Source organism: Mycolicibacter minnesotensis (assembly GCF_010731755.1).
In the GTDB taxonomy this organism is placed as follows: Bacteria; Actinomycetota; Actinomycetes; order Mycobacteriales; family Mycobacteriaceae; genus Mycobacterium; species Mycobacterium minnesotense.
The window spans coordinates 1,769,612-2,000,297 of sequence record NZ_AP022589.1; the positions used below are offsets into that span (position 1 = coordinate 1,769,612).

Annotated in this window: 206 protein-coding genes, 3 tRNA genes and 2 pseudogenes (2 of these 211 cut by a window edge); 101 read left to right on the forward strand and 110 right to left on the reverse strand. The window is 66.9% G+C overall.

Translation table 11 applies throughout. The features are described from left to right. The 4 genes from G6N09_RS08235 to G6N09_RS08250 all read right to left on the reverse strand — a co-directional run. On the reverse strand, positions 1-3,985 hold the 5' portion of the coding sequence (locus tag G6N09_RS08235) for a beta-ketoacyl synthase N-terminal-like domain-containing protein (RefSeq protein WP_163752721.1). The gene continues 3,296 nt to the left of window position 1, outside the view; 3,985 of the gene's 7,281 nt are visible here — the first part of the coding sequence; the start codon lies at positions 3,983-3,985; the stop codon falls past the left edge of the window. A 21-nt stretch (positions 3,986-4,006) separates the two neighbouring features. Beyond that, positions 4,007-6,856 carry an SDR family NAD(P)-dependent oxidoreductase gene (locus G6N09_RS08240; protein WP_244959518.1) on the reverse strand — a complete coding sequence of 950 codons (2,850 nt, stop codon included), beginning with the start codon at positions 6,854-6,856 and terminating at the stop codon, positions 4,007-4,009. Beyond that, positions 6,742-10,827, reverse strand: a complete 4,086-nt coding sequence (locus G6N09_RS19960; protein ID WP_163752726.1) for a type I polyketide synthase — start codon at positions 10,825-10,827, stop codon at positions 6,742-6,744. The genes G6N09_RS08240 and G6N09_RS19960 overlap by 115 nt, the downstream gene beginning before the upstream one ends. Before the next feature lie 260 nt (positions 10,828-11,087). Continuing rightward, positions 11,088-12,740 (reverse strand): PfaD family polyunsaturated fatty acid/polyketide biosynthesis protein, encoded by a 1,653-nt coding sequence (locus G6N09_RS08250; protein WP_234807048.1) that lies wholly within the window; start codon positions 12,738-12,740, stop codon positions 11,088-11,090. 256 nt (positions 12,741-12,996) lie between these two features. Here G6N09_RS08250 and G6N09_RS08255 point away from each other — a divergent pair, with 256 nt between their 5' ends. The 3 genes from G6N09_RS08255 (at position 12,997) to G6N09_RS08265 (ending at position 16,041) form a co-directional block, all read left to right on the forward strand. Further along, entirely contained in the window at positions 12,997-13,890 is an 894-nt protein-coding gene (locus tag G6N09_RS08255; RefSeq protein WP_083026660.1) for a lysophospholipid acyltransferase family protein, read from the forward strand. A gap of 10 nt (positions 13,891-13,900) precedes the next feature. After that, the gene (locus G6N09_RS08260; RefSeq protein WP_083026659.1) at positions 13,901-14,461 is read left to right on the forward strand and encodes a TetR/AcrR family transcriptional regulator; all 561 of its coding nucleotides are present in this window, start codon (positions 13,901-13,903) and stop codon (positions 14,459-14,461) included. 77 nt (positions 14,462-14,538) lie between these two features. Beyond that, entirely contained in the window at positions 14,539-16,041 is a 1,503-nt protein-coding gene (locus G6N09_RS08265; RefSeq protein WP_234807047.1) for a bifunctional phosphatase PAP2/diacylglycerol kinase family protein, read from the forward strand. A 19-nt stretch (positions 16,042-16,060) separates the two neighbouring features. On the opposite strand, the gene G6N09_RS08270 is transcribed toward G6N09_RS08265, so the two are convergent. The 7 genes from G6N09_RS08270 to G6N09_RS08300 form a co-directional block, all read right to left on the reverse strand. Further along, on the reverse strand, positions 16,061-16,546 hold the full coding sequence (locus tag G6N09_RS08270) for an SRPBCC family protein (protein WP_083026657.1): 486 nt from the start codon (positions 16,544-16,546) through the stop codon (positions 16,061-16,063). Between the two features lie 11 nt (positions 16,547-16,557). Further along, positions 16,558-16,890, reverse strand: a complete 333-nt coding sequence (locus tag G6N09_RS08275; RefSeq protein WP_083026655.1) for an ArsR/SmtB family transcription factor — start codon at positions 16,888-16,890, stop codon at positions 16,558-16,560. A 59-nt stretch (positions 16,891-16,949) separates the two neighbouring features. Continuing rightward, a complete protein-coding gene (locus G6N09_RS08280; protein WP_083026702.1) occupies positions 16,950-17,927 on the reverse strand; it encodes a PE-PPE domain-containing protein in 978 nt (325 codons plus the stop codon). A gap of 117 nt (positions 17,928-18,044) precedes the next feature. Beyond that, entirely contained in the window at positions 18,045-19,235 is a 1,191-nt protein-coding gene (locus G6N09_RS08285) for a cytochrome P450 (RefSeq protein WP_244959515.1), read from the reverse strand. Between the two features lie 10 nt (positions 19,236-19,245). After that, positions 19,246-20,820: a bifunctional 3-(3-hydroxy-phenyl)propionate/3-hydroxycinnamic acid hydroxylase MhpA gene (mhpA, locus tag G6N09_RS08290; protein ID WP_083026651.1), complete on the reverse strand. Its 1,575-nt coding sequence runs from the start codon at positions 20,818-20,820 to the stop codon at positions 19,246-19,248. A gap of 13 nt (positions 20,821-20,833) precedes the next feature. Next, positions 20,834-21,772, reverse strand: a complete 939-nt coding sequence (locus G6N09_RS08295) for a fumarylacetoacetate hydrolase family protein (RefSeq protein ID WP_083026648.1) — start codon at positions 21,770-21,772, stop codon at positions 20,834-20,836. Further along, positions 21,769-22,911, reverse strand: coding sequence for a VOC family protein (locus G6N09_RS08300; protein ID WP_083026646.1), 1,143 nt, complete (start codon positions 22,909-22,911; stop codon positions 21,769-21,771). Before G6N09_RS08300 ends, G6N09_RS08295 begins: the two co-directional genes overlap by 4 nt. 111 nt (positions 22,912-23,022) lie before the next feature. On the opposite strand from G6N09_RS08300, the gene G6N09_RS08305 reads away from it, so the two are divergent. Next, entirely contained in the window at positions 23,023-23,703 is a 681-nt protein-coding gene (locus G6N09_RS08305) for a TetR/AcrR family transcriptional regulator (RefSeq protein ID WP_083026643.1), read from the forward strand. Between the two features lie 3 nt (positions 23,704-23,706). On the opposite strand, the gene G6N09_RS08310 is transcribed toward G6N09_RS08305, so the two are convergent. From G6N09_RS08310 to G6N09_RS08330, 5 genes are all read right to left on the reverse strand, one after another. After that, entirely contained in the window at positions 23,707-24,555 is an 849-nt protein-coding gene (locus G6N09_RS08310) for a MerR family transcriptional regulator (protein WP_083026641.1), read from the reverse strand. A 71-nt stretch (positions 24,556-24,626) separates the two neighbouring features. Continuing rightward, positions 24,627-25,460, reverse strand: a complete 834-nt coding sequence (locus G6N09_RS08315; protein ID WP_083026639.1) for an SDR family NAD(P)-dependent oxidoreductase — start codon at positions 25,458-25,460, stop codon at positions 24,627-24,629. Next, positions 25,457-26,467 (reverse strand): alpha/beta hydrolase, encoded by a 1,011-nt coding sequence (locus tag G6N09_RS08320; RefSeq protein WP_083026636.1) that lies wholly within the window; start codon positions 26,465-26,467, stop codon positions 25,457-25,459. Before G6N09_RS08320 ends, G6N09_RS08315 begins: the two co-directional genes overlap by 4 nt. Before the next feature lie 10 nt (positions 26,468-26,477). Continuing rightward, complete coding sequence (locus G6N09_RS08325; RefSeq protein WP_083026634.1) at positions 26,478-28,013, reverse strand: flavin-containing monooxygenase; 1,536 nt, start codon at positions 28,011-28,013, stop codon at positions 26,478-26,480. Then, positions 28,010-28,939, reverse strand: a complete 930-nt coding sequence (locus G6N09_RS08330) for a hypothetical protein (RefSeq protein ID WP_083026632.1) — start codon at positions 28,937-28,939, stop codon at positions 28,010-28,012. The genes G6N09_RS08325 and G6N09_RS08330 overlap by 4 nt, the downstream gene beginning before the upstream one ends. Positions 28,940-29,177: 238 nt before the next feature. Between G6N09_RS08330 and G6N09_RS08335 the strand changes: the two genes are divergently transcribed. Both G6N09_RS08335 and G6N09_RS08340 read left to right on the forward strand, forming a co-directional pair. After that, positions 29,178-30,146 carry a PE-PPE domain-containing protein gene (locus G6N09_RS08335; RefSeq protein WP_083026701.1) on the forward strand — a complete coding sequence of 323 codons (969 nt, stop codon included), beginning with the start codon at positions 29,178-29,180 and terminating at the stop codon, positions 30,144-30,146. Positions 30,147-30,168: 22 nt separating this feature from the next. Beyond that, on the forward strand, positions 30,169-31,197 hold the full coding sequence (locus G6N09_RS08340) for a CobW family GTP-binding protein (protein WP_083026629.1): 1,029 nt from the start codon (positions 30,169-30,171) through the stop codon (positions 31,195-31,197). Between the two features lie 23 nt (positions 31,198-31,220). Here the strand turns inward: G6N09_RS08340 and G6N09_RS08345 are convergent, their stop codons facing one another. Continuing rightward, positions 31,221-32,141: an alpha/beta fold hydrolase gene (locus G6N09_RS08345; RefSeq protein WP_083026626.1), complete on the reverse strand. Its 921-nt coding sequence runs from the start codon at positions 32,139-32,141 to the stop codon at positions 31,221-31,223. Positions 32,142-32,190: 49 nt separating this feature from the next. Next, positions 32,191-33,579, reverse strand: a complete 1,389-nt coding sequence (locus G6N09_RS08350) for an oxygenase MpaB family protein (RefSeq protein WP_083026625.1) — start codon at positions 33,577-33,579, stop codon at positions 32,191-32,193. Between the two features lie 417 nt (positions 33,580-33,996). Between G6N09_RS08350 and G6N09_RS08355 the strand changes: the two genes are divergently transcribed. Beyond that, positions 33,997-34,359, forward strand: coding sequence for a nuclear transport factor 2 family protein (locus tag G6N09_RS08355; RefSeq protein ID WP_083026624.1), 363 nt, complete (start codon positions 33,997-33,999; stop codon positions 34,357-34,359). A gap of 140 nt (positions 34,360-34,499) precedes the next feature. Here G6N09_RS08355 and G6N09_RS08360 read toward each other — a convergent pair whose 3' ends face one another. Beyond that, on the reverse strand, positions 34,500-34,757 hold the full coding sequence (locus G6N09_RS08360; protein ID WP_083026622.1) for a DUF3297 family protein: 258 nt from the start codon (positions 34,755-34,757) through the stop codon (positions 34,500-34,502). A gap of 286 nt (positions 34,758-35,043) precedes the next feature. On the opposite strand from G6N09_RS08360, the gene G6N09_RS08365 reads away from it, so the two are divergent. The 5 genes from G6N09_RS08365 to G6N09_RS08385 all read left to right on the forward strand — a co-directional run bounded on the left by G6N09_RS08365 (position 35,044) and on the right by G6N09_RS08385 (position 39,758). Continuing rightward, positions 35,044-35,772 (forward strand): proteasome-type protease, encoded by a 729-nt coding sequence (locus G6N09_RS08365; protein ID WP_234807046.1) that lies wholly within the window; start codon positions 35,044-35,046, stop codon positions 35,770-35,772. A gap of 102 nt (positions 35,773-35,874) precedes the next feature. Continuing rightward, positions 35,875-36,720 (forward strand): transglutaminase-like domain-containing protein, encoded by an 846-nt coding sequence (locus G6N09_RS08370; protein WP_234807045.1) that lies wholly within the window; start codon positions 35,875-35,877, stop codon positions 36,718-36,720. 88 nt (positions 36,721-36,808) lie between these two features. Continuing rightward, the gene (locus G6N09_RS08375; RefSeq protein ID WP_083026616.1) at positions 36,809-37,177 is read left to right on the forward strand and encodes a hypothetical protein; all 369 of its coding nucleotides are present in this window, start codon (positions 36,809-36,811) and stop codon (positions 37,175-37,177) included. A 251-nt stretch (positions 37,178-37,428) separates the two neighbouring features. Next, positions 37,429-38,229, forward strand: coding sequence for a crotonase/enoyl-CoA hydratase family protein (locus tag G6N09_RS08380; RefSeq protein WP_083026613.1), 801 nt, complete (start codon positions 37,429-37,431; stop codon positions 38,227-38,229). Between the two features lie 8 nt (positions 38,230-38,237). Beyond that, positions 38,238-39,758 carry a serine hydrolase domain-containing protein gene (locus G6N09_RS08385; RefSeq protein ID WP_407662677.1) on the forward strand — a complete coding sequence of 507 codons (1,521 nt, stop codon included), beginning with the start codon at positions 38,238-38,240 and terminating at the stop codon, positions 39,756-39,758. A gap of 198 nt (positions 39,759-39,956) precedes the next feature. On the opposite strand, the gene dnaB is transcribed toward G6N09_RS08385, so the two are convergent. The 5 genes from dnaB to rpsF form a co-directional block, all read right to left on the reverse strand. After that, positions 39,957-41,333 carry a replicative DNA helicase gene (gene dnaB, locus G6N09_RS08390; RefSeq protein ID WP_083026610.1) on the reverse strand — a complete coding sequence of 459 codons (1,377 nt, stop codon included), beginning with the start codon at positions 41,331-41,333 and terminating at the stop codon, positions 39,957-39,959. 497 nt (positions 41,334-41,830) lie between these two features. Further along, on the reverse strand, positions 41,831-42,289 hold the full coding sequence (rplI, locus tag G6N09_RS08395) for a 50S ribosomal protein L9 (protein ID WP_083026607.1): 459 nt from the start codon (positions 42,287-42,289) through the stop codon (positions 41,831-41,833). 32 nt (positions 42,290-42,321) lie between these two features. Further along, complete coding sequence (gene rpsR, locus G6N09_RS08400) at positions 42,322-42,576, reverse strand: 30S ribosomal protein S18 (RefSeq protein ID WP_024442719.1); 255 nt, start codon at positions 42,574-42,576, stop codon at positions 42,322-42,324. 33 nt (positions 42,577-42,609) lie between these two features. Next, positions 42,610-43,128 (reverse strand): single-stranded DNA-binding protein, encoded by a 519-nt coding sequence (locus tag G6N09_RS08405; RefSeq protein ID WP_083026605.1) that lies wholly within the window; start codon positions 43,126-43,128, stop codon positions 42,610-42,612. A gap of 78 nt (positions 43,129-43,206) precedes the next feature. After that, complete coding sequence (rpsF, locus tag G6N09_RS08410) at positions 43,207-43,497, reverse strand: 30S ribosomal protein S6 (protein ID WP_046295378.1); 291 nt, start codon at positions 43,495-43,497, stop codon at positions 43,207-43,209. Between the two features lie 182 nt (positions 43,498-43,679). Here rpsF and G6N09_RS08415 point away from each other — a divergent pair, with 182 nt between their 5' ends. From G6N09_RS08415 to G6N09_RS08425, 3 genes are read left to right on the forward strand one after another with little or no spacing between them, the layout of a single operon-like run. Next, positions 43,680-45,419 (forward strand): AMP-binding protein, encoded by a 1,740-nt coding sequence (locus G6N09_RS08415; RefSeq protein WP_083026603.1) that lies wholly within the window; start codon positions 43,680-43,682, stop codon positions 45,417-45,419. A gap of 31 nt (positions 45,420-45,450) precedes the next feature. Next, entirely contained in the window at positions 45,451-46,128 is a 678-nt protein-coding gene (locus tag G6N09_RS08420; RefSeq protein ID WP_083026601.1) for a GAP family protein, read from the forward strand. A gap of 52 nt (positions 46,129-46,180) precedes the next feature. Then, positions 46,181-47,278 (forward strand): PE-PPE domain-containing protein, encoded by a 1,098-nt coding sequence (locus tag G6N09_RS08425; protein WP_083026599.1) that lies wholly within the window; start codon positions 46,181-46,183, stop codon positions 47,276-47,278. 8 nt (positions 47,279-47,286) lie between these two features. On the opposite strand, the gene G6N09_RS08430 is transcribed toward G6N09_RS08425, so the two are convergent. The 8 genes from G6N09_RS08430 to G6N09_RS08465 form a co-directional block, all read right to left on the reverse strand. Then, positions 47,287-50,241 carry an MMPL/RND family transporter gene (locus tag G6N09_RS08430; protein ID WP_083026698.1) on the reverse strand — a complete coding sequence of 985 codons (2,955 nt, stop codon included), beginning with the start codon at positions 50,239-50,241 and terminating at the stop codon, positions 47,287-47,289. A gap of 101 nt (positions 50,242-50,342) precedes the next feature. Then, positions 50,343-51,758 (reverse strand): condensation domain-containing protein, encoded by a 1,416-nt coding sequence (locus G6N09_RS08435; protein WP_083026597.1) that lies wholly within the window; start codon positions 51,756-51,758, stop codon positions 50,343-50,345. A 69-nt stretch (positions 51,759-51,827) separates the two neighbouring features. Beyond that, complete coding sequence (gene pks2 / locus G6N09_RS08440; RefSeq protein WP_083026595.1) at positions 51,828-58,148, reverse strand: sulfolipid-1 biosynthesis phthioceranic/hydroxyphthioceranic acid synthase; 6,321 nt, start codon at positions 58,146-58,148, stop codon at positions 51,828-51,830. A 71-nt stretch (positions 58,149-58,219) separates the two neighbouring features. Continuing rightward, positions 58,220-59,515, reverse strand: a complete 1,296-nt coding sequence (locus G6N09_RS08445; protein ID WP_234807043.1) for an MFS transporter — start codon at positions 59,513-59,515, stop codon at positions 58,220-58,222. A gap of 11 nt (positions 59,516-59,526) precedes the next feature. After that, the gene (locus G6N09_RS08450) at positions 59,527-61,173 is read right to left on the reverse strand and encodes a glycosyltransferase family 87 protein (protein WP_234807042.1); all 1,647 of its coding nucleotides are present in this window, start codon (positions 61,171-61,173) and stop codon (positions 59,527-59,529) included. Further along, positions 61,170-63,635, reverse strand: coding sequence for a transglycosylase domain-containing protein (locus tag G6N09_RS08455; protein WP_163752728.1), 2,466 nt, complete (start codon positions 63,633-63,635; stop codon positions 61,170-61,172). Before G6N09_RS08455 ends, G6N09_RS08450 begins: the two co-directional genes overlap by 4 nt. 176 nt (positions 63,636-63,811) lie before the next feature. After that, on the reverse strand, positions 63,812-66,172 hold the full coding sequence (locus G6N09_RS08460) for a transglycosylase domain-containing protein (RefSeq protein WP_234807033.1): 2,361 nt from the start codon (positions 66,170-66,172) through the stop codon (positions 63,812-63,814). Positions 66,173-66,266: 94 nt separating this feature from the next. Then, complete coding sequence (locus tag G6N09_RS08465) at positions 66,267-66,692, reverse strand: DUF5318 family protein (RefSeq protein WP_083026364.1); 426 nt, start codon at positions 66,690-66,692, stop codon at positions 66,267-66,269. Between the two features lie 112 nt (positions 66,693-66,804). On the opposite strand from G6N09_RS08465, the gene G6N09_RS08470 reads away from it, so the two are divergent. The 9 genes from G6N09_RS08470 to G6N09_RS08510 all read left to right on the forward strand — a co-directional run bounded on the left by G6N09_RS08470 (position 66,805) and on the right by G6N09_RS08510 (position 75,055). Further along, on the forward strand, positions 66,805-67,656 hold the full coding sequence (locus tag G6N09_RS08470; protein WP_083026176.1) for a DUF1707 SHOCT-like domain-containing protein: 852 nt from the start codon (positions 66,805-66,807) through the stop codon (positions 67,654-67,656). A 140-nt stretch (positions 67,657-67,796) separates the two neighbouring features. After that, positions 67,797-68,339, forward strand: a complete 543-nt coding sequence (locus tag G6N09_RS08475) for a PadR family transcriptional regulator (protein WP_083026366.1) — start codon at positions 67,797-67,799, stop codon at positions 68,337-68,339. Positions 68,340-68,414: 75 nt separating this feature from the next. Next, positions 68,415-69,506 carry an inositol-3-phosphate synthase gene (locus tag G6N09_RS08480; protein WP_083026178.1) on the forward strand — a complete coding sequence of 364 codons (1,092 nt, stop codon included), beginning with the start codon at positions 68,415-68,417 and terminating at the stop codon, positions 69,504-69,506. Positions 69,507-69,575: 69 nt separating this feature from the next. Next, a complete protein-coding gene (locus G6N09_RS08485) occupies positions 69,576-70,460 on the forward strand; it encodes an Rv0045c family esterase (RefSeq protein ID WP_083026181.1) in 885 nt (294 codons plus the stop codon). Positions 70,461-70,515: 55 nt separating this feature from the next. Next, entirely contained in the window at positions 70,516-71,313 is a 798-nt protein-coding gene (locus G6N09_RS08490) for an LLM class F420-dependent oxidoreductase (RefSeq protein WP_083026183.1), read from the forward strand. Next, on the forward strand, positions 71,295-73,076 hold the full coding sequence (locus tag G6N09_RS08495) for an ABC transporter substrate-binding protein/permease (RefSeq protein WP_083026368.1): 1,782 nt from the start codon (positions 71,295-71,297) through the stop codon (positions 73,074-73,076). Before G6N09_RS08490 ends, G6N09_RS08495 begins: the two co-directional genes overlap by 19 nt. After that, complete coding sequence (locus G6N09_RS08500) at positions 73,073-73,819, forward strand: amino acid ABC transporter ATP-binding protein (protein WP_109558933.1); 747 nt, start codon at positions 73,073-73,075, stop codon at positions 73,817-73,819. Before G6N09_RS08495 ends, G6N09_RS08500 begins: the two co-directional genes overlap by 4 nt. A 58-nt stretch (positions 73,820-73,877) precedes the next feature. Continuing rightward, entirely contained in the window at positions 73,878-74,390 is a 513-nt protein-coding gene (locus G6N09_RS08505; protein ID WP_083026187.1) for a MarR family winged helix-turn-helix transcriptional regulator, read from the forward strand. Then, the gene (locus G6N09_RS08510; RefSeq protein ID WP_083026189.1) at positions 74,390-75,055 is read left to right on the forward strand and encodes an SDR family oxidoreductase; all 666 of its coding nucleotides are present in this window, start codon (positions 74,390-74,392) and stop codon (positions 75,053-75,055) included. The genes G6N09_RS08505 and G6N09_RS08510 overlap by 1 nt, the downstream gene beginning before the upstream one ends. A 20-nt stretch (positions 75,056-75,075) precedes the next feature. On the opposite strand, the gene leuS is transcribed toward G6N09_RS08510, so the two are convergent. Continuing rightward, complete coding sequence (leuS, locus tag G6N09_RS08515) at positions 75,076-77,961, reverse strand: leucine--tRNA ligase (protein ID WP_083026190.1); 2,886 nt, start codon at positions 77,959-77,961, stop codon at positions 75,076-75,078. A gap of 184 nt (positions 77,962-78,145) precedes the next feature. Here leuS and G6N09_RS08520 point away from each other — a divergent pair, with 184 nt between their 5' ends. Both G6N09_RS08520 and G6N09_RS08525 read left to right on the forward strand, forming a co-directional pair. Continuing rightward, positions 78,146-79,027 carry an LpqN/LpqT family lipoprotein gene (locus G6N09_RS08520; RefSeq protein WP_083026192.1) on the forward strand — a complete coding sequence of 294 codons (882 nt, stop codon included), beginning with the start codon at positions 78,146-78,148 and terminating at the stop codon, positions 79,025-79,027. Positions 79,028-79,051: 24 nt separating this feature from the next. Continuing rightward, positions 79,052-79,501 (forward strand): hypothetical protein, encoded by a 450-nt coding sequence (locus G6N09_RS08525; protein ID WP_083026193.1) that lies wholly within the window; start codon positions 79,052-79,054, stop codon positions 79,499-79,501. A 16-nt stretch (positions 79,502-79,517) separates the two neighbouring features. Here G6N09_RS08525 and G6N09_RS08530 read toward each other — a convergent pair whose 3' ends face one another. Beyond that, the gene (locus G6N09_RS08530; RefSeq protein ID WP_083026195.1) at positions 79,518-80,132 is read right to left on the reverse strand and encodes a YqgE/AlgH family protein; all 615 of its coding nucleotides are present in this window, start codon (positions 80,130-80,132) and stop codon (positions 79,518-79,520) included. Between the two features lie 125 nt (positions 80,133-80,257). On the opposite strand from G6N09_RS08530, the gene G6N09_RS08535 reads away from it, so the two are divergent. Continuing rightward, positions 80,258-81,565 (forward strand): MFS transporter, encoded by a 1,308-nt coding sequence (locus G6N09_RS08535; RefSeq protein WP_083026197.1) that lies wholly within the window; start codon positions 80,258-80,260, stop codon positions 81,563-81,565. Continuing rightward, the gene (locus G6N09_RS08540; RefSeq protein WP_083026200.1) at positions 81,552-82,325 is read left to right on the forward strand and encodes a TIGR03084 family metal-binding protein; all 774 of its coding nucleotides are present in this window, start codon (positions 81,552-81,554) and stop codon (positions 82,323-82,325) included. The genes G6N09_RS08535 and G6N09_RS08540 overlap by 14 nt, the downstream gene beginning before the upstream one ends. A gap of 118 nt (positions 82,326-82,443) precedes the next feature. Here the strand turns inward: G6N09_RS08540 and G6N09_RS08545 are convergent, their stop codons facing one another. Further along, complete coding sequence (locus tag G6N09_RS08545; protein ID WP_083026203.1) at positions 82,444-82,974, reverse strand: pullulanase; 531 nt, start codon at positions 82,972-82,974, stop codon at positions 82,444-82,446. 25 nt (positions 82,975-82,999) lie between these two features. Then, the gene (locus G6N09_RS08550) at positions 83,000-84,454 is read right to left on the reverse strand and encodes a CCA tRNA nucleotidyltransferase (RefSeq protein WP_083026205.1); all 1,455 of its coding nucleotides are present in this window, start codon (positions 84,452-84,454) and stop codon (positions 83,000-83,002) included. 253 nt (positions 84,455-84,707) lie between these two features. Here G6N09_RS08550 and G6N09_RS08555 point away from each other — a divergent pair, with 253 nt between their 5' ends. The 8 genes and pseudogenes from G6N09_RS08555 (at position 84,708) to G6N09_RS08590 (ending at position 95,259) form a co-directional block, all read left to right on the forward strand. Further along, positions 84,708-85,472, forward strand: a complete 765-nt coding sequence (locus tag G6N09_RS08555) for an NUDIX hydrolase (protein WP_109558938.1) — start codon at positions 84,708-84,710, stop codon at positions 85,470-85,472. 53 nt (positions 85,473-85,525) lie between these two features. Next, positions 85,526-87,829, forward strand: a complete 2,304-nt coding sequence (locus tag G6N09_RS08560) for a DUF6049 family protein (protein ID WP_083026209.1) — start codon at positions 85,526-85,528, stop codon at positions 87,827-87,829. Continuing rightward, positions 87,826-91,230 (forward strand): murein biosynthesis integral membrane protein MurJ, encoded by a 3,405-nt coding sequence (gene murJ, locus G6N09_RS08565; protein WP_234807026.1) that lies wholly within the window; start codon positions 87,826-87,828, stop codon positions 91,228-91,230. Before G6N09_RS08560 ends, murJ begins: the two co-directional genes overlap by 4 nt. A gap of 64 nt (positions 91,231-91,294) precedes the next feature. Next, positions 91,295-91,855, forward strand: a pseudogene (gene sigM, locus G6N09_RS08570) (RNA polymerase sigma factor SigM); the annotation flags it as partial. A gap of 194 nt (positions 91,856-92,049) precedes the next feature. Further along, positions 92,050-92,442, forward strand: a complete 393-nt coding sequence (locus G6N09_RS08575; protein WP_165756590.1) for an RsmA family anti-sigma factor — start codon at positions 92,050-92,052, stop codon at positions 92,440-92,442. Between the two features lie 108 nt (positions 92,443-92,550). Continuing rightward, on the forward strand, positions 92,551-93,540 hold the full coding sequence (gene trxB / locus G6N09_RS08580) for a thioredoxin-disulfide reductase (RefSeq protein WP_083026214.1): 990 nt from the start codon (positions 92,551-92,553) through the stop codon (positions 93,538-93,540). After that, on the forward strand, positions 93,537-93,869 hold the full coding sequence (gene trxA / locus G6N09_RS08585) for a thioredoxin (RefSeq protein WP_083026216.1): 333 nt from the start codon (positions 93,537-93,539) through the stop codon (positions 93,867-93,869). The genes trxB and trxA overlap by 4 nt, the downstream gene beginning before the upstream one ends. Before the next feature lie 169 nt (positions 93,870-94,038). After that, positions 94,039-95,259, forward strand: coding sequence for an N-acetylmuramoyl-L-alanine amidase (locus G6N09_RS08590; protein WP_083026375.1), 1,221 nt, complete (start codon positions 94,039-94,041; stop codon positions 95,257-95,259). Positions 95,260-95,269: 10 nt separating this feature from the next. Here G6N09_RS08590 and G6N09_RS08595 read toward each other — a convergent pair whose 3' ends face one another. From G6N09_RS08595 to rpmH, 9 genes are all read right to left on the reverse strand, one after another. Beyond that, on the reverse strand, positions 95,270-96,073 hold the full coding sequence (locus G6N09_RS08595; protein WP_234807027.1) for an acetyltransferase: 804 nt from the start codon (positions 96,071-96,073) through the stop codon (positions 95,270-95,272). 224 nt (positions 96,074-96,297) lie between these two features. Then, a complete protein-coding gene (locus G6N09_RS08600) occupies positions 96,298-97,308 on the reverse strand; it encodes a ParB/RepB/Spo0J family partition protein (protein ID WP_083026218.1) in 1,011 nt (336 codons plus the stop codon). Beyond that, positions 97,305-98,312 (reverse strand): ParA family protein, encoded by a 1,008-nt coding sequence (locus G6N09_RS08605; RefSeq protein WP_234807028.1) that lies wholly within the window; start codon positions 98,310-98,312, stop codon positions 97,305-97,307. The genes G6N09_RS08600 and G6N09_RS08605 overlap by 4 nt, the downstream gene beginning before the upstream one ends. After that, on the reverse strand, positions 98,309-99,034 hold the full coding sequence (gene rsmG / locus G6N09_RS08610) for a 16S rRNA (guanine(527)-N(7))-methyltransferase RsmG (RefSeq protein ID WP_407662678.1): 726 nt from the start codon (positions 99,032-99,034) through the stop codon (positions 98,309-98,311). Before rsmG ends, G6N09_RS08605 begins: the two co-directional genes overlap by 4 nt. 79 nt (positions 99,035-99,113) lie before the next feature. Further along, the gene (locus G6N09_RS08615; RefSeq protein WP_083026222.1) at positions 99,114-99,698 is read right to left on the reverse strand and encodes a Jag family protein; all 585 of its coding nucleotides are present in this window, start codon (positions 99,696-99,698) and stop codon (positions 99,114-99,116) included. Between the two features lie 54 nt (positions 99,699-99,752). Next, on the reverse strand, positions 99,753-100,787 hold the full coding sequence (yidC, locus tag G6N09_RS08620) for a membrane protein insertase YidC (RefSeq protein ID WP_234807036.1): 1,035 nt from the start codon (positions 100,785-100,787) through the stop codon (positions 99,753-99,755). A gap of 43 nt (positions 100,788-100,830) precedes the next feature. After that, positions 100,831-101,154, reverse strand: a complete 324-nt coding sequence (yidD, locus tag G6N09_RS08625) for a membrane protein insertion efficiency factor YidD (protein WP_083026226.1) — start codon at positions 101,152-101,154, stop codon at positions 100,831-100,833. Then, the gene (gene rnpA, locus G6N09_RS08630; protein WP_083026228.1) at positions 101,154-101,537 is read right to left on the reverse strand and encodes a ribonuclease P protein component; all 384 of its coding nucleotides are present in this window, start codon (positions 101,535-101,537) and stop codon (positions 101,154-101,156) included. Before rnpA ends, yidD begins: the two co-directional genes overlap by 1 nt. A 17-nt stretch (positions 101,538-101,554) precedes the next feature. Then, complete coding sequence (gene rpmH, locus G6N09_RS08635) at positions 101,555-101,698, reverse strand: 50S ribosomal protein L34 (RefSeq protein WP_024442093.1); 144 nt, start codon at positions 101,696-101,698, stop codon at positions 101,555-101,557. 615 nt (positions 101,699-102,313) lie between these two features. Here rpmH and dnaA point away from each other — a divergent pair. The 10 genes from dnaA to G6N09_RS08685 all read left to right on the forward strand — a co-directional run bounded on the left by dnaA (position 102,314) and on the right by G6N09_RS08685 (position 113,604). After that, positions 102,314-103,783 (forward strand): chromosomal replication initiator protein DnaA, encoded by a 1,470-nt coding sequence (gene dnaA, locus G6N09_RS08640; protein WP_083026230.1) that lies wholly within the window; start codon positions 102,314-102,316, stop codon positions 103,781-103,783. Positions 103,784-104,315: 532 nt separating this feature from the next. After that, positions 104,316-105,512, forward strand: coding sequence for a DNA polymerase III subunit beta (gene dnaN / locus G6N09_RS08645; protein WP_083026232.1), 1,197 nt, complete (start codon positions 104,316-104,318; stop codon positions 105,510-105,512). Positions 105,513-105,550: 38 nt separating this feature from the next. Beyond that, entirely contained in the window at positions 105,551-106,711 is a 1,161-nt protein-coding gene (recF, locus tag G6N09_RS08650) for a DNA replication/repair protein RecF (protein WP_083026235.1), read from the forward strand. Beyond that, positions 106,708-107,286 carry a DUF721 family protein gene (locus G6N09_RS08655; protein WP_083026238.1) on the forward strand — a complete coding sequence of 193 codons (579 nt, stop codon included), beginning with the start codon at positions 106,708-106,710 and terminating at the stop codon, positions 107,284-107,286. Before recF ends, G6N09_RS08655 begins: the two co-directional genes overlap by 4 nt. 197 nt (positions 107,287-107,483) lie before the next feature. After that, on the forward strand, positions 107,484-109,535 hold the full coding sequence (gene gyrB / locus G6N09_RS08660; RefSeq protein ID WP_109558940.1) for a DNA topoisomerase (ATP-hydrolyzing) subunit B: 2,052 nt from the start codon (positions 107,484-107,486) through the stop codon (positions 109,533-109,535). Positions 109,536-109,616: 81 nt separating this feature from the next. Then, positions 109,617-112,112 carry a DNA gyrase subunit A gene (gene gyrA, locus G6N09_RS08665; protein ID WP_083026240.1) on the forward strand — a complete coding sequence of 832 codons (2,496 nt, stop codon included), beginning with the start codon at positions 109,617-109,619 and terminating at the stop codon, positions 112,110-112,112. A 56-nt stretch (positions 112,113-112,168) separates the two neighbouring features. Beyond that, positions 112,169-113,035 carry a DUF3566 domain-containing protein gene (locus tag G6N09_RS08670; protein ID WP_083026242.1) on the forward strand — a complete coding sequence of 289 codons (867 nt, stop codon included), beginning with the start codon at positions 112,169-112,171 and terminating at the stop codon, positions 113,033-113,035. 74 nt (positions 113,036-113,109) lie between these two features. Further along, positions 113,110-113,183: transfer RNA gene (locus tag G6N09_RS08675), tRNA-Ile, on the forward strand. 12 nt (positions 113,184-113,195) lie between these two features. Beyond that, a tRNA-Ala gene (locus G6N09_RS08680) sits at positions 113,196-113,268 on the forward strand. 132 nt (positions 113,269-113,400) lie between these two features. After that, on the forward strand, positions 113,401-113,604 hold the full coding sequence (locus G6N09_RS08685; protein ID WP_083026244.1) for an excalibur calcium-binding domain-containing protein: 204 nt from the start codon (positions 113,401-113,403) through the stop codon (positions 113,602-113,604). 27 nt (positions 113,605-113,631) lie between these two features. On the opposite strand, the gene cwsA is transcribed toward G6N09_RS08685, so the two are convergent. Further along, positions 113,632-114,057 (reverse strand): cell wall synthesis protein CwsA, encoded by a 426-nt coding sequence (gene cwsA, locus G6N09_RS08690; RefSeq protein ID WP_083026245.1) that lies wholly within the window; start codon positions 114,055-114,057, stop codon positions 113,632-113,634. Between the two features lie 40 nt (positions 114,058-114,097). On the opposite strand from cwsA, the gene G6N09_RS08695 reads away from it, so the two are divergent. Beyond that, positions 114,098-114,646, forward strand: coding sequence for a peptidylprolyl isomerase (locus G6N09_RS08695; RefSeq protein ID WP_082104006.1), 549 nt, complete (start codon positions 114,098-114,100; stop codon positions 114,644-114,646). A 22-nt stretch (positions 114,647-114,668) separates the two neighbouring features. Here G6N09_RS08695 and G6N09_RS08700 read toward each other — a convergent pair whose 3' ends face one another. Together G6N09_RS08700 and crgA are read right to left on the reverse strand one after the other, a co-directional pair. Continuing rightward, a complete protein-coding gene (locus G6N09_RS08700; RefSeq protein ID WP_083026247.1) occupies positions 114,669-115,100 on the reverse strand; it encodes a PH domain-containing protein in 432 nt (143 codons plus the stop codon). 141 nt (positions 115,101-115,241) lie between these two features. Then, positions 115,242-115,526, reverse strand: coding sequence for a cell division protein CrgA (gene crgA, locus G6N09_RS08705; protein ID WP_083026250.1), 285 nt, complete (start codon positions 115,524-115,526; stop codon positions 115,242-115,244). Positions 115,527-115,618: 92 nt separating this feature from the next. Here crgA and G6N09_RS08710 point away from each other — a divergent pair, with 92 nt between their 5' ends. Further along, positions 115,619-116,383, forward strand: a complete 765-nt coding sequence (locus G6N09_RS08710) for a DUF881 domain-containing protein (protein WP_083026252.1) — start codon at positions 115,619-115,621, stop codon at positions 116,381-116,383. Positions 116,384-116,421: 38 nt separating this feature from the next. Beyond that, positions 116,422-117,087 carry an aminodeoxychorismate/anthranilate synthase component II gene (locus G6N09_RS08715; RefSeq protein WP_083026254.1) on the forward strand — a complete coding sequence of 222 codons (666 nt, stop codon included), beginning with the start codon at positions 116,422-116,424 and terminating at the stop codon, positions 117,085-117,087. A gap of 1 nt (position 117,088) precedes the next feature. Here the strand turns inward: G6N09_RS08715 and pknB are convergent, their stop codons facing one another. The 7 genes from pknB to G6N09_RS08750 all read right to left on the reverse strand — a co-directional run bounded on the left by pknB (position 117,089) and on the right by G6N09_RS08750 (position 126,592). Next, a complete protein-coding gene (gene pknB, locus G6N09_RS08720; protein ID WP_083026256.1) occupies positions 117,089-118,963 on the reverse strand; it encodes a Stk1 family PASTA domain-containing Ser/Thr kinase in 1,875 nt (624 codons plus the stop codon). Further along, positions 118,960-120,192, reverse strand: a complete 1,233-nt coding sequence (locus G6N09_RS08725; RefSeq protein WP_083026258.1) for a protein kinase domain-containing protein — start codon at positions 120,190-120,192, stop codon at positions 118,960-118,962. The genes pknB and G6N09_RS08725 overlap by 4 nt, the downstream gene beginning before the upstream one ends. Further along, entirely contained in the window at positions 120,189-121,667 is a 1,479-nt protein-coding gene (pbpA, locus tag G6N09_RS08730) for a D,D-transpeptidase PbpA (protein ID WP_083026261.1), read from the reverse strand. The genes G6N09_RS08725 and pbpA overlap by 4 nt, the downstream gene beginning before the upstream one ends. After that, a complete protein-coding gene (locus tag G6N09_RS08735; RefSeq protein ID WP_083026263.1) occupies positions 121,664-123,073 on the reverse strand; it encodes a peptidoglycan glycosyltransferase RodA in 1,410 nt (469 codons plus the stop codon). Before G6N09_RS08735 ends, pbpA begins: the two co-directional genes overlap by 4 nt. Further along, on the reverse strand, positions 123,070-124,521 hold the full coding sequence (locus G6N09_RS08740) for a PP2C family protein-serine/threonine phosphatase (protein ID WP_083026265.1): 1,452 nt from the start codon (positions 124,519-124,521) through the stop codon (positions 123,070-123,072). The genes G6N09_RS08735 and G6N09_RS08740 overlap by 4 nt, the downstream gene beginning before the upstream one ends. Continuing rightward, complete coding sequence (locus tag G6N09_RS08745; RefSeq protein ID WP_083026266.1) at positions 124,518-124,985, reverse strand: FHA domain-containing protein FhaB/FipA; 468 nt, start codon at positions 124,983-124,985, stop codon at positions 124,518-124,520. The genes G6N09_RS08740 and G6N09_RS08745 overlap by 4 nt, the downstream gene beginning before the upstream one ends. Before the next feature lie 146 nt (positions 124,986-125,131). Further along, positions 125,132-126,592 (reverse strand): FhaA domain-containing protein, encoded by a 1,461-nt coding sequence (locus tag G6N09_RS08750; protein ID WP_083026379.1) that lies wholly within the window; start codon positions 126,590-126,592, stop codon positions 125,132-125,134. Between the two features lie 256 nt (positions 126,593-126,848). Here G6N09_RS08750 and G6N09_RS08755 point away from each other — a divergent pair. Further along, positions 126,849-126,931, forward strand: a tRNA-Leu gene (locus G6N09_RS08755). 39 nt (positions 126,932-126,970) lie between these two features. Here G6N09_RS08755 and G6N09_RS08760 read toward each other — a convergent pair. From G6N09_RS08760 to G6N09_RS08770, 3 genes are all read right to left on the reverse strand, one after another. Continuing rightward, the gene (locus tag G6N09_RS08760; RefSeq protein ID WP_163752733.1) at positions 126,971-128,182 is read right to left on the reverse strand and encodes an IS481 family transposase; all 1,212 of its coding nucleotides are present in this window, start codon (positions 128,180-128,182) and stop codon (positions 126,971-126,973) included. A 197-nt stretch (positions 128,183-128,379) separates the two neighbouring features. Continuing rightward, positions 128,380-130,035 (reverse strand): RNA-binding domain-containing protein, encoded by a 1,656-nt coding sequence (locus tag G6N09_RS08765; protein ID WP_083026271.1) that lies wholly within the window; start codon positions 130,033-130,035, stop codon positions 128,380-128,382. Positions 130,036-130,288: 253 nt separating this feature from the next. After that, positions 130,289-130,933: a TIGR03086 family metal-binding protein gene (locus tag G6N09_RS08770; RefSeq protein WP_083026273.1), complete on the reverse strand. Its 645-nt coding sequence runs from the start codon at positions 130,931-130,933 to the stop codon at positions 130,289-130,291. Positions 130,934-130,995: 62 nt separating this feature from the next. Here G6N09_RS08770 and G6N09_RS08775 point away from each other — a divergent pair, with 62 nt between their 5' ends. After that, entirely contained in the window at positions 130,996-131,943 is a 948-nt protein-coding gene (locus G6N09_RS08775; protein ID WP_083026275.1) for a helix-turn-helix transcriptional regulator, read from the forward strand. A 10-nt stretch (positions 131,944-131,953) separates the two neighbouring features. On the opposite strand, the gene G6N09_RS08780 is transcribed toward G6N09_RS08775, so the two are convergent. Then, positions 131,954-132,379, reverse strand: a complete 426-nt coding sequence (locus G6N09_RS08780; protein ID WP_083026277.1) for a tautomerase family protein — start codon at positions 132,377-132,379, stop codon at positions 131,954-131,956. A 26-nt stretch (positions 132,380-132,405) separates the two neighbouring features. Then, complete coding sequence (locus tag G6N09_RS08785) at positions 132,406-133,107, reverse strand: SDR family oxidoreductase (RefSeq protein WP_083026280.1); 702 nt, start codon at positions 133,105-133,107, stop codon at positions 132,406-132,408. A 95-nt stretch (positions 133,108-133,202) separates the two neighbouring features. Here G6N09_RS08785 and G6N09_RS08790 point away from each other — a divergent pair, with 95 nt between their 5' ends. Beyond that, a complete protein-coding gene (locus G6N09_RS08790; RefSeq protein WP_083026282.1) occupies positions 133,203-133,688 on the forward strand; it encodes a winged helix-turn-helix transcriptional regulator in 486 nt (161 codons plus the stop codon). A gap of 6 nt (positions 133,689-133,694) precedes the next feature. Here the strand turns inward: G6N09_RS08790 and G6N09_RS08795 are convergent, their stop codons facing one another. Next, positions 133,695-134,303 carry a TetR/AcrR family transcriptional regulator gene (locus G6N09_RS08795; RefSeq protein ID WP_083026285.1) on the reverse strand — a complete coding sequence of 203 codons (609 nt, stop codon included), beginning with the start codon at positions 134,301-134,303 and terminating at the stop codon, positions 133,695-133,697. A gap of 114 nt (positions 134,304-134,417) precedes the next feature. Between G6N09_RS08795 and fadD1 the strand changes: the two genes are divergently transcribed. Genes fadD1 through G6N09_RS08815 form a run of 4 tightly spaced genes read left to right on the forward strand, consistent with a single transcriptional unit; the run spans position 134,418 to position 138,936 of the window. Beyond that, positions 134,418-136,013 (forward strand): fatty-acid--CoA ligase FadD1, encoded by a 1,596-nt coding sequence (gene fadD1 / locus G6N09_RS08800; protein ID WP_163752887.1) that lies wholly within the window; start codon positions 134,418-134,420, stop codon positions 136,011-136,013. Positions 136,014-136,015: 2 nt separating this feature from the next. Further along, positions 136,016-136,801 (forward strand): SDR family NAD(P)-dependent oxidoreductase, encoded by a 786-nt coding sequence (locus G6N09_RS08805; RefSeq protein WP_179959885.1) that lies wholly within the window; start codon positions 136,016-136,018, stop codon positions 136,799-136,801. 3 nt (positions 136,802-136,804) lie between these two features. Further along, entirely contained in the window at positions 136,805-137,830 is a 1,026-nt protein-coding gene (locus G6N09_RS08810) for an alcohol dehydrogenase catalytic domain-containing protein (RefSeq protein ID WP_083026289.1), read from the forward strand. Between the two features lie 35 nt (positions 137,831-137,865). Further along, entirely contained in the window at positions 137,866-138,936 is a 1,071-nt protein-coding gene (locus G6N09_RS08815; RefSeq protein WP_179959886.1) for an NAD(P)H-dependent amine dehydrogenase family protein, read from the forward strand. Between the two features lie 8 nt (positions 138,937-138,944). Here G6N09_RS08815 and G6N09_RS08820 read toward each other — a convergent pair whose 3' ends face one another. Together G6N09_RS08820 and G6N09_RS08825 are read right to left on the reverse strand one after the other, a co-directional pair. Further along, entirely contained in the window at positions 138,945-139,922 is a 978-nt protein-coding gene (locus G6N09_RS08820) for a pirin family protein (RefSeq protein ID WP_083026293.1), read from the reverse strand. A 60-nt stretch (positions 139,923-139,982) separates the two neighbouring features. Then, positions 139,983-140,399 (reverse strand): WhiB family transcriptional regulator, encoded by a 417-nt coding sequence (locus G6N09_RS08825; protein ID WP_083026295.1) that lies wholly within the window; start codon positions 140,397-140,399, stop codon positions 139,983-139,985. A gap of 147 nt (positions 140,400-140,546) precedes the next feature. On the opposite strand from G6N09_RS08825, the gene G6N09_RS08830 reads away from it, so the two are divergent. From G6N09_RS08830 to G6N09_RS08850, 5 genes are all read left to right on the forward strand, one after another. Continuing rightward, entirely contained in the window at positions 140,547-141,314 is a 768-nt protein-coding gene (locus G6N09_RS08830; protein WP_083026297.1) for a helix-turn-helix domain-containing protein, read from the forward strand. Between the two features lie 2 nt (positions 141,315-141,316). After that, entirely contained in the window at positions 141,317-142,150 is an 834-nt protein-coding gene (locus G6N09_RS08835) for a C40 family peptidase (protein WP_083026299.1), read from the forward strand. Between the two features lie 123 nt (positions 142,151-142,273). Beyond that, complete coding sequence (locus tag G6N09_RS08840; RefSeq protein ID WP_083026301.1) at positions 142,274-143,638, forward strand: DUF4226 domain-containing protein; 1,365 nt, start codon at positions 142,274-142,276, stop codon at positions 143,636-143,638. A gap of 3 nt (positions 143,639-143,641) precedes the next feature. After that, the gene (locus G6N09_RS08845) at positions 143,642-143,959 is read left to right on the forward strand and encodes a type VII secretion target (RefSeq protein WP_083026303.1); all 318 of its coding nucleotides are present in this window, start codon (positions 143,642-143,644) and stop codon (positions 143,957-143,959) included. Further along, positions 143,956-144,270 (forward strand): DUF2694 family protein, encoded by a 315-nt coding sequence (locus G6N09_RS08850; RefSeq protein ID WP_083026305.1) that lies wholly within the window; start codon positions 143,956-143,958, stop codon positions 144,268-144,270. Before G6N09_RS08845 ends, G6N09_RS08850 begins: the two co-directional genes overlap by 4 nt. Here the strand turns inward: G6N09_RS08850 and G6N09_RS19510 are convergent. After that, positions 144,267-144,425 carry a hypothetical protein gene (locus tag G6N09_RS19510; RefSeq protein ID WP_165756591.1) on the reverse strand — a complete coding sequence of 53 codons (159 nt, stop codon included), beginning with the start codon at positions 144,423-144,425 and terminating at the stop codon, positions 144,267-144,269. The genes G6N09_RS08850 and G6N09_RS19510 overlap by 4 nt on opposite strands. Positions 144,426-144,560: 135 nt before the next feature. Here G6N09_RS19510 and G6N09_RS08855 point away from each other — a divergent pair, with 135 nt between their 5' ends. Together G6N09_RS08855 and G6N09_RS08860 are read left to right on the forward strand one after the other, a co-directional pair. Further along, on the forward strand, positions 144,561-145,910 hold the full coding sequence (locus G6N09_RS08855) for a DUF5631 domain-containing protein (protein ID WP_083026308.1): 1,350 nt from the start codon (positions 144,561-144,563) through the stop codon (positions 145,908-145,910). 50 nt (positions 145,911-145,960) lie between these two features. Next, positions 145,961-146,278, forward strand: coding sequence for a DUF2710 family protein (locus G6N09_RS08860; protein WP_083026310.1), 318 nt, complete (start codon positions 145,961-145,963; stop codon positions 146,276-146,278). Positions 146,279-146,292: 14 nt separating this feature from the next. Here the strand turns inward: G6N09_RS08860 and eccA are convergent, their stop codons facing one another. The 12 genes from eccA to eccB form a co-directional block, all read right to left on the reverse strand. Then, positions 146,293-148,092 carry a type VII secretion AAA-ATPase EccA gene (gene eccA, locus G6N09_RS08865; protein WP_083026383.1) on the reverse strand — a complete coding sequence of 600 codons (1,800 nt, stop codon included), beginning with the start codon at positions 148,090-148,092 and terminating at the stop codon, positions 146,293-146,295. A 93-nt stretch (positions 148,093-148,185) separates the two neighbouring features. Further along, positions 148,186-149,745, reverse strand: a complete 1,560-nt coding sequence (gene eccE, locus G6N09_RS08870; RefSeq protein ID WP_083026312.1) for a type VII secretion protein EccE — start codon at positions 149,743-149,745, stop codon at positions 148,186-148,188. Continuing rightward, complete coding sequence (gene mycP, locus G6N09_RS08875; RefSeq protein ID WP_083026313.1) at positions 149,742-151,421, reverse strand: type VII secretion-associated serine protease mycosin; 1,680 nt, start codon at positions 151,419-151,421, stop codon at positions 149,742-149,744. Before mycP ends, eccE begins: the two co-directional genes overlap by 4 nt. Beyond that, positions 151,406-153,001, reverse strand: a complete 1,596-nt coding sequence (gene eccD, locus G6N09_RS08880) for a type VII secretion integral membrane protein EccD (RefSeq protein ID WP_083026316.1) — start codon at positions 152,999-153,001, stop codon at positions 151,406-151,408. The genes mycP and eccD overlap by 16 nt, the downstream gene beginning before the upstream one ends. A 5-nt stretch (positions 153,002-153,006) precedes the next feature. Then, on the reverse strand, positions 153,007-154,023 hold the full coding sequence (locus tag G6N09_RS08885; RefSeq protein ID WP_109558937.1) for a MinD/ParA family protein: 1,017 nt from the start codon (positions 154,021-154,023) through the stop codon (positions 153,007-153,009). A gap of 94 nt (positions 154,024-154,117) precedes the next feature. Then, positions 154,118-154,954, reverse strand: coding sequence for an ESX secretion-associated protein EspG (locus G6N09_RS08890; RefSeq protein ID WP_083026320.1), 837 nt, complete (start codon positions 154,952-154,954; stop codon positions 154,118-154,120). Between the two features lie 102 nt (positions 154,955-155,056). Then, positions 155,057-155,350, reverse strand: coding sequence for a WXG100 family type VII secretion target (locus G6N09_RS08895; RefSeq protein ID WP_083026322.1), 294 nt, complete (start codon positions 155,348-155,350; stop codon positions 155,057-155,059). A 36-nt stretch (positions 155,351-155,386) separates the two neighbouring features. Then, on the reverse strand, positions 155,387-155,704 hold the full coding sequence (locus tag G6N09_RS08900) for a WXG100 family type VII secretion target (RefSeq protein WP_083026324.1): 318 nt from the start codon (positions 155,702-155,704) through the stop codon (positions 155,387-155,389). Between the two features lie 115 nt (positions 155,705-155,819). Next, complete coding sequence (locus tag G6N09_RS08905) at positions 155,820-157,004, reverse strand: PPE family protein (protein ID WP_083026326.1); 1,185 nt, start codon at positions 157,002-157,004, stop codon at positions 155,820-155,822. 3 nt (positions 157,005-157,007) lie between these two features. Beyond that, positions 157,008-157,310, reverse strand: a complete 303-nt coding sequence (locus G6N09_RS08910; RefSeq protein WP_083026328.1) for a PE domain-containing protein — start codon at positions 157,308-157,310, stop codon at positions 157,008-157,010. A gap of 123 nt (positions 157,311-157,433) precedes the next feature. Continuing rightward, a complete protein-coding gene (eccCa, locus tag G6N09_RS08915; RefSeq protein WP_083026330.1) occupies positions 157,434-161,603 on the reverse strand; it encodes a type VII secretion protein EccCa in 4,170 nt (1,389 codons plus the stop codon). A 3-nt stretch (positions 161,604-161,606) separates the two neighbouring features. Next, positions 161,607-163,106, reverse strand: a complete 1,500-nt coding sequence (eccB, locus tag G6N09_RS08920) for a type VII secretion protein EccB (RefSeq protein WP_083026332.1) — start codon at positions 163,104-163,106, stop codon at positions 161,607-161,609. 150 nt (positions 163,107-163,256) lie between these two features. On the opposite strand from eccB, the gene G6N09_RS08925 reads away from it, so the two are divergent. From G6N09_RS08925 to G6N09_RS08940, 4 genes are all read left to right on the forward strand, one after another. Next, the gene (locus tag G6N09_RS08925) at positions 163,257-163,694 is read left to right on the forward strand and encodes a DUF4226 domain-containing protein (RefSeq protein ID WP_234807029.1); all 438 of its coding nucleotides are present in this window, start codon (positions 163,257-163,259) and stop codon (positions 163,692-163,694) included. Positions 163,695-163,863: 169 nt separating this feature from the next. Further along, positions 163,864-164,661, forward strand: coding sequence for a hypothetical protein (locus tag G6N09_RS19965; RefSeq protein WP_234807030.1), 798 nt, complete (start codon positions 163,864-163,866; stop codon positions 164,659-164,661). A 74-nt stretch (positions 164,662-164,735) separates the two neighbouring features. After that, on the forward strand, positions 164,736-164,969 hold the full coding sequence (locus G6N09_RS08935) for a type II toxin-antitoxin system Phd/YefM family antitoxin (protein WP_083026334.1): 234 nt from the start codon (positions 164,736-164,738) through the stop codon (positions 164,967-164,969). Continuing rightward, a complete protein-coding gene (locus tag G6N09_RS08940; RefSeq protein WP_083026336.1) occupies positions 164,966-165,355 on the forward strand; it encodes a type II toxin-antitoxin system VapC family toxin in 390 nt (129 codons plus the stop codon). Before G6N09_RS08935 ends, G6N09_RS08940 begins: the two co-directional genes overlap by 4 nt. A 44-nt stretch (positions 165,356-165,399) precedes the next feature. Here the strand turns inward: G6N09_RS08940 and G6N09_RS08945 are convergent, their stop codons facing one another. From G6N09_RS08945 to G6N09_RS08965, 5 genes are all read right to left on the reverse strand, one after another. After that, positions 165,400-166,362, reverse strand: coding sequence for a hypothetical protein (locus G6N09_RS08945; protein WP_083026338.1), 963 nt, complete (start codon positions 166,360-166,362; stop codon positions 165,400-165,402). Next, complete coding sequence (locus G6N09_RS19970; protein WP_234807031.1) at positions 166,359-167,618, reverse strand: DUF5631 domain-containing protein; 1,260 nt, start codon at positions 167,616-167,618, stop codon at positions 166,359-166,361. Before G6N09_RS19970 ends, G6N09_RS08945 begins: the two co-directional genes overlap by 4 nt. A gap of 1,209 nt (positions 167,619-168,827) precedes the next feature. After that, a complete protein-coding gene (locus G6N09_RS08955; protein WP_179959887.1) occupies positions 168,828-169,109 on the reverse strand; it encodes a hypothetical protein in 282 nt (93 codons plus the stop codon). 416 nt (positions 169,110-169,525) lie between these two features. Then, positions 169,526-170,008, reverse strand: a complete 483-nt coding sequence (locus G6N09_RS08960; protein WP_179959904.1) for a hypothetical protein — start codon at positions 170,006-170,008, stop codon at positions 169,526-169,528. A 76-nt stretch (positions 170,009-170,084) separates the two neighbouring features. Continuing rightward, entirely contained in the window at positions 170,085-170,438 is a 354-nt protein-coding gene (locus G6N09_RS08965; protein WP_083026345.1) for a VOC family protein, read from the reverse strand. A gap of 55 nt (positions 170,439-170,493) precedes the next feature. Between G6N09_RS08965 and G6N09_RS08970 the strand changes: the two genes are divergently transcribed. Then, complete coding sequence (locus G6N09_RS08970) at positions 170,494-171,423, forward strand: alpha/beta fold hydrolase (RefSeq protein WP_234807032.1); 930 nt, start codon at positions 170,494-170,496, stop codon at positions 171,421-171,423. Here G6N09_RS08970 and G6N09_RS08975 read toward each other — a convergent pair. Then, on the reverse strand, positions 171,420-172,376 hold the full coding sequence (locus tag G6N09_RS08975; protein WP_083026349.1) for a dipeptidase: 957 nt from the start codon (positions 172,374-172,376) through the stop codon (positions 171,420-171,422). The two genes, G6N09_RS08970 and G6N09_RS08975, sit on opposite strands and share 4 nt — an antisense overlap. A 54-nt stretch (positions 172,377-172,430) precedes the next feature. Between G6N09_RS08975 and G6N09_RS08980 the strand changes: the two genes are divergently transcribed. Continuing rightward, positions 172,431-173,042, forward strand: coding sequence for a GNAT family N-acetyltransferase (locus G6N09_RS08980; protein WP_083026351.1), 612 nt, complete (start codon positions 172,431-172,433; stop codon positions 173,040-173,042). Positions 173,043-173,056: 14 nt separating this feature from the next. On the opposite strand, the gene G6N09_RS08985 is transcribed toward G6N09_RS08980, so the two are convergent. The 6 genes from G6N09_RS08985 to G6N09_RS09010 all read right to left on the reverse strand — a co-directional run bounded on the left by G6N09_RS08985 (position 173,057) and on the right by G6N09_RS09010 (position 180,847). Then, positions 173,057-174,175, reverse strand: coding sequence for an NAD(P)H-dependent flavin oxidoreductase (locus G6N09_RS08985; protein ID WP_083026388.1), 1,119 nt, complete (start codon positions 174,173-174,175; stop codon positions 173,057-173,059). A 157-nt stretch (positions 174,176-174,332) separates the two neighbouring features. Then, positions 174,333-175,772, reverse strand: a complete 1,440-nt coding sequence (locus G6N09_RS08990; RefSeq protein WP_083026354.1) for an alkaline phosphatase family protein — start codon at positions 175,770-175,772, stop codon at positions 174,333-174,335. A gap of 163 nt (positions 175,773-175,935) precedes the next feature. Beyond that, positions 175,936-177,387, reverse strand: coding sequence for an alkaline phosphatase family protein (locus G6N09_RS08995; protein WP_083026356.1), 1,452 nt, complete (start codon positions 177,385-177,387; stop codon positions 175,936-175,938). Positions 177,388-177,572: 185 nt separating this feature from the next. Further along, positions 177,573-178,967 (reverse strand): alkaline phosphatase family protein, encoded by a 1,395-nt coding sequence (locus G6N09_RS09000; protein WP_083026359.1) that lies wholly within the window; start codon positions 178,965-178,967, stop codon positions 177,573-177,575. Between the two features lie 101 nt (positions 178,968-179,068). Beyond that, positions 179,069-180,118 (reverse strand): glycoside hydrolase family 183 protein, encoded by a 1,050-nt coding sequence (locus G6N09_RS09005; RefSeq protein ID WP_083026361.1) that lies wholly within the window; start codon positions 180,116-180,118, stop codon positions 179,069-179,071. 3 nt (positions 180,119-180,121) lie between these two features. Continuing rightward, positions 180,122-180,847: a TetR family transcriptional regulator gene (locus G6N09_RS09010; RefSeq protein WP_163752735.1), complete on the reverse strand. Its 726-nt coding sequence runs from the start codon at positions 180,845-180,847 to the stop codon at positions 180,122-180,124. A gap of 69 nt (positions 180,848-180,916) precedes the next feature. Here G6N09_RS09010 and G6N09_RS09015 point away from each other — a divergent pair, with 69 nt between their 5' ends. Then, positions 180,917-181,978 (forward strand): ferredoxin reductase, encoded by a 1,062-nt coding sequence (locus G6N09_RS09015; RefSeq protein WP_083027725.1) that lies wholly within the window; start codon positions 180,917-180,919, stop codon positions 181,976-181,978. Between the two features lie 17 nt (positions 181,979-181,995). Beyond that, a complete protein-coding gene (locus tag G6N09_RS09020) occupies positions 181,996-183,105 on the forward strand; it encodes a fatty acid desaturase family protein (protein ID WP_109559020.1) in 1,110 nt (369 codons plus the stop codon). A 1-nt stretch (position 183,106) separates the two neighbouring features. Here G6N09_RS09020 and G6N09_RS09025 read toward each other — a convergent pair whose 3' ends face one another. Beyond that, positions 183,107-183,715, reverse strand: coding sequence for a TetR/AcrR family transcriptional regulator (locus G6N09_RS09025; RefSeq protein WP_083027724.1), 609 nt, complete (start codon positions 183,713-183,715; stop codon positions 183,107-183,109). A 110-nt stretch (positions 183,716-183,825) separates the two neighbouring features. Between G6N09_RS09025 and G6N09_RS09030 the strand changes: the two genes are divergently transcribed. Beyond that, a complete protein-coding gene (locus tag G6N09_RS09030; RefSeq protein ID WP_083027723.1) occupies positions 183,826-185,175 on the forward strand; it encodes a cytochrome P450 in 1,350 nt (449 codons plus the stop codon). Here G6N09_RS09030 and msrA read toward each other — a convergent pair. The 6 genes and pseudogenes from msrA to G6N09_RS09060 form a co-directional block, all read right to left on the reverse strand. Further along, a pseudogene (msrA, locus tag G6N09_RS09035) lies at positions 185,148-185,688 on the reverse strand (peptide-methionine (S)-S-oxide reductase MsrA). The gene G6N09_RS09030 and the pseudogene msrA overlap by 28 nt on opposite strands. A gap of 18 nt (positions 185,689-185,706) precedes the next feature. Further along, complete coding sequence (locus tag G6N09_RS09040) at positions 185,707-186,873, reverse strand: cytochrome P450 (RefSeq protein WP_083027721.1); 1,167 nt, start codon at positions 186,871-186,873, stop codon at positions 185,707-185,709. Beyond that, positions 186,873-187,985, reverse strand: coding sequence for an alpha/beta hydrolase (locus tag G6N09_RS09045; protein ID WP_083027720.1), 1,113 nt, complete (start codon positions 187,983-187,985; stop codon positions 186,873-186,875). The genes G6N09_RS09040 and G6N09_RS09045 overlap by 1 nt, the downstream gene beginning before the upstream one ends. Before the next feature lie 19 nt (positions 187,986-188,004). Continuing rightward, positions 188,005-188,655 carry a TetR/AcrR family transcriptional regulator gene (locus G6N09_RS09050; protein ID WP_083027719.1) on the reverse strand — a complete coding sequence of 217 codons (651 nt, stop codon included), beginning with the start codon at positions 188,653-188,655 and terminating at the stop codon, positions 188,005-188,007. Further along, a complete protein-coding gene (locus G6N09_RS09055; RefSeq protein ID WP_083027718.1) occupies positions 188,652-189,485 on the reverse strand; it encodes an enoyl-CoA hydratase/isomerase family protein in 834 nt (277 codons plus the stop codon). Before G6N09_RS09055 ends, G6N09_RS09050 begins: the two co-directional genes overlap by 4 nt. A gap of 11 nt (positions 189,486-189,496) precedes the next feature. Next, positions 189,497-190,036 (reverse strand): VOC family protein, encoded by a 540-nt coding sequence (locus G6N09_RS09060; RefSeq protein WP_163752737.1) that lies wholly within the window; start codon positions 190,034-190,036, stop codon positions 189,497-189,499. A 133-nt stretch (positions 190,037-190,169) separates the two neighbouring features. On the opposite strand from G6N09_RS09060, the gene G6N09_RS09065 reads away from it, so the two are divergent. The 3 genes from G6N09_RS09065 to G6N09_RS09075 are packed head-to-tail and all read left to right on the forward strand — an operon-like array spanning position 190,170 to position 192,078. Further along, on the forward strand, positions 190,170-190,676 hold the full coding sequence (locus G6N09_RS09065; RefSeq protein WP_083027716.1) for a nuclear transport factor 2 family protein: 507 nt from the start codon (positions 190,170-190,172) through the stop codon (positions 190,674-190,676). After that, the gene (locus G6N09_RS09070) at positions 190,673-191,686 is read left to right on the forward strand and encodes an NAD-dependent epimerase/dehydratase family protein (protein WP_083027715.1); all 1,014 of its coding nucleotides are present in this window, start codon (positions 190,673-190,675) and stop codon (positions 191,684-191,686) included. Before G6N09_RS09065 ends, G6N09_RS09070 begins: the two co-directional genes overlap by 4 nt. Further along, positions 191,683-192,078: a DUF427 domain-containing protein gene (locus tag G6N09_RS09075; protein ID WP_083027714.1), complete on the forward strand. Its 396-nt coding sequence runs from the start codon at positions 191,683-191,685 to the stop codon at positions 192,076-192,078. Before G6N09_RS09070 ends, G6N09_RS09075 begins: the two co-directional genes overlap by 4 nt. 5 nt (positions 192,079-192,083) lie before the next feature. Here the strand turns inward: G6N09_RS09075 and G6N09_RS09080 are convergent, their stop codons facing one another. Then, complete coding sequence (locus tag G6N09_RS09080; RefSeq protein WP_083027733.1) at positions 192,084-192,698, reverse strand: TetR/AcrR family transcriptional regulator; 615 nt, start codon at positions 192,696-192,698, stop codon at positions 192,084-192,086. A gap of 429 nt (positions 192,699-193,127) precedes the next feature. Between G6N09_RS09080 and G6N09_RS09085 the strand changes: the two genes are divergently transcribed. The 4 genes from G6N09_RS09085 (at position 193,128) to G6N09_RS09100 (ending at position 196,708) form a co-directional block, all read left to right on the forward strand. After that, positions 193,128-194,639, forward strand: a complete 1,512-nt coding sequence (locus G6N09_RS09085) for a PPE domain-containing protein (RefSeq protein ID WP_083027713.1) — start codon at positions 193,128-193,130, stop codon at positions 194,637-194,639. Between the two features lie 53 nt (positions 194,640-194,692). Continuing rightward, positions 194,693-195,412 carry a siderophore-interacting protein gene (locus G6N09_RS09090; RefSeq protein ID WP_083027712.1) on the forward strand — a complete coding sequence of 240 codons (720 nt, stop codon included), beginning with the start codon at positions 194,693-194,695 and terminating at the stop codon, positions 195,410-195,412. A gap of 61 nt (positions 195,413-195,473) precedes the next feature. Further along, positions 195,474-196,217 (forward strand): O-methyltransferase, encoded by a 744-nt coding sequence (locus tag G6N09_RS09095; protein WP_083027711.1) that lies wholly within the window; start codon positions 195,474-195,476, stop codon positions 196,215-196,217. A gap of 134 nt (positions 196,218-196,351) precedes the next feature. Continuing rightward, positions 196,352-196,708 carry an MTB12 C-terminal domain-containing protein gene (locus tag G6N09_RS09100; RefSeq protein ID WP_109559023.1) on the forward strand — a complete coding sequence of 119 codons (357 nt, stop codon included), beginning with the start codon at positions 196,352-196,354 and terminating at the stop codon, positions 196,706-196,708. 26 nt (positions 196,709-196,734) lie between these two features. Here the strand turns inward: G6N09_RS09100 and G6N09_RS09105 are convergent, their stop codons facing one another. Beyond that, positions 196,735-197,124, reverse strand: coding sequence for a nuclear transport factor 2 family protein (locus G6N09_RS09105; RefSeq protein ID WP_083027710.1), 390 nt, complete (start codon positions 197,122-197,124; stop codon positions 196,735-196,737). A 91-nt stretch (positions 197,125-197,215) separates the two neighbouring features. Between G6N09_RS09105 and G6N09_RS09110 the strand changes: the two genes are divergently transcribed. Beyond that, positions 197,216-198,115 (forward strand): DNA-3-methyladenine glycosylase family protein, encoded by a 900-nt coding sequence (locus G6N09_RS09110; protein WP_083027709.1) that lies wholly within the window; start codon positions 197,216-197,218, stop codon positions 198,113-198,115. Here G6N09_RS09110 and G6N09_RS09115 read toward each other — a convergent pair. Continuing rightward, the gene (locus G6N09_RS09115) at positions 198,102-198,692 is read right to left on the reverse strand and encodes a TetR/AcrR family transcriptional regulator (RefSeq protein ID WP_083027708.1); all 591 of its coding nucleotides are present in this window, start codon (positions 198,690-198,692) and stop codon (positions 198,102-198,104) included. The two genes, G6N09_RS09110 and G6N09_RS09115, sit on opposite strands and share 14 nt — an antisense overlap. 116 nt (positions 198,693-198,808) lie before the next feature. Here G6N09_RS09115 and G6N09_RS09120 point away from each other — a divergent pair, with 116 nt between their 5' ends. The 3 genes from G6N09_RS09120 to G6N09_RS09130 all read left to right on the forward strand — a co-directional run bounded on the left by G6N09_RS09120 (position 198,809) and on the right by G6N09_RS09130 (position 201,448). Further along, positions 198,809-199,459, forward strand: a complete 651-nt coding sequence (locus G6N09_RS09120) for a TetR/AcrR family transcriptional regulator (protein ID WP_083027707.1) — start codon at positions 198,809-198,811, stop codon at positions 199,457-199,459. A 65-nt stretch (positions 199,460-199,524) separates the two neighbouring features. Then, positions 199,525-200,463, forward strand: a complete 939-nt coding sequence (locus G6N09_RS09125) for a class I SAM-dependent methyltransferase (RefSeq protein ID WP_083027706.1) — start codon at positions 199,525-199,527, stop codon at positions 200,461-200,463. Positions 200,464-200,587: 124 nt separating this feature from the next. Continuing rightward, positions 200,588-201,448 (forward strand): SDR family oxidoreductase, encoded by an 861-nt coding sequence (locus tag G6N09_RS09130; RefSeq protein WP_083027705.1) that lies wholly within the window; start codon positions 200,588-200,590, stop codon positions 201,446-201,448. A 30-nt stretch (positions 201,449-201,478) separates the two neighbouring features. Here the strand turns inward: G6N09_RS09130 and G6N09_RS09135 are convergent, their stop codons facing one another. Both G6N09_RS09135 and G6N09_RS09140 read right to left on the reverse strand, forming a co-directional pair. Then, positions 201,479-202,294: a tyrosine-protein phosphatase gene (locus tag G6N09_RS09135; RefSeq protein ID WP_083027731.1), complete on the reverse strand. Its 816-nt coding sequence runs from the start codon at positions 202,292-202,294 to the stop codon at positions 201,479-201,481. A 103-nt stretch (positions 202,295-202,397) separates the two neighbouring features. Then, positions 202,398-202,541 (reverse strand): hypothetical protein, encoded by a 144-nt coding sequence (locus G6N09_RS09140; RefSeq protein WP_109559017.1) that lies wholly within the window; start codon positions 202,539-202,541, stop codon positions 202,398-202,400. Between the two features lie 134 nt (positions 202,542-202,675). Between G6N09_RS09140 and G6N09_RS09145 the strand changes: the two genes are divergently transcribed. After that, positions 202,676-203,323, forward strand: coding sequence for a TetR/AcrR family transcriptional regulator (locus G6N09_RS09145; protein ID WP_083027730.1), 648 nt, complete (start codon positions 202,676-202,678; stop codon positions 203,321-203,323). A gap of 14 nt (positions 203,324-203,337) precedes the next feature. Here G6N09_RS09145 and G6N09_RS09150 read toward each other — a convergent pair whose 3' ends face one another. Both G6N09_RS09150 and G6N09_RS09155 read right to left on the reverse strand, forming a co-directional pair. Further along, positions 203,338-204,834: an HNH endonuclease signature motif containing protein gene (locus tag G6N09_RS09150; protein ID WP_083027704.1), complete on the reverse strand. Its 1,497-nt coding sequence runs from the start codon at positions 204,832-204,834 to the stop codon at positions 203,338-203,340. A gap of 50 nt (positions 204,835-204,884) precedes the next feature. Further along, positions 204,885-205,784 (reverse strand): alpha/beta hydrolase, encoded by a 900-nt coding sequence (locus tag G6N09_RS09155; RefSeq protein ID WP_083027703.1) that lies wholly within the window; start codon positions 205,782-205,784, stop codon positions 204,885-204,887. Positions 205,785-206,235: 451 nt separating this feature from the next. On the opposite strand from G6N09_RS09155, the gene G6N09_RS09160 reads away from it, so the two are divergent. Then, positions 206,236-207,579, forward strand: a complete 1,344-nt coding sequence (locus G6N09_RS09160) for an FAD-binding oxidoreductase (RefSeq protein WP_234807109.1) — start codon at positions 206,236-206,238, stop codon at positions 207,577-207,579. On the opposite strand, the gene G6N09_RS09165 is transcribed toward G6N09_RS09160, so the two are convergent. Together G6N09_RS09165 and G6N09_RS09170 are read right to left on the reverse strand one after the other, a co-directional pair. After that, positions 207,576-208,112, reverse strand: coding sequence for a TetR/AcrR family transcriptional regulator (locus G6N09_RS09165; protein ID WP_083027702.1), 537 nt, complete (start codon positions 208,110-208,112; stop codon positions 207,576-207,578). The two genes, G6N09_RS09160 and G6N09_RS09165, sit on opposite strands and share 4 nt — an antisense overlap. A gap of 69 nt (positions 208,113-208,181) precedes the next feature. Beyond that, positions 208,182-209,297, reverse strand: a complete 1,116-nt coding sequence (locus tag G6N09_RS09170; RefSeq protein WP_083027701.1) for an alcohol dehydrogenase catalytic domain-containing protein — start codon at positions 209,295-209,297, stop codon at positions 208,182-208,184. A gap of 14 nt (positions 209,298-209,311) precedes the next feature. Between G6N09_RS09170 and G6N09_RS09175 the strand changes: the two genes are divergently transcribed. The 16 genes from G6N09_RS09175 to G6N09_RS09250 all read left to right on the forward strand — a co-directional run bounded on the left by G6N09_RS09175 (position 209,312) and on the right by G6N09_RS09250 (position 225,521). Continuing rightward, a complete protein-coding gene (locus G6N09_RS09175) occupies positions 209,312-209,779 on the forward strand; it encodes an acyl-CoA thioesterase (protein WP_083027700.1) in 468 nt (155 codons plus the stop codon). A 36-nt stretch (positions 209,780-209,815) separates the two neighbouring features. Further along, positions 209,816-210,256, forward strand: coding sequence for an SRPBCC family protein (locus G6N09_RS09180; RefSeq protein ID WP_083027699.1), 441 nt, complete (start codon positions 209,816-209,818; stop codon positions 210,254-210,256). 56 nt (positions 210,257-210,312) lie between these two features. Then, on the forward strand, positions 210,313-211,911 hold the full coding sequence (gene fadD5 / locus G6N09_RS09185; RefSeq protein WP_083027698.1) for a fatty-acid--CoA ligase FadD5: 1,599 nt from the start codon (positions 210,313-210,315) through the stop codon (positions 211,909-211,911). Between the two features lie 323 nt (positions 211,912-212,234). Further along, positions 212,235-212,972: an MlaE family ABC transporter permease gene (locus G6N09_RS09190; protein WP_109559016.1), complete on the forward strand. Its 738-nt coding sequence runs from the start codon at positions 212,235-212,237 to the stop codon at positions 212,970-212,972. 1 nt (position 212,973) lies between these two features. After that, positions 212,974-213,843, forward strand: coding sequence for an ABC transporter permease (locus tag G6N09_RS09195; RefSeq protein WP_083027696.1), 870 nt, complete (start codon positions 212,974-212,976; stop codon positions 213,841-213,843). Positions 213,844-213,848: 5 nt separating this feature from the next. After that, complete coding sequence (locus tag G6N09_RS09200) at positions 213,849-215,060, forward strand: MCE family protein (RefSeq protein ID WP_083027695.1); 1,212 nt, start codon at positions 213,849-213,851, stop codon at positions 215,058-215,060. After that, on the forward strand, positions 215,057-216,085 hold the full coding sequence (locus G6N09_RS09205) for an MCE family protein (protein WP_083027694.1): 1,029 nt from the start codon (positions 215,057-215,059) through the stop codon (positions 216,083-216,085). Before G6N09_RS09200 ends, G6N09_RS09205 begins: the two co-directional genes overlap by 4 nt. Beyond that, positions 216,082-217,686, forward strand: coding sequence for an MCE family protein (locus tag G6N09_RS09210; protein ID WP_083027728.1), 1,605 nt, complete (start codon positions 216,082-216,084; stop codon positions 217,684-217,686). Before G6N09_RS09205 ends, G6N09_RS09210 begins: the two co-directional genes overlap by 4 nt. Then, on the forward strand, positions 217,683-219,248 hold the full coding sequence (locus tag G6N09_RS09215) for an MCE family protein (protein ID WP_083027693.1): 1,566 nt from the start codon (positions 217,683-217,685) through the stop codon (positions 219,246-219,248). The genes G6N09_RS09210 and G6N09_RS09215 overlap by 4 nt, the downstream gene beginning before the upstream one ends. Positions 219,249-219,265: 17 nt before the next feature. Beyond that, a complete protein-coding gene (locus G6N09_RS09220; protein ID WP_083027727.1) occupies positions 219,266-220,417 on the forward strand; it encodes an MCE family protein in 1,152 nt (383 codons plus the stop codon). Further along, positions 220,411-222,003 (forward strand): MCE family protein, encoded by a 1,593-nt coding sequence (locus G6N09_RS09225; RefSeq protein WP_083027692.1) that lies wholly within the window; start codon positions 220,411-220,413, stop codon positions 222,001-222,003. Before G6N09_RS09220 ends, G6N09_RS09225 begins: the two co-directional genes overlap by 7 nt. Next, positions 221,973-222,629: an Rv1363c family protein gene (locus G6N09_RS09230; protein WP_083027691.1), complete on the forward strand. Its 657-nt coding sequence runs from the start codon at positions 221,973-221,975 to the stop codon at positions 222,627-222,629. The genes G6N09_RS09225 and G6N09_RS09230 overlap by 31 nt, the downstream gene beginning before the upstream one ends. Beyond that, positions 222,626-223,606: an RDD family protein gene (locus tag G6N09_RS09235; protein WP_234807107.1), complete on the forward strand. Its 981-nt coding sequence runs from the start codon at positions 222,626-222,628 to the stop codon at positions 223,604-223,606. Before G6N09_RS09230 ends, G6N09_RS09235 begins: the two co-directional genes overlap by 4 nt. Further along, on the forward strand, positions 223,603-224,145 hold the full coding sequence (locus tag G6N09_RS09240; RefSeq protein ID WP_083027690.1) for an Rv1363c family protein: 543 nt from the start codon (positions 223,603-223,605) through the stop codon (positions 224,143-224,145). Before G6N09_RS09235 ends, G6N09_RS09240 begins: the two co-directional genes overlap by 4 nt. Continuing rightward, entirely contained in the window at positions 224,112-224,819 is a 708-nt protein-coding gene (locus G6N09_RS09245; protein WP_083027689.1) for a mammalian cell entry protein, read from the forward strand. Before G6N09_RS09240 ends, G6N09_RS09245 begins: the two co-directional genes overlap by 34 nt. A gap of 33 nt (positions 224,820-224,852) precedes the next feature. Next, on the forward strand, positions 224,853-225,521 hold the full coding sequence (locus tag G6N09_RS09250; RefSeq protein WP_083027688.1) for a YoaK family protein: 669 nt from the start codon (positions 224,853-224,855) through the stop codon (positions 225,519-225,521). An 11-nt stretch (positions 225,522-225,532) separates the two neighbouring features. Here G6N09_RS09250 and G6N09_RS09255 read toward each other — a convergent pair whose 3' ends face one another. The 6 genes in view from G6N09_RS09255 to G6N09_RS09280 are tightly spaced (at most 19 nt apart) and all read right to left on the reverse strand, a layout consistent with a single transcriptional unit that may run on beyond the window. Beyond that, positions 225,533-226,318 carry a mannan-binding family protein gene (locus tag G6N09_RS09255; protein ID WP_083027687.1) on the reverse strand — a complete coding sequence of 262 codons (786 nt, stop codon included), beginning with the start codon at positions 226,316-226,318 and terminating at the stop codon, positions 225,533-225,535. 11 nt (positions 226,319-226,329) lie between these two features. Beyond that, on the reverse strand, positions 226,330-226,941 hold the full coding sequence (locus G6N09_RS09260) for an Rv1363c family protein (protein WP_083027686.1): 612 nt from the start codon (positions 226,939-226,941) through the stop codon (positions 226,330-226,332). Between the two features lie 19 nt (positions 226,942-226,960). Beyond that, positions 226,961-228,211 carry an MlaD family protein gene (locus G6N09_RS09265; protein ID WP_083027685.1) on the reverse strand — a complete coding sequence of 417 codons (1,251 nt, stop codon included), beginning with the start codon at positions 228,209-228,211 and terminating at the stop codon, positions 226,961-226,963. After that, positions 228,208-229,455 (reverse strand): MCE family protein, encoded by a 1,248-nt coding sequence (locus tag G6N09_RS09270; protein ID WP_083027684.1) that lies wholly within the window; start codon positions 229,453-229,455, stop codon positions 228,208-228,210. Before G6N09_RS09270 ends, G6N09_RS09265 begins: the two co-directional genes overlap by 4 nt. Positions 229,456-229,457: 2 nt before the next feature. Further along, positions 229,458-230,663 carry an MCE family protein gene (locus G6N09_RS09275; protein ID WP_083027683.1) on the reverse strand — a complete coding sequence of 402 codons (1,206 nt, stop codon included), beginning with the start codon at positions 230,661-230,663 and terminating at the stop codon, positions 229,458-229,460. After that, on the reverse strand, positions 230,660-230,686 hold the 3' portion of the coding sequence (locus G6N09_RS09280) for an MCE family protein (protein WP_083027682.1). 1,038 nt of this gene lie beyond the right edge of the window; the window shows 27 of its 1,065 coding nt (coding positions 1,039-1,065); its start codon lies beyond the right edge, outside the window; its stop codon occupies positions 230,660-230,662. Before G6N09_RS09280 ends, G6N09_RS09275 begins: the two co-directional genes overlap by 4 nt.

Below are 230,686 nucleotides of genomic sequence, written 5' to 3' on the forward strand. Positions count from 1 at the left end.
AGTCGTAGCGGAACCCGTTGACTTCGGCGACCGGTTTGGGTTCGACGTAGCCTTCGAGCTCTGCGGCGCCGGTGTCCATCGGCCATCCCGGTGACAGCTTCAGGCCCATCCGCTCGCAATGGAAGGCGGGAAGTCCGTCGACGGTGCAGAGCAGGTCGGCGAACAGGGTCGGCTCGGGACCGGCGATCACCTCCCGGACGAACACCTCGTAGACGACTTCCCGCGACTGCGGGGTGACCTGGCCCCGGCAACGCAGCTTGTACGTCTCGAAGGGAACGGGTTCGAAGCGCCAGCCGTCGCAGTCCAGGGTCATGCCCAGTGCGGTCATGTAGATCGCCATGGTCTGCATGGTCGCCTCGTACATGAGCGTGCCAGGCATGCAGGGATCGTTTTTGAAATGGCCGGCGAAGAAGCAGTTTTCGGGAGTTACCGGCGCAACCGCGCGCAGATATCCACGGCCCCACGGGCCGCCGGTGAGGTCGAGGTCGGTCACCTCGTCGACGAACAGCATGTCGCCGCCGTGGATGCGGGGTGGGCGGGTGTGGCTGCCGGCCTTCTCGAAGCCCGGGCCGAACGTCCGCCAGATCTCGCCGCCCGCCATGGCCTCCAGGTCGGCGCGCTGCAGTGAGGTGCGCGCCGTCTGGGCGGGAGTCACCTCCATGGGCCCGCTGACCGTCTGGTCTTCGGGACGCCACAGCACTCCGCCGGAGGCGGCCAGCTCTTCGTCGGTGAAGAATCCGGCCTGGCCATTGCGCATCGACATGCGCTCGACACCGTCGATGGTGCAGTCGTAGTGGAAGAAGAACAGGCGCACATCGCCTTGCCGGGCGTGTCCGTCCACGTGAATGTCAAAGCGCAGGGTGTCGCCGATCTCGGGAAGGCCCCCCAGGTAGGTCACCTCGCAGCCGAGCAGTCGGTACACCCGCTCGCTCTTGTTGAGCAGATCCGCGCCCATCCAGGAGATGAGCATGAGGTCGGCCTGACCGCTTTCGATCATGATTCCGGCGGGCATCCGGGCCTGCTGCAGCCACCATGAATCGGCGGTGACATCGGTTTCGGTCCACAGTGTTCCGGTGCCGTGTTTGGCCGGTTCGGCGTCGATGCCCAGTAAGCGATCCGCCAACAGCAGGGGCGGCTCGGGCATCCGGACCTGCCGTGCGTACTGGTCCTGCTCGGCGAACGCCGGCCCGAAGATCTCGGAGATGTTGCCCGAGGAGTGCACCCGCAGGCCGTCTTTGTCGAGGGTGAGCCCGACCGGCTCGCGTTTGACCGTCGGCGCCGGGACCACCTTGTCTGCGGGCCTGACAGGCTGGTTCGACCGGCTGGCACCTGCCGACGGGTTGACGGGGCCGACCGGTGTGGGAGCCTCGTTCACCGCTGCGGGCGGCGGCGTCTCAACCCGGAGCGACGTGGTTGCGGACACCTCCAGCGGCAGCCGTGCGAGCGACTCCGCGACGGTGGCCAGCGCCGGGGGAATCGGGAGTTGTGTCGGCATGAATCGCTCCAGTTGATGAGGGGGGTTCGGGCCCGGGACCGCCACCCGCGGCGGCAGTACGACCGGTGGCAGGTGCGCCGGGAAGTTGAGCCGGATCGGTTTCTTGCCGGTGTCGGCCGGCGCCGGCGCGATCAAGGTCGCGGACTGCTCCTTGGTCGCCGACGACGTGAGCGTGACCTGTTGCCGCTGGTCGGCCATACCGGTGAGTTCGACAGCGACGCAACGCTGCTCAGAAGTCCAGGGCTCACCGTCCGGCCATACGCCCAGTGCGCCGTAGAGCACTCCGGCGGCCACGTGCAGCAGTCCCGATGCGGCGTGCGCGTGGCCCAACAGCGCCGACAGATTCACCGCACCGGGGGCGGTGCCCAGGTGCAGTCGTTCGGCGTCGGGCTCTTCCTCGACGAGCAGGGTGGCGTAGACGGTGTCGCCGTCACGGCGGGCGTCGGCGGCGCGCTTGAGCACGAGGATGACGGCGGCGTCGCCGGGAATCTGCTCGTCGGCGTGCAGCAGGGCACGCGCAGCTGCCTCGTGCACGGGCTCACAGCTCAGGTCCACAGCACCCACCACGGCGGCGTCGATCTCGCCGCGGCGCAGCGCGCGCGCCGCCATCTCCAGCGCGGTGGTGCCCGAGAGTTGTTCTCGTGACACCGTGAAACTCGGACCACGCAGGTCGAATTGGCTGTTGAGCCGATTCGCCACAATGTTGGGCATGGCACCCACAACACCGGCGGCCGTCCAGCCCTGCACGACACCGTCCCGCGCCACGGCAAGCTGATCGGCGTCCTCGACGTCGTCCGCCAACCGCCAGCGCAGCCCGAACCGGGCGACTTCGGCGTCGCAGCCCATCCCGACGACCACGCTGGTGGTGTCCGGCGGCAAGCCCTTGATGATCTCGCCGATGTTCAGGGCCGCACCCAGCAGCGCCAGCTGTTGGGGCTGTGTCTGTTTCAGGTCCGCGGGCGGGAAACGGGTCTGTGTCAGATCCAGGCAGATCTCCGTCATCCGGGCCCCGCGGAGCGTCGCGCCCGAGGCGGCGGGTATCGGCTGACAGGTCGCGACGTGCTCTGCCACCGAGGCCGTGTCATGGCCGTCGCCGAGCAGCAGGCTCAGGCCGATGATCGCGATCTCGGGGTCAGGCGCAGCCGTCGGGAGGACCGGCGGCGCCGGCGAGACCGCACGTCCTTCGACCCATTCTTCGAGGAGCAGGTGAGCGTTGTTGCCACCGAACCCGAAGTTGTTGACCGCGGCACGGCGCGGACCGTCGCAGTCCCAGGGCTCGGCATCGGTGAGCAGCCGGAAAGGCGAGTCGGCGAGGAAGGGCAGCGGATCATCGGCGTGCAGAGTCGGGGGCCGCACACCGGCACGCATCGCCGCCAGTACCTTGATTGCGCCCGCTGCCCCGGACGCCGTGATCGAATGGCCGAGATTGGATTTCAGTGATCCGATGGGCACGCCGGACATTCCGGTGAAGATGCGCGCCATGCTCATCAGTTCGGTCAGGTCGCCGCGCGAGGTTCCGGTGGCATGGCATTCGATCAGGGAGATGTCCTGGGGCTCCAGTCCGGCCATCTCATAGGCCAGCCGCATCGCGCGTTCCTGCCCGTCCTGGGAGGGCACCAGAAAGCCATGGCCGCGGCCGTCGTTGCTCAGTCCGACGCCGCGGATCAGGCCCAGGATCGGGTCGCCGTCGGCGATCGCATCATCGAGACGCCGCAACACCAGGATCGCTGCGCCTTCGGCGGGCACCAGGCCGTCGGCACCGGTGTTGAACGGGCGTGAGCGGCCCGTGCGGCTCAGGGCCTGCAAGGCGGTGAAGCCCACGTGCAGCAGCAGATCACTCGCCCCGTTGATGCCGCCGGCGAACATCACGTCCGCGGTGCGGTCGTGCAACCGGTCGCAAGCCAGCTTGATGGCGTACAGCGATGACGCGCAGGCGGCGTCGAGGGCGGTGGCCCCTCCGGTCAGGCCCAGGGCCTGAGCGATCAGGTGCGCGGGCAAGCCAGACATGAAGCGATTGCGCCAGTCCACCCCGGACTGGGAGCCGGCTAGTCCTGCCCGCCATACGTTTTCGGCGAGGTCGGTCATCTTCTTGGTGGGATAGCTCAGGTTGCCCAGCGCGATACCGGCCGCGCCCGGCACTTCACCCGCCCGCCATCCGGCGCTGTCGAGCGCCTGCCGGGCGGCTTCAACGCCCCACCGGTAGAGCGGGTCCAGGCCGACGAGGTCGTCGGCGTCCAAGAACAGCCCGCCTGGGTTGAACACGTCGTCGAATCCGCGGACGTAGCCGCCGCGATCCGACCAGGTGTGGTCGAGTTCGGGCACCTCGGTCGGGGCACACAGGACGCGTGCCGCCGATACGCCCCAGTGGTCGGGGCCGGGCGAGCCCAGCACATCCCGGCCGGCGCGCACCGTGTTCCAGAGTTGACTCGCGTTCAGTCCCCCGGGCAGGACACAGCCCTGCCCGACGATCGCGATGGGATCAAACTTCACTTCGTATCAGCCGCCGTCGAATCAGCCGCCGTACGGATACAACTCGAGTCGTTTGAGACTGACCACCAGCTGGTCGTCCGCGTCGATCAGGTCGAGGTCGCACACGGCGCGGCTGGTCTTGGCTTCCCCTCCACTGAGCACGCATCGTAATCCAGCGCCCAGAGGACCGGAACCGTAGCGCACGATCTCGCCGATACGCAGCGGAAGGACGTTGCGGCCCAGCAGCTCGTAGCTCCAGACCAGTGCTGCCTGAAGGCAGCCGTCGAGGGCGGCCGGGTCGGTGGCCCAGCCCTCCCCCACCCAGCCCACCGACGTCAGCCCGTGCAGGTCGGCGACCGCGGTCGTCTCAGCGCAGTCCATTCCGTCGAGCACCTGGAATGCCGGCCCGTGGAACAGGGCTCCACCGGTGTAGCAGGCCGAGCGGTCCAACCCACGGATTCCCGGCGCTGTCACCTGCACGCTGGGCACCGCGGCTGCGCTGGAACGCATTTCGATGGTGGCCGAGTAGTAAGCGGTCGAACCTTCGATGTCGGAAAGCGTCATGGTCAGCAGTTCGGGCCGCTCCTCGGTGGGAACGCAACGCACAAGCAGGGGGTTGCCGTGCTTCTCGAATTCGTAGAGCGTCACGCCGCGCAGCACCTTGAGGTCTAGCACCCGGTCCACGTGGTGGCCGGGCCGCAACGCCTCGGCCATCCGGATGAACCATTCGAGCGCCTGGACCACGGGCAGCACTACATTGCCCTGGACTCGGTGATCGAGCAGGTAGGGCTGCCGAGCAACGTGTGCGAGCACTCGCGCGACTCGGCCCTCGGGCGGAATCGGATGCGTGGGCAGGCCCGCCAGCACGCCGTCGCCCAGCGTCACCTCCGGGCTCGCGGTATCACCGTCGAGAACTTCGGCGACAAATGCGCGGGCACCGTCGGCGAGCGGAATCAACGAGATGCCGCGCGACTCGAACATTGCCTTGAGCCCCGGGGTCACCATGCCGGAATCCCAAGGACCCCAGCCCAAGGCGCGGACCAGGCAGGCGGGGCCGCGGCGCGCCTGTTCGGCCAGGGCCACCTTGTTGAGGATTTCATTGGCCATGGCGTAGTCGCTTTGGCCGACGTTTCCGCTGCGCGCGGCTACCGACGAGAACAGACAGATGACTTTGAGCGCGTCGCCCGCCGTCGCATCCAGCAGAGCGCAGGCTCCACCGACCTTGGTCTCGAAGACCCGGTCGAAACCGTCGAGGGTCTTCTTGTGCAACGGCGCATCGGCCAGCACGCCCGCCCCATGCACCAGGCCGGTAATGGGACCGAATTCGTTGCGCACGGTGTCCAGCAAAGCGCCCAGCTGCGTGGCATCACGGACATCGGCTGCGGCGTAGCGGACGCGGGAGCCGGCCGCGGTCAGCGCGGCCAGGGTCGCCCGGACCTCGCGGTCGGCCAGGATGCGTTGCGCCTGCTGCTCCAGCTGCTTGGGCGTGACCTTGAGGCCTTGCGCGGCAGCTGCGGCCAGCAGTGCCCGCTTGAGTTCTGCATCGGTGGCAAGCCCCGCAACCTCCGGCGGTTCGTCGCTGAGTTCGGTGCGCCCGATCAACACGAATGCCGCCTGGGTCTGCTGCGCCAGGGCGATCACCGAACCGGCGGTCACACCGCGGGCGCCGCCAGAGACCACGATCACGTCGGCCGAGCCGATCCGGTGGGTGCGGCTGGTGACCTGCTGCTCGCCCGCGACCACCGTGATTCGGCCGTGTGAGCTGCCGAGGCCCACTTCGAGTTCCGCACCGCCGGAGAGGAGTTCGTCGGCGATCCGCTCGGCGACGCCCACCGGCGACTGTGTCCCAACGGCGATGTCGATCGCCTTGACCTGCGCGCTGGTCCATTCCTGGGCGGCGGTCTTGGCCAGGGCGCCGATACCGCCCGACCACGCCCGCAGCCCGGGGTCGGTCAGGAAGCCGAAGGTACCGCCGGTGTCTTGAACGGTGACGAAGACCCCACCGCGCTCGGCGAATGACGCTGCGACGCGCTGCGCGTCGGCGAACAGCACCCGGTTGACGGCCAGCGCCTCTTCGCGGCTGGCGACCGGCCGCAGTCCACCGAGATGGACGACCGCCTCGGTGTCGGCGCCGGGCTCGGCGACGAGAGTGGCGCCGATGCCGTGGGTGCGCAGAATCGCGGCCAGGGCCTCGGCCGTCTCAGTCAATGCGGCCTGGGCCGCCGGTGCCGTCACGATCTCGACGGTCCTGGCGGTGTACAGACCGGGCATGCCCATCCCGCTCACCGGAGCGGCGGTGGCGCCTACCGCGTAGCGCGCCACCTCCGCTCCGGTCAACTCAAAAGGGGCGCGATCACCTGCCGCCAATCCGTTGGGCACCACCAGATCCGGTGGCGAGGAACCCATCAGGGACTGCAGGTAATCCACGATCTCCTGCAACGTCACCAACGCCGCCATCGTCGCCGTCTCCACCTCAGGCAACGACGGAACACGATCCTGCACCGCCGACAAGATCTCCACCCGCTTGATCGAGTCGATCCCCAGATCGGCTTCCAGAGCCATCGACAGATCCAGCATCTCCACCGGATAACCCGTCTTGTCAGCAACCACCGCCAACATGTCCCCCACCAGATCCACACCCGCAACGGGCGCCGAAGCAGCAGGAGCAAGGGCAGGCACCACCGGCGCAGCCACCGCGACAGGAGCAGGCACCGGAGCGGCCGGAGCAGCCACCGGACCCATCAGGGACTGCAGGTAATCCACGATCTCCTGCAACGTCACCAACGCCGCCATCGTCGCCGTCTCCACCTCAGGCAACGACGGAACACGATCCTGCACCGCCGACAAGATCTCCACCCGCTTGATCGAGTCGATCCCCAGATCGGCTTCCAGAGCCATCGACAGATCCAGCATCTCCACCGGATAACCCGTCTTGTCAGCAACCACCGCCAACATGTCCCCCACCAGATCCACACCCGCAACGGGCGCCGGAGCAGCAGGAGCAAGGGCAGGCGCCACCGGCGCAGCCACCGCGACAGGAGCAGGCACCGGAGCGGCCGGAGCACCGGACCCATCAGGGACTGCAGGTAATCCACGATCTCCTGCAACGTCACCAACGCCGCCATCGTCGCCGTCTCCACCTCAGGCAACGACGGAACACGATCCTGCACCGCCGACAAGATCTCCACCCGCTTGATCGAGTCGATCCCCAGATCGGCTTCCAGAGCCATCGACAGATCCAGCATCTCCACCGGATAACCCGTCTTGTCAGCAACCACCGCCAACATGTCCCCCACCAGATCCACACCCGCAACGGGCGCCGGAGCAGCAGGAGCAAGGGCAGGCGCCACCGGCGCAGCCACCGGAGCCGGAGCCGGCGGGGCCGGCATGGTGGCGACCGGAGTGGGAGCCGCCGCGGGCGCAGGCGCCGGAGCAGGCGGTGCACTGTAGGACGCAACCGGTGCCGACGGGGGCGCCGGCATTACCTGCGTGCCGTTGGTCACCGGCGCGGCGGGCGGCGCGGCAGGTGCGGCCGGAGGTGCAGGCGGCGCGGCAGGTGGCGCAGGCGGCGCCACGGTGCCCGCACCGTTGTGCACCGGGGCGGCCACCGGGTGAGCCGGGGCAGCCGCTACGCCGTAGGTGGCCACCGGCTGCGGCGGCACCACCGCGGTCGCGGTGGGGAACGCCAGCTGGGCTACCGGCATCGGCGTCATTCCCGCGCTCGAGACGAGGGTCTGCAGCAAGCCCTGCAAGTGGGCGATGGTCTGCTGCATGCTGCCGAGGGCACCGACCATGTGCGTGACCATCTCGGCACCTGGACCGGACACCAGGGGCGAGGTGACCATGGGGACCTGCGCAGCCTGAACCGGGACCGGGACGTGCGTCGGGACATGTGCCGGCAGACCGTTCGCTACAGGAACGATTGGGTCAACTGCTGTCATCGTGGGCTCCGATACGGTCGGGTGTCCGTTGTGGTCACTGCGGGGGTTGGGCTTCTCAAATTTTTCGGACTTCTGAGCGGGCCGGGACACCGGCTCGTCGTTGATTTCGGGTCGGCCGAAGTTGGTGCCGCTGAGCTTGATCGTCAGCTTCGGTGCCGGGCGGGTCCGGGGATCGTCTCCGTGGCGGTAGTCGGCCCACAGTGCCTGGAAGTTCATCGGGACGCCGGCAGCCACGAGCTGGGCCAGGCCCATCCACAGCGATCGGATCCCATTGCGCCCCTTGGCGTCGAGGGCGACAGCGACGTGGTCCTGACCGGCCAGGCACTTGCCGACGAGGTTGGTGAGCACACTGCCCGGTCCCACCTCGACGAAGGTGCGGGCGCCCGCGGACCACATGGCCTGAACCTGCTCGACGAACCGGACCGGCTGAGCGATCTGGTTGGCCAGCGTGGCCTGCATCTGCTCGGCGCTGCCGCCGTAGGGTGCCGCGGTCGCATTGGCGTAGACGGGCACCTGCGGCACCCCGAACGGGATCCCCGCCAGGTATGCGCCGAACGGCGCCGCCGCCGAACTGACGATCTCGGAGTGGAAGGCGGTGGCGACATCGAGGAGCCGCGCATTCATGCCGGCCGCACCGAAACGCTGTGCGGCGTCGGCGATCGCCGCACTGTCACCGGAGAGCACCACCTGGTTGGGGGCGTTGTGGTTGGCGATGACGACCGACAGTCCCCACTCGCCCAGCAGGCGGCTGACCTGCTCGGCGGGCGCGGTCACCGCACACATCGCGCCGTCGCTGCTGGCGGCCGCCTGGGCCATCAGCGCGCCGCGCGCACGTGCGATCAGCAGTGCGACGTCGTCACTGATCACTCCCGCCGCGCACAGGGCGCTGACCTCACCGAAGCTGTGGCCCCCGACGGAGACCGGCGCGATGCCCAGCGAACGGACCACCGACATCAGGCTCAGGCTGTGTGCGCCGATACCGGGCTGCGCCCACTCGGTCTTGGTCAGCTCGGCAGCCTGCGCCGCCCGGTCCTCGTCGGTGAACGCGGTCTTGGGCCAGACCACCTGGTGCAGGTCGCGGTCTGCGTTGAGCATGCCGGCTCGGGCGAGCTCCCACGGGGCCAGGGCGGGTTCGTAGAGCTGCGGAATGTCGGCGCCCATGCCGATGTATTGGCTGCCCTGGCCGGGAAACAGCAGCGCTACGGGTCCGGCCTGGCGGCTGGAGTAGTAGTAGCCCTTGGGCGAGCTGAAGGACGCGTCCGCACCCGGTGTCTGGAGTTTGGCGGCGGCTTCGTCGAGCATCGTGCCCAGGGTCTCGACGCTGTTGGCCACGACGGCGAGCCGGTGTGGCTGGGCTGCGTCGTAGGCCGCCTGCGTGCTGTAGGCGAGGTAGCTCAGCATGTCGGGCGAGTCGACCAGCGACGTGGCCAGCTCCGTCGCCGCAGCCGCCAACGCCGGCGCGGAGTCCGCGCCGAGGATGATCAGCTCAGATTCCCAGGACCGGTAGCGCGGCGCGTGCTTTCCCGCCCCGGCGTACTCCTCGAGCGTGATGTGGAAGTTCGTGCCACCGAAGCCGAAGGCACTCACCGAGGCGCGCCGCGGGACGTCCTTGTCGGCGATCCAGGGCTTGGACTGCGTGGACAGGTAGAACGGCGTGGATTCGATCTCCAGGCCCGGGTTGGGCCGGTCGACCTTGATGGTCGGCGGCAGGACCTTGTGATGCAGTGCCATCACGGTCTTGAACAGGCCGCAGGCCCCGGCTGCACCCTTGGTGTGACCGACCTGGGACTTGACCGATCCGACGGCGCACCATTGGCGGTCTTGGCGGCCCGACTCGTCGAACACTCGCCGTAGGGAGGTGAACTCGGCGACGTCGCCGGCCTTGGTGCCGGTGCCGTGCGCCTCGACCAGCCCGACGGTCTCCGGGCCGTAGCCGGCGGCCTCATAAGCCCGGCGCAGGGCCTTGGCCTGGCCGTCGGGGCTTGGGGCATAAATGCTTTTGGCCCGCCCGTCCGAGGACGTGCCGATGCCTTGGATCACCGCGTAGATACGGTCTCCGTCTCGTTCGGCGTCGTCGAGCCGCTTGAGAGCCAGCATCGACAGGCCCTCACCGAGCATGGTGCCGTCGGACTGGTCGGAGAACGGGCGGCAGTCGCCGGTGCGCGACAGCGCGGTGACCTTGGCGAAGCACATGAACATGAAGATGTCGTTGAAGGCGTCGACGCCCCCGGCGATAACCATGTCGGCCTCGCGCAGGTACAGCTCGTGCAGCGCGATCTCGATCGCGGCCAGCGAACTCGCACAAGCGGCGTCCACCACACAGTTGGTTCCGCCGAGGTCGAATCGGTTGGCGATCCGGCCGGCGATGACGTTGCCGAGCAGGCCCGGGAAGGTGTTCTCCTGCCAGGGCGTGTACCCGGCGGCGACGCTGTCGCTGAACGCCGTCACCTCGTCGTCGGAGAGGCCGGCTGCGCGCAGCCCCCGTTCCCAGATCGGCCGGTGCAGGCGACCACTCATGTAGCCCGACATCTCGGTGCCGCCGGAGGATCCCAGGACCACGCTGACGCGTTCGCGATCAATACCGGAGATGTCGCCGCCGGCGTAGTCTTCCAGCACCTGCTGGGCGACCCTCAACGCTAGGAGCTGGGCCGTGTCGGTCGCGGGGAGCACGTTCGGCGGGATACCGAAGTCCATCGGCGAGAAATCGACGGATGGCAGGAATCCGCCGCGTCGGGCATATACCTTGTCAGGCGTGCGCGGATCAGCATCGAAGTAGTCGTCGATCCGCCAGTGCGACTCGGGTACGTCGGAGAACAGGTCGGCACCCTCGACGATGTTGCGCCAGAACCGCTCGGCTTCAGGCGACCCGGGGAACAGTGCGCTGACGCCGACTACTGCGACAGGTGGATGTTTGGCTGCCACGGGTCTCCTTAAGCACGGCCTTGACGGAATACATCGAAAGCCTAAGTTTCGCTATCGGTGACAGTGGGTCGAAGCTGGGGTTTCGCTGTTCATCCCGATGGCCAGACGTTGCCGGGACACTATCAGAATGTTGTAGCCATCACACATCGAAGAGGGCCGCCCGGGGCCCCCGCGTGCATTACAGTCGACCGTCCAAATGTCACGTATTTGATCACGCCAGCAGCGGGAATGCGCCGGCAGACCGCATCGTGACGGTCGCCCTAAACCGCCAGCGGGCGCGGGCTGTAGGCGAACGCCTTGGCCGGTACCGGCACCCCTGCGGAGCGGGCGGCACCGGCACGACTGATGTGCGCCGCGCCTTCGAGCAAGTTAAGCGCCACCTGGACGGCTTGCCGGTTTTCGCATGGCTCCAGATAGCTGTCGGCCACCCAGCTGTTGAACGCGCCCATGGCGGGGCCGCACCAGACCTGATAGTCCAGGACTCGCTCGGGTACGCCGGTGATGGCCCACCGGCTCGACTGCCCGAGGTACCAGCGGAACACCAACGCCATCTGGTACTTCGGGTCCCGGGAGGCCAGTTCGAGCACCCCGGGGTCACGCTGTTGCCAGTACCGCTGGGTGTCCGCCCACACCTCGGCCACGGTGGTGCCCAGAATCTTCTCCAGCTCGGGGCCATGCTTGGCCACCACGGTGGCCAGATCGGGATTGCCCGCGTACCACTCGTAGAGCTTCTTGCCGCGCGGGGCGAACATCGTCCCCCGCTTGAGCACCTGCAGGTTGACGCCCATCTCGAACATGTCCGACGCCGGGGCCATCATCACGTCCGCGATCCCGGCCTTGGCCAGCATGGCGCGTCCGGGCTCCGAGAGGCCCGACTCCACGCAGGCCTGGTTGACGGTCCCGGTCAGCACATAGGCCGCGCCCATCGCGAAGGCGCCGGCGACCGCCTGCGGTGCGCCCAGGCCACCCGCCGCACCCACCCGCACCCGGCAGGTCAAGGGATGCTGTTGGGCCAGGGTGTCGCGCAGCATGACGATTTCGGAGAACAGCGCAGGCAGCGGGCGGTTGTCGGTGTGCCCTCCGCTGTCGGACTCCACCGTGATGTCCTCGGCTACCGGCACATACCGGGACAGCTCGGCTTCGCGCTCGGTCAGTTTTCCGGCCGCCACCAGCCCCGCGACCAGGGCCGCCGGCGCCGGTTCCATGAACATGCGCGCCACCTCCGGCCGCGACACCTTGGCCATCACGTGGTTGCGGCGCACGATATTGCCGGCCGCGTCAGTGTCCAAGCCGGCCAGCGCGTAGTGCACCACCGCGGGCGTGAGCTTCATGAATGCCGAGGCCTCGACCACGGGGACTTTCCGCGCAATGAACAATTCGGCGACGCGCGTCTCGAGGGAGACCTCGTTGGGCGAGTGGATCAGGTTGGCGCCCCAGGCCAGGCCCGGCCGTCCCGCCAATGCGGTCTGGATCTCATCCAGACCGCGTTCGACGGCCTCGTAGGACAGTCCACCCGCGCCGAAGAAGCCCATCATTCCGGCCTCGGCCATGGCGATCACCAAAGCCGGCGTCGCAATGCCATTCGCCATCGCGCCGGTGACGTAGGGGAAGCGCACGCCGTGCGCCTCGCAGAACTCGCGGTCGCCCAGCCATTCGGGGTAGATCGGCGGCAGTGTGCCCACCAGGGCCACGTCCGACTCGCCTGCGCCGACCACCTCACCGCCCAGGGCCAGACCCAGCATGCCGGTGACCGTCTCGCGCACCACGTGCAGCGGGTGGCGGACGTAGCCGATGAGGTCTGCGATGTCGTTGGGAGCGAACGCGGCCGGCGCGCTCGTGGGGCGCCACCCCAGCGACGGGCCCGCGCCCGCCCCGGTCTGCTGCTCCAATACGGCTCCAGGTCGCTCGTTCACTCTTGGGTTCCTCTCGATCACCGGTGCCGAGTGCGCCTGGCGCAGAGCTGGCCAAACACGTAGCCCGGGGAAAACCAGGAGAGTTTCTCACGGACCGGCCGCGCTCACTAGGCGGGCGTTGACGAGCGGTGCCACGCTGGCCGTTTTCTTGGTCATTTGCGAGCCCGCCCTCATGACCCAAACAAACTAGTTCGTTCTTTTCTTGCTAACCTGGGCTGTATCGGCCCAGGGCTGGGCTGTGAAAGGACGGCACACCATGACCACCACCGCGGCGATCACTGCGCCCGCGTCGCTCGGCGACGGAACCCGGTCGGCCGGAGAGCGGATTCTGCGCAGCGCACTGGCCACGGCGGCCGACAACCTGGAACCGCTGATGAACATCTACCAGCCCTATGTCGAGGGGCTGGCGAACCTGCCGGCCGATGGCCGCTTTCTTCTCGTCGGCAACCACACCCAGCTCGCCGCCGCGGAAGTGATCCTGATCCCCTACTTCGTGCGTCAGGCCCTGGGAAGACAGGTCCGCACCCTCGCTGATCGCCAATTCGGGAAGGGCGGGGGACTGCAGGCCAGCCTGGTGGCGGCGTACGGAGCCATCATCGGATCTCCGGAGGCTGCCGCAACGCTGATGCGGGCCGACGAGCCGATCCTGGTGTTCCCCGGCGGAGGCCGGGAGATCTCCAAGTTCAAAGGGGAGCAATACCAGCTGCGCTGGGACAATCGTTTTGGCTTCGCCCGCGTCGCCATCGAGCATCAGTACCCGATCGTGACCGCGGCCCTCGTCGGCGGAGACGACGTCTACACCAGCCTGACCACCCGCACGGGACTCTACGGCCGGGCCAGCGAATGGCTCGGCCGGCGGCTGAACGGCCGCGCCGACATGGCCATGCCGCTCCTGCGCGGCGTCGGCCCCACCCTGGTGCCACGACCCCAACGGATGTACCTCCGTTTCGGATCGCCGATCACCACGGTCAGGCCGCCGGACCTCTCCCCGGAAGACTGGACTCATCGGGTCAAAGACGACACCCAGGCTCAACTCGAGGCTGACCTCAAGGATCTGCAGCAGATCCGCTGCACCGACCCCTACCGTGCGCTCAATCCCCTGTCGTGGCGATCGGCAGCGACCCCGACCTCGGCCGACACCGATCGCTAGGGTTTCAGCGATGCGAAAACAGGCCGAGCTACGCGACGAGATCCTGTCCGCGGCTCGCGCGGAGTTCGCCCGATACGGCCTCGCCGGTGCCCGCATCGACCGGGTCGCCAAGCACGCTCGGGCGAGCAAGGAACGGCTCTACGCCCACTTCGGCGACAAAGAAAGCCTCTTTCGTGAAGTGGTCGCCGCCGACACCGCGCACTTTCTCGGCGCCATCGTCCCGCGTCCCGACGCACTGCCCGAATTCGTCGGCGACATCTACGACCTGGCCCGTGCACACCCCGAACACATCCGAATGATCACCTGGGCTCGCCTGGAAGAACTCGACCTCATCCCGCCCGACGCCGAGATGATGCCGGCGCTCGGGCCCGACGTCGTGGCTGCGGCCCAAGCCGGCGGCCACGTCGATCCCCACTGGGATCCCGAAGAATTGCTGGTCATGCTGTTCGGCATCGGGATGGCCTGGGCCACCTGGCCGGACCCCGCCGCCGGCACCGAGGACGCCGCCACGATCGCACACCGCCGTGCGGCCGCGGTCGAAGCCGCTGCCCGTTTGATCACGCCGCGATGAATTTCTCCGCCGACTGCGGGGTATAGGGCTGCGGTACGGTGCCGATGGCGGTACCGGTGGACGGAGGGATCGCGACTGTGGACCAGCTACCGAGGGCGCCCATCCCGCGCCGACGTTCCGGGCTTCGTCGGATCACCCAGGGACTGGGTGAGCTCGACGCCGAACTCTTTGAGGCCGTCGCCCACTCCCCCAGCCGGCTCCTCGACACCACGATGCCGGTGCTGACCCGCGCCGCCGACTACTCCAGGCTGTGGCTTGCTCTCGCTGCCGTCTTCGCCCTGACCGGCCGTCCTGCCACCCAGCGGGCCGCCGCGCGCGGAGTGGCCAGTCTGGGCCTCACCAGCCTGCTCACCAACCTGGTGATCAAACGGATCCGCCCCCGGGCGCGGCCCAATGTCTCATTGGTTCCCCTGCTGCGCCGCGCGCACCGGCTACCGCTGTCGAACTCGCTGCCCTCCGGGCATTCGGCCAGTGCGGCGGCGTTCGCCACCGGCGTCGGATTGGAAAGCCCGCTCCTGGGACTGCCGGTCGCCGGCCTGGCCGGCCTGGTCGGCCTGTCTCGGGTCGCCACCGGCGCGCACTACCCCGGTGATGTACTGGCCGGGCTGGGCATCGGCACGTCGATCGCGGTGCTGGGGGCCAAACTGGTGCCGCCGATCGCCGCCCCGCCGCCCCAGCGCGCCGAGATGCTGCGCGTCGCCACCCCGGCACGACCCGACGGCGCCGGCGTGACCCTGGTTGTCAACCCCGCATCGGGCAACGGCCGGGCCGGCGACGTCGCTGCGCAGGTGCGCACGGCGCTGCCGGCCATCACCGTCGTCGAACTCGGTCCCGACGACGATCTGGCGGAGTCGCTACGCAACGCCGCGGATTCCGCCGAGGTGCTGGCGATCTCCGGCGGAGACGGATCGGTGGCGACGGCGGCGCACGTGGCAGTGGAACGCGATCTGCCGCTGGCGGTGTTCCCCGGCGGCACGTTGAACCACTTCGCCAAGGACATCGGCTGCGAGACCACCGCCAAAACCATCCGCGCCCTGTCCGAGGGCACCCTGTCGCGGGTGGACGTGGTGCGGTTCAACGACGAGACCACGGTGATCAATACGGCAAGCATCGGCGCCTACCCGACCTTTGTTCGCCGCCGGGAGCGGTTGCAGGGCAAGCTCGGCAAGCCGGTGGCCAGTGCCTACGCCATGGTGATGACGCTGCGCCGGGAGCAGCCGGTGCGCATCGTCTACGACAACAAGACGCTGCAGACGTCGCTGTTCTTTCTGGGCAACTCGGCCTACCAGCCCGACGGCTTCGCGCCGGCCGTGCGGCACCGGATGGACGACGGGCTGTTGGACGTCCGGATCCTGGAGACCGGCCGGCCGTGGTCCACGCTGCGGATCGTGGCGGCCCTGCTGACGGGCCGGCTGCAGCGCAGCCGGCTCTACCACGAGCTACGTGTCCCCCAGTTCCGGTTCTCCGCCGTCGACGGACCGATACCCATCGCCCACGATGGTGAAGTCGACTCACCTTGCGCGGAAGCAGAATTCACTGCGTGCTACCGCGCATTGCAGGTGTTTCGGCCGCTGCGCTAGGCGTTCGGGACGAGGCGACTCAGTGGGCAACCAGGCTGTCGATCTGGTTCAGCGCCGAGGTCGAACCCTCGATGACGCCCATGTCCAACACCTTCTGGAGATCTTCGGCGGAAGCAAAGGTGCTCGCGTACGTCGCGCGGGTTCCACCGTCGCGCTCGGTGAAGGTGTAGACGTTCCTCGACGTCGGCATTCCGGTATCCGGGTTGAAGTCCAGGTCGGCGAAGCCGTCGTCGAAGGTGAAGCTCCACGGCTCGTCGACGGAGATGATCTGCCAGTATCCGGCGTACTTCTCACCGTCAGGGCCGGTCATGAAGTAGTTCGTGCGGCCGCCGGGCACCAAGTCGTGGTCAACCATGGTCGCGGGGAATTCCGGTGGTCCCCAGACCTTTTCCAGCTGACGCGGGTCGGCATAGATCTGCCAGATTCGCTGCACCGGCGCGGCGAAGTCGGCGGTGATGGTCAAGGTCAGGGCGACAAGGTCGTGTTGTACGTCGATCACAGGCATGGTGCGAGCTCCTAACTCTCTTGCGATGAGATGAGTTCATCGATACGTGCGATGCGACCACGCCACACCTGTTCCAACTCGGTGAGCATGGACGCCACCGATCGCACCGCGGCGACGTCGCCGCTGGCCAACTGCTCACGGCCGCTGCGGCGCTTGGTGAGCAGGCCGGACTTCTCCAACACGGCGACGTGTTTCTGCACCGCGGCGAAGCTCATCTCGTACTTCACCGCGAGCTCCGAAACCGAGTGCTCACCAGCCAGAACCCGGCGCATGATGTCCCGCCGGGTGCGGTCGGCAAGGGCGTGGAACAGGGCGTCCACCGTGTCGTCGTCGAGCGTGATCACCCCACGATCGTACAACCGATTAGTTGTATGTTGTCAAGGCTGGTCGGCCCCGCCGGGTATCAGACCAGCGGGAACCAGTAGTCGAGGGTGGTCTCGACACCGCCCCAGTCGATGCCCATCCAGTCGGTGAAGAAGTCCTCGATCTTCCCGAAACCGGCGTAGACCATCTCCGCCACGGAATTGAACAGCGAGACCCACCAGCCGCTGTCGATCAACCCGCTACCCAAGGCGGTGATCCAGGCACTGAACTGGTCGATGTCCGTGGAGATGTCGATGTTGGTGATCATGCCGTCGGTGGTGGCGACATGGTCGGCGACCTGCGCGGGGGTGAGCCCCAGATACATCATGTGTTCCCAGAACAGCCCCAGCATGGACGGCGCCGTGTGGTCGGCCACCGGGTCGCCGGGGAACGTGTAGATGGTGGTGGTGAAGGCGTCGTTGGGGGTCTGATTGCCGAACAGCAGTGAGGAGTCGTTGTCCAGCGACACCTCGCCCGCGGTGTTGGGCCACACGCCGTTGGCGCCGGACGGGTCGCCGATGAAGACGAAATGCAGCGCCTCGGGGTCCACGCCGTCGTGGGCAAGCTGCGCCATCGCGATCGAACTGGCCGTGGCGCCCTGCGAGTAGCCGAACACCCACAGCGGATTGTCGGCGTCGTAGGCGCCGGGGTTGGCGGCCAGCTCGGCATGCACCGCGCGCACGATCTCCGACGCTCCGGCGAAACTGCTATAGCCCTGCAGGAACAGTTGCGGGGTGGTCAGCACCCGCAGGGCGTCATCGCACACGCCCGCGCCGATCAGGCACACCGCCGGGTCGTCGCCGGGGTCGAAGCCCAGTGGCTGCAGGAACAGATCGGCTGCGTTCTGAGCGAAGGCCGTCGACGGCGTGGGCATCATGGTGCCGCCGATGAAGATCGCGGTGTCAGCCAGCAAGGCCACGTCGGGGGCGTACGACGCGCCGACGACCGGGGTCGTGACCACGCCGGCGGCGAGGACGCTTGCGGCGGCGACGGGCGCCAGCGTCTTCCATGGGTTCATCAGCACTCCCTGAGGCACATAGATAAATACTCAAGAAACCATGAAAAATGGCCGTGGCGATCATGGCAGCACGGTGGCCGGGCGTCAACGTGCGGTGCGCGGACCCGCGTGGGCTGCTCAGGCCGGAATGAGCCGCACCGGCAGCTGCTGGTGGCGGCGAATGATGTTGTTGACCGCCCAGATCGGCTCGCCGGTCAGCTCGATGCGCTCGACCTGGTCGATCAGGGCCTTGAGCAGGGCCGCGGTCTCCAGCCGGGCCAGGCCTTGGCCGGCGCACGCGTGCGCGCCGTTGCCGAATCCGACGTGCCGTCCCGCGTCGTTGCGAATGTCGAAGACGTCGGGGGCGCTCCATTCGAGTTCATCACGGTTGGCCGAGGCGTAGAGCACCAAGACGCGAGCGCCCGCGGGCAGGGTCGCGCCGGAGAGCTCGTGGCTTTCGGCCACCCTCCGGGTGAAGGCGCGCAGCGGCGATTCGAAGCGCACGATCTCGTTGACCGCGTTGGGGATCAATGACGGGTCGGCCTTGATCAGCTCCCACTGGCCGGGATGCGTGGCAAAGAGGTGGACGGCGCTGGAGATGGCGCTGATCGTGGTGTCCAGCGATGGTGCGATGTAGTCGACCAGCAGGGGCGGCACCTCGGCGAACCGCAAGGTGCCGTCATCCACCGCGCTGAGCAGGTCGTGGGCCATGCTGCCGGGCAGCACATCGCGCCGGCGAGCGATGCGCCGCGAGAAGCGCAGCATCTGCAGGCTGCGCGGAATCGCCGTGAGACCCTGCCGGTTGAGCGGGCCGAGCACATCGAAGGTCGCCGCGGCCCAGTCGAGCAGGTGATCGCGTTGGTCGGCGGGCCATCCCACCAGATCCGGAACGAAGGCCAGGGGCAGCGCGGTCGCCAGGTCAGCCACCGCCTCGATGCGTCCGCGTCGCACGGCGTCCTCGACGATGCTCTGCGCCCGCTGATCGACGTTGTCGCTGAGCGCTCGCAGCGCCCGAGGCATCATCCGGTGTGCGACGAGTTTGCGGCGCCGGTCATGTTCGGCGCCGTCACTGTTGAGGGTGGTGCCTCTGGAGAGGCGGTTGGTGGGCGCATTGGCCGCGACGCCGTGGCCCGACAGGTAGCGGGCATCGTTGCGCAGCACGGCCTTGCATTCGGCGTAGCGGGGCAGGGCATAGAGCCGGTGTCGTGCCAACCAGACCACCGGTCCGAGATCGCGCAGTGCCCGGTAGTGCGGGTACGGCTCCAGGATCGCCGACCGGCGGTAGATGCTGCGCTTATAGACCGGCACATCGGAGGGTCGAGCCAACACGGTCGGGCTCCTAGTCATGGCATGCCGTAGCGGCCGGCGTCTGGGCCGGCGAATCGAACACGAACCTCGGCAGCGCCCGGCACAGCGCGGTTAGGTCGCGGCCGGCCACCATGACGGTTCCGTCGGGCCGCACCACCGCGGCGGTCACGCGATGATGGCCCAACCAGGAGGCCAGCTCCGTGCCGGGTGCGGCGAACACCGTCTGCGCACCCCGGCCGTCGACCGTGCGCTGCTGATCCGGCGTCAGCGGCTGTGCGGTCACCACACCAAACCCATGCCCCAGCTCCGCATCGAGGCGGCGCCCGCCGGCAAGCAGCGGGTTGGGGCACAGTCGCCCGGCCAGGCGACGGGTGCGCGCGGTGCGTCGCACCATGGCCGAGGCTCGCAGTGGCGGCGTCTGGGAATCGGTGATCTTGTCACGCAGACCGGGCAGCAGGTGCACCCTCGGTACCACCAGCCGCCGCACCAGCGCGCCGAGCTCGCCGCCGGCGGTCATGGCGCGGCCGATGTTGAGCGCCAGCGAGATCAGCTGCCGCGTGTGCCGGGAGCGTTCGATTTCGTAGCTGTCCAACACGCTCGCCGGCAACCCTGCGCGCAGGTGTCCGGCGATCTTCCAGGCCAGGTTCATGGCGTCGCGCAGTCCGGCACCCATCCCCTGCCCGATGAACGGAGGAGTCAGGTGTGCGGCGTCGCCGAGCAGAAACACCCTCCCGGATCTCCACCGGTCGGCGATCTGGGCACGGAAGGTGTATTCGGCGACCCGCAGCAGCTGCAGGTCGCCGTCGGCGATGTTGTGCGTCCACGGCGCGATCAACGGTCGCAGCGCCGTGAGCGTGCTGTAGTCGTCTGCCGACTCCCGTTCTGACAGCGCGAATTCCCAGCGGTATCTGCTCGGGCCGATCCGCATAAAGGTGCCGGCGCGGTGGCTGTCGCAGACCTGGTGCACCCCTTCCCACTGCCGCAGGTCCTGCGTGCAGCCGATATCGATCACCAGCCAGCGTTGATCGAATCGCAAGCTGCGCATGGCCGACCCGATCGCCGAGCGCACGGTGCTGTTGGCGCCGTCGCAGCCCAGCACAAAGTCGGCGGTGATCCGCGACTCGCCGCCTGTCACCCGGTCGCGGGCGCCCAGTTCGACGCCGTCGGCGCAGGGCGCGACGCCGAGTACCTCGGTGTCGCCGCGCAACCCGACATTCGACAGGCGAGTCAGGTTGTCCCGCAGCAGCTGTTCCAGCTCGGGCTGGTCGAACATGTTGGCGGCGGGAAAACCGTTGCGGGTCAGCGCGGTATCGCGGCTGAACTCGGCCAGCACCGACTGGTCGCGATCGACGAGCCGCAGCCCTTTGGCCGGGCGGGATATCGCGGCGAAGGCATCGGCGACACCGAGCCGCGCCAGGATGCGGTAGACCTCGTCGTCGAGGTGCACGGCGCGGGGTTGGGGGTAGACCTGCGGCCAGCGGTCGAGCACCAGGGTGTCTATGCCGTACTGCGCCAGCAGGGTGGCAGCGGTGATTCCGGTGGGTCCGCCGCCGACGATCGCCACCGATACATGCTCTGCGCCGCCGGGCGTTGCTGGACTCGTCATGGCGCGCCGCGGGTCACGTGTACCGCACCGTCAGGCGCTGCGCGCCCAGGTCGATGGCCCCGTCATCGGTGGCGATGGTGGCTTGCACGACGTCGCCGTGCTGCAAGTACTTCGGGTTCTTGGCCTGCCGGGCGAAGAAGGCCTTCCATTTGACGGCCGGGGGCAGCAGGTTGCCGATGATCTCGATCGGCTTGGGGGGCGCGCTGAGTGCGGTGCCCACCGGGGTTCCGGTCAGGATCAGGTCGCCGGCGGCCAGGTCCTGGAATCGGGTCAGCGACTGCAGGGCCTGCAGGGGGCGGTACAGCATGTCGCCCTCCACCAGTCCGTTCTGACGCTCGTCACCGTTGACGCTCAACCGCAGCCGCAAGTCACCGAAGCGCGCCAGCTCTGCGGCATCGACCAGCACCAGCGCCGGCCCCACGGGCGTGAAGGTCGGATAGGACTTGGCTTCGTAGAACTGGGTCTGCGGCAACTGGATGTCGCGGGCGGAGACGTCGTTGGTGATGACCAGCCCGACCACGTAGTCGGCCAGGTTGGCTTCGGTGACCTGCGTACCGACCGGGACGTCGCGGCCGATGACCAGACCGATCTCGACCTCGTAGTCCAGCAGGGTCACATGCGAGGGACGGATGATCTGGCCGTAGGGACCAGTCAGTGAGGCAGAGGATTTGCGGAAGAACGTCAGCGGCACGGTCTTGGGGTCCAGGCCGGCGTCGGTGACGTGCGATTCGAAGTTGGTCATCTGGGCCACCACACGGCACGGCGCGGTGACCGGCGCCAGTAGCTGCAGATCCTCGACGGCGACGGTGCCGTCCGTGGCGGCGGCGGCGTCGATAGCGGACCGGTCGGCGAGCAGCTCGGCGGTGGTGGTGGCCGTGGTGGCGATCTTGGCAGCGCCCGTGGGGGTCTGGACCCACCAGGCGTCGGCGGTACGCAGGACGGAAATGGTCATGACACAGCTACTTTCAGCAGTCCGATAAGGCGGTTGAGGTCGAACTCGTTGTCGTGCCGTAATGCGGTGAGCATGGCGGCGGCCTGGCGGCCTGCCGCGCGGGGGCTCGCGTCGAGAAAGTCTTTGGTGGCCGGTGGCCCCCATTGGGCTAGTCCGGACGCCGTGAACGGCGCCCAGCCCGGTTCCACGGTGTTGTCGAAGACGTCGCCGTCGGCGTAGTGCTCGACCAAGAACCCGTCGGGGTCGCGCCAGTAGTCGAAGATCTGGCTGCCCTGGATGTGGCGACCGATTCCCCAGGACCGGAAATAGCCGCGCTCGCGCAGGTATTCGCCGCCGGCGGCCAACGCGTCCAGGTCGGCGACTTCATAGGCCGAGTGCACGTAGCGGTTCACCGGGCCCAGCGCCAGGGCCAGCGTGTGGTGGTCGGTGGGGACGGTGCCGCGGTCGCAGCGAATGAAGCTCATGACCGGCCCCCGTTCGCGCTGCCCGGGGAAGAACTGGAAGTCGCTGACGATCATGCCCAGCGTCTCCAGGTACCAGTTCAGCGTCCGCAGATAGGTGGTGGACTGCAGGACAACGTGGCCCAGGCGCTGCACCCGAGCCGGCACGCGCAGCGGCCGCACTCCGGCATTGACCCGGGTCTGGGTGTTCCCGATGTTGGCGAGCTGCGGCTCCTGGGTGGGCTGGGCCGGGAGGACGTGCATGCCGGCCACCACCTTGACTGGGGTGCCGCTGGGGTCCGTCAGCTGCACGGCCACGCCACCGATCGACTCCGGCTGCCGCCGCAGCGGGGCACCGGTCTTGTCGGCCAGGCGCGCGACGTCAGCTTCGTCGGCGGCGCACAATGCATACCCCGCGAAACGGGTGTTCCGACCGCGCCGCAGGAATACGCAGGGCGCACCAGGGCTGGTGCCGCGCAGCTGCACCTGCGCCGGGTCGCTGTAGGCGATACCGAATCCGAAGGACCGGGCAAAGGCCTCGGCACGGACCAGGTCGGGCTTGTCGAATTCCAGCCAGGCGATGTCGGCCACGCGGATCAGGGGGTCGCGGGCCCGGCCGGGGTGCTCGCCACCAATCGCCCCCTGTTCGCTGTGCAGATCTTTGTGGCCGTCGGCCAACGGCTCGCCCGTCTTCGGCACGTCGCGCCACCACCTTCCGGATCAACTGACGAAATCGTCACATACGACCAAAGCTTCAGTCAAATGTTTTGACGAAATCATCAGAACTGAGTTGGCTGATAATCTGCACGCATGGATGTGGCCGAGCGCGACGGTGAGCAGCCCGCGGCCGGTCCGGTCAACCGGCTCGAACGGCGCAAACTCCGTACCCGGAGCGCGTTGATCCGCGCCGCTCAGGGCTTTATCGCCGACGGCAGGCTCGCCGTACCCGTCCTGGAGATCACCCAGGCCGCCGACGTAGGCATGGGCTCCTTCTACAACCATTTCGAAAGCAAAGAGGAGCTGTTCGCCGCCGCGGTGACCGACGCGCTGGACAGCATCGGCGCGCTGCTCGACACCTTCACCGCAGATATCCCCGACCCGGCCGAGGCCTTCGCCGCCAACTACCGCCTCAGCGGCCGGTTATTTCGCCTGCGCCCCCAGGAGGCCGCACTGCTCCTGGCCAACAGCTCCACCATGATCCTGTCCGACCGCGGCCTGTCCCCCCGGGCGTTGCGCGATATCACCGCGGCGATCGAGCAGGGCCGTTTCACGCTGTCGGATCCCGAGCTGGGACTGGCACTGGCCGGGGGGGTGTTCGTCGGACTGGGGACGCTGCTGAGCCAGCGGCCCGATCGCGACGCCGAAGTCACCGTCGATGAGGCCACCGAACACCTGCTGACCACCTTCGGAATGAGTCCGGAAGAGGCTCGCGAACTGTGCCGCAAGCCCTTACCCGATATCGCGATGCTGCAGGACGCTTCGGTCGGCTGACGGCTAGGGCGATTGTTCTTCGGTCGGGCCCATAATGCTCTCGAAGTAGCGCGTGACGGCGTGGACCGACTGCTCCGTCAGGGCCGCGGCCAGTGCCTTGTTGACCGCCAGCGCGCCCAGTTCGCGCACGTCGGCGATGGATGCCGCGACTTCGGGGTGCTGTTCGGCCGGGGCGATGTAGCCCTCTCCGTAGTGGTCGATCAGTTGGCCGCTGAGCTCATCGACAATCTGCTTCGCCAGCTGTTCGACCGTCTCCGCGGTGGCTTTGCGTACCGAGACAAGCACGCGGAGATAGAAATTCGGGTCTTTGGCAGCGTCGACAATCGCGGCGATATCCGGCTCCGCAATGATGATCTCGCCGTCGGCCTCGCGGGCGATTCCGTAGGCGCACAGGTCCCGCGCCAGCTGACTCGCGGGGTCCAGCAGCAGTCGCGACGGCGTTTCCGGCGCCACCCTGGTCGATGCCTGGCCGGAGTACCACGGCGCCACAATCGCACGCTGCATCCCGGAACTGGCGGCCAACTCCTGCAGCCCCAAGATGTCGACCAGGTCGTGTTGATTCGCCAGGCCTTCCAAGAAGGTCTGAATATGGGTGAGGGCGTAGCCCTTGTCCAGCAGGTCGGAGATCATCTGGAGTTGGAAGAGATGGTTCTCGTCGTAAACAGCGACGCGCCCCTCGCGCTGAGGTGCAGGCAACAGTCCACGCCCCTGATACGCGCGGATATTGCGCGGAGACACGCCGGTCAGCTGCGCCAGCTCGTCGAGGCGATACTCAGCCAACTCTGCATCCTCTGTCGCGTCGATCTCCTGGAGCGAGGCAGCCACATTTCGGCCCGGCACCGTCGATGCCACATTTTACCGGCGCTCCCGCGGGCACCGACCTGCGCACATACCCCGACATGGCCCCGCCTTACCTCAAGGCCTCACTGCGGGTCCATCACGTTTCGGGCCTTGGCCATGGCGCGCGTGGTCAGCGCCGGCGCCAAACGCTTCAGCCGCCAGCCCAGCCAAGCGTCGAGCTGCGGCATGACATACAACCTGCCTGCGTCGTTGGCATCGAGGGACTTGCGGGCGATGACCTCCGGCGCCGTCCCTCGTCGCTCCATCATGGTGGTCGCATACGTCGCGGCATTGCCGGCGATGCGGCCGTCACGGGCAACGTTGGTCTTGACGAAGGTGGGGCACACCACGGTGACGTGGACACCGGTGCCGACCATCTCCGAACGAAGCGTCTCCGACAGCGAGAGCACCGCTGCCTTGCTGGCACTGTAGGCCGCCATCAGTGGCGCCGCCGAATAGGCCGCCGCGGAAGCGATGTTGATGATGCCTGCCTGCTTCTGCGCCCTGAGCTGCGGGGCGAAGACCTCACAGCCGTGGACCACGCCCAGCAGATTGATGCCCAACACCCAGTACCACTCGTCGAAGCCGATCTCACCGATCAGGTGGCCGCCGGCTCCCACTCCGGCGTTGTTGACCACCAAGGTGGGTGGAGCGCCGAACATCTCGTCCGCGGCCGCCGCGAGCTTTTCCACGTCCGGGCGCGCCGCCACGTCGCACACCGTCGCGAAGGCGGTGCCGCCGGCGGCCCGGACAAGCTCCGCGGTTTCCTCGGCGCGATCCGCAAACTTGTCGCTGCAGACCACCGCTGCGTTGCGACGCGCCAGCTCCAAGGCGAACGACCGCCCGATGCCGCTGCCCGCGCCGGTGATCACCGCACGAGCGCCATGGGAGATCTTGTTCGAGCGCCGACTGGTCATCCGATGCACTTCCTCTCTGAAGTAGTCGAACCCCGCATCGCCCAGTCGATGAAGAGCGCTGCTTGACGTAGGGCGGTCGCCGACTCCGTCAGCGCGCTCATGTTCTGGAAGACATGCATCTGCCCGGGCCAGACCTGTAGGTAGCTCGTATTGCCCGATGCCTGGATGCATCGGTGCAGGTGCTGAGCATCTGCTTGCAGCATCTCGTTGCCCCCGGCCTGGACCAGCGTGGGCGGGAAGCGCTGCACCGACGCGAAGTCCATGGTGATCCGCGGGTCGGATCTGTCGCCGCTACCCACATAGAGGTCCACCAGGCGGCGACAGTCCGCGGCAGTGACCAGGCAGTCCGGCGTGCGCCGCTCTTGATCGGCGGCCAGCTGCAGCGACAGATCGACCAGCGGGGAGAACAGCGCCAGAGCGGCCGGAAGTGGCTCATCGGTGCGAGCCAGTTGCAGAGCCAGATCCACCGCGAGAAATCCGCCGGCCGAGTCGCCGGCGACGACGATGTCGGCGGCCCGGTAGCCCTGCGCGAGGAGGTGGCGGTAGGCGGCCATCACGTCGTCGGAGGCGGCGGGAAAGGGGTGCTCGGGCGCCAGCCGGTAGTCGACGCTGAAGCAGGGCAGCGCGGTTCGCTGCGAGAGCCGCGAGACCAGGGGCCGGTGCGTACGCGCCGACATCAGGGTGAAGGCGCTGCCGTGGAGGTAGAGGATCACCCGGCCGCTGTCGCGTACCGCGGGCGCCACCACCCACTCGCCCCGCAGCCCCGGTTGCTGCACCGCATCGATGAGGGTCCCCGGCACGGGCCGGGCCAACCGTGCGGGGGCGTCGGTCATCATCCGCAGCAGCCGCAGGCCGGCGGCATTGAACGGCAGCCTTCCCACCAGCGGCCGCAGTACCCGGCGCGGCACTATCTGGCTGAGCCGTGCCGCGGCCGAAGCCCGCGGCAACTGGTCGTCAGCGAGGAGTGTCGGCGCGCACGACGAATCGCCGGTATCCCTAATCGTCATGTCCGGCAAATCATTCCGGATCGGCCATCTGGCTCCCGGGACCGGCTGCCGCGCCCACCAGCGCGGTGGGGTCTCCCGTGGCCACGTAGTCCTGCAGTTGGACGTCGTTCAGAACGCGCCGAAAGGTGCTGGCGAATCCGGGGAACATGGTGGAGTTGAAGCCATCCTCGGTCAGATACCAACTGCTGCAACCGCCGGAGTTCCACGTCGTCTTGTCCAACCGACCCTGAATCCAGCGGTTGTAGGTCTGCTGGGCATCGGCACGGACTTCGATCGAGGTAAGTCCTCGCCTCGCCAGCAGCTCGATCATCCGCACCGCGTACTCGATCTGAGCTTCCACGTAGACCAGCGCCGAGATGTGGCCCGGCCCGGAGTTCGGCCCGAAGGTGAAGAACAAGTTCGGGTATCCGGCGACATTGACGCTCTTGTAGGCGAACGAACCCCGCGCCCACTCCTCGTTGAGCGACCGTCCGTCCCGGCCGACGATCTGGATCGGTGGAGCGGTCTTGGTCGCTTCGTAGCCGGTCGCACACACGATGACGTCGGCTGAGTGTTCGACACCCTCGCAGGTCATCACACCGGTAGCGCTGATCCGGGCGATCGGCCAGGTGATGAGTTCGCAGTGGGGAGCTTGCAGGGCCCGGTAGTACTCGTCGGACACCAGCATGCGTTTGCAGCCGGGACGGAAGTTCGGAGTAAGACTGCGACGCAGCCACCGATCGTTGACTTCTTTTGCCAGGTAACGCTTTCCGGCAAGGGCAACCGCAGAGGTCAAGACCGTGTTCCATACAACTGCCAGCGCCCCGGCCTCCGATACACCAAGCATGGTCGAACGGGCCACTCGCTGCGCCGAGGGGACCTGCGTATAGAGCCGCCTGAGCCACGAAGGGGTTGCTTTGTTGACACGCGGCAACACCCAGCCGGGCGTGCGCTGGAATACCCTGACCTTCTTGGACCGGCCCACCAGCTGGGGAATCACCTGTACCGCGGTCGATCCGGTTCCGATCACGGCGACTGTCTTGTCGCTGAAGTCGAAGTCGTGGTCCCACTGGGCGGTGTGCATGATTGTGCCGCCGAAATCTTCGATGCCGTCGATCTTCGGCCATGTCCAGCGGGCCAGCGGCCCGTAGGAAGCGATGACGGTACGGGCCCGGTATTGGGTGGTCGTGGTCGTGATCACCCACTCGCTTCGGCTGTCGTCCCACGCCATGCCGGAGACGTCTTGGCCGAATTCGATGTACTTACGCAGGCCGCGCCGGTCGACCATGTCGACGATGTACTGCTGGATCTCCGCGCCGCTGGCGTAGGTCTGGCTCCAGCGGGGGTTCGGCTCGAACGAGTAGGAGTACATCAGCGACGGGACATCGCACGCCACGCCCGGGTAAGTGTTGTCGCGCCAGGTGCCGCCCACTTCGGAGGCGCGCTCCAGCACGACGATGTCCTCGATACCCGCGTCGAGGAGCCGGATGGCCGCGCCCAGTCCGGCCAGGCCGGCTCCGATGATGACTGTGGTGACGGTGCGGTCCTGCCCAACAGCCGTGGTCATACCGTGGCCCGCCAGGTCAGTTCTTCGGACCACACCGGGGGCTTCGGTCGCCGCTCCGGCGGGATCCGATCGCCCATCCGGATCATGGTGCGCTCAATGCGGTAGAGAACCGGGTTGCGCTCCATGGTGAGAAACGACATGGAGCGGACCATCTTGTACATCGGGTTGTTGTTCAGCCGCGGGTCGCGGACGCTCGCCTTGCGAAAGCGTTCCAGGGACACCGACAACCGCGACCCGTCCATACCCAGATCGAAGAGTTCCTCGCGCATCGAGGCCAGCAGCGGCAAGACGCCCAGCAAATGCTGCAAGCGGACCACGCCGGCCATGCTCAACGCTTTGAAAGCCACGTAGATCATCCGGCGGAAGGGTGCCCCCGACAGCATCCCCATCACGTGGAAGCCCACCGCCAGATGCCGCGACTCGTCGGCGTTGACCTTGTTGAGCACGACGTTCAGCAGCGGGTCTTTGATCTCGTCGGTGAGAAACTTCAGCAGCGCCCCGTCGAGAGCCACCTCCAACATCGGGATCGACGTCGCGTGGTACTCGAAGGGAATCCGGTCGGACACCTTGTCCACCATGTCCAGCGTGTAGGCGATCTGGGCTTTCGGCAGCGGGACCTCATCCCCGTCCAACAGTCCCCACCGCCTCATCAGAGCCAGTTCGGCGTTGGCGTGCTTCTGTTCTTCGGCGTGGAAGTACCTGTAGATCTCCCGCAACGTGTCGTTGGGCGCCTTCTGGGCCATGCTCGCGAAGGCGCGCGCGCCGAGGTGCTCGATCCACATCAGGTCTGCCATGAAGACCTTCAGTTTCGGCTTCTGTTCCTCGGTGACCAGCTCGGCGCCGGGGGCGTCCCAGTCGATGTCGGCTAGCACCCATTGCCGGCTCTTGATCTTGGCCAGCGTCTGTTCCAAATCCAGCGTCGTCATCGCCCTCGTCCTGTCTCCTCGGCGCGCATCGCGTCAGCGTCGCATCACACGATGCCATCCGTCAATAGGATATTGCCAGTTACGCCTGTCATTAAGACGGCGCAGGGCGCTCGTGTCGCCAGCCGGGAGCATTGACTTCGCCTGGGAGCCCCTGCGATGATCGCCCTCAGGTTCGGCTTTGGATTTACTCGTGTGATTTTTAGCTGCGGGGTGGCCCGTTGCGGAAGGACGCCCCGTGATGCTGACCAAGGTCTTCGCCCCGATCGCGATCGCCGGAACCGTGGCAGGAGGGGTGCTGGCCGCCCCGGTGACCCACGCCGCGCACATCGACGTCAGCCTGCTGTCGGGCACCGCGTTCTTCGTCGGCCCGACGACGCTCTCGACGCCGTCACCGAGCTTCGCTCAAACCGCCGCCGACCTGTTCCTGCAGCCCCTGGGCTTCGACGGCGGCGACGACTTGGACTCCTGCGTGGTCGGTGTCGGCGTGTGCGACGCGCCGCTGCGCGTGCTGTCCACCCCGGCGCTGATCCAGCAGGGCCACAGCAGTTTCGTCGGTGCCGCCGAGATCGTCCGGGCGGTACAAGCCGAACTCCAGGCCAATCCCGACGCCTATAACGCCGAGAACCCGCTCTGGATCTTCGGCTACTCGCAGGGCGCCACAGCAGGTTCCATCGCGATGGCCCAGTTGGCCCACGACGGCGTCGATCCCGAGGCCCTGCACTTTGTCTTCATCGGCAACCCGGCCGGCGAGGGCGGCGCGTGGTCGGAGCGCGAAGCGGATCCGCTGACGGTCGACGGACTGCTCAACGGCTTCCTGACCCCCAACAACGCGTTCACCACCACCGTCTACTCGGTGCCAAATGACCCCGTGGCCGACGCCTCGTCACCTTCCGCGCTCGGGCTGTTGTGGGAGCACATGATGTACCTCGGACTGACCCCCGGTCAGGTCGCCGACCAGAGCATCACCACCGACGGGTTGATCACCAACGTCGGCATCTCCGGTGACTTCGACCCGTTCACCACCTGGCTCAACGCCTTCGGCAACGGACTGGCCGACAGCAGCTGGTGGGAGGGCATCTTCTATTCGCTGGTGGCGTCCATCTACGGGGCCTTCGGCAACATCGAGGGCTTCTTCGGCGACTGGCTCGGCATTGACTGGGGCGGCGTCGAGGACACCCTCGACTTCTGGTTCCCGGCGGACGCCTAACGCCTCTGGCGATAATGGCCGGATGGCCGACCGCAACGCGCCCGCTATTCCCGTCATCGCGCTCACCGGCTACCTCGGTGCGGGCAAGACCACCCTGCTCAACCATGTGCTGCGGGCACCGGGGGCGCGAATCGGGGTGATTATCAACGACTTCGGCGAGCTCAACGTCGACGCCGGCCTGGTCACCGGCCAGGTCGATGAACCGGTGTCGATCGCCGGGGGGTGCATCTGCCACCTGCCCGATGAGGGCGGCCTGGACGACGCGCTGGAGAAGCTGGCCGATCCCAAACTGGCACTGGACGCGATCATCATCGAGGCGAGCGGGGTGGCTGAGCCGGCTGACGTATCGCGGGTCATCCGGTTCAGCGGAGTGGAGCGGATCCGGCACGGCGGGGTGGTCGACGTCATCGACGCTGTCGAGCACTTCGACACCGTCGACATCGGCGCTTTGCCGCCGCCACGCTACGGCGTGGCCTCCCTGGTGGTGGTCAACAAGATGGATCGGATCGCCGAGGACGCCCGCGCCGAATTCCTGGCCCGGGTCGAGGGCCGGGTGCGCGACCTCAATCCCGACGCCTATGTGGTGGGCGCGGTGGCCGGACGCGTGGACCCCCGCCTGCTCTACGACATCAATGACGGTGACCAGGCCGGGCAGATGTCGTTTCGGGAACTTCTGCTCGACGGCGCCGCCCCTTCTCACGATGACCATCACGATCATGTGCACGCGGCCTCTGTCACCGTCGTGGGCGACGGCGCCGTGGACCCGGGCCCGCTCCTAGACCTTCTGGAGCAGCCACCGCGCGGGGTCTACCGGATGAAGGGCACCGTCGCGATCGGCAAGCGCCACTACCTGTTCAACGTCGTCCGCAGGTCCGTTCACGTGACGACGGCTGCTGCGGGGGCGGGACCCAGCCACCTGGTTGCGATCGGCACCGACCTCGACATCGCGGATGTGCAGGCACGCCTCGAGGTTGCTCTTCGCCCGGCCGGCGAGAAGGTGGCCGCAGCGGGAATGCGACGGCTACAACGGTTGCGGCAGTACAGCATCTAGCACGGAGACTTGGACCGAAGGACTTACTCCGCAGCGGATCCGATGAAGTCGACGCCCGCGCGGATAGCGGGGCGGTGCCTCAAGATCCGGAAGTGCGCCAGCCTGCCGAGTCCCGCTGTCGTCATCAGCCGCGCACCCGGCCACGACGCGACGACCTTCTCACTCGTCACGTACGGAGTATCGGGGTCATCGGGGTCGTGGATAAGCAGCAGCGGCGGATAGTCGGTGCGCTCGGCGATCCGGACCATGTTGGTGTCCTCGAGCGGCATGCCGATACGGCGTTCCAGGCGTCGGTGCAGGCCCGCGCGGATCCGTCTACCGAAGTTGTGGCGCGCGGCGAACAGATCCAGGTAGATCGGGAACTCGCCCATGGGCGCCAGGAACACCAACCGCCCCACCGTCGCGCCCCACGATGCCGCGAAGGCGGTCGCGTTCGCGCCCAGGGAGTGCGCGACCACCGCACGCGCCGGCCCATGCGTCTCGATCATGGCCGCGACCGCTTCGGCGCACTCAATGGCGGTGGTGCGGCCGGGCGCCAAGACGCCTGGATCGGACTCGTTGTGGCTGGGCAGGTCGAAGGCGATGACACGGTGACCGGCGGCGACCAGGGGTTTGATGAACATGCCCAGGTGTGGGCGGCGCCCGCCCCAGCCGTGCACAAGGTAGACCGGCGGCCCCTCCCCCCAGGATTCGCCCACGATCCGGTGCCCGCTCCAGTACGCCTCTAACGGCTCTCCGGGCGGGACGCCGGGCGGCATGCGCAGGCTGGACTCGAGAACCGGCGGCGTGCACCACAGTTCAAGCGCCCAGCGTGACCCGATCGCGGGCGCGACTCGCTCCAGTATCCAGAACAGGCGGCGGACCCCCGGGGCCACCGGCGGTTGGACACCGGAGCCTTCCACGTCCAGAACGATCGGGCTGGTGGGGTCAGTTGGCTCCGACACACATCGAGGTTAGCGAGGCGGTGCGGCCTGCAGGCATCATTCCGGCCTCTCAGCCGGTGAAGCCCTCACCGGAGGTCGAACGGTCGTGATGGGTGTACGTCAGTGACATCTGCCGACCCCGGGCGATCTTGTTCAACATCGCGACTCGCTCGTGCGCCACCGCCCCAGTCCTCTTACGGCGCTCACGGATCGGGTTGGACCACGGCACCCAGTCCGCCACCATGGCGATGCGCACGTTGAGCCGGGTGAGCCGCTCGAAGTTCTGCACGTGACGGCGGAAGTTGTAGCCCAGCGGTTCAAAGATGGTGCCCACCAACATGGCATCGATCTGCTCGTAGCCGAAGACGACGCCGGCCGGCGCAAAGGCGATCATCGAGGTGATCTGTTTGGCGTACTTGGACATCAACTTCCGAACCGGGGCCGGCAGGGTCCCGATCAGCGTTTCCAGGTGCTCGGGACCAGCGATCGCGTCGACGAGCTCGGCACGCCACGGTGAGGGGTTACCGCCGCGGGCGAGCACATAGTTCAGCGATTTGATCAATTCCAGGCCATTAGCGGAATGCAGCATCTCCGGGGCACCCCACAGCCGGCCCGAGAACGAGGAGTACTCGGCGAGGTCTTCGAGCTGGTCCTTGGTCAGCTTGCGCCCGAACGCGTGGTCGACGAGACGGCCCAGCAGCATGCCACTGCCGAATCCCAGCAACGACGTCACGGGAATAGGCTCCCCGTACTTGAGATAGAGGTCATCGCCCCACTTGCGCCGGAGCCCACGACTGGCCAGTGCGTGCATCAACCGCACTCGCACCACGTCCTGGAATGCCTCGGAGTGCCGATCGAAGATCTCGGGCAAGGTGAACTCGGCGAAGACGCGCGCCGTTTCGATAAAGCGGCGCGGGCCGTCGTCGGCGAATCGCCCGGTGGCGCCGGTGGCCGCCGAGATGTCGCCGGTCATTGCAGTTTCATAGACCGCCCAGCCGCGAATGATGGTGAGGGCAGCGAGGGTGCTCGACATCGCGAGCATCCGGCCGCGTTCCGCGGCGGCAAGGTCGAATTGCGCGGGAAGCTGATCAAGATGCTCGAACAGGTCGACGAGCTCTTGGGGCGGATCTTCCAGGGTTTCAATACCCTGCGTCAGGGCCTGCTCAAACAGGGCGCGGCCCCGCTGCGGCCCCAGGCGTTCAAATGCGTCGACGACACCGATCATGTGTTCGTCGCGCTGCCAGAAATAGTCGTCGCGCAGGCGGGTGATGTCGTTGGGCCCGACCTCTTTGTCGATGTCGATCCACGGCCCGAACATGAACTGGCGCATCTGGCGCCACTGGGCGGCGAATTGGTCGCGGCCCGGCGGGATGGGCCGCAATGGCCGGTCAGGGTGATCGCGTCGATTGAAATCGACGTCCTCGAGGCGGATCTTCGGACGTTCGCCGGTCACAGTCACGCGAGTAACCCAATCTCGAAGCAGGCCAATTTCCGCGACGCTATCACACGGTGCAGCAGGAGCGATCTCTAATTCCGATTGGTGCTAATTCTCTTCTATGTGAGCGTCGCCACCTCGCTAATGGGTGGCACAACTAGGCCGTGCTGCGACGCTTTCCTATACCGCCACGTTTCGGAAGTCGTTGGGGCAGAGCGCCGTTCGGCTCATAGCCTATAGCCATGCGACGAATATCCCTGCGCCAGTTTGCCCGAAAGTGAACTGCACCTACGAATTCGGCGCGCTGCTTCCCCGCGCTTCTCCGGGGCCATTCAATCCGCGGGTTGTCCACCATGTTGGGAAAAGCCCTGTTGCCGGGCGGACGGCCAGATAGAGTTGCCGGTGGATCTATCTGGCAGTGTTGCGTAGCGGTGTCGACGAATGAGGGGTCCAGCCTTGCCTTTTGAGAACATCATCGTTGCCCACCTGAACGCCTGGAATTCCCCGAGCGGGTCCGCACGGGAGCAGGCGATCGCCGAGGTCTACTCCCCAGACGTGTTCGTCGGTGAGCCGGCAGACGCGCTCACTGGCCACGAGGGCGTTGAGGCCGCGATAGCTGCTCTGCAGGCCCAGCTCCCGGAAACCGTGATCACCCGCACCGGGCCGACGCAGACGTCACAAGACCTGGTGACCTACGCCTGGACACTCGGTCCCGCCAACGGCCCCGCCCTGGCATCCGGCCGCGACGTCCTGATCATCCACAACGAAAAGGTTTCGAGCCTCTACGTGATTATCGACGAGTAGTAGCCCTGACGCTGTACCCCGGCATGATTGATCCGATGAAAGCCACGGTGCTCACCCGTGTCGGAGGCGCCGATGGTTTCGGGCTACGCGATGTCACCGTGCCGCACGTCGGACTGGCCGAGGAACCTCTGCCGAGCCCGCTATTCCGCTGGGCGGAAATAGGGTTCCACCGTGCCGTTGAGCTTCACGACCATCGGATTGCCGCGGCGGTCTTTCGCGGTGGGTACCTCGACACGCACCCAGCCCTCGGCCACGTTGTATTCGCACACATTGGTTCTCTCGACACCATTGAAGCGAATACCCACGTCACGGCGGAGCACCTCTTCGTCGTAGAAGGCGCTGCGCGGATCGACGGAGAGCTGATTCGGTGGAACGTCTGCGCTGTGGTCTTCGCTCATGATGGCTTTCGTTGAATGCTGCGTGGGGGCCTGGATTGCTTGGAAAGAATCTACGCGACTGCGCGGTGGTGGGGTGCGCGTAGGTGTCGGGGATCGCTGCAGCACCCGAGCCGTTTGAGGTGCTGAGCGGTGGCGCGTGGCGAGCGTGGGTGCCCGTGTAGCGTCAGCTAGAGCACAGCGGCACCGGCGCCGCCGCGGGGTCCGATCTGGGTAGACGGCGGCGGACGCCAGAGAAGTGCAGGTCGCCGGGTTAAGGCGGCCCAGAGATTGCCCAGGAGGCCATCGAGTGACCTACTGCATTGGGATAATGCTCGATAAGGGCGTCATCTTTGCCTCGGATTCCCGGACCAATGCCGGCGTCGACGATTTCGCCAAGTTCTGCAAGATGACGGTGTTCGAACGTACCGGTGAGCGCGTCATCGTCTTGTTGAGTTCGGGCAACCTCGCCGGAACCCAGTCCGTGATCAGCTTGCTGTCGCAGCGCTGCGCCGAGGGCGATGCGGCCACTAATGTCCTGGGCGCCAAGACCATGTTCGACGTCTGTCGGTTGGTCTCGGACGCGATGCGCGAGACCGAGCAGCGCGACGCCGAGTACTTAGAACAGAGCAAGGTTCCCTTCAACGCTTCGTTTATCGTCGGTGGGCAGATCGCCGGCGAGCCGGTAAGGCTTTTCCGGATCTATGCCGAGGGTAATTTCATCGAAGCAGGACCCGACACCTTGTTCTTGCAAACCGGCGAAACCAAGTATGGAAAGCCGATCCTGGACCGGGCACTTACCCACGAAACGTCCCTTGCCGACGCTACGAAGTGCGTTCTGGTGTCGTTCGATTCGACCATTCGCAGTAATCTCTCGGTCGGTATGCCCATCGACCTGATCTGCTACGAAAAAGACAGCCTGACCGTGCAATGGCGGCGGCGATTCGATGAGGGTGACCCGTACTTCACTGCGGTGAGCGAGGCGTGGGGCGAAGGTACCAAACAGGTCTTCAGCCGCCTGCCGGTCTTGCGTTGGTAGCGGGTAGCGAGCTGATCAATTCTGTGCACGTGGTGCACGCCCCAATGATGCGGCACACACCGAAGAGCTAGACCAAGAATCTCTTCCATCACCGTCGACCATGTGGCACGCCCCATGGGATGCAGGAGGCCCATCATGAAAATTCGCGTCGGCTTCGAGATGATCTTCGACTGCCCGGAACCAACCCCGATGATCTTCAACCTGAACGTCCACTTCAGCCGAGTGTCCGATCTCGTCGGCCGTGACGCCTTGTTGGTCGATCCACCGGTCCCGGTCGTCGGCTACCGGGATGAATTCGGCAACTGGTGCACTCGCATTGTCGCGCCGCAAGGCCGCATCCGCGTCTGGGCCGACGCAGTCGTCAACGACAGCGGTTCTCCCGACCCCGTTGTTCCCGGGGCGCAACAGATTCCGGTTCCGGAGCTGCCCGCGGAAACTCTCGTATACCTGCTCGGGAGTCGATACTGCGATACCGATCGACTGTCGCAGACCGCGTGGGACCTCTTCGGCCAGACACCCACCGGGTGGGATCGCGTTCAGGCGATCTGCGACTACGTCCATCGGCACATCACTTTCGACTACCAGCAGGCAGACAGCACCCGGACCGCGCTCGAAGCCTTCAACGATCGAGTCGGCGTCTGCCGTGACTTCACGCATCTGGCCGTGGCCTTCTGTCGTTGCATGAATATCCCGGCCCGCTACTGCACGGGCTACCTGGGTCACGTCGGAATGCCGTCGACCCAAGAGCCCGTCGATTTCGCGGCCTGGTTCGAGGTTTTCCTGGACGGGCAGTGGCACACCTTCGATGCGCGCAATAACGTGCCGCGCATCGGCAGGGTCTTGATTGCGCGCGGACGCGATGCCGCCGACGTCGCACTGAGCAATGCCTTCGGCACCAACACGCTGACGAGCTTCAACGTGTGGACCGAAGAGATACCGGGAGATTGAGCAGGTAGCCGCACGTGCCGGGTCACGGATTCGCCGGTCAGCGCTTGGTTGGCGGCCAGGAGTTCTGCGCGGGTCTAGCGTAGGCGGAATGGGTCTGTTCAGTCATGAGGAGTTCCGGGATCCGGCCGACGACGTCGACGCCGGCGATCGTGGTGGGGCTGTCGAGCGAGCGCGACGTGCTGAGCTGGGCGAGTACGCCGTTGATGAACCTGTGGTGGTGGGTCCGGGATTGCCACCTGAGGATGGTTCGTGCGGTCAGTTCGCTGTTCAGTTTCACGTGTCTACGTCAATGCTGCTCGGGCTCAAACGGATTGCGGATACGCGTGGGGTGAGCGTACCGGAGGTATGCCGTCAGGTGATCGGCGTGTTTGTCGCCCAGCAGGAGGGTGAGCTGAGCGCGCTGCTTGCTGCCGAGTCCGAGGCGGCTGACTACCGGCCGAGCTTGGGCCAGGCGTAGCCGGCGTCGCAGGGGCTCGACCTGGGCTTCGAAGTACTGCGGATACCCTGACCCGCCAGCCGACGTTGTTCTACACGCCAACTGGTTTCAGCGTCTGATGGCCAACTGGTGGGAGCATTCGACGATGACGCCGTTGCCCGAACAAGAAGCGCACGAGATCCGCGCATTCGAACCGCGTCACCAGCTTTGAGGCGCGTGGGCAGCGAGCGTTGTTTCCTCCGCCCCATGGCAACTAGCTCTATCCTTTTGCAATGAAACAGGAGCGCCTCAGGGTTGAGGTCGTCGATGGCATCGCCTACGTGACGCTGGACCGAGCGGACAAGATGAACAGCCTTGACCTGCCGATGATGCAAGCACTGGCTTCGGTCCCCGGTCAGCTGACCCGTGACCGGTCGATCCGCGTGGTGATCCTGCGCGGCGATGGCCGGGCGTTCTGCACCGGGCTTGACTTTGCCGGAACGAAGCTGTCCGGGCTGGCCGGCGTACGCAACTTCGGCAAGTTGCCCTGGCAGAAGACCAACCTGTTTCAGCAGGCCTGCTGGGCCTGGCGCGACCTGCCGGTTCCGGTAATCGCAGCGCTCCACGGCCATTGCTATGGCGGAGGCCTGCAGTTGGCGCTGGCTGCCGACTTCCGGATCGCGACGCCGGACTGCAAGCTTTCGATCATGGAGGCCAAGTGGGGCCTGATCCCCGACATGACCGGAGCGGTCACATTGCGCGAGCTGCTTCCCATGGATGTGGCCAAACGCCTGACCATGACAGCCGAAGTGTTCTCCGGCAAAGACGCACTCGGGTACGGGTTGGTGACCTCAGTTGCCGACGATCCCGTTGCCGCCGCTGTGGATCTGGCGGCACAGCTCGCTGAGCGGTCGCCAGATGCACTGGTGGCGACCAAGAAGCTGTTCCACTCGACATGGACGTCGTCCCCTCGCCGGACGTTCTGGATAGAATCGGTGTTGCAACTTCGGCTACTTCGGAGTCGCAATCACCGCTTGGCGCGACAGGCGGGTCGCGATGGCAGACCCGTCTGGGAGCCACGGTCGTTGGCCTGAGCACCAACGTGACGGTGTCGGCATCATTCATCACTCGCTTCTGCACTGCGGGAACCGTGGCGCTGGTACTCGGGGCGGTCTCGTCGTGCGGCCACCCGGCGCCCCTGCCTGCGCCATCCCTGGGCACACCCTCCACCACAGTGCCCGTCATCTCTCGCCCGGACGTGCCCTACGCACCTCGCGAGGAGCTGGTCGCTCCTGTCTCCACATTGATCAACGACGCGATCGCGGTGCCCCGGCTGCCGGGTGCGGTGGTCCGGATCGGCCACGCCGGCACGATCGCGTTCAGTCAGGCGTTCGGCGTGCGCCGACTCGCGGACGAACCCGCGCTCGACGGCTCACCTTCGGCGGCCGAGCCGATGACCGAGGACACCATCTTCGACATCGCATCGTTGACGAAGTGCCTCGCGACGACCGTCGCCGTCCTGCAACTGCACGAACAGGGCCGGGTCCGAATCGACGACCCCGTCCAGACCTACCTGCCGGATTTCAACGAGACCGACGATCCCCGACGCGCCCAGGTGACGCTACGCATGCTGCTCACCCACACTTCGGGTATCGGGGGCGATTTGAGCCACCAGGGCCCTTGGGGTCTGACCGAGGCCGACAAGGCCGGCGGTGTTCATCGGGCACTGACTGCACCGCTGGAGTTCGGCCCCGGCGAGCTATTCCATTACTCCGACATCGGTTTCATCATCCTGGGCGAGTTGGTCGAGACGTTGACCGGACAACCGTTGGACACCTACGTACAGAACAACGTCTTTGCGCCGCTGGGAATGGCCGACACCCGTTACCTTCCGGCCACCAAAGCCTGTGGCCCACAACGTCTCCGCGGTACGGCCATCGCGTTCGACGCCAGTGCATCCCGGGGCGGCGAGTGCCCATCAGGTAGCTGGAGCACTGACATTTTGGCCCGCATCGCGCCGACGTCGCATGACGAGGACACCCCCGACATCAACCCCGACTACGACCATCTGCTGCGCGGCACGGTGAACGATCCGACGGCCCGCCGCATGGGAGGTGTAGCCGGCAGCGCCGGGGTGTTCTCCACCGCGGCCGACGTCGGTAGATACGCACAGGCCCTACTCGATCGACTCGCCGGTCGCCCGAGCCCGTTCCCGCTGCGGCAATCGACCCTGGAACTGATGACGACGCCCCAGCAACCCGGGCACGACGCCGCACAGGTCGTGGCCGCGAACGCCGCCGCGCAACAGGCGAATGCAGACACGCCCAATATGGCCGATCCCCTGCTCGCCGCGAACTATCCGGCGATCAGGGGGCAGGACCTACGCGGCCTCGGCTGGGATATCGACACGCCGCACTCCCGTCCGCGCGGCATGATTTTTCCCATCGGCAGCTTTGGGCACACCGGGTTCACCGGCGTGACGCTGTGGATCGACCCGGGGTCGGACACCTACGTGATCGTGCTCGCCAACGTGATCCATCAGCGCGGCGGTCCGCCCATCGCAGGCCTCAGTGGCGACGTGGCCACCGTGACCGGCCGGGCGCTGCATCTCTACGGCAACTAAGGCGTTGCGGGCCTCGAATTCCCGCAGGCGATCGCGGCGGTCAGCATCGCCCGCAATGCCTCTTGAAACCCCGCGATGGCACGCGTTGGGAGCATGTGCCCGAGCCGCTACAGCTTGTTGGGTCTCACGCACGACAAGGACATGCCACCGTCGCTGACAATAGGACACGGAGCGTCAGACCCCCCAACAACAGCTCCCTCAGTGCGCCATATTCGTAAACCGGGACAAATGCAGCTGGTGCGCAACGGTAATCGTCTTCGTCGGACCATTACGGTGCTTGGCCAGAATCAGGTCCGCTTCCCCGCCACGCGGGTCATCACGCTCAAAAGCATCGGGCCGGTGCAGCAGGATCACCATGTCGGCGTCCTGCTCAATGGCACCGGACTCGCGAAGGTCGGCCAGCATCGGTTTTTTGTCGGTGCGCTGTTCCGGGCCACGGTTCAGCTGGCTCATGGCGATCACCGGAACCTCGATCTCCTTGGCCAACAGCTTGAGATTACGGGAGAATTCGGAGACTTCCTGCTGGCGTGATTCGACCCGCTTGCCCGAGGTCATCAGCTGCAGGTAGTCGATGACCACCAGCCTCAGGTCGGCCTTCTGCTTGAGCCGGCGGGCTTTCGCGCGGATCTCCATCATGGTCAGGTTCGGTGAGTCGTCGATATACAGCGGCGCCTCACTGATCTCGCTCATCCTGCGCGCCAACCGAGTCCAGTCGTCGTCACTCATCCGCCCCGAGCGCATGTCGGCGAGTTTGATCTTGGCCTCCGCCGACAGCAACCGCATGACGATCTCGGACTTGCTCATTTCCAGCGAGAAGATGACGCTGGCCATCCGGTTCTTGATCGAGCAGGACCGCATAAAATCTAGTCCCAGAGTCGATTTGCCCATACCCGGACGAGCCGCAACCACGATCATCTGACCCGGGTGCAGGCCGTTGGTCACCTCGTCGAGGTCGGTGAAGCCGGTCGGTACGCCACGCGCCACCCCACCGTGGGAGGCGATCGCGTCGATCTCGTCCATGGTGGGCTGCAGCAGATCTTCCAGGGGAACGAAGTCCTCGGAGAGCCGGCGGTCGGCGACTTCGTAGATCTCGGCCTGGGCACGGTCGACGATCTCGGCCACGTCGGCGCCCTCAGCACCGGCGTAGCCGTACTGCACCACCCGGGTGCCGGCCTCCACCAGGCGGCGCAGCAGCGCCTTCTCCGAGACGATCGTGGCGTAGTAGCCGGCGTTGGCCGCCGTGGGCACCGTAGAGATCAGGGTGTGCAGATAGGGCGCGCCGCCCACCCGGCGCAACAGGCCCCGGCGGTCGAGCTCGGCGGCCACAGTCACCGCGTCGGCGGGCTCACCGCGGCCGTAGAGGTCCAGAATCGCGTCGTAGATGTTCTGGTGCACCGGCCGGTAGAAATCGGCGGGCCGCAGCCGCTCCAGCACGTCGGCGATGGCGTCCTTGCTCAGCAGCATGCCCCCGAGCACCGACTGCTCTGCGGCGAGATCCTGGGGTGGCTGGCGGCCGACGTCTTCGCGTGGTGGCTCTTCGAGCTCCGAGTGACCACGGTCGTCGACTACTGCCATGCGCCCCACCTTCTCCACTGACACACTCGAACATACATTCGACGGCGCCTCCCCGAGGATAACCCCCGAACATAACCGTGGGCACCGACATCCCCGAGTGTCGTGCCGCGTTGACGGTAGGCGTTGCTGGCGGCCAGACAAAACGAGGTTGTTCACAAAGGTGTGGATCAAGTGTGCACACCGCACCCGCAATTGTTTGGATCGGTGGGGATGACTTGTGGATGGAAGTTGTAAGTCCGGTTATCTCCGCAGATCAACGCGGTGCCGTCGGGCGATTTGATTGTGGAGGACAATCTCTCCGGCGTGTCGCCTCAGGTTGCCGCCTTGGGCGTGTTGCCCTGCGCACAGGTAGACGCAATTCCACATGACGGTAAACAGCCCCGCGATGGCAGACGCGCCGAAAAGTTAGCCAGAGCTAACGGCGCCGGACCCATTCCGAACGCAGCAAAGCCCCGGTGGCGCCGATCAGGCGCCGCCGGGGCTGCTGAGGTGCGTGCCTAGTTTGCGGCCGCGACGTCGAGGGTGACGTTGACGTCGACCTCGGGGTGCAGGTGCACCGACACCGCGTGGCTGCCAATGGCCTTGATGTGCGCCTTGGGCAGCCGGACGATCCGCCGGTCGAGGTTGGGGCCGCCGGCCTTCTTGATGGCGGCCACCACGTCAGCGGCCGTCACCGAGCCGAACAGCTTGCCCGAGTCGCCGGAGGTCTTCACCGGCAGCACAACCGAGCCCAGCGCCTGCAGAGCTTCCTTGAGCTCCTTGGCGTGGTCCAGGTCGCGCACCTGCTTGGTCTCACGGGCCCGGCGGATGTCGTCGGCCTGCTTCTGCGCGCCGCGGGTGGCGACGATCGCCAGCCCCCGCGGGAGCAGGTAGTTGCGGCCGTATCCGTCCTTGACCTCGACGGTGTCTCCGGCCGCTCCGAGGTGGTCCACCTCAGCGGTCAAAATGAGCTTCATCGTTTCGTACTTTCTGGAGATCGAAGGGTCGGCTAGCGCGCCGACGAGGTGAAGGGCAGCAACGCGACCTCGCGGGCGTTCTTCACCGCAAGCGCGACGTCGCGCTGGTGCTGAACGCAGTTACCGGTCACACGACGGGCGCGAATCTTGCCCCGCTCACTGATGTAGGTACGCAGCAGCGAGGTGTCCTTGTAATCGATCACCTGCTTCTTGTTGGAGCAGAATGCGCACTTGCGAGCCTTGATCGGCTTCTCAGGAGCCGGGCGCCGCTTGTTGGATTTGGCCATCTACCTATCTCTTTCGTGCTGTGGTTCGTTTGCCTAGAAGGGCGGTTCGTCGTCGGCCCCACCGAAGGAGCCCGACGCCGGTGCACTGCCCCACGGGTCTTCCGCGGGCGGGCCGGACGGACCGGATTGGGCGCCGGAGGCTGAAGCGCCGCCGCCCCCACCGAAGCCGCCTCCGCCGCCGCCGCGGCTGACCTTGTTGATCTTGGCGGTGGCGTACCGCAACGAGGGGCCGACTTCGTCGACCTCAACCTCGTAGACGGTGCGCTTCTCGCCCTCGCGGGTCTCGAAGGACCGCTGGCGCAGCCGCCCGGTCACGATCACCCGCGATCCGCGGGTGAGGCTCTCGGCAACATTCTCGGCGGCTTCCCGCCAGATGTTGCACCTCAGGAACAGCGCGTCGCCGTCCTTCCACTCATTGCTCTGCCGGTCAAAGACCCGCGGAGTGGACGCCACCGTGAAGTTGGCGACCGCTGCCCCCGAGGGGGTGAACCGCAGATCGGGGTCCGCGGTCAGGTTTCCAACGACGGTGATCGTGGTGTCACCTACAGCCACGGGGCCCTCCTAGGATCGGTGGCAGCGCTTGAGTGCTGCATTCGCAGCTTGAGCCTACGCAACGACTGCGACAGCCTGCTACGACTTGTCGGTGCGCATCACCTTGGTGCGAAGCACCGACTCGTTCAGGCTGAGCTGACGGTCGAGCTCGGACACGGTGGCCGGTTCGGCCTTGACGTCGATGACCGCGTAGATGCCTTCGGCATGCTTGGCGATCTCGTAAGCCAGGCGGCGCTTGCCCCAGATGTCGACCTTGTCGACCGAACCGCCGTCTTTACGGACGACGTTCAGGAACGTCTCCAAGGACGGGGCAACGGTGCGCTCGTCGAGAGTGGGGTCAAGGATGACCATGATTTCGTATGGACGCATGGGAACCTCATCACCTCCTATGGTCGTAGTGCGGCCGTGGAGGTGTCCACGGCAGGAGGGTCGCCTGCGTCGGCAACCGGGTCAGGTTACCGGACCAGGCAGGCCGCCACGAAATCGCGGGTCCGGGCCACCGCGTGACGCTCACCCGGCGAATGTCGCATTGTGGCGGTAGCCTCACCGCCATGTCAGATGTTTCCCTATTAACTTTGTTGCGCGAACGGGCGTTCCTCTCCCCCGACGAACCCGCCTTCACGTACACCGACTACGAGCAGGACTGGGACGGCGTCGCGGAGACGCTGTCCTGGTCACAGATGTATCGCCGCGCGCTGAACGTCGCCAAGGAACTCAAGCAGCACGGCTCCGCCGGGGATCGGGCCGTGATCCTTGCCCCGCAGGGCCTGGCCTACATTGCGGGTTTCCTGGGAGCCATGCAGGCCGGATTCATCGCGGTGCCGTTGCCGGTGCCCCACCCCGGCGCCCATGACGAGCGGGTCAGCGCCGTGCTCACCGACACCACGCCCTCGGTGGTCTTGACCACAACCGGAGCCGCCGGCCTGGTCGCCGAATACGTCCGCGAATCCGGGGCCGACGCCACCGCCACCGTCGTCGAAGTAGACGCCCTGGACTTGGACGCCAGCGTCAGCATGGGCGAGCAGCCCCTCGACTCGGGCGGCGTCGCCTACCTGCAGTACACCTCCGGCTCAACCCGGCTTCCCGCCGGCGTCATGGTGTCGCACCGCAACCTTCAGGTGAACTTCCGGCAGTTCATGGCCGGCTACTTCCCCGAGTTCAACGGGGTGGCGCCGCCCGACACCACCATTGTGTCGTGGCTGCCCTTCTACCACGACCTGGGCCTGATCCTGGGCGTCATCGCACCGGTCCTCGGCGGCTACCGATGCGAGCTGACCAGCCCCGTGGCATTTCTGCAGCGCCCGGCCCGCTGGATCCAGGCGATGGCCGACCACCGCCGGGCGTTCTCGGCGGCGCCGAACTTCGCCTTCGAACTCGCGGTCCGCAAGACCACCGACGAAGACCTCGCCGGCCGCGACCTGAGCGACGTGCTCGGCATTGTGAGTGGCAGCGAGCGCGTCCACCCCGCCACGCTGGATCGCTTCATGAACCGCTTCGGCCCCCACAAGTTCCGGGCCCGCGCACTGCACCCCGCCTACGGACTGGCCGAGGCGACGCTCTACGTCGCCACCCTCGATGTGGAATGCCCCCCGCAGACGGTCTACTTCGAGTCGGAGAAGCTGACCCGTGGCAGCGCGCAGCGCTGCCAGACCGAAGAGGGCACCCCCTTGCTCAACTACGGTGTTCCGAAATCGCCGGCAGTGCGGATCGTGGACCCCGACACCTGCGCCGAATGCTCGGCGGGCACCGTCGGCGAGATCTGGACCGCCGGAGCCAACGTCTCCGCCGGCTACTGGAACAAGCCTGAACAGACCCAGGAAGTGTTCGAGGCGAAGCTGGTCAGGGCATCCGAGGGCACCCCGAGCGGCCCCTGGCTGCGCACCGGCGACCTCGGGTTCATCTCCGAAGATGAGCTCTTCATCGTGGGCCGGATGAAGGACCTGCTGATCATCCGGGGCCGCAACCACTACCCCGAGGACATCGAATCCACCCTGCAAGAGATCAGCGGTGGCCGGGTCGCTGCGATCTCGGTTCCGGTCGACGAGGACGAAACCCTGGTCACCATCATCGAGGTTCGCGAGCGTGCCGAGTCCGCCGAGGAGAAGGCGCAGCGGCTCTCGACACTCAAGAACGATGTGCAGGCGGCTATCGCCCAGAACCACGGGGTGACCGTCGCCGACGTGGTGCTGGTGGGCCCGGGATCGATTCCCATCACCACCAGCGGCAAGGTGCGCCGTGCTGCATGTGTCGAGCAGTACCAGACCCGGCAGTTCACCCGTGTAGACGGATGAACGGGCCGCGCCAAGGCGCCAAGCACTCAGCATGTGGTTAGCCCTGCTGGTGATGGCCGCAGCAACCAGCGTTGAGCCGGTTCGCATCGGCCTGACCCTGTTGATGCTGAACCGGCCCCGGCCGGTCCTGCAGCTGATGGCCTTCTTATGCGGCGGCTTCCTGATGGGGACCACCGGCGGCTTGGTGGTGCTGTTGTTCCTGCCACCCACGGTGACCGAGGCCTCGGGGCTGACCCTGCCCCGGGTTCAGGTGGTGATCGGCGCACTGGCGCTGCTCACGGCCGCCGTGCTGGCGGCCAGGGTCATCGCCGCGCGGCGGCAGGGTTCGCGCCCTGCCGGTTCGGCATCGGTACCGGCCAGGGTGTCCGCGGGGGCGCAGCGCCTGCTGCGGGGCCGCTCGCTGTGGGTGGCCGGCACCGCCGGTCTGGGGATCGCGCTGCCGTCGCTGGACTATCTGGCGGCATTAGCGGTCATCGTCGCCTCCGGCGCCCCCACCGGCACGCAGGTCGCCGCGCTGCTGACGTTCAACGTGGTGGCGTTCGCGCTCGTCGAGATTCCGCTGCTGGCCTATCTGGTGGTTCCCGACGCCACCCATGCGGTCATGGCCGCGCTGAACAACTGGGTTCGGCAACGGCGTCCAGAGCAGGTAGCGGCGCTGCTGGCCACTGTGGGCGGCGTCTTGTGCACTGCCGGGATCCTCGGTTTGTGAGAGGGTGAAGAGCGGGCCCGACAGCGGGCCTGCACGGTTGAAGGGGTTAGCGATGAAACGACTGGTCGCCGGAGCTCTCGCGGTATGGCTGGCCGGGTCGGCCAGTGGCTTGGGCGCCAGTACCGCGATCGCGGCCCCGGACCATCCGATCGACACCCCCTGGGTAGCGCCGGCGCCCGCGCCCACGCCGCCACCGGTGGGCGAGGCGTCGACCGCGGACGTCGTCTACGCCGTCGGCGGTGCCCGGCCGCCGGGCATTCCGTGGGCCGACTACACCCGGCGCGCCGGCTCGGGCTATTTCCCGAACCGCAAGCGCGAGATCATTGACTACCCGGCGGGGGCGATGTTCCGGTGGGTCCCCACCGTGTTCGCTCCCGACGCCAAGAACGACGATGTCACCGTGGCCGCCGCGGTGGACGCCGCCACCGACAACCTGGATGCAGTGATCCGTCGGGGCGCCGAGCCGGCCGCCGTGATCGGGCTGTCCCAGGGCACCATGGCGCTGGACAAGGAACAGGTGCGGCTCGCCACCGACCCGAATGCGCCGCCACCAAACATGCTGCAGTTCACGACAATCGGTTCCCCCATGGGTAAGCACGCCTTCGGAAAGAGCTTCCTCTCCGGGCTCTTCAAGCCGGGTAGCCGGCTGCCCCTCGAGGACTACGTCATGCCCCCGGAAGTGGACAGCCAATACGACACCAACCGGATCGTTGCCGCATACGACGGCATGGCCGACTTCCCCGACCGGCCCGACAATCTGTGGTCGGTCGCCAATGCCCTGCTGGGCTCGGCGATCGTGCACACGCCGTCAGCATTCACCACTCCCGCCGACGTTCCGGCGCAGAACATCCGCTCCACCGTCAATTCCCGGGGCGCAACGACGACGACGTACTTGATTCCGATCAACCAACTGCCGTTGACCATGCCGCTGCGTTTGCTGGGTATGCCCGGCGACGTGGTCGATCAGCTGGACGCTTTCCTGCAACCGCAGATCGACGCCGGCTACTCCCGCAACGACGACCCCGCCACCCGGCCCATTTCGGTGTCGCCGGCAGGCATGGATGTGGTGCAGGTGCTGGGTCCCGAGACCAGCAGCGCGATCGACGACACCGTCGGCAAGGTCCGTAGCTTCTTCGGCTTCACCGGCTGAGCCCCGGGTCAGGCGTCGCTCTCCGGCGCCGGCGACAGCCAGGGACGTGCGGGCCACCAGTTGGCCCGGCCGAGCAGCGCCGCGGCGGCGGGCACCGTGATGCTGCGGACCACGAAGGTATCGACCAAGATGCCGGCCCCGATCACGAACCCGCCCTGCACGACGGCCCCGACGCTGGCGAACAGCAGGCCGAACATGGCTGAAGCGAAGATGAGACCCGCCGCGGTGATCACGGCGCCGGTCGAACCGACGGTGCGGATGACGCTGGTGCGCACACCCAGCGGTGCCTCATCACGTAGTCGTGACGCCAGCAGCATGTTGTAGTCGGCTCCCACGGCCACCAACACCACGAACGCCAATCCCGGTACGCTCCAATGCAATTGCTGCCCCAATAGGACCTGGAAGACCAGCACACCCAGGCCGACCGCCGACAGGTAGGAGACGATCACCGACCCCACCAGATAGATCGGGGCGACGACGGCGCGCAAGAGCACGGTCAGGATCAGCAGCACCACCAGCGTCGTCAAGACGACGATGAGCTTCATGTCACGCTCGTAGTAGTCCCGGATGTCGCGCAGCGTGACCGGATACCCGGAGATGGATATGGTCGCATCCGCCAGAGTGGTATTGGGTTGCGCCGCTTGGGCGGTGGCCAGGATCGCGTTGACCTGGTCCATGGCTCGGGTACTGAACGGATCTTCATCGGTCTGAATGATGTAGCGCACCGAATGCCCGTCCGGCGAGACGAACGTGTGGGCCAGGCTCTTGAAGTCTTCGGTGGCCAGCACCTCCCGCGGCACATTGAATCCCGCCATAGCGGGCGTGTAGGCCTCGTGTCCCATCTCCATCAGAAAGGCGGATGCGGCGTCCAGCCCGAAACCCAACTCCTTGGTCTGGTCCACCAGCAGCTGTACCCCGTCCGCGACCTGACGCCCGGCGACCGCGAGATCATTGGTGCCGTTCTGCATGTCGATGATCTGGCGTTGCATCCGGCGTGGATTGTCGAATCCCAACGCATGCAACGACGCCGCGGCCGACTGCAGAGAGCGACTCAGGCCACTGGCTGCCGACGACACCGTCTGCGAGGGCTGCGCCGACTGCAGCTGCCGGAACAGGCTGGAGATCTCATCGAGAGTCCCTGCGGCACGGGCGTTCTGCAACTTGTGGAACTCGGCGCGTGCGGTTCCGCAAACGGGGTTGGCATCACAGGTCGGGCTGACGTCGAGCGCCTCGGTCACCGGATCCACCCAGTCGAAGCTCGCCGCGAGACCGGCGAAGTTGAGCTGGAGCGCGTCACCGAGTGCACGGATACTGTTGACCAGCTTCGAGGCCTGGTCGATCTCACCGAGCGTCTTCGTCCCGCCGAACTGGTTCTGCAGATAGGCCAAGGCGTCGACCAGACTGCGAACGCTGCCCACCGACTGGTTGACCTGGGCGTGCAGATCGCCGAGGCCGTTGGCCAGCTTCCTGGCGCCCGTGGACAGCCGGTTGAGGTCCGCGTCACGAGCGGCGATCAACCCGGCGGCATCGCCCAGCTGATCACCGACCTCACCTGCCTGATAGGTGGCTCTGGCTTCCTCCAGCGACTCGCCAGTGGGCCGCGTGACGCCGCGTACGGCGGCAACGCCGGGTATCTGGCTGATCCGGTAGGCCATCTGTTCCATGTCGGCCAGCGCCCAGGGAGTGCGTAAGTCGTTGGGCGACTGCACCAGCAAGTATTCGGGGATGGTCTGGTTGACCGGGAAGTGCCGCTCCAGCGCCGCATATCCGAGGGAGCTGTCCACCGAACCCGGCAGTTGCTTGCGGTCGTCGTAGTTGAACCGCATCAGCGCTGCCCCGCTGCCCAGGGCCAGCAGCAGCACCAGGCTGCTGACCAGGTAGGTCTTGGGCCGGCGCACGATACGCACACCGGTACGCCGCCAGAGCCGTGCCGCCCGTTCGCGACGCGGTGCCACCCAGCCGCGGGGCCCCGCCAGGGCCAAGATCGCGGGCAGCAGGGTGACCGCGGCCAGGAACGCCACCGCGATACCGATCGCCAGAACCGGCCCGGTGGTGGCGAACACCCCGAGCTTGGCAAAGCCCATCCCCAGTAGCGTCACCGCCACCGTCGCCGCGGACGCGGCGATCACCTTGCCGATCGAACTCAGCGCACGCCGCACCGCCAGCTGACTGTCTTCGGCGCTACCCGAACCCATCCGCACGTAGTCGTGGTAGCGGCTGACCAAGAAGACGACGTAATCGGTTCCCACCCCGGCGATCAGCGCACTGAGCAGCACGATGGCCTGGTTGGAGACGGCCATGCCGGTGGTCTTCGACACCGTTGCCACCGCCGCCTGCGCGGTCAGCAGCGCCACGCCGATAGTGATCAGGGGCAACACCATGGTGAGCGGGTTGCGGTAGATGATCGCCAGGATGATCAGCAGTAGTACCGCTATCGCGGACTCGATGGCGAGCCGATCCCGCGCGCCGGCCTCCGTCAGGTCGGCAACGGTGGCGGCGGGGCCGGTGACGTCGGCGGTGAGGGCTGATCCGGCGACGGTCTGCTGGACGATCTCCGATACTCGAATGTAAGCCTCGTAGGACTCCGGCGTGCCCAAGTCACCCGCAAGCCCGACTGGCAGGATCCACGCCTGACCGTCACCGCTGGCGAGGACTTCCTCCAGCGCCGGAGCGGCCCGAAAGTCCTGCAGCATCACCACGTCGTCGGTGTCCTGCCGCAGCCGCTCCACCAACGTGCGGTAGACCTGCTCATCGGCGCGGCCCAGGCCCTGCTCATTGCTGAGCAGCACGGTCAGCACGTTTTCCGAACCCTGCTCATCGAAGGCGGCGGCCGACTGCGCCGCAGCCCTGACCGACGGGGCGTCTGCGGGCAAGACCGCCACGGGATGGCGTTGCGCCATCTCGGTCAGTGACGGCGCGAACACGGGGAGCAGCACAACCAACAGCGCCCAGAAGCCGATCACCGGCCAGGGCCGCCGCACCACGAGTTCGCCTAACCGACTGAAGATGGGGTCACCTCCGCCAGCGGCGAGTGCTCTGGATCGCTGACGCGACCGGGGTCGGCTCAAGCAAGATGTCCCCCAGGGCCGCCGGCGGCGACCCGCTCGAACACCGACTTCAGCACGGCCAGATAGCGTGCCACCGATTCGTGGGCCTGAGGGTTGTCCGGGAACACCGCGGTGGCCGCCGTCTCCTCCCCGACCCGAATCACATATACCGACATCTGATAGGAGTAGCGGCCGTCGCTGTACACGCCGATGTTGAGGTCGTCCAGACCCGCGGCGATCAGTGCCGACAGCGGGGCGGCCCCGGCGTCGAGGAAGTTGACGACGGGAAAGTTGGGCGGTGGCTTACCCAAGGTGGGCACCAGCTCCCGGACCCGCTGGTAGGGCACGTCCGCCAGGGTGCGACCCGAATCGAAGGACACCTGGGCGGATTGGGCGGCGTCGGCGAACGAACTGTCACCGATCTCGACGGTGATCGGGATCAGCCCGGTGAACCACCCCAACGTCAGGTCGTCGTCGGGCGACCGTCGCGTGTCGCGCGGGGTGAGCCCGAAATAGGTTCCCTTGCCGGTCAATTCCTGTTCCGCCAGGCCGCAGCACGCCAGCACCCCGCCGATGAAGCGGGCACCCGCGTCGGTGCACACGGTCTCGAAGTCCACGGTCTGCTTCTCCCCGAGCATGGTCACGGTGACCATGGCCGCGGGGCACGGCTGCGCGGGGTCACCCAGGGGCAGCGGAAAACCGGGCAGGCTGTTCTCGTTGCTCTCGGCGAAGTCCCGCCAGGCCGCGATCTCGGGAGACTCCAGCGTGAGGGCAGAGGTGAACTGGTGCTGGCGAACACAGAATTCGCTGTAGTTGCCCGCGGCAGGCAATTCCAGGGGTGCGCCGCCGGCCACCAGGGCGTTGTACATGAAGTACAGCTCCATCAAGGTCACCCCGGCGACCGCCGCATCGACGTGGACGTGATCGATGCTGGCGAAGAAGGTGAAGTGGCTCTTGCCCTGAATGATCCCGAACCGGAAGCAATCCCACTGCAGGGGATCGGGGGTCTGCGTCAACAGTTCGCGAACCTGGGGCAGCGTCAGGTCGCCGTGATCGACGGCGACGAGCTGAATGTCGGCCGGGTCGTCGATGACGTGCCGGATGAGGCGTCCGTCGTCGGCATGCTCGAACCAGCTGCGGTAGGTCTCGTGACGTCGAACGTGGGCATTGATGATGTAGTCGATGGCGCGCCGGTCACAGCGGCCCGCCATGTCACAGCTGAGCACCATCAGGCGCGAATAGTCCAGCCCCACCGCCGTCTGGTCGATGTAGCCGCGGATGTGTTGCTCCTGCATGTAGCTGGCCGGCACCGCGTTGATCGGAGCCCGCTGCGCGACGGCCAGGGCAGCAGCCGACGGTTGCCACACCACGGTGGGCCCGGGCTCGGGTTCCCAATCTGACAGCGTCCCCAACGCCAACGGCCCTACACGCAACGTCTGCTCCTCTGTTCACGGCGAACACACTTCGGCCGGCAACCCAGGGCGGCGGCCTGCCCAGTCTTGCTACCCGGCATCGACGGGCTCCTCCTGCTCCACCCGTGCGACCAGTTGGTCGCAGACGTGCCGGGATAGGCCTGCCACCGTGGTGAGTTGGGCCGGCCCCACGCGGACTCCAGTCTCGGTTTCGATGCGGGTGCGAAATTCCAAGCTGGCCAAGGAATCCAGGCCATACTCGGGCAGCGGACGATCCTGGTCGACGGTGCGGCGCAGCAGCAGGCTGATCTGGTCGGACACCAGGCGAAGGATGGCGCCGAGCCATTCGTCGCGCGGCAACTGTTTCAACTCGGCGAGGAATCTTTCGGCGTCAGGGCTGCCCTGGCGCACCGATTTGAATGCTTCGGCGAATCGGCTGCGGTGCGCCAACGCCGTCAACCACGGGGCTCCGCTGACTGGCGCGTATCCCGAATACGTTCGGGCATAACGCAGCACCGCGTCGAAGGCACGCGCACCTTCGGCATAGGTGATCGCGGCGCGGCCCGTCGCCGGCAGGTCCGTGGCACCGGCGGCCTGAGCCCACGGTCCCCAGCCGATCACGGTGGCCGACAGGCCCTGACGCTGTCGCCAATGCCCGAATGCATCCAGCCAACTGTCGGCGGCGGCCGTGGCCCCATGCCCCGGCGAACCGATAAGCGCCGCCGTCGAGGAGAACACACAGAACCAATCCACGGGCTCTGCGGTGCTGCCCTCCCCCAGAGCCCGGTGAAGGTTCACCGCGCCGTCCACCTTGGGCGCCCAGCAGTGGTCGATGAGATCTTCGGTGACCTCGACCAACGAGGCTTGCGCGACGGCGTCGACGGCATGGAGCACACCCCGCACCGGCAGGCCGGACTCGGTGGCCACCGCAACCAGACGGCTGGCCGTCTGGGGGTCGGCGATGTCGCCGTACACCAGCTGAACATCGTTGCCGTCCGCACGCAGCCGCTCAATCACCTGGTGCGCGTCGCTGTCTGGTGCCGCAAGGCCGTTCAGCACAAGTCGGCCACAGCCCGCCGCCGCCAACTCAGCCGCCAGATGCAACCCGGGACCCGCCGTGGCCCCGGTGACGATGTAGGCGCCATCGGCCCGGTACAGCTGGGCCTGCTCCGGTGGTACCACCGCGACGGCCTCTCCGGCCTGCGGTGCATCCAGCACGAGCGTTGCGCCACTGTCGGTCTCGTCAGACAGCTTTCGAGCTGCGGCGATATCCAGTAGTGGCTGGTGAATGGTCGGTGGAATCGGCAGCAGCCCTTGGGCTACCTGCTGATAGACGGTGGCCAACAGGCGCTGAACGGTGTGCGGCTGGCTGTGTGCCAGCACCGCCACGTCGACGACGTGCAGCGAAAGATTGCGCCGGAAGGGCAGCAAGGCCAACCAGCTGGCCTCATCGACATCTCCCGCGTTCAGCTCGATGAACCGGCCGCCATAACCCAGTACGTCGATTCCGGCACGCCGTGCCGGGCCCGACAGGCAATGGAGCACGACGTCCACCCCACGACCGCCGGTGTCCTGCTGTATCCGGTCAGCGAAATCCGCGGTGGAACAGTCATAGACATGTGCAACGCCCCCGTCGCGCAAGCGTTGTCGTCGCTGCGGTGTGTCCGCGGTGGCAAAGATCGTGCAGCCCGCTGCCCGCGCTACCGCCAGCGCCGCCTGACCGACTCCGTCGGTGGCGCGGTGGATCAGCACCGTATCGGTCGCCGCGATGCGCGCCAGGTCATGCAGGGCAAGCCATGCCGTGGCGTACGCACTCGGCAGCGCGGCGGCCTCGGACAACGGCACCTGTGCAGGCAGCGTGGCCGCCAGCCGGGCATCGCAGGTCACGAACGCGCTCAGCTGGCCTTCGGGGGAGATGCCGGCGACGTGATCGCCCACCTGGTGTCCGGTGACGTCGGCGCCGACCACTGCCACCACACCCGCGAAGTCCGCCAGCCCACCGGTGGTGGCTGTCGCGTCGTGGATGGCTCCGGTGGCGGTCACTGCCACTTCGATCTGTCCGGTAGCCGGTGCGGGCCGAGGCTGGGCAACCAGTTCCCACCCCGCGCCTTCGGTCGGGTGTCCCCATTGCAGGCGCACGCCGTCGCGTCCGTGCTCGACCACCGTGGTCCGCCGATCGGCGGGACCGAAGGGTCCGGGACGCAGCCGCGCGGTGTGCCAGGCGCCCGCACGCCACGCGGTTTCGTCCTCGTCGGACCCACTGTGCACCTGTGCGGCGACACACGCGGCGACATCTGTGAAATCCGTTGCCGCCCCGGCTGTGTCGCTGTCCAGGTCGATCGCGGTGACTTTCAGGTGCGGATGCTCGGAGTCGATGACCCGCATCAGGCCGCGCAACCCGGCCTGCTCGAGGTTGATCCGATCCCCAGGCTGAACGCTTGCGGCCCCTCGGGTCACCACATACAGCCGAGGTGATTCCCCAGGCAGCGCGGCCATCTGCTTGACCACCTGCAGCAGATTCGCCATCACGGCGCGGCTCCGCTGGGGTGATAACGCGCCGCTATCCGGTGCCGCAGTGACAAGGACGACCCCACTGCGGCCCTCAAGCACACCCTGGAGAGCATCTGCCGGGGGCCCGCCGGCCTGGATCGACACGACGTCGGACTGGCCTTGTGCACCGGCCAACGCAGCGGCGAGACCGGTGGCCAACGGATCTGCGGCGTCGGCCGTATTCAGCAGCAGCCAGCGCCCCGAGCCGGCCGAACCGGCATCGGGGGCATCGCGGCGCAGCCACTCGATGGTGAGAAGCCGCTCGTCGAGGGCACGCTCGGCGGCCTCGCGCTCCGCGCCGCTGGTGACGAATCGCAGACCTTCGGCACGCAACAACACCGTGCCCGAGACGTCCAACAGCTCCAGGTCTGCTTCATAGGCATCGGCTCGCGTGGCGGTCACGGTGCTCAGGCAGTAGCGGGCGTCGCGGATCAGGTGGTGGCGGCGCAGCCTGCGCACACCGACCGGCCGCAGCGCCGCACCGTCAGCCCCCCGCGGGACGTCGGGGCGTAGGACCACCGAGTGGATGCATGCCTCCAGGAGCGCGGGGTGAATGTCGTAGAGCGCCTGCTGGGAGCGCAACGGACCGGGCAGGGTGATTTCGGCCAGCGCGGTGGCGCCGACGATGGGCTGGGCCGATCCGTAGCGGATCGCCGTCAAGCCGGGGAATCCCCGACCGTGGCGCGTGCCGTGGCCCCCGTCTGCGTGGTGCAGGTCGGCCTCGGCGACGCGCGTCGGGTGCGCGGCCAGCAAGGCGACGATGTCGCGCGCCGCTGGTGGGCCGACATCGGTCACGGCGTGCAACACGGCGGTGGCACAGCGCAGGCGCTCTCGATCCTGGTGGGTGGTCACCGTGAAATCCAGGACGCCGGGGACGCCCAGCACGGCGCCCGAGGACACCGGCGTCTGCTCGTCGAGCAGCAGCGGCTGGGAGAACCGCAGGTCACGCACCTCGGCCGACTCGCCCAGACTCATGCGGGCCGCGACCAGGGCCATCTCGCCGTAGGCGGCGACGGGCAGGGTGGCCGTGTTGTTGTCCCGGAGATCGGCTAGCCACGGGTGCGCCACGGTTCCGGCATCGCCCTGCCAGACGTGGCGTTCGGGTTCCTCCAGCAGGTGAACGTGGGCGCCCAGCAAGGGGTGGACGGCCTGGACGGCCGCGCCCCGCGGGGTGGCGTCCGCACTCTCCCGGCTCAACAACAGCTGCCGGTGGTCCCAGCTCGGCAGCGGTGCCTCCACCAGGCGTCCCGAGGGGTAGTGCGCAGCGAAGTCGATTGCGGTGCCGACGCTGTGCAAGTCGGCGACGAATCCGCGCAAGCCGTTCCACGAGGCCGCTTCCGGCGTGTTGGGGGCCGCGGCCAGTGCCGCTATCGGGGTGTCGAGGCTGACGGCATTCTGCTCGATGGCCGCCGCGAGGTCCGAGCGCGGCGCCAGCTCCCCGAACACCCGGAAGCCGTCCTTGATCGCGGCCTGGATCGCGGCGGCGAATCGCGCGGTGTAGCGCAGGTTCTCGGCCCAGTAGGCGCCGTCAAACGCGGGGCGGTCGCGTGGTGCCCACAGCGTTGCGGAGAAGTACGGCACCTCGGGTTCGCTCGGTTGCAGGTCGCTGAGATCGCGCGCCAGATCCTCCAGGATCGGCTCGACTTGCGGCGAGTGCGCGGCAACGGTGGCCGCCACCTCGTGCGCGGCAACTCCCTGCTGTTGCCAGGCTGCCACCAGATCACGCACGGCTTCGGCGTCACCGCCGATGGTCGTCGAGACCGGTGACTCCACCACGGCGAGCACCGCACCGGACACATCGCGGATGGAGAACTCCGAAAGCACTTGCTGCGCTGGCAATTCCACGGTGGCCATCGCGCCACTGCCGGCGATGCGCGACAACAGCCGGGACCGGCGGGCGGTGACGATGATCCCGTCTCGCAGGGTCAGGCCGCCGGCCACGACGGCCGCTGCGACCTCCCCCAGCGAATGACCGATCACGGCTCCCGGTCGCACCCCATAGGCTTTCATGGCGTCGGCCAGGCCCACCTGGATGGCGAAGCTGATCAGGTGCACGCGTTCGATCTCGGCCGGCGGCACCTCCGCGGTAATCGCTTCGGTGAGCGAGAAACCCGATTCGTCGGCGACCAGCGGCTCCATCGCTGCGATCGCGGCCGCGAAGGCCGGCTCCGCGACGAGCAGTTCCGCCATGCCGGTCCAACGGGCGATGTGCTCGGCGAACACCCACACCGGTCCGTGTCCGTCTGGCCCGACGGCCGGATGATAGGGCAGGTCGTTGTCGGCGATTCCGCGTAACGCCTCGCCCAGCTCGCCGAAGTTGCTGGCCGCCACGGTCGTTCGGATCGGTCGGTGTGACCGTCCGCGGGCCAGCGTGTAGCCCAGATCGGCCAGGCCGGCATCGGTCAGCGCGGTGCCGTGTTCCTCGATCCAGTCCGCCAAGCGGGCGGACGTCTGCCGCAGTTGCTGGGCGGAGGTCGCCGAGATCGGGAAGAGCAGCTCCGGCCGCGGATCCTGCGCTGACGCCGGCGGTGAGTCCGGTAGCGCCGGTACCGGCGACTGTTCGACGATGACGTGTACGTTGGTGCCGGACAGTCCATGCGCAGAGACAGCAGCCCGACGCGGATGGTCCGCGGGTGCCGGCCACGGAGAGTTCTCCTGCGGCACAACGAGGTTGGTCCGCACCTGTGCAAGCTGATCCGGCAGCCGGGTGAAGTTCAGGTGTTCCGGCACCGTGCCGTGGGCCACCGCCAGGATGGCCTTCAACAGACCCAGCGGCCCCGAGGCGGACTGGCAGTGCCCGAAGTTGGTCTTCACCGATCCCAGATAGCAGGGGGCCTCGGCGCCGTAGACCGCAGCCAGCCCCTTGTATTCGGCCAGGTCGGCGTCCGGGCTGCCAAGACCATGGGCTTCGACCAGGCCCACCGTCGCGGGTTCCACGCCTGCGGCGGCCAGCGCCGATCGATACCCCGCGATCTGAGCCTGCTCCGACCGCTCTGCTCCCAGTCCGGCACTGCCGTCGTGATTGGCCGCACTGCCACGCAGGACTGCCAGGATGCGATTCTGGTCGCGGACGGCCTCCGGTAGCCGCTTGAGCAGCAGCACCACGCAGGCCTCGCCCGCGACGTATCCGTCGGCGTCGGCATCGAACGAGCGGCACCGGCCAGTCGGCGACAACAAACCCTGCTGGGAGCCGGCCACCGAGCGATGGGGTTCGAGCATCACCGATACGCCGCCGGCCAGCGCGAGATCGCTCTCCCCGACCTGCAGGCTCTGGCATGCCTGGTGAACGGCCATCAGGCCGGAGGAACACGCCGTGTCCACCGTGAGCGCCGGACCGTGCAGCCCCAGCGCCTGGGACACCCGAGCGGACGCGAAGCTACTGCTGGTACCGGTGAACCCGTAGGGCCCCTCGGGGGCGCCGTGCTCGGCGGAGAGCAACTCGTAGTCGCTGTGCGTCAGTCCTACGAAGACTCCCGTCTGGGAACGGGCCAGCGTGGCCGGGTCGAGGCCGGCGTGCTCAACGGCCTCCCACGAGGTCTCCAGCAACAGCCGGTGTTGCGGGTCGATCGCGATCGCTTCCGGCTCGGTCATACCGAAGAAGTCGGCGTCAAAAGCACCGACGGTTTCCAGAAAAGCGCCCCACCGCGACACCGATCGGCCAGGCACACCCGGTTCCGGGCCGTAGTAGCTGTCGGCATCCCATCGGTCAGCGGGAACCTCGTCGATGAAGTCATCACCGCGCAGCAGGGCCTGCCAGAACCGCTGCGGCGAGTCGATGCCGCCGGGCAGACGGCAGGCCAAACCAATGACGGCAACCGATGAAGTGGAGGGTCTTGGAGCGGGATTGAGGGGGGTAGTCATCGCGTTCGCGAGATTACAGCAAGGTCAACCAGCGATTAACATGTCGGTGGACGCGGGTACGCTTATGTGGCTTAGAACTCACTATTTATGTCCTCGTGCGCTTTCGGCACCCGGATGGGCACCATGGCGAGAAAGCCCGCGACCAACACCACCAACAACCCACCGAGGCCGGCCCGGTCCGCACCGAACAGGTCGACGAAGGTGAAGAACAGTGTCGGAGCCAGGAACGTCGCTGCCCGGCCGGTGGTGGTGTACAGACCAAAGGCCAAACCCTCTTTGTCCGTGGCGCTCATCCGCAGGAGCAACGTCCGCGCCGACGACTGGACTGGGCCGATGAACAGACACAGCAGCAGCCCGCATACCCAGAAGGCCAGGGGGCCCGAGAGCACCAACAGCACCACTCCGACCGCGATCATCGACGCCAGCGAACCGAGAATCAGCGGCTTGGAACCGACCGGCTCGTCGAGCAGTCCGCCCAGCGCCGCCCCGATAGCCGCCACCGTGCTGGCCGTAACCCCGAACAGCAGCACATCGGCTGCGGAGATGCCGTACACCTTGACGCCGAGCACGGCCCCGAACGCCACCACACCCGTCAGTCCGTCCCGGAAGACTGCGCTGGCCAACAGGTAGTAGACGATGTTGCGGTCACGGCGCCATTCGGCGAGCAGATCGGCACGAAGCTGGCGAAACCCCCGGGTCGCACCGTCCGGCCCGACAGTCGCCGACTCGTCGATCACTGGTGCCGGCCCTCTCCGCAGCAGCGGCACAGCGAACAGGGCAAACCACGCCGCCGTCAACAGCATCGCCGCGCGGATGTTGACCCCGTCGGCCTTGGGCAGGCCCAGCAGACCGGCGGTGTCCCCGTCCCCGGCGATGAAGCCCACGTAGATCAACAGCAGCAGCGCGACGCTACCCAGGTAGCCAGAGGCCAAACCGAAACCGGAGACGCGGCCGGCGGTGGCCGGCGTGGTGACCGAGCGCAGCATCGCGTTGTAAGGGACGGTGGCCAGGTCGCTGCACGCCGCTGTCACGGCCAGCAGCGCCAGTCCCGCCCAGAGGTAGCGCGGGTCGTCTCGGATCAGGCTCATCGATGCCGTCAGCGCCACCACCGTGCCGCTGAGGATGATCAGCGCCAAGCGCCGTCGCCGAGGATCGGTGATCGAGCTACCGGTCAACGGAGCCAGCAATGCCACCGCGATCCCGGCGACGGCCATCGCCCGCCCCAGCCAGCTCGCCGAGGACTGGCCGGCACTGGCCCCAACCGACGCGGTCAGGTAGACGGAGAAGACGAAACTGATGGTTATCGCGTTCAGGCCGGTGGCGCCACAGTCCCAGAGCGCCCACGCCAGCCACGGAGGTTTCCGCACGGGCACAAACCCTATAGCTGACCCACCCTCGCCGGCTCCCCGGTTCTGTGCGCGACCGGTGCAGCCGCTGTCGGACGCAGCCGGGCAGGCAGCCACGAGGGCGGCGCATCCGGTGCCTGATCGAACACTCCACCAGCCGGGTCGTCGGCCCACCCGGGTGCCCGCACCAGGTCCAGCTGGGGGCGGTAGATCTGTCGGATCACCAACGCGCACAGCACCAGCACCGCCAGGTCGCGCACCAGCACCGCGGTGGTGAACCACTGCTCGGGCAGGCCGCGGTCGGGGACGCTGTACAGGTAGTACATCCGCGGCACCCAGACCAGGGCATCGATGGTCATCCAGACGAGCAGCAGCCGGCGATGCGGCAGCGCCAGCACCGCCAGCGGCACCAGCCACAGCGAGAACTGCGGGCTCCAGACCTTGTTGGTCACCAGGAACGCCGCAACCACCAAGAACGCCAGCTGCGCCACCCTGGGCCGCCGCGGCGCGGTCAGCGCCACATAGCCGATGCCTGCGCAGCACAGCGCGAACACCGCCGCCACCACGCTGTTGAGCACCATCGGGGGCTGCCACATCCCCAGGTCGCTGTCGAAGCCCTGCCATCCGGTCAACGACCGGACCACGTTGTACACCGAGTCCATGTCGTCGCCGCGGCGGGAGTTGAGCCGGAAGAACTCGCTCCAGCCTCGCGGCGCGAACACCAGGACCGGCAGGTTCACCACCAGCCAACTCAGCGCGGTGGCCACGACGGTGTGTCTGACCTCGCGGAGCCGCCCGGTGCGCAGCCCCAGCAGGACCAGCGGAACCAACAGCAGCACCGGGTACAGCTTGGCGGCGGCACCCAGACCCAACAGCACCCCGGCCATCCTCGGCCGGCGCCGCGCCCAGGCCAGCAGGCCCGCCCCGGCGAAGGCGGTCGCCAAGGCGTCGAAATTGGTGAAGATCTGGAAGATCACCAGCGGTGAGGCGGCCACCAGTGCCGCGTCCCAGATACGGCGTCCGGCCAGCGCGGCGGTGGACCACACCGTCGCCAGCCAGGCCAGCGCCAGACCCAACGCGACGATGTCGAAGAACACCACCACCTCGGCGACCCCCATCAACGCCGGAACCTTCACCACCTTGGTGATCGCCGTATAGGTCTTGGCCAAGGCCATCGCCGCGTACTGGTAGAGGCCGGTCAAGACCGGATATTCCATGTAGCGCACGGCGGGCAGGCCGTCGTAGCGCGTCTGTTCCTTGCCTGAGGAGTCTTTCTCCACCCAGCTGGATCGGTAGGGGAATTTGCCCTGATCCAGCAGTTCCGCGGTGTAGAGCGGAACGACATCGGAGTAGCACAGCTGGAAGTACGCCCGCTGGTTGTCCCAGTTGGCCGCCCTCTGGTCGGGGCTGCCGCTGCCGGCGGTCTGCAGGCAGGGCGATTTGGTGGTCCAGCCCAGCGCCAAGAGCACCAGTGCGATCAGGAACATCACCCGCAGCGGCGTCATGAACCGCGTCCGCCCGATCAGCGCGTGCCGGCCCACCGGCCCGCCGATGGTGTTCGACAAGGCGTGCCCGACGGCATCGGTGCGGCTGGGCAGGTCACGATCGTCGGCGCTGCGCAGGTCGGTCGCCAAGGGTCGGGGTGAGCGCACCGCGCGTTCGGTCACCTCCCGGGTCACGGGAGAGGCTCCGGCGCCGGGGGCGGCGGCGGGGGCGGCTCAGGCGGTGGCGGGGGTGGAGGAGGCGGGGGTGGAGGAGGCGGGGGTGGAGGAGGCGGAGGTGGCGGCGGTGGAGGCGGCGGCGGTGGAGGCGGCGGGAACGGCTCCGGCATCGGGAAACCCGGCGGCGGCGGTGGAGGCGGTTCGTCCCAGTCCCGGGGAGGCGGCGGCGGGGCATACCAGTCGTTCTGCACCGGAATGGGTGCGCCTGCGGGAACGCCGGCGAAACCGCCGATCTCGGTGGGCTTGGGGAACGCCACGATGGGGGCGCCCCACAGCGCACCGTCCATGCTGGCCTTCCAGATGTCGCCCGGCAGGCCCGCCCCGTAGATCGGGCCGCCCCACTTGTTGACCAACGGCTCGTCGCCCTTTTCGGTGCCGACCCAGACCGCCGTCGACAGCGTGGGTGTGTAGCCCACCATCCAGGCGTCCCGATTGGCCCCGGTGGTGCCCAGCTGCGTGGTGCCGGTCTTGGCCGCGGCGGGCCGACCACCGGCCAGGTCATGGCCGCCCGACCAACTGGGGATCGCCTTCATGGCGTCGGTGACGTTGTCGGCAACCGCCTTGGGCATACGTTGCTCGCCGGTGTCGCCGGCGCCGCTGATGTCGAAGAGCACCCGGTCATCAGGGCCGACCACTTTCTGGATGAAGTGCGGGCGGTGATACACCCCGGAGGCCGCCAGCGTCGCATAAGCCGACGCCATGTCGATCACCCTGGTCTGGTACTGGCCCAGCACGATCCCGTTCTCCGGGGGCCCACCGCGACCATCCTGGGACAGGGTGTGGGCAACTCCCGGGAAGCTCTCGGCGACCCCGAGCTGGTGGGCGGCATCGGCGACATCCTGCGGGCCGTGCTTGAGCTTGAGCATCAACCGGTAATAGGACGTGTTGAGCGAACGCTTGAGCGCCTCGGCAAGGTTGCAGACACCACAGCTGGCGCCCCCCACGTTGCTGATCTTGGTCCGCCCGACCGTCAGCGGGCTGCTGTCGATCTGCTCACCCAGGCCGATGCCCTGTTTGAGGGCGGCCGCCAGGGCGAACACCTTGAACGAGGAACCGGTCTGCAAACCGGCCTGGGCGAAGTCGAAACCGCCCGCCTCGGTGCCGCCGTAGTAGGCCAGCACCGCTCCGTTGCGCGGGTCGATGGAGACCACCGCCGTACGTACGGCCGGCTTCTGCCCCGCCATGGCGTTGGTCACCGCCTTTTCCACCGCGCGCTGCGCCTTCATGTCGATGGTGGTGGTGATGCGCAGGCCCTCCATGTTCAGGGTCTGTTCGTCCATGTGAAACATGTCGAGCAGTTCTTCGGTGACCTGGCGCTGAATCAGCCCGTTGGGTCCGAAGGTCTGGTCGGCGTTGCGCGCCTGGTCGGGCGGGATCGTCGTCGGGAAGAACTGCTTGGCCCGCTCACTGAGCGTCAGGGCACCGGTTTGCACCATGCCATCGAGTACCCAGTTCCAGCGGTCCACGGCAAGTTCGCGGTTGATCGCCGGGTCCAGGGTTGACGGCCGCTGAATGACAGCCGCCAGCAACGCCCCCTCGGAGACGGTGAGATTCTCTACGTCCTTGTCGAAGTACGCCCGAGCCGCCGCGGCGATCCCATAGGTGGTGCGGCCGAAATAGATGATGTTGAGGTAGGCCTCCAACACCTCGTCTTTGGGCCACGCCGCAGACATCTTGGTGGCGATGACGAGCTCTTTGCCCTTGCGCACCAGTCCCCCGACACCGGCTCGCTCGGATCCGACCAAGGCGTTCTTGACGTACTGCTGGGTGATGGTCGAGCCGCCCTGGGTGTCACCGCCCAGCAGGTTGTTCTTGACCGCCCGGAACAGGCCCGAGGCGGAGAAGCCGGAGTTGGTGTAGAAGTCGCGGTCCTCGGCGGCCAAGACCGCCTCGCGGACGTGGACCGGCACCCGATCGAGCTTGACGTCGACCCGGTTTCCCTCCGGCGGAACGATTTTCGCCAACTCGGTTCCGTCGGCGGCGAAGATCATCGACACCTGGGTGGTGTGGATGTCGCCGGGCTCGGGGATCTCCACCGTGCGGTAGGCCATCCCGAAAGTCACGACCGGGACCACCAGCAGCAGTGCGAGCCCGACGTAGGCCACCCGCCGGACCCACAGCCAGGTCCGTCGCCGACGAACGTCGGAGGAATCCGGCTCGTCGGCGGGATCGACCGACATCTGCGCTGGGGCACTGGGCTTTTCGTCATCGGGGCGCCGCCGCTCCATGGCCGCCTTGACCGCTTCGGGGCGCTCGCGCGGATCAGCGTCGTCGACGCTCGGGTCACTGCCCGCGGTTCGGGGGGTGTGCGTCGAACTAGCGGACTGCTCGGCGTCCGTGGTCGCCAAGAAGTGTTCTTCCTCAGCGCTGTCGGTACCCGGCGCTGTCGGGCCCTGGGTTTTCACCGGCGCCCAGGGCATCCTCGCGAAGAGGAGTCGGGCTTGCGGCTCTTCGCCATCCCGATCCGGGCACAACCCCTTTCGTCAAACGGCGAAGTGCTCAGCAGCCATTCGTCCCCCACGCGTCGCTGCGTTTGCATGGCAAACAGACTACTTCCGTGGACTCACTGTCGGGTTGAAACAAGGTCACAATGGCGCTACGGCGGAGGCGGCGGCGCCTCAGCCGGCGGCGGCCCACCCGGCTCGGGCCCCGGCGGGGCGGGCGGCGCGACCGTGATCGTGGTGGGCGGACCGATCGGGATGGTGATGCCCGGAGCGATCTCGATGGTCGGTTGGATGACCGTCTCCGTGGGCGGCGGCGGGCCCTCATCCATCGGCGGGGGCGGGGGCGGCGCGGCCGGGACACCCGCGTAGCCGCCGATCTCGGTGGGGGTCGGGAAAGACTCGTTGGGAGTGCCCTGCAACGCGCCGTCCATGGTGGCTTTCCAGATGTCGGCCGGAATGCCCGCGCCGTACACCGCGCCACCCCACTGATTCACCAGCGGGTCGTGGCCGTCGGTGGTGCCGACCCACACCGCGGTCGACAACGACGGGGTGTAACCGACCATCCAGCCGTCCTTGTTGGCGCCGGTGTCACCGAGCTGGGTGGTTCCGGTCTTGGCAGCCGCCGGCCTTCCGCCGGCCAGAGTGTGCCCACGCGACCAACCGGGGATGGGCACCATGGCGGCGGTGACGTTGTCGGCGACCGCCTTCGGGATGCGCTGTTCGCCGGTGTCCTCAGACGTCTTGGCATCGAACAGCACTCGGCCGTCCGAGCTGACCACCTTCTCCACGAAGTGCGGTGGGTGGTAGATGCCTGAGTCGGCCAAGGTGGCGTACGCCGAGGCCATGTCGATGACCCTGGTCTGGTACTGGCCCAGGACCACGCCGCCTTCCGGCGGACCGCCGTCCTGCGACAGGGTGTGCTCAACGCCGGGGAAGCTGGTGGCGACCCCGGCCTGATGTGCCGCGTCGGCGACGTCCTGCGCCCCGTTGTTGAGCTTGAGCATCAGCCGGTAATAGGAGGTGTTCAGCGAGCGCTTGAGCGCCTCGGCGATGTTGCAGACACCGCAGCCCTCGCCCTCGGCGTTGGTGATCTTGATGTCGCCGTTCTCGAGGGTCAGCGGGGAACTGTCGATCTGGTAACCCAGGCCGATACCCTGCTCCAGCGCGGCCACCAGCGCGAACACCTTGAACGCTGACCCGGTCTGCAGGGCGGCCTGGGCGAAGTCGAAGCCCGTTGCCTCTGATCCCCCGTAGTAGGCGCGCACTGCGCCGTCCCGCGGGTCGATCGAGACCACCGCCGAGCGCATTTTCGGCATCTGGTCCTTGAGGTAGGTGGCCACCGCCTCCTCGGCGGCCTCCTGCGCCACCGGGTCGATGGTGGTGGTGATCTGCAGACCCTGGGTGTTGAGTGTCTGCTCGTCGATGTTGAACAGCTCAAGCAGCTCTTGGGTGACCTGACGCTGGATCAGTCCGTTGGGCCCGGTGGTGATGTTGCGCGAGCGCGCCAGGTCGGGCGACACCGTGGCCGGAAACTCCTGAGCGGCCCGCTCGGCGGCGGTCAGCGCACCGGTGTCCACCATGCCGTCGAGCACCCAGCTCCAGCGGTCCAGGGCGCCTTCGGGATCGACGGCGGGATCCAGCGTGGACGGCCGCTGGATCAGTGCGGCCAACAGTGCGCCTTCGGCGATGTCGAGGTCCTCGACGGGTTTGTCGAAGTAGGCCCGCGACGCCGCTGCGATCCCATAGGCGCCGCGGCCGAAGTAGATGATGTTCAGGTACGCCTGCAGCACATCGTCTTTGGGCCACGCGCTGGACATCTTCGTGGCGATCACCAGTTCTTTGGCCTTGCGAACCAACCCGCCCATGCCGGCCCGCTCGGACCCCACCAAGGCGTTCTTGACGTACTGCTGGGTGATGGTCGAGCCGCCCTGGGTGTCACCGCCGAAGATGTTGTTCTTGATCGCACGGGCGAAGCCCGACACCGAGAACCCCGGGTTGGAGTAGAAGTCGCGGTCCTCGGCGGCCAGGACGGCGTTGCGCACATAGACCGGCACCTGGTTGATGTCGATGTCGACCCGGTTGCCTTCCGGCGGAATGATCTTGGCGAGTTCGGAGCCGTCGCTGGCCAGGATGGTCGACACCTGATTGGTGCGGATGTCGCCCGGCGACGGCACTTCGGTGATCGAGTAGGCCATCGCAAAGGTGATTACCGGCAGCAAGAGCAGCACCGCGGCGGCGACGTAGCACCCGCGCCGAATCCAGCGCCAGTTCGGCGGGTGGTCCCGCAGCCAGTTCAGCGGGTTCGGTGCGGCCGGCCGCACCGGGGGACGCGGCTCATCGGCCCGCCGCGGTGCCGCGGTCGCCACCGGCTTCTCCGGCGGGGGCTCGCGCCGTGGGATTCGGCCGCTCAGCGTCTCTTCGCGCTGCCGGGGCGTGCCGTCGAGCGCGGCGCGGACCGCGTCGATCGGGTCGCGCAGATCGGCGGTGACGGCATCGTCGACCGCCGGAATGATCGTGGTGAGCCGGTCATCCGGTCCTGTCGGGGGGCGCCGCCCACCGGCGTCGGAGGACCGGGCCGAGCCGGTGTCGGGCTCGTCGGCGTTGTGTTTACTCACTGGCGGTACGGGCTCCGCTGCGTGCCGTCCGTCGCCCTCGGGATCCCTTGGGCGGGCTCGCGAGGCCCAGCACGTAAGACTTCACCAGATGGTTCCAGCTGCAGGTCCGGCAGACCTCGACGACATACACCGAGAACTCCGAGAAGCGGGTGGCCAGCAGGACTAATTCCTCGGCGGAACGCGCCGAACCCGAAACCGCACCCAGCTGTTCGCCGTACACCCACGAGACCAGGGTCAGCTGCTCCTTGCGGCAGATGGGGCAGACCACCGCGCTCTGCTTGCCGTGGAACTTTGCGGCCCGCAGCAGATACGGGTTTGCGTCGCACACTTCGGAGACCCCGGTGCGCCCGGAGTAGACCTCGGCCAGCAGGGAACGGCGCCGGAGCGCGTAATCCACCACCTGTCGCTGCAATCGCACGCTGACCAGAGTACGTCGGGTCTCCACCGGCAGTCGCGATCAACGCCCCCAACCGACGTCAACCGGCGGATTCGGGGACGTTGTCGCGCACCGTTCTTTTACTATCGTCGCCGTGGCGACACGGCAGACCGCAGGCACCCGAGCCAAAGACAGCGACCGCGACGATGTGTGCCGGATCCTCGACAGCGCGCTGGGTGAGGGTCAGGTGTCGAGCGCCGAGCACCAGGAACGCGTCAGCGCGGCCACCCGTGCGGTGACCCTGGGCGATCTCCATTCATTGGTCAGCGACCTGCAGACCGAGTCCGCTCCGGTCAAGTTGCCCGCCCTGGGCAGTCCCACGACTTTTGGCGTGCGCAGCGCCTTGCTCAGGGCGTTGGGCGTGCTGGGCGCGACGTTGCTGGTGGGACTGCTGCTGGGTTGGGCGATGTATGGAAACACCAGCTCACCACTGAGTTTCACCTCCGACCCCGGGGCCAAGCCGGACGGTGTCGCGCCGGTGGTGCTCACCCCGCCCCGACAGCTGCACTCGCTGGGCGGGCTCACCGGGCTGCTGGAGCAGGCCCGCCAGAAGTTCGGTGACACCAAGGGCTACCGACTGGTGGTCTATCCCGACTACGCGTCCCTGGAGCGCGCCGATCCAGGCGAGGAACGCCGCAAGCTGGACTACTCCTACCGGGGTGGCTGGGATGACCCGTCGACATCCTCCCGGAGCAGCGACGACGCCCTGGTCGACCTGGGCGCCTTCGACATCAAGGCCGCGGTCGGCATCCTGCGCGGCGGACCCGAAACCCTGGGGATCAAGCCGTCCGAGGTGAAGAACACCTATCTGATCGTGGATCCGGCCCGGGATCCGACGACACCGGGGGCGCTGTCGCTGTCGGTGTACGTCTCCAGCGACTACGGCAGCGGTTACATCGCGTTCGCCGGCGACGGCACCGTCAAACGCATCAACTACCCCTCCTGAACCGCGAGGCTCACCCGCCTCATTTCGCGCGCCTGAATGTCAGGCGAACGACAGCCACTTGGGTTCTGTTATATCGGCGCGATACTATGTCGCGAACCGTCGACCGGTCGTAGCTGAAAACACATCAGGAGGTGATTCGAGTGCTTGAGCTTGCCATTTTGGGCCTGCTGCTCGAGTCGCCGATGCACGGCTACGAGCTCCGGAAGCGGTTGACCGGTCTGCTGGGTGCTTTCCGGGCGTTCTCCTACGGCTCGCTGTATCCCGCACTGCGGCGCATGCAGCTGGCCGGCGTGATCGCCGAAGACGCCGCCCCCACGGGGACCCCGGTGCGCCGGGCTCGGCGGGTGTACCAGCTGACCGACGCCGGCCGTCAGCGCTTCAACGAGCTGGTGTCCGACACCGGCCCGCAGAACTACACCGACGACGGCTTCGGGGTGCATCTGGCGTTCTTCAACCGCACCCCTGCCGAAGCCCGGATGCGCATCCTCGAGGGGCGCCGCCGGCAGGTGGAGGAACGCCGCGAGGGCCTGCGCAACGCGGTGGCACGGGCCAGCAACTCGTTGGACCGCTACACCCGTCAACTGCACCAGCTCGGGCTGGAGTCCAGTGAGCGGGAGGTCAAGTGGCTCAACGAGCTGATCGCGGCCGAACGCGTGTCGCAGGGTCGGGCCGAACAACCCTGATCCTGCCGGACGCGGGCATCGGGAAAACACAACACAGCACGTCAGCAGTGAAAGCAAAAAAGGAGATCGTCGAAAATGACTGAGCAAACGACGGATGTGCGGGTCGCCATTGTCGGCGTCGGCAACTGCGCGTCCTCGCTGGTCCAGGGCGTCCAGTACTACCAGAACGCCGATGACACCTCGACGGTCCCCGGCCTGATGCATGTGCGGTTCGGCCCGTATCACGTCCGCGACGTGAAGTTCGTCGCCGCGTTCGACGTGGACGCCAAGAAGGTCGGCTTCGACCTGTCCGAGGCCATCTTCGCCTCGGAGAACAACACCATGAAGATCGCCGACGTGCCGCCGACGGACGTCATCGTGCAGCGCGGCCCGACCCTGGACGGAATCGGCAAGTACTACGCGGAGACCATCGAGGTCTCCGACGCCGAAGCCGTGGACGTGGTGGCGGCACTGCGTGAGGCCAAGGTCGACGTGCTGGTCTCCTACCTGCCGGTGGGTTCGGAAGAGGCCGACAAGTTCTACGCCCAGTGCGCCATCGACGCCAATGTGGCGTTCGTCAACGCCCTGCCGGTGTTCATCGCCTCCGACCCGGTGTGGGCCAAGAAGTTCGCCGACGCCGGTGTGCCGATCGTCGGCGACGACATCAAGAGCCAGGTCGGCGCCACCATCACCCACCGGGTGATGGCCAAGCTGTTCGAGGACCGCGGCGTCACGCTGGACCGCACCTACCAGCTCAATGTCGGCGGCAACATGGACTTCAAGAACATGCTCGAGCGGGAGCGGCTGGAGTCCAAGAAGGTGTCCAAGACTCAGGCCGTCACCTCCAACCTCACCGGCTCGCTGGCCGGCAAGATCGAGGACAAGAACGTCCACATCGGACCGAGCGACCACGTGGCCTGGCTCGACGACCGCAAGTGGGCCTACGTGCGCCTGGAGGGTCGCGCCTTCGGCGACGCACCGCTGAACCTCGAGTACAAGCTCGAGGTGTGGGACTCGCCGAACTCCGCCGGCATCATCATCGACGCGGTGCGCGCAGCCAAGATCGCCAAGGACCGCGGCATCGGCGGACCGATCCTGCCCGCGTCGGCGTACCTGATGAAGAGCCCGCCCAAGCAGCTGGCCGACGACATCGCGCGCACACAGCTCGAAGAGTTCATCGTCGGTTAGCCGTTGGCTCTGCGCTGAGGCCACGACCTACTCGTACTTTCACGCCAAGGACGCAGAGTGAGCGGGAACATGACCGACGACGAACTGGCCGGCCTTTCGGAGTTCGACCTACTGGTCGGCAACGCCGAGCAGGCCGGTCTCACCAGCCCGCTGCCCGCGGTCGAGCGCATCGAGACCGGCGAGATCAGTGCGCTGCGCTGGGGAACGGCATCGCCGCGGGTGGTGTTCCTGCACGGCGGCGCACAGAACGCCCACACCTGGGACACCGTCGTCCTCGGCCTCGGCGAGCCCGCGCTGGCGGTGGACCTGCCCGGCCACGGCCGCTCCGCCTGGCGCGACGACGGCGACTACTCACCACAGCGCAATGCCGCCGCGGTGGCTCCGGTACTACGCGAACTGGCACCGGACGCCACATTGGTGGTCGGCATGTCACTGGGTGGACTCACCGCGATCCGGTTGGCGGCCACCGCCCCCGAGCTGGTGCGCCGGTTGGCGCTCGTGGACGTGACACCCTCGGCGCTGCAGCGGCACGCCCAGATGAGCGCCACCGACCGCGGCACCGTGGCACTGGTCCAGGGCGACCGGACCTTCCCCGATTTCTCGACGCTGCTGGAGGCCACCGCGGCCGCGGCGCCGCACCGGGATCGCGAGTCGTTGCGGCGCGGGCTTTTCCACAACACCCGGCGCCTGCCCGACGGCAGCTGGACGTGGCGTTATGACTCCATCCGCTCGGTCGGCGACTTCACCGACCTGTGGACCGACGTGTCGGCGATCAGCGCACCGACCACCTTGATCCGTGGTGGCGACTCGGCGTTCGTCTCCGCCGATGACGTCGCCGAGTACGGGCGACGTTCGCCGGGACTGACCACCCACGTCGTGGACGGCGCCGGGCACTCGGTGCAAAGTGATCGGCCGCGCGTGTTGGTCGAGCTGCTTCGCATGACCCTGGCCTGACGTCCGGCGGTTCGGCGGGGCTGATACCCGGCGATCCCGGGGATAAGCTGGCCCGATGGCCCGGCCGCTCCGCATCGCAGTACAGCTGCAGCCTCAACACGCGCCGCACTACAGCGCGATCCGCGACGCGATTCGGCGGTGCGAGGACATCGGCGTCGACATCGCGTTCAACTGGGATCACTTCTTCCCGCTCTACGGCGACCGCGACGGAGAACACTTCGAGTGCTGGACCATGCTGGCTGCCTGGGCGGAGCAGACCTCACGCATCGAGATCGGTGCCCTGGTCTCGTGCAACTCCTACCGCAACCCCGAACTGCTCGCCGACATGGCCCGCACCGTCGACCACATCGGCGGCGGACGGCTGATCCTGGGTATCGGCTCGGGCTGGAAGCACCGGGACTATCGCGAATACGGCTACGAATTCGGTACCGCGGGCACCCGCTTGGATGACTTGGCGGAGGCATTGCCGCGAATCACCCGCCGCCTGGCCCAGCTCAACCCGCCGCCCACCCGGCCTATCCCCATGCTGATCGGAGGTGCCGGTGAGCGTAAGACCCTGCGCCTGGTCGCCGAGCACGCCGATATCTGGCACAGCTTCGCCGACGCCGACAGCTATCCGCACAAGGCCGCTGTGCTCGCCGAGCACTGCGCCGCGGCCGGGCGTGATCCCGCGGCCATCGAGCACTCGGCCGCCCTCGGCGGTGATCAGACCCGCGGCAGCGTCGCCGAACTGCTCGCCGAGGCCGACACCTTGAGCGCCCTGGGGGTGACACTGTTGACCATCGGCAGCAGCGGACCCGACTATGACCTGGCTGCCGCCGAGGCGCTGTGCCGATGGCGCGATCAGCACTGAGACTGGCGGCGTTTCTCGCCGCCTGCCTGATCGTGGGCGGCCTCGCGGCCGTGCCCCCGGCCGGCGCGGCGCCCGACCAGTGCGCGCCCCTCGGCGAGCAGGCCGCGGTCGCATTGCCGCTGAAGCTGGCCAACGCCAAGCGCCCGCGGGAGGACAAGTACACCACCGCCGGAGTTGAGCCACTGAGCTCCATCGACATCACCAAACTCGGTCTGGGCACCCCCGGAGTGCTGACGGTCGGCACCATCACCGAGAGCCCGCCGACGAACTGCATCAACGCCAAGGGCCGCTACACGGGTTTCGACAACGAACTGCTGCGGGCCATCGCCAAGAAGCTGGGCCTGCGCGTCCAGTTCGTGGGCACCGACTTCTTCGGACTGCTGGCCCAGGTGGAGTCCGGGCGGTTCGACGTCGGTTCAGCATCGATCAATGCCACCGAAGAGCGCCGTCGCACAGTCGGTTTCACCAACGGCTACAACTTCGGCTACATGGCTTTGGTGGTCCCCGCCGGATCGGCCATCAGCGGATACGACTCGCTGGCTCCCGGCCAGCGCATCGCCGTGGTGCAGGGCACCGTCGAAGATGCCTACGTCGTCGACACCCTGGAGATCGAGCCGGTGCGGTTCCCCGACTCGATCACGTTGTACGCCAGCCTCAAGAGCCGCCAGGTCGACGCCTGGGTGGCGCCGTCGATGACTGCCCTGAACCTGCTGCGGCCGGGCGATCCGGCCCAGATCGTCGGAAGCACGTTCAGCCCGGCCGGCTTCGAGGCATACGCCGTCGCCAAGGGGAATCAGGCTCTGACGTCGGCGCTGAACTCCGGTCTGGACGCCGTCATCGACGACGGCACCTGGCCGCAGCTCTACACCGACTGGGTTCCGCGGCCACTGCCGCCGGGCTGGCAACCGGGTTCCAAGTCAGCCGCCACCCCGCACCTGCCGGACTTCGCCGCGATAGCGGCGCGGCACCACCGGGCGGACGCCCAGGCCTACACGCCTAAATCGACCCTGGCCCAACTGCGCGAGTCGTTCTTCGACTGGGACCTCTACCGTCAAGCGCTGCCCGACCTCATCAAGACCGGCCTGCCCAACACCCTGCTGCTGACGGTGAGCGGCGGCGTCATCGGCCTGGTGGCGGGACTGGGCCTGGCCGTCGCGGGGATCTCACGCACCCGGTGGCTGCGCTGGCCGGCCCGGGTCTACACCGATATCTTTCGGGGCCTGCCCGAGGTGTTGATCATCTTGCTGATCGGCCTGGCGGTCGGTCCGCTGGTAGGCGGACTGACGCATAACAATCCGTATCCGCTGGGGATCGCGGCCCTGGGGCTGACCGCCGCCGCCTATATCGGCGAGATCCTGCGCTCGGGCATCCAGAGCGTGGAGTCCGGCCAATTGGAGGCGTCCCGGGCCTTGGGCTTCGGGTACCCGGAGGCGATGCGCCTGGTGGTGATCCCTCAGGGCATCCGGCGGGTGCTGCCGGCGCTGGTCAATCAGTTCATCGCCTTGCTCAAAGCCTCGGCGTTGCTGTATTTCCTCGGCCTGGTTGCAGGCCAGCGCGAACTGTTCCAGGTGGGTCGCGACTTCAACGCCCAGACCGGCAGCCTGTCGCCGCTGGTCGCGGCCGGCCTGCTCTACTTGGCCCTGACCATCCCCCTGACGCACCTGGTGAACGTCGTCGATCATCGGTTGCGCCGCGGTAGGCCCCCCGAGGCCGATGACTCCGTGGATCTGAGTCCGGCGGTCTCCAGTCAGGAGATGACGTGACGTCGCCCGTACCCCGAGAGCCGGTGTCGTTGGCGGCCAAGGGTATTGAACTGTCATTCGGCAAGCATCAGGTGCTGCGCGGTGTAGACCTTGACGTGCCGGCAGGCGCCACCGCAGCGGTGATCGGTCCGTCTGGGTCGGGGAAGTCGACGATGCTGCGCACCCTGAACCGGCTGCACGAGCCCGATGCCGGCGACATAGCGCTGGGCGGCCGATCGGTGTTGGCCGATGACCCCGACGAACTACGGCAGCGGATCGGCATGGTGTTCCAACACTTCAATCTGTTCCCGCACCGCACCGTGCTGGACAACATCACGCTGGCGCCGCGGAAGCTTCGGGGAATGTCCGGCGACGAGGCCCGCGAACTGGCGCTGAGTCTGCTGGACCGAGTCGGCCTGAAGAACAAGGCGGGCTCTCGCCCGTCGGCGCTCTCCGGCGGCCAGCAACAACGCGTGGCGATCGCCCGGGCGCTGGCAATGCAGCCACAGGTGATGCTCTTCGACGAGGCCACCTCGGCGTTGGACCCCGAATTGGTCAAAGGGATCCTCGCGCTCATCGCCGAGCTCGGCGCCGACGGCATGACGATGGTGGTGGTCACCCACGAGATGAGTTTCGCCAGGTCGGCGTCGGACACGGTGGTGTTCATGGATCGGGGCAAGGTGGTCGAGTCCGGGCCACCCGACCAGATCTTCGACAACGCGCAGACCCCGCGGCTGCAGAAGTTCCTGTCCCAGGTGTTGTGAGACCGACCTTCGCAGACTTATCAACCCTCGTCGGGGCCACCCGTTAGACTGGCGAACTATGACGGAGAGCGCTGCCGATACGCCGCAGGTGACGGCTATCGCCGAAGGCTTGCACCGTTCGCTGTCCAAACTCTTCTCGATTCTGCGGCGCGGTGACATCAGCGGAGGCAGTCCGACCGGCGAGTTGACGCTGGCCCAGCTGTCGATATTGATCACGCTGCTCGACCGGGGACCCATCCGGATGACCGAGCTGGCCGCCCATGAACGGGTGCGCACCCCCACCACCACGGTGGCGATCCGCCGACTCGAGAAGATCGGCTTGGTCAAGCGCAGCCGGGACCCGTCCGATCTGCGAGCGGTGCTGGTCGACATCACACCCGAAGGTCTGGCCAGTCACCGCGAATCGCTGGCAAACCGCCACGCCGCCTTGGCGGCGATGCTGAACAAGCTCAGCCCGGAGGACCTGGACACCCTCACCCGGGCACTGGAGCCGCTGGAGCGGCTGGCCACCTGCGACGTGGCCGAAGCGGCCGCCTCCGACGAGGCGAACTGCCCGCTGGACTGCAACTGATGCCGACCGCGCTGATCACCGGCGCCGGGGGTGGGATCGGTTCGGCCATCGCGGCGGCGCTGGCGCCCACCCACACATTGCTGCTGGCGGGGCGGCCGTCGGCACGGTTGGACGCGGTCGCCGAGCAGCTGGGCGCCACCACCTGGCCATTGGATCTCGCCGACACCGACGAGATCGAATCGGCCACCGAGATCGTCGATGAGCTGGACGTGCTGGTTCACAACGCCGGGGTGATGCTGCCCGGTGCGGCCGGCGAGTCCTACGTGGAGGAATGGCGCGCCACCTTTGAGGTGAACGTCTTCGGTGCGGTGGCCCTGACCCTGGCCCTCCTGCCGGCGCTACGGCAAGCCCGCGGTCAGGTGGTCTTTATCAACTCTGGTGCGGGGCAAAAGGTTTCACCGGGTATGGCGGCGTATTCCGCCAGCAAGTTCGCGCTTCGGGCATTCGCGGACTCGCTGCGCAGCGACGAGCCGGCCCTGCGGGTCACCACGGTCTATCCCGGCCGAGTCGACACCGACATGCAGCACGACCTGGTCGCCTACGAGGGCGGCGAGTACGACCCGGCCCGCTTCCTCCGTCCGGAGACCGTCGCGGAGGTGGTGGCCGCTGCCATCCGCACCCCGGCCGAGGCGCAGCTGCAGGAAGTGGTGGTCCGGCCGCGCTGACGCGTGCACCGGACCACCCGCTACACCACCAGATTCACCAACCGCCCGGGCACCACGATCGCCTTCTTCACCGAAGCGCCCGCGAGGAAAGCCTGCACCTTCTCGTCGGCCAGCGCGGCGGCCTTGATCGCGTCGGCGTCGGCGTCGGTGGCCACCGTGACCAGACCTCGCTTTTTGCCGTTGACCTGCACCGGGTAGTCGACGGTGTCGGTCACCAGGTAGGTCGGGTCGGCCATCGGGAACGGACCGTGCGCCAGCGAGGACTCGTTGCCCAGCCGCCGCCACAGTTCCTCCGCGAGGTGGGGGGCCAGCGGTGCGAGCATCAGCGCCAGCGGCTCGACGACCGAACGCGGGACCCCCTCGGGGTGTTCCTTGGTGAGGTGGTTGGTGTACTCGATCAACTTGGCCGCCGCGGTGTTATTGCGCAGCGCCGCATAGTCTTCCGAAACCCCAACGATGGTCCGGTGCAGCAGCCGCAGCGTCTCGGTGTCTGGCTCGCCGTCAAGAACCCGGGTCTCGCCGGATTCCTCGTCGACGAACAGTCGCCACACTCGTTGCAGAAAACGGTGTGCGCCAACGACATCCTTGGTGGCCCACGGCCGCGACATGTCCAGCGGACCCATCGACATCTCATAGACCCGCAGGGTGTCGGCGCCGTAGCTGTCGCAGATCTCGTCTGGTGACACCGAATTCTTCAGACTCTTACCCATTTTGCCGTACTCGGCGAAGACTTCGGCGTCACCGTCTGGGCCCGGCAGATAGAACTTGCCGTCGCGTTCCACGACATCGGCGGCCGGAACATACGACCCCCGGGAGTCGGTGTACGCCGAAGCCTGGATGTAGCCCTGGTTGACCAGGCGACGATAGGGCTCGCGTGAGCTGACGTGCCCGAGATCGAACAGAACCTTGTGCCAGAAACGGGAATACAGCAAGTGCAAGACGGCGTGCTCGACACCACCGACGTAGAGGTCGACGCCGCCCGGGTCATCGGGACCGTGCTCAGCCGGCCGCGGCCCCATCCAGTAGGCCTCGTTCTCGGGCGCGCAGAACCGCTCCTCGTTGTACGGGTCGGTGTAGCGCAGCTCGTACCAAGAGCTGCCCGCCCACTGCGGCATGACGTTGGTGTCACGGGTGTAGGTCTGCAGGCCGTTGCCGAGATCCAGTTCGACATGCACCCAGTCGGTCGCCTTGGCCAACGGTGGCGAGGGTTCACTGGATGCGTCGTCCGGATCGAAGAGCACCGGTGAGTAGTCGGCGACGTCGGGCAGCTCGACCGGCAGCGCAGCGCAATCCAGGGCAAGCGCGCGCCCATCGGCGTCGTAGACGATGGGGAACGGCTCTCCCCAGTACCGTTGCCGGGCAAAAAGCCAGTCCCGCAACTTGTATTCGATACGCGCCCAGCCGCGGCCCTGCTCTTCCAGCTGCTGGGTCATGGCCTTCTTGGCCTCGGCAACGGTCATACCGTCCAGCGGTCCGGAGTTGACCAGCGTGCCTTCGCCTGCGTAGGCCGCTTCGGAGATATCCCCGCCGGCAATGACTTCCAGCATCGGAAGGCCGAACTCGGCCGCAAATTCCCAGTCTCGCTGATCGTGACCGGGCACCGCCATGATGGCGCCGGTGCCGTAGCCGGCCAGCACATAGTCGGCGATGAAGATCGGTACCTGCTGCCCATTGGCCGGGTTGGTGGCGTAAACCCCTAAGAACACACCGGTTTTGGTCTTGTTCTCCTGGCGTTCCAGATCGGACTTCGCCGCGATGGCCTTTCGGTAATCGGCCACGGCCGCTGCCGGTGTGGTGGCGCCGAAGGTCCAGCGCTGGTCGGTCCCGTCCGGCCATTCGGAGGCGGTCAGCCGGTCGACCAGGTCGTGCTCGGGTGCGAGCACCAGGTAGCTCGCGCCGAACAGCGTGTCCGGCCGAGTGGTGAATACTTCGATGTCCACAGCCGTGCCGTCGGTCGCGACAGCGCCGAACAATGCGGCGGCACCGGTAGAACGCCCGATCCAGTTGCGCTGCATGGTCTTGACCTTCTCCGGCCAATCCAGCACCTCAAGGTCGTCGAGCAACCGGTCGGAGTATGCCGTGATCCGCATCATCCACTGCCGCAAACGCTTCCGGAACACCGGGAAATTGCCGCGGTCACTTCTGCCCTCGGAAGTGACCTCTTCGTTGGCCAGCACGGTGCCCAGGCCCGGACACCAGTTGACCATCGAATCCGACCGATAGACCAGCCGGTGACTGTCGATGACGTCGGCGCGCTCACCCGCGGTCAGCTGTGCCCAGTCGCGCCCGTCGTCGAGTGTGCGCGTGCCGGCGTCGAACTCGGCGATCAGCTCAGAGATCGGGCGGGCCTTCTTCGCGCTCGCGTCGAACCAGGCGTTGTAGATCTGCAGGAAAATCCACTGCGTCCACTTGTAGAAGTCGACGTCGGTGGTGGAGAAGCTGCGTCGACTGTCATGCCCGAGACCCAGCCGTCGCAGTTGGCGGCGGAAGTTCTCGATGTTGGCCTCGGTGCGGGTGCGTGGGTGGGTCCCGGTCTGGACCGCGTACTGCTCGGCAGGCAGGCCGAACGCGTCGAAGCCCAGCGCGTGCAGCACGTTGTGCCCGGTCATCCGGAAATACCGCGCGTAGACGTCGGTGGCGATGTAGCCGAGCGGGTGACCGACGTGCAGGCCGTCCCCGGACGGGTACGGGAACATGTCCTGGACGAACATCTTGTCGGCCGGTACCGCCGACCCGTCCGTCGGCGCGAGCGAACCGACCGGGTTGGCGACGTGGAAGGTGCCCTCCTGGTCCCAGTGCTCCTGCCAGGTCTCTTCGATGCGCCCGGCCAGGGCCGCGCCGTAGCGATACCGGGGTGCCTGGTCGGTGGGGACGCTGGATCCCTGAGCGGTCGGGGCTTCTTTCACCTCAACAGGGTAAAGGGCGGCATTCGGCGGGCCGTTCGCCACAGCTTGGTATCAGTTGGGTTGCGACCCGATGAGGGCTTCGTACCAGGTCGATTGCATCTCTGGTGACGCCGGCTCCCCCTGGCTAACGTCGATTCACGGCCCGGGCATCGCTGCCCGGCCCAGCCCGGAAGGACCCCTGGAGATGACGAACACCGCGCGCCGCTGGCGACTCATGTTTGGCTGCGCCGCTGTCATGGCGGCGGGCCTGACCCTTACTCCCGCCGTCGCAGCCGATCCGCTGGTCCCGGTGCAACCGAACCCCTACGGACCACCCGCCCAGCTGGCCTCGGTCCCGGTGGCCGGGCCCGCCGCCGCAGGGCCCGTCGCGGCCCCGGCACCGCCGACTGGCCTTGTTCCGGCCACCTCCGGCACGCTGCGCGACTTCCTCGCGGCCAAGAAGGTGCAGCTGGAGCCTCAGGAGCCCGCGGGTTTCACCGCGTTCAACATCACGCTGCCGATGCCGGCAGGCTGGACCCACGTGCCCGACCCCAACGTGCCCGACGCGTTCGCGGTGATCGCCGACCGCCGCAGCGGGTCGCTGTACACGCCCAACGCGCAGGTCGTGGTCTACCGCCTGGACGGGCAGTTCGATCCACACGAAGCGATCACCCACGGTTTCGTCGACAGCCAGACCCTGATGGCCTGGCAGACCACCAACGCCTCGTTGGATGACTTCAACGGGTTCCCCTCCTCGATCATCGAGGGGACGTACCGCGATGCCGACATGACGCTGAACACGTCGCGCCGCCACGTGATCGTGCCGACCGACGACGCAGCCTACCTGGTGTCGCTGACCGTGACCACCGGCGCCGGCCGTGCGATCGGGGCGGCTCCGGCAACCGACGGAATCGTCAACGGGTTCCGGGTCGAGCTGCCGGGTACCAACCCGCCGCCCCCTGCCCCACCCGCTCCGGTGCAGTCGGGCACGGTGCGCCACCAGGTGGGCACCATTCCGCTGCCCCAGGCCCCCCGCCTCCCGGTGGAGTCGGGCACGGTGCGCCACCAGGTGGGCACCACCGGCTGAGCGCCGGCTCGTATCCTGTTCCCCATGCTGATCATGGGTGTGTTGTGCCTGGTTGCGGCCGTGGTATCGCTGGTGTTCGGAGTGCGGACCCTGGTGCGGCCACTGACCGGCGACCCCGAGCAGCTGGTGCTGCGCGTGGTGGCGCCCGCCCAGGTCGCGGTCGGCGTGATCCTGGGGGCTGGCGGTGCGCTGGTGCTGGCCGGCCCGTCCTCGATGGCGCTGCTGGCGCTGATCATCTCGATCACCGGCGCGCTCGCCACCCTGGCTGCCGGAGCCTGGCAGGGCGCCCGCTACGCGGCGCGGCTCTCCGCTGATGCCGCGGCGGCGAGCGGCGGTGGCTGCTGCGGCTCGGGCGGGTGCTGCGGAGAGCCCGCACCGGTCGAGGAGGCCGGCTGCGGATCAGGCTGCGGCTGTGCCGACAGCGCACCGGCCGAGCCTGCCACCGGCTGCGGCAGCGGCTGCGGCTGCGGCTAACCCGCCCCCGTGCCGCTCAGTTACGACTGATGTCGATCGGGTGGGTGGCCAGCAACGAGGTGGGCCACGGTTGCCGTCGCAGGGCGCGTCCCCAGAGATCGACGCGCGGCGGCACCATCACATCGGACGGCAGGGCCGACAACACGATCCAGTCGTCACGCTCGATCTCGGCCTCAAGCTGGCCGATGGTCCACCCGGCGTAGCCGGCGAAGATCCGGACGCCCTCCACGAGTGCGGCGATGGCCTCCGGATCGGCGTCGAGGTCGACCATCACCAGCCGTCCATCGATGTGACGAAGGCCGGACACCCCCTGATGTTCGGCCCCGACCCGCATCAGGCCAACGCACAGTGCGGCGTCGCGCTTGACCGGTCCGCCGATGAACATCGTTTTGGGCTTGGCGGCCAGCTCAGACCACTGCGGCAGGACGTTGTAGACGGCCGTCTCGCTGGGGCGGTTGAGAACCACGCCCAGCGTTCCACCGTCGTTGTGCTCGACCACATAGATCACCGTGCGCCGGAAGGTGGGTTCGAGCAGGTCGGTGTTGGCTAGCAGCAGCGTGCCGGCCCGTACCCGATGCGCAGCGGGCGCGACGAACTGTTCTGCGTCCTCGGGTTCTTCGGGCTGAGCCATTTTTCCATCATGGCACCCGTCGGCATCGTTCGTGTTGAGCTGTGCCGAACACCGGCCGACGTCGACGATTTGTACGCTGGTCTGGGGCCCCTGCCCTGCCGCCGCTCGAGTCTGGAAGAGGTTCCGTGGTGGATAACCGCGCACCCGCGCCACTGTGGCGGACGGCGCGCGGCCTGCCGGAGTTTCGCCGGCTGCTGGAACTGCGGGCCGCCAGCCAATTCGGGGACGGGTTGTTTCAGGCAGGCCTGGCCGGCGCGCTGCTGTTCAACCCCGACCGCGCCGCCTCACCGTGGGCGATCGCGGGCGCCTTCGCCGTGCTGTTCCTGCCGTATTCGGTGCTGGGCCCCTTCGCCGGTGCCCTCCTGGACCGCTGGGACCGGCGCGGGGTCCTGGTGGTGGCCAACCTTGCCCGGCTGGTACTGGTGCTGGGTATCGCGGCACTGTTGGCGTGCGGTGCCAGTGACCTACCTGTGCTGTGTACGGCGTTGATCGCCAACGGGTTCACCCGATTCATCGCCTCGGGCCTGTCGGCGGCGCTGCCGCACGTGGTGCCACGCGACCGGGTCGTGACGATGAACGCCCTGGCGATCGCCACCGGTGCGGTGGCGGCCTTCCTGGGTGCCAACTTCATGCTCCTGCCGCGCTGGCTGGTGGGCACCGACGACCGCGGCGCGGCCTCGATCATCGCGGCGGTGGCCGTGCCCGTCACGATCGCGCTGGTGCTGTCGCTGCGCTTCGGCGCGCATGTGCTCGGTCCGGATAACACCAAACGCGCTATCCACGGCTCAGTGCTCTACGCGGTGACCACCGGTTGGGTGCACGGCATCCGGACGGTCCGCGACCGGCCCACCGTGTCCGCCACCCTGTCTGGGCTGGCCGCACACCGAATGGCGTTCGGCGTCAACACCTTGGTGGTGCTGGTGTTGGTCCGCCACGTCGGCGAGCACACGGTGTCCGGCCTGGGAACCACTGCCCTGTTCGTCGCCTCTGCGGGCGCCGGGTCGTTCCTGGCCACCCTGCTGACTCCACCGGCGGTCCACCGGTGGGGCCGCTACGCCACGGTCAACGGCGCCCTGGCCGCAGCGGCGGTCATCCAGCTGGCCGCCGTCGGTCTGTACCTGCCCGTCCTGGTGCTGTGTGGCTTCCTGCTCGGGGTGGCCGGGCAGGTGGTGAAACTGTGCGCCGACACCGCGATGCAGATCGACGTCGATGACGCGTTGCGCGGTCACGTGTTCGCGGTCCAGGACTCACTGTTCTGGGTTTCGTTCATCGTCGCCGTGGCGGGTGCTGCCGCGCTGATTCCCGCCAATGGGCAGGCCCCGTTGCTGATTGTGGCCGGCACGCTGCTGTACCTGGCAGGTTTGGCCGCGCACGCCTTCATCGGGCGGCGGGGAGAACGGGTGGGCATAAGGTACGAGGATGGCCGAAACTGAACCGATCGTCGCCGACCTGAGTGCCGAGAGCGATGAGCTCGACGCCCTGGTGGCTCCCCTGGTCGACAGTCAGTGGGGCACTCCCACCCCCGCCGCGGGGTGGTCGATCGCCCATCAGATCGGGCATCTGCTCTGGACAGACCGGCAGTCGCTGACCGCCATCGTCGACGAGGCCGCTTTCGCCGACACCCTCGCTGTGGCCATGCGCAATCCAGCCGGATTCGTCGACGAGGGTGCCGCCGAGCTCGCCGAGCTTGCGCCCGCCGATCTGCTCGCCGACTGGCGTTCGACGCGCGCGCAGTTGCATGACGCGTTGCGGGGGGTGGCCGACGGTCGCAAGCTGCCGTGGTTCGGTCCACCGATGAGCGCCGCGTCGATGGCCACCGCCCGGCTGATGGAGACCTGGGCCCACGGCCTCGACGTCGCCGATGCGCTCGGGGTGCGGCGACGTGCCACCGCTCGGTTGCGCTCCATCGCCCATCTGGGCGTACGGACCCGCGATTTCGCCTTCAGCGTGCACAACCTGACCCCGCCGGCCGAACCGTTTCACGTGGAACTACACGCGCCCGAAGGCGGCGTCTGGGCGTGGGGTCCGGTCAACGCCGAGCAACGGGTGACCGGCACCGCCGAGGACTTCTGCTTCCTGGTAACCCAGCGGCGTGCGCTGGCTGATCTGGATGTCACGGCGCAGGGCGACGACGCGCAGCGCTGGTTGGAGATCGCGCAAGCCTTCGCGGGGCCTCCCGGCCGGGGGCGCTGAGCGCGCCAGCGCGAAAGCGAGACCCGGCCGCCTTAGCCCCCGCCGGGGGCGCTGAGCGCGCCAGCGCGAAAGCGAGACCCGGCCGCACCCCACCGCGCCGGGGGCGTTGAGCGCGCTCCTACAGTGCGGTCGCGCCGTCGGCGGCCCCGTCTCCATCGGCATCGGTGAGCTTCAGATCCCACCTGCCGTCGCCGTCGGTGTCGACGTAGGCCGCCGCGTAGCCGCCCGCGCCGTTGCCGATCAGGACCCGGTCGGCCCGCCCGTCCCCGTCGAAGTCGAGCAGGCGATCGTTGACGCGTCCGTCGCCGTCGAAGTCCACCAGCGGGCCACCTGCATATTCGAGATCGTCGAGGCCCAGCCAGCGCAACCCGCCCGAACGGTCCGCTGAGCCTGCCGTCATGCCGTGCCCCCAGGTGCCCGATCCGTCGTCGACGAATGCGGCCTCCGGGATGCCGTCGTCGTCGAGATCGAGCAGCAGATGGTCGGCCAGCCCGTCGCCGTCGAGGTCTACCAGCGCATCGTCGCGCAGGCCATCTCCGTCGAAGTCCAGACTGATACCGTCGGCCACCCCGTCTCCGTCGAGATCCACATCCGGTGGGCCGGTCCACATCGCGGCCGAACCCTCGCCGTCGCCCAGGCAGTAGTCCATACCCGCATCAGACGGGCCGGTGCCGCTATCGGTTCCCCTGCGTCTGCCACCAAGTCAGCAGTTCGGCCGTAGCCTCTTCGCGGGTCAGCGGTCCGCGCTCCAGGCGAAGCTCCTTGAGGTAGCTCCACGCCCGTCCCACCTGCGGTCCCGCCGGGATGTCGAGCAGCGCCATGATCTCGTTGCCGTCCAGATCGGGCCGCACCCGCTGCAGGTCCTCCTGCTCGGCCAGTACTGCGATCCGTTCTTCGAGTTGGTCGTAGCTGGCCTGCAAGCGGGCCGCACGCCGCTTGTTGCGTGTGGTGCAGTCAGCCCTGACCAGCTTGTGCAGCCGGTCCAGCAGCGGTCCCGCATCGGTGACGTACCGGCGCACCGCCGAGTCGGTCCACTTGCCGTCGCCGTAGCCGTGGAACCGCAGATGCAGGTAGACCAGCTGGGACACGTCGTCGACCATCTGCTTGGAGTAGCGCAGCGCACGCATCCGTTTCCGGGCCATCTTCGCGCCCACCACCTCGTGGTGGTGAAAACTGACGCCTCCGTCAGTCTCATGGCGCCGGGTCGCCGGCTTGCCGATGTCGTGCAACAGCGCCGCCCAGCGCAGAACCAGATCGGGACCGCCGTCGGGGCCCGAGTCCTCCAAGTCGATCGCCTGGCGCAGCACGGTCAGCGAATGCTGGTAGACGTCCTTGTGCTGGTGGTGCTCATCGATGGCCATCCGCATGCCGCCGACCTCGGGTAACACCACCTCGCCCATCCCCGTGGCCACCATCAGGTCCAGCCCGGCGACCGGATCGGTGCCCACCAGCAGCTTGTCCAGTTCGGCCGCCACGCGTTCGGCGGTGATGCGACCCAGCTCGGGCGCCATGTCCTCGATGGCCGCGCGTACTCGCGGCGCCACCGTGAAGCCGAGCTGGGAGACGAACCGGGCGGCGCGAAGCATGCGTAGCGGGTCGTCGCCGAACGAGTCCTCCGGTGCGGTCGGCGTGTCCAGCACCCGTTCCCGCAATGCGGCCAGGCCGCCCAGCGGGTCGATGAACTCCCCCGCCCCGGCCGCCGTGATCTGGACCGCCATCGCATTGGCGGTGAAGTCGCGGCGCACCAGATCTTGATCGAGTGAGTCCCCGAAGCGCACTTCGGGATTGCGGGTCACCCGGTCATATTTGTCGGCCCGGAAGGTGGTGATCTCGACGCGCTGACCACGGAAAGTCGCGCCCACCGTGCCGAAGTCGATGCCGGTGTCCCACATCGCGTCGGCCCGGCCACGCAGAATGGTCTGAACCTGCTCGGGCCGCGCGTCGGTGGTGAAGTCCAGGTCCGGGCTGGGGCGACCCAGCAAGGCATCGCGTACCGATCCCCCGACCAGATAGAGCTGGTGGCCCGCCTCGGAGAAGAGGGCACCCAGGCCGCAGAGCACGTCAGCGTGCCGATTCAGCGCGACGGCCGCCGCGGTCAGCAGATCGGCGTCTTGATGGGCTTCAGGCACGTTCGATGAGCTTAGCGGTGGTCGCGAGCACGGCGAAGCCGGGCGACGCGGGCCGCCGTAGCCAACCCAGCGGTGGTCGCGAGCACGGCGAAGCCGGGCGACGCGGGCCGCCGAGTGTGCGGTTTCGGCGGTCCTTCGCGGGACGGGACAACAATTCCGCACACTCGGCGGGCTCTGCTCGGCGATACGGGACCAAGTACGACACCGGCGAGGGGCGCTGGTAGGCCTGTGCGTGGCAGCTACCATCACATGGGTGTCGGCCGACGGCGGAGAAGCCAATTCGGGACGGCGCCGCAGGCGGCGCCGTGGTCGACGCACGTCTGGTCCAAAGACAAGCCACACCGAATCCCCCGCCGCAGAGGCGAGTCCAGCGGCCGCCGTCACTCCTCCGCGTGCTGCCCAGCGCCGGACGCGTACCGCGCGACACGGCCCCGAGCGCCTGCGCACCGTGCATGAGACCTCCGCCGGCGGACTTGTGGTCGACGGTATCGATGGCCCCCGCGAAGAGCAGGTCGCCGCACTGATCGGACGGGTGGACCGGCGCGGCAGAATGCTGTGGTCACTGCCCAAAGGTCATATCGAGGTCGGTGAGACCGCGGAGCAGACCGCCATCCGTGAGGTTGCCGAAGAAACCGGCGTCCGGGGCAGCGTGCTGGCTGTGCTGGGCAGCATCGACTACTGGTTCGTCACCGATGGCCACCGGGTCCACAAGACCGTGCACCACTATCTGTTGCGGTTCGCCAGCGGAGAGCTGTGCGATGACGACATGGAGGTGGCCGAGGTGGCGTGGGTGCCGATTCGGGAGTTGGCGTCCCGCTTGGCGTACGCCGATGAACGCCGGTTGGCCCTAGTGGCCGACGAGTTGATCGACCGCCTCCAAGCCGACGGCCCCGCCGCCCTCCCGCCGTTGCCGGTCACGGCACCGTGGCGACGGCAGCAGACTCATTCCCGCGCCCGCCGTACTCGCACTGGTGAGCACTCACCGGACCGGAAGAACGGTCGCGGGCTGGACCCGTGACCCGCACGCGACCCAGTGGTGGGGGTCCCTTATCCGCCGTACCCGGGCCCCTCATGGCTCTGGTGGCGGCAGTGACCGTCCTCCTGATGACCCTCGGCACCGCCCTCGTCGGCGCCGCCCCGCACGTCGCCGCCGGCGAGCCTGATGCCGCACCGTTCGTCCAGATCCGGATCGACCGCGTCACGCCTGAGGTCGTCACGACCTCCAGTGTCCCGGTGGTCACCGTCGCCGGAACGGTCAGCAACGTGGGCGACCGGCCCGTACGCGACGTCATGGTGCGACTCGAACAGGCCGGTGCAGTGGCCTCCTCCGCCGGGCTGCGCACCAACCTCAGTGGGGCCAACGACCAGTACCGCCCGGTGGGCGCCTTCAGCACGGTCGCGCCGGAACTGCAGCGCGGCCAAGAGGCCCGCTTCACCCTGTCTGTGCCGCTGCGCTCGGCGAGCCAGCCGGCACTGAACATCGACCGTCCCGGCGTTTACCCGGTGCTGGTCAACGTCAACGGCACTCCTGACTACGGCGAACCGACTCGCCTGGACGATGCCCGCTTTCTGCTGCCGGTGACCGGCCTGCCCCGCGTCGAGCCGGGCTCGGAGCTGGCCGCAGGCCCCGTCGCGCCCGATATTTCGCACCCGGTTCGGCTCACCATGTTCTGGCCCTTGGCCGATCGGCCGCGGCTCACACCGGGCGAGCCCGGCGGTGCGCTGCCGGTTCGGCTCACCGACGACGAGCTGGCGATATCGCTGGCCCCCGGCGGTCGCCTCGACGCGCTGCTGTCCGCCGCCGAGTTCGCCACCAGCCCGGCCGTGGACGTCAACGCCGTGGTCAATCGGGCCCTGTGCCTGGCCGTCGACCCCGATCTGTTGGTCACGGTCGCCGCCATGACCCGCGGCTACGTGGTGGCCGACTCCCCCGCGAGCGCCATCACGCAACCTGGGACCGGACGCGAGGCCGCCCGCACGTGGCTGGAGCGGCTGCGACGCCTGGCCCACCACACCTGCGTCGCCGCAATCCCCTACGCCCAGACCGACCTGGACGCCTTGGCTCGAGTGGGCGATCCCAGCCTCGACGAGATCGCGGTGCGCAAACCCGCCGAAATCCTGGACCGAATCCTGGAAGTAAGCACGGCCCGCGGCGTGGTCCTGCTCGGCGACGGTCGGCTGACCACAGGTGCCGCAGACCTGATCGCCGCCCAGGGCGATGCCGTGGTGATCACTGCCGGCGACTGCTCCGCCCTGGAGTCCGGCGCGGCGGCCACCGCTGACGTCACGCCGCGGCGGGTATCGCCGCAGCTGGTGGCGGTGCCCTATGACCCCGCCGTCGGCGCCGCGTTCGCGGCCATGGGCACCGATCCGAACACGCCCAGCTACCTGGACAGCTCCCTGGCGGTCCGGCTACACCATGACTCCGCGCTGGCCCGTCGCCAGGACGCCTTGGGTTCGCTGCTGTGGCGCAGCCTGGAATCACCGGAGACTCCCGGTGCGCTACGCAACGAGATCCTGATGCCGCCGCCGTATTGGAAACCACGCGCCGACGACGCCCAGGCCGTGCTGACCACTTTGGCCACCGCATTGCACTCCGGCCTGGCGGACGCCCGGCCGCTGACCGCGGTGCTCGCCGAATCGGCCGACGTGGCCACGCCCCCAGAGCATCCGCTGCCGACTCAGCAGCCGGCGGGGGGCTTCTCCCCCGACGTGATCAGTACCGTGGCCGACGACATCGGCAGATTGTGGGGCTTGACGTCGGCGTTGACCACCGACGCCCGCACCGGCCTGACCGGTGAGGCGTACACGACCCCGCTCGCCGAGGGCATGCTGCGCGCCCTGACTCAGTCCGAACCGCTCGATGTCCGTAACGGCCTGGCCTCGCAACGCCTGGCGATCATCGGCACCACCGTCGCCGATTTGATCGGCGCCGTCACCATCGTCAACCCGGCCGACTCCTACACGCTGGCCACCGAGCACAGTCCGCTGCCCCTGGCGCTGCGTAACGATCTCGCGGTGCCGATCCGGGTGCGGCTGCACGTGGATGCGCCACCGGGAATGTCGGTCACCGATGTCGGAGAACTGGAGCTGCCCCCGGGGTACCTGCCCCTGCGAGTTCCTGTTGAGGTGCGCGTCAACCAGTACTTCGTGGTCGATGCGGCGCTGCAGACCCCCAACGGCATGCCACTGGGCGAGTCGGTGCGGTTGTCGGTGCATTCGAACGCCTACGGCATGGTGCTGTTCTTGATCACGATGACGGCGGCGGCGGCACTGGCGGTCCTGATCGGGCGCCGGCTCTGGCATCGGTTCCGGGGCCAGCCCGACCGCGCCGACCTGCCCGCGCCACCCTCGGGCTCAGGCGGCGACAGGTGAGCACTCCGGCGCAGCAACCCGCACGCCCCGAGCTGACCGACGCCGCCGTGGTGTCGCGCTCCTGGGGGATGGCGCTGGCGACCCTGGTCAGCCGCCTCACCGGATTCGTCAGAGTCGTGCTGTTGGCGGCGATCCTGGGTGCGGCGCTGTCCAGCGCGTTCTCGGTGGCCAATCAATTGCCGAACCAGATCGCCGCGCTGGTTCTGGAGGCTACGTTCACCGCGATCTTCGTGCCGGTGCTGGCGCGCGCCGAACGCGACGACCCCGACGGCGGCGCCGCGTTCGTCCGCCGGCTGGTCACACTGGCGACCGCGCTGCTGCTGGCCACCACGGTGATCTCGGTGGCCGCGGCACCGCTGCTGGTGCGGCTGATGTTGGGCGGCGACCCACAGGTCAACGAGCCACTGACCATCGCCTTCGCCTACCTGCTATTGCCGCAGGTCATCTGTTACGGGTTGTCGTCGGTGTTCATGGCGATCTTGAACACGCGCAATATCTTCGGCGCTCCGGCCTGGGCTCCGGTGGTCAACAACGTCGTCGCGATCGCAACCTTGGTGCTGTATCTGCTGGTGCCGGGGGAACTGTCGGTGGATCCGGTGCGGATGGGCAACACCAAGCTGCTGGTGCTCGGCCTGGGCACCACGGCGGGCGTCGTCGCACAGACCGCCGTGCTGCTGGTGGCGATCCGCCGGCAGCGGATCAGCCTTCGGCCGTTGTGGGGCATCGACGACCGGCTCAAGCGCTTCGGCACCATGGCCTCGGCGATGGTGCTCTACGTCTTGATCAGCCAGGTCGGCCTGGTGGTGACCAATCAGATCGCCAGCAGCGCTGCAGCATCCGGCCCGGCGATCTACTACTACGCCTGGCTGCTGCTGCAGCTGCCGTTCGGCATGATCGGCGTCACGGTGCTGACCGTCGTCATGCCCCGGTTGAGCCGCAATGCCGCCGCCGGCGACGACCCCGCGGTGCTGGCCGATCTGTCCCTGGCCACCCGCCTGATGATGATCACGCTCATCCCGATCGTGGCGCTGATGACCGTCGGCGGACCGGCGATCGGCAGTGCGTTGTTCGCCTACGGCAACTTCGGCAACGTCGACGCGGGCAACCTCGGCGCCGCGGTCGCCATGTCGGCTTTCACGCTGCTCCCGTATGCGATGGTGCTGCTGCAGCTGCGGGTCTTCTACGCCCGAGAGCAGCCCTGGACACCCATCGCGATCATCGTGGTGATCACCGCAGTGAAGATCGCGGCCTCGGTCCTGGCTCCCCACCTGACCGCAAATCCGGAGTTGGTCGCGGCCTACCTCGGCCTGGCCAACGGTCTGGGCTTTGTCGCCGGAGCCGTCGTCGGGCACCTGCTGCTGCGGCGCTCACTGCGTCCGGTGCCCGGGCCGGGGGCGCCGCCGGCACGTTGGGCGCTGGTGGGGCCCGAGGTGATCCGCACCGTGCTGGTCACGCTGACGGCGTCGCTGCTTGCCGGCCTGGTGGCCGAGGTGCTGGATCGCGCGTGCGGCCTCCGGGACCTGACCGATCGTGGCGCCGCAGGCTCGATGCTGCGGCTGCTGATCCTCACCGCGGTGATGCTGCCGATCATCGCGGCGGTCATGGTGCGGGCCGAGGTGCCCGAGGCAGTCGCCGCCGTTGCCGCGGTACGTCGACGAATGGGTGCAGGCAGGCCGCAAACCGGCATGCCCAACCCGCCTTCTCCCGATTCGAGCGTCCCGTACGCTGATCACAACCGTTTGCCCACAGCCGGCGGGGGCATCTCAAACGATCCCGCCACGCATACGCCGCCCGCGCACATCGCCGGTGGCTGGACACCGAAAGGCGCGGAGGTGGCCAACATTTCTTCGGAGGGCGTCGGACCTCAGGCGGCGGCGCGGACCGTTGCTCCACAGCCGTCCCAGCGATCGACCGAGACGCCTGAGTCCGTCGGCAACGACAGCTTGCTGACGCCCGGGCTGAGCATCGCCGGCGGCCGCTACCGGCTGCTCGTTCGCCATGGCGGCACCCCGGTGCTGCAGTTCTGGCAGGCGTTGGACACCGCACTGGACCGCCAGGTGGCGCTGACCTTCGTCGACCCGAATCAGACCATGCCCGACGAGCAGCTCACCGGCGTCCTGTCGCGCACCCAGCGGCTCAGCCAGATCGATCTGCCGGGGATCGCCCGCGTCCTGGACGTGGTGCGGGTCGGCGCCGGTGGACTGGTGGTCTCCGAATGGGTGCGTGGCGCCTCTCTGCAGGAGGTGGCGGGCACGTCACCGTCACCGATCGGCGCGGCCCGGGCGATCCGGTCGCTGGCGTCGGCTGCCGAATCCGCTCACCAGAGCGGCGTGGCCCTGTCCATCGACCACCCGGCCCGCGTGCGGGTCAGCATCGAAGGCGACGTCACGCTGGCGTTCCCCGCGACGCTGCCCGACACCAAGCCCGAAGACGACATCCGCGGAATCGGCGCCACCCTCTATGCGCTGCTGATCAACCGGTGGCCGCTGGCCAATGCCGGAGCCGACACCGGGCTCGAACCGGCGGACCTGGACTCCAGTGGCAGCCCGGTCAAGCCCGATTCGGTCAATCCCGACATTCCGTTCCAGATCTCTGCGGCCGCCAGCCATGCGATTCAGCCCGACGGCGGGATCCGTGGTGCCTCGACGCTGTCGAACCTGCTGCAGCAGGCCACCGCGCTGCACGAGCAGACCGAACTGCTGGGTCCGGTCAGCGACGACCCGCCCCCGCCGCGGGTGCGGCCCACACCACCGGACGCCGAGGCAGCCGCCGAACGACGCCGGCGGGTGCTCATAGGCCTCGGCGTCGGTGCGGCGGTCATCCTGGTGGCGCTATTGGTGCTCGCCTCGGTGCTCAACCGGATTTTCGGCGACGTCAACGGCCTGGACAAGACCGAGCTCGGCTTGAGCAGCCCTTCGGCGTCGGCGCTGCCCGGGGCCAGTGGGCCTAACGGCATCGTGAAGCCGGTGCAGGTGACGGTCTTCTCCCCCGGCGGCGAGGCAGACCGGCCCCAGGATGCCGGTCTGGCGATCGACGGCAACCCGGCCACCGCCTGGTCGACGGACACCTACTCCGATCCGGTGCCCTTCCCCAATTTCAAGAACGGCGTCGGACTGATGCTGCAACTGCCCAAGCCCACGGTGATCGGCACCGTCACGCTCAACGTGTCCAGCACAGGAACCCGGGTGGAGCTGCGTTCCTCCTCGACGCCTAAGCCCACCCGGCTCGAAGACACCACCCTGCTGGCCCCGGCGAAGGCGCTGCAGCCCGGTTCCAACAAGATCACCGCGGATTCGTCGACTGCGACCTCCAACCTGCTGGTCTGGATCTCCACGATGGGTAACACCGGCGGAGAGAGCCGCACCCAGATCTCGGAGATCACTGTGCAAGCCGCCTCCTAGCGGGGTTGTGCACAGGTCTTCGGGGTGAAGTGCCGCCGGGGCCGCCGCTGGTTACTGTCCGCCCATGGGGCTCCCGGATCGCAGTGACGCCGAGCTGTTGGCCGCACATGTAGCCGGTGACCGCTACGCCTTCGCCGAGCTCTACGGCCGGCACCACCACCGGTTACGACGGCTGGCCCGGAGCGCCACCGGGTGCGCTCAGGAGGCCGAGGACGCCCTGCAAGATGCGATGCTGTCGGCACATCGGGCGGCCGGATCGTTTCGCCACGACGCCGCCGTGGGCAGTTGGCTGCACCGAATCGTGCTGAACGCATGCCTGGATCGGCTGCGTCGCAACAGGCCGGCCTACGTCGAGCTCACGGTCGACCATCCGGCCATCGGGGATCGCACCGCCGAGGTGGACACGGCGCTGGTGGTCCGCGCAGCGCTGCGCACGCTGCCGGCCGAGCAGCGGGCCGCACTACTCGCCGTCGACATGCAGGGCTACTCGGTCGCCGACGCCGCCCGCAAGTTCGGTGTGCCCCCGGGGACCGTCAAGAGTCGCTGCGCCCGCGGCAGGGCCCGGCTGGCCGCCCTGCTGGGACAGGCACCCCGCCCGCGCCGCGCCGCCGCCGACCTGTCAGCCCGCAGCCGGTTAGCCTTGGCCGCGGACGGCAGCGCAGCACTGCGCCTGCCGCCACGACAACGAGTGGAAGCGGCACCATGTCCAGCGAATCGGACGACGAACAGTCCCGGGCCCCCTCCGGGCCACCGGCGCACGCAAGCCGCCCGTTACCCCGCTTCAGCCGGATCGCCGCCTGGGCCGGCGGCGCCGCCGCGGTGATCGCGATCGGCGTCGGTACGTCCGCGTTGATCCGCCTGCCCGGCGACACCGCCAGCGGTCCCCGCACTTTCGACGCCATCACGGTGGAATCGGCGCCCACAGCCGTGCTGCCGCTGTCCGAACCGGAGATCCTCGAGCTGCTGGATCGCCGCCCGGAGTACGGCCCACTGAGCGACCCGGCGCGCCGCGCCGGGTGCCTGGCCGGGCTGGGTTACCCGGCCTCGACGCAGATCCTCGGGGCACGTGAGATCACCGTCAACGGACATCCCGGCGTACTCCTGCTGATACCGGACACGCCGGCCGGCAACGTCATCGCGCTCGCGGTGGCTCCGCACTGCAGTTCCGCGGACACCGGACTACTGGCCGACACAACGGTTCGGCGCCCCTGACCCCCGAGCGGGCCCGGCAGTATCGGCGCGGGGAACATCGCCGCCTACGCTGACGTTGCTAGCCCGTGTAAGCAGATCCCGAGCGGATCCGAGAAGAAGAGGCCCTCGATGTCTGAGACACCATCCATCCACGATGTGATCATCATCGGTTCCGGCCCGGCCGGGTACACCGCGGCGATCTACACCGCCCGGGCACAGCTGGCGCCACTGGTGTTCGAGGGGACGGCATTCGGCGGCGCGTTGATGACCACCACGGAAGTGGAGAACTTCCCCGGCTTCCGCAACGGCATCATGGGGCCGGAGCTGATGGACGAGATGCGTGAGCAGGCACTGCGCTTCGGGGCCGACCTGCGCATGGAAGACGTCGAGTCAGTGGACCTGGACGCGCCGATCAAGACCGTCGTCACCGCCGATGGCGAGACGCATCGGGCGCGTGCGGTGATCCTGGCCATGGGCGCGGCGGCCCGCTACCTGAACATCCCCGGTGAGCAGGAGCTGCTCGGCCGCGGGGTGAGTTCGTGTGCCACCTGCGACGGTTTCTTCTTCCGCGACCAGGACATCGCCGTGATCGGCGGCGGCGACTCCGCCATGGAAGAGGCCACCTTCTTGACCCGCTTCGCCCGCAGCGTGACGCTGGTGCACCGTCGCGACGAGTTCCGCGCGTCGAAGATCATGCTCAACCGGGCCCGCGACAACGACAAGATCCGGTTCCTGACCAACAGCGTGCCGGTGGCAGTGGAGGGTGCGGCGACGGTGACCGGCCTGCGGGTGCGCGACACCGAGACCGGCGCCGAAACCACCCTCCCGGTTACCGGCGTGTTCGTCGCCATCGGCCACGATCCCCGTTCGGAGCTGGTACGCGACGCGGTCGAGCTGGATCCGGAAGGCTACGTCGTGGTGCAGCAGCCGGGCTCGCGCACCTCGTTGGAAGGAGTGTTCGCCGCCGGTGATCTGGTGGATCACACCTACCGGCAAGCGATCACCGCCGCCGGAACGGGTTGCGCAGCCGCGATCGACGCCGAACGCTGGCTGGCAGAATCAGAAGAAGCCACCACCTATGACAGCGGTACCGAAACCTTGATGGGAGCACCTCAGTGAGCGACAACCACAGCACGGTGACCGTTTCCGACGCCACCTTCGCCGACGACGTCCTGGCCAGCAGCACACCGGTGCTGGTCGACTTCTGGGCGACGTGGTGCGGCCCCTGCAAGATGGTCGCACCGGTCCTCGAGGAGATCGCCGCCGAGCAGGCCGGCAAGCTCACCGTCGCCAAGATCGATGTGGACGCCAATCCGAACACCGCGCAGGACTTCAACGTGGTCTCGATTCCCACCCTGATCCTGTTCAAGGACGGGCAGCCGGTGAAGCGGATCGTGGGCGCCAAGGGCAAGGCTGCGCTACTGCGGGAGCTCGCTGACGCCACCTAGCGATTCCCGGCACGTCGTGACGGGCTTGTGACCGTCGGCTCTTCGGAGCCCGTTTGTTGCCTTGCCGTTTTCGAAAAATGGCTCGGGATCTGAGACAATTCTGGCTAATCTGCTGGCGAACACCCGCTACGGTTCCACCGCCAACAGCGTCAACCGGAAGGGCTCACTCATGTCGGGTCGGCATCGCGGGACCGAGCAGGGCCTGCGTCGTGGTGACCGCAGTGGTGCCGTGGTGGAGATCCGGGTTGCGCTGGCCTCGTTGGGCCTGGTGGACAGCCCCGATGCGGACTTGACTACGGGCAAACACGTCGCGCTGGATGTCTTCGACGACGACCTGGACCAGGCGGTGCGCGCCTTTCAGCAGCAGCGTGGGCTATTGGTGGACGGCATCATCGGCCAGGCCACCTATCGCGCGCTCAAGGAGGCGTCCTACCGTCTGGGCGCGCGCATTCTCAATCATCAGTTCGGTGCGCCGATGTATGGCGACGACGTGGCTACCCTGCAAGCCCGTCTCCAGGATCTGGGCTTCTACACCGGCCTGGTGGACGGCTACTTCGGTATACAGACGCACAACGCGCTGGCCTCCTATCAGCGCGAGTACGGTCTGTACGCCGACGGCATCTGCGGGCCAGAAACGTTGCGTTCCTTGAACTTCCTGGCCTCCCGGGTCAGCGGCGGCTCGCCGCACGCGATCCGCGAAGAGGAGTTGGTGCGTCGCTCTGGACCCCGATTGTCCGGGAAGCGCATCGTCATCGACCCCGGCCGTGGCGGCCGTGACCACGGGCTGATCATCCAGACGCCGTCGGGACCGATCAGCGAAGCAGATATCTTGTGGGACTTGGCCAGTCGCTTGGAAGGCCGGATGACGGCCATCGGTATGGATACCTTCCTGTCCCGCCCCAGTGGCCGCAACCCGTCGGACGCCGAGCGCGCCGCGACCTCCAATGCTGTGGGCGCGGACTTGATGATCAGCCTGCGCTGCGCCACCCACGTCAGCCCCGCGGCAAACGGGGTAGCGTCCTTCCACTTCGGCAACTCGCATGGTTCGGTTTCCACCATCGGCCGCAACCTGGCGGACTTCATTCAGCGAGAGATCGTGGCCCGCACCGGGTTACAGGACTGCAGGGCTCATGGCCGCACCTGGGACCTGCTGCGCCTGACGCGGATGCCCACCGTCGAGGTGGATGTCGGTTACATCACCAGCCCACGTGATCGCACGATGCTGGCCTCTCCGGCGACTCGCGATGCGATCGCCGAAGGCATGCTGGCGGCGGTCAAGCGCCTGTATCTGCTCGGCAAGAACGACCGGCCCACCGGAACCTTCACGTTCGCCGAACTGCTTGCCCATGAGCTGTCGGTCGAACGGACCGGTCCGCTCGGCGGTTCCTGACTTTCGCTGTTCAGCGAGGCTCGACGCAGGAGAGCCAGAGCTGGGACCGCCGCATGGACCCCGCCACACGGCCAGACGCCGCCGAAGCACCCGCTCCGATCGGCTGCTCCAACTGTGCCCTCTCCAACAGCAGCTCCAGCGCCGCCTCCACCTCGGCCTTCCAACCCAACCCCTTGTCGAGTTCCAGGCGCAGCCTAGGGAAGTAGCGGTGTGGCGCCACGACGGTGAAGCCGACCTCCGTCAAGAAGTCCGCGGCGATGATGCAGTGCTCGACCGAACAGTCCCCCACGGCTTCCAGCACCGGAGCGACGTCGGGAGGGACGACATCGCGTCCGGCACGGCACGCATCCAATAATTCCGAGACCGCCGGCGTACGGCCGAAGGCTTCCAGTGCCCGGACGCCGCGTCGCATCAGCTCGTCGACAACCCGGGAGATCAGTTCCCCCGGCAGCCCGTCGGCCATGGGTGTCGGGTCAACACCCATCGACGTCAGCAGCACGGCGTCCGCCGACACCGGCCCCGTCGGAAACCGCTGCGCCCGCGGCACGGCACGAGGCGGGGCGTAGAGCACGTAGCCGAGGCATTCTGGGTCTCCGATTCCGCGGGTCGCGGGAGACGGCGTCGCCACCTGTCCGCAGGTCCCCCACTCCAACATGACCATCGACAGCCAGGCTTCTTTGTCGAACTCCGGGTCCGACAGGTGATCGTCGTGGCCGAGGGTGGCCGGATCGACTTCCCAGAACACACACCGGCGTGCGTGCTTGGGTAGCTGCTCGAAACCCTCGAGCCTCAGGGGTGCGATGCGGACAGACACTGGACTCCCGGTCTCAACCCGTGCTGCCGCCGACGACAGCCCCTTAAGGATAGGAGGGCAGACCCACCGGACGCCACGTTCTGCGCAGTTTGGTCGGTCAAAACCTCGAAAATGCGAAAGCTACTGCTACCTAACATCATTCACGTCTCCCACCCGGCTCGCCTCGCGTTACCGTCACAGTGACGTAATGGCCGTGTGGCCCTGGACCTGGGCACACATCGCCTTTAGGGGGTGTTCGAGTCCATCATCGCGACGATCCGCTGCAGATCGTCGACGGACCCGAATTCGACCACGATCTTGCCTTTACGCTTGCCCAGACTGACCGTCACCCGGGTGTCGTAGGTAGTCGACAGCCGCTCCGCCACGTCCTGCAGGCCGGGCATCTGGATGGGCTTGCGTCGCGGTGCCACCGGCGTCGGGGTACCCGCGCGGTTGGCCAGGGTGACCGCCTCCTCAGTGGCGCGCACGGACAGACCCTCGGCGACGATCCGGGCGGCGAGCGCCTCCTGTGCCTCCGACCCCGCCTCCAGCGACAGCAACGCGCGCGCGTGGCCGGCCGACAGAACGCCGGCGGCGACCCGCCGCTGGACGGCGATCGGCAGGCGAAGCAGCCGGATCATGTTGGTCACCAAGGGGCGCGACCGGCCGATGCGCGTCGCGAGTTCTTCGTGGGTCACGCCGAACTCGTCCAGCAGCTGCTGATATGCGGCCGCTTCTTCCAACGGGTTCAACTGCACCCGGTGGATGTTCTCCAGCAGCGCGTCGCGTAGGAGGTTGTCGTCCTCCGTCTCCCGGACGATGGCCGGGATGGTCTCCAGCCCGGCCTGCTGCGAAGCCCGCCAACGCCGCTCCCCCATGACCAGTTGGTACCGGGGCGCACCCGGTGCAGCACCGGGCACAGCCCGCACCACGATGGGCTGCATGAGCCCGAATTCCCGAATCGAGTGGACCAGCTCGGCGAGCGCCTCGTCGTCGAACACCTGGCGGGGCTGACGCGGGTTGGGCTCGATCTCCGACGGCCGGATCTCCCGGTACACCGCACCGACGTCGGTGGCGGCCGCAGTAGGCGCGCTGCCCAGACCACCCAGGACCACATCGGCGGCGGCGGCGCCCATACGCGGTCCCATGCCCGCACCGCGGTCTGCCTGGGCGTCACCACCCTCGCCCGGGCCCGTCGGGATCAGAGAGGCCAGGCCGCGGCCCAAGCCGCCTTTCTTACGCGACGGTCCGGTCATCTGCGGCGCTCCTCCTCATCCCTGTGCTCCCCCGACGGGCCCCCGTCACCGAGGTCTCGTTCGACAAGTTCCCGGCTGGCATCCAGATAGCTCATGGCGCCGCGTGATCCGGGGTCGTAGTCAATGATCGTCATGCTGTAACCCGGCGCCTCCGAGACCTTGACGCTGCGCGGAATCACCGTACGCAGCACCCGGTCGCCGAAGTATCGGCGGACCTCGTCGGCTACCTGGTCCGCTAGTTTGGTGCGGCCGTCGTACATGGTCAGCAGCACGGTGGTCACCTCCAGCCGCGGGTTCAGGTGCGCTTTGACCATCTCGATGTTGCGCATCAACTGCGATACGCCTTCCAGGGCGTAGTACTCGCACTGGATGGGGATCAGCACTTCCGGCGCCGCGACCAACGCGTTGACGGTCAACAGGCCCAGCGACGGCGGGCAGTCAATGAAGACGTAGTCGAAGTCGAAGCTGTCCAGGTCCGCCAACGCGTTGCGCAGACGGTTCTCCCGCGCCACCATGCTGACCAATTCGATCTCGGCGCCGGCCAGGTCGATGGTGGCCGGGATGCAGTACAGCCGCTCGTTGTGCGGACTCTGCTGCAGGGCCGACGTCACGGGGATCGCGCCGATCAACACCTCGTACGACGAAGGTGTACCGGACTTGCGTTCGGAGATGCCCAGTGCGGTGCTGGCGTTGCCCTGCGGATCCAGGTCGATCACCAGTGTCTTGATTCCCTGGACTGCCAACGCGGCGGCGAGATTGACGGCCGTCGTGGTCTTGCCCACGCCGCCTTTCTGGTTAGCCACCGTGAACACCCGGCGCCGCTTTGGCCGTGGCAGTCGGTTGTTGGTGTGCAGCACCTGCATGGCGCGTTCCGCCGCTGCACCAATCGGGGTGTCGATGAACCCTGGCGATGTTTCACGTGAAACCGAACCGCCCGATGTTTCACGTGAAACCGCTTCCGCGGTGGCTCGTGCCTTCGCGGCCGGGGGGACTGCTCTGCTCATGTGTGCCTCCTGGTCGGCCGTCGTGCCGGTCCCCCCGATGGACGTCGGCGCGGATGCCTCGCCTCGGGCTCTCCCCGCAGTGCCAACACCACGGTCGCGGGCGGGGATAAATAGTTCACGCCACATCTCACCACCCTTACGTCGTTCGCGCCTAGCCTCTTCATCACACTGCGATGTTCGTCGACTTCGGCTTGCGCCCGCTCCCCCTTCATCGCGAGCATCCGCCCGCCCGGGCGCAACAGAGGCAGGCTCCATCGCCCGATCTTGTCCAAGCTGGCCACTGCCCGGGACATCACGACATCGCTGTCCCCCGCTGCATCGCGCACCGGCCCGTCCTCAGCCCGGCCGCGCACCACCTCGACTCGGTCCAGGCCCAACTCGGCAATCGCCTCACGGAGAAACTCGCTCCGGCGTAGCAGGGGCTCCACCAACGTGATGGACACGTCCGGACGGGCAATCGCTGCCGGGATACCCGGGAGGCCCGCCCCACTACCGATGTCTGCGATCCGCTCGTCCGATTCGAACAGCTCCCCTACCGCTGCGCAATTGAGGATGTGGCGATCCCAGAGACGGTCGACCTCTCGCGGCCCGATCAGCCCGCGCTCAACCCCAGGACCCGCCAACAGCGTTGCGTACCGCCGGGCGATACCTAGACGGTCCCCGAATACCTCGGCGGCCTCCGGGGGTGGCTCGGGCGCCGGTGATCCCTCGACATGTTTCACGTGAAACATTCCTCCGGCTTCCCGGGACTTGACCGGCGGCGGGGAATCACATCGCTGTAATTCCCCGCACTGCGCTTCGTCAGTCCCGCCGAACCACTACGCGACGCGACGGCTCCACACCCTGGCTCTCGCTATGAACACCGGCGACGGCCGCCACCGCGTCGTGGACGATCTTACGTTCGAAGGGGCTCATCGGGGACAGTTCCTCGTCGGTACCGCTGTCCAACACACGCCGGGCCACTTCATCGCCCAGGGCAGTCAGATCGTCGCGGCGGCGGCGGCGCCAACCCGCGACGTCCAGCATCAGCCGGCTCCGCTCACCGGTCTTCTGGTGCACCGCCAACCGCGTCAGCTCCTGCAGCGCGTCCAGCACCTCGCCCTTGCGGCCAACCAGCTTCGTGAGGTCCGAACCGCCATCGATGCTCACCACCGCGCGGCGGCCCTCCACATCCAGATCGATGTCGCCATCGAAGTCCAGGAGGTCCAGCAGTTCCTCGAGGTAGTCGCCGGCGATCTCTCCCTCGGCAACCAGCCGATCTTCCAGGTCCACCACGGGTGCCGCGGTAGCGCCCTCGTGGGCTTCCTGCGTTTCGGTCTCCCCCGCAGACTCCACAGCTTCGTGCTCCGCGGTCCCGGCGTCGTTCATGTCGGTCGTGTCAGTCATCTCGTCTCCCTCCGTGCCCGGCGGCTCGCGCGCCGGTTGGCTTGTCGCGGTCGATTACCGCTTACGTTTCTTCGGCTTGGCTCCGGCGCCTTGGCGCGCACCTCGTGCGGCGGGGCGACCGGCGTTGCGCTTAGCGGCCTCGGTCTTGCCGGGCTCGGCGACGCTCGCCTCGATAGCTTCCGACTCCACCGCCAGCGCCTCGTCATCGACCGCCGCTTCCACCGCACGTGCACCGCGCTTCGGCTTCGCACCCGGCGCGGGAGCGTTCGCTGCCCGGCGCCGTAGCGCCTCGTCCTTCTTGGCCTCTTCCTCTTTGGCGATCAGGCCGAACACGTAGTGCTGCTGGCCGAAGGTCCAGATGTTGTTGGAGAACCAGTACAGGATGATCGCCAGCGGCAAGAACGGCCCACCGACCACAACGCCCAAGGGGAAGACGTAGAGGGCCAGCTTGTTCATCATCGCGGTCTGCGGGTTGGCCGCGGCCTCGGGACTCTGTCGCGCCACCGAAGCCCGACTGTTGAAGTACGTGGCGATGCCCGCCGCGATCATGATCGGGACCCCGACGGCGATCACCGACACTCGGTTGAACTCAGCGAAAGCGTCCAGGCCGGTGCGCTGGATCATCGTCGCGCCCAGGGGTGCACCCAACAGATTCGCGTCGAGGAAGTTGCCGACATCGGCAGCGCTGAAGAAGTAGTTGCCCAACTGACGGTTCAGGTCCGGAGACAGGCCCAACTGCCCGATTCCGGTGCTGGTCCGGTTGAACGACCGCAGCACATGGAACAGACCCAGGAAGACCGGCACCTGGGCCAGCATCGGCAGACACCCCAGGATCGGGTTGAAGCCATGCTCGCGCTGGAGCTTCTGCATCTCCAGCGCCATCTTCTGACGGTCCTTGCCGTACTTCTTCTGCAATGCCTTGATCTGAGGCTGCAGCTCCTGCATCTGCCGGGTGGTCCGGATCTGCTTAACGAACGGCTTATAGAGAAGCGCTCGCAGCGTGAACACCAGGAACACCACCGCCAGCGCCCAGGTGAAGAAGTTGGATGGGCCAAGTAGAAGACCAAAAGCCTTGTACCACAACCACATAATGCCCGAGACCGGGTAGTACACGTAGTCCAGGCTGCCCGGATCAAAGGACACGGTATTCACCCTCCGATAGGTTGTCGTGCTTGTTCAGGGTGCGTCCGGTCTGGCAGCCGCATGCGACAACCCCCTCGGACCGCTCGGGAATCGGGTCCCAGCCGCCTTGATGCCACGGGCCACACTTCGCCAGTCGCACTGCCGCCAGCCAACCGCCCCGGATCAGCCCGTACTCCGTCAACGCCTCGACGGCGTATTGACTGCAGGTGGGCATAAAGCGACAACTGGGCAGCCGCAGCGGAGAGATCAGATTCCGGTACAGGTCGATGATGAAGACCAGTCCACGTACCGGCGCGACTGCGACAGACCGCATCAGCGCACCGCACCGCTGGTCCGGCGGATCGAGCGCAAACCCGCCCGCAACTGTCCACCGAGAGCTTCCGAGGTCGCGTTGCTACTGCCAGGCAGTGCGCGAATCACCAGTTGCTCGCAGGGTTCCAGATCGGCGAGGACGTCGCGCGCCACATGACGCAGTCGCCTGGCCACCCGATGCCGGGTCACCGCTGGCCCTACGGACTTGGCGATGATCAACCCGACCCTAGGCGGAATTGCGGTCGACGAATCGAGCGCCGACGGCTCGGGCGTATCCGTCCGTCGGTCGTAGATGACGAGATCGGGCTGTACTGCCCTTCGGCCATGCCTGACCGTTGCACCGAAGTCGGCCGATCGTCTCATCCGGTACTGAGCCGGGAGCACCGCCGAACTGCCTGTGCTCAGGCAGTCAGCGAGCGACGGCCCTTGCTACGCCGGGCGGTGACGATGGCACGGCCGGCACGGGTCCGCATCCGCAACCGAAACCCGTGCACCCGGGCCCGACGACGGTTGTTGGGCTGGAAGGTCCGCTTGCCCTTGGCCACGGCACACTCTCCTTATTGCGTCTTGCGTCACGCCGCCCGACACACCGGAAGCCCGTTGTGCCTGCCGCACGCGACGCACTCGGTAAGCTCGGTGAACTTCTGCGTCTTGCTCGTAACCGGCGCGGGCTCCGGCGGGAAGCCGGTCGCAGCCGTATCGCCAGCGTTCGGGCGACTGTTCGAGGGTACTGACGCAGGTTCTCCGGGTCAAACCCCGCTACTGGCCGGCACGCTAAGGAGGGCCCTTAGTGTCTCACAGAGACCCATTATTCACACTGGTCACACCCGTATCGGGCCTGCTAACGACCCTCGTTTTCATTCGATTCATCTGGCTGAAATGTGTAGTCGTCCGCGCAGAAACCTGTTAGCTTGCTTGCCAGCGCCGTTTCGGATTCGGAGCGGTTTGTATGACGAACCGAAGATGACGAAGCGGTTGGCGCTTCAGATATAGCGTCTCTGTCTGGAGTATCCGTTGCCCAGCAACCGGCCCAGGGGGCCTCATCGCGGAATGCGCACCTCATCCACATCTGTGGATAACTGTGTGGATAGCATGTCCCGGTACGGCATCGAGGCACTCCCGTGCCCGGTCAGGCGGCGTCGAACCAGGGGGATGGGGCTTTGAGCGAGGACCCCGGGACTGCATTTCTCGATCTATGGGACGAGGTCGTAGCCGAACTCAACGGCGATTCGCCATCCGGCAACGGCTCCGGACCCGCCTTAACACCCCAGCAGAAGGCGTGGCTCAAGCTCGTCCATCCCCTGGCCATCGTCGAGGGCTTCGCCCTCCTGGCAGTTCCGAGCAGTTTTGTGCAGAACGAGATCGAACGCCATCTGCGCACCCAGATCACCGACGCACTGAGTCGACGCCTCGGACAGTCCATCGAGCTCGGCGTGCGGATCGCACCACAACCCACCGAAGAAGCTCCCTCGGTACCGCCGGCCGACCACAGTGTTGAGGAACGCGCCGACGACGAGGACGACGACACCAACGACGTGGCCTACGACTGGCCTAACTATTTCACCGAGAGGCCCAGCGACGACTCGTCGACGGCCGACGGGGCCAGCCTCAACCGGCGCTATACCTTCGACACCTTCGTCATCGGCACGTCCAACCGATTCGCCCACGCCGCCGCCCTGGCCATCGCCGAAGCACCGGCTCGTGCCTACAACCCCCTGTTCATCTGGGGTGAATCCGGACTCGGCAAGACCCACTTGCTGCATGCGGCAGGCAACTACACCCAGCGGCTCTTCCCCGGGATGCGCGTCAAATACGTCTCCACCGAAGAATTCACCAACGACTTCATCAACTCCCTGCGTGACGATCGCAAGGTGGCGTTCAAACGCAGTTACCGCGACATCGACGTGCTCTTGGTCGACGACATCCAGTTCATCGAGGGTAAAGAAGGTATCCAGGAAGAGTTCTTCCATACCTTCAACACCCTGCACAACGCCAACAAGCAGATCGTGATCACGTCCGATCGCGCACCGAAACAGCTTGCCACCCTGGAAGATCGGCTCCGTACCCGTTTCGAATGGGGACTGATCACCGATGTGCAGCCGCCGGATCTGGAGACCCGGATCGCCATCTTGCGTAAGAAAGCGCAGATGGACCGCCTGGACGTGCCGGGCGATGTCCTGGAGTTGATCGCCACCAGCATCGAACGCAATATCCGCGAACTTGAGGGCGCGCTGATCCGCGTCACCGCGTTCGCTTCGCTCAACAAGACACCGATTGATCGATCCCTCGCCGAGATCGTGCTGCGCGACCTGATCGCCGACGCCAGCACCATGCAGATCAGCGCGGCCATCATCATGGCGGTCATCGCCGAGTACTTCGACACCTCCATCGAAGAGCTGCGCGGTCCCGGCAAGACGCGCCCGCTGGCGCAGTCGCGTCAGATCGCGATGTATCTGTGCCGTGAGCTGACCGATCTCTCCCTGCCCAAGATCGGCCAGGCCTTCGGCCGCGACCACACCACCGTGATGTATGCCGAACGCAAGATCCGCGGCGAGATGGCCGAGCGACGCGAAGTGTTCGATCAAGTCAAAGAGCTCACAACCCGGATCCGGCAACGCGCGAAGCGCTGATTCTGGGGTTTTCGCGCGTGTCTCTTCCAAAAAACTTTGGACCCACTCGTACCACCAGTCACGGTCCCGCCCTGTGGATACCGCTGCGGACAACCTGTCCACGGTCCGGTGACCAACCGGCCGTCGATGCACACCACCGGATTCATACACAGCTCCGCCGCCGAGCCCGGGCGTGTCATTCACTGCTCTTCCCCAACGCGGAGACACCGCTCAGCAGCGCCGATGCCCCGCTATACCCAGGATCCACAGGACTTACTACTAATACTGGGAGTTATCCCTATTTTCTCTTTCAAAACAGGTCGTTGGGGATTCGGGTGAACCGGGACTGTTCACAACCCTGTGGTCCAGACCGCTGACCAAGGCTCTGCCCAGCCGTCGGTGTCAAGGTTTAACTTTCAAGAAAACGTGCCAGGCTCTACGGTTGGTGACCGACCGCTCTTACACTTCGGCGTGGGGCGTTGCACGGCCGCGGGTGGGGGTGTTCACCAGTCGCCGCAGGGTAGAGCTCTATTTGGGGTGATGAGAGGACGCTATGGACGCGGCGACCACGAACGCGGGTCTGACCGACTTGAAGTTCCGCCTGGACCGGGATGACTTCGCTGACGCGGTGGCGTGGGTGGCGAAATCTCTGCCGGCGCGGCCGACTGTGCCGCTGCTGGCCGGAGTCTTGCTGACCGGATCCGACAACGGTCTGACCGTGTCGGGGTTCGACTACGAAGTATCCGCCGAAGTTCAGCTCGCTGCGGAGATCGCTTCTCCGGGAAGCGTTTTGGTATCGGGGAGGCTGCTGTCGGATATCACTCGGGCGTTGCCCGCCAAGCCCGTCGAAGTTCAGGTGGAGTCCACGCGGGTGTCGTTGACCTGTGGGAATGCGCGGTTCTCCCTGCCGACTATGACGGTCGAGGATTACCCCACACTGCCGACATTGCCCGAAGAGACCGGGATGTTGTCCGCGGATGTGTTCGCCGAGGCGATTGGGCAGGTGGCGGTAGCCGCCGGCCGCGACGACACCCTGCCTATGTTGACCGGCATCCGTGTTGAGATCTCGGGTAACACAGTGGTTTTGGCTGCCACAGACCGCTTCCGACTGGCGGTCCGGGAGCTGACCTGGACCGCGGCGCCCGGTACCGAGGCTGCGGTGCTGGTACCGGCGAAGACGCTGGCCGAAGCCGCTAAGGCCAGCAGTGACGGCAACGAGGTACATCTGGCTCTGGGTGCCGGGTCTTCGGTCGGCAACGAAGGCCTGCTGGGTATCACCAATGCCGGAAAGCGCAGCACCACTCGACTGCTGGATGCGGAATTCCCGAAGTTCCGCCAGCTGCTGCCCAGTGAGCACCTGGCTGTGGCGACTATCGGCGTGGCTGAGCTGACCGAGGCGATCAAGCGTGTGGCCTTGGTGGCAGATCGTGGCGCGCAAGTCCGGCTGGAGTTGTCCGAGGGAACTCTGCGGCTGTCCGCCGGTGCCGAGGATGTCGGTAGGGCCGAAGAGGATCTGCCGATCGACTTCGTCGGTGAGCCGTTGACCATCGCGTTCAATCCGACCTACCTGACCGATGGCCTGGGATCGTTGCACAGCGAGAAGGTATCGATGGGTTTCACCGACCCGAAGAAGCCTGCGGTGCTGCGGCCGGCCGGTGCGGATGACCCGGTGCTGATGGGTGAGGGTCCGTTCCCGGCGGTCGCGTCGGACTACGTCTACCTGCTGATGCCGGTTCGCCTCCCCGGCTGATCGGCGCAGTAGCGACGACGGGAGGGGTTGATTTCTCGGTGTATGTCCGCCATGTGGGCCTGCGGGATTTCCGGTCCTGGGCACACGTCGACCTCGAACTCGAACCGGGCGCCACGGTACTGGTTGGCCCGAATGGTTTCGGGAAAACCAATCTTGTTGAGGCCCTGTGGTATTCGTCCACGCTGGGATCACACCGAGTGGCCACCGACGCGCCACTGATCCGCTCTGGTGCAAGCCGGGCCGTGGTCTCCACGATCGTGGTCAATGAGGGCCGCGAACTGGCCGTTGATCTGGAGATCGCCGCGGGACGCGCCAATAAAGTGCGTCTCAACCGTTCACCCGTGCGCCACGCGCGTGAAGTAGTCGGAGTCTTACGCGCGGTGCTGTTCGCACCGGAGGACCTTGCGCTGGTGCGCGGTGATCCCGGCGAGCGACGCCGCTACCTCGACGAGCTGGCCAGCTTGCGTCGACCGCGGATTGCCGGGGTGCGGGCGGACTACGACAAAGTGCTGCGCCAACGAACCGCGCTGCTCAAGAGTGCACCGGGTGCACTGCACCGCGGTGACCGAACGGTGCTGGACACCCTCGACGTGTGGGATTCCCAGCTGGCCTTACATGGTGCCGAGCTGATGGCGGCACGGATAGACCTGGTGAACCAGCTGGCTCCGGAGGTACAGAAGGCGTACCAATTGTTGGCACCGGGCAGCCGCACCGCGGCGGTGGCCTATCGGCCGAAACTGGAACTGGATTGCACCGAAGCAACCCCGGGCGTTGCCGAACTCCAGCAAGCCCTGCTCACCGAACTGGCACGCCGGCGCAGTGCAGAACTGGACCGCGGCGTGTGTCTGGTCGGTCCCCACCGTGACGAATTGGAGTTACGTCTGGGTGATAGCCCGGTGAAAGGCTTTGCCAGCCATGGTGAGTCGTGGTCTATGGCGCTTTCGTTGAGGTTGGCTTCCTACGAGCTTCTGCGCAGCGAAGGTGCCGAACCGGTGCTGCTGCTCGATGACGTCTTCGCGGAATTGGACGCTGCTCGCCGACAGGCCCTGGCCGGCGTCGCTGCTGCCGCCGAGCAGGTGTTGATCACCGCCGCCGTGCCCGAAGACATCCCCGCCGAGTGGCAGGCCCGCCGTATTCGTATCGCGGTGAATGAAAACGACGAGGGCCGAGTCTCTGAGCTGATCGGCGACACCGCATGAGCAACTCCGAGGAGTCACGCGACGAGGAGGCCTGGCAGCCACCGGCGCACCTGGCCGGGCTGACCGGAATGGATTTGGTGCGCCGCACCCTGGCCGAGGCCCGCGAAGCAGCACGTAGCCAGGGCAAGGATGTCGGGCAGGGACGCCGCGCCCCGTTGCGCCGGAGAACCCCGGGTACTGGCGGGGGCCGGCGCAGTTGGTCGGGACCGGGACCGGATCGCCGCGACCCCCAGGCGCTGGGTGCGGCCACGCGTGATCTCGCCCAGTCGCGGGGCTGGTCCGCGCAGGTCGCCGAGGGGACGGTGCTCGGACAGTGGCGCACGGTCGTCGGCGATGACATCGCCGCCCATGCCATCCCGACCCGACTCGCTGATGGCGTACTGAGTGTTTCGGCCGAATCGACGGCCTGGGCAACCCAGTTGCGGCTGGTCCAAGCACAACTGCTGGCCAAGATCGCCGCAGCGGTGGGTGACGGCGTGGTCAAGACACTGAAGATCACCGGCCCAACCGCGCCGTCGTGGCGCAAGGGACCACTGCACGTCTCAGGGCGCGGGCCACGCGACACCTACGGCTGAGCGGTCGCAGGATCCGCCGCCTGAGCGCCGCCACGAGCAAAAAAATTGTTCCGGGCAACGGCCGGACACGAGGCAAACCGCGATATCGACGCCACGGTGCAATCAGGTAGGTGGAAACACCCGAAGAAATTACTCGCCGTCGGGCCCCCAAGGTAGACTGACTCGGTATCCCGCGCACGCACCCGATGGTGCGTCACATGCTGGCTTGCGAACCTGAGGAGAACTTCCCGACCGTGGCTGCCCAAAACAAATATGGTGCCGATTCCATCAAGGTTCTCGAAGGCCTCGAAGCGGTCCGCAAAAGACCAGGCATGTATATCGGCTCCACCGGGGAACGCGGTCTGCACCACCTCATCTGGGAAGTCGTGGACAACGCCGTGGATGAGGCGATGGCCGGCTTCGCCACCACCGTCACCGTCCGCATCCTCGAAGACGGCGGTGTGGAGGTCACCGACGACGGTCGAGGCATCCCGGTGGCCATGCACTCCACTGGCATTCCGACCGTCGATGTCGTCATGACCGTGCTGCACGCCGGCGGAAAGTTCGAGGAGGGCGCCTACAGCGTCTCCGGCGGTCTGCACGGCGTCGGCGTCTCGGTGGTCAACGCGCTGTCCACCCGATTGGAAGCCGATATCTCCGTCGACGGCTACCAGTGGTTCCAGACTTACGACAAATCCGTTCCGGGAACCCTGCGTAAGGGCGAGAAGACCAAGAAGACCGGCACCACCATCCGGTTCTGGGCCGACCCTGACATCTTCGAGACCACCACCTATGACTTCGAGACCGTGGCGCGTCGCCTGCAGGAGATGGCTTTCCTCAACAAGGGCCTGACCATTGACCTCACCGATGAGCGGGTTCGGGTCGAGGAAGTCGTCGACGAGGTGGTCAGCGACACCGCCGAGGCACCCAAGACCGCCGAGGAACAGGCCGCCGAGGCCGTGGCCCCACACAAGGTCAAGCACCGCACCTTCTGCTACCCGGGCGGCTTGCGCGATTTCGTGCAGCACATCAACCGCAGCAAGACCGCGATCCATCCGACCATCGTCGACTTCGACGGCAAGGGCACCGGTCACGAAGTCGAGATCGCCATGCAGTGGAACGGCGGCTACTCCGAGTCGGTGCACACCTTCGCCAACACCATCAACACCGCTGAGGGCGGCACCCACGAAGAGGGCTTCCGTTCAGCGCTCACCAGCGTGGTGAACAAGTACGCCAAAGACAAGAAGCTGCTCAAGGAGAAGGACCCCAACCTGACCGGCGACGACATTCGTGAGGGCCTGGCCGCCGTCATCTCGGTCAAGGTGTCTCAGCCGCAGTTCGAGGGCCAGACCAAGACCAAGCTGGGCAACACCGAAGTCAAGTCCTTCGTGCAGAAGGTCTGCAACGAGCAGCTGGGCCACTGGTTCGAGGCCAATCCCGCCGAGGCGAAGACCATCATCAACAAGGCGGTCTCTTCTGCGCAGGCCCGGATGGCCGCGCGTAAGGCTCGAGAACTGGTGCGGCGCAAGAGCGCGACCGACTTGGGCGGCCTGCCGGGCAAGCTCGCCGACTGCCGCTCCAACGATCCGACCAAATGCGAACTCTATGTTGTAGAGGGTGATTCGGCCGGCGGCTCGGCCAAGAGTGGTCGCGACTCGATGTTCCAGGCGATCCTGCCCCTGCGCGGCAAGATCATCAACGTCGAGAAGGCGCGCATCGACCGTGTGCTGAAAAACAATGAGGTCCAGGCGATCATCACCGCGTTGGGCACCGGGATTCACGACGAGTTCGACATCAGCAAGTTGCGCTATCACAAGGTTGTGCTGATGGCCGACGCTGACGTTGATGGCCAGCACATCTCGACCTTGCTGCTGACGTTGCTCTTCAGATTCATGCGGCCCCTGGTGGAGCACGGCCACATCTTCTTGGCCCAGCCTCCGCTGTACAAACTCAAGTGGCAGCGTGGCACCGAAGCCGAATTCGCCTACTCCGACCGGGAACGCGATGGTCTTCTCGAAGCTGGCAAGGCCGCCGGCAAGAAGATCAACATGGACGACGGGATCCAGCGCTACAAGGGTCTGGGCGAGATGGACGCCAAGGAACTGTGGGAGACCACCATGGACCCCAGCGTCCGGGTGCTGCGTCAGATCACTCTCGACGACGCTGCCGCCGCAGACGAACTGTTCTCGATCCTGATGGGCGAGGACGTGGAGGCCCGGCGCAGTTTCATCACCCGGAACGCGAAAGACGTGCGCTTCTTGGATGTTTAGTGATCGGCCGCGGCGCCCAGCGGCGCCCGCGAGATCTCAACACATCTGAACCGCCGGACTTCTGAACAGAACGAGGAATAGATGACAGACACCACGCTTCCGCCCGGGGACGACTCGGTGGACCGGATCGAACCGGTCGACATCCAGCAGGAGATGCAGCGCAGCTACATCGACTATGCGATGAGCGTGATCGTGGGCCGCGCCCTGCCGGAGGTCCGAGACGGCCTCAAGCCAGTGCACCGCCGCGTCCTCTACGCCATGTATGACTCGGGCTTCCGGCCGGACCGCAGTCACGCGAAGTCCGCTCGCTCGGTTGCCGAGACGATGGGCAACTACCACCCCCACGGCGACGCCTCGATCTACGACACCCTGGTGCGCATGGCCCAGCCGTGGTCGTTGCGCTACCCCCTGGTGGACGGGCAGGGAAACTTCGGTTCGCCCGGCAACGACCCCGCGGCCGCCATGCGTTACACCGAGGCCAGGCTGACCCCGCTGGCCATGGAGATGCTGCGTGAAATCGACGAGGAAACAGTCGATTTCATTCCGAACTACGACGGCCGGGTACAAGAGCCCACGGTGTTGCCCAGCAGGTTCCCGAACCTGCTGGCCAACGGCTCCGGTGGTATCGCGGTCGGTATGGCGACCAACATTCCGCCGCACAATCTGCGGGAACTCGCCGAGGCGGTGTTCTGGTGCCTGGACAACCACGAAGCCGATGAAGAGACCACGCTCGAAGCTATGATCGAGCGGGTCAAGGGACCTGACTTCCCCACGTCCGGACTCATCGTCGGCTCCCAGGGAATCAGCGACGCCTACCGCACCGGCCGGGGCTCCGTCCGGATGCGCGGGGTCGTCGAGATCGAGGAAGACTCGCGCGGCCGCGCCCTGCTGGTCATCACCGAACTGCCCTACCAGGTCAACCACGACAACTTCATCACCTCCATCGCCGAGCAGGTTCGCGACGGAAAGTTGGTGGGAATCGCCAACATTGAAGATCAGAGCAGCGACCGCGTGGGCCTGCGGATCGTCGTGGAGATCAAGCGTGACGCCGTGGCCAAGGTTGTGCTGAACAACCTCTACAAGCACACCCAGCTGCAGACCAGCTTCGGCGCCAACATGCTCTCGATCGTCGACGGTGTGCCGCGCACCCTGCGGCTGGACCAGATGATCCGCTACTACGTGGCACATCAGCTCGACGTGATCGTGCGGCGCACCCGCTACCGGCTCCGTAAGGCCGAGGAGCGGGCCCATATCCTGCGCGGCCTGGTCAAGGCACTCGACGCCCTCGACGAGGTCATCGCCCTGATCCGGGCATCGCAGACCGTCGACATCGCCCGCCAGGGCTTGATCGAACTGCTTGAGATCGATGACATTCAGGCCCAAGCGATCCTGGACATGCAGCTGCGTCGGTTGGCTGCCCTGGAACGCCAGAAGATCGTCGATGAACTGGCCAAGATCGAGGCCGAGATCGCCGATCTCAAGGACATCTTGGACAAGCCGGAACGGCAGCGCGCAATCGTGCACGACGAGCTCGCGGAGCTCGTCGAGAAGTTCGGTGATGACCGTCGTACCCGGATCATTCCCGCCGACGGCGACGTCGCCGATGAGGACTTGATCGCCCGCGAGGACGTGGTCGTCACGATCACCGAGACCGGTTACGCCAAGCGCACTAAGACCGACCTGTACCGCAGCCAGAAGCGTGGTGGGAAGGGCGTTCAGGGCGCCGGCCTCAAGCAGGACGACATCGTCGCCCACTTCTTCGTGTGTTCCACACACGACTGGATCCTGTTCTTCACCACCCAGGGCCGGGTGTACCGGGCCAAGGCATACGAGCTGCCGGAGGCGTTGCGCACCGCGCGCGGCCAACACGTGGCCAACCTGCTGGCCTTCCAGCCCGAGGAGCGCATCGCCCAGGTCATCCAGATCAAGAGCTACGAGGACGCGCCGTACCTGGTGCTGGCCACCCGCAACGGGCTGGTGAAGAAGTCGAAGCTGACCGACTTCGACTCCAACCGCTCCGGCGGCATCGTCGCGATCAATCTGCGCGACGCCGACGAACTGGTGGGCGCGGTGCTGTGCTCGGCCGAGGACGACCTGCTGCTGGTGTCGGCCAACGGTCAGTCCATCCGGTTCTCGGCGACCGACGAGGCGCTGCGGCCGATGGGCCGCGCCACCTCGGGTGTGCAGGGCATGCGGTTCAACGCCGATGACCGGCTGTTGTCGCTCAACGTGGTCCGGGAAGACACCTATCTGCTGGTGGCCACCGCCGGTGGTTACGCCAAGCGAACCGCGATCGAGGAGTACACGGCGCAGGGTCGCGGCGGCAAGGGCATCTTGACCATTCAGTACGATTCGCGGCGAGGCCGGCTGGTTGGCGCCTTGATCGTCGATGACGACAGCGAGCTCTACGCGATCACCTCCGGTGGCGGCGTGATTCGTACCGGGGCACGGCAGGTTCGTAAGGCGGGACGTCAGACCAAGGGCGTTCGGTTGATGAACTTGGGCGATGGCGACACACTGATAGCGATTGCGCGGAACGCCGACGAAGAGGCGGTCGAAGAGGAATCGGGTAGCTGAATCCGACGTCAGACCCGACCGCTGCGCGGTCGGGATACGCAGGTAAGGAGCCGTGGGTGAGCGCACCGAATGAGCCGGGGCACCCGGGCGCTGGGGGTAAGGCGGAGGCGGCCGGAAACGGACCCTCAGACGCCGGCCAGCGACCTCCGGGCCGTCCCGGTCGAATCACCGAGACCGGCGAAGCCCCGCCGTGGCAACGGGGCGGCCAGCAGCGGCCGCCGGCACCGCCGCGGCCCGCAGACCAGGTACCGGGACCGCACTCCCCCGGCGTCGACGAACGCCTACGCCGGTTCGTGTCCGGTTCGGCGGCCCCGGCGGCACCTCCTGCACCCGCAGCCACGCCGCAGGCCGGCGCTAAACCGCCTGTCCCGGCAAAGCCGCCGGCTCAGCCGGCGAAGCCTCCCGCCCAACCCGCCAAGCCTCCCGTCGCCCAGGCCAAGCCGGCGGCCAAGGCCGCGCCGGCGGTGAAGCCGGACGACGCCTACGCCAGCGAATTGCCGGATCTGTCGGAGCCCGCTCAGCGGCGCCCCGCGGTGCGGCGCCCGCAGGTGGCTGCGGGCACGAGAGGTCCGTTGCGGGCCAGTATGCAGATCCGGCGGATCGACCCGTGGAGTGCACTCAAGGTGTCGTTGCTGTTGTCGGCGGCGATGTTCTTCGTCTGGATGGTCGCGGTGGCGGTGCTCTACGTCGCTCTGGGCGCAATGGGCGTGTGGAGCAAGCTGAACAGCAATGTGGGCGATCTTCTGACGAACAACAGTGCGGCCGAGCTGGTTTCGGCCGGGTCGATTTTCGGCGGTGCCGCGCTGATCGGGTTGGTCAATGTGGTGGTGCTGACCGCGATGGCGACCCTGGGTGTGGTGATCTACAACCTGTGCACCGATGTGGTCGGCGGGGTGGAGGTGACCCTGGCCGACCGGGACTGATCGGTCGGGTGTTCAGGGCATTTTGGTGAGCGGGCACCGAGTGCGGTAATCTCGCTCGGTCGCAAGACGACTAAGGGCCTATAGCTCAGGTGGTTAGAGCGCTTCGCTGATAACGAAGAGGTCGGAGGTTCGAGTCCTCCTAGGCCCACGAGTCCCATCAGGGGCCTTAGCTCAGTTGGTAGAGCGCTGCCTTTGCAAGGCAGATGTCAGGAGTTCGAATCTCCTAGGCTCCACAGCGCGAACGCGAAAGCGTCGCTGTGACTATCGGGCGGTCACCGGCCTTGCGCCGTTCTGGCTCAGACTGCCCAGCGCCGCCCTAGGATTCACTCGGAACTTAACCTAGGCACCCTTCGGAGGAGATTGCCATGATCCGCGCAGCACTGCTGGCCCTCGTTGCCGGAGCCGGCATTGTCTCCACGCCCCTGACTCCGGTTGCCACCGCTGAGGTCGCTCCCTACCGCAATTGCACCGAGGCGCGGGCTAACGGAGACTGCGACATTCCCGCTACGTCCGACAAGTACCAGTCGAAGCTGGACCGCGACAACGACGGACTCGGCTGCGAATGCTGACCCGGGCCTGAACCACGCCCCGCATCGCTAGATCTTGTGTGATGCGTCCACGCTGGGCGGGCGTGGCGATGTCTCCTGCGGCCGGTTCGAGCGGCGGATCAGCACCGCCACCACACCGCCCGCCAGCAGCGCCGCACCGGCGGCCGCCACCAGCACCCAGAACCGGTGAACGTGACGGCGAGGGGCATTGCCTTCCAACAGCTCCGGGAACGCGGCAACGGCCTCCTGCGCGGCGGCCAACTCCCGGGCCGCGGCGTCGGCGGCTTCGGCCACCCGGTCGGACAGCTGGCTCGCCCGGTAGCGCCGGCGTAATTCGACCGCCCCACGCCGTACCGCGTCGCCACTGAGCCCCACCGCGCCCAGCGCCACATCCACCGGCCCGGCAGCGGAATGAGCCAGGCCCCGTGTCAGCCGCTCGCGGTGGGTCAACGGGGTCTCGGTCGCCAGGCGCATGGGCCCAACGCTACCCGTGACGCAGCCCACCACGCCGCGAATGGCACACTGTCTTCCCATGACCAACAGCTCCATTGCCACCGCGACCGCCACGCTGCACACCAACCGCGGCGACATCAAGATCGCGTTGTTCGGCAACCACGCCCCCAAGACCGTCGCCAACTTCGTCGGCCTGGCTCAGGGCACCAAGGAGTACTCGACCACCAACGCCTCCGGCGGCTCGTCGGGCCCGTTCTACGACGGCGCGGTGTTCCACCGGGTGATCAACGGCTTCATGATCCAGGGCGGGGACCCGACCGGTACCGGTCGCGGTGGCCCCGGCTACAAGTTCGAGGACGAGTTCCACCCCGAGCTGGTGTTCGACAAGCCCTACCTGCTGGCCATGGCCAACGCCGGTCCCGGCACCAACGGCTCGCAGTTCTTCATCACCGTGGGCCAGACCCCGCACCTGAACCGCAAGCACACCATCTTCGGTGAGGTTGTGGACGCGGACTCGCAGCGGGTGGTGGACGCCATCGCAACGACGGCAACCGACCGCGCCGACCGGCCTTCCGAGCCGGTCGTGATCGAGTCGATCACCGTCTCCTAAGCCAGCGGCACCTGCCCCTGGATCAGGGGCAGGTGTAACCGGCCGCGTTGAGTGCCGTGAGCACTTCGCGCGGATCGGTACCTAAATCCCACCGCGACAGGATCAGCATCTGGTCGTCGCGTGTCTCGATCTCCAACAGCCGGTGCCTGCGGCCGATCCGCTGATACTCCGTCACGCGTAGCCGGGTGAGGCTGTCCGGGCTCAACACCGTGGTGCGCCACCATCCGCGCACCGCCAGCCCGTCGAACGTCAGCGCCAGCTTGGGCCGGGCCCGCCAGGAGAGGCCGGCAAACACCAGCAGGCCCACTCCGGCAACGCCGGCCAGCACACGTCCAGGGGTGTCTGTCGCGAGCGTCGCCGCGCTGATCGTCAGCACCGCTCCTATCACTGCGCAGCCGGCGATCCCGCCTGCCGGCGGCGACCATTGTGTGCGCGCCGTCCCGTTTTCACTCATGTCGACCTGCGGAGAGAAAGTTATCTACAGGAGTTGTCCACAGTGGGGATAAATCACATCGATGTGATTGAGCAACTGCTTGGTTGATCGGCTGGCTGCGCAGACCGCCCGAAATCACCGGAAATCTCGCGTCTGCGCAGCTCAGTGCCAGCGCATGGTGAGCAAAAGCCCGACGATCATGAAGGCAAACGCGATGGCGTAGTTCCACGGACCCAGGTCGGCCATCCAGTTGAGCGCCGCGGGCGCGTCCAATCCGGTGGCGCCGAGCTGGTACACCATCAGCCACACCAGCCCGAGAAGCATCAGCCCCAGGAATGTTGCGACAAACCATGCGCTCGACGGGCCGCCCTTGAGTTTGACCGGGGTACGGCTCACCGACGACGGGGTGAAGCTGGTGGACTTCTTACGAACCTTGGACTTGGGCATCGGTACCTCGGGACGGTGCGGCGTGAAGCTGCGAGTATGGGTCCGTACGAGATTAGCCCAGCAGGGTAACCCAGCCGAGAACGGGAGAGCCGATGGAGCGCAACGGGCTGCCCGTATCGCCGAGTCGGCGCTTGCCGTGGCGGCTGGGGGTTCCGGTGGTCTGTGTGCTGGCCGGTCTGTTGCTGGCCGCCACCCACGGTGTGTCCGGCGGCAAAGAGATCCGTCGCGGGGATGCCCCACGACTGGTCGACCTGGTCCGTGCCACCCAGGCCACGGTGGAAGAACTCACCGCGCAGCGCGACGCCTTGGCGAGCGGTGTCGGTTCGGTCCACGGCCGCGGTTCCGGCGTTGCCCTGTCGGCGATGCGCAAGCGCAGCGACCAGCTGACCGATGCCGCCGGTCTGGAGGCCATGCACGGGCCGGGCCTGGTGGTGACCCTCACCGACGCCCAGCGTGACGCCAATGGCCGATTCCCCCGAGACGCCTCCCCCGATGACTTGGTGGTCCACCAACAAGACATCTCGGCCGTACTCAACGCGTTGTGGAGTGCCGGAGCTGAAGCCGTGCAGATGCAGGACCAGCGGATCACCGCGACCTCGGCGCCGCGCTGTGTCGGCAATACCCTGCTGCTGGAGGGCCGAACCTACAGTCCCCCGTACGTGCTGACGGCGATCGGAGACTCGGCCGCGATGCAGGCCGCCCTGGCGGCTGACCCGTTGATCAGTCTCTATAAGCAGTACGTGATCCGGTTCGGACTGGGCTACAGCGAGCAGGTGAGCGCGGACTTGGATGTGGTCGAAACACCTGCCGTCGCCCGGATGCGCTACGCGGTGCCGGCCGGACCGGTGGACTACTGACGCCGATCCCCGGGCTCGGCGGCGGTAGCCTGTTGAGCGTGCGGATCCTCGTCGTCGACAATTACGACAGCTTTGTGTTCAACCTGGTCCAGTATCTGGGCCAGTTGGGAGTGCAGGCTGCCGTCTGGCGTAACGACGACGCCCGCCTGGCCGACCCGGCCGCCGCTATCGCCGACTTCGACGGTGTCCTGCTCAGCCCTGGACCGGGCACCCCGGAACGCGCAGGCGCGTCGATTGCCCTGGTGAAGGCCTGCGCGGAGGCCAAGATCCCGGTGTTGGGGGTGTGTCTGGGGCATCAGGCGATCGGGGTCGCCTTCGGCGGCACCGTGGGCCGTGCGCCAGAACTGCTGCACGGTAAGACCAGCACTGTGTTCCACACCGATGCTGGGGTGCTCAGGGGCTTGCCGGATCCGTTCACCGCCACCCGGTATCACTCGTTGACGATCCTGCCCGAGACGCTGCCCACCGTGTTGGAAGCCACGGCGCGCACCCGCGGCGGGGTGATCATGGCGGTGCGCCACACCGACCTGCCCATCCACGGGGTGCAGTTTCACCCGGAGTCCATCCTCACCGAGGGCGGCCACCGGATGTTGGCCAACTGGCTCGGTTACTGCGGATACACCTGCGATGAAGCCCTGGTGAGCCGGCTCGAGCAAGAGATCGCCACCACCGTGCAGACCGCCCGCCGGGTTCCGGCGCAATAGCCTACTGGCCGAAGCGCAGCGTGATGTTGGCGTCGGTGTTGACGCCTTGGCCTGCGGCTGGGGTCTGGTAGAGCACCCGGTTGTGGCCGGCGCCGCCGGCATCGACGTCGGCGCCCTTGACCAGGATTCCGGTCCAGCCCATAGCCCGCAGTTGCGGTTCGACGTCGGTCCAGAACAATCCGGTCACATCCGGCATCACGAACTGGTTGCCCCGAGATACCCGCAGCTCGATCACCGCGTCCAACGGGGCGGTCTCCCCGCTGGGCGGGCTGGTGGCGATCACCTCACCGGCAGGGCGCGGGCTGTCCACCGTCACCTCGGTGATCTTGGTGAAGCCGTAGACGGTCAGGTTCTTCTGCGCCACGTCCAACGTCTGGCCGGTGACGTCGGGAACGGGCTTGGTGGCCGGCCCGCTGCCGATCACGATGATGATCTCGTTGGTGACGGCAGTGGTCTGGTTGGCCGGCGGATTGGTGCCCAGGACCTTGTCCTTGAGCTCGGGGGTCGACGGCGAATCGACCTGCTTGAACTTGCCGAATCCGGCCGCGGTCAGCTTCTTGACCGCGTCGGCGTAGCTCAACGTCGCCACATCGGGCAGCTGGCGCTGCTCGGGACCGTAAGACACGTCGACGGTGATCTTGTCGCCCTTGTTCGCCGGGGCGCCGGCGGGCGGGTCGGTACCGATCACATGGTCGGGCGGGACCGTGGAATCCGAGCGCTGCTCGGTGCGGGTCTTGAAGCCCTTATTCTGCAGTTCGGCGATCGCGTCCACCGACGCTCGGCCGCTCACGTCGGGCACCTGGATCTGGTGGGTGCTGCCGCCGAACGCATTGATCGACACCGTGACGATGACGGTCAGGACGGCGAGCACGATCGCGGCGATCAGCCACCGGCCCACCGAGCCCGGCCGATCGTGGTTGAAGTCCAGTTCTTGGCGGGGCAACGGGTCGGTCTGGGGCCCACCGGAGTCGCCGGACCGCGGCGTCATCATCGAGGCGCGGTCGGCCGCGGTGAGCACCCGGGGTGCTTCGGGGGTCTCCCCGTTGTGGACCCGCACCAAGTCGGCCCGCATCTCGGCGGCCGTCTGGTAGCGATTGTCGGGATTCTTCGCCAGGGCTTTGAGCACCACCGCGTCCAGATCGGCCGGCAGGCTGGGGAGCCGCTGCGACGGGGGCACCGGGTCTTCGCGAACGTGCTGGTAGGCCACCGCCACCGGCGAGTCGCCGACGAAAGGTGGATCGCCGGTGAGGATCTCATAGAGCACGCACCCCAGCGAGTACACGTCTGAGCGGGCGTCGACGGTGTCGCCACGAGCCTGCTCGGGCGAGAGGTACTGGGCGGTGCCGATCACCGCGGCGGTCTGGGTGACGCTGTTGCCGGCGTCGGCCACCGCGCGGGCAATGCCGAAATCCATGACCTTCACGGCGTTGTGCTCGTCGATCATGATGTTGGCGGGCTTGACGTCCCGGTGGATGATGCCGTGCTGGTGACTGAAGTTCAGGGCCTGGCAGGCGTCCGCGATCACCTCGATCGCCCGAATGGGCGGCATGGGGCCGTCGTTGTGCACGATGTCGCGCAACGTCACGCCTTCGACCAGCTCCATCACGATGTAGGGCAGTGGGCCGGCAGGGGTCTCGGCTTCGCCGGTGTCGTAGACGGCCACGATCGCGGGGTGGTTCAAGGCGGCAGCATTCTGCGCCTCACGCCGGAACCGCAGGTAGAAACTGGGGTCGCGGGCCAAGTCGGCGCGCAGCACCTTCACGGCGACCTCGCGGTGCAACCGGGTGTCGACGGCGCGGTGCACCTCCGACATGCCGCCGAAGCCCAAGACCTCGCCGAGTTCGTAGCGGTCGGACAACCGCTGCGGAGTGGTCATGATGACGTCCTGTGCCAGGTCCAGCCCGACGAGTGCGCGGGTGGTGTCGACGGAGGCGATTCGGAGCTCGACGAGGTGGTCTCCGGTACCCCGGTGTCGGTGACGGTGGCCGGTGCCAACGAACCGCCGGGGCTCTTGGCGTTGACCACGATCAATACCGCGATGATGATCGCCAGCGTGCCCAGCACCCCGGCAGCCCACAGCAGGGCGCGCTGCCCGGCGGTGAAGGTGCGTCGCGGTGGGGGTGTGCGGTGAGTGCCGGCGCTGGGCCGAGCCCGCCGCGCCGCGGTGGCCCGGGCCGAGACCGGCTGTGCGACTCGCGTGGCCGCGGTCGAGGGGATGGCCGACGGGGCGGCACGCCCGACCGGCAGCGACTGACTGGGCCGGGTGGGTCGCCGCCCGGAGCGCACGGCGGCGACGGCATCGGCGAACGGGCCACCACTGCGGTAGCGAACCCCGGGATTCTTGGCCAAGGTGATCTCGATGAGTTCACGCACGTTGGGAGGCAGCTCGGCCGGCAGCGGCGGCGGGGGCTCCTTGATGTGCTTCATCGCCACGGTCAGCGCACCGTCGCCGGTGAACGGGCGACGGCCCGAGAGCACCTCGTAGCCGACCACGCCCAGGGCGTAGACGTCACTGGAGGCGGTGGCGTCCTGGCCGAGCGCCTGCTCCGGGGCGATGTATTGGGCGGTGCCCATCACCATGCCGGTCTGGGTGACCGGGGCGGCGTCGACGGCCTTGGCGATGCCGAAGTCGGTGATCTTCACCTGACCCGTCGGCGTGATCATGATGTTGCCGGGCTTGACGTCGCGGTGCACCAGACCGGCGCTGTGCGCCACCTGCAGGGCCCGTCCGGTCTGCTCAAGCATGTCCAGGGCATGGCGCAGCGACAGGCGTCCGGTCCGCTTGAGCACCGAATTCAGTGGCTCGCCGTTGACCAGCTCCATCACCAGGAACGCGGTGCGACCCTCCCCGTCCAGGTCGGTCTCGCCATAGTCGTGCACGCTGGCGATGCCCGGGTGGTTGAGCATGGCGGTGTTGCGGGCCTCTGCCCGGAAGCGCTCGATGAATTCCGGGTCTGAGGAGAACTCCGGCTTGAGCACCTTGACCGCGACGCGCCGGCCCAGCCGGTTGTCGACGGCTTCCCAGACCTGGCCCATGCCGCCGGTGGCGATGAGCCGCTGCAGGCGGTAGCGCCCGGCCAGGGCGGCGCCGACTTGGGGACTCATGATCCCCCCTGAAGTGCGGCTTCGATGACGGCGCGGCCGATCGGCGCGGCAACGGTGCCGCCGGTGGCGGCCAACCGGTCACCGCCGTCTTCCACCACGACGGCAACGGCCACCTTCGGGGCGTTGGCCGGGGCGAAGGCGATGTACCACGCGTGCGGCGGGGTGTTCCGCGGATCGGGACCGTGTTCGGCGGTGCCGGTCTTCGACGCGATCTGTACGCCCGGGATGGCCCCCTCCTGCTGGGTCATTCTTTCGGCGTCGATCATTAATTCAGTGAGCTTAGTCGCGACCTGCGCGGACACCGCACGGCGCTGCTCATGCGGCTGCGTGGTGGCGATGCCCGCCAGGTCCGGTCCTTCCAGCCCGTCGACCAGATACGGCTGCATGGACAGGCCGCCGTTGGCGATGGTGGCCGCGATCGTGGCGTTCTTCAGTGGTGTGACGGCGACGTCCTTCTGGCCGATGCTGGTCATGCCCAGAGCTGCGGCGTCACCGATCCGGCCGATGGTGGATTCGGCGACCTGTAGCGGAATCGGCTCGGGAGTGATGTCCAATCCGAACCCCTGAGCGGTGCTGCGCAGCGCGTCCACGCCGGTACGAATACCCAACTGGACGAATGCGGTGTTGCAGGAGCGGGCGAACGCCACCCGCAGCGGGACCGCCGGTTCGTTGCCCTCGCAGGTGTTGCCGGCGTAGTTCTCCAGGGTGACGGTGCTGTCGGGCAGGGCGATGCGCGCCGCGTTGGTCAACGGTTCGTTCTCGCTGATGCCGGCCTGCAGCGCGGCGGCTGTGGTGATCACCTTGAACGTCGAGCCCGGCGGGTAGGTCTCGTTGATGGCACGGTTGGTCAGCGGCGAGGCGGGATCGTCCCGAAGCTCCTGCCAGGCCTGGCCCTGCTGAGCCGAATCGTGCGAGGACAGCAGATTGGGGTCATACGATGGCGCCGACACCATCGCCAGAATCTTGCCGGTGGACGGCTCCAGGGCCACCACGGCGCCGCGGCAGCCACCGGTGCAACCGTTCTGCATGGCTTCCCAACCCGCCTGCTGGACCCGGGGCTTCAAGGTGGTCTGTACGGTGCCGCCGCGGGGGCTGCGTCCGGTGAAGAAGTCGGCGAGCCGCAGCCCGAACAGGCGCGGGTCGGAGCCGTTGAGCACGGTGTCCTCGGCGCGCTCGAGTCCACTGCTGGAATAGCGCAGGGAGTAGAACCCGGTGACCGGCGCGTACACCGCGGGGTCGGGGTAGATGCGCTGGTAGGTGATCCGGCCGTCGGTGGGCACCGAGTAGGCCAGCAATTGGCCGGCGGCGGTGATCTGGCCGCGTTGGCGTGAGTATTCGTCGAGCAGTACCCGCTGGTTGCGCGGGTCGGCGCGCAGCCCGTCGGCGGCGAATACCTGGGTCATGGTGGCGTTGCCCAACAGCAGCACGACCAGTGCCATCAGGGTCATGGTGACGCGGCGCAGGGAGGTGTTCATACGCGCTCGATCACCGCCGTCCCGGTGTCACCGATCGGGGCCGGGCGTGCGGGCTCGGTGGTCAAGGGGCGGCGCGCGGCGTGCGAGACGCGCAGCAGGATCGCCAGCAGCACATAGTTGGCCAGCAATGAGGATCCGCCGTAGGACAGCCATGGGGTGGTGAGCCCGGTCAGCGGGATCAGTTTGGTCACACCGCCGACCACGATGAACAGCTGGATGCCCAAGGTGGCGGCCAGGCCGGCGGCCAGCAGCTTGCCGAAGCTGTCGCGGACCGCGATCGCGGTACGCATGCCGCGCACGATCACGATGGTGTAGAGAATCAGCACGCCGGCCAGCCCCACCAGGCCCAGCTCCTCACCGAACGCGGCGATGATGAAGTCCGTCGACACCGCGGGCACGTAGCCGGGCTGGCCGTTGCCCAGGCCGGTGCCGAAGATGCCGCCGGTGGCGAAGCTGAACAGCGACTGCACCATTTGGTAGCCGACGCCCTCGGGGTCGGCGAAGGGGTCCAGCCAGGTCTGCACCCGTACCCGCACGTGGCTGAACAAGAAGTAGGCCGCCACGCTGCCTGCGGCGAACAGCAGCATGCCGATCACCATCCAGCTGAACCGGCGGGTGGCCAGGTACACCACCACCAGGAACGAGGCGTATAGCAGCAGGGAGGTGCCGAGGTCCTTCTCAAATGCCATGACCCCGACCGAGATCACCCAGGCGGCCAGCAGCGGCGCCAGGTCCCGCGGGCGGGGCAGGTTCATCCCCAGCACATGCTTGCCGGCGCTGGTGAACAGGCGACGCTTGGACACCAGCACCGCGGCAAAGAAGATCAGCAGCAGGATCTTGGAGAACTCGGCAGGCTGAATAGAGAAGCCGGGCAACCGAATCCAGATCTTGGCGCCCTGGCTTTCGGACAGCGACGCCGGCAGCACCGCGGGGATCACCAGCAGCACCAGGCCCGCCAGGCCGCAGACGTAACCGCTGCCGGAGAGCTGTCGGTGGTCTTTGAGGGTCACCAGCACCAGAGCGAACACCCCGACACCGACCAGAGTCCACAACATCTGGGCGCTGGCGCCGGGACGAGCCTCCGCACCGTCGAACCCCACCCCGAGATCGATGCGGTGAATCATCACCAGACCCAGGCCGTTGAGCAGCGCCACCACCGGCAACAGCAGCGGGTCGGCGTAGCGTGCCGACCGCCGGATCACCAAGTGCGCGAAGCCGAACAGCACCACAAACGTCAAGCCGTAACCGACCAGATCCCAGCGCAGGCCCTTCTCGTGGCCGGCCTCGACGATCAGCATCGCCACCGCGATGATCATGGTCGCAAAGCACAGCAGCAACAGTTCGGCGTTGCGTCGATCCGGCAGCGCCGGGGTCAGCGCCACCGACGGCTGCGGCTCTGTTGTCATGAGACCGCCCGGCAGTCGGTCCCCGGTTCTGGAGGGGCCGGCGGCAGGTTGGTCAGGGTGGGCAGGTGCGATTTTCCGGGTGCCGGCGGCGGTGGCGGGCCGGGCCGTGGACCGGTGGGAACCAGCCCGGGCGAGGGCTTGCGTGATGGGGTGGCCTTGGTGCCGGTGGCCGAGCCGTGCGGACACGGGGGCAGCAGCGAGTCGCGGGCCAGGTTGCGCAGCTGGGTGATCGCGTCGTCGAGGGTGCCGGCGGGCAGGCCGTTGTTGACCTGCTGGCGAGCCGGCGGGCGCAGGTCCTGCAGTGTCATCAGCCGGCAGTTCAGCTTGTCGCCGGATTGGCTGTAACTGATCTGTACGAGCTCGCCCCGGCTGTCCAGGCAGCCGAGGAGGTAGGGCTCCTGCAGCGGCACACCGAGGATGGAGCCCTGCACGCCGCGCATGATCGCCACCGTGCCGCCGTAGGCGGTGACGTAGTAGTTGGTGCGAATGACGGCCCGCCCGACCAGCAGTGCGGAGCCCAGCAGCACCAGCAGCAGTGCGGCGACGATGAATTTGCGCTGCCGGGACCGGGGTGGGCGGTCGGGGGTTTCGATGCGCGGCAGTACACGCTTGGCGACGGTCTTGCGCGGTGAGATCGCCGATGCCCGGCCGGCGGCGGTGTCCAGGGAGATGGTGTGTTCGTCGCCGTTCTCGGAGACGGCCCCGGCCAGAATCGGTTGGGTCTGGCCGTAGTCGACGTCGACGACGTCGGCCACCACCACGGTCACGTTGTCGGGTCCACCGCCGCGCAGTGCCAACTCGATGAGCCGCAGGGCGCAGTCGTTGACGTCGGGAATCTGCAGGGCTTCGTGGATGGTCTCGGTGCTCACCGGATCCGAGAGGCCATCGGAGCACAGCAGGTAGCGATCCCCGGCTTGGGCCTCCCGCATGATCAAGGTGGGCTCCACCTCGTGACCGGTGAGCGCGCGCATGATCAGGGAGCGCTGGGGGTGGCTATGGGCCTCCTCCAACGTGATTCGGCCTTCGTCGACCAGAGTCTGGACGAAGGTGTCGTCCTTGGTGATCTGGGTGAGTTCGCCGTCGCGCATCAGGTAGCCGCGGGAGTCGCCGATGTGGGCCAGCCCCAGCCGGGGGCCGGCGAACAGGATGGCGGTCAGCGTGGTGCCCATGCCTTCGAGGTCGGGGTGCTCTTCGACGTAGGCCGCGATCGCGGAGTTGCCCTCGTGCACTGCGCGTTCCAGCTTGGCCAGCAGGTCGCCGCCGGGCTCGTCGTCATCGAGATGCGCCAGCGCGGCGATCACCAGCTGCGACGCGACCTCGCCGGCGGCGTGCCCGCCCATCCCGTCGGCCAGCGCCAGCAGCCGCGCGCCGGCGTACACCGAGTCCTCGTTGTTGGAGCGCACCAGACCGCGGTCGCTGCGGGCGGCATAGCGCAGAACGAGGCTCACCGGCGGAGCTCGATTGCGGTCTTGCCGATCCGTATCGGCGTTCCGACCGGTACGCGTACGGCAGTGGTCACCTTCACCCTGTCAAGGTAGGTGCCGTTGGTCGAACCCAGGTCTTCGACATACCATTCCGCGCCCCGCTGTGACAGCCGAGCGTGCCGGGTGGAGGCGTAGTCATCGGTGAGCACCAGCGTGGAATCATCGGCGCGGCCGACCAGAACCGGCTGGTCGCTGAGCGCGATGCGCGCCCCGGTGAGTGGTCCTTCGGTCACCACCAGATGCCGCGCTCCTGCCCGTTGCTGGCGCGGCGGCAACAGCACGCCACGGATGGAAAGCCCCCGGCGGACCATCACCGCTTCGGTGGGGGCGTAGATGTCGGTCCGCAATATCCGCAGCACGGACCAGATGAACAGCCACAACAACGTCAAGAAACCGGCTCGCGTCAGCTGCAGCACAAGTCCCTGCATCCGGCGTCCTCTCCGTTGTCGCGCCGCCCCATCGTGCTCGTCATGGCAGAGCACATCGGCACAGTCACGATACTTGGGCGTGGCGTGCCGTAGGGCAAAGCGGCAGGGCTTTGCTGTTTTGGGTTGTCGTCGGGGGTGCCGGCGTACTAGTGGACCCGGACGATGATCTCGGAGTGCCCCAGCCGGATCACGTCGCCGTCGGCCAGCTGCCACTCCTGGACCGGGGCGTTGTTCACCGTGGTGCCGTTGGTGGAGTTCAGGTCCGACAGCAGGGCCACCCGGCCGTCCCAGCGGATCTCCAGGTGACGGCGCGAGACCCCGGTGTCGGGCAGCCGGAACTGGGCATCCTGGCCGCGGCCCACCACATTGGCGCCCTCGTGCAGCTGGTAGGTGCGGCCGCTGCCGTCATCGAGCTGCAGGGTGACTGAGGCGGGAGCGCTGTAGGCGCGTTGGCCGTAGCCACCGCCGGCCTCGCCGTATCCAGCCGCTGGGGGCTGGCCGTAGTCGTAGCCGCCCTGGCTGCCCTGGCCCTCGCCGTAGCCGCCCTGGACGGGCTGGCCGTAGTCATAGCCGGCGGGAGCCGCGGGTGCCTCGCCGTAGCCGTAGCCGGGCTGGCCGTATTCCTGGCGGCCGTAGGACGGCGCGCCCTGGTCGTACCCGCCCTGGTCGGGGTAGGCGGGGCGCTGTTCGTAGGGGGCCTCGGGGTAGCCGTACTCCTCCGGGCGAGCCTGCGGACGTTCGTACTCGCCGTAGCCGGGCTGCCCGCCCGCGGGGTAGCCCGGTGCCGGCGGCTGGTGCTGGGGGTAGCCCTGCTCATAGCCGGCCGGAGCGCCATAGCCGGCGGGCGGACGCTGCTCGTAGGGCTGCGCGGGCGGGGCGTAGCCGCCACCCTGGCCGGGGTAGCCGCCCTGCTCGGGGTAGCCACCGCGGGGCGGGCCGTAGCCGCCCGGGCCGCCCTGGCCCTGCTCGGGGTAGCCGCCGCGCTGCTCCTGCTGGTAGGGGTCGGCCTCGGGTGAGTAGGCGCCTCGGGGGTCCTGACCGCCACGAGCGTCATCGGCCGGCCGCCCGTAGCGGGGGTCGTAGTAGTCGTCGCCGGGACGATCCTGCCCGTGGGCACCGCGGTAGCTCGGGTTATCGGTCATCGGTGGCACTCCTGTTTCTGCGGTGAACGCATGAACTGATTGTCGCGGGCGGGATTCGTTGAGCGTCTCGTTGGGGCTGGCGTCAGGGTTGACCCCGCCGCGGGCGCGGACCTGGCCGGTGCGCAGACTCGGCGACTGCTGGAACCGGACCACCACATCACCATAAGTTTGCCACCCCTGTTCGCCGATGTAGCCCGCTAGATGGCGGGCGAAGGCCTTCGAGGTCAGCTCCTGGTCGGCGCCCACTTTGTCGTAGTCGTCTTTACCGAGGGTAATGACGTAATCGTTGGGTGCCAAAAGATGATTTCCGGCCAGTGAGCGCACGCCGGCGGCTGCTTCGCGGCGCAGCGCAGCCTCGACCTCCTCGGGGAGCACTTCCCCTCCGAAGACCCGGGCCATCGCATCCTCCACAGCGGATTCGAGTTTGCGCTCGATGCGATGAACCAGCCCGCGCTGGCTGTCCAAGCTGGTACCCGCCTTACTCTTCGCCGTCATAGACCGTGTCGGGGACGCTGGCGCGGCGTGTCGCTCAGCTGCATCCGCCCTGGACATGGTATCGACCCGGAGCGCTAGGGCGTCACCCCTCTACGGCGGAGAATCGGATAAGACCAGGTCACGAAGGGGTCACGGCGCTTCGTCCGGGGCCAGACGATGCCCGCCTGCGGGGCGGAGCCGATTTTTCAGGGGGCGGGGGACCCGTGATACGCTCCCCCGGTTGCTCGGGCGAGTGGCGGAATGGCAGACGCGCTGGCTTCAGGTGCCAGTGTCCTTCGGGACGTGGGGGTTCAAGTCCCCCTTCGCCCACAGTGTGATCTCTCGGGAGATCCCGGACAGGCCGAACCCTCAGGGTTCGGTCTGTTTTTGTTTTTGGTGCCATCGTGCGTGGCGGTCTTTGCTTGTTGGTTGGTAGTCGCGGGTGGGGTCGATGGTGAGTTCGCGGCGTAGTTCGCCGGTGGTGGCGTCGATGATCCGGACTTCGAGGTCCTGGATGAGCAGGGTGACGGGGGTTCCGGCGAGGGTTCGGCCCATGCCGATGTGGTGCAGGGTGCCGTTGACGCGCAGGGTGAGTTTGCCGTGTTTGTCGATGCGGTCGTGTCGTAGGCGGTGGTGATTGTGGTGGTGGTGGTCGGTGGTGGGGATGGCTTTGGGGCGGGCTTGGTAGGTCGCGGCTGGTGTTGCGTGGTGTGGCAGTGAGCTGTGGGGGCGTCGGTTGTTGTATTCGTCGACGAAGTGGTTGATGAGGGTTTGCAGTTCGGCGACGCTGTGTGGTTGTTGGGGTTGGTTGCGTAGCCATCTTTTGAGTGTCTGCTGGTAGCGCTCGACTTTCCCGCAGGTGGTGGGGTGGTTGGGTCGGGAGTTTTTCTGTTGGTTGTGCAGGCGGGCGAGTTCGGCTTCGAGTGCGGTGCGGCCGCCGCGGCCGTTGGCGAATCGGACGGTGTAGACCATGCCGTTGTCGGTCAGTGTTGAGGCGGGATGGCCGTGTTCGCTGGAGGTTTGGCGGAACGTCGTGAGGACGGTTTTGGCGGTGACTGGGGTGTGGGCGCTGCAGTGCAGGGCGTAGCGGGAGTGGTCGTCGAGCCAGGTGAGGATTTCGACGTCGGTGCCGTCGGTGAGGCGGTAGTGGGTGAAGTCGGATTGCCAGGTTTGGTTGGGCATTTCGGCTTGGAATCGGATGTAGGAGGCCTTCGGACGCTTTTTGGGGGCGGGTGTGATGAGGCCTTGGCGGGTCAGGATCCGGGCGATGGTCGCGGTCGACACGGGGGTTTGGTGGTGGTGTTTGAGGTGCCAGGCCAAGGTGGCCGGCCCGGCGTCTAGGCCCGCGGCGGTGAGTTGCTGGCGTAGGCGCACGATCAGCTCGACCGTGGCCGGCGATGTGGCGTTGGGGCTGGTGTGGGGGCGCCGGGAGCGCGGTTCGAAGGCGGCGTCGCCTTCGTCTCGGTAGCGGGCCAGCAGTTCATAGAGCCACGACCTCGAGACGCCGTACTGAGCGCAGACCTCCGCTGCGGGGCGGCCTTCTAGGACTACGGCGGTGATGACCAGGCGCGCTTTCGACACCCACCGAACAGCCCGGGATGTCCTGAAGGATCACACCCCCCTTCGCCCACATTGTGTGGTGCTCCGAACTGGAGGCGCTTGGGTCACGAACTCGAAAGAGGGCGTGGCCTTTTGTGTTTGGTGTTGTGAGTTGTGGTTTGGGCGTTGGCGGAGACTTCCGGCGCCAACTCACTCCCCTACAATCTCCAGGGCTCGGCTCAGCGGCTCCGTGAATCGGTCACTACGTAGTGGGCCCCGCGACGTGCTCCTTGAAGCGTCAGGCGACCGTCATCGACGAGACGTTTCAACGTTGCGCGCGCTTGTGCGGGGGTTGTCTGGCAGAGCTGGGCTGCTTGACTTCGAGTGATCGATCCGTAGGCGCTCACGTAATCGAGGATCATTCGCTCTTGTTGGAGGGGGTCAGCTCCCTTGACGCGAACGTAGGCGTTGCGGTCCTGCGCCAGGTCATAGAAGCGCGCAGTCAGATGAAACTTGCGGCTTCGGCCAACCCCACGGGCTTCCAGTATGCCTGCTTCCACGAGCCGGCCAAGTAGGCTCCTCGCGGACGCAGGTATCAGATTGAGGGCCTCGGCGACCTCTAGACTCGTGGCGGACCCTGCTGACTTGACTTCGTGGACAAGGCGCAGCTCGTTCAGGCTAAGCGGCTGTTGTTGCTGGTTTTCCCAAGTCAAGAGGAATCTCACCAGGTCGAGGTCCGCGTTTCCCAGAGGAACTGTGACCACGACTGACTCTGCACTGCTTCGGGAATAGTCGGGAACGTCGCGGCCGGCGCGGAGTTGTTGCTCGAACATATCGTTGACGCCTTTGCCTTTTCGTTCGACGAGGCCGGCACGTTTGAATGCGGCGGCGAGTATCGGACTTCGGGGGCGGGATTGGTCGAGGATGTTCGCGGTTGTGACGCCGGGGGGAAAGCCGCCCGGGTTCGACACGATGAATTCGCTGGCGGTGATTTGCACAGCTGTGGGTCCGAGCGCCGCGTAGTCGCGGTGTACCAATGCATTTGCGACCGCTTCCCGGCGGGTTACGGACGGGATGAGGGAGATTTCTATCCGATGAATTCCCGCCATGAGTTCGATGACGCTGTTGCGCTGGTCGATGAGGTCATGCAAGGTCTTGGCGGCGCGTAGCAGTGGGGCAACGATGGGCGTGTTGGCAGACATCTTGCCGGGTCGAAGATCGTGAAACAGGAACTCTGCGTTGGGAACCCACCGGCGAACGGCCTCTTCGGTTCCGAACAACAGGATGGCGCCGAGGCTCAGCGGATCGCTGAGGGGAACGAGGCCGAGTGCCCGGAGTATGTCGCCGTCGGAAAGTACCCCCAAGTCGTCGCCGGCGGCGCGACATAGGTTGCGGAAGCGGTTGAATTCATGCGGGTCCAAGTCGTCAGGTGCCGCGCCGCGGGCAACTGCTGCGGCGAAGTCCTGCCCGCGCATGACCATGCCCATGCTGACGATCTCGTGTGCTGTCATCGGAACGCAGGCGGGCTTGCCGGTCGTATTTATGATGCGCCTGGTGAAAACACCATCCTTGGTACCGATGGGGCCAGGGTCCGCCCGGGGGACGTCGATGCGAATGATCTCCCGGCTGTTGACGAGCGCCACGGTGACATCAACGGCAAGGGCGGGCTCGGTGGTGGCCTGAATCAATGCGGCAAGGCGGGCGGGGTCGGTGTGCGTGCCATGGCGCGGCGCGGCGCCAACAACGGTCCCGTCGTCCTCGACGCCGATGAGGAGTAGGCCGCCGTCACCGTTTGCGAGGCAGGCGACAGCGCGGACCAGGTCTCTGTCGTTGATCGCGGACTTGAACTCCGTCGTCAGAGTCTCACCGGCGTCGAGGACGGATTGGATGTCCATGGCATCGATTATGCATGGTTATGGTGTCGATCAGCGTACATAACGATGGAATCATAATTTTTGATACATATGAGGTCGTCCGGCTGTAGCGGTGAATGGCGCGTCGCACGGTGCTTTCGGACGGCAATGATTTACCTCTTCACTTCGGCCCCTTCGCCCACCGTGAGCGGCTCTACGAACCGCAACCATGAAGGCCACGAACCGCAAGCGGTTCGTGGCCTCTATGGTTTGCCCCCGTCTATCGCCCCCCTGATCACCAGAGCGGGTCGCGCCCGTTCCACGCGATCAGCCGGTCGATCGCTGGGGCATCGTCTTCGAGCGCGACAGCCTCGGCGAACGGCATGGCCACCTCGTCCAGGCCCATCGCGGCCGAGATCTCGGCATACAGCGCGCGGCGGTTCTTCGGCGGCAGGATCCGGTGCGCCGACTGCAGCGCCGCGGCGATCACCGCGTCGTCCCAGTCGGGCTGCTGACCGGTCGCCACCGCCAGGTCCCAGGTGTGCACGCTGACCTCGGAGAGGTAGGAGGCCAGTACGTCGGCACCGCTGCCCTGAATCCACGGCAGCGCCATCGGCTGGGCAAGTAGGGCGTCGTCACTCCAGGCCTGGGCAGCTTTGCCGGCGGACTCCTGCCAGGCATCGGCCCAGCGGCCGTCCGCGATCTGCGGTTCGGCGACGGCGAAGGGGTCGCCGCCGTTGCCCAGTGCGGCAATACGGTCCAGCACGCTGATCAGGTGAATCACCATGGCCCGCACGTCCATCGCGGGGCACGGCGTGAGGTCGGTGTGCTGTTCGGAGCGAATGCCGGCGATCACGGCGCCGCCGGTGGCAACGGCGCGCTCGAGAAGGGGCCGGGGGTCGGTCACAGGGGCTGCGGGAGAACTCGTCGGTGTAGTCATGGCGCCATTGTTGTGACCTTAACCGGACATCTATTGGCCTATTTATGTGGGAATCTGCTGGGGTGCGAGCTGACCGGCTGGTGGCCACCCTTCTGCTGCTGCAGCAGCGCAAGCAGGTGACCGCCGCCGAGGTAGCCCGCGAGCTCGAGGTATCCGAGCGCACCGCCCGCCGCGACCTCGAAGCGCTCAGTGTCGCCGGGATTCCGGTGTACTCGACGCAGGGCCGCGGGGGCGGGTGGCGCTTGGTGGGCGGCGCGCGCACCGACCTGACGGGGCTGACCGCAAGCGAGGCTCGCGCCCTGTTTCTCGTGGCCGGGCCGGCGTCCACGGCCACGCCGGACGTCAAGGCCGCCCTGCGCAAGCTCGTACGCGCGTTGCCCGAGCCCTTCCGGGCACAGGCCGAGGCCGCCGCGACCTCAGTGGTCGTAGATCCGCGACTCTGGGGTGCCAGTCAGGCCGCGCCGCCTCCACCACGTTTCCTCGACGCGCTGCAGGAGGCGGTGATCAGCGGGGTGCAGGTCTGGCTCGGCTACGTCGACAGCAAAGGCGCCGTGACCGAGCGGACCGTCCACCCGCTGGGCATCGTCGCCAAGGGTCCGACCTGGTACCTGGTGGCGGAAACGGAGGTGGGCCGGCGGACCTTCCGGATCGATCGGGTGTCGTCTCTCGCGTTGACCGAGGAGCCTGTACGCCGGCCCCAGGGTTTCGATCTTGCGCAGAGTTGGCGGGAGATCGCCGACGAGGTCGACCGCAAGCGCACCCCGCTGGAGGCCCAGGCGCTGTGCGCCCCCGACGGGATCGGTCTGCTGCGGGCCATGCTCGGGGGCCGCTTGGAGGTGGGCGGTGCCACGCCCGACGGCCGGATCGAGGTGGTGATCCGGGCCCACAATGAGTACGCCGTGGCCGGCCAACTCGCCGGGCTCATCGAATGGGTCGAGGTGACGGGTCCCCCGGGCGTGCGTGATCACCTGGCCGCCATCGGTACCGCGCTGGTGGCGCGGTACCGATGAGCGCCCGTCTTCAGTAGGCCGTCGCCACGTTCTCCTGGGCCCACCGCTTCTCGGCGTCCGATCCTCCCGGGGGCGGCACCAGGCCGTTGATCACCCACAGTTCCTCGCTGGTCTCGTCGACGTGGAACTCCCAGTGCAGGCCGGGGTGCTGATCCAGCGTCGGAGAAAGGATCTGGTTGATCCATTCGGTGATCCGTCGGCGGTTCTGGCTGTCGGCGGCATGCCGGGCGATGTGATCGATCACCACGCGCACCCCGACCTCGGTCGGCTCGCCACCGACGTAGAAGTCCTCCGGTGGGGTCTCGTGGAACAGGGTGACCACATAGAAGCGGGGTAGCCCGGCCTTCTCATAGTGGTCGGTGATGCGGGCCGCCAGCGCGCGCTTGTCTTGCGTGCTGAAGATCCCGGGGGTGTGATGAATGGTCCACAGTGGCATGGCAGTTCAGTGCTCCTTAGTCCGGATCAGTGCGACAGGGCGAAGTGCAGGTTCTCGACCGGGCCGGACAGCGCGGCTTTGACGCTCACGCTGATGTCGTCGGCCAGCACCTCGGCGGCGCCGGACTCCACGCCGTCCAGGATGCTCTGGGCTACCGCAGCCGGTGTCACCTTGGGGCCGGACATGTCGGCGACCATGTCGGTGTCGATGAATCCGGCGTGCACGCCGACCACCTGCGTGTGCTGCGCCGCCAGCTCGGCGCGCAGCGAGTTGGTCACCGACCAGGCGGCGGCCTTGGATGCACCGTAAGCGCCGGAGCCGGCCATCCAGGACAGCACCGAGTGCATGTTGACCAGCGCCCCTCCCCCGTTGGCCGCCAGGATCGGCGCGAACGCCCGAGCCAGGCGCAGCGGCCCGAAGACGTTGACGTCGAAGGTTTCGGTGATCCGGTCGAAGGAGCCGGTCAGCAGGGCATCCGGCAGCAGCACGCCCGCGTTGTTGAACACCAGCTCGGCGTCGCCGGCCGCCTCGGCCAGGGCCGTCACCGACTCGGGCGACCCGACCTCCAGCGCCACGGGCACCACCTGCGGGCGCTCGTCGGTAAAGGTGGTGCGTGCGGTCGAGTAGACCTTGCTGGCTCCGCGCGCCAAGAGTTCGTCGACCAGGGCCGCGCCCAGTCCGCGCCGTCCGCCGGTGACCACCGCGACCTTTCCCTGTACTGCAACCATCTCCGGATCCTCTCTCGCTGACTAACGACTTCGTTAGTAAGAGCAAAGCACGGGATGCTGGATAACGCAAGTGTTAGTCACGTAAGCTGGACCACATGGAGTTCGAACCCCGGTTGCGCGACAGAACGCGCTGGTCCACCGGCGATGCGTGTTCGGTGGCCCGGCTGCTCGATGTCTTGAGCACCAAGACGGCCTTTCTCGTTGTGCGCGAATGCTTTTACGGAACCAGCCGCTTCGAGGACTTCATGGCGCGCATCGGGGCCTCGGCGCCCGCGGTGTCGCGGGCGCTCAAGCAGCTTGAGGCCGCCGGAATCGTCACGCGGGTCCCCTACCAGGAGGCCGGACAGCGGGCTCGAGACGAATATCGATTGACGCCCGCCGGCGAGGACTTGTTACCCGTGCTGCTGGCTTTGACCCAGTGGGGCGACAAGTACCTGCAGGACGGAAAGCCGCCGCTGAGCTTCGTCGACGCGGCCACCCAGCGCCGGCTCGGGGTCCGGGTCACCGACGAGCTGGACGCCCCAGAGCCCGACCCCGACAACATCGAGATCCACTGGAACGCGCCGCGCCGCTCGGGCTGAGGGCGCTCAGGGCGCCTGCCGCAATCCGGGCAGCACGTAGCGGCGCAGATGCGTCCGCACGGCCGCCGGATCATCGGGGTCCATGTGATTGCCCGGGACGCTGCCCAGGCTGATCATCACCCGTGCGATCCACTCGCTGGCCTCGGGCAGGTCGGTGTCGGGGTGGATGTCGCCGGCCTCCGCGGCGGCAGCGACGAACGGATGCCAGAAGGCCGCGAGGTCGGGTACCAGGCCGCGGACCCCGGCCCCGGCGCAGGCGGTGAACTCCTCGGGTTCGGCAAGGCGCAGCCGCATCAATAGGGTGCCGGGATCGTCATAGGCGCGGCGGCCTATCTGCACCCCGGCCACCAGCTGCTCCTCGAAGCCGGTGAGCGTGGCCAGCTCGGCGCCCGCCTGAGCCCAGCTGGTCTCGATGAGCCGCATCAGCGCGGCGCCCACCAGCGTCGGCTTGTCGGGGAAGTTTCGGTACAGCCACGCCCGCGACACCCCCGCAGCCTGGGCGACGTCGATCATTGTTGTGGCCCGAATCCCCTTGTCGGCCAAGAGTTTCTCGGTGGCATCGAGGAGCCGGTCGGTGGTCGATGCGGACGCGGGCGACGTTGACGCGACGTTCATGGCCCACCTCCTGGGCGGTAAGCGTAACAACACAGTAGACACATTCACCGATCTGTGTACTATTGCGTCGCGTCGTGTAGACCCACGGGGCAGGAGGTCGCGGTGGCCGAGACGATGCAGCAGCTGCTCGCCGAACGCGCCGACCATCCGGGCCTGGCCGTGCTCTACAACCACCCCGACGGTCACCAGATCCGCTGGACCTGGCGGCAGTACCTCGATCGCGCCTCCCGACACGGTGCGGCACTGATCGCCCGCGCCGATTCCGGCCGGCCGCTGCACGTCGGCGCGCTGCTGGGCAACACCCCCGCGATGCTCACCGCGATCGCCGCCGCCGGTCTGGGCGGCTACGTCCTGTGCGGGGTCAACGACACTCGGCGCGGCTCCGCGCTCGCCGGTGACCTGCGCACCGCAGACGTGCAGATCCTGCTCGTGGATGCCGCACACCGGGCCCTGCTGCAGGGCCTCGAACTTCCCGAAATCACCGTCATCGACGTCGATGACCCGTCCTGGGCGGCGGAGTGCGCCGACGCCGGGGAACTCCAGCCGCACCGCCGCGTCGCGCCGCTGGACCCGTTCATGCTGATCTTCACCTCCGGTACCAGTGGCGACCCGAAAGCGGTTCTGGTCAGCCACTTCATGGTGTTGGTGGCGGGCATGAATCTCACCGAGCGATTCGGCCTGGGCGCTGACGACGTCGTCTATCTGTCCATGCCGCTGTTTCACTCCAACGCGATCGCCGCCGGATTCGGCCCCGCGGTGGCCGCCGGCGCGGCCATGGCCCCGGCGAAGTTCTCGGCTTCGGGGTTCCTGGCCGACATCCGCGCCTACGGTGGCACCTATATGAACTACGTCGGTAAGCCGTTCGCCTACCTGCTCGCCCATCCCGAGCAGCCCGATGACGCCGACAATTCCCTGCGGGTGGCCTTCGGCAACGAGGCCTCCGAGCGCGACATCGGTGAGTTCGCCCGCCGGTTCGGTGTGCACGTGGTGGATGCTTTCGGCTCCACCGAGAACGCCGTGACCATCACCCGTGATGAAGGCACCCCGCCCGGGTCGGTGGGCCGTGGCTTCCCCGGCGTCGCCATCTACAACAGCGACACGAAAACCCCCTGCCCGCCCGCGGCTTTCGACGAACATGGGCTGCTGATCAACGCCGACGAGGCTATCGGCGAGTTGGTCAACACCGCCGGATCCGGCTTCTTCTCGGGCTACTACAACAACGCCCACGCCACCGCCGAGCGCATGCGTGACGGCATGTACTGGTCGGGCGACTTGGCCTACGCCGACGCCGACGGCTGGATCTACCTGGCCGGGCGTACCGCCGACTGGATGCGGGTGGACGGAGAGAACCTGGCGGCTGCGCCGGTTGAGCGGATCCTGATGCGCCATCCCGATATCAACCAGGCTGCGGTGTATGCGGTGCCCGACGCGGGCCGCGTCGGTGATCAGGTGATGGCCGCGCTGGTGCTGCGTGACGACGCCCAACTGACCGAAGCCCACTTCGCCGAATTCCTTGCCGCCCAAGAAGACCTCTCCCCCAAGGCCTGGCCCCGCTATGTCCGGCTGACCGCTCAACTGCCCGCGACCGCCACCAACAAGGTGCTCAAGCGGGTGCTGGCGGCCCACGGCACCGACGTCGGAGCAGACGCCCTGTGGGTGCGTCCCGACCGGGAGCGCAGCTACCGAACCACCACCACAACGGGAGTGTGACCATGCCAGCCCCCAAGCCCGTGTCCTTGATCGTCGGCGGTGCGTCCGGGATCGGCTTGGCCACCGCGCAGGCCCTGGTCGCGCGGGGGGATCACGTGGTGATCGCCGACGTCAACGAAGAGGCCGCACGGGCGCGGGCTGCAGAGATCGGTGACGCGGCCAGCGCCGTGGCCGCAGACGTGACCGACGAGGCCAGCGTCGCAGCGGCTTTCGCGGCCGCCCGCGAACGTGGGCCGGTACGGACCGCGGTCAGCTGCGCCGGCCTGTCGATCATCGGCCCCATTGCCGACATCGAACTGTCCGGCTGGCAGACCACCCTCGACGTCTGCCTCACCGGCACCATGCTGGTGATCAAACATGCGGCCCGCACCCTCGAAGACGGCGGCAGCGTGGTGGCGATCTCCTCCCTCAACGGGCGCCAGCCCGGCACCACGATGGCCGCATACTGCAGCGCCAAAGCCGGGGTGCTGATGCTGGTCCAGGTGGCCGCCCTGGAACTGGGGCCCCGCGGCATCCGGGTCAACGCCGTCTCCCCCGGCCTGGTGGACACTCCCCTGGTCGCGGGCCTGGCCATGGTGCCGGGCCTCACCGACGAGTACCTCGAAAACACCCCACTGGGACGCTCGGGGGTCCCCGACGACATCGCCGCGACGGTGGAGTTTCTGACCTCCGAACGCGCCAGCTGGATCACGGGAGCGGCATTCGACGTCAACGGCGGCGCGCACCTGAAGAGGTACCCCGACGTGCTCGGCAAAGTACAGGCGCTCGCTGAGGGATCTGGAGGATAGGCAATGCGCAGTGTGGTGATCGATGGACCCGGCTCGGTCCGGGTCGACACCCGCCCCGACCCGCAGCTGCCCGGTGCCGACGGCGCCGTCGTGGAGGTGACCGCGTCCGCGATCTGCGGCTCCGACCTGCACTTCTATGAAGGCGAATACCCGATCTTCGACCCGGTGGCGCTGGGTCATGAAGCGATCGGCACCGTCGTCGAGGTCGGCTCCGAGGTCCGTTCGGTGCGCGTCGGCGACCGAGTCATGGTGTCCTCGGTCGCGGGTTGCGGGCACTGCGCAGGGTGCGGCACCCTCGACCCCATCCGGTGCCATTCCGGCCCACAGATCTTCGGATCGGGCCTGCTGGGTGGTGCGCAATCAGAGCTGCTCGCCGTGCCGGGCGCCGACTTCCAGCTGGCGCGTATCCCCGAGGGCATCCTGGACGCCGAAGCCCTGCTGCTCACCGACAATCTCGCCACCGGCTGGGCGGCGGCGCTGCGTGCCGATATCCCCGTCGGCGGCACGGTAGCGGTGATCGGGTTGGGCGCGGTGGGACTATGCGCGGCGCGCAGCGCCCTATTCCTGGGTGCCGCAACCGTTCTGGGTATCGATCCGGTACGCCAGCGCCGGGACCGGGCCGCCCTGATGGGCGTGACTCCGGCCACGCCGCCCACCACCGCGGCGGCCATGGAACTGAGCGACGGGGTGGGCGTGGACGCGGTGATCGACGCCGTGGGCTCCGACACCACGATGTCTGACGCGCTGACCGCGGTGCGCGCCGGTGGCACGGTGTCGGTGGTGGGCGTCCATGACCTCCAGCCCTTCCCGTTTCCGGCACTGCCGGCCCTGCTGCGCAGCGTCACCCTGCGGATGACCACCGCACCGGTGCAGCAGACCTGGCCGACGCTGGTTCCGCTGTTGCAGTCCGGGCGACTGTCGGTGGACGGGATCTTCACCACCGAGATGGCGCTGGACGACGCGCCCGCGGCCTACCGTGCGGTGGCCGCGCGCTCCGGTGACGTGGTGAAGGTCTTGCTCACCCCCTGATCTTCGAGGCGCGTCGAACAACGAAAGGACCGGAGTTGACGAAGCGAATTGTGGTATGGGGCACCGGATTTGTCGGCAAGCTCGTCATACCCGAGATCGTCAAACATCCGCTGTTCGAGCTGGTGGGTGTGGGCGTCAGCGACCCGGACAAGGTGGGCCGCGACGCCGGCGAGATCTGCGGAATCGCCCCGGTGGGCATCACCGCCACCGACGACGTCGACGCCCTGATCGCGCTGGCCCCCGACGCCTTGGTGCACTACGGCCCCACCGCCGCGCACGCCGCCGACAACATCGCGCTGATCTCACGCTTCCTGCGGGCCGGCATCGACGTCTGCTCCACCGCGATGACGCCATGGGTGTGGCCTGACCTCAAGCTCAATCCGCCCGATCTGCTGACGCCCATCACCCAGGCCTGCCAGGACGGCGGAGCATCGTGCTTCACCACGGGAATCGATCCCGGCTTCGCCAACGACCTGTTCCCCATGACCCTGATGGGCGTGTGCGCCGAGGTGCGCAAGGTGCGCGCCTCGGAGTTGTTGGACTACACCAATTACACCGGTGACTACGAGAACGAGATGGGAATCGGCCGCGACCCCGACTTCCAGCCGGTGCTCAAGATCCCCGAGGTGCTGATCTTCGCCTGGGGTGGCACGGTGCCGATGATCGCGCATGCCGCCGGGATCGAATTGGACGAGATCACCACCACCTGGGACACCTGGGTGACCCCGAACGACCGCAGCACCGCCAAGGGGGTGATCGCCGCGGGGCAGGTCGCGGCGGTGCGGTTCACCATCAACGGTGTTTATCGGGGTGAAACCCGCATCCAGCTCGAGCATGTGAACCGGATCGGCAAAGACGCCGCGCCGGATTGGCCCGCGGGCACGCGCGACGACGTCTACCGGGTGGACATCGAGGGCACCCCCAGCATTTCGCAGGAGACCGCGTTCCACTTCACCGACGGCTCGGGACGTGACGCCGCGACGGCGGGCTGCCTGGCCACCGGTATGCGGGCGCTCAACGCGGTGCCGGCGGTCAATGACCTTGCGCCGGGCTGGGTTACGGCCCTGGACCTCCCGCTGATCCCGGGCGCCGGCACTATTCGCTAGGCGCCGGGTTACCCGGTGCTGGGCCGGCGCGGACGCAGTCGTAGCGGGGGCATGGTGGGGGCCGGCAGGCGATCCAGTCGGCCCCGATAGCCCTCGACGTGGCCGAAGCGCGGGTCGCCTTCTTGCCATCGGTGGCGGAACTCGACGATCTCCTCATGGCTGCGGCCGATGAAGTTCCACCACAGCACCAGCTCCTCGCGAAACGGTTCACCGCCCAGCACCAGGATCCGGGCGGGGGAGTCGCCGGTGTTGCGCAGCGCAAGGACGCGGTGGCCGGGTCCTTGGTAGCCCAGCTCGCCCACCCCCAGGCGTGCACCACCCAGCAGCACCGGTCCCTGGTCGCACAGCACACCGTGCTCGAATGCCGGGTCGACGTCCAGGTCCAGGGTGGTGCGCGGTTCCAGGTCGAGTTGGGCGCCCAGCAGGGGAGTGAATGACGCGACGGGGGAGCGGTAGCCGGCCAGCTCACCAAGAAACACCAAGGCCGAGGCGCCGGGCAGCGAAACCGGCTCGGGAACAAAATGATTGAAGGCGCGCCCGGTGTTGCGCGCGGTATCAGGCAAGGCCACCCACAGCTGCACGCCGTGCAGCACCGGTGCCGACACCGGGTCGACAGAGACCTCGGAGTGGCAGATGCCGGCGCCGGCGGTCATCAGGTTCAACTCTCCGGGGCGCACCAGGGCGTGCACACCACCGCTGTCCCGGTGCTCGATCAACCCGCTGAACAGCCAGCTCGCCGTCTGCAGCCCGGTGTGCGGGTGCGGGGGTACGTCCATGCCGCCACCGACGGTCACGTGGTGCGGGCCGTAGTGGTCAAGGAAGCACCAGGCACCGATGAGCGAGCGCTCCCGCTGGGGCAGGGTTCGGCGCACGTGGAGGGCGCGGCCTCCGCCGAGTGGAACATCGCGGGCCTGCAGCACCTCGATGTGATCTGCTGGCGTTGCCGCACAGGCGAACTCATTCGAGGTGGCTTCCAGATTGCTCAACTGTCCACCTCCGCACTGCGCGTCACGCCGCCGGCATGATCCTACCGACTCATGCCGTGGTCAGGCCGCTGAGCGGGGACCGAGAGTGCCGCCGGGCAGGTGAAAAATCGTCGCAGGCAATACCGGCGCCTGACTCTCATGGCTGGCCAGCAGCGCCTGATTGTCGGGTAGTTCGCGGGTGTTGATCTCGCCGCTGGCGATCGCCCGCAGCACCGCGTGGGCGCGGGCCAGCTCGGCGCGCTTGCGGTACTGACCGCCTGGCAGCTTCACGCCGGCCCACACGCCGTATTCCTCGCGGCATTCCACAGCCAGCGCCGCGCATCGGCGTTGCTGGGCGAGCGGGCAGCGGCGTAAGCACTGCAGCCGGGCCGCGGTGGCGGACTGTTCATAGGCCCGGGCCTTCGCGGCGCCGTCGGCCCCGTCGGCGTCGGGGTAGCCGAACCACAGCTCGGGGTTTGTGGTGCAGGGGGGTGCCATGGGGAAGACCTCCTGTAGACGGACCAAGAACGTAGATAGAAACGTATACACACGACGGGGAGATCGCAACAGAAGGGCGATAAAAACATATATGTAAGTCGAGCGGGGGTGGGCTGTGTACGATCCGTCCATGGCCGGGGCGCAACGATGAGCCGCGAAGCGGCGGGCGCGGCCATCCGGGCACTCCGTGAGGCGCGCGACTGGTCGTTGGCGGACCTCGCGGCGGCCACCGGGATCAGCGTCATGGGTTTGAGCTACCTTGAGCGGGGCGCCCGCAAACCCCACAAAGGCACAGTTCAGAAGGTTGAAAATGGGCTCGGCCTGCCGCCCGGCACCTACTCCCGCCTGTTGGTGGCCGACGACGCCGAGGCCGAACTGGAGCAGTTGATCGCTGCGACCGGGCCTCGGGTCGTTGCCGCGCGCCCCGCCGGGGCAATCGTCGTGGAGCGCCACAGCGACACCCAAGTGCTTGAGGGATATGCGGAAGCGCAGCTCGACGCGCTGCGTTCGGTGATCGCTCGACTGCCGTCGGAAGCATCAGACGAATACGAAACGTATATTCTTTCCGTGATCGCGCAGTGCGTGAAGGCGGAGATGCTCGCGGCCAGCTCATGGCGCGTTGCCGTTAACGCAGGTGCTGACCACGCAGGACGGCTGATGGCCCACCTGCGGTCTCTGGAGGCCATCCGGGAGGACCTGTTGCAGCGGATGCCCGCGAGCCTCAGTGCCCGGTTCGACCAGGCATGCACACGCTCGTCGCTGCCTGAGCCGGTGATCGCGGCGTTGCTCGGCGTCAATGCCGAGGAGATGTGGGACATCCGCAACAGGGGTGTTGTTCCGCCGGGCGCGCTGGCGCAAGTACGCGCTTTCGCCGACGGGCCCCTCGGGACAGCTGGTGGCGACGAAGGGGGATAGCGGTGAGCAATGGTGAGTTGGAGCTACTGATGCGCGCCAAGGAATTGTTGGCGGGCAGCCCGCAGCCGGTGTCACTGACGTCAGACCTGACTCGCTACGCCCATACCCTCACGCAGAACGCGATTCTCGATAGCGGGCCGGGTCACGACCAATATCGGCAGACGGTTCTGGCGCAACGGGATCTGTTGTTGGCCAACGCTCGGACCGACGCCGCGGCGACCGCCCTGGTGGCAGCCGCAGTCGCCGATCACGCCCGCGCCCGTTCCCGCACCGACGGCGTGATCGCCGAGGCTCGAGCCGACGCGGCGGCCGCTGCGGACAGCCCGCTTGCGTATCGGGAGGCCATGCGCCGGCGCGCGGCTCGACTGCGTGCCCAGCAGTCCCATATCGCAGCGACACGTCACCGTGCGCGAGCGCACCACGCGGGCCTGCGACGGTTGCGTTACCGGCGGACCCGGCGCCGGATGCTGGGGCTGGATCACGGCAAGCTGCCCAATACTCGCGCCGGCCTGGCCGTCCGGGCTGCGCTGTCGCGGCTGGGCAGCCCCTACGTCTGGGGCGCCACCGGTCCCGATCGATTCGACTGCTCCGGACTGACCCAGTGGGCCTACCGCCAGGCGGGTGTGCCCCTGTCCCGAACCACCTACACGCAGATCAACGACGGAATACCGGTGCCGCGCTCCCAGGTCCGACCCGGCGACCTGGTCTTCCCCAGCACGGGACACGTGCAGCTGGCGATCGGCGGAAACCGGGTGGTTGAGGCTCCGCACGCCGGAGCCACCGTGCAGATCAGCCCCCTGGGCGCCTACGTGGCGATCCGCCGCCCGGTGCCGTGATCGACTTCTCCGCAAGGGGATTTCGGGTGAATTGTCGGCTCCAACGGGCGTCGGTACAGTCACCGGCCATGGAGCGGCCAGCCCCCGAGCGTCAGCCCACCGCAGCGGCATGGGGCTGAGCAGATGGCAACCCGCGACGATGTGCTTGATGCGATCGACCGCATCCACATGGTCGCGGGTGCGGGCGAGCCGACGCGCCTAGCCCAGGCAGCCCTGACGTTGCCGTTGCCTCCGGCGGGCTACGACGAGGTCCTCGACCGCCTGTACTCGGCATATCCGAGGATCGGCGACCAACAGCTGGGCAGGTCCGCCCGGGCCATGAGGGCAGCCGAATCGGCTCTGGCGCAACAGCTGTCGACATCGGCGGAGTTCGATCGGCGCATCATCGAGGCGCTGAGAAGTGCGCACAAGACGACGGCGGAAGGTCGCCGGCGGCTCGACGATCTCGAGACGGAGATCGCCGCCGCCGCAGCATCCTGGGACTTGAGCACCGCCTCAGGAGCGCGCGAATTCCACAGGTTCTTGATCGCCAAACTGGGCGAGATCATCGCCACGGTCGAGCAGGCCAACGACGACGACACATCTAAGGCTGCACTGGCCGCCGCCCTGACCGGGCTCTATCACGCGATGCCCACCGAGCGCGGCGACCCGGCTCCGGTCGACAGTGACAGCCAACAGCCCACCGAGGAGGCGCCGCCGGCCGGTGCGGACACCCAGCAGCCCTGCCCGGAGCCCGAGATTGATCCGTACCTGGAGCCACTCGAGGACGACGCGGGGACGGAGTTCCCTGAGGCAGCCCAGCGTCTGCCGCAGTTCGCGAGTCCCATGGTGCCGGGCCTGGGTTCAGACGGCCCGGGCTTCGGCGGGTTGCCAGCCGCCATGCCGGCAGGCCTTCCGTGGACCGGTCTGGCTGCAGGCCCGGGTAGCGATGGCCTGCCCGGTGAGGACGAGTTCCCGCCCGAGGACGCCCGTGGCGTCGATCCGTCGGAGGGGTCAGAAGGCAGCGGAACGGGCGGGGACGATTCGGCGCCGGATGAGGGGGAGCAGGGACCGGTGGTCGTCCGATTGCCCGACGGCGAGACCACGACGGTGGCTGACCCGCGGCTTGCTGCGGCGATGCAGGCGGTCGCCGACGGCCGTCCAGTCGTGGAGGCATTCCGGAGTCAGGGAATTGACGTGCCTCCGCCGGGAACGCCAGTAGTTGCGGCGGTCGATGCCGCTAGCCTGCGGCCAGGAGATATCGGAGTCTTCACCGACCGCCACGCTCTCGCTGTGGGTGACGGCAAGGCGCTGCTCGACGGACAGGTTCACCTGGTGACAAACCTGCACGGCCCGGGCTTCCTGGGTTGGCAGCACCCGCCGGCCTTCGTCCGGGAACCGGAAGTGGCCGCGTCGCCGGCCGCGACCAGGCCGGCGACGGCCCTCAATGCGTTACTGACCTTGAAAAACCCGGCGCTAACCGGCATCGTCGATGAGCCAGGAAGGTAGAACATGCCCGAGAGAATCCACGTCAACCCCGACGTTCTGACCAACGCCGCAGGCAACCATCAGGCGGTCGCGGACTACCTGTCCACGGTGTCGTCGTCGCACGAGGCCATTGAGGCGACACTGAATTCGCTTGGCCCGATCTACGACGACTTCCGGCAGGCAGCCAGTTCATTGCTGGAGGCGCGCAAGAACTGCTACGACGACCAGTCCAGCGAACATTCTGCGGTGTCGGACAACCTGCATCGGGCGGTGTCGGCGTGGAATACGCACGAAGATGACGCGGGTGAGGCCTTCGGGCACCTCACCGATGGGTCCCGATGACCGAGCCGAATCCAGACTTCGACACCGCGCATCCCAGTGGTGACGTGCTGTTCCGGTCGTGTCGTGGCGGCTATCTACACAGTGTCGTGCTGACCGAAGCGGTGATGGGCACCGATGTGCGCCGCCTCGCAGAGGCCATCGTCCTGACCGCGGATGTCTCGTTTCTCAAGGCGGCGTTAGAGATCCGCGGCGAGCTCGTCACGTCGGGGCACACGCCCTCGGCGGCAGTACCAACCACCGACGATCTTCGCGTGGCGACCGAGCGGCTCCTGGCGCACACACTGCACTCGGGTTCCGAGGGCACTCGCTAGAGCACCCATTTTCCGGCCGCATCGGCGTCGGGGACGATGTCGGCGGGTGGATCAACGATCGTGTTGCCGAACAGATTTCGGGCTCGCTCCAGCAAGGCGAGGACCTCGCTCAACTGCGCTGCACACCCCGCTCCAGGGGACCCGACATCAGCCACGATCTGCACGCTACCGAGCGGTACGTGAGCTGACAATTCACCGCGCACACCGGTTGTGGAGGAACCCGTGGCCGACGCGCCGAGCCGAGTCGAATTCGGGCAGATGCGCCCAGACGGCAACGGTACGCTGGCGCGGTGGCACTCTTCGGTCGGCTGTCGGCGCGCCAGCGTCTCCGGAACGCTGCGCGGGAATCACTGGCGATCCCGGCCTTCAGCGCTCCGGTCGACTGCAGTTCCTGGGTCCTCGGTGGCCTGTGGCCCGCCGAACTGGCGACCACTACGCCCGAGACGGCCCCACTCGCGGACTATCTCAACGCCGACCTGCAACGAATAGCGGATTCAGCCAACGAGAAGCTGCACGTGATCAGCCGGTCCGAGTTGACTGGACCGGCCCGCCAGGCCGCCGAGACGCGGGTCATCAATGTGGCCAGGGCTTTCGCTGTCCTCCGAGTCGAGTCGACGGTCCGTCAACTCCACAAGGAAGCCCTGGAGTTCGGCACGGAGTACGTCAGTCTCGCTTCGCCACCGGCTGCGGGTCCGGCCGCGCAGGCTCCTGCGGATCCCTCCGAAGCGCCCCGCACGGTCGACGCACCGGGGCAGGCTCCCGAAACTTCCGCCCCGCAGAGCCGGCATCGACTGCCGGAGAACGGTGCCGACCCCGCGCCGTTTACCCCGGGCCTGCCCGAGCCGGAGGCACCGGAGGCACCGGAGGTGCCCGAGGTGGCACCGGCGTGGGAGTGGCCGGAGCTGTTTCAGCCGCTGATCCCCGAAGGGGGATTCGAGGCAGAGCTCATCATTCCTGCGGCACCCGTCGTCGCCACTGCGCCCGAGACACCGGTCGCCGAACCCAGCGACCGGCGATTGCAGCGCCTGTTGGCCTTCGTCGCGCGTCAGGAGCCCGGACTGCGCTGGGCGATAGGCGTCTTCGCCGACGGCGCCACTCGACTGATCACCGACATCGCGCACGGATGGGTCCCATCAGGGATCGAGCTGCCGGCCGCGGTGCAGCTACTCGAACCCGGCCGCCGTATCGGCACAGTCACCGAGATGCTCAGCGGCGCGACAGAGTCGGTCAGCTACCGCCCCGGCGATCGCCTCGGCTGGGCGAGTGACTTCGCCGCCACCGAAACCTCGGTCACGCCCCGCGAGCTGCCACTCGTCCGCGATCTCGGCTGGCAGCTCAGTGAAGCCACCCACTGGCGCGAAGGGCTACCCCGGATGGTGAATACCCTGGCCAAGGCTGGCTCGGCAGGTACCGGGGTCGTGGATGCCGAAATCGACTTGTTGCGTGTACATCTGGACACCCTGCGCTACCAGCTGTTGGCGCAGTATCCCGACGCTGACACTGCCCTGGTGCTCAACTGCATGTTGCTGGCAGCCACCGAAGCCATCGCGACCGGAGATACGGTGTCGGCCAACTACCACTACAGCTGGTTTCGGGCAATGGTCGCACCTCCCGTCGGGCAGTGGGATCTGCAGTCGTGATCGGCAAGGATGAATTGACGCTGCTCACAGCGGCTGGACATACTTAGCCCATGTCGGGGGCGGAGAGCCGCGCGGAACTCAGCGACAAGGACCTCGTTGAGTCTGTATTGCAGGATCTGCGCGCGGCCGCCGAGAAGTGGGAGGCGCTGGTCGCCGAAGCTGAGAACACCACGTATAGCGTCGATCTGGGTGACGTCCGTGCTGTCGCCAACGCCGACGGCAGGCTCCTTGAGCTGACGTTGCACCCGTGCGTGGTCAGCGACTACACGCACGGTGAGCTGGCGGATCGGCTCAACCTCGTGTTCGCCGCACTGCGCGAGGAAGCCCAGTCCGACTTCGCGGCACGTTACGGCGCCGGCTCACTCTGACGGGCGACGCCGTTCTACCAATTCAGGGCAGTCATCTCGCGGTTGGAGTCGCAGACGGTACGCACTGCCGAGGCGATATCGGCTGCGGTGAGGGTGGTGAGGTCGTCGATGGTCACCGACTGCCCGGCGCGCTTCTGCGCGGCCACCCGAGTGTCGCGGGCCAGCTCCGCTTCCTCGATCACATTGCGGGCGAACCGGCCGTTGTGCAGGACGTTGATGCCGTGCTCGCCCCGCGGGCTGACGTAGCCGCGGATCACCGCTACCATCTCTAGAAATCGCTGGCGGGCATCGGAATTCAGCACCGTCGCGCGGCTGGATCCGTAACGCTCACCGATCTCGACAATCTCCTCCGGAGAGTACGACTCGAAGCGGATCTTGCGATTGAACCGACTGGCCAGCCCGGGGTTGACGGTCAGGAAACTATCGACCTGGTCTTCGTAACCTGCCGCGATGAAGCAGAAGTCGAATCGGTGCTTCTCGAGCGCAATGAGCAGTTGGTTGACTGCTTCCATGCCGATCATGTCCGGAGTGCCGTCCTGGTGCCGCTCCACCAAGGAGTAGAACTCGTCCATGAAAAGGATTCCGCCCAAAGCTCTTTCGATCAGTTCATTGGTCTTGGGACCAGACGATCCGATGTGCTCGCCGCAGAAGTCGGAGCGGCGCACTTCGATGATCTCTGGATTGCGCACGATCCCCATGCCGGCGTAGATTTTGCCGAGCGCCTCTGCGGTGGTGGTCTTGCCTGTGCCAGGCGGGCCGACTAACAGCATGTGGTTCGTCTGGCCCTCCACCGGCAGGCCGTGCTCGAGCCGCATGGCCCGGATCTCAAGTTGGTCCTCCAAAGCCCGCACCGCGCGTTTGACCTCCGCCAGCCCGACCTGCTTCTCCAGCTCCGCGCGGCCTTGCTCCAGCAGCTCGGCGCGCCGGCCCAACGCGTTGTCCTCGTCGAGTTCCGCTCGGCTCTTTGCCGAACCGGCGTCCCAGCGGTCGCTGCGACTGTCGATGAGCCTCTCTTCGGTGACCACTAGACGCAGATTGGGTTCGGCCAGTGCCGCTTTGGCCGGTTCGGTCAGCACACCGTTGATGGCGGCCTTGGACAACCAGACCTGAGCGAGATCCTCCTCCCCGAGCTGGCGGTGAATCATGCCGCGCAGATAGGCGAGATCGGCAGCCAGCAAGGGGATTTCGCCAGGGTTGATCGACGCAGTCAGCACCCCCACCCCGAAGCGCTCCGAGGAGCGGGTCTGGCCGGCGATGTCTACGCGGTCCAGCCAGTCCAGCGCCACCCGACCTTGACCCAGATGTGCGGCCGCATAGCCGGCCAGTGCGCACAGCGACGCCGTGACGGCGGGCATGACGATCGCGCGGGCGGGCAACTCTTCTGCTGCCACGGCTAGCAGATCAGGCCAGCGCTGGGTCACAAACATCAGGTAGGCGCGGCCCAACTGGTGCCATTGATGGTTCACCCAGCTGTCCAGCAGACCGGGGTCTGCCAGCAGGGCGTCGGCGCGCGCGAACTCGCCGGCGACGGTGAGCGCCGAGGCCAAGGCCAGGCCCACGTGCGAGGCGTCAGTCACCGTGATCGACAGGTACGGGCCCAACGGAATCTGGGCGGCCAAGTGCCGGCCCAGCCGAGCGGTCTCCTTGTGCAGCCAGTCACTGTTGGCGTAGAGGCGCTGGAGGGTGTCCAGGTCGGTGTCGCCGCAGGCGATACGGCCCAACCAGGCGTCAGCCATCGAGGGGTCGGCCTCGGTTGCCGCGACGAAGTGGGCCAAGGCCTCGGGAGAACCGTAGCGGGTGTCCATGCTCACCATGGCTCGGTCGAAGTGCCGCCGAGCCGCCAGCAGGTCACTCAATGTTTGTCGTCCTCTGTTGCGCGTTCAGGTACGTCAGCCGGCTGCCGATGGTCATCGCGACGGCATCGGTGCCAGCGCCTCCGAGCTGCAATACCGGTTCTCAGCCCGGAACAACTCCACCGTAGCCAGCCACGATTTTCCGCCGGCCGCAACTCGTACCGCGTTGCGGTCGATCTGCTCGATGCTGACCTCAACGGCGTCCGGCGGTGGGGGCGGTGTTCCGGGCGGGGCGACGGTGATCACCGTCGCGGGCCGCGGAGATGGAGCGATCGGTCCGTCGACCACGCTGACCGTGGTCCGGGGCGTGGGCCGAGACTCTCCGACCAGGGAAACCTCCGGCATCCGAACGCTGGCCCAGCGTGCCCTGTCCCGGGTGTGCACGCAGACCCGTTCACCGGCGCCGACAGCACGAATCACCATGCGTTTGGCGATCAGGTCTTCGGCGGCGATGAATACCCGGCTCAACTCACCGGAGTCGGTCAGCGGCACCATCAACCGGTCGCCGTTGGCCAGCTTGCCTACGAGGACGCCCGAGGGGCCGATCTCGATGGGCAGGCTGGCGGGCAACCGACCGGGTTTCAGGCCGCGCAACCGTGGTCGGGGGGTGCACATGTTCGCCGCCACCGCCGCGGCTTGTTCGCCGTTGAGCCGGCGCAGGACCACTGCAGGAGGAGTGGGGGCCGGTTGCGGCGTCTGCAGGGTGACGGTGGCCGTGCAGGTTCGGTCCGGAAACACCGTGATGTTCTGGATCACTTCGTCGACCGGCAGGGTCCAGGCCTGCGCGAGCAGCGTGGCGCTGACCTGGCGAGCAGGATAGGCGTAGGTCGTCACCCAGCTGGCCTCGGTGCGCAGCGTCTTCCACCGCTCGGCGCCTCTCAGAACGGGACCACCACCCACTCGCCGGTCCAGTTCGACCAGGTCGCTGGCGGTGGCCACCCGGGCGCGCAGTCCTTCGCATCGCAGCAGGCCTGCGACGCGTTGCGCGACGCCGACCGCGGTTGCGCCCAGTGTGGTGCGCCAGCGCAGGGCAGCGGTGTTGTCGATGACCCGAAGACGCAGCAGCAGCCAGGTCTCCCGCCGGCCGGCGTAGGGCGGTGTACCGATCTCGGCGTCGTAGACCCGCGGGAAGTCGCCGGTGGTGGCGCGCCGCGCGCCGATACTGATCACGCTCATCGACTCCAGCTCGAGCCCGAGCGCATGGCGCAGCATCGGAAACAGGTCGGCGACGTCCACCACGTTGTCGGTCTCCACGTGCACCGATCCGGTGGCCACCGTGGCTGCGTGCGGGCGGCCCAGCAGGTGGACCGCCACCACCGCCACGCCGTCGTGAATACGAACTCCACCTCCGGCCCGGTTGTTGGCGACGGTGATCGGCTCACTCCAGGCGGTCTTGGGTGGGCGTCGCAACCACAGCACGGCCCACGACCACGCCGGCTGACCCCACCAGGGCACCAGGACGACCAGCACCGCAAGCGAGATCGTGACAGCGGCACCGACCATTCCGCCCAGGGCCCAACCCGCCAGTCCGGCCAGGGCGATGGCCGCCGCGCACAGCAGGCGCCGGTTACTCGATGGGGTGAACCCCGTGAGCCGGGTACGGTTCGGGCTCATCTGGTGGCCCTCCTGATGCGCGCGGTGATCGCAGCGGCCAGGACCGCTGCGGCAATCACGCCGAGAAAGCCCAGCGCGACGGTGCGGGCTCGATGGTCCGGAGGCGGCGGCGGTGGCGCCGGGGTAAGCACTCGTTGCTGGGAACCCGGTGCCAGCGCTGCGCCCACCGGAACGTTGAAGGTCAGCGCCGCCACCGGGTCGACCAGCCCGTACCCCACTCGGTTGTCTACTCCGGCGGGCGGATTGTGTGCAGTCTGGGTGATCCGATAGATGACCTGATGAGCGGTGAGTTGCGGATACTTCGCCCGGACGAGGGCGGCCACGCCGCTGACATAGGCGGCCGAGAAGCTGGTGCCCCAAAACGGCATGTTCTTCTCGCCCACCCGAATCGGCGGGTAGGCGTTGACCGGGACGCCGCCCTGCGGGGACAGCCCCATCACGTGGGTGGCCGGTGCGGCCACTCCCACCCAGGGCCCGGCCATGCTCTTGTCGATCGGCGCACCGGTGGCGTCCACCCCACCGACGGACAAGACGTAGTCCGAGAACCAGGACGGGCTGGAGATCACTTTGACCTGATTCCAGTCCCGCGGGTCGGCCGGATTCAGCGGGTCGAACAGCGGGTTGTCGGCACAGCCGGCCTCCCCGACATTCCCGGCGGCCGCGACGATCACCGCGTCCTTGACCGTCGCGGCGTACCACAGGGCCGCTCCCAGCACCCGTTGGTCGAGCCCGGCTGCCACCTGAACGCAGGAGGTCACCGAGATGTTGATGACCTTGGCGCCCATGTCGGCCGCGTGCACGACGGCCCTGGCCAAGGTGGCCAGCGTGCCTGCCTTCACCCGCTCGTCGTCATAGCCGAACCGCTGCGGATTGACCGGCTCGAACGCCCGGGACGACTGGCGGATCGAGATGACGGTGGCGTGCGGTGCCACGCCGACAACGCCGTCGGGGGCGCCCGGCGGGGGCGGGGGGACAGCGGGCTCGTCCTCGGTTTGTGGATCGGCCGGGCCAGAGGCCGGTGCCATTGCGCCCTCCTCCGGCGGGGGCGGCGGTGGCGGCGGGGGCGGTGCCACCTGCGTGATGGTCACCGGCACGGGGGGCGGCGGCGGAGCCGGCGGTCCCGGCACGTCGGCCGGTGGCGGCGGCACGCCGATACTCGGTGGCGGACCGGCCGGCGGGGGAAATGCGGGGACCTCCGGCATCGGGCGCGGCATCGGCAGTACGCCCAAGGGGGCCGCGGCAATGATCGACGCGGCGATGGTGCCGTGCGCATCGCAGTCCTGCAACCCGTCCAGTCCCTCTGGGCCGCCCATGATGTAGTCGCCGCCCGCCACGGCGGGTAGCCGGGGGTTCGGGGTAACGCCGGTGTCGATCACAGCCACCGGGACCCCATTACCGGTGGAGTACTGCCAGGCCGCGGAGATGCCCAGCATGTCGAATCCGGGCGCCAGCTGGGCCACATCGGGATTGCTGACCGTGATCGGCACACTGCAGGAGTTCGAGCGCCGCATTGGCTGGTCCGGCCCGGGAGGCCCGTCCGCGGGAACCAGGGCCGGATCGACCGAAGGCGGCTCGATGGCCTGTGCGGCCGGCGCCCCGCCGGACAGACTCACTACGAGCAGGGCCGCCGTGACTGACGCACCGACGGCCCGCAGCCGACTCAGTTGCGGACCCACACGAACAGTCCTCCCAGCCACGCGCCCAGCACCCCCACCGCAATGAACGCCAGCACCTCAAGCCATTCGACCGCCAGCCGGATCCACGGCACGAACTTGGTTTCGGGGACCAGCAGACCGGCCGCCACCCCTAGACCCGCAAAGACCGCTATGGCGGCAGCCGGCCAGAGAAAGCCGGCAGCGGTGTCACCGGGGCTGGCCAGCGCATACTTGACGATTCCAGTGAGCACCGCCGTGCAAGCCCCGCCCACCAGGGCTATCGCCTGAACGCGACCCGCGAAACCGCGCCCCTGGGTGATGAACAGGCCCGCCACCAGCCCGCAGAGTGCCACCGCACCGCGTTGTCGGGGCCCACCTGGGATCAAGACCATCCAGACCGCAATCGGCAGCGTCGCGGCGATCGCGACGCACATGCCGACCTGCACCGCGTTGATCAACCGCGCCGAGGCCGCGATTGCCGCGCCGCGCGCCGAGATATCGACCAAGTCGTCCTCGTCGTCGTCCTCTTCGGGTGTCACGGGGGAGACCGTGTCGATGGGCATATTGGCGCGGCGGGCGAACAGGTCTCGTCCGGTGATCGAGCCGAAGTACGGCGGCCGGACGCGCGCCACCCACAAGGCGATCGTCGGCGACATGCGCAACAGGATCAGCAGCCCCAGCAGCGTGCAGATACCGATCACCGGGGGTGATACCGGATGCCACATCCGGGCCAGCGCCACCGCGCCGCCGATTCCCGCGGCCGTCACGATCGCGGTGGCAACCGCTGTCTGTGCACGAAGCAGCACGCTGAGGCCGATCGCGCCTAACGCCAGGACCGTCACCCCGATCATCAGGTGAGGGGCTCCCAACGCCCCGGGTGCCGCGCATAAAGCTGCGCAGGACAGCGCGAGAACCGCGAGCCAGCCGAACCCGCTGAAGAGGTCATCACGGGCAGACCAGTTCCGCCGGATCACTGCCGCCCCGAGAGCCAGCAGTGCGCCCACGCCGACCAGAACAGCCGCGGGGGGCCAACTGTCGCTGAACATCCGCGCGCGCACCGCCAGCGCCGACAGCACCACCACGGCCAACGCCATCAGCCCAACGGCGGTATGGGCGGCGGTCAACGCGGTGACCGGGGCGAACATCCGGTCGACCTTCACGTTGAGTAACCGCGTCACAGTCTGCTCGTCGGCCTTATGTCCGCACTCCTGGCAGCGGATCTCGGGCTGGGCGCCGAGCCGCCGGGCGGTCGCGGCCAGGGCGCTGGACAGGGATTCGTACTGCGGTTCGAAGGAATCGCCGCCTACCACCGGTACCAGCACCAGGGTGTCGCCGTCCTGCACCCCCAGGTCGTCCAGGCTGCGAGTGATGTCCAGCCGGACGCCGTTCACTTTATGCAGTTCGTAACTGCCCGGGGGGAGTGCCACACCGTCGAAACCGTGATGCCGCAAATCTTCGTCGAGCAGCTCGACCATTCCCTCGAAAAACTCTTCCACCGGAATCCCCGCGGGGAAGACTTGCGACACGAGATGTTTGTCGTAGGCCAGGCTCACTGCGCAGCGTGCCGGAAAAGCGACTTTGGCTGGTGTCGGGGAAGTCACCGTGCTTACCTTTCGGTGTCGGGCACGAATTTGTCAGCCAGACCCGCGGTTATCTCAAATAACCGCAGTCGGGCTTTCTTCTTCACCTCGTTGGGGACGTCGATGATTCCGCCCTTAGACAGGTGGGCGTCATATGGCATGACCTCCACCGTGGCGCCGGTCTTGCTGAATCTTTCGGTCAGATAGGCGACCGCGGCGCTGTCCTCGCCCGGGGCAGAGTGGTTGAGGATCACCGTGGAGCGTGACACCAGCTCGTGGTAACCCTGCGATGCCAGGTAGTCCACCGCTCGCAGCACCGGACGGGACTGGTCGGCGGTGATCCCGGAGACGAAGACCAGCGTGTCGGTGTTCTCCAACACCGGTTTCATCACGGGATGTTCCAGGTCTGCCGAAGTGTCGACGACGATCACGTTGTGGGTGCGCCGCAATCGGGACAGCACCCCGCTGAACATGGCCGGGACGAGGGGGCGGAGTTGATCCGAAGTGCGGTTGCCGGCCAGCACATCCAGGCCGACGGCATTTTGTCCGAGATGCTCGCGGATATCGGAATAGCCCTGGACGTCAGTGTCGCTGAGAACGGCCGAGTAGTCACCAGGCGGGTGTTCGTCGATACGATCGGACAGGGTCCCGAAGCCGGGAACAGCGTCAATGGCGATCACATTCTCTGGGCGGCACTCCCGGAACACACTGCCGATAGCAGCCGTCATGGTCGTTGTACCGGTGCCACCTTTTCCGGACACCAGGGTGATCACGTATTGACGCCGGATATGCCGGCGAATTCTATTGCGCAAATCGCGATAATGACGCTCGCGCGGAGATTCTCCGGGATTGATGACTTTCGCCGATACGACGTAGACCAGTTTGCGCCAACCCGAACCAGGGGGAATCTTGCGGGGGGTGGCTAGATCGGAAATGCGCATGGAGTCCGATACGGAATCCCGGTAGCGGTGGCCGGATGCCGGATCCCACCGCCCGGATGAGCCTTCCTCAGGCATATTCTGGCTATTCCATGGGCTCGTCACGTGCGTGATGTTAACACGGCTGCGGATATCGTGTTTGCAACGATTCTTCCAGTGGGCGGTAATGCGCGGTAATGGTGAACGACTGAATTCGCCGTCATACAACCCGCCGGTGTGAATGCCAGTCGGACCCGGCGGGCAGTCGAGCGATGAGCCGCAGGATCGCCCGCGCGACATCGGTGCGCGTCCCCGGGGAAACGATCTGGAAGAGGCGGCCGCCGGTGTCGATGTTCTCCACGCAGACGCGGCCCGCCGGAGTGTCCGAGATCAGGACCGCGGTATCCCCGATAGCCATGCGGGCCAGCTCCTCGGGACCAGCGCCCGGCTGAATCGCGACAATGTTGGCCAGCCCGGAGACCGCCGGATCGGCCGCCATCGCCACCGTCTGCTGCTGGTCGATATCGAGCTGTTGTGACGCGAGGTAGCGCCGCAGACTGTCCTGGTCGCGAACACGGTCGATCAGCTCCTTGGTGTCCAGGGTGACCGGCCGCAGCGGTGCGGCCTCGGTGACGCCGCACAACCGCTCGACCTGGCCTACCAGGAGCTCTCCGGCCGCGGCCTGGTCGGTGGCACTGCCTGCCGGATACAACCTCACCTCGTGATCGCAGCGTTCCAACACCACCCACCAGGAGGCGAACCGGCTGATCGAGACGCGGGTCATGCGCTCGGGGTCGGCGGGGAAGCTCAGATTCATCACGAGCGCGATGTCGCGGCGCATGATCACGGTCAGCCATTCCCGGACCATGGGATCGGCCTCGCCGTCGCCGTCGAGCACGCCGATCTCGGTCAACTCGTCGGCGATGGGATGGCGCAGGGCTCGCTCAGCGGTGTCCAAACGAGGCAGTAGTGGACGAAGCCCCAGCTCCGGGCAGAGAGTTTCGATCCCGGTGACGGCCTGCAGAACCCAGAGGCCGTCCAGTGTCGTTGTCAGCACGTCACCCTCGCCTTACCGGGGGCCTGCGGATAGCCGGGCTGACACGCGACGTGGGGCGTCCGCTCGTGAGCAGACACCCCACCTCGATGACGATCGGGTCGATCAGAACAGCGACTGGATCGTCTGGTCGGTCGAGATGGCGCCTTCCAACACGGAGCCGATCGTGGAACCGTGGTGGCCGATGGTCTCGATCAGGCCCTGCAGGCCAGAAAGCATCTGGGCCTGCGCTTCGAAGAACCCGGTGGCGCCATGCCCGGCGAAGTACTCGGTCAGCATCTGGGTGAGCTGGTGAGAGTCCGCGTGGATCTGGTCGAGGGTGCCGGCGTTGCTGATCACTCCGTGAGCGTGATCGCCGACGGCGCCGGGATGGTAGGTAATGCCGTCACTTGAGGCCATGGGGATCGTCGTCCTTTCGATTGTGCAGGTCGGGGGTTAGGCGGACTGTCCGCCGAAGAGCGAGTGGAAGGCGTGCGCGGAGTGAGACTCGTGGGATTCCATCAGGGCGGCGGCCTGGTTGAGTCCCTCGGTCAGACGGGTGCCACCGATGAGGACTTTCTGCATGTCTTCATGGATCTGCGCGGCGGTGGCATAAGAGGCCTTAGCTCCGCCGCCGTCCCAGGTCGCTGCCCCCAGGATGTTCTCGTGGTCGGCCAGGTACTGGTTCGCGATGGCCTGCGCATGTTCGATGTGCTGCGACAACTTCGACGCGGTGTTCCGCATCAGTTCGGGCGTGACGACAATGGCTGCCATCGTTTCCTCCTCGGTTGTAGAGCAACCCCCCCGGGTTCGGCGGGATGTAGCTGGCGGTAGTGTATTTGCTCCTTCCAGATGTGTCGATTCACCCTGTTTTCAGCAAACAACCAGGTCAGGCCCGGTCGTCGACGACTCGTACCGTGTTGGCGCGATCGGAGGACCGATCGCCCTGTCCCTTCCCGCCCGCCGCGGCTCCGTGAGCCATGGGCATGCCCCCCATTCCTCCGGCGTTGGTGGTCGTCACTCGCTGAGACTCGACGGAGCCCAGCGCGCCACTGGGGCGCAACCCCACCGGGCGCCCGCCGCCGGACTCGAAAGCGCTTACGGGACGGGTGAACGCCGACATGGGTGCGCCCGCGCCGCCGCCCCCGAAGCCCGCCGCGCCGGGTGTGGCTGTGGCGTTGGCCAGCATCGCCGTGGCTGGAACCCCGCCTGCCCCGGCGGGATTGAGCGCGCCGCCAAGCATGCTCGGATTCATGAACATGCCCATCAGCGACTGCATCGGGCTCATCATCGATTGGGGCATCTGCATCAACGACTGCGGCGCCTGCATCAGAGATGAGCCGATTTGCTGGACCGGGCCCAGCATCGAACTCATCTGACTGCTCATACCTTGGGCGGCGTTGGCGCCCTGCCCGGCAGCGTTGGTTGCGCCGGACGTCCCGGTGTAAGCGGCACGCATAGCGCCCCCTGCCGCAGCTTGGGAAGCGGCTTGGCCGACGGCGCTGGCCGCTGCGGCTGGAGCCGCGGGCGAGGCGCCCATACCAGCGACCGGCGCAGGGACCGTGAGGCTGGAGGTGAGCGCGGTCAGGACTGCCCCGTAGGACGCACCTACCGCGGCGTTGTTGGGCCAGAACAGGCCGAAGTACTCGAATTCGAGAGAGGTGATGCGCGGCGTCAACGCCCCGAGCACCGAGGGGTTGATCCCGTAGTCGGTCGCGGTCTCGACCCGGTTCGCCTCGCACTCCTGGGTGGTGCGCATGCTTCCGTAAGCCAGCTGGTAGGCCTCGACTGCCGCCGCCACGATGGGCGCCTTGACGTCCACCCAGCCCGCCAGCCCATGCAGGGCGACGTTCAGCAGGGTCGCGTTGAGAACCGAACCCTCCGACCCGGCGCCGACCCATCCGATAGAGGTCAGCGCGGTGTTGATCGCCGAGGCGATTCCCGATGCATGGTGGGCAACGCCGAGTGCCGTCCATGCCGCCCCGTTGGTCAGCATGGTCGGAATGCCCGCGCCGGACTTGATCAACATGTCGTTGGTCTCCGGTGTGCGGGCGGCCCACCCCGGGTCGGCCACGGATTAGCCGCCGAGCGCGACGGTGGCGGCTCGCAGTGCCTCGGTGGCGCCGTACACACCCGATGCGGTGGCTTGTGCTCCGGAGAACAACCCGCGCTGGGCGGAATGCTCGGCGACGATGCCGAGGTATTCGCTGCCGGAGGCCAGCAGTGCGGCATGGAACGCCAGGGAGTCTGGGTCGTTACCCATGGGCAGGACGCCCAGCAGTGCTGGGCTGGCCGATGCTGCGGCCGCCTCTGTCTCAGCGGTGATCCCCGCTTCGATGCCCGAGGACGCCAGGACCGCTTCCGGTTCTACAGAGAACATATTCCCTCCCGATGCCTCATCGTGGCTGTGCCGACGTTGGCAGGTCGGAGTCGATCGTAAACCGGATCTAACGCGCCGTCACTTCATGATGTAAATACCGGTTCGTAGTTATGTAAATACCGGCTATTGTTGCTCGAAATTGTGGATCATCGACGACGGCACCCCGATAAGGACACCTTCCACGTCGGAATCGTTGACCAACAGGCCGCGGCCGGGGGGCAGCGCCTGGGCCCGCACCATCCGATTGACCTTGTTCTGCGGGTCGTTGTCCATGAACAGGGTCGGCACCTTGGCCGCGCGTTGCGTCTTGACCCAGGGGTCCATCTCCAACTGTCCGAAGTTGGATGAGTTCCTGGTGGTGAACACGTGCAGCCCGATCTGGCGGCCGCGCTCCATCAGCTTCCACAACGCGGCGCCCACCGGTGGCTTGGCCGGATGGATCTGGGCTGGCCGCAGGTCCTGCACGTCGTCGATCAGGACAAAATGGCGCGGGCCTTCCCAGGGCTTGAGGGCACGCAGCTCCTCCTGGCTCAACCCCTTGGCGGGCAGCCGGGGGAGCAGAATTTGCTGCGCCAACGCCGTGAGCGCCTCGTCGATCTCGTCCTGGTCGTAGGCATAGGCGTTGACGTAGCCGGGGCCCTGCAGGTCACGCAGTGGGCCGGTCTTGGGATCGACGATCGTGATCTGGGCTTCTTCTGGGCTGAACCGCGCCATCACGGCCTCGCCTATCGCGGCCAGGGTGGCACTCTTGCCGCACAGTGCCCGCCCAAGAATCATCATCCCGGGGTGTTCGGACAGGATCAGCGGTACCGGCAGCAGGTCATGTTGCTCGCCGATCATGAACGCGATGGATGGGGCGGTCTGGGCGGGCGGGCGCTGAGCCACGTCGTAGGCCAGCACCTCCGACAGGGCGACGGCGGGTGGCAGGCGCTTGAGCGTTGCGTGCTTGGTCACGCCGGCGACATCGGCGACGCGGGTTCCCAACTCGCGGGTCCCGATCCGCGAGCCGTCGTCCGCGGCCAGCTCAGGCAGCCCGATGAGCATCTCGTGCAGGGATTCGGTCAGCCCGAAACCGGGCCGGTTCACGGTGCGTTTGGCCGCGTCCCGGGCGTCCAGCGACGCCGTGCCCATCTCGTTTTCACCCGGATTCTGGAGCCGTAGCTGGATGCGTACGTCGGAGTTCTGTAGCAACGTCTGACGCTGACCGTGAATCCAGCCGGACGCGCTGGTCATGAGGTGGACGCCGTATTCGGGGCCGACACCGCTGAGCGCGATGATCCGGTCACCGAGCAGGGTGTCGGCGGCATAGAGGTCGGAGAAGTCGTCGATCACCAGGAAAACGTCGCCGTAGGGATCGCCGGGGTCGGTGCCCGCGAGACTGTCATCGCCGGCGCCGAAGCGTCGCTCCCGGAACTCGTTGATGTCGATCTTGTCGCGGCGGAAGGTGTCCTGCCGGGTGCTGATGAGCGCGGTCATGGTCGCCACCGTGCGCTCCACACCCTCGCGGTCGGCCGGCGAGACGATGTCGGCCACATGCGGCAGGGTCTCGGCATAGCCCAGCGTGGCGCCGCCGACGCAGAAGAACGTCACCCGCGCGGGGGAGTGCATCAGTGCCGCCGAACACATCAGGGTCATCAGCGTCGTCGTTTTGCCGCGGCTCTTGGCCCCGACCACCATGATGTTGCTGCGCAACACGTCGACGCAGTGGATCAGCTGCTGGGCATCCTCGGGGATGTCCTTGACGGCCAGGGGCCACACGAGACCCGGGTTGCGGCCGTAGTCGACGTGCCACGGTTTGCCCCGGAACCGGGCCACCAGGGAGTCGACTGGCTCGGAGATCTCCAAAGGGGGCAGCCATGGCAGGTGCGGCGCCGTGCGGTCTGCGGCCATCAGAGACTCGCGCAGCACGTCGACGATCTTCTTCTTCTTGAAGCCGTCGGGGTGCAGCAGGAACTCGTCTGGCTCGGCGTCGGTGGCCGACATGTCCTGCAGCGCTTGGGCGTCCGCCTCATCCAGCGGTTGATACTGCCAGGTGTAGAGCCGGGGCTTGGTCAGGGTCATGTCCAGGGTCTTGCCCGTCGAGCTCTTGCGTTTGGGGACGACGAAGGGCGCTGAGAGGTAGAAGCAGCGGAACGGCTCCAGGTCCCGAGGCCCGACCTTGAGCAGGCCGAACCCGTTCTCCTTCGACGGCAGGTGGTAGGCGGCGTCGGAGCCGATCACTTCGCGGCTGTCGTCCCCCGATTCGGCGCGTAGCGCCACTCGGAAGGCGATGTTGGACTTCACCTTCTGCAATGACGACAGATCCAGGCGCTGACCGCCGAGCATGAAGAAGACGTTGGCGCCCCGGCCCTCTTGCCCGATGTGGATGATCAGGTCGATCCACTTGGGATGGTTCTGGAACAGCTCCAGGTATTCGTCGATCACCACCAGCAAGATCGGTACCGGCTCCAGGTCTCGGCCGGCCAGCCGGATCTCCTCGTAGTCGTTGGCGTCGCGCGCACCGACGGAGTTGAACAGGCGGTAGCGCCGGGCGATCTCGCCGTCGATGGCGCGCCGCATCCGCTCCGCAAGGTGCCGCTCGTCCTTACCGAGGTTGGACAGCGCGGCCGACACATGAGGGATACCGAGGATGTCTTGGGCTGCTGATTCGAACTTCATGTCCACGAAGATCACGTTGAAGGTCTCCGGTGAGTGGGTCAGCGCGATGCCGTACACCAGAGACAGGAAGAACTCGGACTTGCCCGACCCGCTGGTTCCGATCACCACCGAGTGAAAGCCGAAGCCGCCGAAGTCTTTTGCGCGCAGCACGACGTTCTGCAACTCGCCGTTAGGTTTGGCCCCGACCGGGATCTCAGCCCACCGCTCGTCTCCGCGGCTTCGCCGTTCGGTCCACAGTCGGTCCACGTTCAGCTCGCGGGCGTCGTCGATTCCCAGTGCGCGCAGCAGTTCAAGGGCGCCGCTGCCGGCGTCGGTGACGTCGACGCTGGCCGTGGGGGACCACCGCGCCATAGCCCGTGCGTAGCGGTAGGCGCGTGGTACCGACAGCTGGTCGGCGTGGGCAAAGAACCGGCCGCCGGCACGCAGCATGGCTCGCGGTGCGGCGTCGGGGCCGCGACCGTCTCGGCGCGGGTCGGTGAGCACCTCGAAGATCTCGTCGCGGGCGAAGCCGACGCCGGCGCCGAGCCGCGACGCCACCCGAAGCACCGTGATGCCTTCCTTACCGACCCGACCGACAACGCTTTCCCACGCCTCGGGAGTGCCGGTGTTGTCGTCGACGATCACCCAGTGCGGGCCCAGGTCGTGGCCGTCGCCGCCGGTCTCCAACGCCGAGCCCATGGTGGTGGGACTCGGCGACGACGGTGGCCGCCAGGCGCCGCGCTTGCCCTTCATGTGCAGGTCGGCTCCGAGCGTCGCCTCAAGTTCGGTGGGGCTGGTGAAGACCAGGCGTCGCCAGCCACAGGCGTCGAAAAGCTCGTCGTGCTGGTTGTGCGGGAGCCAGACCATCCAGGACCACAGCTCGGGATGGCGGGTCACCACCATCAACTTGACGTCGAGCGGATTGTGGAAGACCGCCAGCCCGCTGAGCATCGACCGCAGCAGCGATCTGACCCCGTCGAGATCCTCACCGACGAAACTGAATCCCGGTCGGGATCGAAGATTGACCACTTTCGCGATGTCGCGGATCTTGCGTTGTTCGAGAATGAAGTCGCGAAGTGCCTGGCCGGTGACCGGCTCCAACTCCTCGTCGATCGGGATCTCCGGCCACTGCACCGACAGCACCGAGTCCGGGGCGTGCTGCACACCGACTCCCACCCGCACGTCGAGGAAGTCCGCATCGGAGCGGCGACGTTCCCACATCTGCGGCCCGCCGATGACCGCTCCCAATCCCTGCGGCTGAGAGTGCACCAACTCCTGGGCATTGCGCTGGGCGCAGACGGCCTTCTGAATCTCGTCACGCTCGGCGTCGAGGGAGCGCAGGTAGCTGCGCCGGTTCTTCTCCTGCTCGCCCCAGCTGATCTTGCGGGCTCGGCCGAACCGCCCGGAAAACATCAACATGGCCAAGCCGGCCATACCGACCATCGGGAACATGCCGGAGCCCAAGCTGCGCACCCCGGAGACGTAGAGCATGACGATGGTGCCGATCAGCGCGACGACCAGCGCGGGCACGCCGATCATCACCCACAGGTTGCGTGGCTCGCGTTCGGGGAGGGCATCGGGTGCTCGGGGAGCGACCCGGACCGGTTTGGGCTCGGGAACCCGAAGACGGACCGGAACGAAAGCGCGCTTGGACATCGGTCAGTGCCCTCCCGGGACGCCCTGCTGGTTGTTGGGGACCACCGGCTGCACCGTGCCTGCCGATGGAAGCGTGTCTCGCGCCAGCAACGCGCCATGCCGAGACAGCTCGGGTCCGGCGGCAAACGTGCGCAGCAGCGGCCACGGTGCCTGTTGCGCCATGCCGGGATCCAGTCCCAGTGCCCGCAGGGTCTCGGTCTCGGCGGCGATACCGAAGCGAACGCCGTTGGGAGACAACCAGAACAGGGTCTCGCGGGAATCTGATTCGAGCAGTTCGCTGGTGGAGGCCACGAAGTTGGTCGCGCCCGGAAGCACCAGGACTTGGTTGGCCACCACGGAGGTAGGGCTGCGGTCATCGCGCACCAACCGGACGATCCGGTCGTCCGTCGCCGGCGACACCGGTAGGCCGCGTCCGTTGTAGACCGTGATCCGGGCCTGCCGGTCACCCGTGGCCTTCTCCCATCCGACGCACGTCGTCGGGTCGGCGGCGGTGTCGACGAACCTGAGTCTGCTGTTGGGGTAGTACTCGACTGGCAGCGTGCTCACATCCGGGATGTTGACCAGCTTGTCCGGGCTGACCACCAGGGGGGCGACCGAACCGAACGAGTTGGCGCTGCGGATCAGGTCGGCGACGAAGCTGGTGATCTTCTGGACCCCGTCGGGTACCAGGACGTAGAACTGCGAGCCGCCGCCGGCCGTGCGGGTCTCCAGGACCGCACCTACCTGGGACCCGGGCACCCACTGTGATGGCGTACCCGCCAGCGGGATCACCGGGACTCGCAGCGGTTCGGTGCTGGGCAGCGCGTCGAACAGTGCTCGCGACATCTCCACCGGGGCGGTGGTGCCCGGGTCGATACCGAGGCTCAGCGTGATGGCCCGATCAGCGGGGTCGACTTGGGATCGTCTGCCGCCCCAGATGACATACGTGGCGCCCTGGAAGCGGGTGAGTACGGCCGCGCCAGGAGCCAGCGGAGCCGAGCGGCCGGCTGGGCTCAGCGAGCCCGCGATCGCGGTCACCACGGGTGGTTCGGCGCGGCGTGCTGAGCCTGCGGTGTCGCAGACCGCCCAGGCTGAGGGGGCGCCGGTGTTGGCGACCAACGATGCGGGGGCCCCGGGGATGCCGATCATGGGGCCCGTCGGGTACTTGGCGATCTCGGCGGGCTTGACCCAGGTGGGCACCTCGGCGTGACCGACCGCGAGCCGCGCCGAGGTGATGTTCAGCGCCGGGTAGAGCCGTCCGTCGATGCGGGCATAGATCGCCCCGGAGTCGCGGTCGCCGACGATCGAAGACGTTCGCACGATGCCGGCCGGCCGCAGCACATTGAGCAGCAGCATCCAGCCCATGCCGATGAGGATCAACACGATGGAGAGCACGATCGCGGCGGTCTGTTTGCGGTCGTCGTGCTTCATCCGCACGGAGAATTTGGTGGTGGCGGCGCGCAGTCGTCGGTTGTAGAACAGGTGACCGGAGTTCTGGTCCCGGTTCGACAGGCTCAGCGGCATGCTCTGCTACCCCTAACGACGCACGCTCGGTGATGCTGCGCCGCCCCCTGCGGCGACAAAGCGCACCGCGACGACATTACTGGCGTTGGCCAGCGGTAACCAGTCACTTGCGCACACGCGATGACGCCCGGCGGGCGTACCTTGAGGGCTATGCCGGACCAGGTGGGGGCGTTCGCAGAGGCTGCCCGGGCACGGGAAGAGCAGTTAAGGCAGCGGTTGGCGACGTCAGTCCAGCTCGATCTGTCCTTCGAGGGGGTCTTGCGCGGCGCCCGCCAGCACAATCTGCAGTCGCGGGCGCGGCTGGACGCGCTGGAAGCCGATATCCGTGCGGCCGCTGCCGCCTGGCCGGCTCGGAATACCCCGGCGGGCGCCCGCCAGTTCCAGGCGTATCTGGCCGGCAAGACCCGGGAGATCCACAAGATCGTCGCCGATGCGGCCGCCGACAGCCAGCAGCGGGCGGCTCAGGTCCAGGCGTTGACTGGGCGTTATCCGGCTGGTGGTGCCACTCGGGATGGCCAAAAGAACGACGACACCGGAGACATCGTTTGGCCCGATGGTTCCAGAACATCATTACGACCGCCGGACTGAGTGGTGTGCTGAGAGTTGTAGCTGGCAGGTTGCGGAAATAATCCGAACGGGAGGAAGGATTCGTATGCCTCGGGGATGTCGGCCGAAGGGTGTCGTCATTTCGATCAGTCTTGTCTTAGCTGTCGCCGGCTGTGGGTCAGACAATCTCCAGAAGCGCCCCGTCGCGGGCATGTCGAGCGTCGCAGGTACGGGGCCGGTCAATGTGCTTCCCCCCACGGTCAACGAAGCCAAGGTGATGCCGAGGCCGGTATCGCGATTGCAACCGGGAATTCAGGTACTGGTGGGCGAGGGATCTTCGACGACTGTGTGTACCTCGGGTTTCTATCTGGATTTCCCGGATCCGGGCAACGCGGGACAACGGACCGCGGGGTTTGTCATCGGCGCACAGTGCGCCCACGGTGACGAAGACGCTCCGGTCTTCGTCATGAAGAGCGAAGCTGACGGCTTGGCTTCAACGCGTACCAAGGTCGGCGAGATCATCTATCGGACACCTGGTGAAGCCCGCCCGAACGTGGCTGATCGGCCCTGGACCATGCCGACATCTCCGCTGGCGGTGTTCAGTTCCGGACCGGGCGAGTCGGGGCTGACCGTCGGAGGCGCCGTAAACGGAGAGCCCCCGACGGCTGACGCGATCCAGACCGCGGACGTGGTGCAACGCCGACAGGCTCACGCGATGTGGACGGACCTCGATGGCAGGGTCGTTGCGGGGCGGGTGGTCGACCCTGCCGCGGCAGCAGAACTACGAGACATTCCTCCCGGGATCGACCGAGTTGTCGTCGCGGCCGACGATCCGAACACCGCTATCGATGCCAAGATCATCGGCGCTCCGGTCACTGCGGACGTAGATGGCTCTATCGCCAATCTAGGCATCATCACTGCGGTCGATCCGGCGCGACGCTGGGTTGTGGTGGATCTGATCGCTCCGTTCCTGGTGCGCCATAACGCGGTGCTGGTCGTGTCCCGTTAGTCCGGACCTCGAGCAACGCCAATTCGCGCTAGTGCAACTAGCGTGAATCGGTCGGCCGCGGCTAGGCTGGTCCAGTGGAGACGATCAGCAGCACCGACGCCAAGAACCAGCTGAACCGACTCCTGAACGACGTCAAGTCCGGTGCCTCGTTCACCATTACCAACCACGGGCAGCCCGTCGCGCGACTCATACCGATCGAAGCCGTTCCGCGTAGGTTCGGCCAGTTGCCGAGTCTGGTTGTCCCCGAGGATTTCGACGCCGCGTTGCCGGAAGCAGAGCTAGCGACGTGGGAAGCCGCCGGAGAGTGAAGGTTCTGCTTGACACGCACACCCTGCTGTGGCTTGTGAGCAAACCGACGAACGTCGACGCCAACGCTCTCGCAGTGTTGGCCGACCCCGAAACATCGGTGTGGGTTTCGTCCGCTTCCGCCTGGGAAATCGCGACCAAGACCCGGTTGGGCCGGCTTGACGGTGCGGCGCTGTTGGCTGCCTGGAGTGAGGTCACGACCGACATGGGCAGCACGGATCTGGACATAACCTCCGCGGACGCCATTCTGGCGGGCCGGCTTTCCTGGGAACACCGAGACCCGTTCGACCGTGTCCTGGTTGCCCAGGCACTACGCCGCAATCTCACCCTCGCCACCCGGGACGTCAAGATCATCGAAGCCGCAATCGTCCCGACCCTCAACGCCTAAATCTGGCGGGCCGGCTTGGCGCCTGTCCCGCGTGAAGAGCGCCGTCAGTTCGATGATTCGTCTTTGTCCACAATGCGTTTCAGGGGAGTGATGCCAGGCAGGGCGACGCCCTTCGCGACGGACTTCGTCACCGGCACGTTGGGCGGGACCGTCGTCCGGCCCTTGACGGGCTGACCGTTGGGCACGCCGGGCGCGGCGATCCGCTTCGCGTCGGCTTTGTCGTCTTTGCCGCCTTTGCCTCCGGCGCCCGCCCCGCCGGGCATCATCGGCATCATCCCGCCGCCGCTCCCACCGGCGGAGGGTGCACCACCGGAGGTACCGATGGCACCGGTGCTGGTCATAGAGCTGGCGGGCGTAGTCGGTGTCGACGTCCCCGGCACCGGGGGTGGGCCGAGGTTGCTGGCTGGCGTGGTGCCCACGCCGAGACCGCCGCCGCTGCCGCCGGAGCCGAAATCGCCTGCACCGAAGTCTGGTTCGGGTCCGATGTCTGAGGCCAACGTGGCGCCGCCCAGACCGCCTTTGCCCAGCGAGGACGCCGCGCTCATCAGCGGGGACAACGCTCCCTGGCCGGCCTGCATCAATCCCTGGGGCAGCTTGGTTACCGCGCCGAGGGCTCCGCTGAGTGCGCCGGTGATGCCCTGCATGGCGCTGTTGACGCCCTGCATCGCCCCACTCATGGCGTCCTGCGGCAGCTGCTGCTGCGGCGCCATCGAGGGGGCGGCCTCCGCGGCGACTTTCTGAAACTTCGACACTGCGTCGGCCTCGTGCTCACCGAACTTCCGGACGGCATCGGCGGCATGGCCGGCGCGATCGCGGTGATCGTTGGCGAGTTCGGTGTTGGTTTCGACCAGATTCAAGTTCGTGGCTGCCCCGAACGCAGCCATCGTGGCATCGACGGGGGAGGAGCCGCCCGCGTGGACCGGGCCAGGGGGGATCGGGGTCGGTGGCTGGGAGAGCGCGATGTGCAAAAAGTCCGCACCGTAGTGCCTGACGAAGTCGTCTGTCATGGCGCTACACCTCCATGCTGTCCTGCCGTTACCAGATACCACGAGAGGTGGTACCGGGCGAGCTCTTCACTTCCGTCGATCAGCGCGTCGATGGCCGCCAACAGCATCCAGTCGGCGACGTCCCGCGGAGCATGTTGGGGATAGGCCGACAGTACCTGCGTCTGCGTAGTGGTGACTACCTGCCGAAACAGCTCGACTTCGTTGTCGGCGACGCCTGATCTGCGGGCCATGGCGCGTGCCACGGTCTGCACTATCCGCGGCAGGCGCGCGTTGGCTCCGGTGACTTCGATGAGGGTGGGTCCCAGTTCGTCCACGTGCTGGCCATAGCGGGCGCGCTCACCGCTGCCGGGGATCGGATCGTTGGGGCCGGCCTCAGTGACGTAGGTATTCGGCTGGTGGGCCGCAGCTGCGATCACCGCACCCAGCAGATCCACCGCGCTGGTATCGCGGCGACGGTGCGCGGGATCCAGGAGGGTGAGTCCGGGGGGAAGTTTGACTGTGGGCGGAATCCAGCCGCCGGCCACGTCGGTGGCCAGCAGGATGGTGGTCTCGTCGTCGCGAAGGCCGGCCGCCCAAGCCAGGTTCGGTGCTTGGCGCGCCACCGCGTCGACCTTGCGTTGTAGATCCTGGTGCTCGGCCAGGCGCCGAGCGGCCGTACCGGCTCCCGCCCCGGCGGTGCTCCCGGCGCCCATGCTGCCGGCCAGCGACGCCGCGGACTGTCCGCCGGCCCCCGGGGCAGGTTTGCCCGCCGCCGGGCGATCACCGGCGGAGGCCACCGTCGGTCCACCAGACGTCGGGGTCGTGGGGGCTCCGGGCGCAGACGGGGGAGTCGGCCCGGGCGGCACCGAGGGCACGGGCGGGGCAGCGGGGGCCGCGGGACGTAAGTCCGCCCCGTAACCGGGCAACGGGCCAGACGGGCCTACCGGGCCGGCACTGATGGGACCCGACGGCACCGCGGAAGGGCTGGCGGTCACCGGGGCCGTCGCGGGTGTTGCCGGTGTGGCTCCCGCGGTCGGCGCGGCCGGAGCCACCTCCGTGCTCGGACTGGCCAGTTGGGCCATGTTGCCCAACGCACCGCCGGCCATCGGCGTCACCGAGGGCGACGGCGGTATCTGCGAGGGCTGGCCGAATCCGCCGAGCCCCGATCCACCCGTACCGGGGGTGGGCGGGGGTCCGCCTAGTCCTGGAGGTCCACCGCCGGGCATTCCCGCGGCGAGCGCTTGGGTGGGGCCGCTGGTTGGGAGACCGGGTGGCATCCCACCACCACCGCCGGGTGGGCCGCCGAGGCCCGGCATGGCAGAGGCCATGGGAGACGGAGCGCCGCCGGGTGATCCGACCCCTCCTCCCGAGAATCCGCCGCTTCCACCTGACGGTCCGCTCGGGCCGAGGTTAGTGATGCCCGTTTGGCCACCAGTCGAGTCGGCGAGGCCACTGATGCCGGTGCCGGTGCTGCTTGTACCTGTAGCAGTATTACCGGTGATGACGCCGCTGGAGCTTGTGCCGGTGCCACCTAAACCGCCAGTCGTGCCACTGACGCCTGGGTTTGGGCCCGTGCCGGATCTGTCCGGCGGTCCGACGACGCCAACGCCTGCGGTTGCTCCTCCCGACTGGGTTACGCCCCCGTGCCCGGCTGCTGGTCCAACCGCACTGTTGCCGTCGCTAGGCGGCCCGCCGCTTGCTAAGCCGCCACTGTTGGTGCCGCCCGTTCCGCGAGTGTCGTTGCCACCTGTGCCGCTGTTGGCGGGGCCGGCTGGAAGCAGGAGTTCGTCGACATTATTGGGACCTGCGTGATTTTCCGCGTACCCAGCACCGTAAGGGAATGGCAGCTGGTCGGGACCGGCTGCCTTTCTGCGCAGCTCTTCGCTGGTGGGTGGTTGCGACGGTGGTGGGCCGAATTTTGCCCCGTTGTCTTCCAGCCACCGCTGTGCGTCACCCTCGACGCCTAGCTCATTGAACATCTGCTGGGTTGCCGCAATGATCTTGCCGTTGGCTTCGGAACCGCGTTCGGTTGCTTCAGCGTTGGCGGTGGCGATTAGGCCAATAGCTTGTGCCATCGACTCTGGAGTGTTTTTCGCGACGAGTTCGTCGATTCTCGGATTGTACTGATCGGCGATATTCCGCAATCGGGTACGAAGTTCATCAACAGCCTTGGCGACGCTGTCACTAGCCGTGCTTTTGCTCCGACAGTGCTCGGCGGCGTTCGCAAGACGGTTGTAGCCAGTGCGCAGACGCATCAGCTCATCTTCTGTGGTCTGCCCACTGTTCCTTGCGCTTACGCCGTCTGTGAAGGCTTGGAGTTCGACCGCCTCGTGCTCTTTGGCGCTGGAATGGTCAGACCAGTACCCCACACCGCTAGTCGGCCCGGTCGGGGGTGCGGGCCACCATTCACCCACCAAGTAGGACGACCATTTCCCCGACGGTAGATCAGTCACCGCATCGTTCCTTCAGCACACGTTGTCCCGTAGTCATTCGATAGATTCCTGAAACTGCTTGTTATCCGAGCCCTTGCTGGCCGTTGCAGTCATGGTTTGATAAGCCTGCGCCAGACTAAGCGCGGCGTCACGGTATTCGTTATCGAGAGCAGGATCTATAGCCGCAGCCTCAAGAATAATCGCACCGTTTGCGGCGGCGATACGTGCAAATGCTGCGTCATTGCCATTCGTTTCAATGTTCACGGCATCTGAAGCGAGCATGTACTTGCTGCATAGCTGCGCTTTGGCTGCGGCTCTTTGAGTCGCGGTATACATAGGATTAGGCTCCGACTTGGTTAGAGCTAGTATTCCTACTACCAGAGCAGCGGCGGATAACAACGCCGTTAGCGCCAAGAGCGTCAGTGTCAACCTGCTACGCGGCGTAACTGGAGGCAGTGAGGGCCACGGCGGTGGGTTGATCATCACACTGCGGATGGTAGACCTTGACGCGATTTCACGTTTACATCCTGATTGAGACTGCGTTCGTTCGGCAGGCGGAAGTCCTGGGCGCTGAACGTACTGGCAGCGGCAGCGCGTTATCTGGCCCCTGGGAAAGGTTTGCTTGACACTTCGGCGGGATACGGTCGCGGTGTTCGAATCGGATCAGGCTCATCTCGTGAGTGAGCCGTGTAGGAGCCGACAGCGCCGCATCGGAGTACCTTCAAACGGCGTCGACCTCCCATAGAAGGAGGCTAATCGCCGCAAAGCTCTGTCATCACGCGGTCTTTGGCGTTTGCGTCGGTAACCATCGCCTCGAGTTCCGGGTCTCCCCCATCTTTACCAGTGGCAACCGCCACGAGCGTTTGGTAGGTGAGTGCGAGCGCGCGGGCCGCATCGCGATACTTAGGATCGAGGGCGGGGTCCGCTGCGGCCGTCTCCAGAATCAGGGCACCGTTCGTTGCGGATAGCCTCCCGAGCGCGACGTTATTGGGCGTGTTCGTCTCAATGTGTTCCGCATGAGCTGCAAGCTTGTAGCTGTCACAGAGGCGCTTCTTGGCATCGGCTTGCTGCGAGGCCGTGTAATGCGGCGTTGACGCGTCTGCCGAGCGGGTTAGCGAAATGATCGCCACGATCAATGCAGCGACTGATAGCAATGCAGCGAGCGCCGCGAATACCGCAGTGGTCCGCCGGGGTGGCTGGGCGGCAGACGGTGTGGGCCAAGGAGGTGGTGTCATGGTCACAATGCGGATGGTAGACCTCAATCAGGCTCCGGGCCCTTAGATCGTTGCCTGGCGCTTGGCCGCCCGCCCCCTACCGCCCCAGCGGCTTGTAGAACACCAGCCCATTGCCCTTGTTGTCATAGACCACCGCCCGGCGTTCATGGGCATCGTCGTAGGGGCCCTTCACGATTCCGCCGCCGCTGGCCTCGATGGCCTTTGCGGCGCCGTCGACGTCGTCGGTCTTGATGCCGACCACCACCTGGCCGTGGATGGGGTGATCGACTGCGGTCGCCAGGGCCAAGGTCACCGACCCGCCGTCCAGGGCGGCGAAGTGTGCGCCGTCGCGAAACTTCAGCGGCATGCCCAGGGTTTCGCTGTAGAACTTGATCGATTCGTCCAGGTCATCGGTGGACAAGATGATCATCCGGATGTCGTGGTCGCTCATTGCTACCTCCCGTGATTTGGCCTCGGTTCAGGCTATGCCCCGCTACCGTCAGCGGGTGGGTAAACGCATTGCCGCGACGGTGATCACGCTGGTCTTGGTCGCTTTGCTGGCCACCGCAGTGATCGCCGGCCGCACCACGCGCGCCGCCGAGCCCTTTGCCGAGGGGCTGGTGCTCGACCTGGCCGGCCCAGACCTCAACGTCCGCGAGTACGGCGAAGGCGATGACGACCACGCCATCGTGTTGCTGCACGGCTATTCGGCGTCCATCCAATGGTGGGAGGCGGTGGCTCCGGCGCTGGCGAACCAGTCCCGGGTGATTGCGATCGACTTGGTGGGCCACGGCGGCTCGGAGTCGCCCCGCGACGTGACGGCTTACAGTGCGCAGGGCCAGGCCACCGCCGTGCACCAGGCGCTGGACACCCTGGGCGTGCAGCACGCGGTGCTGGTCGGGCATTCGATGGGCGGCACCGTGGCCACCGCACTGGCCGAGAGCGCACCGGACCTGGTGGACCGCGTGATCGTCTCCGACACCCCCGCCGATCAGGGCCTCACCGCCATGCCGGCGCTGGGCAACGTGGTGTGCTGGCCGGTGCTGGGCCCCTCGGTGGACCAGTTGCGTCGCTCGGAAACCATCGACCAGAGTTCGCTGCAAACCGGATTCGCCGCCGACTTTCCCATCCCTGCATTCGCCTACCGATCGTTGAAGCGCATGACTCACAACGCCTTGTGCGACGCCAAGACCGCAGGGCGGATCAACGAACAGCGCGCCGTGGCCGACAGGCTGGCGGCCCTGGGCAAACCGGTGCTGGTGGTGTGGGGCGAGAACGACGTGCTTACTCCCACCGCCCCGAACGTCGAACGCTATCGCGCGGCCGGTCTGCAACCGGTCGTCATCGCCGGATCAGGGCACAGTCCTTTGGTGGAGAAGCCCGACGAATTCATCAGTGCCATCAACCAGTTCACCCGCACTTCCGGCAGCCGCTAGCCAGTCCACACCTGCTGGGCCACGCGGCGGAAGTTGCCGCCCAGGACGGCGCTGACGTCGGCCTCGCTCCAGCCCCGAGCACCAAGATGTGCGCGCAGGCCCAGCCAGGTCTCGGGCGCCATCCACTGGATCGGACCCCAGCGCGTATAGCTCTCGTCGAACAACTCCGGATTGGCCAGCATCTCGGCGTTGAAGTTCGCGTGGTCGAAGGAGTGGTCAGTGCTGACGCCCACATGCTCGATTCCCACCAGCTCGACCGCGTACTCCAGGTGACGAGCCACCGCGTCGAGAGTGGGGGTGTTGGGGCCCAAAAAGATTCCGACCGCGGTGATTCCGACGACGCCACCGGTGGATGCGCACGCCCTCGCCTGATCATCGGTGATATTGCGGGGATGATCCCACAGCGCCCGCATACACGAATGGCTGTACACCACAGGGCCCTTCGACACCGCACACATATCCAGGCCGGTCCGGGCGCTGCAGTGCGAGCCATCCGGAATCATCCCCACGGCGTTCATCTCGGCCACGATCGCGCGGCCCCAGGAGGACAGGCCCGCGTCCACCGAGTCCAGGCAACCGCTACCCGCGCGGTTGGCGTGGTTATAGGTGGGCAGCAGGGTCCGCACCCCGTGCTCGGCTAAGACGGCCAGGTTGGCCAGGTCGTCATCGAGAGGGTTGGAGTCCTCCAGGTCGAACACCACCGCGATGCCGCCCGCACCGGTGATCGCGTCGACATCAGCGACGGTGGCCGCCACGGCCAGGTCTGGGTGGGCCTCGATGGCGCGACGAAAGTGTTGGAGCAGGGCCAGGCTGTCGGCAAAACCCTGCGGTGCGTAGCCCGCATTCACCGACAGCAGCACTCCGCCGGGATGCTGGTAGCGGGTCAGCGGCGTGACCTCGGCCCCGACCTGCAAAGGCAGACACGTGTGCTGGTCCCACAGCAGTGTGCTCATAGCCGATGATCTTGCTCTGCGCCGCGCCTGAGTGCGACGCATTAATCTAGCCCCATGGCAATCGACTCGCGGCCCGCGCTCAAGTCCGATATTCCCTCGCTGGCGAAGGCGCTGGGGCGCGCGTTCTACGACGATCCGGTGTCGATGTGGCTGCTGCCCGACGACGATGCCCGCACCGAGCAGTTGGCGACGTTCTTCGGTACCTCAACCCGGGTCCATCACCTGGCCGGTGGTGGCGTTGAAGTCGCCGACGACGGTGCGGCAGTCGGGGCAGCAGCGCTGTGGGACCCGCCCAACCAGTGGAAGCAGTCTTTCTGGTCGCAGCTGCGGATGGTGCCGTCGTTGTTCCGCTCGTTCGGCTTCCGTCTGGGGCAGGGCCGGATGCTCTCAGATCTGTTGGACGCCAACCACCCCGAGGAACCGCACTGGTATTTGGCGGTGATCGGCAGCGACCCCTCGGTGCGTGGCCGAGGATTCGGACAGGCCGTCATGCAACCGCGCCTGGACCGCTGCGACGCCGAACTGTGCCCGGCCTACCTGGAGTCCAGCAAGTTCGAGAACGTGCCGTACTACGAGCGTTTCGGTTTCCGGGTGATCGGCGAGATCAACCTGCCCAACGGCGGCCCGACATTGTGGAAGATGTGGCGGGAGCCGCAGCACCCCTAGGGCGCGGCTGCCGGTCAATCTTCGAGGGAGCCACCCAGGCGTTCGGCGGCGGCGATGTAGTCCTCGACGAACTCGAAGACGACGTCGCGTGCGGGCTTGACCTTGTTCATCAGTCCGACGCCCTGGCCGACGAAGTAAGTGGACAGTGCTTGTGCCCCACGGTGTCCGGTGGCGGCAAGCTTGTCGATGCGGCGCAGGGTGGGCTCGGCCAGCATGGACTGCAGCGGCAGCGGCAGCGTCGGGTGGCCCTTCTCATTGGGGCGCCAGGCATCGGTCCATTCCGAGACCAGTTGGCGGGCGGGCTTGCCGGTGCGTGCGGTCGAGCGAATGGTGTCGCGCGAGGTGGCTTCCAGCATTTTCTGCACGGTGTGCGGTTCGGTTTCGGCTTCCTCGGTGGTGAGCCACACCGAGCCCGTCCAGGCACCGGCAGCACCTAAGGCCACGCAGGCCGCCATCTGACGACCGGTGACGATTCCGCCGGCGGCAAGTACGGGAACGGCGTTGTCGATGGCGTCGATGACTTCGGGAACGACCACCAGCGTCGACACCTCGCCGCAGTGTCCGCCGGCCTCGGTGCCCTGGGCGACGATGAGGTCGACACCGTGAGCCACCTGCTTGAGGGCGTGTTCCTTGGCGCCCACCAGGGCCGCGACCGGGATGTCGTTGTCCTTGCCGGACTTGATCATGTAGTCCGGCGGAACGCCGAGCGCGTTGGCCATCATCCGGATGGGGTGAGCGACGGCCACCTCAAGAAGCTGTTCTCCCGCGCTGCCGGCCAGCATGGCCGAGCCCACCCGCGGCTTTTCCTCGGGCTCGATGTCGTGTTGCGCCAGCAGGTCTGCGATGAAGGCCCGGTACTCAGCGGGAATGCGGTCGGAAAGCTGGCCACCCGAAAGGTTTTCGCCCTTGCCTTCGAATTTCGCGGGCACGATGATGTCGATGCCGTAGGGCTTCCCCTTGACCTGTTCGTCGATCCAGCTGAGTTCCTGGTCCAACCGTTCCGGGGTGTAGGCGGCTCCGCCGAACACCCCGAAGCCGCCCGCGTTGGTCACCGCGGCCACCACGTCGCGGCAGTGGCTGAAGGCGAACAGCGGGAATTCGATGCCGTACTGCTCGCAGATGGGGGTCTTCACGGTGGCCACCGTTCCTCATGTTTGACAGGGCGCGAGGAGGGCCGACGGCCGGGTCCTGGCCCCGTGGGGTGAAGTTACTGCCAGGACGTTATCGCAGCGCACCCGAAGCGCCGCCAGGCCCGGTCGATTGGCTTGGCGGCGCTTCGGTGCTCAGGTGTCAGCCTGCCAGCGCGGTCAGGTCCAGCAGCGCGGCCAGGTCGGTGTCCCCGAGGTTCGGGGTGGGGACGGTGTCGCTGGCCAGCAGGGCCTCCAGGCCGGTGAACTCGGCACTTCCCGGAGCCGGCAGTGGTGCGTCGGTGGGCGGAATGACTCCCGAACCCGTCAGGTAGGCGACGCCACGTGCCATCAGCTGGAGCACATCGACCGACAGACCACCGAAGAAGTCGTTGATCTGCTGACCGACCTCGGCCAGGCCGCTGATCAGGAAGATGTCCTGGTCGACGATCGACTGCAGGAACTTGTCGATGTCGCCGACCACGCCGTTGAGCAGGTAGGGGATGGTGGCCACCACCGTGCGCAACCCGAGCGCGAGGTCGTTGCCGATGTTCGGGTAGCCATACATCGCGATCGCGGAGGTGAGCGCGTCTTTGAGGTCGACCGGCGAGACGATGCTGTTGACGATGTTGGGGTCGGTGAACATCGGGGAGCCGTCGAAGTCCGACCGCAGCGGGATGCCGAAGAGCTGCAAGATGGTCGGGGTGATGTCGGCGATCGAGTAGTTCAGGTTCTGGCTGCCGTCGGTGGCGTTGTCGCCGGCCTGGTCGAAGATCACGAACTGCGTGGTCTCGTTGGGCGACTGGAAGCCGTGCCCGAAGCCCAGCGACATCTGGTGGCCGTGGTCGGTGGTGATGATGATCGACCAGTCGTCGCCGGTCTCGGCCCGCGCGTAGGCGACCGCGTCCAGGATCTGCTGGATGTTGCCGCCGACGTTGATGACGGCCTGGGCGTACTCCGCCGAGCCGCCGCCGTAGGAGTGTCCGGCCTCATCGGCCTGCACCTGGTAGGAGAAGATGAAGTTGTCGATGTTCGGGTTGGTGGTGGTCGCCAGAATCTGGGCGATGGTCTGCGACGTAACTGCTGCGTCGGTGTCGGCCCAGCTGTTCTGGAACGGCACGAACAAGTTGTTGTCGGCAGGGTAACCGCCTGATTCGCCGATCTGGTTGATGTAGTCCCAGTCGGCGATCACCGTGGTTTCGATGTCTGGCCGGTTGTACTCGATCAGGTTGATCACGGTGGGCCACGAGTTGTACGGCGACGATTCGAACACGTTGTTGATCACGCCGTGCTTGTCGTCCCACACGCCGGTCAGGACGGTCGACCACGACGGTCCGGAGATCGTGGTGTGGTTGACCTCGGTGGCCGCCCCGGTGATGCCCCAGTCCATCGCGGTCTTGAAGCCGCTGCCGTCGGTGTAGGCGTACTCCAGGATCTTGGAGAGGTTGGTGCCGTCGGTGCCGATCAGCAGCACGTGCTCGGCAGCCAGTAGCCAGTCTGCCGTCGTAGCGGACAGCCCCACGGGCGTTCCGACGGCGGCTCCGGTCCCGGCAACCAAGCCGGCGACGACAACACCACTCAGAAACTTCTTGGTTGTGATCACGATCGGATTCCCTCGTCCAAGTCCTGCCGGCCAATTGATCGCGACACTATCAGTCACCCAGAGAAAACTCAGCTTTCTGGGCAATTTTCCTCATGTGAGCAGGGAGTTGCTGAGGAGTGCGCCCGACATTTCACCCGGCCGCACACATGCGCGCTGGGCTGTATCAGCCCGCCACGACGCCGAGGTCCAGCAGCGGAGGCAGCTCGGGGGCCACCACCTCAGGGGCCGCTAAGCCGGTGAACAGGGTGTCCAGCGAGCCGGTGAACTCCGCGATGCCCGGGGGAGGCAGGGGCGCGTCGCTCGGCGGGATCACACCGGCACCGGTGAAGTAGGCGACCACCCGGCCGATGTCGGTGAGGACGTCTGCCGTGGCGTCGCCGACGGTCTTGAGCACCCACTGGGCGCCTTCGGCCAGCCCGCTGATCAAGAAGATGTCCTGGTCGACGATGGTCTGCAGGTAGTTGAGGATGGGCGGCATGGCGTAGTTCTCGAGGAAGTAGCCCGCCCCGCCCGCCAGCGCGCGGATGCTCAGCATCACGTCGATGCCGATGTTCGGGTAGCCGTAGCTCTCGATGGCAGAGGTGAGGGCCTGCTTGAGATCGGTGGGGAAGACGATGCTGTTCAAGATGTCCGGATCGGACTGCATCGGGACGCCGTCGAAGTCCGACCGCATCGGGATACCGAAGACCTGCAGGATCGTGGGGGTGATGTCGACGGTCTGGTAGGTCAAGCTCTGGCCGCCGGCCTGGGCCTCGTTTCCGGCCAGTGACAACATGACGAAGCTGGAGGTCTCATTGGGCGACTGGAAGCCGTGGCCCAGGCTGAATCCGAAGAGGTCCGGGTTCTGCTGGTGGCCGTGGTCGGTGACCGCGATGATCGTCCACTTGTCGCCGGTGGCCGCTTCGGCGGCCGCGACCGCGTCCAGGATCTCCTTCCAGTTGGCCCCGACGTTGATCACGGCGTCCCGGTACTCATCCGAGCCGCCGCCGAAGGAGTGCCCGGCATGGTCAACCTGCGACTGGTAGGAAAACATGAAGGTGTCGAGGTTCGGGTTGGTGGTGGTCGCCAGAATCCGGGAGATGGTCTCCTGGGTGACCAGCGAATCCATCTCCGCTGAGGTGGATCCACCGCTGATGCCGATGATGTTGTCGGCCGGGTAGCCGCCCGTGGACGCGATCTCGGTGAATAGGCCGCGGCCGGAGATCACGGTGGTGTCGACCTCGGGCTTGAAGTACTCGATCAGGTTGAACACCGACGGCCAGGTTGTGTACGGCTCGGGCCGGTAGACGTTGCTGACCACGCCGTGCTTGTCGTCCCACACCCCGGTGAGGATCGTCGACCACGACGGTGTGGACATCGTCATGTGGCCGGCGATGGTGGTGGCCGCGGTGATGCCCCGGTCCATCAGCATCTTGAAGCCACTGTCGTCGTTGTAGGCGTACTCCAGGATCTTGTCCAGGTTGGTGCCGTCCGTGCCGAGCAGCAGGACGTGCTCGGCAGCCAGCATCCAATCGGCGGTCACCGTGGACAGGCCCACCTGCGTGCCCACCACCGAACCCGTTCCCGCGACCATGCTGGCGACAGCCGCACCACAGAGAACTCGCTTGATTGTCATCACGATCGCATTCCCTCGCCGAAGTTGTCCGGGCTGATTTGCGGCGATACTAACAGTTCCCCAGGCAATCCACAGCTTGAGTCCGAACGTGACCTATTTGTGCAGGAAGTTACTGAGGAATCTCTGGGCGACCGTCGCGATCTTGGATATCGCACCGGTTGCTCAGAGGTGCCTCGGGCCCGGTGTCAGCCCACCAGGGCATCGAAGTCGAGCAGGGACTCCAGTCCGGTGAACTCTGCGACGCCGGGCAGTGGCGCATCGGTGGGCGCGATCACGCCCGAGCCGAGCAGGTGCGTAATGCCCTGTGCCACCGTGTTGGTGATGTCCACCGTCAGGCCGCCGAAGAAGCCGTTGATCAGCTGAGCGCCCTCGGCCAGCCCGCTGATCAGGAAGATGTCCTGGTTGACGATCCCCTGCAGGAACTGGTCGATCTGGTTGACAAAAGTGTTGAGGAAGTAGGGGACGGAGCCGACCAACGTCCGGAACCCCAAGGTGAGCTCATTGCCGATATTGGGGTAGCCGTACATCGCCAGCGCCGCCAGGAGTGCCTGTTGGAGGTCGACGGGCGTGACGTGGCTGTTCAGAACGGTCGGGTCGTCGGTCAGCGAGACGCCGTCGAAGTCCGACCGCAGGTCGATGCCGAACAGCGACAGGATCGTCGGGGTGATGTCGGCGATCGAGAAGTTCAGGTTCTGGCTGCCGTCGGTCGCGTTGTTGCCGGCTTGATCGAAGATGACGAACGACGACGTTTCGTTGGGTGACTGGAAGCCGTGGCCGATGCTGAGGCCGGGCAGGGTCACCGTCTGCTGGTGGCCGTGGTCGGTGGTGATCATGATCGACCAGTCGTCGCCGGTGAGCGCCTGCACCTGGGCGATCGCGGCCAGAATCTGCTGGAGGTTGCCGCCGAGGTTGATGATGGCCTGCTGGTACTCCTCCGACCCGCCGGCGAACTCGTGTCCGGCGTGGTCGGCCTGGCTCTGGTAGGAGAACAGGAAATTGGAGATGTCGTCTGGGTTGTCCGCGGTGGCGAGGATCTGGGCGATGGTGAGGGCGGTGACCGATGCGTCGCTGTCGGCCGGACTGTCCCCGGGCCCGACGAAGACGTTGTTGTCGACCGGGTATCCCCCGGAGTCGGCCAGCTGGTTGAGGTACTCCCAGTTGCTGATGATCGTGGTGTTGATCTCGGGCTTGTTGTACTCGATCAGGTTGAACACCGACGGCCACAGGTTGTAGGGCTCGGCGCGGAAAATGTTGTTGAAGACGCCGTGCTTGTCGTCCCACACTCCGGTGAGGACCGTCGACCAGGACGGTCCAGACAGCGTGGTGTGGTTGATGATGCTGGCGGTTCCGGTGATGCCCTGGTCCATCGCGGTCTTGAAACCGCTGTCGTCGTTGTAGGCGTACTCCAGAACCTTGGAGAGGTTCACGCCGTCGAGGCCGATCAGCAACACGTGCTCGGCGGTGAGCATCCAGTCGGCGGTCACCTTCGACAGACCCACCTGCGTCCCGACCGCGGCGCCCGCTCCCGCTACCAGGCTGGCGGCGGCGGCACCGCAGAGAAACTTCTTCACTGTTGTCACGATCGAGGCCTCTCGCCGAAGTCGGGTGAACCGGTTGGCCGCGATGCTAGCAGTTACCCAGGTATTCCTCAGCTTTCTCGCAGTATCTGGGCGCGAGGGGGCTACTGAGCCGTGGGGTCGCTGACCAGCGTCACGCGGAACTGCATCACCCGGTATGGCCAGCCCAGGGCGGTGTTCCACTGCGACACCATCAGTCCCACGCCGCCGGGATGGTCCACCCGCGACCCGGGCAGCACGTAACCGCCATAGAGCTGAGCGACGCGGCCGCGGGCATGGTCTTCGTCAGCCCAACTGCAGCCGATCAGCGGGAGTTGCAGCGGCACGCGGGCCACCGCGGCGGTGGGGGAGTCCAGTACGCGGTAGCCCAGGGCGTAGCGGGACGAGACGAATCCGCCCAGGACCCAGGTCTGCGGGGCCAGCCGGCGCAGCGACAGTTCGCCCCATGTCTCGCCGGGCGGGGTGATCGGCACCGGTGTGCGGCCCCAGGCGCGGCGACCGTTCCGATAACCCCAGCCTGAATAGCGGTTGGGGTCGCCCAGATGCTCCGGGCGCACCCGCCGCAGGATCACGCTCCTGTCCCGCCGGAATCCGGTCGAGACCACATACACCCAGCCGTCGTCGGGGTCGTAGTCCCACGACCAGCATTGGGCACGCCCGCGATGCGTCTGGGCAGGGAACCGCGCCCCGAGATTGCGCCAGGACAGGCCGTTGTCGGCCGACTGCCAGATCTCGGTCCAGGCCACGTTGCCGAAGCCGCGGTTGACGATCGCGTGCAGGTAGAGCATCTGGTCCACCCGCAGCAGATCTGACGGAATCACCGTGCTGATGGCGGTGCGGTCCCAGCGCGATGCCGGTTCGCGATGCCGGTAGTGCCATAGCTGGTGGGCGTAGTTGGGGTCGGTGCCGCCGGCTCGGTGGTAGTGCACCCAGTGCGTGGCGTCGCCGGTGCCGATGAGGATCACCGGTGATCGCCAATCCCCCTGGCCGACAAGCTCACCGGCGAAGGTGTCGCCGAATACCGAAACTACGGAACCGTTCGGAGCCAGCACCGAAGCGCCCAGGTCCGCGCACGTCGCTCCCCACCGGTCGGTGATGCCCGGGCCGGTGACGTCGGCCTGTTTAGCCGAGGTGTTGCGCGCGGCCGGGCACACCGGTCAGGGCTTGCTGCGCCAGCCGCCGGTGGCCAGTGCGATCATCCGGAGCTGTTTGACGGCAACGTGTTTGATCTCGGCCAGGGTTTCGGCGTCCGGGGCCTCATCGATGGCCTCCGCGGTGACGATCATCGCGTTGACGAACAGCCCCGCCAGAATGTTGAGATCCTCGGCGCTCCAGTCGTTGAACCCGGGCAGGCGCGCCAGGTCGGTGGCCAGCTCGGAGGTGATCAGCCGAATCTCGGTGCGAATCGCATAGCGCAGCACGGTCATTCCGCTGAACCGCTCGCGATTGATAAAGCGCCAGTACTCGTGGCGGGATGCCACGCTGTCGACCAGGACTTCGACCGAGGACTCGATGATCCGGCTGGGGTCCACCCCGCCGGTGCGGGCGTCGCGCAGCGTCTCGCGCAGCGCCCGAAACGACTCGTCGATGAGCACCAGGCCCAGGGCGTCCATCGACTCGAAGTGGCGGTAGAACGCGGCCGGAACGATGTGTGCGGCGCGGGTCACCTCGCGCAGGCTCAGCGCGCTGAAGCTGCGTTCGTCGAGCAGGGTGAGCGCCGCGTTGATGATGGCGCGCCGGGTCGCTTCCTTGCGCTCCTCACGCGAAACGCGCTCGGGCCGTTCGGGGCGGGGCGAGCGTTCGGGGCGGGGGGCACGGGAAGGGCGTTCTGGCCGTGGTGGCCGCGCGCGCTCGGACCGTGAGTTCGGCGTACGACTGTTCACTGTTGTGAAGCGTAACACAACCGGAGAAAAGCCCTTGACTGATCGTGAACGAGTGTTCACTGTGTACATATGTTCACTCAAACTTTGACGCGGCGGGTCCTGGGCTCAAGCCTGGTCGACCTGCTCACCGGCCCACACGGGGTCGACCGCTACACCGAGCTGGTGTCGCCGACGTGGACCCGCAATGACGCCCGCGCCCAGGTGGTCTCGGTGCAGCGCTCCACCCCGCGCAGCGTGACCCTGGTGCTCGAACCCAACGAAGCCTTCCAGGGCTTCAGGGCGGGCCAGCATGTCCAGCTCTCTGTCGACATCGACGGCCGCCGACGCACCCGGTGCTACTCGCCGGCGAACGCTGAGGGGGAGCGGCTCCTGGAGATCACGGTCGGCCGCCACGAAGGGGGCCTGGTCTCGGAGTACCTCTACCGGCAGGCCCACCCCGGCATGATCGTCGGCCTAGACAAGGCTGCCGGAGATTTCGTGCTGCCGGCCATTCGTCCCCGCCGGATCCTGCTGATCTCCGGTGGCAGCGGAATCACCCCGGTGATGTCCATGCTGCGGACCCTCAACGCGGAACGCTATGCGGGCCGGGTCACCTTTATCCACTACGCCCGCAGCCGCGAGGAGGCCTGCTACTACGACGAACTCGCCGCCATGCCGCGGGTTCAGGTGCTGCACGGTTACACCCGTGGTCCTGCGCAGGAGCAGGGGGACCTGCAGGGCCACTTCGGCGCCGAGCACCTGCGGGCGGCGCGGACCGAACCCGACGCCGTGTACGTGTGTGGGCCGCCGGCCCTGGTGGACGCGGTGCGCGAGCAGTGCCCCGACGCCATCTCGGAGAGTTTCGTGCCGCCAGAGTTCGCGCTGCCGGCCGACCCGTCCGGCGGGCGGGTCACGTTCCGCGGCGGCACCGTTTCGGTGGTCGATGACGGCCGTCCGTTGCTGGAGCAGGCCGAAGCGGCCGGACTTACACCGGCCAGCGGATGCCGCATGGGCATCTGCCACAGCTGCACCTGCCGCAAAACCGGTGGCACGGTGCGCAACCTGATCACCGGGGCGATCTCCACCGCCGAAGGCGAAGACATCCAGATCTGTGTGTCGGTGCCTGTCGGCGACGTCGAAATCGATCTGTAGAACCAAAGGAGCCAACCATGTCGCAATCAGTCCTCACACTCGAAGCGCCGCAGGAATCTGAGCTGTCGCAGGTCCCTGAACACACCGACCTGCCTGCGCAGCTCGACGCCTTCGGTGCCGAGCTCGACGCCCTGCGTCAGAGCGTCGTCGAAGATCTTGGCGAGCGCGACGCCGACTATATCCATCGGATGATCAAGGCGCAGCGATCCCTGGAGGTGGGTGGCCGCGCGCTGCTGTTCTTCAGCATCATCCCGCCGGCCTGGCTGGCCGGAACCGCGATGCTGGGCTTGTCGAAGATCCTCGACAACATGGAGATCGGCCACAACGTCATGCACGGCCAGTACGACTGGATGGGCGAACCGGCGTTGTACGGCAAGCACTTCGAGTGGGACAGCGCCTGCCCGGCCGACCAGTGGCGGCATTCGCACAACTACATGCACCACACCCACACCAACATCGTCGGGATGGATCGCGACGTGGGCTACGGCATCCTGCGGATGAGCGAGAAGCAGCCCTGGACGCCCTACTACCTGGGCAACCCGCTGTACGCCTTCCTGCTGATGGTGCTGTTCCAATACGGCGTCGCGGTGCACGAACTGGAGACCGAGCGCATCCGGGCCGGCGAGATCGCTATCTCGGACAAGAAGGAGATGCTGCTTGAGACCTGGCAGAAAGTGCGCCGCCAGACTCTCAAAGATTACGTCGCCTTCCCCTTGCTGGCCGGTCCGTTCGCGCCGCTGGTGTTCGCCGGAAACATGACCGCCAACCTGATGCGCAACGTCTGGGCGTACACGATCATCTTCTGTGGGCACTTCCCTGATGGCACCCGCGAATTCACGATCGAGGAGACCGCGAACGAGTCGCGCGGAATGTGGTACTACCGCCAGATTCTCGGTTCAGCGAACCTGACCGGCGGCAAGTGGTTCCACATCTTCTCCGGGAACCTGTCGTTCCAGGTGGAGCACCACCTGTTCCCCGACCTGCCGGCGCACCGCTATGCCGAGATCGCACCGCAGGTCCGCGAGATCTGCGAACGCTATGGCGTGCCGTACAACAGCGGCCCGTTGCTCAAGCAGTTCGGCACCGTGGTTCGCAAGATCTGCAAGCTGGCACTGCCCTGGAACTGAGTCAGACCCGGGGGCCCAGCAGTGCGTTGGAGGCATCGATGGCGGGCTCGGTGATGACGCCGATGTCGGCGCCGTCCTCGAAGGCCAGCGCGGTCAGCTCCCGCAGGCCGCCCAGCAGGATCACCGCCAGGGCAGGGCTCAGGGCCGGCAGGTTGGCCCGGCGAAAACCGGGACTGCCACTGAGTTCGACCAAAAGGTCCGTCATGCGTTCCAGGCCGCGGCGCTGCGCCGGGCGGGCGATCTCGCCCAGCGAGGGCATGTCGCGAATCCAGCTCAGCGTGATCGCCGCCCGGTCCCGGACCTGGGCGACATAAGCCTGGACCGCCTGGCGGATCTGGACCTGCCAATCGGCCTCCGGATCCACCTCCGCGCGAATCCGTACCGCCAGCGCCTCGTTGTCGGCGCGTAGCAGCTCCAGGTAGCACTCTTCCTTGCCGGCGAAGTGGTCGTAGAAGGTGCGCTTGGAGGTGCGGGCAGCGCGCACGATCTCAGCGACGGTGCTGGCCCGGTACCCGCGCTCGGCAATCGATTCGGCCAGGCCGTCGAGCAGTCGGCGCCGGAAGGGGTCGGCGGTTTCGGCCGCCGGTGCATCGATCGCAGCCACGGTCATTTCCGCACCTCCCTGCGCGTAAATATTGCCACCCGTTGGTACTAAAGAGTACCGTGATCCGCAAGCATTTGGTACGCATTGGTACCACGTATCACGTCGGGAGGCGTCGCATGACCCACACGGTTGCCGGTACGGCAACGGACACCGCCGAGACCTCGGTCTCGCCGGCGATCAACCTGCCCCCCGGACCGCGTGCCTCGAAGTTGACCGCTGGAGTGCTGTTCATCCTGTCCCGGCGCACGGCGCTCAAACGCCTGGCTCGCAAATATGGCGCCGCGATCAGCGTCGACGTGCCGATGTTCGGCCCCACAGTGCTCATCACCGACCCGGAACTGGCCAGGCAGGTGCTGCTGACCAGTCCGGACGATCTCGGCAACGTCCAGCCCAACCTGTCGCGGATTCTCGGGGCGGGGTCGGTGTTCGCCCTCGACGGCGCGGCGCATCGGCGGCGCCGCAACCTGCTGAGCCCGCCTTTCCATGGCAAGCGCGTACGGGCCTACGAGCAGATCATCGTCGAGGAGACCCTGCGCGAGATCGCCACCTGGCCCATCGGAAAGCCCTTCGAAACTCTGCGGCCGATGAACAGGATCACCATCAACGTGATTCTGCGGGCCATCTTCGGAGCCGAAGGCGCCGAACTGGACAAGCTGCGGATCGGCCTGCCCAAGTGGGTGACGCTGGGCTCCAAGTTGGCGGCTTTGCCGATACCGATCCGTCCCTATGGCCGGCTCACCCCGTGGGGCCGGCTGGCCGCGTGGCGCGCCGAATACGAGATCGTCCTGGACAAGCTGATCGAAGATGTCCGTGCCGACCCGGATTTCGAGAGCCGCACCGACGTGCTGACTCTGCTGCTGAGCAGCACCTACGAGGACGGCACCGTGATGACCCGCGAGGAGATCGGCGACGAGCTGCTCACCCTATTGGCTGCCGGACATGAGACCACGGCGTCCACCATGGCGTGGGTCTTCGAGCGACTGAGCCGGTTCCCCGAACTGCTCGACGAACTGACCGCCGAGGCGGACACCGACGGTGCGACTTTGCGGCGCGCCACCATTCGCGAGGTGCAACGCGTGCGCACCGTGATCGACTTCTCGGGACGGCATGTCTATGCACCGAGCATCCAGGTCGGCGAGTGGGTGATACCGCGTGGCCATTCGGTGATCGTGGCCATCAACCAGGTCCACCAGAACCCCGCCGCGTTCAACGACCCCGACGAATTCGACCCCAAGCGCTATCTCGACGGCAGCCCCTCGGCATTCGAGTGGATGCCCTACGGCGGCGGCACCCGGCGCTGCCCGGGTTCGACCTTCGCCAACCTGGAGATGGACGTGGTGTTGCGCACGGTTCTGCGAAATCTGACCATCGAACCCACCACCGCCCCAGGCGAGAAGTTCCACTCCCGGGGGATTGCCTTCACCCCGAAGAAGGGTGGTCAGATCACGGTGCGCCCCCGGGGCTGACCGCGGCTAGCCCTGCGGCTGCAGCTGCCAGTTCGGCCGGATGTAGTGGCAGGTGTAGCCACCGGGGAACCGTTCCAGGTAGTCCTGGTGCTCGGGCTCGGCCTCCCAGAAGTCGCCGGCGGGGCTGACTTCGGTCACCACCTTGCCCGGCCAGCGCCCGGATGCCTCCACGTCGGCGATGGTGTTCAGCGCGATCTGGCGCTGGTCCTCGTCGAGGTAGAAGATCGCCGAGCGGTAGCTGGTGCCCACGTCATTGCCCTGCCGATTGCGGGTCGTCGGGTCGTGGATGGCGAAAAAGAACTCCAGCAGGCTGCGGTAGTCGGTGGCCGCGGGATCGAAGGTGATCTCGATGGCCTCGGCATGGGTGCCGTGATTGCGGTAGGTGGCGTTCGGGACAGTGGGGTCGCCGGTGTAGCCGACCCGGGTGCTCACCACACCGGGCTGCTTGCGGATCAGGTCCTGCATGCCCCAGAAGCAGCCGCCGGCCAGGATCGCTCTCTGGTAGTTGGTCATGCTCCCGATTATCCGCAGCTAGCCGCGGGCCGCCAGCGGATAGGACCGATAGCTGGTCAAGACCGCGCTGGGCTCCCGCTGGGGCGGCGCGGCGGCGGTCAACTCGGGGAAACGGTCGAACAGGGCGACCAGGCCCAACCGGATCTGCATGCGGGCCAGCGGTGCGCCCAGGCAGACATGCGGGCCGAAGCCGAACCCCAGGTGCCCGGTCTGCGACCGGGCCAGGTCGAGCCGGTCGGGGTCAGGAAATGCCTCCGGGTCCCGGTTGGCCGCCGCCAGCCCCAACAGGATCGGGGCACCCGTCTCAATAACGTTGTCGCCGATCTCGATCGGGGCGCTGGCTACCCGGGAGATCATCAGGGCCGGGCTGATGAACCGCACCAACTCGTCGACCGCTTGCGGGGACTCGGCGAGCAGGCCGCGTTGCTCGCGTTCGTCGATCAGCAGCGCGGCCGCCCCCGTCAGTACGGCCGTGGTGGTGTCGTGGCCGGCCGACAGCAGGAAGATCGCGTTGTGCAGCAGTTCGTCATCGGTCAGCGGCAACCCACTGCTGGCCACCACGGACAGCAGGTCATGGCCCGGCTCGGCGCGCCGCAGGTCCAGCAGATCGGCGAGTAGGGCCTTCATCCCCGCCGCGGCATCGTCGGCGGCGACGAACACCTCGCGTGAGGCCGCCGGCTCCAGGGCTGCGATCAGTGCCATGGACCAGGCCGCCAGATTGTCGAGTTCGCTGTCGGGCACGCCCAGCAGGGTGGCGATCGCCCCCAGTGGCAACGGCTTGGCGAAGTCGGCCACCAGGTCGAAGCCGCCCTCGTCCAGCCCGGCCGCCAACGACCGAGCGCGCGCGGCGACCTCGGCCTCGAACGAGGCGAGTGCCCGCGGTGTGAACGCCCGAGACAACGGAGCCCGAAGCCGACGGTGGTCGTCGGCGGAGCGGTAGAACAGGTTGTGCTCGACGTGGGTCAGGTAAGGACGGCCCGGCTCGAGCTTGTTGCGGTACAGACTGCGCCGGTCCGTACTGACCCGCTCGTCGCGCAGCATCGCCAGCACGTCGGCGTAGCGCGTCAGCACCCACAGCCCTTGGCTGCTGCGGTGCACCGGCTCGGCCTCGGCGAACCGGCGCTGATACGCCAGGGGATCGACGTGCAGCTCCGGGTCGCGGAAGTCGAAGTCGAGCGCGCCCATTAGGTGCGTTCAGCGATCCAGGACGCCACCAGATCCGCGCAGATCGTGCGGCTGTCCGTCGGCTGCTCCAGGTAGTGGTCGCCGGGGATGAAATGGAGCTGCTTGTCGGTGCTGGCCAGTGAGTCGTGGATGTGGTGAGCGTCGCTGGGGAACACGCCGGTGTCCGCGGTGCCCTGGATGACCAATGAGGGCAACGTGATTCGGTTCAGGTGGGGGGTGCCCTGGCAGAACGAGGTTTGCAGGCTCCACATGGACAGCCAGGTCCGCAGCGTGCAGTGCGCGGCGATGTTATACGGCGCCCGGTTGGCGCGTCGCGGGTCGCCCAGGTAGCACGAGTTCAGCGGACGGTCCGACGGGTCGAGCGAGGGGTCCAGGTAGCGCGGGTCCGCCCATACTCGGTGCACCGAGAAAGACCGGTCATAGGTTCCGCCGGCCTTCAGCCGCTTCAACTCCGCCTGCGCCCACGCGGTGATCCGATCATTGCGGTCCCGCTGGGCCTGGCGGTAGCGGGCGATGAACTCCGGGGTGTAGGGCGGGGTGTTCTGCTCGGCGTACATGTCCAGAGACGGATCGCACGACAGCGGGTCGGTCTCGTCGGTCACCGACGGGTCCATCCACGCGGTCAGCACCTCGGGGCGTCCGGCGTGTGCCTGGGTGGACACGTACAGGTCGCCGGGCGGCAGGGAATTGCACGCGTCGGGCACCGGGCCGCCGCCGACGGTAGTGATGTGGGGGTCCACCGACTGCGACTGGTAGGCCGCCATCAACGATCCACCACCGGAATTGCCGAGCAGGACGACCGTCTCCACGCCGGCTTGCTCACGCAGCCACTGCACCCCGGCCGCGATGTCCAGCAGCGCGTGCTCGAGCAGGAACAACGATTCGCCGCTGCGGAATCGGGTGTTCCAGCCCAAGAAGCCGTAGCCCCGTTCGGCGATCAGCGGTGCCAGGTAGTGCTCGGCGAAGTCCACGTTGTAGTGGCTGGCGATCACGGCCACCTTCGGCTTGACGCCGGCCGGGGTCCAGTACAGCCCCTGCGCGGGGTGGTAGCCGGCGGGGTTCACCGCCCCCGACGCCGAAGTGAGCGAAACGAATTCGCGAGTTACTGCCACTGCATTACTCCTTTGATCATCAATCCTGTTCGCGCCAGCTCACCGCGCGATACCAGGTATCGGTCAGTGTGGTGATTGCCGCTTCTTCGTCCAGTTCGCGCCCGGCGACGTCGCCGCCTGCCACCAGCCAGACATAGGTGAAGTTGTTGAGCATGGCGACGATCGCCGACCCCACCAGCTCCGGGTCCGCGCCGGGCGCGTATCCCCGGCGCTGCGCCATCCGCACCGTCTGCGCCACCCAGTCGATGGCGTCGGCGCACATATCGCGCCAGCGCTGCGCGAATTCGTCGTTGATCATCGCCAACTGGAACACCCCGACCATGACGCCGAGGTGTTCGCGGTAGGTCTCCCAGTGCGCCCGCACCGACTCCTCGATGATCTCGCGCAGATCCTGGCCTGGGTGCAAAGCTTGCACCGCACGGCTTTTCGCCGACGCCCGAAAGTCCTCGGCCAGCGACGCCAGCAGGTCTTCCTTGGACTCGAAATAGTGGTAGAACGACGCCGGCGAGCGCCTGGCGGCCGCCGTGATGTCGGTGATGGTCGTCTTGAAGAAGCCCTTGCGCGCGATCACATCTCGCGCCGCCTGCTCCAGCCGCGCCTGGGTGTCGCGGCCCCGGACGGTGGGGCGGGTCGCCGACGCCTCCGCGGACCCGCCGTCCGCGGAGGTCACGACGTTTCCGCCTGGTCCAGTTCGGCCGCCAAGTCGGCCAGTCGAATTTCGCCGGCCGGAGTCTGGCCGCCGGCGGCCAGGAAGCGCTGCATCTTCGGCAGCGCGGCACCGCGGCGAAGCATCCGGGCGAACGCGGAGCGCTCTACCGCCAGTCCGGTGTCCAGGTCAGGGGCGGCCAGGGTGGCCTTGACATCGATGATGTCGGCCAGCGGCACCGTGGCGATGCGCTGTATCAGCCGGTCGAGGAACGGCCCGGCCTCGTCGGGGTCCAACGCCCGGTTGACCAGCCCGTAGCGCTCGGCGAGTCCGGCGTCGAGGTCGTCGTGGGCCAGGATGACCTCCAGCGCCCGACCCCGGCCCAGCAGAGCGAGCAGGTGTTGCGGGCCCGAACCGGCCGGGATGACGCCGATCCCCGTCTCGATCTGGTTGAACAGTGCGCGGCCGGTGACCGCAAACCGGAGATCGAGATTGACCAGCAACTCCATCCCGCCGCCGGCCACCCGTCCGGCGACCACGCCGATGGTGACCTGGTCGAGCGCCCGGAATGCGCCGACCAGGTCCTGGAAGGAGCCGCAGGCGCCCTCGGTGTCGTCGACCGAGGCAGCCAGCAGTGCGAGGTCGACGTGGGCGATGAAGAAGTCGGGGTTGGCGCTTTCCAGAACCACCACCCGCACCTCGCTGCCGGCGGGAGAGCGCAGCCACTTCACCAGCCGCCAGAGGTCGCCCATCATGGTGGCGTCCATCAAGTTGATCTCGCCGTGGCTGATACGCACCCGGGCCACCGGGCCGGTGTGGCTGACCTTCAGCGACGCCAGGGATTCGACGCCCATGACTGCCCGATTCAGCCGAGCTGGGTGGTGGCGGTCTTCGACGTGACCACCTTGGGGTCAGCCGCCCGTTCGGTGCTGTTGAGCAGTTTGTGTGCCTGCTCGGAGTCGGGTTCGAACCCCGGGGTGTCGCGGCACAGCTCGATCATGATGCCGTTGGGGTCCAGGTAGTACAGCGAGTGGCACCAGCCGTGGTCGACGTCCATGAGCGCCTTGATCCCGGCGGCGTCCATCCTGGCCCGGACCTCGTTCTGCTTCTCCTCGGTGGCCCGGAAGGCGAAGTGGTTCACCCACACCGGCAGCCCGTTCGGGCGCGACAACGAGCTGGACCAGTCGGGTTTCTCGCCCACTCCGTGCAAGTCGAAGAACGCGATGCACGAGCCGTCGCCGAGGTCGTAGAACACGTGCCGGAAGAAGCCCTCTTGAAGATGTTCGACTTCGGTGTGCACCAGCGGGAGGCCCAGCAGGTCTTCATAGAAGTGGTTGGTGGCCTCGAGGTCTGCGCAGGCGTAGGCCGCGTGGTGCAGGCCGACGGTGGGCTTGGGTGACGTCACGGGCTGCCGAACCTCCTCATGGCCCGCGGTGGGCCGCCGGCGACACCGTAACACTGCCGGTGAATATAAACCCAGATTCGATTTCGGTGACGCTCCCTCGACAACATGGCTAGAACGTGTTCTAGTTCTTCGCATGACGAATCCGCAGTTCAGCCGCGCAGAACTCGCTGCGGCATTTGATGTGTTCGAGCAGACCGTCGCCCGTGCCGCCGAGACCAAGGACTGGGACGCCTGGGTCGCCCACTACACCCCCGATGTCGAATACATCGAGCATGCGATGGGCACCATGCATGGCCGCGATGAGGTCCGCACCTGGATCCGCAAGACCATGTCGACCTTCCCCGGCAGTTACATGACCGAGTTCCCCGCGCTGTGGACGGTCATCGATGAGGAGCGTGGGCGCATCATCTGCGAGCTGGACAATCCGATGCGCGACCCCGGCGACGGAACCATCATCAGCGCCACCAACATCTCGATCGTCACCTACGCCGGTGACGGTCTGTGGTGCCGCCAGGAGGACATCTACAACCCGCTGCGCTTCGTCACCGCGACCATGAAATGGTGCCGCAAGTCCCAGGAACTCGGCACCCTCGACGACGAGGCAGCCGCCTGGATGCAGCAATTCGGAGGTAACGCGTGAGCGGCAAGCCCAAGCTCGTCATCGGGGCCAACGGGTTCCTGGGGTCACACGTCACCCGCCGGCTGGTCGACGCCGGAGAACACGTGCGCGTGATGGTGCGCCCGAGCGCCAACACCATCGCGATCGACCACCTCGACGTCACCCGATTCCACGGCGACATCTTCGACTCCGCCACCCTCGCCGAGGCGATGGCCGGCTGCGACGATGTCTACTACTGCGTCGTGGACACCCGTGCCTGGCTGCAGGATCCGAGCCCGCTGTTCCGCACGAACGTAGAGGGAACCCGCAACGTCCTGGAGGTGGCCAAGAACGCGGGCCTGCACCGGTTCGTCTTCACCAGCAGCTACGCGACGGTCGGCCGTCGTCGCGGTCACGTGGCCACCGAGGCCGACATCATCAACCCGCGCGGGCTCACCCCCTACGTGCGCTCTCGAGTGCAGGCTGAAGAACTGGTGCTGCGCAGTGCAGTCGAATCCGGCTTGCCCGCGGTCGCGATGTGTGTGTCCACCACCTATGGAGACGGTGACTGGGGCCGGACCCCGCACGGGGCGTTCATCGCCGGGGCGGCCTTCGGCAAGCTGCCGTTCCTGATGAAGGGGATCGAGCTGGAGGTCGTCGGGGTCGACGACGCCGCCCGCGCCATGATCCTGGCCGCCGAGCACGGCCGCAACGGCGAGCGCTATCTGATCTCCGAGCGACTGATCCAGCTGCAGGAAGTAGTCAAGATCGCCGCGGATGAGGCCGGGGTACCGGCGCCGTCACGCTCGATCTCGGTGCCGGCGCTGTATGCCTTGGGTGCGTTGGGCAGCATCCGGGCCCGGCTGAGCGGCAAAGATGCCGAGCTGAGCCTCAAGTCCGTGCGGATGATGCGCGCCGAAGCTCCGGTGGACCACAGCAAGGCAGTGCGCGAACTCGGCTGGCAGCCCCGACCGGTGGAGGAATCGATCCGGGAGGCCGCGCGTTTCTGGATGAAACTGCGTGACGCCAAGAAGCGAGGTACCCCGGGATGACGCACGGCTCTTCGAGCGGACGACCCATTCACACCCCCAGCGCCGACTACCCGATCACGGTGGCCCCGACCGGTCGGCGGGTTACCGTACGAATCGGCGGCCAGGTGATCGCGGACAGCGCTGCCGCGTTGACTCTGCAGGAATCCAATCATCCTGCAGTGCAGTACATTCCGTTGGCCGATGTTCACCAAGACGTACTGAGCAAGTCGGCCACCACCAGCTACTGCCCGTTCAAGGGCGATGCCGCCTACTACAGCGTGACCACGGCGGATGGCGAGTCCGTCGCTGACGCGATCTGGACCTACGAGCAGCCGTTTCCGGCGGTCGCGGCGATCGCCGGGCATGTCGCCTTCTACCCGAACAAGGCCGAGATCAGCATCGCCGAAGACTGAGGCGCCTAGGCGCTGGTGAGATAGCGCGTCAGCATGGCGACCAGCTCCTTGTGGAGGTCACCAGAGTCGAGGGCTCGGGGTGCGGCGAGCATGTGATGGACGACTAACTCGATGGTGGTGACGGTGAGCCGTGCCGCGGCATTGAGATCTTCAACGACAACTTCGGGATACGTGGCGAGCAGCTCGCGCATGCTCTGGGTCGATGCATCCTGCAGCGCAGCTACTTTGGCCATGAGCTCACCCGAACGGGGTGCCTGTTCAATGAGGAGTCGCAGGTACTCGGGATCGTGGCGGTGGTTATCGATGGCAGTGCCCACGATGTCGTTGAGCACGGCTTCAAGCGTGGCAGCGGACCCGGTTTGTCGTCGTTGGTTGACATGGTCGATGCCGTTGTCGAGGTGGCGGGTAGCGAGGGCTATGACGATGGCGTCTTTGTTGGGGTAGTACTGGTACAGCGAGCCGATGGAGATCTCGGCGCGCTCGGCGATGCGGTTGGTTGTTCCCCGGGCGTAGCCGTACTCGGTGAAGACCTCGATCGCCGCTTCGAGGATGTGTTCCCGAGTCTGCTGAGAACGCTGTTGCTGGGGGCGTTTGCGCGGCTGAAGCTCATGCGGGTCGATCGGCACCGGACGTCCTAAGTAGTGGGGCGGACCCCAGACTAGGCCGAGAACTTGGGCGCGTCTGTTCGCCGGTGCGCTCGACACGTATTTCTGGGTCACCCCACGGTGGACGGCAAATGCGAGTAGCGCCGGAGTTGGGCGCGCGCCGATCTGTTCATTGCCGGAGCCGAATTGGCCGCGCAGGCTGGCGCGCGAATAGGACCGTCGCGCCCCCACTCACCCGGTTATAACGCGAGTAGCGCGATCGCGCTATTCGTGCCGATAATAGAGCTGTGAACTGCGCAAATAGCAGAACCGCCGGCGCCGGTTCCCATGATCACAGCTCGCATTTGCCTGCTGCCTCTACCTCGCAACCCAGACCCGACGGAGTGATCAATCCATGAGCACACATCGCGCGGCAGCGGCACGGCTGCCAGACGTACCGCGCCGATGACCGGCGTGCTGTGGTTCGCCTCTCCACCGGAAGTGCACTCGGCCCGGTTGTCGATCGGGCCTGGAGCAGGGCCGATGCTGGCCGCGGCAGCGGAGTGGAACGCATTGGCGGCGCGATACGACGAAGCAGCAAGCGAACTCCTGCAGATCCTGGTCACGGTGCACACCGGGACATGGCAGGGACCGGCTGCGCGGCGCTATGTGGCCGCGCATCATCGCTACCTCGGCTGGCTGGACGACGTGGCGAGGGCCAGTGCGTTGACGGGCTCTCGGCTGGAGCTGACCGTGAACGCCTACACCCTCGCGCTGAGCGAGATGCCCACGCTTGCCGAGCTCGCACTGAACCACAGCACGCACACGCTCTTGGTTGCCACAAATTTCTTTGGGATCAATACCGTCCCCATCGCTGCCAACGAAGCTGATTACCAACGAATGTGGATCCAAGCCGCCACAGCAATGTCGGTCTACGACGGAGTCACGCGCGCTATGCAGGTCGGCACACCGAAGCTGCCGGCTGTGCCGTCGACCCTGACGGTCGACCCCCTTAGGGCAGACGCGCTCGCCAACTCTGCCCGGGGGGCGACGGCGCTGAGTAACGGCGACTCCGGTCTGGCTGAACTCATCGACGGCATCCTGCGGATACTGATCCCGGCGCCGGTCTTCGAGGTGATCGAAGCGCTCGGGAACCTCAGTCTCGGAGAGGTCTTGACCCTGCTGGTTACCAACCCAACTGCCGCGATCACTGTTCTCACACCGTTGTTCGCGGCGCTGGGTGCCCTCGCGGGTTACGTCAGCATCAGCCTTACGCTCTTTGCGTTGCAGATCGGGTCGGCCCTCTTTCTGTTCGCCCCGGCGTTGGCCATTCCTCTTGCGGTCGCTCTATCCGACCCCAGCCGCTGGTCCCCGCTCATCGACGGGTCGGCGCCTGAGCTGCCGTCCAGCCCTGTCCAACCGCCGCGAGCTGCGTTAACCGCAGTTGCGCATCCGTTGGCCCAGTCACACGGTCCCCAGAGCGTGGGCTCGCCGTCTTCAGCAGCACCCGCGGCGACTTACGACGCACCCCCGCCATCCGCCGGTGCGGGCCCGGTCGGACCCCCGATTTACGCCGTTGCGGCTGCACGCCTTGATCCACCACATCCCCCGATAGCGAAGGAGGGCGGGGGCGCCCAGGAGCCCTACGCCGCGGCCAGCGCAGTGAGACCGCCCGCTGTCGCCAGGACCGCTGCGGCGCGAGCCAGGCGAAGACGTCGGCGGCGGGATCTTGCAGGCGGGGAACGCATGCGCGCCTACGCGTTCCTTGAAGACCAGGCCCACTCACCGGAGCCCGCGGCAGCGGCCGACAAAGTCGCGGCGGCGACCTTACCGACCGATCGCGGCTCCGGCGCACGCGGCCGAAATCGAGCCACCGCTCCGTCCAGCGCTCGGGGCTGCGTCCTGGTCGATACACCCGTCGACGACGAAGCAGCGCTTTCGCGGCCTTTGCTGCCCGGCAGCTGGCCGACCCACTAGTCATGTTTGACACCGCTATCCCGTTCAACTCATCGATAAGGAAAAGAGTTCTCATGGCACCGATTACGGCTCGTCTATCTGATCTGGCTGCGGACGTGCTCTTCACGTCCGTGCTCGTCACGGAAGCAACAGAGCTATCTGCGCAGTTCTTCAAAGTCACTCTGGCGTGCGACGCCTTTACCCGTGCCACATGGACGCCGGGTGACAAGCTGCAAATTCGCCCTCGGCGGGGTTCTCTGGCGATGCGGACTTACACACCCATCGATTGGAACCGCGACACGGGCGCCACTGCCGTGATCGCATACCGCCACGGCGACGGCCCCGCCGTAGGCTGGTTCGAGGACGCCTCCGCCGGCGATATGGCGGAAGTATTCGGACCCAGCCGTTCGTTGGATCTCTCGGACACCGTTCCGAATACCGTCTTTATCGGAGATGAGACCAGCGTGGGTTTGGCCTACGCGCTGACCCGACTCAACCCAGCGGCACGCTATATCTACGAGGCAACAGACCCCGCCGCATTGGAAGACGTACTGAACGCGCTCGGCATCGGCGACAACACCCATTGTTTGAAGAAGTCCGATGATCCCGGGGCCGTGTTGAGTGCTCTCGCGGACGCCATTGAAGACGGTACCGACTCGCCCGTTGACGCCGTCGTCACTGGCGATGCGGCGACTGTCAGTGCGGTGCGTCGCGATCTGCGTCGCCGACCGGGCGTCACTCCCCGGATCAAAGCGCGCGCCTACTGGGCCCGCGGACGCACCGGGCTCAGCTGAACGAATCCACCTGAATAACTTTGGCGCGCTTGACTACACATTCGAAGGTAGACGTGATCCGATGAATTCGCTCGACTCTCCGCAGGTCGTCGACGTCCTCGCCAGGCTGTTCCGCGAGGCGGAGATCTCCGATGCTGCATTTGTTGCCGACCTGGTCGATGGAGCAAACGCCGGCATCGATCCCCTGTTCGCGGTGCTTGAGGCGGAGGCGAGGGACTACAAGGATCTGTATCGCCGAGCTGTGGACAATTACCTCTGCGTGTCACCGGAATTCGGTCGGTTGCTCTATATCTGTGCTCGTGCGCGCAATGCCACGAGCATTGTCGAGTTCGGCACGTCCTTCGGTGTCTCCACGATCTACCTGGCTTGCGCACTCCGCGACAACGGCGGCGGCGTCATCATCGGCACCGAACTCGAACCCAGCAAAGCTGCACGGGCTCGGGATCACATTATTGCGGCGGGATTAGGCGATTTGGTCGACGTCCGGGCCGGAGATGCCCTTGATACGTTGCGTGCGAACCTAGGCCGGCCGATAGACCTCGTCCATCTTGATGGCGCTCTCAGTCTGTACCGTCCGATACTGCGCCTGCTGGAACCGCGGCTGCGGCCCAATGCGCTCATCATTGCCGAGAACAGCACGCCCGACTACTTGGACTACGTCCGTGATCCTGGGCATGGCTACGTGTCATTGCCGATCTCTCTCAATCCGCTGCGCACCAACGAGGTAAGCCTCTTTTTGGGTGAACGTCTTTCCGATCCAATGCCATTCGGGGCGTGCGCATCCCAGAAGCCTCACCGCTACTAATCAGAGGAAGTCCAGAGATGTCACTTAACAGCGTTCGCCGTATCGGTAGGCAGCGAAAGTCAGTCTTCTTCGCGACAGTGACCATGGGTATCGCGTCGGGGTTGGGAGGCGTTCACGCGCACGCGGAGCCTCCGGTGACGCCGGTGCCGTCGGCCAGCCAGCTCACCTCCCAGGTGGCGGTCATATTCGACACCGATGCGGACCGCGCGCTGCGCGCCTCTTACCTTGAGGCGGGTGCCGCCGCATTGCCCGTCGCCGATGTCCTGGCGGGGCCCATGGCGCAGCATCGATCGATGGTCTCCATGAGGGTGGAAGATCCGGTGTCGAACGGAGATCGACTGAGTTCCCAACTGGTCATGGCCGTGATGGGCATTGGTGCCCAGCGCCGGGAGATCAACTGGGTTGAACATGCCGGATCATGGAAGCTGACGACCGACTCCCTGTGCAGCCTCTACACCGAGGTATCGCGCGGGCAGGGGTGTCCGCTCTAGGGCGAAGATTCCTTCGAATGGTGCCCCTAGAGCCCCAGCAGTGGCCCGGCGTAGCGAGTGTCGGTGTACTCACGCACCGACACGATCCGCCCGTCTTCGGTGTCGACGATGAACACCAGGGGACTGTCGTAGTGCGAACCGTCGGCGGTGACGCAGTCACCCAGCGCTTCGATCACCACGGTCTCGTGCTCGTTGATGCACCGCACCAGCTCCAACTCGATGCGCAGCCCGAGACGGCGCTGCTCGACCTCCAGCCGCAGGGTGTCCTTGTCGACGGCCTCGCGGGTCAAGATGGTCCACCAGGTGAAACCGTCGCTGACCAGCGTGAATATCTCGTCTAAATCGTCGTCGCCGCAGATGCCCTGGAGAAACATCCATGCCAACTCTGCTTGCGGATCGTCGAACGGGGTGGCCACCTGACCATCGTGACCTGACGGCGCGGACCGGTCAACGCGGACAACGGATCCTTATGATTACGTCATCAGTGATTCGCTCTGCCGCACGGTCATGTTCCCCGGGCCAGTCGATCCCGCACGGGCCCTGGCTCCGCTGCGCCGTGGGCCGGGTGACCCGTGTCTGCAGGTTATCGACGGTGCCTTCTGGCGAACCAGCCTGATGGTCAGCGGGCCGGTGACGGCGCGCATCAGCCGGGCCGCGCCCGACGCGGTGGACTGCCAGGCTTGGGGTCCCGGCGCCGAAGAGTTCCTCGACGCCGCGCCCGGGCTCCTCGGTGCCCATGACACGGCAACCGACTTCGTCCCGACCGATCCGACGGTGGTCGCCGCACACCGGCGGGTGCCCCACCTGCGACTGGGGCGTACCGGACAGGTACTCGAGGCCCTTGTCCCGGCCGTGCTCGAACAGCGGGTGCCGGGTATCGACGCCTTCCGCGCGTGGCGGCTGCTGGTGACCGAATTCGGTTCGCCGGCGCCCGGCCCGGCACCGGAACGCATGCGGGTGCCGCCGTCGGCGCAGACCTGGCAGGCCATTCCGTCCTGGAAGTTCCACCTCGCCAACGTCGACGGAGGGCGCGCCCGCACCATTGTCGGATGCGCACGGCGGGCCTCCGCCCTGGAACGGCTGACGGCCCGCCCGCCCGCAGAGGCCAGGGCCGCCCTGATGTCGCTACCCGGCGTGGGGGAGTGGACCGCTGCCGAGACTGCGCAGCGCGCATTCGGTGATGCCGACGCGTTGTCGGTCGGGGACTATCACCTGGCGCCGATGATCGGCCGCACACTGCTCGGGCTTCCCTTCGAGGAGCCGTTCACCGATGCCGCCATGGTGGAGCTGATGGAGCCGATGCGACCACACCGGCACCGAGTGGTGCGGTTGCTGATCGAAAGCGGATTAGCTGTCAGCAAACGTCGTGGGGCGCGCCTGCCGGTGCAACGGATCAGCGCGCTGTAGGCGGCGTTCCGGCCGTCGACGAGGACGCCGTGGCAAACCTGCCGGAGTCCAGCGCGTCGAGAAGTTGGCCGGCGATCCATTCGAACGTCGAGCCGTCGCGCGGCAGCAGCGCCTGCTCGTAGCCGATCAGCAGATAAATGGCCCAGTTAGCGAACAGTTGCGCCTGACGCTCGTCCCCGAGCACCTCCAGCGCCGATTCGCGGAGAATATCGAAGCGTTGCTGGTCCACTTCGGTCTGCACCGCATGTACCCGCGCATCCGCCGAGCTCCAGGCGCGGATGGCAGCTTCGGCGCTGTGCGGCAGTGTCAGGCCGATCTGGATCAGGCTGTCGAGGCGCTGGCGTGGGTCGGGTATCGCGCGGACAAACTCCACCTGCTGGACGGTGCGCTCTTCAAGCCAGTGTTGCACCAGGTCACGGGTGTAAACCGGCCAGCTGGTGAAGTAGTGGTAGAACGAGCCGGTGGTGACGCCGAGCCGATTGCAGACCTCCGCAAGCTTGAGTCCGCCGTAGCCCAATTCGGACAGCACCTCGAGACCTGTCTCGAAGTACGCCTGACGAGAGAGTAGCGCGCCCATAAGTCGACTTTAGTTCGCTGAGCTTCGCTATGGTACCGCACGGCCTACTCTTAAGTGAATCTTCGTGATCGCGATGTTGTGAAGCGCAAATCGGCTTTCGGTGCCACACTTGAGCGGTGCAGAACGCGGCACTGCGGAGGGTAGGGCGTCCCCGGGGGGCACGCTCGAATGAGACGCGCGAGCGAATCGTCACTGCCGCCAGGGGGCTCTTCGGCGAATTCGGCTACCACGCAACGACGTTCCAGGCGGTGGCTGAACGGGCGCAGCTAACGCGCCCGGCGATCAACCATTATTTTCCGAACAAGCAACTGCTTTATCAGGCGGTTCTTGGCCAGGCGGCGGCCATGTTCGAGCATGCCGTCCAGCAGGCCCGCGGCGAGCCGACCCTGGTTGCACAGCTGTCTTCAGTGATCGCGGCCGCGGCTCAACTCGGTGAGGACGACCCCACTGCCGCGGCGTTCGCGGTCACCGCAGTGGTCGATGCCCAGCGTGACCCGACGTTGCGCGCGCTGGCCGGCGATATCCAGGGCCTGCCCCGGGCATTCCTCACCGAGGCGGTCTCCGACGCAATTGCCCGCGGGGAGCTCGTCACCACCTCGAAAATCCCCGACCTGGCCGAAATGCTGTTGGCCGTGTTGTGGGGAATCGCGTTCTACGTCTCGCTGGGCGGTAGCCAGGGGGACTCGGCGGGCGTGGTTGCCTCGCTGCAGGCGCTGTTGACACAGGAACTCTGGAAGTTGCAACAGCCCTCCGACGGCAAGAGTTAATAGCCCGGCTAACTTTCATCGGTACTATGGCGTCCACCACGGCCGCTACCAGATGAAGGAAGCCCATGAGCGCACTCCGTACCAACGACGACACCTGGGATATCGCCACCAGTGTCGGCTCGACCGCGGTCATGGTGGCCGCCGCACGGGCATCGGAGACCGAGGGTGCCGACCCGTTGATTCGGGACCCCTACGCCAGACTGCTGGTCGCCGGGGCCGGGACCGGGGTGTGGGAGGCGCTGCTCGACGAATCACTGGTCGACAAGGTCGCCGAGATTGACCCCGAGATTGCTGCCGTCTACCACCACATGCGCAACTACCAGGCGGTTCGCACCCACTTCTTCGACGCCTACTTCGCCGACGCCGCCGAATCCGGTATTCGGCAGGTGGTGATCCTGGCCTCCGGGCTGGACTCGCGGGCCTACCGGCTGGACTGGCCCGCCGGCACCGTCGTCTACGAGATCGATCAGCCGAAAGTCTTGGACTACAAGGAACAGACGCTGGCGGCCCACGGCGTGACGCCGGCCGCAGTGCGGCGCGCGGTGGCCATCGATCTGCGTCAGGATTGGCCGGTCGCCCTGACCGCCGCCGGCTTCGACACCGCCGCCCCGACGGCATGGCTGGCCGAGGGACTGTTGATGTACCTGCCCGCCGAGAGCCAGGACCGGCTGTTCGAGCAGATCACCGCGCTCAGTGCGCCGGGAAGCCGGATCGCGGCGGAGACCGCGGGCAATCACCGTTCCGATGAGCGTCGCGAGCAGATGTCGGAGCGATTCAAGAAGATCGCCGAGACCATCGGTCTGACGCAGACAGTGGACATTGAGGACTTGATGTACCGGGACGAAGACCGTGCTGCGGTCGATGCGTGGCTCGACGAGCACGGCTGGCGGGCCAGCGCCCAGCCCTCCACCGCCGAGATGCGCCGGCTGAACCGGTGGACGGGGGTCACCATGACTGACGACGAGGACGCCTTCTCCGAGTTCGTCACCGCGGTTCGCACCTGAGGCGCACAGCCGACCCGGCCTAGCGGCCTCGATTCATCCCCCGTATACAGAGAAAGCCTGGAAGTGGCGCACCGCTTGTTCCAGGCTGTTCTAGCGTGGCGATCGAAATCGAGGAAGGAAACTGATGTCCGGAGTGCAGGATCGTGTAGTCGTCGTCACCGGAGCCGGTGGCGGGTTGGGCCGTGAATACGCTCTGACCCTGGCCCGCGAGGGCGCCTGTGTGGTGGTCAACGACCTCGGAGGTGCCCGCGACGGCACCGGTGCCGGGCACAACATGGCCGACCAGGTGGTCTCGGAGATCAAAGAGGCCGGCGGTCGGGCAGTCGCCAACTACGACAGCGTCGCCGACGCCGAGGGTGCCGCCAACATCATCAAGACCGCGGTGGATGAGTTCGGCAAGATCGACGGCGTCGTCAGCAACGCCGGCATCCTGCGGGACGGCACCTTCCACAAGATGACGTCGGAGAACTGGGACGCCGTACTGCAGGTGCACCTCTACGGCGGATACAACGTAGTCCGTGCCGCGTGGCCGCACTTTCGGGAGCAGGGGTTCGGCCGGGTGGTGGTCGCCACCTCCACGAGTGGGCTGTTCGGCAACTTCGGGCAGGCCAACTACGGCGCCGCCAAGCTCGGACTGGTCGGCATGATCAACACGCTGGCCATCGAGGGCGCCAAGTACAACATCAAGGCCAACGCGATTGCGCCCATCGCGGCCACCCGGATGACCGAGGACATCCTGCCGCCCGAGGTGCTGGCCAAGCTCAAGCCCGAGTACGTCGCCCCGGTGGTGGCCTACCTGTGCACCGAAGAGGTCGCCGAGACCGGCTCGGTGTTCATTGCCGGTGGTGGCAAGGTGCAGCGCGCGGCGCTGTTCGAGAACGCCGGTGCCACCTTCGAGAACCCGCCGTCGGTCGATGACGTCGCGGCGCAGTGGTCGACGATCGCCGACCTGTCGGCGGCCAAGGCGGCCAACTTCTCGCTGTAAATCGCAGTCCACCGGCGCCGATCGAGCACCTCAGCCGCGCAGCGCGCTGCGCAGCCCGTCTCGGTCGGCGTCGGTGACTCCGGCGGCCCGCAGGAATCCTTCGAACGAACCAAAGTTCGTCTCGATCGAGCGTTCGGCGGCATCCAGGTAGTCGGCGCGTACGCCGAGCACCTCATCGGAGAGCCGGGCTTCGGTGAATGTGAGTACTTCGGGCGTGATCTCGACCTCGGGTCGTTCGCGAATCATCTCCATGATGCGGTCCCGGAGCACCGGAACCGCCGTGTTGCTGCGCAGGTAGTCGGCGACGACGGCGTCGCGATCCACCCCGGCCGCCCGCAGCACCACCGCGACGACGAATCCCGTGCGGTCTTTGCCGGCGAAGCAGTGCGCCAGCACCGGCCGCCCGGCCGCCAGTAGCGACACCACCGTGTGCACCGCTCGCCGGGAGCCCGCCAGTGTGGGGAACCGTTCGTATTCCTCCAGCATGTACCGGGCGGCGACGTCGGCGGCGGAATCCTCGTCGGGCTTCTCGGCCATCATGTTGCGGAAGGCGTCCTCGTGCGGCGCCGAGCTGTCCGGGGACTGATCGCCGGCCAGATCGGGGAAGGGCAGCAGGTGAATGCCGACGCCGGTGGGCACCAGTCCGGGCCCGCGGCGGGCGACCTCGCGGGGGGATCGCAGATCGGCGATGTCGGCCACGCCGAGCCGCAGCAGTTCGTCGCGGCCCTGGTCTTCGAGGCGACTCAATTCGCTGGAGCGGAACAAACGGCCCGGGCGCAGCGCTCCGGTGGTCTCGGAGACGTCGCGAAAGTTCCACGCGCCGGGGAGAGTCGGCTGGAAGGTCACCCGGCCACGATAGGACACCTTGCTGTTGCACCGCCGGGGAGACGAGCGACGGCCCCCGATCCGGGAGGATCAGGGGCCGTCAGTCAGGTTCATTGCAGCCGGACTACACCGGAGGGTAGTTCTGCGGGGGGTAGCCGCCGCCGCTTTCGACGCCACGAATGCCCCAAGTCAGGTACTTGAAGAAGAACTCCGCCTCGTCGCTCATCTCGTAATCCGGATTCGGATCGTAACCGTAACCAGGACCCATGTCGTCAACCCCTTAGTTTGGATTTCACCAGTTTAGTCGGCCCGTCAACGTCGCAACAGCGGACTGCCTAGAATCCTTCCAACCAGTTGATTGATACGGCCGTTAACACCGGCCTGGCCGAAGAGTGAGTGCACATGGCAAACGGCAAGGCTACGCCGGCGGGATCTACCCAGGCCCCGTCTCGTCGCGAGGAGTTGCTCGCGGTCGCAACCAAGCTGTTCGCCGCCCGCGGCTACCACGGCACCCGGATGGACGATGTCGCCGACGTAGTGGGGCTGAACAAGGCGACGGTCTACCACTACTACGCCAGCAAGTCGCTGATCCTCTATGACATCTACCAGCAGGCCGCGGAGCGGACGTTGGAAGCCGTACACGACGACCCGTCGTGGACGGCGCGGGAGGCGCTGTATCAGTACACGGTGCGTCTGCTGGACCAGATCGCGGTCAATCCTGAAGGTGCCGCAGTCTATTTCCAGGAGCAGCCCTACATCACCGAGTGGTTCACCGAGGAGCAGGTCGCCGAGGTCCGGGAGAAGGAAGCTCAGGTCTACGAGCACGTGCACGGCCTGATCGACCGCGGCATCGCCAGCGGCGAGTTCTACCCGTGCGACTCGCACGTGCTGGCATTGGGCTACATCGGCATGACGCTGGGTGCGTATCGCTGGTTGCGGCCCAGCGGCCGGCGCAGCGCCAAGGAGATCGCCGCAGAGTTCAGCACAGCGCTGCTGCGCGGGCTGATCCGTGACGAGAAGATCCGGGTCGAGTCACCGCTGGGGGCGTAGACCTCGACGCCGCATTACGGCGGGGGCCTCTCGCGCCGGGCCGCGTTGTCGGCGCGTTCGGCTTCGATGCACCGGAGCCGGTCTTGGGCTCGGGTGCTCCGGCGGGTGGGCATCATGACTTCACGCCCACGATCTGGCGACGGTGCCGCTGCGATGGTGGTTGGTGGCGCGGTGGTAGGCAGACACATGCGGGGAAACAACAGTCGGCTGCCGGGCTGCGTGGTGTACGTGTGGCCGGTGGGTGCGGTCCATTCAATGGTGCCGTCTGAGTGCTGACGATCACGCCAACCATCGTGGCCGGTCCAAAAAGTCTTGAGCAAGTGGTGCTTTCGGCATAGGCACCGCAGGTTGGAGGGGTGCGTCGGTCCCCAGGGGAAGGGGACGGCGTGGTCGATGTCGCACACGGTGGCCGGACGGTCGCAGCCAGGGAATCGGCATGTGATGTCGCGGGCGCGGATGAAGGCCGCCAGCGCGGCCGAGGGCCGGTAGCCCAGTTCAGCCGCCATGGCGGTGGGTTGCGCCAGGGGTCTGACGGTGGCGCCACCGGCAATGAGTTCGGCCAGCAAGCCCGGCGGAACCTTCCCGCCGCCGATGATGCGTCCCGACGGCGAGGGGCGTGCCTGTGCCGGCCGAGCAGCCGTGCCGATGGTCTCCCCGGACAACTGGCCGTCGGGGGTGGCATCGAGGGCGGCGGGCTCGGCGACCACATAGACGACGACACCTTTCGCTCGGGGATCGGCTTCTCCGGCGGCGGGGCAGTCACGGTTGCCGCAGCCGCAGGCCAGCGACTGAGCCCCGGCGGCCAGGGCGCCGAGCGCATCGGCGCGACGCTGGGCCAGGGTGCGGGGGTCGTCGTCGCAGACACTGTGGGCCAGCTGCATCAGGCGCTGGTCCAGGGCGGCGGCGTCCACCGCAAATAGGCGGCCCCACAGCGCGGTGGTCCCGTCTTCGGTGCGGTTGGTGTCGACGACCAGCTCACGCCCGCGGGCCCGGTCACGCGCCCGACGTACCGCCGCCGGGTCATGCCGTTCGATCAGCGCGTCGATGGCGGCTGCGGCTTTGGCGCACGAGAGCGGTCCAAGCGAGGTGGCCACCTCGGCCAGGTCGGCGTCGACCAGCATCAGGACGCCCGGGTCGGTGATCAAGGTGGTGTGCCATGCGATGGTCGACGCCAGTCGGGCACTGATCCGGCCGGACAGGAACAGCGCAGCCACCGCGGGGATTCTGTCCCGCAGGGCACTGGCCAGGTACATCTGGGACGACGCCATGCCGTGGCTGATGTGCTCAGCGGCGGCTACCTCGGCGGCCGCGCCGTCCCAGTTGTCGCACGCCCAGCGGGACCGGTCGAACCCATTGCCGCTGCTTCGGCGTGCCACCAACTCTCCGATGGCGGCCAAACGATGAGCGGCGGCAGCTGCCTCTACCCCGGCCCAGCCGGCGATCGTGGCCACCAGCTCTTCGGTGCCCGCATCGGCCAGTGCCCCGGGACCCGCCAACGACGTATCGAACATACATTCGATTCTAGAGCGGGGGTGTGACAGGTGCGGTGACGCGCTGCCGCTCAGTTCCCCGCGGTCTTGAGGTGCCGGTCCAAGAACTCCAGCTGGTCGGCGATTGCCCGTTCGAAGGCATCCCCGACGTAGATGTCGAAGTGGCCTTGGGGGTATCTCTTGATGGTGCCGCGGGGTGCCTTCGCGGCGTACCGCAGCGTGGGTCCCGGCGGGGCGACGGAGTCGGTGTCGCAGACACAGAACAGAATTGGGCACTGCACCTTGGCGGCCAGCCGGCCCGGCCGGTAGCCCAGGATCTTCATCCCGATCCGCGCCGCGACCTCGTTGCGCAGGGTCTGGCCCTGGGGTGCCAGGTTCAGGTAGCCCGGATAGGAGTCGGGCGTGCTCATCAAGGCGACCTCGCCGGGGCGGCCCGCGGTAGCCACCAGCACGGGCGGCTTGCCGAGCCGGGCAGCCGCCAGATCCCGCAGCGCCAGCAGGCTGATCCGCGCGGTGGTCAACGGAGGTATCGTGCGCGCCGAGGCGATCCCATCGGTGAACGGGCACTGCGCCACCACCGCGGCCACCGGCCGGCGTGCCGCGGTGGCGATCACATGGCCTCCGCCGAACGACGTGCCCCACAAGCCGATTCGGTGCCGGTCGACGTCGCTCAAGGTATGCGCGAAGTCCACCGCGGCGGACCAGTCCGCCAGTTGCAGACCCACATCGAGTACCTGGCGGGCAGCGCCGCCGCTGTCACCGAAATTGCGGTAGTCGAACACCAGGCAGGCGTAGCCGGCCGCGGCGAACCGCTCGGCATAAGCGTCCAGGCGCATGGTGCGCACCGCGCCGAGACCGTGTGCCATCACCAGCAGCGGCACACCGTCGGGGTCGGGGTCCGCCGGGCGGTACAGCCAGGCGCTGATGCGGTCCGCGCCGGATCGAAACGAGACGTCTTCGCGGGTGGTCATGTCGTCAGTATCGTGCCACCTGACGAGGAATGCGATGGGGCAATCAGCGCCGGCCGTTGACGTGGGTGTCGGTTATTTTCTGGTCATGAGTCAGCCTGGCGGTGTTGTTATCAAAACTGGTATTGCGAGTTTGCAGCGTGGAATCGAATGGGTGGGGGGCAGGCTCACCCTGACGTCGGAATCGTTGTTTTTCAAACCGCACCTATTGAACATCGAGAGGGAACCGGGACTGATTCCGCTGTCGGCGGTCGATTACGTGTCGCTGGATTGGCCGAAATTCCGCAATCAGCCCCCGCTGAGGTGGAACGAGCTGGCCGTCTACACCTTCGACGACGAGGAGTATCGATTCATGGTGTATCGCAGGAAGGTCTGGAAAACCGCGATAGATCAGACGGTGACGGCCAGCCGGTCGTTGCAGGGACCGAGCCCGGTTGGGCCCACCGGGGTGAACCTGACGCAGCGGTTGGCAGAGGCGGTGGGCCCCGCCTATGTCACGGACGATCCCGACGTGCTGGCCGCGCGCAGCGTCGATTACACCGGCCGCTACCGGGGCCAGGCGAGTGCGTTGGTGCGGCCCGGATCTCCCGAGGAAGTCGCCGCGGTGCTGCGGCTCTGCCGCGACGCCGGCACCCACGTCACCGTCCAGGGTGGGCGCACCTCGTTGGTGGCCGGCACCGTCCCCGAAAACGACGACGTGCTGCTGTCCACCGAGCGGCTGAACGCCGTCGGTGAGGTCGACGTCGTCGAGCGCCGGGTGACTGTGGGCGCGGGTGCCACCTTGGCGACCGTGCAGCGGGCGGCGACCGATGCCGGGCTGATCTTCGGTGTCGACCTGACCGCCCGGGATACCGCGACGGTAGGAGGAATGGCCTCCACCAATGCCGGCGGGCTGCACACCGTGCACTACGGCAACATGGGCGAGCAGGTGCTCGGCCTGCAGGTGGCGCTTCCGGATGGCACGTGCCTGCATCGACACAGCGCGGTGCGCTCCGACAACACCGGCTACGACCTACCGGCACTGTTCGTCGGGGCCGAAGGCACCCTGGGCGTCATCACCGGACTGGACCTGCGACTGCATCCCCGCCCAGCCCACCGGGTCACGGCAGTCTGCGGCTTCGCGCATCTGGCGGACCTGGTCGATGCGGCCCGTATCTGTCGCGACCTCGACGGCATCGCCGCGCTGGAGCTGATCGACGCCCGTGTCGCCGCGCTGACCGGCGAACGGCTCGGGATCCCAAGCCCGGTGCGGGGTGACTGGCTGCTGCTGGTGGAACTGACCGGTGACACCGACCAAACCGATCGGCTTGCCGATCTGCTGCCGCGGGTGCGCTCCTGCGACGCGCCCGCGGTGGGCGTGGACCTTGCTGCCCAACAACGGCTATGGCGGCTGCGCGAGGCTATAGCCGACGTGCTCGGCGTATTCGGGCCGCCGCTGAAGTTCGATGTGTCCCTGCCCCTGGCCGGAATCGCCGGATTCGCCGCGACCGCGAGTGCGGTGACGCAGCAGCACGCACCGGAGGCGATTCCGGTGCTGTTCGGCCACATCGGCGACGGCAACCTGCACCTCAACGTGCTGCGTTGCTCGACCGCCGCCGAGCCGGGCCTGTACGCGGCGATGATGAAACTGATCGCCGACTGCGGCGGAAACGTCAGTTCCGAACACGGGGTGGGCAGCCGCAAGCGGGCCTACCTGGCGATGTCGCGCGGTCCCGACGACATCGCCGCCATGCGAACGATCAAGACCGCGTTCGATCCGACCGGCTACCTCAATGCCGCGGTGCTCTTCGACGATTAGTCGCGATGCTTGATGCCGACTGCCTGACGCAGCTGGGCGAGGAACTGATCGGTGTCGTCACTGCGAATGATGTAGTGCGAGATGGCGATCCGAATCGCGGCGGCCGCTTTCACCGGAGCATCCGGACCGGACAGCATCCGCTGTAGGCCCTGGCTCATCGGCACGATGATGCGGGAGAAATCGGCGAGCACCTGTTTGGGCTCGATGTCGATCATTCGGGCTCCCGTCGACGACTTCTGGTAATCGACGATGAAACGCAGGGCGGCGTCAAGCTTTTCGGTGCCCTTGAGTCCCGCGGTGGCGCGGGTCATCCCGCTCTCGAAGATGTGCCGCTCGTAGCGAGAGAACGCCGTGATCAGCTCTTCCTTGGAGGGGAACCATCGATACAGCGTGGGGCGGGAGACCCCGGCCAGGGAGGCCACCTCGGACAGGCTGAGTTTGGTCGTCCCACTGCGCCCGAGGACGTCGGCGGTGGCCGCGAGGATCCGCTGCCTGGTGGAACCGGCGGGGGTGTCCCCCGCGCTGGAGCTCATGGCGCACACATTACAAAAATCGGCTCATCTGTCACGCCCGATTGATGGTGAACCGCCCCGGGAGTGCGATCAGGGTCCGTCGAACGTGATGATCTGACGCACCGCGACGCCGTCGGCGAGGGAGTCCATGGCTTCGTTGATCTGCTCGAGCGGCACGGTCGCCGACACCAGCTGTTCCACGGGCAGACGGCCGGCCCGCCACAACTCCACGAAGCGTGGGATGTCGCGCGCCGGTACCGCTGAACCCAGGTAGCTGCCGATCAGCGAGCGACCCTCCGCGACCAGGCTCAGGGGGGACACGCTGATCCGGGCGTCTGGCGGTGGCAGGCCGACGGTGATGGTGCGCCCGCCCGGTGCGGTCAGACCGATCGCAGTCTCCAGCGCAGCGGGATGACCCGCCGCCTCGATCACCACGGGGGCGCGCACCCCGGCGTCCAGTGCCTGCTGCGGGGTGTAGGTGCGGTGCGCTCCCAGCGCGGTGGCGGTGGCCAGCTTGTCCGGCAGCCGGTCGATCGCGAGGACCTGCACGCCGTCGTGGGCCAGGGCGGTCAGCACCGCGGCCATCCCCACTCCGCCGAGCCCGATCGCCGCGACGGTGTCTCCCGGTGCCGGCCGGCCGACGTTGAGTACCGCCCCGCCTCCGGTCAACACCGCGCACCCCAGCAACGCGGCCACGGTCGGTGGCACGTCGTCGGGAACCGGCACGGCACTGGTCTGGCTGACCACGGCATGTGTGGCGAACCCGGAGACCCCGAGGTGGTGGTAGACGGTCTGGCCGGCGCGGTGCAGGTGCAGCCCGCCGTCGAGCAGGGTGCCGGCGCCGTTGGCGGCGCTGCCTGGTTCACACGGCGCCAGGCCGTCGGTGGCGCACGCCGCGCAGTGGCCGCAGCGCGGCAAGAACGTCAGCACCACCCGCTGCCCAGGCCGCACCCCGGTCACCTGTGCACCGACCGCTTCCACGATGCCGGCGGCCTCATGGCCGAGCAGCATGGGCACCGGCCGGACCCGGTTGCCGTCGACCACCGACAGATCGGAGTGGCAGACTCCGGCGGCCTCGATGCGCACCAGCAGGTCGGTGTCACCGGGTGGGTCCAGTTCCACCTCCGCCACGGTCAACGGGCGGGACGTGGCATAGGGGCGAGGCGCCCCGATCCGCTCCAGCACCGCCCCGCGGATGGTGGTCATGCTGGAATACAACCATGAGTTCGGACGCTGCGGTCCCGCCTACGCCGGAAGGATTGACCAGCCACGACTTTCCGGTGCATTGGCCGGTGCTGACCCGGTGGGCGGACAACGACATGTTCGGCCACCTCAACAACGCGGTCTACTACCAGCTGTTCGACACCGCGATCAATGGTTGGATCGCGGCCCACGTCGAGGTCGACCCGGTCGCGATGCCTGAGCTGGGGGTGGTTGCCGAGTCGGGGTGCCGGTTCCTGGGCGAACTCGGGTTTCCCGACCGACTCGCGGTCGGACTGGCCGTGACCCGATTGGGCCGCAGCAGTGTGACCTACCGACTGGCGGTGTTTCGCGCTCCAGAAGGCGACGCCGCCGCCCCCGCGGCCGCGATCGGGCACTGGGTGCACGTCTACGTCGATCGCGCCAGCCGGCGACCGGTGCCGATCCCCGAAGGCATTCGCGCACTGTTGAGCACCGCCCAGGTTTAGCTCGGCGGCCGTTTCGCCGATGGCTATGCTCGGCGGGTGCCGCTCGTGAGCAAGACCGTCGAAGTCGCTGCCAATGCCGCCACGATCATGGGGATCGTGGCGGATTTCGAGGCGTACCCGCAGTGGAACGAAGAGGTCAAAGGGATCTGGGTGCTGGCCCGCTACGACGACGGAAGGCCGAGCCAGCTACGGCTTGACGCGTCCTACTCGGGTTTCGACGGCACCTTCATCCAGGCCGTCTACTACCCCAGCGCCACTCAGATCCAGACCGTGCTCCAGCAGGGCGACCTGTTCAGCAAGCAGGAGCAGTTGTTCTCGGTTGTCGAGATCGGGCCCACCACACTGCTCACCGTCGACATGAACATCGAGACCGAGATGGCGGTGCCCAAGCCGATGCTCAAGAAGGCTTTCAGCAACGCTCTGGACTATCTGGCCGACAATCTCAAACGGCGCGCCGAAGACTTGGCCGCACGCTAGCCTCAGCGTCGGGTCGATGCCGGTCGGCGTCGTCATCACGAAGCGGGAGAACTTCATTGAGCCACGCAACCGTCGATCCCGCTGAACAGCCCTACCGCGCTCGTCGCCAGAACTGGGTCAATCAGCTGGACCGGCACGCACTGATGCAGCCGGACGCCCCAGCCTTGCGGTACCTGGGCCAGACCACCACCTGGGCGCAGCTGCGTGCCCGCGTCGGCGCGCTGGCCGACGCGCTGCACCGGCGCGGGGTCCGCGCCGGTGATCGGGTGATGATCTTGATGCTCAACCGCACCGAATTCGTCGAATCGGTGCTGGCCGCGAACATGCTGGGCGGGATCGCGGTACCGGTCAATTTCCGTCTCACCCCGCCGGAGATCGCTTACCTGGTCACCGACTGCGAGGCCAGGGTGCTGATCACCGAACCGGCCCTGGTTCCGGTGGCGACGGGCGTCCGAGGCCTGGCCGGTGTGCCGGAGATCCTGAACGACATCGTGGTGGCCGGCGCTCCGGCCGACGAGGCAGCGGGCCTGCTCGGCTACGAAGACCTGATCAACGAGACCGGCGAGGCGCATCAGCCGGTGGACATTCCCAACGATTCACCGGCGCTGATCATGTACACCTCGGGAACCACCGGCTTGCCCAAGGGCGCGGTGCTCACCCACACCAACCTGGTCGGCCAGACCATGACCGCGTTGCACACCTCCGGCACAGGGATCGCCGACGTGGCGTTCATCGGGGTGCCCTTCTTCCACATCGCCGGCGTGGGCAATCTGCTGCCCGGTATGTGGTTGGGAATCCCGACCGTCATCAACCCCCTCGGTGCTTTCGACGCCGGCCAGTTGCTTGATGTGCTGGCCGCCGAGCGGGTCACCGGCATTTTCCTGGTGCCGGCCCAATGGCAGGCGGTCTGCGCCCAACAGAAGGCCAACCCGCGCGACATCCGGTTGCGGACCATGTCATGGGGTGCGGCGCCGGCCTCGGATGCGCAGCTGCGTGAGATGGCCGAGACGTTCCCCGGCACCAAGATCCTGGCAGCGTTCGGGCAGACGGAGATGTCACCGGTGACCTGCATCCTGCTGGGCGAGGACGCCACCAGAAAGCGGGGTTCGGTCGGAACCGTCATCCCGACGGTGTCTGCTCGGGTCGTCGACGAACAGATGAATGACGTCGCCGTCGGGGAGGTGGGTGAGATCGTCTATCGCGCACCGACCCTGATGAGCGGCTACTGGAACAAGCCGGAGGCCACCGCCGAGGCCTTCGCCGGTGGCTGGTTCCACTCCGGCGACTTGGTCAAGATGGACGAAGACGGCTACGTCTGGGTGGTCGACCGTAAGAAGGACATGATCATCTCCGGCGGGGAGAACGTCTACTGCGCCGAAGTGGAGAACGCGCTCTCGGATCACCCCGACATCGCCGAGGTCGCCGTGATCGGGCGTCCCCACGAACGGTGGGGCGAAGTTCCGGTGGCCGTCGCCGCGGTCTCCCGGCCGGGTCTCTCGCTGGCCGACCTCGATGACTTCCTGACCGCGCGGCTGGCCCGCTACAAGCACCCCAAGGCGCTCGAAATCGTTGAGGCCCTGCCCCGTAACCCGGCGGGCAAGGTACTCAAAACCGAATTGCGGATTCACTTCGGTTCCGCGCCGGGAACCGAGTAGGCCGACGCTCCGGGCGATGCCGCAGGCAGCAGCGATTACTGAGGTGGCGGCACGTTACTGTCCGGTAGGAAGCCCGCCGAGGTTCCGCCCGTTCGATGCCCTTCTCACCGATCCATCAGGTATGGTCCGATGGTCGCCAAGGGCACTTCGGGCATATAAGGTGACGCGGGTCTCGCTGATCGACCGACGGGAGAAGACACTGTGCGACGCGGTTCCTTGCTGGGTCGTGCGGCGGGATTTCTGGTGAGGGGGGTGGTGTGACGGCTCCAGCGCGTCCTCGCGTCACCGACTTCCTCCGGGATCGAGTACTGCCGCCGCTGATCATGGTCGGCGGATTCTTCCGAATGTGTGCGCTCACCGCCCGCGCGTTGTTCAAGCGGCCATTCCAATGGCGCGAGACGCTGCAGCAGGGCTGGTTCATCACCAGCGTCGCCATCATTCCGACCATCGCGGTCGCGATACCACTGACGGTGCTCCTGGTCTTCACGCTCAATATCCTGTTGGCGCAGTTCGGTGCCGCCGACGTCTCCGGTGCCGGGGCGGGTATCGCCGCGGTCACCCAGCTGGGGCCCCTGGTCACGGTGCTGGTGGTCGCCGGAGCCGGCTCCACCGCGATCTGTGCCGACCTCGGTGCCCGCACCATCCGCGAAGAGATCGACGCGATGGAGGTGCTCGGCATCGACCCGATCCATCGGCTGGTGGTGCCCCGGGTGATCGCCGCGACTGTGGTGGCTCTGCTGCTCAACGCCCTGGTGATCGTGATCGGCTTGACCGGCGGCTTCCTGTTCGGTGTCTACCTGCAGAACGTGTCCGGCGGCGCCTACCTGTCCACCTTGACCCTGCTCACCGGCCTGCCCGAGGTGATCATCTCGACGGTGAAGGCGAGCGTGTTCGGACTCATCGCCGGCCTGGTCGGCTGCTACCGGGGACTTACCGTTCGCGGCGGCTCCAAAGGCTTGGGCACCGCCGTGAACGAAACCGTGGTGCTGTGCGTGCTTGCGTTGTTCGCCGTGAACGTGGTGCTGACCACCATCGGCGTGAAGTTCGGAACGGGGACCTGACATGTCGACATCGGCAGTAGTTCGGGGCCGCTTTCCCGGGCTGGTTGCGAACTACCAGCGTTATGTCGGGATGGCCGGTCGGGGGCTCGAAAGGAGTGGGCGGCTCGGCTGGTTCTCGGTCACCGCGCTCCGGGAGATCCCCTGGGCGTTGCGCCGGTACCGCACCGAGACCCTGCGCCTCGTAGCCGAATTGGGCATGGGCACCGGCGCCATGGCCGTGATCGGCGGCACCGTCGCCATCATGGGCTTCGTGATGTTGGCCGGCGGCTCACTCATCGCCATCCAGGGCTTCACCTCGCTGGGCAACATCGGCGTCGAGACCTACACCGGTTTCGCCGCGGCCTTGGTCAACGTCCGCGTGGTCGGGCCGGTGAATGCCGGTATCGCCCTGGCGGCGACGGTCGGCGCGGGCGCCACTGCCGAGCTCGGCGCGATGCGCATCAGCGAGGAGATCGACGCCCTTGAGGTGATGGGCATCAACTCCATCGCGTACCTGGTGTCTACCCGCGTGGTCGCCGGCTTCACCGTGATCATCCCGCTCTACGCGCTCGCCCTGATCATGGCGTTCGCCGCGCCGCAGATCGTCACCACGTTGTTCTTCGGGCAGTCGTCGGGCACCTATGAGCACTACTTCCGAACATTCCTACGGCCAGACGACGTGTTCTGGTCATTCATCGAGACCATCCTGATCGCGGTGGTGGTCATGGTGACGCACTGCTACTACGGCTTCAAAGCCAGTGGTGGCCCGGTCGGCGTCGGTGCCGCGGTGGGTCAGTCGATGAGGCTGTCGCTGATCACCGTTCCCACGGTGGTGCTGCTCGCAGCGTTGGCGCTCTACGGCGTCAACCCCAACTTCAACCTAACGATGTGACGCGCATGGCAACCGGGAAGCAGAACAGAGTGCACAAGCCGCCGTTCAAGCTGGCCGGCGTGGTTACCTTCGCTGTGCTGGCGCTGATCGGAGGACTGGTCTACGGCCAGTTCCGCGGCGCCTTCACCAAGACGACGTCGCTGACCATGGTGGCTCCGCGCGCCGGCCTGGTGATGGACCCGGGCGGACCCGTCACCTACAACGGTGTCCAGATCGGTCGCGTCGCTGAGATTGCGCCGACGGAGTACGAGAACAAGCCGGCCGCCAAGTTCACCCTCGACGTGAACCCCAAGTACATCAAGCTGATTCCGTCCAACGTCAAAGCCGACATCATGGCGACCACGCTGTTCGGCAACAAGTACGTGTCCCTGAGTGCGCCCGAGCACCCTTCGCGGGAACGCATCACCACCAAGAGCATCATCGCGACGTCGGTGACGACGGAACTCAACACCCTGTTCGAGACCGTCAACAACCTCTCGGAGCACATCGACCCGATCAAGCTGAATCTGACGCTGCATGCCGCGGCGGAGGCATTGACCGGGTTGGGCGACAAGCTCGGCCAATCGCTGGTCAACGGCAACCAGGTCCTCGATGACGTCAACGCGCGGATGCCCTCCTTCCGCCGCGACCTCAAGGGCTTCGCCAACCTGGGCGAGATCTACGCCGACGGAGCACCGGACCTGGTCGGGTTCTTGGACACCTCGGTCGTGACCGTCAAGACCATCACCAACCAGCAGAAGGAGCTCGACGCCGCACTGCTGGGCGCCGCCGGAGTGGGCAACCTCGGGGCGGACGTCACGGAGCGGTTCGGGCCGTACTTCCGGGCACAGTTCTCCGACCTGGTCCCGGTGTCGGCGCTGCTCGACGAGTACAGCCCCGAGTTGTTCTGCGCCATCCGCAACCTTGCCGAGGGCGCACCCAAGGTCTACGACTTCCTCGGCGGCGACGGCTACTCGCTCGCTACCAACAGTGAGCTGGTCGGACCGGCCAACCCGTACATCTATCCCGAGAACCTGCCGCGTTACAACGCTCGCGGTGGCCCCGGCGGTGCGCCGGGCTGCTGGCAGGAGATCACTCACGACTTCTGGCCGGCGCCTTACCTGGTGGCCGACACAGGAGTCAGCCAAGCGCCTTACAACCACTTTGATACCGGATCGCCCCTGGCCATTGATTACGTCTGGGGTCGCCAAGTCGGGGATTACACGATTAACCCATGAACATCACCAGAACCGCCCTCAAACTCGGCGCCGTCGGCTCGGTGCTGCTGCTCTTCACGGTCGGACTCGTCGTGGTCTTCGGGCAGATCCGGTTCGACCGGACGGCCGGTTACTCCGCCGAATTCAGCAACGCCAGCGGCCTGCGTCAGGGCCAGTTCGTGCGTGCCTCCGGCGTGGAGATCGGCAAGGTCAAGAAGGTCAGGCTGGTCGACGGTGGACGTCGGGCAGTGGTGGACTTCGACGTCGACCGCTCGCTGCCGCTGTTTCAGTCCACCACCGCGCAGATCCGCTACTCCGACCTCATCGGCAACCGGTACCTGGAGCTCAAGCGGGGCGACGGCGAGGGCGCCGACCAGCGGCTGCCCATCGGCGGCTTCATCCCCGCCTCCCGTACCGAGCCGGCGCTGGACCTGGATGCGCTGATCGGCGGGTTCAAGCCGGTGTTCCGCGCACTGGACCCGGAAAAGATCAACACCATCGCGTCTACCATCGTCACGGTCTTCCAGGGCCAGGGCGGCACCATCAACGACATCCTCGAGCAGACCGCTCAGCTGACTGCCCACATCGCCGACCGGGACGCAGCCATCGGTGAAGTGGTCAAGAACCTGAACGTGGTTCTCGACACCGCGGTCCGGCATCGCCAGACCTTCGACGAGACAGTCGACAACTTCGACAAACTGGTCAAGGGTTTGAACAACAATGCAACCGGCCTGGCGAACGGCACCGCCGAGTTCGGTAACGCCGCAGGCAATCTGGCAGACCTACTGGCCGACAACCGGAAGCAGCTGCACAGCATCTTCCCGGTGGCCGGTCCGGAGCCGCCCGACCGGCTCGACGATGTCGACCAGATTCTGCAGAAGATTCCCAAGGCGATGAAGCTGATCGGGCGCACCGGCGTCTACGGTGACTTCTTCAACTTCTACCTCTGCGACGTGACCATCAAGCTTCCTGGATTGCAACCCGGCGGCCCGATCCGAAACGCTCGTCTGTGGCAGCAGCCGACGGGGAGGTGCACGCCCCAGTGAGAACTCTCGAACCGCCCAACCGGGCACGGATCGGCATTATCGGCGTCGCGACGCTGGCGTTGGTAACTCTGGTGGGGCAGACCTTCACCACGGTGCCGATGCTTTTCGCCGAGCCAAGTTACTTCGGAGAGCTCTCCGACACCGGCGGCCTGACCGCCGGGGATAAGGTGCGCATCTCGGGCGTGGACGTCGGCAAGGTCCAGGACCTGTCCATCGCCGGCGACCACGTGCTGGTGAAGTTCTCGGTCGGGGCCAACCCGATCGGCAGCGACAGCATCATCGGGGTGAAGACCGACACCATCCTGGGCAAGAAGGTCCTGTCGATCGAACCGAAGGGCGAGCACCGCATCGCCCCGCAAGCGGTCCTGCCGCTGGGCCAGAGCACCACGCCCTATCAGCTCTACGACGCGGTCTTCGACGCGACCAAGGCCGCTTCCGGCTGGGACATCGACACGGTCAAGAAGTCGTTGAAGGTGCTCTCGGAAACAGTCGAGGAGACCTCTCCCGACCTGAGCGCCGCGCTGGATGGTGTCGCGAAGTTCTCCGACACCATCGGCAAGCGTGACGACGAGATCACTCACTTGCTGGCACAGAGCAACCAGATCGCGAGCGTCGTCGGCGCCCGCAGCGGGCAGATCGATGCGCTGCTGCGCAACACCCAGACACTGTCGGCCGCGGTCAACCAGCGCAGCCAGGCGATCTCGGCGTTGCTCGGCAACATCGCGTACTTCGGCGAACAGGTTCAGGGCCTGGTCCGGGACAACCCGGGCTTGGATCTGAACCACGTCTTCGAAGAGGCCTCCAACATCACCGGCATGCTGGTCCGGCGCCAGGATGACCTCCGGGAGATGTTCACCATCTTGGGTAGGTACCTGACGATCGTCAACGAGGCGATGGCATCGGGACCGTACTTCAAAGTCTCGACCCTGAACCTGATCCCGTACTGGATCCTGCAGCCGTGGGTCGACGCGGCGTTCAAGAAGCGCGGCATCTCGCCCGAGGAATTCTGGCGCAACTCCGGCCTGCCCGAATTCCGCTACCCGGACCCGAACGGAACCCGGTTCGCCAACGGTGCGCCGCCGCCTGCTCCGCAGGTGATCGAGGGCACGCCCGAGCACCCGGGGCCCGCAGTCGCGCCGGGATCGCCGTGCTCCTACGCACCTGCCGCGGGCATGTTCCCGACCCCGGGCAACCCGCTGCCGTGCGCCAACCTGGACCCGAATGACGGCCCGTTCGGACGAAGCGGACCGTACCCCGGCCCGACCGACGTGTTGGTCTCGCCGGCGAACCCCGATGGCATCCCGTCATCGCCGGGCATCTCTATCGCGGGTCGTCCGGGTGAGACGCCGCCATTGGTGCCGGGCACTCCGGTTCCGATGCCCGACGCCAACCCCGGCGGACGCTCCGAGCCCATGGGCCCGGTGGCGGGCCCGGCCGCGGCCAACCCGGGCGCGGCACCGCCCCCGGCACCCTTGGCCCCCGGACCTCCGGCGCCGCCCGGACCCGGCAACCAACTACCCGCACCGTTCATCACCCCGGGCGAAGGTGGCAACAGCACGCCCGGTGGCGGCGGTGGCGCGCGAGGGAGTGAACGCCCGTGAGCACCATCTTTGACATTCGTAACCGGCAGCTTCCCGAGCGTTCGCGCAAGACGGTGATCATCGGATCGCTGCTGCTGGCGCTTGCGCTGTTGGCCGGCCTCGGCGGGGTGCAGCTGTTCCGCAAGCTGAACAGCACCACCGTGGTCGCTTACTTCCCGCAGACCGACGCGCTGTACCCCGGTGACGCGGTACAGATCATGGGTGTTCGCGTGGGCGCGATCGACAAGATCGAGCCGGCGGGCGACCAGATGAAGGTCACCCTGCACTACAACAACAAGTACAAGGTGCCCGCCGACGCCTCGGCGATCATCTTGAACCCGACCCTGGTGGCATCGCGGACCATCCAGCTTGAGCCCCCCTACCGGGGCGGGCCGGTGCTGGCCGACAAAGCGGTGATTCCCGAGGAGCGCACTGAGATCCCGGTCGAATGGGACACCCTGCGCAACGATGTCACCAACATCATCAACAAGCTCGGGCCGACAGCCGAGCAGCCCAAGGGCCCGATCGGTGAAGCCATCGAGACCTTCGCCGACAGCCTGTCGGGCAAGGGTTCGGAGATCAACACCGCCTTCGACAGCCTCTCCTCCGCGCTGACCGCGCTGAACAAGGGTCGCGGCGACTTCTTTGCGGTGGTGCGCAGCCTGTCGCTGTTTGTCAAGGCACTTGACCACAATGACCAGCAGTTCGTCGCGCTCAACCACGATCTGGCCAAGTTCACCAGCAACCTGAACAGCACCGACCAGGCGTTGGCGACTGCGACGGACCAGTTCTACGCCACCATGACGATCATCAAGGCGTTCCTCAACCAGAACGCCAAGCCGCTGGTGCAAAGCATCAACAACGTGGCAGAGGTCACGACGGCGATCACCCAGCCCGAGGCGCTGGAGGGCTTCGAGACCGCGTTGCACATCCTGCCGAACGTGCTGGCGGGCGTGGACGAGATCTACCACCCGGCACAGGGCATGGTGCTCAGCAACCCGGTCATCGCGAACTTCGCGAACCCGATGCAGTTCCTGTGCAGCGCGATCCAGGCCGGCAGCCGGCTGGGTTACCAGGACTCCGCGGAACTGTGTGCGGAATACCTGGCACCGGTGGCCGACGCGATCAAGTTCAACTACCTGCCGTTCGGTATCAACATCTGGAACAGCGCGTACACCACGCCGAAAGAGATCGCCTACTCCGAGCCGCGCCTGCAGCCGCCTCCGGGGTACAAGGACACAACCGTCCCGGGCATCTGGGTGCCCGACACCCCAACCTCGCACCGCAACACCCAGCCGGGCTGGATCACCGCGCCGGGTATGCAAGGTGTGGAGCCTGGCCACGACACCGCGCGTTTGCTCACCCCGGAGTCCTTGGCGCAGCTGATGGGCGGACCCGACCCGGCACCGGTCGATTCCCAGTACCAGACGCCTCCTGGGCCGCCCAACTCCTATGACGAGTCTGCCGGGCCGCTGCCGTTCATCGGACTGCCTGCTGGCCAGGCGCCGATCGCACCACCGCCGCCGGGTCCGAACGTGATCCCCGGGCCCGCGGTACCGCTGGCACCGCGAGGTAACGGCTAATGGGACGGAGTACCGCGATGAAGACGGTCAGCCGCCGCGGCTTGCAGGCGCTGGTACTGCTGATGGCCGCCCTGACGCTGTCGTCGTGCAGCAGCTGGCGCGGGATCGCCAACGTGTCCTTGCCCGGCGGACCGGGTAGTGGACCCGGCGCCTACACGGTCTACGTGCAGGTGCCCGACACCTTGGCGCTCAACGGCAACAGTCGCGTCCTGGTCGCCGACGTCTTCGTCGGCGCGGTGGAGCGGATCGAGCTCAAGAACTGGGTCGCCACACTCAAGCTGCGGCTGAACAGGGATGTCCACCTGCCGCGCAACGCCACCGCGAAGATCGGCCAGACCAGCTTGCTGGGCTCCCAGCACATCGAGTTGCGGGCACCGGAGAACCCAGAGGGTGAACTCCGCAACGGCGACACCATCGGGATGAGCAGTTCGACGTCCTACCCGACGATCGAGCGGACCCTGGCCGGGCTGGCGCTGCTGCTGCAGCGCGGTGGGTTGTCCGACCTGGACACCATCACCACCGAGTTCGCGGCGCTGTCCAATGGGCGGGGCGATCAGATCCGGGCCTTCCTGACCAAGCTGGACACGTTCATCGGCAGTCTGAACGACCAGCGGGAAGACATCACTCGGGCGATCGACTCCAGCAACCGGCTGCTGAGCTACTTCGGTTCGCACAACGACAGCATCGACAAAGCCCTGACGGACTTCCCGCCGCTGTTCAAGTACTTCAACGCGCAGCAGGCGATCTTTATCAACGCTGTTGATGCGCTGGGCGTGATGGGCACGCAGGTCAACCAGCAGATTGCACCCGCGCGGTCCGACCTGCACCAGGTGCTGACCTCGATGCAGTGCCCGGCACGGGAACTGCGTAAAGCGTCGCCGTATCTGCCCGACCTGCTGCAGGTCATGATCACCGCGCCGTATCACGTCGACGGTGCCTTCAAGGCCGTTCGTGGCGACTTCATCAACACCTCGCTGGTGGTGGACCTGAGCTACGCGGCCATCGACAACGCGATCCTGACCGGAACCGGTTTCTCTGGAATGCTGCGAGCGTTGGAGCAGTCCTTCGGCCACGACCCCCAGAAGATGATCCCGGACGTTCGGTACACGCCGAACCCGGCTACCGCACCCGGCGGTCCATATGTGGAAAGGGCTGACCGGAATTGCTGAAACCACAGATCAAGCGCCAGCTGGTCATCTTCAGCGTCCTGACGGCGGTGGCGCTGCTGGTGTTGGGCGTCTACTACCTGCGGCTGCCGACGCTGGCCGGCGTGGGCCAGTACTCGCTGAAGGCGGATCTACCCGAGGCCGGTGGTCTGTACAAGACCGCCAATGTGACCTACCGCGGCACCATCATCGGTCGGGTCACCAGCGTGGAACCGACGGAGTCCGGGGCCCAGGCCACGTTCCAGATCTCCAGCAAGTACAAGATCCCGGTAGACGCCAGCGCCAACGTGCACTCGGTTTCGGCGATCGGTGAGCAGTACCTGGATCTGGTGTCGACCGACAATCAGGGTCAGTACCTGAAGGCCGGCCAGACGATCACCAAGGGAACCGTCCCGTCTGCGATCGGGCCGGCGCTGGACACCGCCAACCGCGGGTTGGCGGCGTTGCCGACGGGCAAGATCTCGGCTCTGCTGGATGAGACGGCGACGGCAGTCGGCGGGCTGGGCCCGTCACTGCAGCGTCTGGTCGATGCGACGCAGGCGATCGTGGGCGACTTCAAGGCGAATCTGGGCGACGTCAACGACATCGTGGAGAAGTCGGCGCCGATCATCGAGAGCCAGACCGAGTCGGGCGACTCCATTCACCAATGGGCGCGCAACCTGAATGTGTTGGCCAGTCAGGCGGCCAGCCGAGAAGACACCGTCAAGCACATCATCTCGGATCTGCCGCCGTTGACCGACCAGGTCCACTCGGTGTTCAGCGAGACCAAGGACACGCTGCCGCAGCTGATGGCCAACATGGCGATCCTGACGGAGATGTCCAAGCGGTACAACCGGAACACCGAGCAGGTGCTGGTCTTCCTTCCCCAGGCCGGTTCGATCATCCAGACCGTGACATCTACCTACCCCGGCCGAGGATCGATGGGCGTTGCGCTGGGGGCGTTCCCCGGTCCGATCTTCCCGGTGCCGGTTCCCGGCCTGAGCCTGAACTCGCCTCCGCCCTGCTTTACTGGCTTTGTGCCGGCGTCGGAGTGGCGGGCGTTCGCCGACACCAGCCCGGCGGAACTGCCGGATGTCGCCTGCCGGATTCCGCAGGACACCCCGGGGAACTCCGTACGTGGTGTCCGCAACATCCCCTGTGTTGACGTGCCGGGTAAGCGGGCGGCGACACCCAAGGATTGCCGCAGCGACAAGCCGTACGTCCCGATGGGCACCAACCCCTGGTACGGCGACCCGAACCAGATCCGGAACTGCCCGGCCCTGGGTGCACGCTGCGACCAGCCGGTCGAGCCGGGTCACGTCATTCCGGCTCCGTCGGTCAACACCGGGCTGAACCCGCTGCCGGCCAATATGGTGCCGCCGTCGCCGCAGCCGGTGAGCGACCCGCTATCGCGGCCAGGTACCGGTAGCGTGCAGTGCAACGGTCAACAACCGAACCCCTGCATCTATACCCCCGGCGGGGGACCAGCCGCGATCTACAATCCGCAGAGTGGCCAGGCGGTGGGGCCAGACGGCGTCGAATACTCCGTCGAGAACTCGATGAACTTAGGAGACGACGCATGGAAGGGGATGCTGGCGCCGTTCCGCTGAGCACGGACGAGGACCAGCAGACCGCAGAGACCTCGGCTGAGGGCGCGGCAGACGCGGGCGTGGACACGGAGCAGGACGCTCTGGTGGAGTCCAACGACCCGGCGGCGGTAGACGCCGTTTCGGCGCCGTCGCGTCTCGGGCGTCGCCAGCAGGCGGGGATCTGTGTGCTGTTGTTGCTGCTGGCCGCGGGCTTGGTGGCTGCCGGGATGGTCGGACTGCGGGAGCACGCCGCCAGCCAGCAGCTGGCCCTAGACAACGCCGAAGCCCTGGAGGCGGCCAAGGCCTGTGTCCTGGCGACGCAGGTGCCGGACCCGGACGATGTGTCGCTGTCGCAGCAGAAGATGCTCAATTGCGCGGCCGGCGAGTTTCGCACTCAGGCCACCCTGTTCGCCCAGATTCTTCCGCCGGCTTATCAGGCTGCCAAGGTCCATGTCGAGTTGACCGAGATGGGCGCCGCGGTAGAGCGCAACAACCCGGACGGTTCCATCGACGTCTTGGTGGCGTTCCGCGTCAAAGCCGACAACATCGAGGCCAAGGGCAAAGAGGTCGGCTATCGACTGCGCGCCCAGATGATTCGTGAGGACGGGCAATACCGCATCGGGAAGCTCGATCAGGTGGCCAAGTGACCGAGCCAGTGACCGAGCCAGTGGCCGAGCCAGTGACCGAGCCGGTGGCTACCGAGCCCGCCACGTGGAGGACCCGCGCGAGGGCATTCGCCATTGATCTGGTGCCGGGCGCGACGGTCATCGCGGCTATGGGCATGGCCGCCCTGTGCTTCCCGTTCGGTGGCGCTTGGTGGTGGCTGGCCACCCTCATCGGCGCCTTGGCGTTCCTGGCGACCGAGGCCAACCGACTGTTGCTTCCGGTGATCACGGGGTGGAGCTTGGGCCGGGCCGCGACGGGTATCGAAGTGGTGCGCCCGGGCGACGGGTCGGCCACCTCGGTCGGCGCAGTACGGCTGCTGCTGCGCGAAGTGGCGCACCTACTGGACTCGGTGCCGATTCTGCTCGGCTGGCTCTGGCCGTTGCGGGACCGCCGGGGTAGAACGTTCGCCGACATGGTGTCGGGGACCGAGGTGCGCGCGGTGTCGCGGCGGCACGCCCCGAATAACATTCGGTCCCTGACGGTGGGGGCCTTTGTCGGCGCGGCCGTCCTGACGCTGCTGGCGGCTACCGCCGTTTACACGGTGGTCTACGAGCGCGACCACAAGTCGGATCTGACCCGTAGCGAGATCTCCCGGCAGGGTCCGAAGATCGTCGCGGACATGTTGTCCTACGATCCGCAGAGTCTGCAGGAGGACTTCGATCGCGCGCAGTCGCTGGCCACCGAGAAGTACCGCCAGCAACTGATCCCCCAGCAGGATGCGATCCGTGACGCCAAACCGGTCCCGAATTTCTATCGGGTCACCGATGCGGCGGTTCTCGACGCCGCGCCGCACCGTGCCTCCATGTTGCTGTTCCTCCAGGGACAGCGGGGGGAAGCCGGAAAGGAACGCCTGATCAGTGCTTCCGTCCGGGTGGCATTCCTGCAGAGTGCCGGTAGGTGGCAGGTCGATGATCTAGCCGTGGTGAGTAAGCCGCTTCCGGCCGAGGGGGACAGATGAGTCCGCGCCGCCCCGTACCCAGCGAGCCACTGTTCGCCGGCCAGGTGGTGCAGCGGCGTCGCCGGCTGCCGGTAGTGATCGCCAGTGCATTGGCGGCGACTGTCGCCGCGCTTGCGGTCTGTGCCCTGACCCTGGTCACCCACGAACACCAGCGGCGGGTGGCGGTCAGGAATGTCGAGGCCCTGGCGGCGGTCGAGTCGTTTATGACGATGTTCACCTCGCCGGATCCGTTTCACGCCAATGACTATCTCAAGGCGGTTATGGAACATGCCACGGGTGATTTCGCCAAGCAGTACGAGGAAAAGGCCAATCAGATCCTGGTGGCGGTCGCGCGGAGCGAACCGACCACGGGAATAGTGACCGCCGCAGGTGTCGAACGGTGGAATGACGATGGCACCGTCAACATGCTCGTGGCGGTCGAGAACAGTGGCAAGTCGCCGGACGGCAAGCAGGACGTCAAGGTGGCGACGCGCTGGATCGCAACGGCGGAGAAGGAAGGGGACCAGTGGAAGATCAGCAGTCTGAACCAGGTGCTGTGACCGACGAGTCCTCCGGGCTAGACGTCGAACCCATCGCCGAGGACGGCGACCAGCTGCACGAGGCTGGCGACGACCACGACGGCGAGCTGGACGCCCAACCGGAGCCTGAGTCCGACGAGGATGAGGCGTCACCGGCAGCCGAGCCGCCTGCCCGGCGCAAACTCGGCATCCGGCTGGCTGGTGTGGTGTCGGCGGCGGCATTCGTGGGTGCTGCCGCGTTCGCCGCCGGCGCGGCGCAGCCCTATCTGATCGACCGAGCCGAGGTGGCCATCAAGCTTGACATCGCCCGGACGGCGGCCCGGGCGATCCACACGCTGTGGAACTACACCCCGGAGAACATGGACACCCTGCCCGACCGGGCTTCGGTCTACCTCAGTGGTGACTTGGAAGCCCAGTACCGGAAGTTCATCGACGCGATCGCCGACAGCAACAAGCAGGCGAAGGTCACCGACAGCACCGAGATCGTCGGCGCGGCTGTCGAGACACTCGATGGGCCCGAAGCCACGGTGATCGTCTACACCAACACCACCGCGACCAGCGAACTGAGCAGATCGATTCCGCAGATCAAGTACCTGACCTATCGGCTGTACATGAAGCGGGACCAGAACCGGTGGGTCGTCACCCGGATGCCCACCATCACCTCGTTGGATCTGACCCCGCGTCTGCAGGGTTGAGCGCAGGCTCTTTCGAGAAGGTAGCGGGGGAGCATGCCGATAGCGTCGCCGTTGTCGCAACGGCGCACCGTAGTCGCACTACTGTTGCTGACTTTTGCCACCGGGCTCGTCGACGCGGTGAGCGTCCTGGTGCTGGGCCGCGTGTTCGTGGCCAACATGACGGGCAATGCGATCTTCCTGGGTTTCCTGTTCGTTCCCGGTACCGGTTTCGATCTGACCGCTGCGATCGTCGCGGTCGGCGGGTTCCTCGCGGGTGCGGTCATCGGTGGGCGGCTGTTCCGGATCTTCGGTGAAGAGGACCCGCGTCGCTGGCTGACCATGGCGCTGGGCCTAGAGGCCGCCCTGCTACTGGCGCTGGCCGGGCTGGCCGGAGCGGGTGTGCTGCACTACGACGGATTCAGCAAGCTGGTCCTCACGGTCGGACTGGCGGTGGCGTTCGGAGTGCAGAACTCCACGGCCCGCCAGTTCGGTGTCCAAGAGCTCTACACCACGGTGCTCACGTCGACCATCGTCGGCATCGGGGTGGACAGCAGGCTGGCCGGTGGTGGCGGGGGCCGTCAAAGGCTGCGGTACACGGTGGTTTTCGTGATGATCTTCGGGGCGATCGTCGGTGCGACCTTGACGCATCTCTTCGTTGCGCCGGTGATAGCGATTGCGGGCGTCGTGGTGCTGACGAGCCTGGCGTTGTTTCGGTACGGCTGACCGTCAGCCGATCAGGACCCGCCGTACTCCGGACGCAGAATCGAACTGAGCGCCGACAGCGGAATGTGCGCCTGGACATTGCCGCCGTCCATGTACCACTGCATCTGGTTGTACTGGATCGGGCTGTCGTGGCTTACCGGGTAATCCGGCATGTACAGGATCAGCTCGTCAGGTGTGAGCGCCCACGAACGGTAGCCACCGGAGAAGACCTTGTCGGGCGTGAAGCGTTCCGGAACGAAGGGGTAGTCGCCGGGCCGGTGCTCCCAGAATGCCCGGTCCAGAGCATCGACGATGTAGGGCTCGCCCAGCTGGGGGATGGCCGCCAGCGGGTCCACCCCAGGCTTGGTGATGTCGGCCAGCTGAAGCTGCCGTCCGCCGGCACCCATGTCGAAAGTGAAGGTCCGGTAGGCGTTGTTGATGTACGGGCCGTCGGAGTGATAGTCCTCGTGGAAGACCACGGTCAGCGCGCTGCCGTGCTGGAAGATGTCGTAGTTCTCGTTGCCCCAGCTGTCGGCGACCATCGAGGCGCCCTTGCTGCGCCAATTGGTGAACAGCTTGGACAGGTAGTCGCGGATAGGGGGACCGGCCACGGGGTGGTCGACGAGATCACCGGGCACCGCCATCCGGATATAGCGAGTCGCCAGCCGTTCGGAGTGGACGTCCGTGGTGCAGTACTGACCGTCCCAATTGCCGCCCAGCCCGCTGCAGAACGACGGCGCCGAAGCGCTGACCGCAGGTGCCACCGACAGTGCACCTGCCGCGGCGACCATACCCGCCAATAGCCGGGGCGCCCACATAGCTTGCCTCCCTAGGGCAGTTCGACTTTGCTCGCCAGCCACCGGCCGTCGACCTTCTGCATCGTCATCTTCATCCGGGTGCGGTCCACGCGCGGATCCGGGCGATTGGTGTTGGTGACCGCCTGGTTGACCATCAGCAGCACCACTACTTCATCCCGCGAGCCCGACTGCACCGCCGACTGCACCACGGTGCCCCGTGCCGTGGCCTTGTTGTCGATCAGCAGTTGCCGCAGTTGCACGCTGGCCTTGGTGTAGGTGTCTTTGAAGTCGCCGGTCGCACCATTGAGGACGGCGGCAAAGTCGTCATCGACCTTGGTGGAGTCGATACTGGTCAACACCTGGGCGTAGTTCACGGCGGCATCCTGAGCAGCCGACTCCGCCGCGGAGGTCCGATGTTGCTGCCACAGCTGCCAGCCGAGTCCGGCGACCAAGGTGAAGACGACGATGACTGAGACGACGTAGCCAAATCGGAGAACCAGCCGCACCAAAAGCCTGCCTACGACAGCCAGCACTGCCTCGGTCGTCTCTTCGACGGCCTTCGCCTTCGACTCACCAGAGAGCGGCGCAACGTCTTTGGCGGCCTCATCGGCCGGTTCGGCGGCGGGTTCGTCAGCGGTGCTCACCGCACGGTCTCCTCGGGCATCAGCGTGGCGGATCGATCAGCAGTGGCGGACCGCCATACGGGGTGGGAATTGTGTAGCGGCCCTTGGGAGTCGGGTCGGTGGTCGCCGCCAGGTCAGCGCCGGAGGGCGGCCCGGCCGTATCGTCACCGGGCGGGCGGGGGGCATTGTGGGCACCACGAACCAGTACGGACTGATCGGTGTCGCGGCAGTAGCCGTACAGGAAGGGCTCGGGGTAGTCCGCCTGGGACGGAGGCCGCCGGGGAGTGCCGTACTCGCAGGCGTAGCGCGGGTAGATGTCGACCGTCGCCCACAGCCCGTCCTCGCGGATCGCCGTACCGATGGCCTCTACCGTCGAGCCCCGGTAGTTGGGGAACAGTGCGTTGAGGGCCGGGGTCCGGACGTAGAGCAGCTGCGCTGTGGTGACCAGGTTTCCGAGCAGACCGACCATGGTGTCGGAGTTGTCGTCGAACAGTCCGTCAACCTCCGACAACATCGCCGGGGCCTGATCCACGAGGCGGTTGTAGCCACCGATCATCGGCGTAATGCCTTTGAGCACCTTGTCCAGGTTGCCCGATGTCGTGGCCAAGCCGTTGTTGACATCGCTGAGCATCGTGAGAACGACACGGCTCGACGTGAGCATGCTGACCGTCTCGGGCAATACCGCGTCCAGGGTGGAGATCAGGAATGAGCCACCGTCGATGATGTCGGTGAGCTTGCTCGGGCCCTCGCCGGACAGGCTGAGTTCCTTCTTGATCAGCTCGAGTTTGCTCGGATCGGTCTGTGCCAGCATGCCGTCGGCGTCGGCGAGCAATTGCGACATCGGAATCGGGGTGGTCGCCTGGTCCCGCGCGACCACGCTCCCGGCCGCCAGAAATGGCCCGGAACTCGACGGGGGCACGAAGTCGATGTACTGCTCGCCCGCCGCCGACAGGCCAGAGACCCGCACCGCGCTGGCGGCGGGGATCTTCACCGTGGAGGCGATGTTGGCGACCGCGTCGACTCCAGTGCTGGTGATGCGCAGCGACTCGATCCGTCCCACCGGCACGCCGCGCACCGAGACGTCCTGGTTGGCCAGCAGTCCGCCGGAATCGGGCAGCGCGATCGTGATCTGGTACGTCGACCGGGTCGGGTTCACCTGAAGCGCACCCACCAACAGGTAGCCGATGGCTACCACCAAAGTGGTGGCCAACGCGAGGGTGGACAGCAGATTCTTCCGCTGATAGCTGGCCCGGACCAGCGCAACGATGCGGCGGCTGAAGGCGTCGATCATGGTGTCGGCCCCTGTCCCGGTGGACCGGGCTCACCAGCCGCGGCCTCGATCTCTGCTGGGGTTGGGGGTATCGGGGGACCGACCGCCATCCACGGGGCCTGCCCCATGTCGGAGTCCGGTCCGCGACCGACCACACGCTCCTGCAACCGCCACAGGGTGAATTTGATCGAGCCCGCCAGTTTGGCCCAGTCGTAGCGCTTGGGGCCGTGAAACGCGGGGTCGCCCTTGAACCCGGCGTCGGGCATCGACCCCCACACCAAGCGGTCAATGCTGGCGTGAACCGATGCGCCGCCGTTGGGCATCATCTTGATGAACGGTGCCATCAACCTGTTCAGGGCGTACAGGCTGGTGTTCGGGTCGGTCGCCACATCGTTCCAGGCGCCGGCCAGCACATTGGCGTCCTTGATGAAGCTGTGCCCCGAGTCGTCGGTCCCGGCGATCGACGGGAACCGGGACAACTGCCGACTGGTTGCTCCCAGTTGCTCCACCAGATCGGCGATCTGGCTGGTGTTGTCCGCCAGGGTGTCGGTCGCCGGGCCCGCCGCGTTCAGCACGTCGGTGAGTGCGGCGCTGCGTGAGTCGAGTGCATCGGCAAGCCGGCTGGTCTCCCGAAGCGCCGATTCGATCTCGGTCGAGCGGGCGTTGAGTTTGGCCAACAGATCGTTGGACTGGCCCAGCAGCTTTCCGAACGCCTTGCCCTGATCTCCGGTCGCCTTACCGGCTCCGTTGACGAGATTGGTGAAGTTCTGCACGGCGCCGCCGTTGACCAGCAGTGCCGCAGAGCTCAGCACCGATTCCACGGTGGCGGCCGATGCGGTCGAGTCCAACCCGATGGTGTCGCCACCTTTGAGCAGTGGCGCCGACGGATCGACCTGAGTGGGCAACTTGATCGCCACGAAGACGTCACCGAGCGGCGTAGCAGAGCGCAATTCTGCGGTGCTGCCCAACGGAATCCGGACGCCATCCATGATCCGCAGGGTGGTGACCGCGGTGTAGTTGCGGGCGACCATCGACTCCATCTGGCCGACATCGGCGCCGGAGAGCTTCACCTTCGCGTGCCCGGGCAGGTTCAGTGCGTTGGCGAATACCGCGGTGAGCAGGTAGCCGCCGCTGCCGATACCCGGCGCCGGCAGCGGCAGGGCGTCCAGACCACTGGTGCCGCAGCCCGCCACCGACGAGGCGACGACGGCGCTGCACAGCAGTGCCGCTAGCGACTGCGCTACCCGTCTGCGTCGTGGCGTCACGTCTACTGTCCCATCATCGAAAGGCCGTCCAACACGTATGTCAGGCCGAAGTCCGGGCCGTAGTCCGCCAAAGTTCCTGTTCCGCAGCCCAATTGCCGAAGATGCATCATGTTGCAGAGCTCTTTGGTGCTTTGACTGTCGATCAGGACTTTGTCGACCAGGACGTGCAGGCGGAATGCGCCGTTGTTGGTGTCGATCGCGTTGTAGAGATTCTCCATCGTCAGCGGCATGACGTCGATCAGCTCAGCCAGGTCCCGCTGCTTCTCCACGAGGGCGGTCACGGCGGTGTCGCCGTTGAGGATGCTCTGTTTGAGATTGTCCCGATTGGCCTGGAGCAACGATGTGGCCTGCGTGACGATCTCGTTGAACTTGCGGCCGGTGCGACCCGTTCCGAAATCCTCGTTGGCCAGCATCTGACTGAGTTGTCGCGTGGTGGAGCCGAATTGGCGCAGCTTTGCGTCATTGCGGGCCGCGGCGTCCATCAGCGAACTGAGGTTGGTGATGATCGACGTCAGCTGGTCGCCGGTCACTTCGCCCCGATCGGAGCTGAGTCGCAGGGCCCGCGACAGTTCGCTCAGTGCTGATTTGATCTTCTCGCCGTTGCCGTCGGCGATGTCGGCACCGGCATTGATCACGTCCGCGACCGGCCCATTTCCTTTGCCGTCGCCGCCAAGCGACTTCGAGACCTTGTCGAGCATGTCCAGCACCCGGTCGAAGGCCACCGGTGTCCGGGTGCGGTTCAGCCCGATCGTGGTGCGGTCGGCCAGCACCGGTCCGCCGGAGTAGGCCGGGGTCAGCTCGATCTGCCGCGCGGTGAGGATCGAGGTGTTGATGGTCACCGCATGCACGTCCGCGGGGATCTTCACACCACGGTCGACGGTGAACTCGGCCTCGACGTACTCGCCCTTCGGGGTGACCTTCTTGATGGTGCCCACCGGCATTCCGAGCACCGCGACCACGTTGCCCTCGTAGAGTCCCGCGGCGCTGTCGAACTGAGCGGTCACGGTCAGATGCCTGCCGAATGGGTTGAGCTGGTAGGCCGCGATCGCGGCGACGATCAAGGCGCCGGCCACCAGTGTGCTCAGCAGCGCCCGAGTGCGGCGGCGTCCGGTGCCGGACTGAGCCGGAGTGGCCGCGGGAATCGAGGAGCCGTCGTCTGTCGACTCTTCGATCGGGTCGTCTGCCGCGGTGGTGGGTGGGGCGCTCATTTGCAGTCCTTGAAGTACTCGAT

Excerpts from the sequence above, each read along its gene's own strand:
- G6N09_RS08255 (WP_083026660.1), top strand. The coding sequence starts at position 12,997 with ATGACCACCACCGCGGCGATCACTGCGCCCGCGTCGCTCGGCGACGGA.
- G6N09_RS08260 (WP_083026659.1), top strand. The coding sequence starts at position 13,901 with ATGCGAAAACAGGCCGAGCTACGCGACGAGATCCTGTCCGCGGCTCGC.
- G6N09_RS08270 (WP_083026657.1), bottom strand. The coding sequence starts at position 16,546 with ATGCCTGTGATCGACGTACAACACGACCTTGTCGCCCTGACCTTGACC.
- G6N09_RS08280 (WP_083026702.1), bottom strand. The coding sequence starts at position 17,927 with ATGAACCCATGGAAGACGCTGGCGCCCGTCGCCGCCGCAAGCGTCCTC.
- mhpA (WP_083026651.1), bottom strand. The coding sequence starts at position 20,820 with ATGACGAGTCCAGCAACGCCCGGCGGCGCAGAGCATGTATCGGTGGCG.
- G6N09_RS08295 (WP_083026648.1), bottom strand. The coding sequence starts at position 21,772 with ATGACCATTTCCGTCCTGCGTACCGCCGACGCCTGGTGGGTCCAGACC.
- G6N09_RS08305 (WP_083026643.1), top strand. The coding sequence starts at position 23,023 with ATGGATGTGGCCGAGCGCGACGGTGAGCAGCCCGCGGCCGGTCCGGTC.
- G6N09_RS08315 (WP_083026639.1), bottom strand. The coding sequence starts at position 25,460 with ATGACCAGTCGGCGCTCGAACAAGATCTCCCATGGCGCTCGTGCGGTG.
- G6N09_RS08320 (WP_083026636.1), bottom strand. The coding sequence starts at position 26,467 with ATGACGATTAGGGATACCGGCGATTCGTCGTGCGCGCCGACACTCCTC.
- G6N09_RS08325 (WP_083026634.1), bottom strand. The coding sequence starts at position 28,013 with ATGACCACGGCTGTTGGGCAGGACCGCACCGTCACCACAGTCATCATC.
- G6N09_RS08330 (WP_083026632.1), bottom strand. The coding sequence starts at position 28,939 with ATGACGACGCTGGATTTGGAACAGACGCTGGCCAAGATCAAGAGCCGG.
- G6N09_RS08335 (WP_083026701.1), top strand. The coding sequence starts at position 29,178 with ATGCTGACCAAGGTCTTCGCCCCGATCGCGATCGCCGGAACCGTGGCA.
- G6N09_RS08340 (WP_083026629.1), top strand. The coding sequence starts at position 30,169 with ATGGCCGACCGCAACGCGCCCGCTATTCCCGTCATCGCGCTCACCGGC.
- G6N09_RS08355 (WP_083026624.1), top strand. The coding sequence starts at position 33,997 with ATGAGGGGTCCAGCCTTGCCTTTTGAGAACATCATCGTTGCCCACCTG.
- G6N09_RS08360 (WP_083026622.1), bottom strand. The coding sequence starts at position 34,757 with ATGAGCGAAGACCACAGCGCAGACGTTCCACCGAATCAGCTCTCCGTC.
- G6N09_RS08375 (WP_083026616.1), top strand. The coding sequence starts at position 36,809 with ATGGGTCTGTTCAGTCATGAGGAGTTCCGGGATCCGGCCGACGACGTC.
- G6N09_RS08380 (WP_083026613.1), top strand. The coding sequence starts at position 37,429 with ATGAAACAGGAGCGCCTCAGGGTTGAGGTCGTCGATGGCATCGCCTAC.
- dnaB (WP_083026610.1), bottom strand. The coding sequence starts at position 41,333 with ATGGCAGTAGTCGACGACCGTGGTCACTCGGAGCTCGAAGAGCCACCA.
- rplI (WP_083026607.1), bottom strand. The coding sequence starts at position 42,289 with ATGAAGCTCATTTTGACCGCTGAGGTGGACCACCTCGGAGCGGCCGGA.
- rpsR (WP_024442719.1), bottom strand. The coding sequence starts at position 42,576 with ATGGCCAAATCCAACAAGCGGCGCCCGGCTCCTGAGAAGCCGATCAAG.
- rpsF (WP_046295378.1), bottom strand. The coding sequence starts at position 43,497 with ATGCGTCCATACGAAATCATGGTCATCCTTGACCCCACTCTCGACGAG.
- G6N09_RS08415 (WP_083026603.1), top strand. The coding sequence starts at position 43,680 with ATGTCAGATGTTTCCCTATTAACTTTGTTGCGCGAACGGGCGTTCCTC.
- G6N09_RS08420 (WP_083026601.1), top strand. The coding sequence starts at position 45,451 with ATGTGGTTAGCCCTGCTGGTGATGGCCGCAGCAACCAGCGTTGAGCCG.
- G6N09_RS08425 (WP_083026599.1), top strand. The coding sequence starts at position 46,181 with ATGAAACGACTGGTCGCCGGAGCTCTCGCGGTATGGCTGGCCGGGTCG.
- pks2 (WP_083026595.1), bottom strand. The coding sequence starts at position 58,148 with ATGACTACCCCCCTCAATCCCGCTCCAAGACCCTCCACTTCATCGGTT.
- G6N09_RS08455 (WP_163752728.1), bottom strand. The coding sequence starts at position 63,635 with ATGCCCTGGGCGCCGGTGAAAACCCAGGGCCCGACAGCGCCGGGTACC.
- G6N09_RS08480 (WP_083026178.1), top strand. The coding sequence starts at position 68,415 with ATGACTGAGCAAACGACGGATGTGCGGGTCGCCATTGTCGGCGTCGGC.
- G6N09_RS08485 (WP_083026181.1), top strand. The coding sequence starts at position 69,576 with ATGACCGACGACGAACTGGCCGGCCTTTCGGAGTTCGACCTACTGGTC.
- G6N09_RS08490 (WP_083026183.1), top strand. The coding sequence starts at position 70,516 with ATGGCCCGGCCGCTCCGCATCGCAGTACAGCTGCAGCCTCAACACGCG.
- G6N09_RS08495 (WP_083026368.1), top strand. The coding sequence starts at position 71,295 with ATGGCGCGATCAGCACTGAGACTGGCGGCGTTTCTCGCCGCCTGCCTG.
- G6N09_RS08505 (WP_083026187.1), top strand. The coding sequence starts at position 73,878 with ATGACGGAGAGCGCTGCCGATACGCCGCAGGTGACGGCTATCGCCGAA.
- G6N09_RS08510 (WP_083026189.1), top strand. The coding sequence starts at position 74,390 with ATGCCGACCGCGCTGATCACCGGCGCCGGGGGTGGGATCGGTTCGGCC.
- G6N09_RS08520 (WP_083026192.1), top strand. The coding sequence starts at position 78,146 with ATGACGAACACCGCGCGCCGCTGGCGACTCATGTTTGGCTGCGCCGCT.
- G6N09_RS08525 (WP_083026193.1), top strand. The coding sequence starts at position 79,052 with ATGCTGATCATGGGTGTGTTGTGCCTGGTTGCGGCCGTGGTATCGCTG.
- G6N09_RS08530 (WP_083026195.1), bottom strand. The coding sequence starts at position 80,132 with ATGGCTCAGCCCGAAGAACCCGAGGACGCAGAACAGTTCGTCGCGCCC.
- G6N09_RS08540 (WP_083026200.1), top strand. The coding sequence starts at position 81,552 with ATGGCCGAAACTGAACCGATCGTCGCCGACCTGAGTGCCGAGAGCGAT.
- G6N09_RS08545 (WP_083026203.1), bottom strand. The coding sequence starts at position 82,974 with ATGGACTACTGCCTGGGCGACGGCGAGGGTTCGGCCGCGATGTGGACC.
- G6N09_RS08560 (WP_083026209.1), top strand. The coding sequence starts at position 85,526 with ATGGCTCTGGTGGCGGCAGTGACCGTCCTCCTGATGACCCTCGGCACC.
- trxB (WP_083026214.1), top strand. The coding sequence starts at position 92,551 with ATGTCTGAGACACCATCCATCCACGATGTGATCATCATCGGTTCCGGC.
- G6N09_RS08590 (WP_083026375.1), top strand. The coding sequence starts at position 94,039 with ATGTCGGGTCGGCATCGCGGGACCGAGCAGGGCCTGCGTCGTGGTGAC.
- G6N09_RS08600 (WP_083026218.1), bottom strand. The coding sequence starts at position 97,308 with ATGACCGGACCGTCGCGTAAGAAAGGCGGCTTGGGCCGCGGCCTGGCC.
- G6N09_RS08605 (WP_234807028.1), bottom strand. The coding sequence starts at position 98,312 with ATGAGCAGAGCAGTCCCCCCGGCCGCGAAGGCACGAGCCACCGCGGAA.
- G6N09_RS08615 (WP_083026222.1), bottom strand. The coding sequence starts at position 99,698 with ATGACTGACACGACCGACATGAACGACGCCGGGACCGCGGAGCACGAA.
- yidC (WP_234807036.1), bottom strand. The coding sequence starts at position 100,787 with ATGTGGTTGTGGTACAAGGCTTTTGGTCTTCTACTTGGCCCATCCAAC.
- yidD (WP_083026226.1), bottom strand. The coding sequence starts at position 101,154 with ATGCGGTCTGTCGCAGTCGCGCCGGTACGTGGACTGGTCTTCATCATC.
- dnaN (WP_083026232.1), top strand. The coding sequence starts at position 104,316 with ATGGACGCGGCGACCACGAACGCGGGTCTGACCGACTTGAAGTTCCGC.
- G6N09_RS08655 (WP_083026238.1), top strand. The coding sequence starts at position 106,708 with ATGAGCAACTCCGAGGAGTCACGCGACGAGGAGGCCTGGCAGCCACCG.
- gyrB (WP_109558940.1), top strand. The coding sequence starts at position 107,484 with ATGCTGGCTTGCGAACCTGAGGAGAACTTCCCGACCGTGGCTGCCCAA.
- gyrA (WP_083026240.1), top strand. The coding sequence starts at position 109,617 with ATGACAGACACCACGCTTCCGCCCGGGGACGACTCGGTGGACCGGATC.
- G6N09_RS08685 (WP_083026244.1), top strand. The coding sequence starts at position 113,401 with ATGATCCGCGCAGCACTGCTGGCCCTCGTTGCCGGAGCCGGCATTGTC.
- cwsA (WP_083026245.1), bottom strand. The coding sequence starts at position 114,057 with ATGCGCCTGGCGACCGAGACCCCGTTGACCCACCGCGAGCGGCTGACA.
- G6N09_RS08695 (WP_082104006.1), top strand. The coding sequence starts at position 114,098 with ATGGCACACTGTCTTCCCATGACCAACAGCTCCATTGCCACCGCGACC.
- G6N09_RS08700 (WP_083026247.1), bottom strand. The coding sequence starts at position 115,100 with ATGAGTGAAAACGGGACGGCGCGCACACAATGGTCGCCGCCGGCAGGC.
- crgA (WP_083026250.1), bottom strand. The coding sequence starts at position 115,526 with ATGCCCAAGTCCAAGGTTCGTAAGAAGTCCACCAGCTTCACCCCGTCG.
- G6N09_RS08710 (WP_083026252.1), top strand. The coding sequence starts at position 115,619 with ATGGAGCGCAACGGGCTGCCCGTATCGCCGAGTCGGCGCTTGCCGTGG.
- pknB (WP_083026256.1), bottom strand. The coding sequence starts at position 118,963 with ATGACCACTCCGCAGCGGTTGTCCGACCGCTACGAACTCGGCGAGGTC.
- G6N09_RS08725 (WP_083026258.1), bottom strand. The coding sequence starts at position 120,192 with ATGAGTCCCCAAGTCGGCGCCGCCCTGGCCGGGCGCTACCGCCTGCAG.
- pbpA (WP_083026261.1), bottom strand. The coding sequence starts at position 121,667 with ATGAACACCTCCCTGCGCCGCGTCACCATGACCCTGATGGCACTGGTC.
- G6N09_RS08735 (WP_083026263.1), bottom strand. The coding sequence starts at position 123,073 with ATGACAACAGAGCCGCAGCCGTCGGTGGCGCTGACCCCGGCGCTGCCG.
- G6N09_RS08745 (WP_083026266.1), bottom strand. The coding sequence starts at position 124,985 with ATGCAGGGACTTGTGCTGCAGCTGACGCGAGCCGGTTTCTTGACGTTG.
- G6N09_RS08765 (WP_083026271.1), bottom strand. The coding sequence starts at position 130,035 with ATGGACATCCAATCCGTCCTCGACGCCGGTGAGACTCTGACGACGGAG.
- G6N09_RS08770 (WP_083026273.1), bottom strand. The coding sequence starts at position 130,933 with ATGACTACACCGACGAGTTCTCCCGCAGCCCCTGTGACCGACCCCCGG.
- G6N09_RS08780 (WP_083026277.1), bottom strand. The coding sequence starts at position 132,379 with ATGCCACTGTGGACCATTCATCACACCCCCGGGATCTTCAGCACGCAA.
- G6N09_RS08785 (WP_083026280.1), bottom strand. The coding sequence starts at position 133,107 with ATGGTTGCAGTACAGGGAAAGGTCGCGGTGGTCACCGGCGGACGGCGC.
- G6N09_RS08790 (WP_083026282.1), top strand. The coding sequence starts at position 133,203 with ATGGAGTTCGAACCCCGGTTGCGCGACAGAACGCGCTGGTCCACCGGC.
- G6N09_RS08795 (WP_083026285.1), bottom strand. The coding sequence starts at position 134,303 with ATGAACGTCGCGTCAACGTCGCCCGCGTCCGCATCGACCACCGACCGG.
- fadD1 (WP_163752887.1), top strand. The coding sequence starts at position 134,418 with ATGCAGCAGCTGCTCGCCGAACGCGCCGACCATCCGGGCCTGGCCGTG.
- G6N09_RS08805 (WP_179959885.1), top strand. The coding sequence starts at position 136,016 with ATGCCAGCCCCCAAGCCCGTGTCCTTGATCGTCGGCGGTGCGTCCGGG.
- G6N09_RS08810 (WP_083026289.1), top strand. The coding sequence starts at position 136,805 with ATGCGCAGTGTGGTGATCGATGGACCCGGCTCGGTCCGGGTCGACACC.
- G6N09_RS08825 (WP_083026295.1), bottom strand. The coding sequence starts at position 140,399 with ATGGCACCCCCCTGCACCACAAACCCCGAGCTGTGGTTCGGCTACCCC.
- G6N09_RS08830 (WP_083026297.1), top strand. The coding sequence starts at position 140,547 with ATGAGCCGCGAAGCGGCGGGCGCGGCCATCCGGGCACTCCGTGAGGCG.
- G6N09_RS08840 (WP_083026301.1), top strand. The coding sequence starts at position 142,274 with ATGGCAACCCGCGACGATGTGCTTGATGCGATCGACCGCATCCACATG.
- G6N09_RS08845 (WP_083026303.1), top strand. The coding sequence starts at position 143,642 with ATGCCCGAGAGAATCCACGTCAACCCCGACGTTCTGACCAACGCCGCA.
- G6N09_RS08850 (WP_083026305.1), top strand. The coding sequence starts at position 143,956 with ATGACCGAGCCGAATCCAGACTTCGACACCGCGCATCCCAGTGGTGAC.
- G6N09_RS08860 (WP_083026310.1), top strand. The coding sequence starts at position 145,961 with ATGTCGGGGGCGGAGAGCCGCGCGGAACTCAGCGACAAGGACCTCGTT.
- eccA (WP_083026383.1), bottom strand. The coding sequence starts at position 148,092 with ATGGTGAGCATGGACACCCGCTACGGTTCTCCCGAGGCCTTGGCCCAC.
- eccE (WP_083026312.1), bottom strand. The coding sequence starts at position 149,745 with ATGAGCCCGAACCGTACCCGGCTCACGGGGTTCACCCCATCGAGTAAC.
- G6N09_RS08895 (WP_083026322.1), bottom strand. The coding sequence starts at position 155,350 with ATGGCCTCAAGTGACGGCATTACCTACCATCCCGGCGCCGTCGGCGAT.
- G6N09_RS08900 (WP_083026324.1), bottom strand. The coding sequence starts at position 155,704 with ATGGCAGCCATTGTCGTCACGCCCGAACTGATGCGGAACACCGCGTCG.
- G6N09_RS08910 (WP_083026328.1), bottom strand. The coding sequence starts at position 157,310 with ATGTTCTCTGTAGAACCGGAAGCGGTCCTGGCGTCCTCGGGCATCGAA.
- eccCa (WP_083026330.1), bottom strand. The coding sequence starts at position 161,603 with ATGTCCAAGCGCGCTTTCGTTCCGGTCCGTCTTCGGGTTCCCGAGCCC.
- eccB (WP_083026332.1), bottom strand. The coding sequence starts at position 163,106 with ATGCCGCTGAGCCTGTCGAACCGGGACCAGAACTCCGGTCACCTGTTC.
- G6N09_RS08925 (WP_234807029.1), top strand. The coding sequence starts at position 163,257 with ATGCCGGACCAGGTGGGGGCGTTCGCAGAGGCTGCCCGGGCACGGGAA.
- G6N09_RS19965 (WP_234807030.1), top strand. The coding sequence starts at position 163,864 with ATGTCGAGCGTCGCAGGTACGGGGCCGGTCAATGTGCTTCCCCCCACG.
- G6N09_RS08945 (WP_083026338.1), bottom strand. The coding sequence starts at position 166,362 with ATGACAGACGACTTCGTCAGGCACTACGGTGCGGACTTTTTGCACATC.
- G6N09_RS19970 (WP_234807031.1), bottom strand. The coding sequence starts at position 167,618 with ATGCCACCCGGTCTCCCAACCAGCGGCCCCACCCAAGCGCTCGCCGCG.
- G6N09_RS08955 (WP_179959887.1), bottom strand. The coding sequence starts at position 169,109 with ATGTATACCGCGACTCAAAGAGCCGCAGCCAAAGCGCAGCTATGCAGC.
- G6N09_RS08960 (WP_179959904.1), bottom strand. The coding sequence starts at position 170,008 with ATGACACCACCTCCTTGGCCCACACCGTCTGCCGCCCAGCCACCCCGG.
- G6N09_RS08965 (WP_083026345.1), bottom strand. The coding sequence starts at position 170,438 with ATGAGCGACCACGACATCCGGATGATCATCTTGTCCACCGATGACCTG.
- G6N09_RS08975 (WP_083026349.1), bottom strand. The coding sequence starts at position 172,376 with ATGAGCACACTGCTGTGGGACCAGCACACGTGTCTGCCTTTGCAGGTC.
- G6N09_RS08980 (WP_083026351.1), top strand. The coding sequence starts at position 172,431 with ATGGCAATCGACTCGCGGCCCGCGCTCAAGTCCGATATTCCCTCGCTG.
- G6N09_RS08995 (WP_083026356.1), bottom strand. The coding sequence starts at position 177,387 with ATGACAATCAAGCGAGTTCTCTGTGGTGCGGCTGTCGCCAGCATGGTC.
- G6N09_RS09015 (WP_083027725.1), top strand. The coding sequence starts at position 180,917 with ATGTTCACTCAAACTTTGACGCGGCGGGTCCTGGGCTCAAGCCTGGTC.
- G6N09_RS09020 (WP_109559020.1), top strand. The coding sequence starts at position 181,996 with ATGTCGCAATCAGTCCTCACACTCGAAGCGCCGCAGGAATCTGAGCTG.
- G6N09_RS09025 (WP_083027724.1), bottom strand. The coding sequence starts at position 183,715 with ATGACCGTGGCTGCGATCGATGCACCGGCGGCCGAAACCGCCGACCCC.
- G6N09_RS09030 (WP_083027723.1), top strand. The coding sequence starts at position 183,826 with ATGACCCACACGGTTGCCGGTACGGCAACGGACACCGCCGAGACCTCG.
- G6N09_RS09040 (WP_083027721.1), bottom strand. The coding sequence starts at position 186,873 with ATGGGCGCGCTCGACTTCGACTTCCGCGACCCGGAGCTGCACGTCGAT.
- G6N09_RS09055 (WP_083027718.1), bottom strand. The coding sequence starts at position 189,485 with ATGGGCGTCGAATCCCTGGCGTCGCTGAAGGTCAGCCACACCGGCCCG.
- G6N09_RS09065 (WP_083027716.1), top strand. The coding sequence starts at position 190,170 with ATGACGAATCCGCAGTTCAGCCGCGCAGAACTCGCTGCGGCATTTGAT.
- G6N09_RS09075 (WP_083027714.1), top strand. The coding sequence starts at position 191,683 with ATGACGCACGGCTCTTCGAGCGGACGACCCATTCACACCCCCAGCGCC.
- G6N09_RS09085 (WP_083027713.1), top strand. The coding sequence starts at position 193,128 with ATGACCGGCGTGCTGTGGTTCGCCTCTCCACCGGAAGTGCACTCGGCC.
- G6N09_RS09090 (WP_083027712.1), top strand. The coding sequence starts at position 194,693 with ATGGCACCGATTACGGCTCGTCTATCTGATCTGGCTGCGGACGTGCTC.
- G6N09_RS09095 (WP_083027711.1), top strand. The coding sequence starts at position 195,474 with ATGAATTCGCTCGACTCTCCGCAGGTCGTCGACGTCCTCGCCAGGCTG.
- G6N09_RS09110 (WP_083027709.1), top strand. The coding sequence starts at position 197,216 with ATGTTCCCCGGGCCAGTCGATCCCGCACGGGCCCTGGCTCCGCTGCGC.
- G6N09_RS09115 (WP_083027708.1), bottom strand. The coding sequence starts at position 198,692 with ATGGGCGCGCTACTCTCTCGTCAGGCGTACTTCGAGACAGGTCTCGAG.
- G6N09_RS09125 (WP_083027706.1), top strand. The coding sequence starts at position 199,525 with ATGAGCGCACTCCGTACCAACGACGACACCTGGGATATCGCCACCAGT.
- G6N09_RS09130 (WP_083027705.1), top strand. The coding sequence starts at position 200,588 with ATGTCCGGAGTGCAGGATCGTGTAGTCGTCGTCACCGGAGCCGGTGGC.
- G6N09_RS09140 (WP_109559017.1), bottom strand. The coding sequence starts at position 202,541 with ATGGGTCCTGGTTACGGTTACGATCCGAATCCGGATTACGAGATGAGC.
- G6N09_RS09145 (WP_083027730.1), top strand. The coding sequence starts at position 202,676 with ATGGCAAACGGCAAGGCTACGCCGGCGGGATCTACCCAGGCCCCGTCT.
- G6N09_RS09150 (WP_083027704.1), bottom strand. The coding sequence starts at position 204,834 with ATGTTCGATACGTCGTTGGCGGGTCCCGGGGCACTGGCCGATGCGGGC.
- G6N09_RS09155 (WP_083027703.1), bottom strand. The coding sequence starts at position 205,784 with ATGACCACCCGCGAAGACGTCTCGTTTCGATCCGGCGCGGACCGCATC.
- G6N09_RS09165 (WP_083027702.1), bottom strand. The coding sequence starts at position 208,112 with ATGAGCTCCAGCGCGGGGGACACCCCCGCCGGTTCCACCAGGCAGCGG.
- G6N09_RS09170 (WP_083027701.1), bottom strand. The coding sequence starts at position 209,297 with ATGACCACCATCCGCGGGGCGGTGCTGGAGCGGATCGGGGCGCCTCGC.
- G6N09_RS09175 (WP_083027700.1), top strand. The coding sequence starts at position 209,312 with ATGAGTTCGGACGCTGCGGTCCCGCCTACGCCGGAAGGATTGACCAGC.
- G6N09_RS09190 (WP_109559016.1), top strand. The coding sequence starts at position 212,235 with ATGGTCGGCGGATTCTTCCGAATGTGTGCGCTCACCGCCCGCGCGTTG.
- G6N09_RS09195 (WP_083027696.1), top strand. The coding sequence starts at position 212,974 with ATGTCGACATCGGCAGTAGTTCGGGGCCGCTTTCCCGGGCTGGTTGCG.
- G6N09_RS09200 (WP_083027695.1), top strand. The coding sequence starts at position 213,849 with ATGGCAACCGGGAAGCAGAACAGAGTGCACAAGCCGCCGTTCAAGCTG.
- G6N09_RS09205 (WP_083027694.1), top strand. The coding sequence starts at position 215,057 with ATGAACATCACCAGAACCGCCCTCAAACTCGGCGCCGTCGGCTCGGTG.
- G6N09_RS09220 (WP_083027727.1), top strand. The coding sequence starts at position 219,266 with ATGAAGACGGTCAGCCGCCGCGGCTTGCAGGCGCTGGTACTGCTGATG.
- G6N09_RS09230 (WP_083027691.1), top strand. The coding sequence starts at position 221,973 with ATGGAAGGGGATGCTGGCGCCGTTCCGCTGAGCACGGACGAGGACCAG.
- G6N09_RS09240 (WP_083027690.1), top strand. The coding sequence starts at position 223,603 with ATGAGTCCGCGCCGCCCCGTACCCAGCGAGCCACTGTTCGCCGGCCAG.
- G6N09_RS09250 (WP_083027688.1), top strand. The coding sequence starts at position 224,853 with ATGCCGATAGCGTCGCCGTTGTCGCAACGGCGCACCGTAGTCGCACTA.
- G6N09_RS09255 (WP_083027687.1), bottom strand. The coding sequence starts at position 226,318 with ATGTGGGCGCCCCGGCTATTGGCGGGTATGGTCGCCGCGGCAGGTGCA.
- G6N09_RS09265 (WP_083027685.1), bottom strand. The coding sequence starts at position 228,211 with ATGATCGACGCCTTCAGCCGCCGCATCGTTGCGCTGGTCCGGGCCAGC.
- G6N09_RS09275 (WP_083027683.1), bottom strand. The coding sequence starts at position 230,663 with ATGAGCGCCCCACCCACCACCGCGGCAGACGACCCGATCGAAGAGTCG.